Source organism: Citrobacter sp. Cf136, from assembly GCF_030333815.1.
GTDB lineage: Bacteria > Pseudomonadota > Gammaproteobacteria > Enterobacterales > Enterobacteriaceae > Citrobacter > Citrobacter freundii.
Map to the genome: position 1 here is coordinate 57,672 of NZ_JAOWFE010000040.1, position 220,896 is coordinate 278,567.

Genomic DNA, 220,896 nt, shown 5'->3' on the forward strand with positions numbered 1-220,896 from the left:
CGCCCGGGGGATAAACCATTATGCTGTAAAAAAGCTTCAAGCGCCCCGGTATTCTCAAGTGGGGTTCCCGTTTCAAGTACACTGAGATTGAAATAATCATCAGCACAAACGGAACCACTCGCAGTCAATATAGCGAATGTCAGCGTATTGAGAGCAAAAAGCCGGGCAGTACGATGTGAAGGCATAAATGTCACCCCATAACTCATCGATAGCTGATTTACAGCGACTGTTTACGCTGTTCGGTTTCTGAGCCAAAATCATTAATTGCGGTCCAGACAACGTTGCCTTTTACTGCCGATGGCAGCGGAAAACGCTGCTCACCAAATGGAGCGACCATCATCGTTAATGCCGTCGGAGAGGACTGGTTTGTAGCCGGTTTAATCGCTTTTCCCGCCACAGAGATCTGTCCGAAGGTGACATAGAAGGGTGTGGGGTTTTTCACCACCAGTTGATTTTGATGGCGGCTAAATTGCAACGATTGCCAGGCCATTTTTGCCTCGTCTTCTGTCAATGAGGCCGGGCGATAAAACAGTTTTAATTTAGTTTTAATGGCAAATTGTAACGTGTTCTTGTCATGCAATTCTTCTGGGATCGCTGCAACAGATTTGATGTTCGCCATAAATAATGACTCACGATCCTGAGGCAGCGCCGATTTATTTCCGGTATAAACCACGTGTAGCAGCGTCTGGCGGTTTTCGTCCAATTTGTAAATTGGCGGTGTCATAATAAATGGCGCTTTGCTGTCATCAATATTACTGACCCAACTCTGCACCAGATAACGTTTATCATTATCTTTATTTTTTAAAGCAATCTGTACTTCAGATTGGTTAGCCGGATATATAATTCGTGTGCCACCCACTACTACGCCAGCTTGAACCGAATTTAATCCCGAGGTTAATATAAGTATTAATGCTGTGATAAGTCGTTTCATCTTTCCATTCCATTGAAATACTGGCCCTGCCTGGGCCAGGTTTATGATGATTAACGATAAAGCAGAGTATAGGTCGCTTGTGCGGTATAATCACCGGTAGTTGGTAAAGTGCTACCAACCTGGATAACCTCAGCTTTATAATTAAAAACCACGCTCTCGCCGTTAGTCTTATTCAGTGCCGCTTCAGGATCCGAGCCATCAAATTTCACGTAGTTGCTGCTCCCTTCAGGAAGCATACGTACCCCGAGGTTCTGCGCAGTCCCTGTCGCCTGCAAGACTTCATCGTCGTATCCGGCAATACGCGTCCCATCAAATTTGATATTGAGGTTGGCAACCGCAGCATCACATTCTGTCAGCGTAATCGCAAAAGATTGCGTGTCGCCGACTTTTTTATCTTCGCCAAACGCAGTTTGAGAAAGGTTGTTAAACGTCACAGTACCGTTTGTCGCTGTACCATTTACATCAACCACGCAACTATCGGGAAGAATTTTCCCATTAAACGTTACCGTCCCGGTATCAACGGCAAAAGCAGATGTTGCTACAGTTGCCATTGCACTACTGACAAGCAACGAGATGATAATTTTTTTGCACATAACGTATTCCTTACATATGTTCACAAAAATCAATGAAGAGAAAAGTTAACACAGAGGGGAAATAGACAATGGCTGGAGAAGTGCTGGAATATAAATCCAACAACATCATAGATATAATATATCTTTATCAACTCATTCAGTTTAAAACATTCCCTTGTGTCATCTATTCTACGTACCATGATGAATAAAAGCTAATCAACACATTCACCAAAACTAAAGAAACAACACACAACATCTTGTTTTAGCAGAACAATTTATGGAAATAATATTTTCTTAATGGTGATTTTAGCCAGCATGAATATATTCATAAAAACAATATTACCCACATATGCATACGGGCAGATAATAAAAAAACGCAGAAAAAATAGAATAAAATCAACCAACCGACGATATATACAAAAAAATAATATATTGAATTTATGATTAAACGGAAAATATAGGCAGGAAACACCATCACTGTTAACCCTATCCTGAGCTTGCTATACAGACCGAAATGCGAATACAGCAAGAGGGAGAATTCCCCCACATCAGCAGGCACCGATGCGGGGGAGGACAGCTAAAAAATCAGTTACCGCCAAACATATCTTTTATCCAACCAGCCACGCCATCGCTGTCTTTCTTCTCTTGCTGCGGCGGTTGCTGCTGTTGAGGCTGCTGCTGCGGCTGTTGAGAAGATTGATCGAACGGATTCCCCGACTGCTGCAGCATTTCACCCTGCTGACACAGCGAATCAGGATCGGTGGTCCATACCGGAAGCGTGCGCATCCCGCCGCTACAAACGAAGTTACCGTCGTAGTCTACGCCCATATCCACCACATCCTCCGGTGGCGTCAGCACCAGTGGTGTTGGCGTCTGGTTAGCCAGATAACGCTGATAAATCGACATCGCGCCGCTGGCACCGTACAGCTTGGTTGGCTGGTTGTTATCGCGGCCCACCCAGGTGATGGTCACCTGGCTGCCGTCGATCCCGGCAAACCAGGTATCCACGTTGTTGTTGGTGGTCCCGGTTTTCCCTGCCAGATGCAAGCCAGGATATTTCGCGCCAAGCTGACGACCCGTACCACGCTGAACCACCTGCTGCATGGTCCACAGCGTCATATACGCCGCCTGCGCCGGAACGGCACGCTCAGCCTGCGGGAAGCTCTGGTACAGCACGGTACCATCTTCGGCAATCACCGAACGCAGCGCCGACAACGGCGCACGGTTCCCGCCGCTGGCGATAGTCTGGAACGCCTGTGCTACTTCGATTGGCGTCAGGTTCAACGCCCCGAGCAGCATGGCCGGAACCGGGTTAAGCTGATCTTTCGGCGCGCCCAGCTTCAACCAGGTATCAGTCACGGCAGGCAAGCCCAGCGCCATCCCCAGATTTACCGTCGGTACGTTCATGGAGCGGGTTAACGCATCCACCAGCATCACTTTTCCGCTTTCGCTATAGCGACGATCATCGTTCTGTGGCGACCAGACCTGACCGTTCGGCTGACGTAGCGCAATCGGCGCATCGGCAATCCAGGTATTCAGGCGGTAAAGCTTCGGCTGGCTGAGCGCAGTCAGATAGGTCGCCGGCTTCGCCAGAGAACCAATCGAACGACGCGCCTGCATCGCACGGTTATAGCCCGCGAACTGCGGCTCTGCCCCGCCAACCATGGCGCGAACTTCGCCACTGAATCGGTCAACCACCACAATCGCGGTTTCCAGATCGCTCAGCTTACGCTGTTTCTTCAGCACCGGAATGCCTTCCACCGCCGCTTTTTCCGCAGCGTCCTGCGCCACGGAATCAAAGGTGGTGAAAATTTTCACGCCGGAGAGATCTTTAACTTTATCGCCCAGCTTCGCCTGAAGCTCCTGACGCACCATCTGCATAAAGGCTGGCTGTGGCGAGATTACTCCACCACGCGGCTGTACGCCTAACGGACGCGCGCTCAGCATGTCATACAGATCCTGATCGATGATCTGCTGCTGTTGCAGCAAACGCAGCACGAGGTTACGACGCTCCAGCGCCAGCTTCGGATTACGCCATGGGTTATAGATTGACGCCCCTTTAACCATCCCCACCAGCAACGCCTGCTGGTCGAGACTCAGTTCTTCCACCGGACGACCGAAATAATAGAGGCTCGCCAGCGGGAAGCCGCGAATTTCATTATCGCCGCTTTGACCGAGATAGACTTCGTTCATGTACAGCTCAAGAATGCGATCTTTGCTGTAACGCGCATCCATCAGCAGCGCCATGTAGGCTTCGTTGGCCTTACGCCAGTAAGAACGTTCGCTGGACAGGAACAGGTTCTTCACCAGTTGCTGAGTCAGCGTACTCGCCCCCTGCACCGTGCGACCGGCCGTCAGGTTGGCCAGCACCGCACGACCAATCGAGTAGAGGCTGACGCCATCATGCTCATAGAAGTGACGGTCTTCGGTTGCCAGCAGCGTATCTACCAGCAGATCCGGAAATCCACTGCGCGGGACAAACAGGCGCTGCTCGCCGTTAGGTGAAGAGAGCATGGTAATCAGGCGTGGATCGAGACGGAAGAAACCGAACTGGCGGTTGTTATCCATATTCTCGATAGTGTCCAGATGATCGCCATCAAAGGTCAGACGTGCGCGCACCTGCCCTTCTTTACTGTCAGGGAAGTCAAACGGACGACGAATCATCTCAATGCTCTTCGCCTGTACGGTGAATTCGCCCGGACGCGTCATCTTCGAGACCTGACGATACTGCGTGGCCTCTAGCAGCTTCACCATCTCGTTCTTGCCGATGGGCATTTCTGGCTCAAGGTTAACCATGCGGCCATATACTGCCGCCGGAAGCTGCCAGACTTTACCGTCGATACGGCTACGGATTTTTTGGTCCAGATAGACGCCGTAAATGGCGATCAGCACCAAAAAAACAATCGACAGTTTTACCAGCAGCCAGAACCAGCCGCGTTTACCACGAGGCTTACGCCCTTTGCCTTTACCCTTACGCGGTATCGGTTCTTCATCCTCATAGTCATCATCATCATAATTGTCGTCATACTCTTCATCTCTGAGTTGACGACGGCTCACCTTTTGTTTCACCGGACGTGAGGGTTTCCCTTTACGTCCAATTGGCTCGCGGTCATTCCCCGCCATGCTTTTTCTCCGCAACATTCAGGCGCAAAGGCCCGATTCTCTGTTCTTCCGTCCTGCGACAGAAGAAGAAATCTCTCAATTTTCAGCTGTATTCATGCCAGATGGCGGCGTAAAACGCCTTATCCGGCCTACGTTCGCCCTGATAAGCGCAGCGCCATCAGGCAACCACGCATACAGCTATGAATACTTTTTGGTGCGCCGCGTTGGCGCGGTATTCGCCGGATCGTCCGGCCAGACATGTTTGGGATAACGCCCTTTCATCTCTTTTTGCACCTCGCGGTACGATCCCTGCCAGAACGCGCTTAGATCGCTCGTCACCTGTAGCGGTCTTTGGGCCGGAGACAACAGCTCCAGTACCAGCGGCACGCGTCCCTGGGCGATAGTCGGGGTGTTTGCTTCACCAAACATTTCCTGCATCCGAACGGCCAATACAGGAGGATTATCCTCATGATAGCGAATGGCAATCCGGCTTCCCGTTGGCACAGTGTAATGCGCTGGCAGTTCACTATCCAGACGTTGCAGCATTGACCAGTCCAGCAAACCGCGCAATGCCTGACCCACATTGAGTGCTTTTAACGCGCGTAAAGAGTGCACACCGCTCATGTGCGGCAACAGCCAGAGCTCCAGCGTCTTCAGCAGAGAATCCTCATCTACCGCAGGCCAGTCGTACTCCGGTAACCAGTTTGCCGCACATTGCAAACGCAGCCGAAACTGCTCGGCCTCCGGCGTCCAGTTGAGCACACTTAGCCCTTTATCGCGAATACCATTCAGCATCGCCTGATGCAACTCTTCTTCCGAGGGCTTGGCCAGCGGCTGTACTTTTACCGTCAACTGGCCGATACGCGACCGACGCAGTGCTTTTAACGTTCCCTGGGCTTCATCCCATTCGATGGTGTCGGACTGTTGCAGCAGTTCAGGACACGTCTGCATCAACGCTTCAATATCCAGCGGCAACGCTAACAAAATACGCGCATCTGGCGATGCGCTACCCTGCAGTAACAGCGGCGCTATCAGCCACTCATGGCGCCCCAGGGCGTCATCAGCATCCAGCATCGCGCCCATACCGTTGGCCAGTTGATAGCGCCCTTCTTGTCCACGTCGACGGGCGATCCGATCGGCGAACGCTTGCGCCAGCAACAAAGGGAGCAACGCGATGTCGGGCTGCCCGCTGCGTACGTTAAGCCGTTTCAATAATTGTTGACTGCGCTGCTGCCAGGCGGGCTGATTTCGTGAAAACGCCACAGCTAAATCGGTGCTGCCCCCGCGCGGCGGCTCTTCCAGAATTGCTGCCAGTTTTGCGGCCGATGCCGCTTCATCGTCATTTTTGGTGCTAACCAGCATAGCCGCTAAACGGGGATCATTACCCAATGCCGCCATTTTCTGCCCACGGGCACTGAGCCTGTCGCCCTCAAGCGCCCCCAGCATCTGCAACAGCCGTTTTGCCGCCTGCAGGTTGATAGCGGGCGGCGTATCCAGCCAGTTCAGTTGCTCAGGATCGGTACATCCCCATTGCAGCAGCTCCATCAGTAGTCCGGACAGATCGCTCTGTAATATCTCAGGCTCTCCCTGCGCCGCCGCTCTTTCCGCCTGCTCTTTGGCAAGCAAATGTAGGCAGATACCTGGCTCCAGACGCCCGGCTCGCCCGGCTCGCTGTGTCATCGATGCCTGGCTAATGCGCTGGGTAATCAACCGCGTTAAACCGGTACGCGCGTCATAGCGCGCCACGCGCTCCTGGGCGCAGTCCACCACCAGCCGGATGCCTTCAATCGTTAAGCTGGTTTCGGCAATATTGGTCGCCAGCACCACTTTGCGCTTACCTTGCGGCGCGGGAAAAATCGCCTGACGCTGCTCAGCCAGCGTCAACGCGCCGTACAACGGACATTGCACAACATCGCCGCCCACACGCGTTGCCAGTTGTTCCTGCACACGCAGGATTTCCCCAACGCCCGGTAAAAACAGCAGCAACGACCCGCTTTCATGGCGCAGTAGCTCCGCCGTGGCTATCGCCACCGCTTCGTCAAAACGCAGATGTGCCGCCAGCGGCTGATACCGTCGCTCGACCGGGAATGTACGGCCTTCAGAGATAATCATGGGCGCATCGGGCAATAACTGCTGCAAGCGCCCGTTATCGAGCGTTGCGGACATGATCAATAGTTTCAGATCGTCACGAAGACCTTGCTGTACATCCAGCAACAGCGCCAGTGCCAGGTCGGCCTGCAAGCTCCGTTCGTGAAATTCATCGAGGATCACTAACCCGACGCCAGTGAGTTCGGGATCGCGTTGGATCATGCGCGTCAGGACGCCTTCCGTCACCACTTCCAGCCGGGTCTGCGACCCCACGCAGCTTTGCGCGCGCATGCGATAACCCACGGTCTCACCGGGCTTTTCGTTCAGCAACTCCGCCAACCGCTGCGCCACGTTGCGTGCCGCCAGACGACGCGGCTCCAGCAAAATAATCCGCCCCTTGATGCCACCATGTTCAAGCAGTCGCAACGGCAGCCAGGTCGATTTCCCGGCACCGGTCGGCGCGGTCAGCAGCACCTGAGTCGAGGCATCAAGGGCGGTAAGCAGTTCAGGCACTACGGCGGCAACGGGCAACGACGTCACAAATAGCTCCAGAGGGTTAACATTCTTCGCGCTGCATTGTAGCATCGCGTTAATTCATAACCGAGTATCCATCATGTCTGAGCCAAAAAGGCTATTCTTTGCGATTGAATTGCCTGGCGGGGTTCGGGAGCAGTTAATCCACTGGCGAGCCGCGCAGTTCCCTCCTGAAGCAGGCCGTCCCGTCGCCGCCGAGAATCTGCATCTGACGCTGGCCTTTTTAGGTGATGTCAGCGCAGAGAAGCAACAGGTTTTGTCGCAACTAGCCGGACGCATTCGCCAGCCAGGTTTTACGCTCAAACTGGATGATGCCGGGCAATGGCTGCGTTCGCGGGTCGTGTGGCTGGGGATGCGTCAGCCACCGCGCGGACTGTTACAACTGGCGAATATGCTGCGGGCGCAGGCCGCACGCAGCGGGTGTTATCAAAGCCCGCAGCCGTTTCACCCACACATCACGCTGCTGCGCGATGCCGGACACGCGGTTCCCATCCCCCCACCGGGCTTTGGCTGGTCATTTCCGGTCACGGAGTTCGCACTTTACTCCTCTTCATTCGCACGAGGACGCACGCGTTATACGCAGCTGCAACGCTGGACGCTGACTGAATAATTAAAGGGACTGTTTATGCAATTTTCTCCACCTTTACAACCTGCAACGCTCATCCAGCGCTACAAGCGTTTTTTAGCGGATGTGATCACACCGGATGGCTCAACGTTAACGTTACACTGCCCAAATACTGGCGCGATGACCGGATGCGCCACCCCGGGTGATACCGTCTGGTATTCGACATCAGAAAATACTAAACGGAAATATCCACATACCTGGGAATTAACGCAAACCCAATCCGGGGCATTTATTTGTGTCAACACGCTGTGGGCCAATAGATTAACGAAAGAGGCGATTCAGCAGTCGTTAATTTCAGAAGTTTCAGGCTACAGCGTCTTGAAAAGTGAAGTAAAATACGGCACCGAAGGGAGCCGTATCGACTTTTTGTTACAGGCAGATTCCCGACCTGACTGCTATATTGAAGTGAAATCAGTCACGTTGGCGGAAAAAGAGCAGGGTTATTTTCCCGATGCCATCACTGAACGAGGTCAGAAGCATCTTCGGGAATTGATGAGCGTAGCGGCTGAAGGCAAGCGGGCAGTGATATTTTTCGCCGTGCTGCATTCAGCTATTACACGGTTTTCACCCGCGCACCATATCGATGCAAAATATGCGCAATTATTAGTTGAAGCACAGCTTAAGGGGGTAGAAATTCTGGTTTATAAAGCGGAACTTTCTGCCCATGGCATGACTCTTAAAGAGCCGTTGCCCATTACCTTGTAATGGTGTAAACATTTGGTTAATTAGTATTCTGGACGCGTGGGCAAATACGCTTTTCCTCACAGGGTTGTCAAGTGTTACGTTTAGATAATTGCTATCCGGAAAAGCATCTGCTATTTATAGCGACCTGATTTTTCCCCCGAACATGGGGATCGATAGTGCGTGTTAAGGAGAAGCAACATGCAAGAAGGGCAAAACCGTAAAACATCGTCCCTGAGTATTCTCGCCATCGCTGGGGTGGAGCCGTACCAGGAGAAACCGGGCGAAGAGTATATGAACGAAGCCCAGCTGTCGCACTTCAGGCGTATTCTTGAGGCATGGCGTAATCAACTTAGGGATGAAGTTGATCGCACCGTATCTCATATGCAAGACGAAGCGGCTAACTTCCCTGATCCGGTGGACCGCGCCGCGCAGGAAGAAGAATTCAGCCTTGAGCTGCGTAACCGTGACCGTGAGCGCAAACTGATCAAAAAGATCGAGAAGACGCTGAAGAAGGTAGAAGACGAAGATTTCGGCTACTGCGAATCGTGCGGCGTAGAAATTGGTATTCGCCGTCTGGAAGCGCGTCCGACAGCCGATCTGTGTATCGACTGCAAAACGCTGGCAGAAATCCGCGAAAAACAGATGGCAGGTTAATTCCGGTCATTTTTACCACGTTTACTAAAGGCGGGAGTTTCTCCCGCCTTATTATTTGTCAGTCCGTAAAATGAGCGATTCACACTATATTGGCCGCTTCGCCCCTTCCCCCTCCGGCGAACTGCACTTCGGTTCACTGATTGCCGCCCTCGGCAGTTACCTGCAGGCTCGTGCCCGGCGCGGAATCTGGCGAGTACGCATTGAAGATATTGATCCCCCTCGTGAAGTTCCCGGTGCCGCAGATACGATCCTGCGTCAGCTGGAACATTACGGCCTGCACTGGGATGGCGATATTTTATGGCAATCCCAACGCCACGAAGCCTACCGCGAGGCGCTTACCTGGCTGCATCAGCAGGATCTGAGCTATTACTGCACCTGTACGCGAGCGCGTATTCAAAGCGTCGGCGGTATTTACGACGGTCACTGCCGTGAGTTACGCCTCGGGCCAGAACAGGCGGCCGTCCGTATTAAACAACGCCATCCCGTGATGCAGTTTACTGACCGGCTACGCGGTGTGATTCAGGCTGACCCGCAACTTGCTGGTGAAGATTTTATCATCCACCGCCGCGACGGGCTGTTTGCCTATAACCTCGCCGTGGTAGTTGATGACCACTTTCAGGGCGTAACTGAGATTGTTCGCGGCGCCGATCTCATCGAACCCACGGTGCGGCAAATCTCTTTGTATCAGCAGTTTGGCTGGCAAGCGCCTGACTATATTCATCTTCCGCTGGCGCTCAACGAACAAGGCGCTAAACTTTCAAAACAAAATCATGCACCTGCGCTACCACAAGGCGATCCGCGCCCGGTGATTATTGCCGCGCTACGCTTTCTCGGCCAGCGTGCCGATATCCCGTGGCAGGAGATGCGTGTGGACCAGATCCTGGAGTTTGCCGTTGAGAACTGGCGTCTGACAACAGTGCCAGAATCAGCGATCTTAAATCCGGCATTCTCAAATGCGCCACGCTGAGCTATGATTAGCCGCTATTTTTACACAGCAACACTTGTTCTGATTGAAGTTTGACACTACCGAGGTGCACTATTTTTACCCGAGTCGCTAATTTTTGCCGCAAGGTGCTAAGCCGCGAGGAGCGCGAGGCTGAGCTCGCCGTCGCCCGTCCACATATGACGGTAATTCCGCGTGAGCAGCACTCTATCTCCCGCAAAGATATCAGTGAAAATGCCCTGAAGGTAATGTACAGGCTCAATAAGGCCGGATACGAGGCATGGCTGGTTGGCGGTGGTGTACGCGATCTTTTGCTGGGCAAAAAGCCGAAAGATTTTGATGTCACTACTAACGCAACGCCGGATCAGGTGCGTAAACTGTTTCGTAACTGTCGCCTGGTCGGTCGCCGTTTCCGTCTGGCTCATGTCATGTTCGGTCCAGAAATTATCGAAGTGGCGACGTTCCGCGGCCATCATGAAGGCAGCGAAGCCGATCGTACCACGTCGCAACGCGGGCAAAACGGTATGTTGCTGCGCGACAACATCTTCGGCTCCATTGAAGAAGATGCTCAACGTCGCGATTTCACGATAAACAGCCTGTATTACAGCGTGGCCGATTTCACCGTGCGTGATTACGTCGGCGGTATGCAGGACCTCGAAGAGGGCATCATTCGCCTGATCGGTAATCCGGAAACGCGCTATCGCGAAGATCCCGTGCGTATGCTGCGCGCCGTGCGCTTTGCCGCCAAGCTCGACATGCGTATCAGCCCGGAAACCGCAGAGCCGATCCCGCGTCTGGCAACGCTGCTGAACGACATTCCTCCTGCACGCCTGTTTGAAGAAGCACTTAAGCTGTTACAGGCGGGCTATGGGTATGAAACCTATAAAAAACTGCGTGAGTACAGCCTGTTCCAGCCGCTGTTCCCAACCATTACACGCTACTTCACCGAAGACGGTGACAGCCCGATGGAACGCATTATCGCTCAGGTGCTGAAGAATACCGATAACCGCATTAACAATGATATGCGCGTTAACCCGGCGTTCTTGTTTGCCGCGATGTTCTGGTATCCGTTACTGGAAGCCGCGCAGAAAATTGCGCAAGAAAGCGGTTTGGCCTACTACGACGCTTTCGCGCTGGCAATGAACGACGTGCTGGACGAAGCCTGCCGCTCGCTGGCGATCCCGAAACGTCTGACCTCGCTAACCCGCGATATCTGGCAGTTGCAATTACGTATGTCCCGTCGTCAGGGTAAACGCGCCTGGAAGCTGATGGAACATCCAAAGTTCCGCGCAGCTTATGACCTGTTAGCACTGCGTGCCGAAGTAGAACACAACGCTGAACTGCAACGACTGGCGAAATGGTGGGGTGAATTCCAGGTTTCCGCGCCGCCGGAACAAAAAGGCATGCTGAACGAACTGGATGAAGAGCCTGACGTACGCCGTCGCCATCGCCGCCCGCGTAAGCGTGCGCCGCGTCGCGAAGGTAGCGCGTGACCGTCGTTTATATCGCCATCGGCAGTAATTTAGCTTCTCCCCTGGAGCAGGTGAATGCTGCCGTGCAAGCGATCGGCGAAATCCCTGACAGCTGTATCGTTGCGGTTTCTTCGTTTTATCGTACCCCCCCGTTGGGTCCACAGGATCAGCCCGACTATCTGAACGCCGCCGTGGCTCTGGATACCGCTCTCGCCCCCGAAGCGTTGCTGGATCATACCCAGCGAATTGAACTGCAACAGGGCCGGGTGCGCAAAGCTGAACGCTGGGGACCGCGCACGCTGGATCTGGATATTATGTTGTTCGGCGATGAGGTGATTAACACGGAACGTTTAACCGTGCCGCACTACGATATGAAAAATCGTGGCTTTATGTTGTGGCCATTATTTGAAATTGCGCCAGAGCTGCATTTTCCTGATGATGGCAAGTCGTTGACTGAGTACCTGACACGCCTTCCGGCTCGCCCTACCCGCTGGTAACACTATTCACGCTGCTGAAATACGCTGTTCATAAAAAGGCACACCATCAGGTCGATTAGCCAGATGTAAGCCCGACCTACGCTCTGGTAAAAATCAATGACGCCAGCGATGTACAGAAAGCGGCAATGACAACCGGCATCACAAAATTTAACTTCATATCCTCCTGTGTCAAACAGTCAGCAGTTAAGGCAGGATATGTACAATCAACTACGCCTATACTTTAACTTATAGCTGACAATCAACACAGCCCCCCCAACATTCAAAAAACATAATTCAATCTCCCAAATGTATTCCTCTCAAAAAAACAAAGAAAAAATGGCAACAATAATAACGATTTAGTTTTCCTTAATTGTCAATATACAAATTCTAACGAAACCATAAATAATAGACAACACGCAACCAATAAAATAAAAGTATATTTAAATTGCATCAAAACAAAAAAACAATAACTAAATAATATTTAAGAATATCTTAATACACAATTATCCAATGAATACATATAGTTAAAAGCGCCACATAAACAATAAATTTGACATTGATAACTTGACGCGAAATAAAATTCACAAAACAGATATGTCTCACAAAAAACATTCACCCGTAGAACATTTACATAATTAAATACACGGATAAAATATATTTGTCTGTAATGACATTTTTTAACAAGGATATTTCAACATGAAATTAAAGTTAATTGCTTTATCCCTGGTGCTGTCTGCAGCATCGTCTTCAGCATTTGCCGCACTAGATGGTGGTCAGCTGAATTTTGCCGGTCTGGTTAGTGATAACACTTGTACGCCACACGTAAACGGTGGCAGTCAGGATGGTCAGATACAACTTAATACCGCAGTTTCTGCCGATATTACAGCTGGTGTTTCAGCGACAGCGCCTGGTGTGCAGCCGGAACCTTTCTATATCACCGTCGACTGTGGTGCTACTTCAGCAAACAAGAGTGCAAAGCTGAGCATGGCATCTACCTTTTTCAGCAATAACAACGGCACGCTGAACAACGATGACTCCATCACCAGTCCGGCAACAGGTGTTAACCTGGCTATCCACCAGGTTGATAACTCTGGTGCAAACCTGACGTACGACCAGGTCAAAATCAACGATCCTAGCGATATTCAGACCGCAACAATGACAACCGGCATCGCGAAATTTAACTTCGTCGTTTCCTATGTCAAAGAGTCAAATGCAGTGCCAGTGACTTCTGGTTACGTGAAATCAAACGCCGCTTATACAATCACTTACGAGTAATAAATTAAATATTTAAGGGAGTAACTTCTCGGCTAAAGATTACTCCCTCTTACTCACGACCATAAAGGAACTACGATGACCAGGACGTCTCGCTCTCTCTTTTCATTATTCTCTGCCGTATTGAGTTTCGCGGTTATTTTCCCGGCACAGGCAGATATTGTTCTTTCCGGTACGCGCATTGTCTATAAAGAGTCCCAAAAAGATGTGACTATTCGTCTGGAAAATAAAGGCTCCAGCCCGGCGCTAGTACAAACCTGGCTGGATGACGGTGAGCAAAATGCCGATCCCAGCACGATCAATGTTCCGTTTAATGCCACACCTCCCGTTGCACGTATCGAACCTGGTCGCGGGCAAACGGTGAAATTAACATATACCAATAGCATCTCTTTGCCAAAAGATCGCGAAAGTATTTATTGGTTTAACGTTCTGGAAGTTCCACCCAAAATCAACGAGGCGGGCTCTAAAGATAAAAATATCTTACAACTGGCATTCCGTACCCGAATAAAAATGTTTTATCGTCCTTCAGGTCTTACTGATATAGCTTCTGACGCACCGAAAAAGCTGCAATGGCAATTACGCAATAAAAATGGTCAGGCCGTCGTGCATGTCATTAACCCCACAGGATATTTCGTCTCATTTAACAGCATAAGCGCCATCGTAGGCGGAAAGAAATACAATATTAAAAATTCAATGATCGCCCCTAAAAGCGAATCTGAACTTAGTGTAGCCGGATTAAACGGCAGTCCCGGAAAAGCCACTATCGATTATATTGCAATCAGCGACTTTGGTGGTCCTATTAATGGGAAGGTGGAGATTTAATATCTGTAATTTTATTTCTGGATACGTCAATGAAACAGCCGTCAAATAAATTAAAAGTAACGTTCCTTGCACGGTTTGTTATGTTTGTTGCATTTTCTGGCAGCATCGATGCATGGGCTGAAAACGAAAAACTGGAATTTGACAGTTCCTTTTTGATGGGACCGGGATCGAGCAGCGTCGATCTTAGCCGTTATTCTGACGGTAACATCATTTCACAGGGTATCTATGATGCCAGTGCCTACGTCAATAACGAATTGGTGAACTCACTGAAAGTTGAGTTTATTGAAACTGGAGATAAACGCGCTACCAGGATCTGTATTACCCCCAAAATGCTCAGTCAACTGCACATCCGCCTACCGGATGAGATCCCAGCAGAAGCCGTGTGGAAAAAAAGAGAAGAGAGCATCGACAACTGCCTCGACCTGACGAAGACAATTCCGCTGTCGACAGTGCATTATGACGGAGGGGATCAGCGTCTGGATATCGGCGTCCCACAAATGTGGGTACAGAAAGGTTTTGCCAATTTCGTTGACCCATCATTGTGGGACAATGGTATTCCAGCAGCCATGTTGTCATACAATCTCAGTGCCTGGAAAAACGAAAATGACTACGGTACCGAAGATAGCGTGTATGCGGGCTTTAACGGCGGCATCAACCTTGGTGCATGGCATTTTCGCGCGCAGGGCAACTACTCATGGCAGAAAGACGGCAGCAGCGAAACTGAATTTCAAAATCGTTATGTTCAGCGGGATATCGCCGCCCTGCGCTCTCAACTGGTGATTGGCGAGTCCGGCACCAGCGGTGAGAGTTTCGATACCGTCAACTTGCGCGGCGTTCGTCTGTACAGCGAATCACAGATGCTACCGCCGCAGCTTGCCAGCTACGCGCCAACTATCCGTGGTGTTGCCAAAAGCAACGCCAAAGTCACCATTACGCAAAACGGCTACAAAATTTACGAGACCACAGTTCCACCGGGGCCGTTTGCCATTGACGATCTGTCACCGTCTGGTTATGGCGCCGACTTAGAGGTCACCATCACCGAGGCTGACGGCTCGAAACATACCTTTAGCCAGGCCTTCTCGTCGCTGGTGCAAATGATGCATCCTGGCGTCGGCAGCTGGGATATTAGCGTGGGCCAGGTAAATGACGATAGCCTGCATGATGAACCCGGCCTCGCACAGGGGACGTTTTACTACGGCTTTAACAGCACCTTTACCGGTTTTAGCGGCATTCAGGCCACTGACAATGGTTATTTAGCCGGACTGCTGGGCGTGGGCATGAACACCCTCCTCGGCGCCGTATCTTTTGACGTAACCCAATCACAGGCCGAGATCCCCGACGACAAAACCTACCGTGGGCAGAGCTACCGCGTATCGTGGAACAAATTTTTCGTGCCCACGGATACTTCATTGAACATCGCGGCCTATCGCTATTCCACCCAGGATTATCTGGGGCTAAGCGATGCGCTGAGCATTATTGACGATGCCGAGTACAAAACCAGCAATAACGCTCGCAGCATGAATAACTTTTCGCGCATGAAAAATCAGTTCACCATCAGCCTGAACCAGAGCCTGAAAAGCGATAATATCAACTACGGCTCACTCTATCTGACTGGCAGTTGGGCTGACTACTGGGTAACCAATGATTCACGCAGCAGTTTTTCCGCAGGCTACAGCAACAGTATCGGCTGGGCTACTTATAGCGTAAACCTGCAGCGCACCTACGACGAAGACAATAAACGCGACGATTCAGTCTACCTGAGCGTAACGATTCCGTTGGATAAACTACTGGGCACCGATCGCGATAGCGGCGGCTTCCGCACTCTGAATAGCAGCATCAACAGCGATTTCAACGGCGGCAACCAGTTCAACACCAGTGCCAGCGGCTACAGCGCAGACAACCGCTGGAGCTATAGCGTCAGTACTGCATATAACATGGAAAAAGAGGATAAAGACCTCTCTACCATCAGCTCCTTCATCAGCTACGACTCCAGCTACGGCAATATCGCCGCCTCGGCGTCAGCCAGCAACGATAGCTCACGCCAGTACTCCTTAAACACTGACGGCGGCTTTGTGCTGCATAGCGGCGGCTTAACCTTCAGTAATCAAAGCTTTGGCGACAGCGATGCGCTGGTCGTGATCGACGCGCCCGGTGCGCAGGGGGCTCGCATTGACTATGGTAACAGCACCATTGACCGCTTTGGCTACGGCATCGGCAGTTCACTCACACCGTACCGGGAAAATATTGTCTCGCTCGACATTGATGATCTGAATAACGACGTCGAATTGAAGAATACTAGCGCCACCGTGATCCCGCGGCGCGGCGCGGTAGTCGTCAGCAAGTTCGAAACTGACCAGGGAAAATCTGCGATTATCAATCTGTTACGAAGCGATCGCCAGCCCGTGCCGTTCACGGCAGAAGTCTACGACCTGAACAATAACCTGTTAGGTACAGTAGGTCAGGGTAGCCAGGCTTTTGTACGCGGAATCGTTGAAAGTGGCGATCTCGAAGTACGCTGGATCCAGCAGAACCAAACGCAGCGCTGTCGTTTGCACTATCAGGTCGACTCAGGCAACGAAAAACTGCTCGGGAAAACCATCGTCCTGAGCGCTGTGCCCTGCAAAATGCAATAGATTACGAGGATAAAGAATGAAAACACACCGCGTAGTCACCCCGTCAACGCTCGTTATTGCTCTGCTGGCACCGCCAGGCTTTGCTTCCACTCAAGGTTTAAGTCTGGATTTCACCGCAGTAATTGAAGAGACAACCTGCGTAATGAACATCTCCAGCCTCAGCAACGCAACACTCAGCGGCAGCGGTACACAGTATCAACTCACCATTCCGAATATCGGTATCGCGGAGCTGCTTAACGTTACCGCCAGTACTGAGGGCAGCTTCAAACTGCAGCCGAAAGAGTGTAACAACGAAATCACCTCTCTGACGATGACAGTACAAGGCACCACGCTGACTGGCAGCGAGTATATGTTGCAAAACGCGCTGAACAGCAATAATGCGGAAAATGTTGGTCTGGGCTTTAAACCGAAGGGCGGCGACGAAAACAGCCGCTTTAAGCTCAACGGCGCACAAAATATTACCTGGAGCCAAAGTCAAATCGCTGACGGAATGGATCTGAGCGCTTTCTTCCGCCGCGCCAGCACCTCGCTGACCCCAACGCCCGGCGACTTTCAGGCCAAAGCAACCTTTACGTTTACCTATGAATAGCAGAGAGGCTGGACTGATGCGATATCTGTTACCGCTGTGTACCGCACTGGCGGTGCTCCTCAACATTTCCCCGGCCCTGGCGGGCGTAAACTCGCTGGAATTAACGGTTTCCACCACCATTACGCCCTCAACCTGCCTGGCCACCCTGCACGACGAAAGCGGCACGGCAAATGCGGTTGTGGATATGGGTGACGTCTATATTCCGCAGATCGTTAATAAGAGTAAATCGCGCGCCTTTTCACTGGTGTTCAGTGACTGCGTCGGGCTTGCCAAAAAACAGGCTACCGTCACCCTGACTGCCAAAACCGGCTGCGACGGTGCCTCCGGCGGTGGTAACGGGTTTCGCAACGCGCTCAACGGCAGCGATGACGCCGCAGGTGTTGCGGCGGAAATCTGGGCGGGCGCCCCCCCTGAAGCCAGTGGCAGCAAACAGCTGCGTTGCGCCAGCCCGGCGCAACAGCTTATCGATCTGGTCGAAGCCAGCGATACCACCACCATCGTCTGGCCCCTCAGTGCCCGTATCGTGCTGGCCTCGGGCAGTACGATCACCGATTTACACACTGGCTCATTCTCGACTCAGGGCATGTTCACTATTTCTTATGAGTAAATTGTGATGAGTAAATTATTGCGCAGCGTTGCGGCTTATGGCTTATGGCTTATGGTGCCCCTGAGCCAGGCCGATACCGACGTCGAAATCAAAGCCAACGTCGTCAACACCAGTTGTCAGATCTCGGTCGACAACAACGGGCTGGTCAGCCTCGGCACCAGGGGCATCGACTATTTTGCCAACGGCGTGACGGCAGAAGACCCTTACCAGGGCGGCAGCACCTTCTACGTGCACGTAAAAGAGTGTATGCCGGTCAGCGGCAAAGCTCCCTCAAAGCTAACCGTCTTTTTTTCGCCGCTGTCCGGCAGCTTCGCCACAGGCTCGACGCAAATTTTCGCCAATGATGACACCACTGGTGCGAAAAACGTCGGGGTGGTGATTTTCTCAGTTAACGACGCCAACAACGTATACAACGTGATGAACACCGACGGTACGCCACGTAGCAGCTTCGACGTTACCGCCGCCAACTACGCTGACAGCCGCTATTCGTTTTACGCCCGGATGCAGCAAATACAGTCCGGCCAGTCCATCGTTAGCGGCCCGGTAAAGTCCAGCGTACTGGTGTCGGTGTATTACGAATAATAAAAGGATAATGATTATGAGAAGGAATACACCAGGGCAATATCGTAAGCATAAAGGATGGCAGACAACGCTTTCCATTATTTCCCCCGCCCTACTGTCAGCTCTGATGTTAATTTCTGCCGAGTGTTTCGCCCAGACGCAAACTTATGTATTAGGCGAGCATCAAGAGAACTGGATGTACGGAGGGCCAACAAGGGATGGTACGAAGAAATTCATTTACCCCACCGGGCGCACCGTCTATTTTAGCCGTACCACAGAACTGGCCCCCGCTAACGTGACGATAAACTGGAACGCCAACCACGGCTCCAGCACTGAGGACGATAGCCTTTTTTGTAACGTTTCCGCACAGGGCACCGGCAACCCGTTATCTCTGGAATCGGGTCTCGTTTCTGCGGGAAGCTATGGCGGAGTAGAAATTTTCAAGACGAATATTACCGGGCTCTACTTCTCTCTGGCGCTACGCAGTTTCAGTGCATATACACATAAAGTTGACGCTATCTCTAACCCATTATCCATCCGAAGTGGGGTAATGCATAACGCGTTGACGCTATCAGACGCTGATGGCTGTGGTGGGCCTAATGGACCGGATAAGAACCCAAACTCAACAAATTACTACACGTGGGGTGGATTAGGGTTTTATGCGGCAATTACATTTTATACCGATCAAACCTATACCCCCAGCAGTTCAACAATCAGTCTGCTCAAAACGGGCAATTATCATGTGCGTATCTGGAATGAAAACCCTGGCGCAGGAATTACCGGTTATTACCAGAATGTGACCTTCGATATCAGCGCCGTCACCGTCGCCGAACCCACCTGTACCACCCAGCCGGTCGCCAGCGGCAGCAGCGTCAGCGGCACCACCGTTAATTTAGGCAGCTACAGCCCGAACGATATCATCAATGGTGCAACCGCCGTGCCGTTTGCCATCAAGCTGGCAGGCTGTAAGGGGCTGCGCAATATTAACGTCACGCTCGCGTCCACCACCGTCGCAACCGATACCACCCTGCTCGGCAACATGCTCACCCTCAACCATGCCACTGGCGTGGGGCTGGAAATTCGCGGCGCAGCCAATAACTACAGCCCGCAAACGTTGATGATTCCGAATGAATCCACCTCGGTATATAACGATCAGCGCAACACCTCCGGGGATGACAACATCTATGGGGCCAGCGAAAACGGCAAGGTACAAACCCATACGCTGAATTTCCTCGCCACGCTTAAGCGCGACAGCAATCAGAAAATCGGCTCTGGTAACTTTAAGGCCAACGGTATCTTTACCATCGACTACCCTTGATAATTGTTCATACCCCCCTTTGTGGGATTTCCCCACAAAGGGCTAACGTTCCCGCCCCCCTTCCCCTACAATGCGCCTATTGCATTCATACAATCTATGACCAACAGGGGTTATGATGAAACCAACCACCATCGCCTTGCTGCAGAAATACAAGCAGGAAAAGAAACGCTTCGCCACCATTACCGCCTACGACTACAGCTTTGCCAAACTGTTCGCCGACGAAGGCATCAATGTGATGCTGGTCGGCGACTCGCTGGGCATGACCGTTCAGGGACATGATTCCACGCTTCCTGTGACCGTTGAAGATATCGCTTATCATACCCGTGCCGTCCGCCGTGGCGCTCCTAACTGTCTACTGCTTTCCGATCTCCCATTTATGACGTACGCCACGCCGGAACAGGCGTTTGAAAACGCCGCGGTGGTTATGCGTGCGGGCGCCAACATGGTCAAAATTGAAGGCGGCGCGTGGCTGGTTGATACGGTGAAAATGCTCACCGAACGCGCCGTACCGGTTTGCGGCCATCTGGGGTTAACCCCGCAGTCGGTGAACGTGTTTGGCGGCTATAAAATTCAGGGCCGCGGCGATGCCGGACAAGTGCTGCTGGATGACGCGCTGGCCTTAGAAGCCGCTGGCGCTCAGCTGTTGGTGCTGGAGTGCGTGCCGGTTGAGTTGGCGAAGCGCGTCACTGAAGCACTGTCTATTCCGGTTATCGGTATTGGCGCAGGTAACGTCACAGACGGGCAAATTCTCGTCATGCACGATGCGTTTGGCATTACCGGTGGTCATATCCCGAAATTTGCGAAGAATTTCCTCAATGAAGCAGGCGACATGCGCGCCGCAGTGCGGCAGTATATGACTGAAGTGGAGTCCGGCGTTTACCCGGGCGAAGAACACAGCTTCCATTAATTTATCCGCCAGCACGCCATTACGCCGGATGGTGACGCTACGCGCCTTATCCGGCCTACATCTTCACGCGTAGGCCTGATAAGCGAAGCGCCATCAGGCATCGTATTTAAGGAGTCTTGTTGTGTTAATTATTGAAACCCTGCCGCTGCTGCGCCAGCATATTCGTCGTCTGCGTCAGGAAGGTAAACGCATCGCACTGGTTCCCACCATGGGAAATCTGCACGACGGCCATATGAAGCTGGTCGATGAGGCAAAAGCCCGGGCTGATGTGGTAATCGCCAGCATTTTCGTCAACCCGATGCAGTTTGACCGACCGGACGATCTGGTGCGTTATCCGCGCACACTGCAGGAAGATTGTGAAAAGCTGAACAAGCGCAAAGTCGATTATGTTTTTGCACCAGCCGTTGAGGAAATCTATCCACAGGGTCTGGAAGGCCAGACTTTTGTTGAGGTTCCCGGTCTCTCCACCATGCTGGAAGGTGCCAGCCGTCCGGGCCATTTCCGTGGCGTTTCCACTATCGTCAGCAAGCTGTTCAACCTTATCCAGCCTGACCTCGCCTGCTTCGGCGAGAAAGATTTCCAACAGTTGGCGCTGATCCGCAAAATGGTGGCGGATATGGGTTATGACATTGAGATCGTTGGCGTGCCGATTATTCGCGCCAAAGACGGCCTGGCGCTTAGCTCACGTAACGGTTATCTGACCGCAGAACAGCGTAAAATTGCGCCGGGTCTGCACAAAGTGATGAATAGCATCGCAGAAAAACTGATTGCGGGTAATCGTGAGTTGCAGGAGATTATTGCTATTGCCGAGCAGGAGCTGAATGAAAAAGGCTTCCGCGCCGACGATATTCAGATTCGTGATGCCGACACGCTGCTGGAGCTGACGGAAACCAGCAAACGCGCGGTGATTCTGGCTGCCGCCTGGCTGGGTCAGGCGCGTCTGATCGATAATCAAAGCGTTACATTAGCCCAGTAGACAGGGGTTAAAAATCGGGCAATACTGCCTGAGAATTTCTCAAAGCAGGCCAGTTTCGTCTGCTTAGCCAAGGTAAACGACAGGGTATAGAAGTTATGATTCGCACCATGCTGCAAGGCAAGCTCCACCGCGTAAAAGTCACGCAGGCGGACCTGCATTACGAAGGCTCCTGCGCCATCGACCAGGATTTCCTCGATGCCTCAGGTATTCTGGAAAACGAAGCTATTGATATCTGGAACGTAACCAACGGTAAACGTTTCTCAACCTATGCAATTGCGGCTGAACGCGGCTCCAGAATCATCTCGGTGAACGGAGCAGCGGCGCATTGCGCTGATGTTGGCGATATTGTAATTATCGCCAGCTTCGTCACCATGTCTGACGAAGAAGCCCGCACCTGGCGTCCGAAAGTGGCCTATTTTGAAGGCGACAACGAGATGAAGCGCACCGCGAAAGCTATTCCGGTACAGGTTGCCTGAATATATATAGCTCATTCACTTAACTATCATTATAGTGAATGAGCTCCTCCTCACAAATTATATTACCAACTCAAATATCAATTACCTATATAATCACCCCCCATATTTCATATGTAATTGATTTAAGAAACTCTTAATACCATCTGTAGATTTAATCACCCCCGAGCTATTTAGTTTTCAAAACAACGATAATAAACTCACACTCGAAATAACATTTCAACCTAAGCAGATATATTTAACGATATATTTGCACATTATTGTATTCAAAATATGGATATTAAAATGTCTTTAAAAAAAATAAGTATGGCTGCTGCGGTAGCAATGGCTCTGAGTGCAGGTTCTGCAATTGCTGCAACCCCTGATACAGGTACTATTACTTTCCACGGTATGGTTTCCAATAACACCTGCCAGGTTTCTCTGGATCAGAAAATCGACCAGAGCGGTAACGACTTCGACGTTACTCTGGATACCGTTTTCGTAAAAGACTTTGCAAATGCGCTGGGCGCATCCAGCACCCTGGGTGAGAAGAAATTCAACCTGTCTCTGACCGGCTGTGACCCAGATACAATTAAAAAGGCATCTGCACAGTTCAAGTCATGGGCAGGTACTACTTCTTCTGACTCCGGTCTGCTGATTCCACCATCAAATGCTGAAGGCGCTGCTCAGAACGTTAACCTGGTGCTGAGCAACGATGGTAACTCTGCTACCGATCAGATCAAAATTGACCAAACCAACAACACTCAGAAAGTAACCATCGATGGCGCCGGTACAGGCAACCTGTACTACAAAGTGGCTTATACCCAGGGTCAAAAATGGGATGCAACAAATAGCCCAGTATCTGCTGGTACCGTGCAGGCACAAGTTGCCTTCACTATGATTTACGAATAATACTTTCGTATTTCATTAAAGTAATGAATCCCCCAGCCTGACTGGGGGATTATCAATATCATTCCAACAGGAAGTGGAAAATGTATAATAAATCTGTATTTAAAGGATTAAAAACGGCATTATTTTTAATACCATGTCTGGTCACCTTTCAGGCAAGCGCTGATATTGTTATTTCTGGTACACGAATTGTTTATCCTCAGTCTTCTAAAGATGTCATCGTCGATCTCGACAACCGAGGTAATAAACCTCTTTTGGTTCAAACATGGTTAGATGACGGTCGTGAAGACGTTGACCCTCAGGAACTTAAATTACCCTTTGTGATCACCCCACCAGTATCACGCATCGATCCGAAAAAAGGGCAGTCTGTGCGTATTACCTACATGGGTAAACCGCTGCCACAGGATCGCGAATCACTCTTTTGGTTTAACGTATTAGAAATCCCGCCAAAATCAAAAGCAAAAGACGGTGAAAGCCTCAACCTACTTCAGTTGGCATTCCGTACACGTATTAAATTCTTCTTCCGTCCAGAAGGATTAAAAGGTTCTCCTCTCGATGCCGCAGATAATGTCACCTGGACTCAGAAGACAGAGGGAAATAATGTGCAACTTATTGCACATAATGCGTCACCGTATAATGTCGCTATCTCCGCTGTAAAACTGAAAACCACGCAAAAATCCTTTGAGGTTGAACATAAATCAATTCTGCCGTTTAGCGATATAGCCATGACCATCAAAGGATTATCGTCAACGGCCTCTGGGAACGTGCTGTTTGAAACGATTAACGATAGCGGCGGTGTTGATAAACATGAAGCCATAGTGAAATAGTTCTTATTAATTAATAAAACATTATAGCCTTCACTCCGCGGATAGCTTCTGTCCGCTATGATTAAATGGAACTGCCATGTTGTTTCGACGCTCTCTACTCTGCATTGCTATTAATGCGACATTATCGTTGCATGCATATGCAGAAAATAAAGTCCCCGTTGAAAACACGACTGAAAGTGAAGAAGCGGTCGAGTTTAACGATCAGTTTTTACTGAATGGCGGTACAAATATTGACGTTAGCCGTTTTGCACGTGGCAACCCTGTTGCTCCAGGGACATATCGTACCAAGATCAGTCTTAACAATAAGTTAAAATCAACAACGGATATAACATTTAAAGATAACGGAACGCCACGCGCGACACCTTGCATAACGAAGCTGTTGTTAACACAAAGCGGTATTGATCTCAGTGAACTCGATGACTCTGTGGACAACGAAGATAATGAAACATGCATTGATATTAAAACATCTTTTTCAGGTGCAACGACGAATTACGACAGTGGCAAACAGATCTTAGATCTCATTTTTCCGCAAATCTATATCCTCAAGCGCCCTGAAGGTTACGTCGATCCTTCGCTGTGGGAAGATGGTATCCCAGCCGCGCTGGTGTCTTATGACATCAACGGCTGGCATAGCGAAGGTAACGGTACGACATCTGAAAGTGCTTATATGGGCCTGCGTTACGGGCTCAATATGGGAGCATGGCGTCTGCGTTCACGGGGCAACCTGGCATGGGACAAGGATAACGGCAGTAAATACTCCAGCCAGGATATTTATCTGCAACGCGATATCACCGCCCTTACAGGACAGTTTGTCATCGGTGACTCCTATACGCGTGGCGAAGCTTTCGATTCGTTGAGCCTTCGCGGAGCACGTATATACAATGACGACCGTATGCTGCCAACAGGCTCGACCGGTTATGCACCGGTTATCCGTGGTACGGCGAACAGTAACGCCAAAGTCTCTGTTGTGCAGAGCGGCAATAAAATCTACGAAACATCTGTACCACCGGGACCTTTTGAAATTAATGACCTGAGCACAACAGGTTATGGTAACGATCTTATCGTCACGGTCGAAGAATCTGACGGAAGTAAACGTACGTTTACCGTTCCATTCTCTTCCGTCACTCAGATGCTGCGCCCTGGCTCAGCACGCTGGGACTTTGGCGTGGGTGAATTAAATGACGACTCACTCGCTGAAAGGCCCAAAATAGGTTACGGCACGCTCTACTACGGTATAAACAATACCTTCACAGGCTATGCTGGCGTGCAGTACAGCGATATGGACTTCTACGCAGGCATCGCGGGCCTGGCGATGAATACCACCCTGGGTGCATTTGCGTTTGATATCACACAATCGCATGCCGATATCGAGGGCCTGGATACGCTCACCGGTAAAAGTTATCGATTAACGTACAGTAAACAGATTGAACAAACGAACACCTCCTTTAACGTAGCGGCTTATCGTTTCTCTACAGAGGATTACCTAAGTTTGAATGACGCTGCACAACTGCAAGACAGTGTTAAGCAGCAGAAATACGCCAACCGTAGCTATGAATCAAATAATGCACTGTATGACGACTATCAGCGCACCAAAAACCAGATTCAGCTCAGTATCAACCAACCGCTCAAAGCAGGTGAAAACGATCTCGGTTCCCTGTTTATCAATGGGACATGGCAGGATTACTGGAACGGGGTAGGGTCAAATTCCGACTACAACATCGGATACAACAATAGTTTTACTTACGGTAGCTACAGTATTTCTGTTCAACGCTCTTACGATCAGGACGAGAAAAAAGATGACAGCATTTATGTAAATCTGAGCATTCCGTTAAGCGTTTTCGCCAAAGACAGTACTCATAGCGGTGGCTTCTCTAATATTAATATGGGATTACGTTCCGATCTTAAAGGCGGTACCAGCTTTAACAGTTCTGCCAGTGGCAATACAAAAGACAATGAGGTCAGTTATTCCATCAGCACTGCGTCTAATAGCGGTAATTATGGTGATACAAACCAACTCAGTGGATTTACATCCTGGAATAGCGGCTACGGCCCATTAGGCGTATCAGCTTCATTTTCTGACGATAATAGTAAGCAATATTCCGCAACCTATAGTGGCGGCATGGTATTGCATTCCGGTGGTATTGCGTTTGCACCAGGCAGTATTGGTGATAATGACTCCATCGCACTCGTTAAAGCCAGCGGGGCTACGGGTGCAGGCGTGGGATATGGTAACGGTAAAATTGGCGACTCAGGCTACGGAATTTTACCGTATATGTCTGCCTATCGTGAAAATAGAGTCTCTCTGGATATTAGTTCACTGGAAAAAGACGTAGAAGTGAAAAATACCACAGAGACTACCGTACCTCGCAGCGGATCCGTTGTACTCATTAATTTCGAGACCGATGAGTCACGCTCTTTAGTATTAGAACTTCAGCGTAGCGATAAAGGTTTTATTCCTTTAGGCGCAGATGTCATGAATGAGAAAAATGAATCCGTCGGTACTGTAGGACAAGCCGGACAGGCTTATGTACGCGGAATTGAAGATCAAGGTGTTCTTCGCGTGGTATGGGGAAATGAAAACAATAGTGAATGTACCGTTCACTATAACATTTCAGGAAATACCACAAAGGCAGGGCTCACAACAGTCCTGAGCAACCAAGTGTGCCAAATGTAATTTTTAGGGAAAATAAATGAGAGTTTATATGAAAAAAAACCTCTTCAGCATGTCTGTCATTGCTTTGACAACACTGACATCGTTAGGGACGGCAAACGCCACTGACCTTAATGTGACCTTTACGGCTAATTTGTTGGAAACCACCTGTAACATGAAGCTGGTCGGTGGTACGGGTTCCGATACTGAACAAACGCTGAAAATCGGTGACAGCAACGGCCAGGTACGTCTGGATGCGGTTAAGGCTGGCACCGCAACGGCGAATTTTAAAATTGAAATCGTTGAGTGCCCTTCCTCACTGAGATCGCTGAAAACCACCGTTAAAGATACACCAGCGGCTTCACTGCTAACAGGGCTGGTAAACCAAATAACTGTAGCTAATGGTGGCGCCAACTGGGCCGCTGTGACTATTGCTCGGGCGTCAGCACCGAATTCGCCCTTTAAAATTAACTCAACCACTGACAGCGAACGTCTTGTTTGGTCTGCTGCTGAAATTACCAATAAAGAAGTGCCGCTAATTGCCACTCTTAGCGAAACCAGTGCTGGAAAAATGACCATAGGTGATTTCTCGGCTGCTGGCACTTTTGAATTTACTTACGAATAATTTGAGCAAGAAGACGGAGATCTACTATGAAAATTAATATGACTTATATCGCACTTTCCGTTTCTGCGCTCTTCTTTGCAGGAATGGCAAATGCAGCCATTACGGGAACCTCCAGCCTTAAAATGACGTTTGAGAGTAAAGTCGTATCCGGCACCTGTACAGCAAAACTGGTGAACGGAGCGGGGACACCGGCCTCTGAAATTGCGTTTGGCGATGTCTATAAGTCAGACCTGGTCAATAAAACCCGCGTTGAACCGCTAAAAATCACCTTCAGCGATTGCTCTGGCGTGGAAAAAGCCACGGTCGCCGCCGCGTCAACCACTGGCGGAAAGTGCTCAGGGACGAGTTTTGACGGTGATTCATACGGCGCTGGTTTAGCGACGGGATTTGAAGTGTGGTCTGGTCAGGTCGATTCAGGCGTAATGCTTAAGTGCAAAACCCCACCAGCCCCACAGGAAGTGACCATCGCTGGTGGTGTAGGCGAGTTTCCGATGAATTCACGTATCGTGATCGGTAAAGGCAACACGATCGCAGATGTCGGTACAGGTGCTGCGAGCGCGCCGGTCACATTCACTATCGCTTATCCGTAAGACAGGATTTATCATGCAACAATCACCGTTTACTCTGTGCCAGCCCGGTCTTGTGTTGCTCATCGGACTGGCTGGCGGATTATTGCCTGGCGTAAGCCAGGCAAGCTCAGGCATCAATGCAAACCTGACAGCCAATATTATCAACTCGACCTGTGAAATTAGCCTACAAAATGATGGCGAAATTTATTTGCCGACCGTCAAGCGCAGTTGGTTTTATAACAGTGATAATAGCGATCGTTTAACCCCTACTGATAATGAACCCGGTACACCATTTAGCATCATGGTTAACAGTTGTTCTGAAAATAATAATAGTGTCAAACAACTGAAGTTTACATTTACGCCAAAGTCAGGGTTCAGCGACAACCAGTACCAGGTATTTAAAAACAATGCCACAGCTGGCGCAGCTGAAAATGTTGGGGTTGTCGTTTTTTCCAAAGATTTAAAAACCAACGTGCTCAATGCCGATGGCAGTTCAAATTTATTGCTTGATGCTCAGAGCACCTGGCCAGGTGAATACTCATTTAGTGCCCGCTATCAAAACACAGGGGTTGTTTCTGCGGGTCTGGTGACCAGTCAGGCCACTGTCAATGTCACCTATGAATAGAAATGCCTGGAAAGAAAGAATATGTTCAAAAAACATGAAGGACATATATAAACAGGATTGATGGTTAACACTTGTGTGTTATATTTTGAAACGATATGCTCTGCACTTGAATGCCGTTTCAAGAACGGCTATAGCAATACCTCATCTAAATACAGTGGCGGAGCATTGCATTTGCTACTCCCGTGAGTCGGTAATATATTCACAGCTGAATTTACGACATTAAATGCCCCGGCAGTAATGAGTCGTAGGTTATACTAAAAATGCCAGTGGCTTTAAACAGGCCAGCAGAAACAGTTTAGTCGTTTCCGATGATTGTATTAGATATAAACTTGTTCCATCATTTCCCGTTGAACAACCTGCCATTACCCCTGCGGTTGATTAACTATCAGCCGCGACATCGTCTCCAGCGAATCCGTCCTTAAAATATAAAGCCTTTTCAATAAGAACTGATTATCTCCCGGCTTAACCTTCCCTCTCACCGTGGTGACCGCCATGTGGAATCCCGCGTCGCCTGCTGCTTTTACCGCCGTGGCGTTATAACCCCCAAACGGATACGAAAGATACAGAACATGAGGATTAAACTGGGACAATGCCCGGCGCGAACGGGCGAAATCGAACAGAATATTATGATAGCTGCGACTCAGTAGGATCGGCCGGCGATTCGCATCAACCCGATGCAAAAAATGGGTATGCGACTGGAAGTCGAACACGTCCCGGATCTCGTTCAGTTCAGAGAGGCTCATAAACTGCAGTGATTTCGGATCCCACTTCTGCGGGTGGCGCTTGATGCGTGAGGAGATGATAAACGCCGTGGCCTTCATGCCGTGCTGCTTCAAAATGGGGTAAGCATAACGGCTCACTGACTTGAGACCATCATCAAAAGTCAGCACCACCGCCCGCGCCGGGAGATTCATTTTATTCTGCACGTAGCCTTCCAGTTGATACATCGTCAACGTGGTGTAGCCGCGATCCTGAAGCCAGGCCATCTGGTTGCTGAAAGCGCGAACGGAGGTTGTGGTGGAGGTATGGCGAAAGCGGGTATTCTCTTCATCGCGCAAAATATGATGGTAGGTTAACACCGGGATGCCGTTGTCTTCCTGCGCATCCAGCGCGCTAACATAGGCCAGTCGGCCACCAATGCGAATCTGGTACCAGGTCTGGTTGAGTCGGTCTTTAAGCTTGCTGATAATCGGATAACGCAGATTATCCGCCAGCACGCCAAACGGGGCGCTACCGACATCCGGAGCGTTATAAACCGATGTATCTTTCCAGGTTATCAGACTTTGGTTACTGAGCGGTTTATTGAGATCGCCCAGACCATCATCGACTTTCTGCCGCCCCTGAACGGGCTCCAGGTGTCCCTTATCAATAAACCCGGTGCCAAAACCAAAGGAAAATTCGTAATAGTCTGCCGCAATAGGCTCAACAGCGAGGATCTGCCCGGCGCGAATATTCCCAACCGTCACCATCTTATTGCCAATCTGCGCCCATACGGCGGCGGCTTCGGTGGTTTGCATATAACGAGCAGGCAAAGCCGCAGCGACGCTGCCAGAAAACAGGAGCAATAAAACAAGCAGAACGCGCATAACCATATGAGATAACCGAGGCGAGTAACCTCGGCTATTGTAGCAAAAGCATCATCAATACCAATGATTAATACTCATACAAATCATGCTTCAATACGAAGGGGGGATTTTTTTGTTGTTGATGCCAGAGGCTGGAGACTTCGGGGCCTCCAAGTGCGACGATGCAATCCCGAAACGCAGAACTGCTCAGCGATTCCCGTGACGAAATCATTCGCTCAAGCAATGGATAGCTGATACCTGAAATCACTTCACACTGGGGGTGTTTATGACTCATTAACGACGCTACACGGTAAGGCGCAGCCCCAGCCATATCCGTCAGAAATACCACACCCTCACCTGAATCTGTAGCATGCAGAGCATGGCACATCATGCGGCTTAGCATATTCGAGCTGAGTCCACGCCAAAAACTTACCGCCTGACATTGGGCCAACGGGCCGTACTTTTTCTCCAGACGATGCAGCATATCCTGTGCCTTATCGTCATGACAGGTAATTACCCAACCTAACATTGCCTACCTCCTTAGCAGGCAAGTAGTTTATCAGTGTGATAAATCCATAATGGTGACAAGCATCAAAAGTCTTCCTCTCCCAGGCAAGGAGAGGAAGAAAGAATTAGCTGCGCAGGCCGCGTCCGCGCTGAATCAGGTACCAGCACAGCAAATAAAACGCAGCGATAAACACCACCAGCACACCAAACGTGGTGGCCAGCGGAACATCATGAATCCCCAGAAAGCCGTAGCGGAAACCGCTAATCATGTAGACAATCGGGTTCAGATGCGACAGCCCCTGCCAGAACGGTGGCAGCAGCGTTAGCGAATAGAACACGCCACCCAGATAGGTCAGTGGTGTCAGTACGAAGGTTGGGATCAGGCTGATATCGTCAAAGGTTTTAGCAAAGACAGCGTTCAGCAAACCGGCCAGCGAGAACAGTACCGCCGTTAACATCAGCGTAAGCGCCACAAAGACCCAGGAATGCACCTGGAAAGGCACGAAGAACAGTGAAATAGCCGTTACCAGAATGCCTACACACAAGCCACGTGCCACGCCGCCGCCAACGAAACCGGCGATGATCACGTGCGTTGGTACCGGGGCAACCAGCAGCTCTTCAATATTGCGTTGAAACTTAGCGCTGAAGAATGACGATGCCACGTTCGCGTACGAGTTGGTGATCACCGCCATCATAATCAGCCCTGGCACGATAAACTGCATGTAGCTAAAACCATGCATTTCGCCGATACGCGAGCCGATTAGGTTACCAAAGATAATAAAATAGAGCGTCATGGTGATGACGGGGGGAACCAGAGTCTGAACCCAGATACGCATAAAGCGGTGGATCTCTTTCGCCCAGATGCTTTTCAGCGCCACCCAATAAAGCTGCATCATGCGCGATCTCCTTGTTTTTCATGAACCAGAGAAACAAACAGTTCTTCCAGTCGGTTCGCTTTGTTACGCATACTCAATACCTGAATGCCCTGCGCGCTCAGCTGAGAGAAGACGCTGTTAACCCCCTGTTCACGCAGCACCTCCACTTCCAGCGTGGAAGTGTCGACCAGCCGGTACTGATAACCGTCCAGTTTCGGCAGCGGGCTTTTCGGCGCCAGATCGAGGATAAAGGTCTCGGATTTCAGCTTGGAGAGCAGCCCCTTCATCGAGGTGTTTTCCACCAACTCGCCGTGCTGAATAATGCCGATATTGCGACACAGCATTTCTGCTTCTTCGAGGTAGTGAGTGGTCAGAATAATGGTGGTGCCTTTGTCGTTTAAATCCTTTAAAAAGCCCCACATTGAACGACGCAGTTCAATATCAACACCCGCCGTTGGTTCATCCAGGATGAGTAATTTTGGTTCGTGCATCAGAGCACGAGCAATCATCAGACGGCGTTTCATCCCGCCGGAAAGCATGCGCGCACGCTCGTTACGTTTTTCCCATAAATCGAGCTGCTTTAAATATAATTCGCTGCGTTTGACCGCCTCTTTATGCTCAACGCCGTAGTAACCCGCCTGGTTAACCACGATCTGCTGCACGGTTTCAAACGGGTTAAAGTTAAACTCCTGCGGTACCAGACCAAGCTGGCGTTTCGCGTTAACCGTATCTTTTTCGAGATCGTATCCGAAGACGCTCACCCGCCCGGAGGTTTTGTTCACTAGCGAGCTGATTATTCCAATGGTGGTGGACTTTCCTGCGCCATTCGGTCCCAAAAGCGCATAAAAATCACCCGCTTCGACTTGCAAATCTATCCCGCGTAACGCTTGAACGCCACCGGGATAGGTTTTTTTAAGTTGTTGAAGTTCCAGAGCAATGGTCATGGTTTTTTACTTACCTTACGTTCTGACATTTTATATATAGTTTAATTAATGCTGGAGTTACCCTATATTAGCCCATCGAATTTATCTGGCTTCGGGTCGTACAACTCCATGAAAGACATAGATACACTCATCAGCAACAATGCACTATGGTCAAAGATGCTGGTAGAAGAGGATCCCGGATTTTTTGAAACGCTGACGCATGCACAGAATCCGCGTTTTCTATGGATTGGATGTTCCGATAGCCGCGTTCCCGCTGAACGATTAACCGGTCTTGAACCGGGCGAATTATTTGTTCACCGCAATGTTGCCAATCTGGTTATTCACACTGACCTGAACTGTCTCTCAGTCGTTCAGTATGCGGTGGATGTGCTGGAAGTGGAACATATTATTATATGCGGCCACTACGGATGCGGCGGCGTCCAGGCGGCGATTGAAAATAAAGAACAAGGGCTGATTGATAACTGGTTACTGCACATCCGCGATATCTGGTTCAAACACAGCTCACTGCTGGGCGAAATGCCGCAGGAACGTCGCATGGACACCCTATGCGAACTGAATGTCATGGAGCAGGTCTACAACCTCGGCCACTCAACCATTATGCGTTCAGCCTGGAAGCGCGGTCAGAAAGTTACCATTCACGGCTGGGCTTACGGTATTCATGACGGTCTATTGCGCGATCTCGACGTCACCGCCACCAGCCGCGAAACGCTGGAGCAGCGCTATCGCCAGGGGTTGTCTAACCTGAGTCAGAAACACAGCAACCATAAATAATGTGACATTGCCGGGAGGCGGAGACGCCTTACCCGGCCTACAAACCTACGCCGTAGGTCTGATAAGCGAAGCGCCATCAGGCGCTCCCGCTAATTACTCGTCCAGCAGCACCACTTTGCCAACATACGGCAGATGGCGATAACGCTGGGCATAGTCAATGCCGTAACCGACCACAAACTCATCTGGAATAGAGAATCCGATAAATTCGACCGGAACATTCACTTCACGACGAGAAGGTTTGTCCAGCAGCGTGCAGATAGCCAGGGATTTCGGCTCGCGCAGGCTCAGAATTTCACGCACTTTGGACAGCGTATTGCCGGAGTCGATGATGTCTTCGACAATCAGCACGTCTTTGCCACGAATGTCTTCATCCAGGTCTTTCAGGATCTTAACATCACGCGTAGTAGACATTCCGCTGCCATAGCTGGATGCCGTCATGAAATCGACTTCGTGGGAGACATGCACTTCACGGCACAGATCCGCCATAAACATAAATGAGCCACGTAACAGACCAACCAGCACCATATCGCTGCCGCTGTCTTTGTAACGTTCGTTAATCTGGCGCCCCAGTTCAGCAATACGCGCTTTGATCTCCGCTTCCGGGATCATCACTTCAACAGTATGTTTCATAAACCCTATAACTCACTGATTTTTATCAGTTGACACATCATGCAGATCGAAAGAAAGCGCTTACGTTGATACACCGACTGACAGACGGCGACCCGCTCTAACCACAAAACTTGCGACAGCATACAAACAATTCAGTTGATGAAGTATACCAGTAAAGAGAGCGGGTTCCTCTGATAGTTCACAGGAGAACCCGTTTGCGTCGTTTTTTGTATGCTTATTAAGCAAAACCTGGTTCGCACGACAGCATGTGGCTAAAACGTTTCCCAATGCGGGTCTTGTGTCGTACTCCCTGCAGAGGTTGCTTGCGGAGCATCCTTAGGCGGTTTCCGATGCTCACTGTTCGAGGTATCGCGAGTGATGCGAAATGCTGCCACGGCCAGGCGTAACTGTTCAGCTTGTTGTTCCAACGAAGCGGCGGCGGCGGCAGACTCTTCTACCAGTGCGGCGTTTTGTTGTGTGACACTGTCCATCTGCGAGACAGCGAGACTCACCTGCTCAATCCCCCGACTCTGTTCCTCTGAGGCTGAGGCGATTTCCCCCATGATGTCCGTCACGCGGGTGACCGCAGCGACAATCTCTTTCATCGTTTTACCCGCGTCCGACACCTGCTGAGATCCCATCCCCACGCTGTGAGTTGAGTTATCAATCAACGCTTTGATCTCTTTGGCTGCCTGAGCGCTACGGCTTGCCAGAGTACGGACTTCACCCGCTACAACAGCAAATCCTCGTCCCTGCTCTCCTGCTCTGGCTGCCTCAACCGCCGCGTTGAGCGCCAGAATATTGGTCTGGAAAGCAATACTGTCGATGACGCTGGTGATCTGCGCAATTTGCTGTGAACTACCGGCAATTTCACTCATCGTGTGCACGACAGTATCAACAACCCGTCCACCACGCGCGGCAGTATCAGACGCATTCTTAGCCAGTTGAGTCGCCTGTTTCGCATTGTCCGTATTTTGCTTCACGGTTGCAGTAAGCTGTTCCATGCTGGCGGCAGTCTCTTCAAGTGAAGCAGCCTGCTGTTCGGTACGCGAAGACAGATCGTTGTTACCTGACGAGATTTCCGCTGCACCGCTATGAATTGTTTCTGAGCTGTTACGCACCGACGTGACTGTCGAAATCAGCGACTGTCGCATTTCATCTAACCCCGTCGCCAAACGCCCCATTTCATTACGTCCCTGGACGTCGAGTTGATGGGTCAAATCACCACGGGTAATAATGCGAATATGCTCCATAATCTGCGCCAGGGGTTTAAGCAGTATATGCTGCAACCCACTCCAGATCATGCCCAGAACGATGAGCACAGCGACGACAATTGCCCCTAATGTCCATTGCATGCGGGTAAAGCTGTGCTGATTCTCCGCCGCCGCGTGCTGAAGCAACGCGTTATTTTCGTTACGCCACTGGTCATAGCTGGCTTCCATTTCATCTTGCGCCTTCTGAGCATCAAGATCGCCATAGGCCTGATAGTTATTCGCGCGCAGATACTCTATCGATAACGCCATCACGTCGTGCATCTGCCGATACTGTTTTTCCATTTCAGATGCAATTTGCGGATTCTGCCCCGACACCTGCGGCAATGACTGATAATGCGCGAAGTATCCCTCAGCCTTCTTCATCGACTCACTCGCCGTTTTTAGCAAAGTATCAATTGCCGCCAGTGAGGCCGGATCGCGTTGGTTCTTTAAGAAACGAATTGCTACGCGGGTTACCGTTACCCGGGTTTTAATCAGCGTATTGACGCTATCACTCAGATTTTCCTGTTGGGCATTCAGGGTGCCTGAGTTCTGGAAATTATGGCGATCATTGTTTACTGCAGAATAAAAAAAACTTCCTGTCACGGCCTGTAGCAAACAGAAAATGGCGAGAACCAGAAGAATGCCGGTAATAACGCGCACATTTTTAATCATAGTATTTCATCCATTGAACTCACATTGGGTACCCAATGATTATCGGCTCTAAAGGCGATTACTTTATGTGCAATAGCAGAATTAGCTGGAGGAGGGAGTCGTGCGATGAAACGCTGTAAAGAGACTGTGTCTCATCCGACTTACGAGAGATTTCTGTAGGCCGGATAAGAACAGCGAGATTTTTTTAGACGGTGAAGCCGAGCATCATCCCGGTATCTTCATGCTCTAACAGATGGCAGTGCGCCATATAGGCATGCTCTTTTGGCGCGTCATGGTCAAACTTAACCAATACCTCGCTCACGCCGCCTTCTACCCGTACCGTGTCCTTCCATCCCGCACGGTGTGCGGCAGGCGCTTTGCCATTCTCAGACAGAATGCGGAACTGCGTGCCGTGAATGTGGAACGGATGCAGCATCATGTCGCCCTGACCAGAAATCACCCAGCGTTCATGCTGCCCTTTTGCCGCGGCAAACATCGGTTTATTCATATCAAACGCCTGACCATTAATCCGGTTGGCATTATGGAAATCAAACGATCCGCCATGCTTCATGTTGCCCATGTTGCCATGCTGCATATTCCCCATCTCACCGTGGTTCATATTGCCATGATTCATATTGCCGTGGCCCATATTGTCATTATTCATATGGCCCATCATCTTTCCATGATCCATACCCGCCATGGCCTGACCGCCGAATTTCTTCATCAGCATTTGCATGCCCATCATATCGAGCATCGGATCCATCGACAGCTGCAGCTTGCGCACCGTCAGACCTTCCAGTGACGGCAGCGATGGCATGGATGTCAGCGTATCCGGCAACGTGCCGGAAGCGGTAATCAGCAGCGGCTGAACGCGCATCACCGGGTGCGGCTTATCAAATGGCGCAATTGCCATCCCCATCTGGCTGACCGGCAGAGTGACCAGATCAAAAGCTTTGCCGTCACTGACATCCACCAGCACTTCAAAGCGCTCGCCCATCAGCATAGGAAGCTCGGTCACTTTTACCGGTTCCGCCAACAGTCCACCGTCGCTGGCAATGACGTACAAAGGACGATTGTCGCTGGCCGCAATGTTCAGCGAGCGCGCGTTACAACCATTCAACAGACGCAGGCGCAGCCAGCCGCGCGGTGCGGCATGCTGAGGATAAATCGCCCCGTTGGTCAGCAGCGTATCGCCAAACCAGCCGACTGCGGCGGTCATGATGTCCAGTTGATAATCAACCTGCCCATCAGCAGAGAACTGTTTGTCCTGAATAATTACCGGCACATCATCAATTCCCCACTGCTTAGGCAGCATCAGCTTGCGAATCTCTTCGTCTTCAATCAGCACCAGTCCGGCCAGCCCCATCGCTACCTGATGACCGGTCTTTCCATGCTGATGAGGGTGGAACCAGCAGGTTGCCGCGCGCTGATCCGGCGTGAAGGTCACTGAACGTTTCCCGCCCGCCGGGATTATGCCTTGCGGCCCACCGTCGACTTCACCGGGGATTTCCAGCCCGTGCCAGTGCAACGTCGTCTCTTCGGCAAGCTGGTTATGGATATCCACGTTCACCGATTGCCCTTTGTTCAGCTTGACCGCCGGTCCGAGCAGATTGCCGTTATATCCCCAGGTCGTGGCCGTCTTACCGGCAAAGTTTGACTGCCCGGCTTGCACGATCAGTTGGATGCGATTCGAAGCATCGGCGGTTAACAGATCAGGAATGGGTAAGGCGGGACGGTCGGCGGCAAATACGCTCCGGCTCCACAGAGGTAACGCTGACACAACACCCAGCGCCACGGAGTACTTTAAAAAGTCACGACGTTGCATTCTCACTTCCTTATATTCAGCAGCTTAAGCAGGCTATCTTTTAAGCATAAGCCTTCCCCTTACGGGAAGGTCAAGTGAACGGCTAATAATAAAGGTCGTCGCTTCGCTCGCAGTATGCTAACGTTTAAATTCCGTGATGCAGTGGTAGAAGCAATGAAGACGTTTTTCAGAACAGTTTTGTTCGGCAGCCTGATGGCCGTATGCGCAAACAGCTACGCGCTTAGCGAGTCCGAAGCCGAAGATATGGCCGATTTAACGGCAGTTTTTGTTTTTCTGAAAAATGACTGTGGATACCAGAATTTGCCTAATGGGCAGATTCGTCGCGCACTGGTCTTTTTTGCCCAGCAAAACCAGTGGGATCTGAGTAATTACGACACCTTCAATATGAAAGCGCTGGGTGAAGACAGCTACCGCGATCTCAGCGGTATCGGCATCCCCACGGCAAAGAAATGCAAAGCACTGGCGCGTGATTCTCTGAGCCTGTTGGCCTACGTTAAATAATCTCCGGCGCAATCAGTATTGAGAGAGCCGTTACTCTGGCTGTACCAGCGTCAGGGCAACGGATTGCGCTTTTAATTCAGTCTGCGCGTTTGGCGGTAGATTCACATCGGTAACAACATCGGTAAAGCAACTAAGCGGCGCGACGTTAAATAACGAATGTGCACCATACTTACTGCTATCCGCCAGTAATACCTTCCGTTGGGCATTCGCAATAATTTCCTGCTTTAATCCCGCTTTGTCTTCCGTTGGCGTGGTTACACCCTTTTCCATACTCCAGGTGTTACAACTCATAAAAGCGATATCGGGATAGACACTACGCAACATTTTCCGGCCAAACTCACCAATACAGGACTGGCTGCTGTCATCGATGCGCCCACCGACAATCGTCACCTCTATCTGACGGAATTCTGACAAAAACAGGGCAATGTGCAGATCAACGGTAATCACTCGCAGCGGCAAATGCGTCAGACATTTTGCCAGCTCCAGCATTGTGGTACCGGCATCAAGCACCACGGCATCGCCCGCACGCACCATTGAGGCGGCAAAACGCGCAATCGCCCGTTTCTCAGCAGGCGATCGCAGTTGCTTTTCGTTCGTGGTCGGCTGCGCCGCTTCAAAGCGCCGTAACGCAACACCGCCGTGGCTGCGGCTGATCACGCCCTGCTCATCCAGTTTGATGAGATCGCGCCTGATCGTTGCTGGAGAGGCGTCAACCGCGTCAACCAACTGTTCCACGGTAACCAGCGTATGATTTTTCAAATACGCCACAATCTTATCCAGACGATGTTGCCCTTTCATAACAGTAAATTACGCCAGTTGCATTGCCAGTTTGATCGATACGGCCATGCTCTCAGATTTTGCTTTTCCCGTCCAGGCGATATCAAATGCCGTACCGTGATCGGCAGAGGTACGAATAAACGGCAAACCTGCTGTGATATTTACACCGTCATAGAAACCAAGCAATTTCAGCGGGATATGCCCCTGATCGTGGTACATCGCCACCACCATGTCATATTGACCTTCATAAGCCTGTAAAAACACGGTATCCGGCGGGCACGGACCGTAAACATCCATCCCTTTCGCTTTCATATTCTCAATCGCGGGTCCGACAATACGAATTTCCTCATCGCCAAACAAGCCATTCTCTCCGGCATGTGGATTCACCCCCGCAACGACAATACGCGGATGTGCAAAGCCTACGCGCTTCAGGAAGGTATCCGCGATACCAATCACCGTTTCGACACGTTGCCCATTGAGCGTATCAAGGAATTTGCGCAGTGCGATATGCGTCGAAACATGGATAACTTTCAGCTTATCGGTGTACAGCACCATCGCGTAGTCACGGCTTTCGGTCAGCGTTGCCAGCAGCTCTGTATGTCCCGGATAATTGTGTCCGCCGAGATGCAGCGCCTCTTTGTTCAACGGCGCGGTCGCGATGGCATGCACATCCCCCTTCATCGCCAGTTCAGTCGCCCGTTTCACACAGCGATAGGCCAGATCGCCCGCCTGGGCCTGTACTTTTCCGGGAACAAGTTCTTCGGGTTGTGCCAACGGCTCATCAATCACATGAATCGTATCTGGCGTAAATCGGGCATCAGCAACCTGTTCGATTGCGCGAAATGTTACTCCGTCAGCCAGCCCCTGAGCCTGCAATCGCTGCAGCGTTTTCAGGCACCCGACCACCACCAGCGGTGCACCATTAAGTTCATCTTCGCGTAGCGCTTTAACAATAATTTCCGGACCAATCCCCGCCGGATCTCCCATCGTAATCGCAATTGTTTTAGTTACCACGGTACATCTCCTCAATAAAATACAGCGCATCGCAAAGGGTCGTATCAGAACCGAATCCACCCGCTTTGGTAATTACCGGCAAGTCGTCAATCTCGCTATTCACAAACGTTCCGCACGGAATACAGGGGGCAACCTCACTGTGGATGCGATACCCTTCAGCACCCAACGCACTGGCGACCGCCGTGGCAATATCGCCTCCGGTCAGGAACAAACCGCCGATACGTGCTTGTTCAATAATGCGCAGCGTTGTCTCCCCAAGACGTTGACTCAGCAGTTCTCCCAACTGCTGGCGACTCATCCCCACGTTGAAGCACAGCGTGTCGATCATGTCCCGGTCTTCTGCACACCGACTGGTACGCAGGATTGTGTGTTGCTGCTGGCTCAACTGCGCGCAAGCCTGTTCAATAACAGAGTCCATTTCCGGTGCAAATGACGATGCAACCAACCGCGCGGCATCGATATCAACAACTTTTGCCCGGCCCTGACACACTGCTTTTTCCACCTGACGTCGCGTTGCCTCACTCATTGAGCCAGCCACAACCAACACCGGTAATTCCTGCTTCTCTTGCATAAACGTTCCGGCCGGTAATGCATTGGCCAGCCCTGCCGCCCCTACGAGCAGCAGCATCTTTTTTTGCTCACAAACTGCCTGTGCAATGAGCGCGAGATCTCGCTCTTCCACAGCATCCACCACCACCATACATTCGCCGGCTTTTGCAAAAGCGCTCAGCAGCGCACTCAAACTTCCCCGACGCACATCCACCAGCGACACCTCATGTACAGGGATATCGCTTTGCAGCGCGACCAGTTCAGCAATACGCGAAGAGTGAATAGGCGTTTTTGGATCGCTGGCGAATTCCGTTTCCAGCAGCGGTACACCATGGACCAGGCACAAGCCATCCTGCGTGGTGCGCCCGGCAGCAGGAATCGCTGCCGCAATCACGGCCAGCGTCCGACCGGCTATACGCATGGCTGCAGTGACTTCAGCTCCCACATTGCCACGGAATGTCGAGTCAATTTTTTTGTATACCAGTGGTGTTGTTACGTCCCCACACCATGGCGCTAACGCTTGTTGTACAGCCGTAGCGGCCTGCATTGCCGGCATCGCCCGGCTTTCCGTATTGATGACCAGAACATCGGCGCGGCGTGACGGTTTCTGCGCTGGGGTCAGCATTACTTCGGTACGCGCCCCTTTTTTCGCCAGTTGTACGCCGGTATCGTTAGAGCCCGTAAAGTCATCGGCGATAACGATCATTTTCATGCTTTCTTCTCCTGCACGGTCTGACGCGCCTGTTTTTTCGCGACCCACGACGTAAGAATTGGCGTCAGGATGGCGGTTGTAATGACTGACGCAGCGATCAGCGGCGCTGCCGCAGCGGCAACCTCTGCCAGCGAGGGATCGGCCTGTGCTATGGCCAGTGGCGTCGCGACGGCGTTCCCCGCCGTACTGGATGCCGCAGCACCAGCAATACCACTCCCGCCAACCAGACGATCGGCACGAATGTTAAAGAAGCCGCCCACAAAGGTGGTCAGCACGCCCAGCAGAATGCCCGCCAAACCGCCTTGCAGCAGCATTTCCAGGTTAATACCGGCTCCAAGGGCAAACGCAAAGAAAGGAATGAGCAGTGGGCCGCCTTTCGTCAGGAAGTCACGCATATTGGCGTCGAGGTTGCCAAGGATCATGCCAACCACCAGCGGAACAAGAACCGCCACCAGCGCCATGATAGGAATATTTGCCATACCCGCCGCGCCCAGCGCTATCATGGTAAAGAAAGGTCCGTCATTCAGAGACAAAATGGAGATCGCGCCGACATCGCGTTCATTGCCAAACTCACCAACCAACGCCGCGTAAAGCCCACCATTGGAGTTACTCATTGCCGCAATAATGGCAACACCACTTAAGCCAAAGATGCCTTCCGCGCCAAACAGGTGTTCAACCCCGAGACCAATCGCAATCGCGACCAGTAACTTGGTCAGCGTAATCGTGCCGCCTTGTAACAAAGCTTGCGGCGCGGCCTTTACACTAATTCCCGCGCCCATACAGAGCAGGAACGCGCCAATCAAGGGAGCCGCGCCATTTTTAAATAAAGCAGTGGTGAATCCACCGATCTGCAACGCCTGCGGGGCAAAAGTGTTGATAATGGCACCGATAACCAACGGCACAACCATCATGCCGCCGGGTACGCGTTCTATTGCCTTCTTGATGTTCATGGTCTTCCCGCCTGTTGTTATGTTGTGATTAAATAAAATCATAACGATTATATTTAATCAAAATAAGATCACAAACGCGCCAGATCACAGTTTTAAAATGATTAATAAAAATCAAACAATCATTCCAGGCGAAAAAAAGCCGGGGTTGTCTCACCCGGCTTCATTGATATCTGAAATATCTCAGGATTGATGCACAAATTCGCGGTATGCCGCCACAACCTGAAGAAAGTCCTCTACACCACAAAGCGAAAAACTTTCTTCGTCGTAATAGCTCATCCCCTCTTCCATCTCATCTCCAGAGAACTCCAACTGATTAGCGCGAACCATCACTTCTTCGCCATCCAGCCAGAGCGTGTATTCATGCCCTGCTCGCTGCCAGGAGCGCTCACTGCCCTTAACCGCACGCGCCGCCTGTTCCACTTCATCAAGTAAGGCCAGGTTTTCTTTCACTTCTTCATTAAACCAGTGCCCCACCACCTCGTGGCCCATGGACATACGCACTTTTACCACCCCGGTAATATCGCGCAGAAATTCGTAATCCATAATGTCTTCCTCTACTCCCGGCAATGCGCCAATACCGCATCGCGCCTTGCTGTAATTATCGCAGCAGCGCGGCAGAAAAAAAGCGTAGTGGGTATAAGGAATAGAAATAAAAATGCCCGGAGAAGCAGACTTCTCCGGGCATTGATGTGTTTTTACACAAAACGCGTTAGCGCATTACACCGCGGTCTGGAAAATCACACCATCGGCTTTCTCCGTATACTGAGACAGCTGGTCGAAGTTCAGATAACGGTAAGTATCCACGGCAGTTTTATCCACCTGCGCCACATAGGTCTGGTACTCTTCCGCCGTCGGCAGTTTGCCGATCAGCGCCGCAACCGCCGCCAGCTCCGCAGAAGCTAGGTAGACGTTTGCCCCGGTACCTAAACGGTTCGGGAAGTTACGGGTAGAGGTGGAAACCACCGTCGCGCCGTCGGCCACCCGCGCCTGGTTCCCCATGCACAGTGAACAGCCCGGGATCTCAATACGCGCGCCGCTCTTACCAAACACGCTGTAGTAGCCTTCTTCAGTCAGCTGCGCGGCGTCCATACGGGTCGGCGGAGCCACCCACAGGCGCGTCGGCAGTTGGCCTTTGTGCGCATCCAGCAGCTTACCTGCGGCACGGAAGTGGCCGATGTTAGTCATACAGGAGCCGATGAACACTTCGTCAATCTTCTCACCCTGTACGTCAGACAGCAGACGCGCGTCGTCCGGATCGTTCGGTGCACACAGGATTGGTTCTTTGATGTCAGCCAGGTCAATGTCGATCACCGCCGCGTATTCTGCGTCAGCGTCGGCTTCCAGCAACTGCGGATCCGCCAGCCATTTTTCCATGCCCTGCACACGACGTTCCAGCGTACGACGGTCGCCGTAGCCTTCCGCGATCATCCACTTCAGCAGAACGATGTTAGAGTTCAGATACTCAACGATCGGCTCTTTGTTCAGCTTGATGGTACAGCCCGCAGCAGAACGCTCTGCGGAAGCATCGGTCAGTTCGAACGCCTGCTCCACTTTGAGATCCGGCAGACCTTCGATTTCAAGGATGCGGCCAGAGAAGATGTTCTTCTTACCTTTCTTCTCAACGGTCAGTAGACCCTGTTTGATCGCGTACAGCGGAATGGCGTGAACCAGGTCACGCAGAGTGATACCCGGCTGCATTTTACCTTTGAAGCGCACCAGTACCGATTCCGGCATATCCAGCGGCATCACGCCGGTCGCTGCAGCAAACGCCACCAAACCAGAACCTGCCGGGAAGGAGATCCCGATAGGGAAACGGGTATGGGAGTCACCACCGGTACCTACGGTATCCGGCAGCAGCATACGGTTCAGCCAGGAGTGGATAACGCCGTCGCCCGGACGCAGGGAGACACCGCCACGGTTCATGATGAAGTCTGGCAGCGTATGGTGCGTATTGACATCCACCGGCTTCGGATAGGCAGCGGTGTGACAGAAGGACTGCATCACCAGGTCAGCTGAGAAGCCCAGGCACGCCAGGTCTTTCAGTTCGTCACGGGTCATTGGGCCGGTGGTATCCTGAGATCCCACGGAGGTCATCTTCGGTTCGCAGTACGCGCCCGGACGGATACCTTTCACGCCGCAGGCGCGGCCAACCATTTTCTGTGCCAGGGAGAAGCCACGGCTGCTTTCCGCCACGTCTTTCGCCTGACGGAAGACGTCTGAGTGCGGCAGACCCAGCGCTTCGCGCGCTTTGGTGGTCAGGCCACGACCGATGATCAGCGGAATACGACCACCGGCACGTACTTCGTCGATCAGGACTTCGGTTTTCAGCTCAAAGCTGGCCAGCAGTTCGCCTGTTTCGTGGTTGCGTACTTCGCCTTTGAACGGGTAAACGTCAATCACGTCGCCCATGTTCATGTTCGACACGTCCACTTCAATCGGCAGTGCGCCCGCATCTTCCATGGTGTTGAAGAAGATAGGTGCAATTTTGCCGCCGAGGCACAGGCCGCCGCCGCGCTTGTTCGGCACATGAGGAATGTCGTCACCCATGAACCACAGCACGGAGTTGGTCGCGGATTTACGCGAAGAACCGGTACCGACAACATCACCCACATAAGCCAGCGGGTAACCTTTTTTCTGCAATTCTTCGATCTGTTTGATCGGGCCAACTACACCCGGTTGATCCGGTTCGATACCTTCACGGGCGTTTTTCAGCATCGCCAGCGCGTGCAGCGGGATATCCGGGCGGGACCATGCGTCCGGTGCCGGAGAGAGGTCATCGGTGTTGGTTTCACCGGTCACTTTAAAGACGGTAACGGTGATTTTTTCAGCCAGAGCCGGACGGTTCAGGAACCATTCGGCATCGGCCCAGGATTGCATTACCTGCTTCGCATATTCGTTGCCCGCTTTGGCTTTTTCTTCCACATCGTAGAAGTTATCGAACATCAGCAGCGTTGAAGAGAGCGCTTTGGCGGCAATCGGTGCCAGTTTGGCGTCATCCAGCGCGTCGATCAGCGGATGAATGTTGTAACCACCCTGCATGGTGCCCAGCAGTTCAATGGCTTTTTCTGGGGTAACCAGCGGGGAGGTGGTGTCGCCTTTCGCGACGGCAGCGAGAAAACCGGCTTTAACATAAGCGGCTTCATCTACGCCAGGAGGAACACGGTTGATCAACAGGTCTAACAGGAATTCTTCTTCGCCCACAGGCGGGGTCTTCAGCAGCTCGACAAGTGCGGCCATTTGGGTTGCGTCTAAAGGTTTTGGCACAATCCCCTGGGCAGCACGCTCAGCTACGTGCTTACGGTATTCTTCTAGCACGACGATATCTCCTCGCTCTCATTGTCATAATGCGGCGCTTTTGTAGATGGGCGATTCTCTTCACGCTCCTGTGAGACAGTAGTTAGTAGGGTAAATGCCCGGTACCGCATAAGGCACAATAACAGGATTTTCATTAAGTGTTAATCCGTTTACAAAAAAGCAACATAAAAAATTGGCTGAATCGTTAAGAATGGTGTAGCGGCAAGGAGGAACGCAATTCAGGCTACCTAAAACCACCCTGAAACAGTTGATTTTCAAGCGCGAGATGCTGAATTTTCCAGCGACTTTTCAGCCATCAGATATAATTGTGTAATAAATCCTCACACTCTTTTTCCGGACCTACCGGGTGAATCCCCAATAAAAGTCAAAACTGTCTAACACGGGTGAATAATACTCGCGGCAACAGGAACGCCTCACGGCACAGCGCTTGTCTCGTTGGAGTCATTTTATGAAGTTGCCCCTTAAGCCACATCTGCTTGTCCTTTTGTGCAGTGTCGGGCTGTTTGCCGCCTCAGGCGTGATGTTCGTTAAAAGTCGTGCTACGGAGCCTGCGGCTCCGGCCCCCGTTGCACAGCAACCGTCAGCACCGGCTCCAGCGCCAATAGCGGCCCCTGCCCCGGCCGACCAAACAGCGCCCGTCGTGGCACCAACCTACTCGGCAGCACAAATCGATCAGTGGGTTGCACCTATCGCACTCTATCCAGACTCGCTGCTGTCGCAAATTTTGATGGCCTCAACCTATCCGGCTAACGTCATCCAGGCCGCACAGTGGTCAAAAGACAATCCCAAAATGCAGGGCGATGCCGCCATTCAGGCCGTTGCCAGCCAGCCCTGGGATCCCAGCGTGAAATCGCTGGTCGCCTTTCCTCAGTTGATGTCGCTGATGGGTGAAAATCCGCCGTGGGTACAAAATCTGGGCGATGCTTTCCTTGCGCAGCCAAAAGATGTTATGGATTCCGTTCAACGCCTGCGTGCACTGGCGCAACAGACCGGTGCGTTGCAATCGACACCGCAGCAGACAGTCACCACCGTGACCAAAGCGGCGCCGGCTAAAACCGTCACCAGCGAGTCGACGACCAGTTCAGCGACCACAACAGCCACGACCGCCTCAACAAGCCCAACGGTAATCAAAATTGAATCCGCCGATCCGCAGGTGGTGTACGTTCCTACCTATAACCCGAATACGGTTTACGGTACCTGGCCGAACACCGCCTATCCGCCAACCTATCTGCCGCCAACGCCCGGTGAGCAGTTTGGTAACAGCTTCGTTAATGGTTTAGGCTTCAGCCTCGGTGTTGCCACAACCTATGCCATCTTCAGCAACATCGACTGGGATGACGACGACGATCACCATCATAATGATGACTGGGATAACCATGGCGGCTATAACCGTAATGGTGATAACAACATCAATATTAACGTTGATAACTTTAATAAAATCAGTGGACAACGACTGACAGACGCCAACCGTACCTGGCAGCACAACCCGGCCTATCGTGAGGGTGTGCCATACCCAAATAACCAGCTCAATAACCGCTTTCACGCCACTAACACGGCTACAGGTTTAAGTTCAACCCAGCAAAGACCGGTCAACCGTGATAGCCAACGCCAGGCTGCGATGAGCCAAATGGAAAAATCAACGGGAAAAACATTCCCGCAGACGGCGCGTACGGGCACGAAAGACGCCCAGCGTCAGGCATCCAGCCAACAGCTGAAGCAAATTTCCCAACGTAATAACTACCGTGGTTACGATACCAAACCGCAAACCGCGAAACGGACAAGCACACAGCAACGTGAGAATCGTCAGGCAGTCGCCCAGCGACAGGAGAAACGGGTCACGCAACCGGCGCAGCAGCGCAATCTTCAACAACGGACCAGCCAGCCACGCGCCAATGCGCTGAGCGGGAACGACAGTCGCTCCGCCAACTGGCAGGCGCAGCAACAGCGGGGGGCACAGAGCCGGCAGGTCGCCCGTAATCAGCCATCGCGCCAGCCTTCTGGCGGGCGTGCTGAACACCGTGAATTCCGTCATCGTTAAGGGAACCGACATGAAAAATAAACTACTCAGTGGAATTGTGTTGTTCATGGTTTCGGCTGCCGCGATGGCACAACAATCCTTCAGCACACCAGACCAGGCGACCGATGCGCTGGCAAACGCGATTAGTGAGCAAAATGAAAGTGCAATGAGCAACCTGCTCGGGGAAAACTGGCGTGATTTTCTACCGCCAGAAGGCGTCGATCCTGATGCGGTTGATCGTTTCCTGCGCGACTGGAAGGTTCGCCATAATACCGTTGTCGACGGCAATACCGCGCATCTGGTGGTCGGGGATAGCGACTGGCAATTGCCAATCCCGGTCGTCAAAAACGCTTCAGGCTGGCAATTTGATATCAAGGAAGCGGCCGAAGAGATCCTGACCCGTGAGATTGGACGAAACGAACTCGCGGCTATCGAGGCGTTACACGCTTATGTAGATGCCCAGCAGAGCTATTTTGCGATGAACCAGAAATACGCGCAAAAGATTGTCAGTTCTGAAGGGAAAAAAGATGGTCTGTACTGGCCTGTTTCACCCGGCGAAGCGCCAAGCCCGCTCGGCCCGGCCTTTAGTCCACAGGAACCTGGCACGGGCTATCACGGCTATCATTTTCGTATCCTTCCCGACAAAACCAGCGGTTTTGCCATGGTGGCCTGGCCTGTTAGCTATGATCACACCGGCGTGATGAGTTTTATGATTAACGGTGATGATAAAGTCTATCAGGCCGATCTCGGCGTTGATTCTCAGCAAAAAGCACAGGCGTTAACCACATTCCATCCGGATAAAACCTGGCAGCCCGTAGCGCCCTGATACCAATTCGAAAGATTAGTTGGCCGGGTAAGGCGTAGCCGCCCCCCGGCAACCCACAGCAAATTACAGGATGTTAGCGACAGATTTCGCCAACTGAGCTTCCAGAACCGGCTTCGCTTCTTCGAACTTCAGATTCACTTTGTTAGCATTAGACACGACGCGAGTCTGATATTTTGCACGATCGCCTTGCGCGCTGCTGGTTTGCAACTTGATACCGGATGTCCCTTGACGCAACGCCGCAACGTTATCCGTTGTCACTTTCGCTTTGCTGCGTTCAGAGATCTGCAGGTCAGTGACCATGGTGTAGTTTACGTCTTCCACCATCGCATCCGCAGCCATGCCGATCAACCCCGCCGCGATACCAACACCCAGCGCCGCACCAGAGGAGTTGCTATTGTAGGCGGTAATCCCCGCACCCAACGCTGCGCCCATCGCGGCTCCTTCATAACCCGTTTTCAGGAAGCCCTGAGCTTCACGCAGATCCATTTTGTCCGCTTTCAATACGTTCGCCTGTACCCAGTAATAAGCGCTGTCTGGTGAGCTGGTCACTTTATAACCTTTCGCGGACAGGTCATTTGCCAGCAGGGTTTGCAGGTTACTCATGTCTTTGTCAGAGGTATTTTTTACCTGAATGTAGACGGTCTTCTCGCTGGAAGGCTCCAGCCAGATGGTTTCACTCATCTGCGTTTTCACTTCAAGGTTACGTTTTTTAACGGCGGTGGTCATCGCGCCACAACCGGTCAGCGTCATTGTCGCGACAATCATGCCAACAACCGCGATTTTTTTTAAAGACATGTATTTTCCTTTTTTCGTGTAATAGAGAGTCCAGAGCCTCTTAACCGCGCGGCCAGTAGCCACACAATGGCGAAAAAAGTATCGGCAGTTGCGCAATTTTTTTTAGTGGAGATATCAATAAGATGACTACCAGAACTGGTAGCTTTCGGGAAAAAAAACGCCTCCGAAGAGGCGTTTTCACAAAAGCGGGAAGATTACTTTTTCTTCGCTTTCGGGTTCGGCAGGTCGGTGATGCTACCTTCGAACACTTCAGCTGCCAGACCAACGGACTCGTGCAGAGTCGGGTGAGCGTGGATGGTCAGCGCGATGTCTTCAGCGTCACAGCCCATTTCGATCGCCAGACCGATTTCACCCAGCAGCTCGCCGCCGTTGGTACCGACAATCGCACCACCGATCACACGGTGAGATTCTTTGTCGAAAATCAGTTTGGTCATACCGTCTGCGCAGTCAGAAGCGATAGCACGGCCAGAAGCAGCCCACGGGAAGGTGGCGGTTTCGTAGCTGATGCCTTTTTCTTTCGCTTCTTTCTCAGTCAGGCCAACCCATGCAACTTCTGGTTCAGTGTACGCGATGGATGGAATAACTTTCGGATCGAAGTAGTGTTTCTTACCGGCGATAACTTCAGCGGCAACGTGACCTTCGTGAACACCTTTGTGCGCCAGCATCGGCTGACCGACGATATCGCCGATAGCAAAGATGTGCGGCACGTTGGTGCGCAGCTGTTTGTCAACGCGGATGAAGCCACGGTCATCAACTTCAACGCCAGCTTTGCCCGCGTCGAGGTTTTTACCGTTCGGTACACGACCGATAGCTACCAGCACAGCATCGTAACGCTGAGCTTCGGCAGGGGCTTTTTTGCCTTCCATGGAAACGTAGATACCGTCTTCTTTCGCTTCAACGGCAGTCACTTTGGTTTCCAGCATCAGGTTGAATTTCTTGCTGATGCGCTTGGTGAAGACTTTAACCACGTCTTTGTCGGCAGCTGGGATAACCTGGTCGAACATTTCAACCACGTCGATCTCTGAACCCAGTGCATGGTACACGGTACCCATTTCCAGACCGATAATACCGCCGCCCATAACCAGCAGGCGCTTAGGAACAGTTTTCAGTTCCAGCGCGTCAGTGGAGTCCCACACGCGCGGATCTTCGTGCGGAATGAACGGCAGTTCGATCGGACGGGAACCCGCCGCGATGATCGCGTTGTCGAAGTTGATTACGGTTTTGCCGTTTTCGCCTTCAACTTCCAGGGTGTTCGCCCCGGTAAATTTACCCAGACCGTTAACCACTTTCACTTTACGGCCTTTGGCCATACCAGCCAGACCGCCAGTCAGTTGAGTGATAACTTTTTCTTTCCAGGTACGAATCTTGTCGATATCGGTTTTCGGCTCGCCAAAAACGATACCGTGTTCAGCCAGCGCTTTGGCTTCTTCGATAACTTTTGCTACGTGCAGCAGCGCTTTAGAAGGGATACAGCCGACGTTCAGACAAACACCACCGAGGGTGCTGTAACGTTCTACGATGACGGTCTCCAGACCTAAATCTGCGCAACGGAAGGCAGCAGAGTAACCTGCAGGGCCTGCCCCAAGTACCACGACCTGAGTTTTGATTTCAGTGCTCATCATGACCTCTTAATTTATACCCGTCGTCCACCGGGTCGTTCTATCCGCCCGTATTTTACAAAATTGTTAACAATTTTGAAACAACAAACGGCAACCGATTTGTCTTTCGCACAATAACCTCACTGACTTCATGAGATTACCAGAAAAAAGCCGGCCGTCGGGCCGGCTTTTTCGCTTACATCACCAGGCGGCGAATGTCAGACAGCATGTTGTTGATGATGGTGATAAAGCGCGCACCATCCGCACCGTCAATTACACGGTGGTCGAAGGAGAGCGAAATCGGCATCATCAGACGCGGCATAAACTCTTTACCGTTCCACACTGGCTCCATAGAGGACTTGGAGACACCGAGGATAGCCACTTCCGGCGCGTTCACAATCGGCGCGAAGTGGGTAGTACCCAGGCCACCGATGCTGGAGATGGTGAAGCAACCGCCCTGCATTTCGCCAGCAGTCAGCTTGCCATCACGCGCTTTCTTGGAGATCACGGTCAGTTCACGAGACAGCTCGGTAATGCTCTTCTTGTTCACGTCTTTGAAGACCGGAACAACCAGACCATTCGGAGTATCAACCGCTACACCGATGTTGATGTATTTCTTCAGGGTCAGGCGCTGACCGTCTTCAGACAGGGAGCTGTTGAAGCGCGGCATCTGTTCCAGAGCTGCGGCAACGGCTTTCATGATGAAGACTACTGGGGTGAATTTCACGTCCAGTTTACGTTTTTCAGCTTCGGCGTTCTGCTGTTTACGGAACGCTTCCAGATCGGTGATATCGGTCTTATCGAAGTGAGTAACGTGCGGGATCATCACCCAGTTACGGCTCAGGTTAGCACCAGAGATTTTCTGGATACGGCCCAGTTCCACTTCTTCGATTTCACCAAACTTGCTGAAGTCCACTTTCGGCCAAGGCAGCATGCCCGGGATACCGCCGCCTGCTGCTGCAGCCGGAGCCGCTTCAGCACGCTTGATAGCGTCTTTCACGTAAGCCTGAACGTCTTCACGCAGGATACGACCTTTACGGCCAGAACCTTTCACTTTCGCCAGGTTCACACCGAATTCGCGCGCCAGGCGACGAATCAGCGGTGTTGCATGAACGTAAGCGTCGTTTTCAGCAAACTCAGATTTGCCTTCCGCTTTCGAGGCCGGAGCTGCGGCTTGCGCAGGCGCTGGTGCTGCGGCCGGAGCCGGAGCAGCTGCTTGTGCTGGAGCGGCTGCAGGTGCTGCGCCTTCGACTTCGAAGACCATAATCAGAGAACCGGTTTTAACTTTGTCACCAGTGCTGATTTTGATTTCTTTCACGGTGCCCGCGAACGGTGCCGGAACTTCCATTGACGCTTTATCGCCTTCAACGGTGATCAGTGACTGCTCAGCGGCAATTTTATCGCCCACTTTAACCATCACTTCAGTGACTTCGACTTCGTCACCGCCGATATCCGGTACGTTAACTTCTTTCGAGCCGGAAGCAGCCGGAGCCGCCGCTGCTGCTGGAGCAGCCGCCTGAGCCGGTGCTGCAGCAGGCGCTGCGCCCGCTACTTCGAAGACCATAATCAGGGAACCGGTAGACACTTTGTCGCCGGTGTTGATTTTGATCTCTTTAACGGTACCTGCGAACGGTGCCGGAACTTCCATTGACGCTTTGTCACCTTCAACGGTGATCAGAGACTGTTCAGCCGCAACGGTGTCACCCACTTTAACCATGATCTCGGTAACTTCAACTTCGTCGCCGCCGATGTCCGGTACGTGTACGTCTTTCGCCGCCGCAGCAGCAGGTGCTGCTGCCGGAGCCGCTTCTTTCTTCTCTTCTGCCGGAGCAGGTGCAGCTGCTGCTGCACCGTCGGCGGAATCGAAAATCATGATCAGTTTGCCGGTCTCAGTTTTATCGCCAACAGAGACTTTGATCTCTTTAACGATACCAGCCTGAGGAGACGGAACTTCCATAGAGGCTTTGTCGCCTTCTACGGTGATCAGCGACTGTTCAGCTTCAACTTTGTCGCCCACTTTGACCAGGATCTCGGTGATTTCAACTTCATCAGCCCCGATGTCCGGTACATTGATTTCGATAGCCATTATTCTTTTACCTCTTACGCCAGACGCGGGTTAACTTTATCTGCATCGATGTTGAATTTGGTGATTGCGTCTGCAACCACTTTCTTATCGATTTCGCCACGTTTAGCCAGTTCGCCCAGGGCCGCTACAACCACGTAGGAAGCATCAACTTCGAAGTGGTGACGCAGGTTTTCACGGCTGTCAGAGCGACCGAAACCGTCGGTACCCAGTACGCGATAATCATCAGCCGGTACATAAGTACGAACCTGTTCGGCAAACAGTTTCATATAGTCAGTAGATGCTACTGCCGGAGCGTCGTTCATCACCTGAGCGATGTACGGAACGCGCGGAGTTTCCATCGGGTGCAGCATGTTCCAGCGCTCACAATCCTGGCCATCACGCGCCAGTTCAGTGAAGGAGGTTACGCTGTAAACGTCAGAACCTACACCGTAGTCGTTCGCCAGGATCTGTGCTGCTTCACGGACGTGACGCAGGATAGAACCGGAGCCCAGCAGCTGAACTTTACCTTTCTTACCTTCGAGGGTTTCGAGTTTGTAGATACCTTTACGGATACCTTCCTCGGCACCTGCTGGCATTGCCGGCATGTGGTAGTTTTCGTTCAGCGTGGTGATGTAGTAGTAAACGTTCTCTTGTTTCTCACCGTACATACGCTCCAGACCATCGTGCATGATGACCGCAACTTCGTACGCGTAAGACGGATCGTAAGAGATACAGTTCGGGATAGTCAGAGACTGAATATGGCTGTGACCATCTTCGTGCTGCAGACCTTCACCGTTCAGCGTCGTACGACCGGAAGTACCACCAATCAGGAAGCCACGAGCCTGTTGGTCGCCTGCCTGCCAACACAGGTCACCGATACGCTGGAACCCGAACATGGAGTAGTAGATGTAGAACGGAATCATCGGCAGATCGTTGGTGCTGTAAGAGGTCGCAGCAGCCAGCCAGGATGCGCCAGCACCCAGTTCGTTGATACCTTCCTGCAGGATCTGACCTTTCTCGTCTTCTTTATAGTAAGCAACCTGCTCACGGTCCTGCGGGGTGTACTGCTGACCGTTCGGGCTGTAGATACCGATCTGACGGAACAGACCTTCCATACCGAAAGTACGTGCTTCATCAGCGATGATCGGAACCAGACGATCTTTGATCGACTTGTTCTTCAGCATCACGTTCAGGGCACGAACGAAAGCGATAGTGGTGGAGATTTCTTTGTTCTGCTCTTCCAGCAGCGCACCGAAGTCTTCCAGAGCCGGCAGTTCCAGCTTCTCAGTGAAGTTCGGCTGACGAGCTGGCAGGTAGCCATGCAGTTTCTGACGCTGAGCGTGCAGATAAGTGTGCTCTTCAGAACCTTCCGGGAAGGTGATGTAAGACAGGTTTTCAACCTGCTCATCGGTCACAGGAACGTTGAAACGGTCGCGGATATAACGCACGCCGTCCATGTTCATTTTCTTAACCTGGTGAGCGATGTTTTTACCTTCAGCGGTGTCACCCATGCCGTAACCTTTGATGGTATGGGCGAGGATTACAGTTGCTTTGCCTTTGGTTTCCTGCGCTTTTTTCAGTGCAGCGTAAACTTTCTTCGGATCGTGACCACCGCGGTTCAGAGACCAAATCTGCTCATCAGTCCAGTCAGCAACCAGTGCTGCGGTTTCCGGGTATTTACCGAAGAAGTGCTCACGTACATATGCGCCATCTTTGGATTTGAAGGTCTGGTAGTCGCCGTCAACGGTTTCGTTCATCAGCTGGATCAGTTTACCACTGGTGTCTTTACGCAGCAGCTCATCCCAACGACCGCCCCACATGACTTTGATAACGTTCCAGCCAGCGCCCGCGAAGATGCCTTCCAGTTCGTTAACAATCTTGCCGTTACCGGTTACCGGGCCGTCAAGACGCTGCAGGTTACAGTTGATAACAAAGACCAGGTTGTCCAGTTTTTCACGGGTCGCGATGGTGATCGCACCTTTTGATTCTGGCTCATCCATCTCGCCGTCGCCCAGGAAGGCGTAAACGGTTTGTTTAGAGGTATCTTTCAGACCACGGTGTTCCAGATATTTCAGGAATTTAGCCTGGTAGATAGCACCGATTGGGCCCAGACCCATAGATACGGTCGGGAACTGCCAGAATTCTGGCATCAGTTTCGGGTGCGGGTAGGAAGACAGGCCTTTGCCATGTACTTCCTGACGGAAGTTGTTCATCTGCTCTTCAGTCAGACGACCTTCCAGGAATGCGCGTGCGTAGATGCCCGGAGAGATGTGGCCCTGGAAGTACACCAGATCGCCGCCATCTTGCTCGTTGCGTGCACGGAAGAAGTGGTTGAAGCAAACATCATATACCGTTGCGGAGGACTGGAAGGATGCCATGTGGCCACCCAGCTCGAGGTCCTTTTTAGACGCGCGCAGTACGGTCATGATGGCGTTCCAACGGATAGCAGAACGAATACGACGTTCCAGCTCCAGATTGCCCGGGTATTCCGGTTCATCTTCAACGGCAATAGTGTTTACATAATTGCTGGCCCCTGCACCTGCCGCTACTTTCACGCCGCCTTTGCGGGCTTCTGAAAGCAGTTGGTCGATCAGATACTGAGCACGCTCAACACCTTCTTCACGGATGACCGATTCGATCGCCTGTAGCCAGTCGCGAGTTTCGATCGGATCCACGTCATTTGGGAAACGTTCTGACATGGGGGTATTCCTTATCTATCTAATACGTTGAGTTATCTGGAACCTGTCCCATTACGTTCTCGCCAGAGAGCGTAATAAGACAGGTTCTGCGTTTAGTTGCCGCGCACTTTATATGGCGCTTGATTTACAACATCTTCTGGTTAACGTTCTGCCAGAAAAATCACTAATTCTTTCGTTGCTCCAGACGGCGTAAGGCGCGTTCACGACGGCTTTCCTCACGGCTTCTGTCCAGCAGAATCTCTTCGATAAACGCCAGGTGACGGTGGGACGCTTCACGCGCCTCTTCCGGCTTCCCGGCAATAATTGCTTCAAAAATACGGGTACGGTGACCGCTAACCAGTGGCAGCATTTCACGACGCGCATACAGCAATTCGAAGTTTTGCCGAACGTTCTGGGCCAGCATCGGCTCCATACACCTTAGCAAATGGAGCAGCACCACATTATGTGCCGCTTCGGTGACAGCAATTTGATACTGGAGTACTGCATCAGATTCACCGTCAAGATCGCCGGACTGTTGAGCAAGCTCGATCGCATGGTGGAGTTCACGGATACGCGTTTTGTCTTCATCCGTGCTGCGCAGTGCAGCGTAATAAGCTGCAATCCCTTCCAGCGCATGGCGCGTCTCAAGCAGGTCAAACTGGGATTCAGGATGGTCGGAGAGCAGCTCTACTAGTGGGTCGCTAAAGCTCTGCCACAGGCTGCTCTGAACAAAAGTGCCACCGCCCTGACGACGAAGCAGTAACCCCTTCGCTTCAAGGCGTTGGATCGCCTCGCGTAAGGAGGGGCGGGAGACGTCGAACTGTTTTGCCAGCTCGCGTTCCGGTGGGAGTTTTTCTCCGGGGCGAAGTGTCCCCTCAAGAATTAAAAACTCCAGCTGCTGTTCAATCACATCGGAGAGTTTTGGTTGGCGGATTTTGCTGTAGGCCATGATTTCCTGTCTTAAGCCATTTGCCCGGAGTCAATTGGTCTTACCAATTTCATGTTCTTGACGCTAAAGTAACAAAGTATTCACCTTCTGTCCATACAGGTTTTGATTGAAATCAGTAAAGGAGGCATATTTTAACAACATTACAGAAATAACGTTTCAAACATGTAACTATGCACAAATGTTAAATTTACCCACCTCGAGGTAGTTTTAACGGAATTGAAACGAAAAATTATCTCATCTGAACCGATTCACCTGCTTATTTATCGATACTTAAACCACTATTAATGAATAGAAATTCAAAATGGAAATTTTGTGGTAGATAAACTCGCATTTACAAATGGTTTCTTTTTATTCAACTCGTCATCTTCCCCGCATAAAGCAGGTGCATTCGCGCTCGCATATCATTATTCTGATCAAGACAAAAGCGTTAAGGCAACATTTTATAAAAAGCATCTGTAAACAAATTAATACAACAAACGGAATTGCAAACTTACACACGCATTACTGCGTAGTTCAAAAAATAAGTACTCGAAATATGAAGAGTAAAACCACACACGAGGTTTCATGATGGAAAGTCAACAGCATGGCGATCAGCTCAAGCGCGGTCTTAAGAACCGCCATATACAGCTAATCGCGCTGGGTGGCGCGATTGGTACCGGGTTATTCCTCGGTAGCGCATCCGTTATCCAGTCTGCAGGACCGGGTATTATTCTGGGTTACGCTATTGCCGGCTTTATCGCCTTTTTGATTATGCGTCAGTTAGGTGAAATGGTGGTTGAAGAGCCGGTAGCAGGCTCCTTTAGCCACTTTGCTTATAAATACTGGGGCAGTTTCGCGGGTTTCGCCTCTGGCTGGAACTACTGGGTACTGTACGTGCTGGTTGCCATGGCTGAGCTGACTGCAGTCGGTAAATATATCCAGTTCTGGTACCCGGAGATCCCAACCTGGGCCTCTGCTGCAGCCTTCTTCCTGATTATCAACGCCATTAACCTGACCAACGTGAAAGTGTTTGGTGAGATGGAGTTCTGGTTCGCCATTATTAAAGTCATTGCTGTCGTCGCGATGATCATCTTCGGCGGCTGGCTGCTGTTCAGCGGCAACGGCGGGCCGCAGGCCAGCGTCAGCAACTTGTGGAACCAGGGGGGCTTCCTGCCGCATGGCTTCACCGGTCTGGTGATGATGATGGCGATTATCATGTTCTCTTTCGGTGGGCTGGAGCTGGTTGGGATCACCGCAGCAGAAGCGGATAACCCGGAGCAAAGCATTCCCAAAGCAACCAACCAGGTTATCTACCGTATCCTGATTTTCTATGTGGGTTCGCTGGCGGTTCTGCTTTCCCTGATGCCGTGGACGCGCGTTACGGCTGATACCAGCCCGTTTGTCCTTATTTTCCACGAACTGGGCGACACGTTTGTTGCTAATGCCCTGAACATCGTGGTGCTGACTGCTGCCCTTTCTGTCTATAACAGCTGTGTGTACTGCAACAGCCGTATGCTGTTCGGTCTGGCACAGCAGGGCAATGCGCCGAAAGCGCTGATGAACGTCGACAAGCGCGGCGTGCCGGTGAACACCATTCTGGTTTCCGCACTGGTGACGGCTCTGTGCGTGCTGATCAACTACCTGGCGCCAGAATCTGCCTTTGGCCTGTTGATGGCGCTGGTAGTTTCCGCACTGGTGATCAACTGGGCAATGATTAGCCTTGCGCACATGAAGTTCCGCAAAGCCAAACAGCAGCAGGGTGTTACCACCCGCTTCCCGGCGCTGCTCTATCCGCTGGGTAACTGGGTGTGCCTGATTTTCATGGCTGCAGTACTGGTGATTATGCTGATGACGCCGGGCATGGCGATCTCGGTGTACTTAATCCCGGTATGGATTGCTATTCTTGGCATTGGTTACCTGTTCAAACAGAAAACGGCCGGCACGGTTAAAGCACATTAATTTTTCCTCCCCCACCTGCGCCAGGTGGGGGTTGTTACCTGCCTCACACTTTCCCACTCACGACTGTTTAGTCCATATCAGCGGCGTTATCCTGCAACGCAAAAACACCGGTACCAGACAATAATTCTCTCCATATCTCATTCATGGAGTGCAGTTGATGGAAACCAGTAAGCTCACGGTGAAAGAAAAGATTGGCTATGGAATGGGCGACGCCGGATGCAACATCATCTTTGGCGCCATCATGTTGTTTGTTAACTATTTTTACACAGACATTTTTGGTCTGGCGCCTGCTCTGGTCGGCGTATTACTGCTCTCAGTACGCGTTATTGATGCCGTTACTGATCCCATTATGGGCGCAATGGCCGACCGTACGCGCAGCAAATATGGTCGATTTCGTCCATGGCTTTTGTGGATGGCTTTCCCATACGCATTATTCAGCGTATTGATGTTTACCACCCCGGAATGGACCTATAACAGCAAAGTTATCTATGCCTTTGTTACCTATTTCCTGCTCTCAATTACCTATACGGCGATCAATATCCCCTATTGCTCTCTCGGCAGCGTCATCACCAACGATCCGCAAGAACGCGTCGCCTGCCAGTCATATCGCTTTGTATTGGTAGGAATTGCAACTCTGCTGCTGTCACTCACCCTGCTCCCCATGGCCGACTGGTTCGGCGGGGAAGACAAAGCCAAAGGGTATCAAATGGCGATGGCGGTACTGGCCTTCATCGGCATGTGTATGTTCCTGTTCTGCTTTGCAACCGTCCGTGAGCGTGTCCGTCCTGCCGTCCCGACCAATGACGATTTAAAAGCCGATCTAAAAGATGTGTGGAAGAACGATCAGTGGGTAAAAATTCTGCTGTTAACCCTGTGCAACGTCTGTCCGGGTTTTATTCGCATGGCTGCCACCATGTACTACGTGACCTGGGTTATGCAGCAGAGTACACAATTTGCGACGTTGTTTATCAGTCTTGGCGTTGTAGGCATGATGATCGGCAGCATGTTGGCGAAGGTGTTAACCGATCGCTGGTGCAAACTGAAAGTGTTCTTCTGGACCAATATCATCCTGGCGATTTTCTCCGCCGCGTTTTACTTCTTCGATCCGAAAGCCACCATGATGATTATGGTGCTCTACTTCCTGCTCAACATCCTGCATCAGATCCCATCCCCGCTGCACTGGTCGCTGATGGCGGATGTCGATGACTATGGCGAGTGGAAAACCGGTAAACGTATCACCGGAATCAGCTTCTCCGGTAACCTGTTCTTCCTGAAACTGGGTCTGGCGATTGCCGGAGCGATGGTCGGCTTCCTGCTCTCCTGGTACGGCTACGACGCTGGGGCGAAAGCGCAAAGCGACTCCGCCATTAACGGTATTATGCTGCTGTTTACCATCATACCTGGCGCAGGCTACCTGATTACTGCAGGCGTGGTTCGTCTGCTGAAAGTTGACCGCGAGTTTATGCAGCAAATCCAGACAGATTTAGAAAAGCGCCGCGCCAACTACCGTGAACTGAATGAATACCACGATATAAAAACGACTGAAACCGTAAGGAAAGCCTAATGAATCAGTGGCCAAATCCCTTTATTGAACAGCGTGCCGATCCGTTTATCTTACGTGACGGTAGCCACTACTATTTCATTGCTTCAGTACCTGAATATGACCGGCTGGAGATACGCCGGGCCGACTCGCTGGAAGGGTTGCGCACCGCCGCCCCGGTTATCATCTGGCGCAAGCCAGAAAGCGGCCCCATGAGCCAACTCATCTGGGCGCCCGAAATCCATCATCTGGCAGGCAAGTGGTACATCTATTTTGCCGCCACCCACACACAGTCGCTCGACAAGCTGGGGATGTTCCAGCATCGCATGTTTGCGCTCGAATGTGCCGACGCCGATCCGCTGACCGGAAAGTGGACGGAGAAAGGTCAGATTAAAACGCAGTTTGATACCTTTGCGCTCGATGCCACCACCTTTAACCATCAGGGAAAACAGTGGTATCTATGGGCGCAGAAATCGCCCGATATCGCCGGAAACTCCAATATCTATCTCGCAGAACTGGAAAATCCATGGACGATTAAAGGCGAGCCGGTCATGCTAAGCCATCCTGAATATGACTGGGAATGCCGGGGTTTTTGGGTCAACGAAGGTCCTGCCGTCATGGTTCACGGCGACAAGTTGTTTATCAGCTATTCCGCCAGCGCTACTGATGAGAACTACTGTATGGGATTATTGTGGATTGACTTAGACGCAGATCCGCTCAACTCGCAGAACTGGCACAAATCACCGCGCCCGGTCTTTACCACCAGCTATGAAAACCGCCAGTTTGGGCCAGGACACAACAGCTTTACGCAAACGCCAGAAGGTGAAGATGTGCTGGTGTATCACGCGAGAAATTACACTGAAATCGAGGGCGATCCGCTGTACGACCCAAACCGCCACACTCGTCTGAAGCTCGTGCGTTGGGACGAAAACGGCATGCCAGATTTTGGCATCCCGCCTGCTGATACGAACTAAACCGTTGCACTGCCCGGTGGCGCTAACGCTTACCGGGCCTACACGTTTTTCCATTGTAGGCCGGATAAGCGTTAGCGCCATCCGGCACAACGCTATACTAATGCCCCATAAATGGTCAGCAACGCAATAATCACCACCACCACAAACGAGGTCTTCTTCGCCATCGAAACAGCCGCTTTTGGCGTTTCGACTTTATCGGTATGAGGTTCGCGCGCCAGCGAGAACTGCGCCAGACGCGTAAGCACCTGATATTGCGACGTGTGCAGATCAGCAAGCGACGCAAACCAGGCTGGCAACGCCTTCTCGCCGTGTCCTAACAGCGCATAGACCACGCCCGCCAGACGCACCGGGATCCAGTCCAGCACATGCAGGATCGCATCAATACCCGATTGCAGACGCTGGTGCGGTGTCTGATAGCGCGCCAGCCAGGACTGCCAGGCACGTAAAAAGGCATAACCAACCAGCGTCACAGGTCCCCACGGGCCACCGACAATCAGCCAGAATAACGGCGCCAGGTAAAAGCGAAAGTTGTTCCATAACAGCGCGTTCTGCAGTTCACGCAGGAACTCACGCTCGTCACAGTCCGGCGGAACACCATGGATAAGCGTCAGCTCGCTGGCCATCGCCTCACGAGCGTGAGCGTCATCGCGAGCGGCCGCGTTCAGGTAAGCGTGATAGTGAAGGCGCGCCTTGCCTGCGCCGATGCACAGCAAGCCAATTAAGATCCACGCCACCAGCAACGGAACGTTAAACAGCAGCCCATGAAGTGCGCGCAGTAGCAGAAACGTCACTCCCATCGCAATAAGAGTAATGCCTACCGTACGCATCATCGAGAAATGCTTAATCCGGCGGAAAAAAGCTTCAACCCGGTGATCAAGCTGCCAGTGCTCACCCAGCTTAAACAGGCGTTCAACAATCAACACCAGTAATGTTGTAAACAGCGTCATGTCATCTCCTTGTGCGACGAGGGGGTGACCAGGGCGCGAAACCTTGCCCAGTCAAATGAGGGCCCGGGATCGGTCTTACGCTCGGGCGCAATATTGCAATGTCCTGTCATATTGTTAGCAATAGCCGGATAACGCGTAATCAGGGCATTGGTCACGGCTGCCAGTTGCTGGTACTGCGCGTCGGTATAGGCCAGCGTATCCGTCCCTTCCAGCTCAATACCAATTGAGAAATCATTACAGCGTTCACGGCCCTGATAGCTCGAGACGCCGGCATGCCAGGCGCGTTTATCAAAGGGGACATACTGCACGATTTCACCATCACGGCGAATTAAACAATGGGCCGAAACGCGCAAATGGGCGATTCCGGCAAAATAAGGATGGGCGTTGGGATCAATCGTGCCAGTAAACAGCGCGTCTATCCACGGGCCGCCAAACTCGCCGGGCGGCAGGCTGATATTATGCACCACCAGCAGAGAAGGGTTTTCGTCATCCGGGCGGCAATCGTAATGCGGAGAGGGAACGCGTCGCGCCTCTGCCAGCCAGCCCTCGTCTAACAACATGCAGAATCTCCTTATTGGTGGTGCTCATATCAGGTTCAGGGTAGCATGTTTCCACCTTATGATTCGTTAGCAATTTGGAGTTTTATCATGCCGCCTCGCCGCTATAACCCTGACTACCGACGTGACGCGCTGTTGGAACGCATAAATCTCGATATCCCTGCCGCTGTCGCTCAGGCGCTGCGTGAAGATTTAGGCGGAGAAGTTGATGCCAATAACGATATCACCGCACAGCTTTTACCCGAAGACATGCGCTCCCACGCTACCGTAATTACCCGCGAAGATGGCGTTTTTTGTGGGAAACGTTGGGTGGAAGAGGTCTTTATTCAACTGGCTGGCGATGATGTAAACATCACCTGGCATGTCGAAGATGGCGACAGCATTAAGGCTAATCAGCCACTGTTTGAACTGGACGGCCCTTCCCGCGTGTTACTGACCGGTGAACGTACCGCGCTTAATTTTGTGCAGACGCTTTCAGGTGTAGCAAGCGAGGTGCGTAAATACGTCGACCTGTTAGCTGGGACCAAGACCCAACTGCTGGATACGCGTAAAACCCTGCCAGGACTGCGTACCGCGCTAAAATACGCCGTATTGTGCGGCGGCGGCGCGAATCATCGTTTGGGGCTGTCCGACGCTTTCCTGATTAAAGAAAACCACATTATTGCTTCCGGCTCGGTACGTCAGGCCGTAGAAAAAGCATTCTGGTTGCACCCGGATGTGCCGGTTGAAGTCGAAGTAGAAAGCCTGGATGAGCTGGACGACGCGCTGAAAGCCGGGGCCGATATCATCATGCTCGATAACTTCGAAACCGACCAAATGCGCGAAGCGGTAAAACGCACCAACGGCCAGGCGCGTCTGGAAGTCTCGGGCAATGTCACCCATGAAACGCTGCGCGAATTTGCCGAAACCGGCGTGGATTTCATCTCTGTTGGCGCGCTGACCAAACATGTTCGCGCTCTCGATCTCTCCATGCGTTTTCGCTAATTGCTGATTGTATTGCCCGATGATGCTTCGCTTATCGGGCCTCCTACACAGGTTTATTCTGTAAGCCGGATACGGCATTTACGCCGCCATCCGGCAGTTTCTTCGAGCCTCTTAGCAAATACATTGTCTGATTCTGTAATTTCGTAAAAGTTCTCGGAATCCGCCTTCCCATTCTGTTTTTTGTCTCTCGCCGTCCTCCCGTCGGTTTGCCAAAGTAGCGCCAGCAAACTCAAGGAGTGAACAATGAACAAGCAACGAGGCTTTACGCTTATCGAACTCATGGTGGTGATTGGCATTATTGCCATTCTTAGCGCCATCGGTATTCCGGCATATCAAAACTATCTGCGCAAGGCCGCGCTGACAGACATGCTGCAAACCTTTGTCCCCTATCGCACAGCGGTTGAGCTCTGTGCACTGGAGCATGGAGGAACAGATACCTGCGATGCCGGAACGAATGGTATTCCCACTCCAACAACTACCCGTTACGTCTCAGCCATGAGCATTGATAAAGGCGTTGTCAGCCTTAGTGGGCAGGAAAGCCTGAACGGGTTAAGCATCACCATGACGCCGGCTTGGGACAATGCCAACGGCATTACCGGTTGGAACCGTAACTGCATCATCCAGAACGACAGCGCATTGCAGCAGGCCTGTGAAGATGTTTTCCGCTTCGATACCCACTAAGGAACAGAGATGAATACCACCCAGCTTACAGCGCTATGCCAACGTTATCAGGGAATATTACTGGATGCAGACAATGAAGTGGTGCATATCGCCGTCGTAGACGCCCCATCACACGAACTGCTGGATGCACTGCATTTTGCCACCACCCGGCGCATCGACATTGTCTGCTGGACACGTCAGCAAATGGAAGGCCACATGCATACACCGCAGAAAATGCTCCCTGCAGTAGTCACAAAAAGCAGCGCCAGCGCAGCAGACTTGCTGAATCAGACGTTTCATTCCGCTCTGGAGAAACGGGCTTCTGATATTCATTTTGAGCCAGCGGAAAATCACTATCGGATCAGATTACGTGTGGATGGAGTACTCCACGCTTTACCGGAAGTCACGACCGAGATGGGCATTGCCATCACCGCGAGGTTAAAAGTATTGGGCAGTCTGGATATTGCCGAGCATCGGCTTCCACAAGACGGACAATTTACCGTTGAGATTTCAGGAGAACCTATCTCGTTTCGCATCGCCACCCTGCCCTGTCGCTACGGCGAAAAAGTCGTGTTGCGGCTACTTCATCAGGTCGAGCAGTCACTGGAGATCGCCGCACTGGGAATGCAAGACGCGCAGCTGGCCGCATTTTCGCAAGCCTTGCAGCAGCCTCAGGGGCTGATTCTGGTTACCGGGCCTACCGGAAGCGGTAAAACGGTCACACTGTACAGTGCGCTGCAAACCCGAAACACGCCAGATGTTAATCTCTGTAGCGTGGAAGATCCGGTAGAGATCCCGATCGCAGGCATCAACCAGACGCAAATTCACCCACGCGCCGGTTTGACTTTTCAGGGAGTCTTACGTGCTCTGTTGCGTCAGGATCCCGACATTATCATGGTGGGTGAAATCCGCGATGGAGAAACAGCAGAAATAGCCCTTAAAGCCGCACAAACCGGTCATCTGGTTCTTTCTACGCTGCATACCAATTCCACCAGTGAAACGCTGGTGCGTCTGCAACAAATGGGGGTCGCACGCTGGATGATCGCCTCCGCGCTGACGCTCGTCATTGCACAGCGATTGGTCAGAAAGTTGTGCCCCCATTGCCGACAACGTCAGAGTACGCCTATCACACTCCCGAAAGCTGTCTGGCCTACACCACTACCGAATTGGCAGGCCCCTGGCTGCAAACATTGTTATCACGGATTTTATGGCCGTACGGCATTGTTTGAAGTACTCCCTGTTACTCCGGCATTACGTCAGAGTATTGCCAGTGACGCCCCCGTAGACGGAGTGGAACCTGATGCTCAGCTATCAGGGAGAACGCTTTTCGAGAATGGCTGTCAGGCCGTCGAGCAAGGATTAACGACATTTGAAGAGCTGATTCGTGTACTGGGCATGCCTCATGTCCGCTAAACAGCTTTGGCGCTGGCAAGGCATTAACAACAAAGGTAAATCGCTGGAAGGTACACTATGGGCCGATACCCAACCGTCATTAATGCTGGCTCTTGAGAAACAACAGATTACGCCGCTACGCATTAAACGTATGCGTGTCAAAACCTCGCACTGGAGCCGTACAAGAAGTGCCGAAACCATACACCAGTTGGCGACATTGCTAAAAGCAGGGTTAACGCTCTCAACAGGGCTAGCTCTGCTTGCTGAACAGCATCCCAGCAGTCAATGGCAGGCGCTACTGCGTACGCTGGCTTACGATATGGAACAGGGCATTACCCTCTCCACCTCGCTATCACAATGGCAACACGTTTTTCCGCCCCTTTACCAGGCAATGATCCGCACCGGAGAGCTTACGGGTAAGCTGGACGACTGCTGTTTTGAACTCGCCTACCAGCAAAAGAAACAACAGCAACTTGCTGATAAAGTTAAAAAAGCCCTGCGCTATCCGATTATCATCATCACAATGGCGGTGTTGGTCGTATTTGCGATGTTGCAGTTTGTACTCCCTGAGTTTGCCGCCATCTACCAGACATTCAACACCCCGCTACCGGCCCTCACTCAGTGGATTATTACCATCGCACACTATAGCAGCCAATGGGGATGGCTGGCGGTAGCACTTGGCCTGGTAGCGGTTGCGGCACATCATTTGATAAATCAGAAACCGTACTGGCTCGTTCTGCGCCAGAAATTGCTGCTCAGCCTCCCGGTTATAGGGCCGATGGTGAGAGGGCAAAAGCTCACGCAGATCTTCACCGTTCTGGCGTTAACGCAAAATGCGGGCATTCCCTTTTTGCAGGGTCTTGAGAGCGTTACCGAAACGCTGGCTAATCCTTTCTGGTCGCAACGTTTAGCGCTGGTTCAGCACGACATTAGCGCCGGAAAGCCGGTCTGGTTAGCGCTTAAAAATAGCGGTGAATTCAGCCCATTGTGCATACAGCTGGTCCGAACAGGTGAAGCTTCCGGCTCGCTGGATGCAATGCTGCGCAATCTCGCGCATCACCATGGCGAGAAAACCCTGGCTCAAGCTGAGAATTTGGCTGCATTACTTGAGCCTGCGTTGCTGGTCATTACGGGGCTTATCATCGGTACGCTGGTTGTCGCGATGTATTTACCGATTTTCCATTTGGGAGATGCGATGAGCGGAGTGGGATAAATTCAAATGCCGGATGGCGACGTAACGCCATCCGGCATTTCACAGAACGACCTGTTTTACAGGCTATTGAATACGCGGTTCTCTTGTTCCTGTACACGAATAAACGTTGTACGTTTGGTCAGCTCTTTCAGACGGGATGCGCCTACATAGGTGCAAGCAGAACGCAAACCGCCGAGAATATCGCGAGCGGTATTATCAACCGGGCCGCGCAGAGGCAGCTTAACGGTTTTACCTTCAGCGGCACGATACTGAGCAACACCACCAACATGGCGGGTCATAGCAGATTCTGAGCTCATACCGTAGAACAGCATGAATTTCTCACCGTTTTCTTCAACAATTTTGCCGCCGCTTTCTTCGTGACCGGCCAACATACCGCCGAGCATAACGAAGTCTGCGCCGCCGCCAAACGCTTTTGCAACGTCACCCGGCATTGTGCAACCGCCGTCGCTGACAATCATGCCGCCCAGACCGTGGGCTGCATCCGCACATTCAATAACCGCAGAAAGCTGTGGATAGCCAACGCCGGTTTTTACACGTGTGGTGCATACAGAACCCGGGCCTATGCCTACTTTGACAATATCAGCACCGGAGAGCACCAGCTCTTCACACATTTCACCGGTGACTACATTGCCCGCACAAATCGTTTTTGTCGGCCATGCTTCACGCGCTTTCGACACAAACTGAACAAAATGCTCTGAGTAGCCATTTGCCACATCAATGCAGATAAAATTCAGCGCTGGGTTGAGCGCCAAAATCTGTTTGGTTTTTTCGAAGTCTGCGTCAGACGTGCCGGTTGAAACCATTACGTGTTTGAGTACATCGGCAGAAGTCTCTGCGATGAAGGCGGCCCAGTCTTCAACAGAATAGTATTTGTGCACAGCGGTCAGGATGTCGAAGGATGCCAGCGCCGTTGCCATGGCAAACGTCCCGACAGTGTCCATGTTCGCGGCAATAATAGGTACGCCGGACCAGGTCTGACCTGAATGCTTAAAGGTAAATTGACGTTCCAGCTCAACATCGGAACGGCTTTTGAGAGTAGAACGCTTAGGGCGGATAAGAACGTCTTTGAAACCTAACTTCAGATCTTCTTCGATACGCATGTGCGGATTCCTGGGGTTAATGGCGAAAAATCGAAACTCACAACTCCAGTGACGCTATCATACGCACTAATCAATGCCGCGCAAGACTGCGAAATTCTCTTTTTTTACGCTACAATCCCATAAATTTACCTGGCGAATAGTAGGTTAATCCTGCAACAGCCTCGCCTTCGCACGCTTAACTTTTAACTGTTTGATAATCAAACTTAAACTCCAGGATCGGCATCTATGAGGTATACGGTAGCCTTAACCGGCGGCATTGGCAGTGGTAAAAGCACCGTTGCAAATGCGTTCGCTGACCTCGGAATAAACATCATTGATGCAGATATTATTGCGCGCCAGGTGGTTGAACCCGGCACACCTGCTCTTAAGGCAATCGAAGAACATTTTGGTTCCGAGGTTATCGCCGCAGACGGATCGTTGCAGCGGCGCATTTTACGCGAACGCATTTTTTCCGCCCCAGAGGAGAAAAGCTGGCTGAATGCCCTGCTCCATCCGCTTATTCAGCAGGAAACGCAGCGCCAGTTTCAGCAAGCGACCTCACCTTACCTGTTATGGGTTGTCCCTTTGCTGGTGGAAAATTCGCTGTATAAAAAAGCCGACCGCGTACTTGTGGTGGATGTCACGCCCGAAACCCAGCTCAGACGCACCATGCAGCGTGATGACGTCACACGTGAGCATGTTGAACAAATTCTTGCTGCCCAGGCAACGCGTGAAGCGCGGCTGGCCGTGGCAGACGATGTTATTGATAATAATGGCGCACCGGAAGCCATCGCCTCGGATGTCGCCCGCCTGCACGCGCTCTATTTGCAATGCGCGTCGCAGTTTGTCTCACAGGAAAAACCGTAATGCACACCCAGGTCCTTTTTGAACACCCTCTCAATGAGAAGATGCGTACATGGCTGCGCATTGAATTTTTAATCCAACAGCTCTCCGTTAATTTACCCATTGCTGACCATGCCGGCGCTCTGCATTTTTTCCGCAATATCGGAGATTTACTGGATGTATTTGAACGCGGCGAAGTCCGTACCGAACTCCTCAAAGAACTGGAGCGACAGCAGCGTAAACTCCAGGCCTGGGTCGAAGTTCCCGGCGTCGATCAAAGCAGAATCGACTCTTTGCGCCAGCAGTTAAAAAGTGCAGGCAGCATTCTGATTTCTGCCCCGCGTATTGGACAGACGCTGCGCGAAGATCGTCTGATTGGTCTCGTACGTCAGCGTTTAAGTATTCCTGGCGGGTGCTGCAGTTTCGATCTGCCGACTCTGCATATCTGGCTACACCTGGCGCAATCGTATCGTGACGCGCAGGTTGAAACCTGGCTTGCCAGCCTGAATCCGCTCAATCAAGCGCTGTCGCTGGTGCTGGATTTAATTCGCAACTCAGCGCCGTTTCGTAAGCAAACCAGCCTGAATGGTTTTTATCAGGACAACGGCGAAGATGCAGATCTGCTGCGCTTGCAGCTGCCGCTTGATTCGCAGCTTTATCCGCAAATTTCTGGTCATAAGAGCCGTTTTGCCATCCGCTTTATGCCGCTGGATAGCGAAAATGGTCAGGTGCCTGAGCGCCTCGATTTTGAACTGGCGTGCTGTTAAGGAGTCAACATGTCTGAACAAACCATCGTCAACTGCCCAACCTGCGGCAAGCCTGTAGTATGGGCTGAAGTCAGTCCGTTTCGCCCATTCTGCAGCAAGCGCTGCCAGTTAATCGATCTGGGAGAGTGGGCTGCAGAAGAGAAACGCATCCCAAGCTCAGGCGATCTGTCGGAAAGCGACGACTGGAGTGAGGAGCAGAAGTAATTCTGCTAATACGTAGGGCGGGCAAGCGTAGCACCCCCGCCATAATTTGCCGGATGGCGGTGTTGCCTTATCCGGCCTACGAACACCATTATCCAGTAATCAGCTTTTCAATGACCGGTGCATTCGCCGGCGGGAAATCTTCCGCATTCAGAGCATATTGCGCTATCCACTGCGCCGGTTGCCCCTCTTTTCCCCACGGCTCGCCTTCCCAGCTTTCAACCAGCCAGAACCACAGAGTGATATGCCTGTCCGGAAACTGATACTCCAACTTTTCGAACAATGAACTTTGAGTCGGCGTGATCCCTACTTCTTCCTGTAGCTCGCGAATCAGCGCCTGCTCCGGCGTTTCGCCCGCTTCAATTTTCCCGCCGGGGAACTCCAGCTTATTGGCCATGTGGGCATCAGCCGCACGCTGGGTGATAAAAATTTCATTGTGCTGATTACGAATAATCCCGACGGCGATCTGCAATATTTTCATTTTCATCGTCCATAAAAAAGGCGCAGAAGTCTGCGCCTTTTCAATAAGTTATTTTCTTAGCTCAGACGGCCATGACACTGTTTGTATTTCTTGCCGGAACCGCAAGGACACGGATCGTTACGACCCACTTTACGATCGCCGGTTTGTGCCGCCAGCTCTTCTGCCGCAGCAGAATCATCACCTTTATGGCTCAACTGCTGCATCTGCGCTAAACGCTCAGCTTCTTCGCGACGCTGCTGCTCCATCGCTTCTACTTCTTCAGGCATACGCACCTGAACTTTGCTCAGAGTGCTGATCACTTCGTACTTCAGTGATTCCAGCATTGATGCAAACATAGAGAAGGATTCACGCTTGTATTCCTGCTTCGGATCTTTTTGCGCGTAACCACGCAGGTGGATACCCTGACGCAGGTAATCCATCGCAGCCAGGTGCTCTTTCCACAAAGAGTCGAGCGTTTGCAGCATCACGCCTTTTTCGAAGTGACGCATCATCTCCGCGCCCACAACTTCTTCTTTGCGCTGATAAACTTCTACTGCGTTTGCCAGAATACGTTCGCGCAGCGTTTCTTCGTGCAGCTCAGGTTCTTTATCCAGCCACTCTGAAATCGGCATATCCAGATCGAAGTCGTTTTTCAGACGTTCCTGCAGACCCGGAATATCCCACATTTCTTCCAGAGACTGCGGCGGAATATAGGCATCAATCGTCGCTTTGAATACGTCTTCGCGAATGCTGTTAATGGTTTCGCTAACGTCAGTTACGTCCAGCAGTTCGTTACGCTGGGTGTAGATAGCACGACGCTGGTCGTTGGCAACATCATCATATTCCAGCAACTGCTTACGAATATCGAAGTTGCGGCTTTCCACTTTACGCTGCGCGTTAGCAATTGCTTTGGTCACCCATGGGTGTTCAATGGCTTCACCAGGCTTCATACCCAGTTTACGCATCATGCCGGACACGCGGTCAGAGGCAAAAATACGCATCAGCGCATCTTCCATCGACAAATAGAAACGAGAAGAACCCGCATCCCCCTGACGACCAGAACGACCACGCAGCTGGTTATCGATACGACGAGATTCGTGACGCTCAGTACCGATAATATGCAAACCACCAGCAGCTAATACCGCGTCATGGCGAACCTGCCACTCGGCTTTGATCTGCGCGATTTGTTCCGGAGTTGGGTTTTCCAGCTCGGCAACTTCCGCCTGCCAGCTACCGCCCAGCACGATATCGGTACCACGACCCGCCATGTTAGTAGCGATTGTCACGGCAGACGGGTAACCCGCCTGTGCGACGATATCCGCTTCGCTGGCATGGAACTTGGCGTTCAGAACGTTATGTTTGATGCCTGCCTTGGTCAACTCGTTAGAGACCACTTCAGATTTTTCAATGGAGATAGTACCCACCAGCACCGGCTGGCCATTTGCGGTACGCTCTTTAATATCTTCAATGATCGCCTGAATTTTTTCCGCTTCGGTCATGTACACCAGATCCGGTAAATCCTTACGGATCATCGGACGGTTAGTTGGTACAACTACGGTATCCAGCTTGTAGATGGAGCTAAATTCAAAGGCTTCGGTATCTGCTGTACCGGTCATACCGGCCAGTTTTTCGTACAAACGGAAGTAGTTCTGGAAGGTAATAGATGCCAGCGTCTGGTTCTCGTTCTGGATCTCTACGCCTTCTTTAGCTTCAACAGCCTGGTGCAGACCATCAGACCAGCGACGCCCCTGCATGGTACGGCCGGTGTGTTCATCAACGATGATAACTTCGCCGTCTTTCACGATGTAGTCAACATCGCGGGTAAACAGCACGTGCGCACGCAGTGCGGCAGTCACGTGGTGCATCAGCATAATGTTGCCTGGAGAGTACAGAGACTCGCCCTCATCCATAATGCCTTCGTTAACCAACAACTCTTCAATCAGTACCAGACCACGTTCGGTCAGGTTAACCTGGCGCGCTTTCTCATCAACAGAGAAGTGGCCTTCCCCCTGGAACGTGTCGGAATCTTCCTTCTCCTGACGGATCAGGTGTGGGATGATTTTGTTCACTTTTTTATACATTTCCGAGCTGTCTTCAGCCGGGCCGGAAATGATCAGCGGCGTACGCGCTTCATCGATCAGGATGGAGTCAACTTCATCGACCAGCGCATAGTGCAGTTTACGTTGAACACGCTCTTCCGGACTAAACGCCATGTTGTCGCGCAGGTAGTCAAAGCCGTATTCGTTGTTGGTACCGTAAGTAATATCGGCGTTGTAGGCTTCACGCTTGGCTGGCGCTGGCAGGCCAGACATGTTGATACCAACGGTCATGCCGAGGAATTCAAACAGCGGGCGGTTATTTTCGGCATCACGCTGAGCCAGGTAGTCGTTCACGGTAACCACGTGTACGCCCTTCCCGCTTAATGCGTTCAGGTAGGCTGGCAGTGTCGCGGTCAGGGTTTTACCTTCACCAGTACGCATTTCCGCGATGCAGCGATCGTTAAGCACCATACCGCCCAGCAGCTGAACGTCGAAGTGGCGCATACCGAACACGCGTTTACTCGCTTCACGCACCACTGCGAACGCTTCCGGGATCAGGCTCTCAACGCTGGCACCTTTTTCCAGACGGGCGCGGAATTCAGCGGTCTTTGCTTTCAGTTCATCATCGGAGAGTTTTTCCATCTCCGGTTCCATTGCGTTGATGACATTGACCACTTTACGCATACGACGCAGCGTACGCTCGTTACGGCTACCGAATACTTTGGTTAATAATTTGATTAGCATAATAAAATCTCAAACGCCCCGCGATGCGGAGTCAAAAATTATAAGTTGGAAGGTTCTTTTTTAGCTGAGGCGTTGAGGACCAGCGCGGATACCCTGCAGCTGGCTGATCCAGACCGGAACGCTAAACGCGGCCTGAGAAGTAAAGTGGGCGTATGTCACGCGACTTACTGTCGCGGGCGGAGTGCCTTCTTGCGTCAGCATCGCGCTGAGCGTATTCAGTAACGCAAGATGGTGCGCCTGGATTGGCAACGGCTCTTCGGCAACAGGCAACGCCTGAGGCGCCATGGCAAAAGAAAGATGGCGGATAACCGTACGAATGGCATGTTGATGCCAGTAATCGACGGTAAAATTTGGGCGGCGATTAGTCGCTTCCAGCAAAGCAAGCTGGCTAAAGTTAACTTTAGCGGATTGATCGTGATTGCTGGCGGTCGCCTTCGCGGGGGTATTGGGTTCAGCAGCATTACCGAGCGCGGGCAGGCCAAAACTCGCCGCGACCATCCCCAACAGGAGATGCGGCCAGAAGTACCGTCTGCCTAACTGTCGCCAACGCGTCAGTATTCCACTCACGTTTTTGCCACCTGATATACCCTGCGTTTGGGGTTACGAATGCAAAACATTTTTTTTGCGCACGAATCTTATCATTAAAGCGTACGCTCCACAGCAGTAATGACAACCGGCCATGGGTAAATATGCTCAAGAAAGCAGCGATCGCACACTATTTTAACTTAGTGGCAGGGAAATATTTGCGTTGGAAAAGGCTGCGCTAATGAGTACATAAAAAAACGACTGGCTCACCTGGCCGGAGAGAGTGCCAGATTTACCAGTCGAATTTATACGACAGCGTATGTCGTTATGCCAGTACGGTCGAAGGTGCTTTGAACGCCAGAGGCAGTTCTGCATCGTCCTGGAAGGTCACATATTCCCAGGCTTCCTGTTTTGCCAGGACCGCCTGCAACAGTTTGTTATTCAATGCATGACCGGATTTATACGCGGTGAATGCACCAATAATGTTGTGACCACACATGAACAAGTCACCAATCGCGTCGAGCATTTTGTGACGAACGAATTCGTCTTCAAAACGCAGACCGTCTTCGTTCAATACGCGATAATCGTCAACAACGATGGCACAATCGAAGCTGCCGCCCAAGGCCAGGCCACGGGACTGCAGATATTCGATATCACGCATGAAGCCGAAAGTACGCGCACGGCTGATCTGGCGCATGAACGCATCTGCAGAGAAGTTCATCGCGTAGCGCTGCGTGCTGGCATCAATCGCTGGATGGTTAAAGTCGATGGTAAAATCCAACGAGAAACCATTAAACGGTTTGAATTCAGCCCACTTATCGCCATCTTCGACACGAACGGTCTCTTTGATGCGAACAAATTTCTTAGCGCTGTTCAGTTCTTCAATACCCGCATCGAGCAGCAGGTATACGAATGGAGCAGCACTACCATCCATGATCGGGATTTCCGGGGCGTTAACTTCAATAACAATGTTATCGATACCTAAGCCCGCCAGAGCAGCATTCAGGTGCTCTACGGTTGAAATCCGCACATCATGCTCATTGACCAGACACGTACAGAGCATGGTATCACGCACAGATTTGGCATCGGCCGGGAAATCTACCGGAGGATTCAAGTCGGTGCGACGATAGATGACCCCGGTGTTGGCCGGCGCAGGGCGTAGCGTCAGCGTGACTTTTTTGCCGGTATGTAAACCGACGCCAGTCGCCTGAACGATACGTTTAAGTGTCCTTTGTTTGATCATCGTATAATCTCGCCAAATTAACTATCCAACCGAAGTGTACTATACATTCGGCGGGCCAGTTTAGCACAAAGAGCGCAGATTCCCAAATTCCAGCTAATTCTTAATCAGCTTGCTTACGCAGGAATGCAGGGATATCCAGATAATCCGGCTCTTTAGTGGTTTGCGGCGTATTGTCGTTAACCACTTTCGCTACCGGCTTCTGTTCTTGCGTCAACGGCGCCATGCCGTGTTGCTGGTAACGATCCATTACCGGCTGCTGTACCTGCTTGTTGGTTACCAGAGTGATTTCAGGACGCTTGTCCATACCAATTCCAGTCGCAACAACGGTCACACGCAGTTCGTCGTTCATATCCGGGTCCAGAGAGGTACCGATTACCACGGTCGCGTTATCCGATGCAAAGGCACGGATGGTGTTACCCACGGTTTCGAACTCATCCAGACGCAGGTCGAAGCCCGCAGTAATGTTGACCAGCACACCGCGTGCGCCGGACAGATCGATGTCTTCCAGCAGCGGAGAAGAGATAGCCATTTCAGCCGCTTCTTCTGCACGGTCTTCACCGCTCGCCACGCCAGAACCCATCATCGCGTAGCCCATTTCGGACATCACGGTGCGCACGTCTGCAAAGTCGACGTTCATCAGGCCCGGACGAGTAATCAGTTCAGCGATACCCTGAACCGCGCCTTTCAGCACGTCGTTCGCTGCGCCAAACGCATCCAGCAGGGAGATACCGCGACCCAGTACTTTCAGCAGTTTGTCATTCGGAATAGTAATTAGAGAGTCCACATGTTTGGACAGCTCGGTGATACCCTGCTCCGCGAATGCCATACGCTTCTTGCCTTCAAAGTTGAAAGGCTTAGTCACGACAGCAACGGTCAGAATACCTAAATCTTTTGCTACTTCAGCAACCACTGGCGCTGCACCGGTACCGGTACCGCCGCCCATGCCTGCTGCGATAAACACCATGTCTGCCCCGTCAAGCGCTGCACGCAGAGCTTCACGATCTTCGTCTGCCGCATTACGGCCGACTTCCGGGTTCGCACCCGCGCCCAGACCTTTGGTGATGCCGCTACCAATCTGAATGGTCTGTCCAACCGCCGTTTTACGCAACGCCTGAGCGTCGGTATTCACCGCGAAGAATTCAACACCTTCGATGCGCTCGCGCACCATGTGTTCAACGGCATTACCGCCACCGCCGCCGACGCCGATGACTTTAATCACCGCGTCATTGGTAAGTTCCATAGGTTCAAACATAGTTTCTCTCTCCGTTGTGCCTGTCGCCTGAGACCGTTAATGTGCGTTGGTCTCTTTAAAAATTAAAACTCTTTTCGCAGCCAGCTATTGAGTCGTTTGATCCACGAGCCAACTGATGCCGTTACGCGTTTTTCTACTTCAGCCTCACCACTCAAATGGGATTCTTTTCCGTAGTGAAGCAGCCCCACTGCCGTTGAATAATACGGCTCCTGAGCATAATCCGTCAGACCAGTGATATTCAGCGGCGCGCCAATACGTACTTGCGTATGGAACACGCGCTGTGCGCAGGCCGCAAGACCTTCAATTTGCGCAGCACCACCGGTTAACACAATCCCCGCCGCCAGATGATGTTTCACACCCTGCTGGCGAAGCTGTTCTTGTAATTGCAAAATTTCTTCGTTGACCAGGTTGAGCAGCTCGGTATAACGCGGCTCAATGACTTCTGCCAGGGTCTGACGTTGCAGGCTACGCGGTGGACGACCACCTACGCTTGGCACTTCAACGCTTTCGTCTTTACCCACGATGGACCCCAGCGCACAGCCATGGCGCACTTTAATGGCTTCAGCATCGCTCGGCGGCGTACCAAAGGCATACGCGATATCACTGGTCACTACATTCCCTGCATAAGGGATAACTTTAGTGTGGCGCAACGCCCCGCCAGTATAAACGGCGATGTCCATTGTACCACCACCAATATCCACCACGCAGACACCCAGCTCACGTTCATCTTCCGTCAACACGGAATAACTGGCTGCCAACCCGGCAAAAATCAGTTGGTCAACTTTCAGACCACAACGTTCAACAGCTTTGACAATGTTCTTCGCCATGTCGTTGTGGCAGGTAATAAGGTGGACTTTTGCCTGCATACGTACGCCGGAAAGACCTACCGGATTTTTAATGCCTTCCTGGTAGTCAATGGCGTATTCCTGCGGAATAACGTGCAGAACACGATGTTCATCGCGAACGCGTACGGATTTTGCCGTATGTACCACGTTTTCCACATCTTCCTGCGTCACTTCCTCTTCGGAAATGGGCACCATACCAATTTCATTTTGACAGCTAATATGTTTACCGGAAAGTGCCAGATACACCGAGGAAATCTGGCAATCTGCCATCAGTTCAGCCTGGTCAATGGCGCGCTGTACGCACTTCACCACTGACTCAAGGTCATTCACCCCGCCTTTATCCATACCTCGCGATGGGCAACTGCCCACGCCAATGATATTGACCATACCGTCGGGCAGAACTTCCCCTACTAAAGCGGCTACCTTCGCGGTGCCAATCTCCAGTCCAACTACCAGTTTTCTGTCCGTCGCCTTGATCATTGTTGTTCTGCCTGTGCCTGATTCTGTTGCTGATTAGATTCCTCAGGAGGCAAGGGAACCCAGCCTACTGCCGCTCCTGAGTCATAACGCAAATCAACATAGCTAATCCGTTTGCCATCGGTTTGCGCCTGCTGCTGTAAAACCGGGTAGAGTTCCACAAAGCGAGCCAAACGTTTTATCGTATCGCCCCTGCCCAGATTGAGCTTAATATCGTTATTCAGCGTCAACTGCCAGGAACGACGAGCGGTCATCGCCGCCTCCTTCAGGGTGAATCTATCCTTAGCCAGCACCTGCCCCATATCACGGAACCCTTGCAACACTTCACTTGCGCTGCCTTCCGGTCCATACAACATAGGTAATACCTGCTTATTGGCCCGACCGGTTGGGACGCTGAACGTATTGCCTTCGGCATCCACCATATGCTGGTCATTCCAACGCGCAATGGGCACATATTCAACCAGATGAATCTTCAATTCATCGGGCCATTGCTTTCTGACGCTCGCCTGTTTAATCCAGGGGAGACGTTCAATTTGACTCTGAATGATGTTCACATCCTGAGTCATAAAGGTTCCCGGAGCGCCCAGAGCCAGAATGGACTGACGAATATCGTCATTGCGCGTGTAATGCCGTTCGCCGGTTAACACCAGCTTTGACAATGGCAACCGCTGCGCATCTTCCATCCACCCCAACACTACCCAGCCGCTGACAAACACGGTGCACAGCACTGTCAGCAGGAACAGTATTCCTGCAAGACGCGTTCCATTATTGCGGCGTGAGGAGTTTACTTCTTCTTCATCACCGTTTCGCGTGTTCAGCGCAGCCTGCGACATATCAGTCCGCCAACTCCAGAATTCTTACCACCAACTGCGAGAAGCTCAGGCCAGCCTGACGTGCCGCCATCGGCACCAGGCTGTGGCTGGTCATACCCGGAGAGGTATTCGCTTCCAGCAGATAAAACTGGCCATCGCTGTCCAGCATGACGTCAATGCGACCCCAACCTTTACAGCCCAATGCGGTCCATGCTTTCAGGACTAATTCCTGCAAACGGGCCTCTTGTTCGGCCTCCAGACCTGCAGGGCAGAAATATTGTGTCTCATCAGAGAGATACTTCGCCTCATAATCATAGAAGGTTCCCGCGGGTTGGATACGTATTGACGGTAAAATTTCTTCACCAAGTATCGCAACTGTAAATTCCGGGCCACTGAGCCATTTTTCGATCAGTACTTCTTCATCATGCTGAAAAGCCAATGCTAATGCACCCTGCAAAGCATTTTCTTCTTCAACTTTTGACATCCCTACGCTGGAGCCTTCACGGCTTGGCTTCACAATCAGCGGCAAACCTAACGCAGAAATTTTTGTAACCGATTCATTGCTAAGACCTTTTTCGAACTCAGAGCGGGTCAATGCAACCCAGGGCGCGACGGGTAAACCTGCGCCCTGCCACAGCAGCTTGCTGCGCAGTTTGTCCATCGAAATTGCGGACGCCATGACGCCGCTGCCGGTATATGGCAGGCCAATTTGCTCCAGCATGCCCTGCAACGTGCCATCTTCCCCGCCACGACCGTGCAGCGCAATAAACACCTTCTGAAAACCCATAGATTTCAGAAGAGTGACATCAATATCTTTAGGGTCAACCGGATGGGCATCGACACCACCTTCACGTAACCCTGCCAGTACGGCCGCGCCGGAATTCAGCGAAACTTCACGCTCTGCGGAGGTTCCTCCTAACAGGACCGCGATTTTATCAGCCATGTTGTTCTTCCTCCGGGTTTTGCGGCTTCAGTTTGATTTCAGCTAAGGAACGCGCGATTTTGCCGATATTTCCAGCGCCCTGCACCAAAATCAGATCGTTGCCGGTTAATACCGGCGCCAGCATTTCTGCCACCTGAGCCGGATCGGATACCAGAATCGGGTCGATCTTACCGCGACCACGGATCGTACGGCACAGCGAGCGGCTGTCAGCCCCCGGAATCGCGGCTTCACCCGCGGCGTATACATCCAGCATCAACAGCGCATCGACCTGAGTCAGCACGTTGGCAAAGTCGTCATATAGATCGCGTGTACGCGTAAAGCGGTGCGGCTGGAACAGCATTACCAGATTTTTGTCCGGCCAGCCCGCGCGCGCAGCTTTAATCGTGGCATCCACTTCCGTTGGGTGATGGCCATAATCATCAACCAGCATCGCCGTCCCGGCTTTACCGTTTACCGGCTCAAGCGGAAATTCGCCGAGGAAGTCAAAACGGCGTCCGGTGCCCTGGAAACTTTCCAGCGCGCGCAGAATTGCGTCGTCTTCAATGCCTTCTTCTGTTGCAACTGCCACCGCCGCCGCCGCGTTCAGCGCATTGTGACGGCCCGGTGCGTTCAATGTCACACGTAAATCGGCCATCCCCTGACGCAGCAGCGTGAAGTGCCCTTGTGGACCAATCTGCTGGTAATCTTCAACGCGCACATCAGCATCATCGCTGAAACCATAGGTTGTGGTTTGACGACCGACGCGCGGCAACAACTCGCGGATCACTGGATCGTCAACGCACATCACCGCACGACCATAAAACGGTAAGTTATGCAGGAAATTAATAAACGTCTGCTTTAAATTTTCGAAGTCGCCATGGTAGGTATCCATATGATCGGCTTCGATATTGGTAACAATCGCCACCATCGGCTGCAAATGTAGGAACGACGCATCGCTCTCATCTGCCTCCGCAATTAAATAACGGCTATGACCCAGACGCGCATGGACGCCTGCAGCCTTCACCAGACCGCCGTTGACAAACGTCGGATCCAGCCCCGCTTCCGCGTAGATACTGGAGACCATCGCTGTGGTCGTGGTTTTACCGTGCGTCCCGGCAATGGCGATACCGTGACGAAAACGCATTAATTCAGCCAACATTTCAGCACGACGGATCACCGGAATACGTGCTTCATGCGCCGCAACAATTTCCGGATTATCCGCAGAAATGGCGCTGGATACCACCACCACGCTCGCATCACGCACGTTTTCCGGGCGATGGTTGAAGAAAATCGTGGCGCCCAGATTCGTCAACTGCTGAGTCACCGGATTCGGCGCCAGGTCAGAACCGCTGATCTGATAACCTTCGTTGGCCAAAACTTCGGCAATACCGCCCATACCAGCACCACCGATGCCGACAAAGTGAATGTGCCGAACGCGACGCATTTCGGGCACTATGGAACGCAGTTTTGCCAGTTGTTGTGTATTCATTCTTTAGCCATTAACTTCTTAGTTCATGCGATGCAAAAGGCATCACCACAATTACGCCCGGGCAGCCCGGCTCACTTCATTAGCAACACGCTCTGTGGCATCCGGTATGGATGCGGCGCGCGCACGTTCTGCCATGGTTAATAAGGTTTCTCGCGACCACCCGGAAAGGGTGTTAGCGACGGCATCCACAGTAAACTGCGGCTGCTCAAGAATTTTGGCGGCGCCCGCTTTCTCCAGCGGCAGCGCATTCCAGTACTGCTGTCGGTCTTTGTGCTGGAAAGGCACAAACAGCGCAGGCAAACCTGCGGCAGCAATTTCACTTACCGTCAGCGCACCTGAGCGACAAACTACGACATCCGCCCACGCGTAGGCGGCTGCCATATCATCAATAAACTCAGTGACCTTGTGCTGTGGTTGTCCCGCGTCAGCATATGCCTGTTCAACGGTTTGCTGCGCACCTTTGCCGCTCTGATGCCAAATAGTCACCGCGTCACCAAGCTCTGCGGCAACCTGCGGCATCGTCTGGTTCAATACGCGTGCACCCTGAGACCCCCCGACGACCAGCACGCGAACCGGGCCTCCACGCCCTGCCAGACGTACTTCGGGCGACGGCAGCGCCAGAACGTCGGTGCGTACCGGGTTACCCACCACTTCCGCATTCGGGAAAGCGCCAGGAAAAGCCTGCATCACCGTAGTGGCAATTTTCGCCAGCCACTTGTTGGTTAATCCCGCAATGCCATTCTGCTCATGCAGTACAACCGGAATGCCTAATGACCAGGCTGCCAGACCGCCAGGGCCTGACACGTAGCCGCCCATACCCAGCACCACATCAGGCTTAAACTGCTTCATGATGGCGCGCGCCTGACGCCAGGCATTAAAAATACGCACGGGGGCGGCAAGCAGAGCGTTGACACCTTTGCCACGCAAACCGGAGATGCGAATAAAGTCAATTTCAATGCCATGCTTCGGCACTAAGTCCGCTTCCATACGATCGGCGGTGCCCAGCCAACGAACTTGCCAGCCCTGAGCCATTAAATGATGCGCGACCGCCAGCCCCGGGAACACATGCCCGCCGGTACCGCCTGCCATCACCATTAACCGCTTCGGTTGACCACTCATCGTGCACCTCGTGTAAACGCCTGGGCTTTTTCCAGACGCGTTTCATAATCAATACGTAACAAAAACATGATGGCCGTCGACATAATCAACAAACTGGAACCACCATAACTGATCAGCGGTAACGTCAGACCTTTGGTTGGCAGCATACCAGCTGCCGCACCGACGTTTACCAGCGCCTGGAAGCTAAACCAAATCCCGATGGAGCAGGCTAAAAAGCCTGAAAAACGGTGGTCAATTTCCAGCGCTTTGCGGCCAATCGACATCGCGCGAAAAGCGACGAAGAATACCATTAAAAGTGCCAATACCACACCGATATAACCCAGCTCTTCCCCAATGATGGCGAAGATGAAGTCGGTGTGCGCTTCCGGTAAATACTCCAGTTTTTGCACCGAATTACCTAACCCCTGCCCCCAAATCTCACCGCGACCAAAAGCCATCAGCGATTGCGTTAACTGGTAGCCGCTGCCAAACGGATCTTCCCATGGGTTCCAGAAGGAGGTTACGCGGCGAATACGATACGGTTCGGCAAGGATCAGCAGCACTACCGCCGAAATCCCCATACCGATAATGGCAATGAACTGCCACAGTTTCGCCCCAGCGAGAAACAGCATCGCCAGCGTCGTGACAAACAGCACCACTACCGTACCAAGGTCAGGCTGCGCCAGCAGCAAGATTGCCAGCACCAGAATCACACCCATCGGTTTTAAGAAGCCGCGCAGGTTGTTACGCACTTCATCGACTTTACGCACCAGGTAGTTGGCGAGATAACAGAACAGCGACAGCTTGGTGAATTCCGCAGGCTGAATACGCAGTGGACCCAGCGCGATCCAGCGCGATGCCCCGTTAACGGAGCTCCCCACCACCAGAACGATCAACAACATGATGATCGAGGCGATCAGCATCGTCGTGCTGTACTTTTGCCAGAACTCCATCGGCAGACGTAACGTCACCATCGCCAGACAGAACGCGAGGAAAATATACAGCGCGTCACGTTTAGCGAACAGGAAGGGATCGCCTGCCAGGCGTTGCCCTACGGGCATCGATGCCGATGTCACCATCACAAAACCGATCGCTGCCAGACCAAAAGTCAGCCACAGCAGCATGCGGTCATACATGATCAGGCTGTCCGCGTCTTTATCACGCGAAGCCATCACCCAGCCTTTAAGTGCCGCGAAGATCCACGCCAGGACACCCAGTCCCGGTACGCGCGGCATTTTCAGACGAGGGAGAGAGAAGCGCATCAACCCAACTCCTTCGCCAAACGGGTAAAGACGTCACCACGTTGCTCAAAGTTCTTGAACTGGTCAAGGCTGGCACAGGCTGGCGACAGCAGCACCATATCACCCGACTTCACACGCGGTGCGAGCAGACGCATTGCCTGCTCCATGGTTTCAGTGTGTTCCGCAACCTCAGGACGCAGAGCGGCAAGCTGTGCGCCATCGCGACCAAAGCAGTACAGACGAATGTTGTCGCCAGTCAGGTAACGTTGCAGCGGCATAAAGTCGGCGGACTTCCCGTCACCGCCGAGCAGCAGGTGCAGCGTACCCTCAACGTGCAGACCATTCAGTGCCGCTTCGGTGCTGCCGACGTTGGTGGCTTTTGAATCGTTGATCCAACGCACACCGTTATGATTCAGTACCAACTGGAAACGATGCGCCAGACCGGTAAAGGTAGTCAGCGCTTTCAGGCTGGACGCCCGCGGCAGACCCGCAGCATCCGCCAGCGCCAGCGCCGCCAGGGCGTTGGTATAGTTATGCTGGCCGGTAAGCGTCATCTCTTTCACGTTCAGGACTTTTTCACCCTTCACCCGCAGCCAGGTTTCACCCTGCTGACGATTGAGATGATAGTCACCCATATTGATGCCAAAGCTCACGCAGCGCTCATCCGCCCCGCGAATCGGCATGGTCAGCGCATCATCAGCATTGACCACACACACTTTCGCATTCTCATAGACACGCAGTTTGGCCGCACGGTACTGCTGCAAGCCAAACGGATACCTGTCCATATGATCTTCGGTGACGTTCAAAATGGTGGCCGCCACGGCCTGTAAACTGGAGGTTGTTTCCAGTTGGAAGCTCGACAGCTCGAGAACATACAGCTCGCGTTCGTCATCCAGCAGCATCAACGCGGGCAAGCCGATATTTCCGCCAACCCCCACGTTCACGCCGGCAGCTTTCGCCATCTCGCCGACCAGCGTAGTGACGGTACTTTTCCCGTTGGACCCGGTGATCGCGACGATCGGCGCCTGTGCTTCGCGACAAAACAGCTCAATGTCGCCAACAATTTCAATCCCGGCATCAGCAGCAGCGCTCAACGAAGGGTGCGCCAGGGCAATACCAGGGCTGGCGACGATGAGATCGGCGGCCAGCAGCCAGTCATCATTCAGGCTATCAACATGACGCTCAACTGCTTCCGGTAATTTATCCAGACCAGGCGGCGTCGCACGGGTATCCATTACGCGCGGCGTCACGCCACGCGCCAGGAAGAAATCCACGCAGGACAGTCCGGTCAACCCCAGACCGATAATGACGACTTTTTTACCCTGGTAATCAGCCATGATTAACGTACCTTCAGCGTTGCCAGGCCAATCAGCACCAGCATCAGCGAAATAATCCAGAAGCGCACAATGACGCGCGGTTCCGGCCAGCCTTTCAGTTCATAGTGATGGTGAATCGGCGCCATACGGAAGATGCGCTGTCCGCGCAGCTTAAAGGAGCCAACCTGCAGAATGACCGACAGTGTTTCTACAACAAATACGCCGCCCATGATTACCAGCAGGAACTCTTGACGCAGCAGCACGGCAATAATGCCCAGCGCGCCACCCAGCGCCAGCGAACCGACGTCACCCATAAAGACCTGCGCCGGATAGGTGTTAAACCACAGGAAACCTAATCCCGCACCGACAATCGCCGTACAGACGATCACCAGTTCGCCTGCATGGCGTAAATAGGGAATGTGCAGATAGTTGGCAAAGTTCATGTTACCGGTAGCCCATGCCACCAGCGCAAAACCCGCTGCTACGAACACGGTCGGCATAATCGCCAGACCATCCAGGCCATCGGTAAGATTGACCGCGTTGCCGGTCCCCACAATCACGAAGTACGCCAGCAGAACATAGAACAGACCCAGTTGCGGCATCACGTCTTTAAAGAACGGCACCACCAGCTCGGTAGCCGGGGTGTCTTTACCGGCGAGGTACAGCGCAAAGGCTACACCCAGCGCAATCACCGACATCCAGAAGTACTTCCAGCGGGCAATCAGGCCCTTGGTATCTTTGCGCACCACTTTGCGGTAGTCATCGACAAAACCGATAATGCCGTAGCCAATCAATACCACCAGCACGCACCATACGTACGGGTTCGACGGATATGCCCACAGCAGTACGGAGATAACTATCGCGGTGAGGATCATGATCCCACCCATGGTTGGCGTACCGCGTTTACTGAAGTGCGATTCCGGACCATCGTTACGTACGACCTGTCCAAAGGACATTTTTTGTAAGCGGGCAATCATGCGCGGGCCCATCCACAAAGAGATGAACAGCGCGGTCAGCAGGCTGACGATGGCGCGAAACGTCAGATAGGAAAAGACGTTAAAGCCGGAATAATATTTGACCAAATGTTCGGCCAGCCAAACTAACATGTCCCATTCTCCTGTAATGCGCGTACTACCTCTTCCATGGCGGCACTACGTGAACCCTTCACTAAAATCGTCATGACCTGATGTTCTGCAATCAATGCTTTAAGATGCGCGGCCAGCGCACTTTTATCCGCAAAATGTTCGCCAACGCCACTGGCGTCGCTAATTGCCTGACTCAGTTTTCCCGTACTCAGTACACGGTCGATGCCTGCGGCTTTCGCAGCAACACCCACCTGTACATGGCATGCTTCGCTTTCTGCACCAAGCTCTGCCATATCGCCAACGACCAGTACGCGATAGCCCGGCATTTCAGACAGCACCTGCACCGCTGCGGTCATCGAACCGACGTTCGCGTTATAGGAGTCGTCCAGCAGCAGCTGATTTTCCGCGAGTTGAATCGGGAACAGACGCCCCGGTACCGCTTGCAGATCCTTCAACCCCGCTTTGATCGCCTCGTGCGTCGCGCCTACCGCCATAGAGAGCGCCGCCGCCGCAAGGGCGTTAGCGATATTATGGCGACCCGGTAACGGCAGCAGGACATCAATGCTTCCGGTCGGCGTTTGCAGAGAAAATTCCGTGCCATGCAAGGTCACATGAACGTTGGTCGCCGAAAAGTCGCTATTGGCTGCATTCGGGGAGAAACGCCAGACTTTGCGATCGCCGATGATGCTTTGCCAGTTCAGCCAGTCGTTGTTGTCGGCATTCATAATGGCGATACCGTTCGCTGACAGACCGGTAAAAATCTCACCTTTTGCCTTCGCAACGCCCGCCAGAGAGCCGAAGCCCTCCAGGTGCGCGGCGGCCAGGTTGTTCACCAGCGCCGCTTCCGGACGCGTCAGGCCGACGGTCCAGGCGATTTCGCCCTGATGGTTGGCACCTAGCTCAATCACGGCATAGTCGTAATCGTTGTTTAAGCGCAGCAGCGTCATCGGTACACCGATGTCGTTATTCAGGTTGCCCGCGGTATATAGGGTGTTACCACACTGGCTCAGAATGGCAGCCGTCATCTCTTTGACGGACGTTTTACCGGATGAGCCGGTCAGCGCGACAACGCGCGCCGGAACCTGGGCGCGAACCCACGCAGCCAGTTCACCAAACGCCAGACGCGTATCGTTAACAATCAGCTGCGGCAGGTTGGTGTCCAACGGACGGCTGACCAACAGCGCACCGGCCCCGCTCTCTTGCGCTTTGTCTGCAAAATCATGGGCATCAAAGCGTTCGCCTTTCAGTGCCACAAACAGGCAGCCCGGCGTCACTTTACGCGTATCGGTTGTTACGGCATCAAGGGTCAGATCGGCCCCTTTCAATTCGCCACGGAGGATCTCCGCCAGTTGGCTGAGCGTTACGCTAATCATGCGATAACCCCCAGCAGACGCGCTGCCGTGACGCGGTCAGAATAATCGAGGCGCTGTGAACCAACGATCTGGTAGTCTTCATGACCTTTACCGGCCACCAGCACCACATCATTTTCTTTCGCCTGCATAATGGCGTTTGTCACCGCTTCTGCGCGACCTTCCATCACCTTCGCCTGTCCGGCATCCAGCATCCCCGCCAGAATGTCGTTAATAATGGCGCGCGGCTCTTCGGTACGCGGGTTGTCATCAGTCACCACGACAACATCTGCAAACTGCTCGGCAATTGCGCCCATCAACGGACGTTTGCCTTTATCGCGATCGCCGCCGCAGCCAAAGATGCACCACAGTTTGCCAGTACAGTGCAAACGTGCCGCCTGTAGCGCTTTTTCCAGCGCATCTGGCGTATGGGCGTAATCAACAACCACGGTGGTTTTACCCGGCGCACTGAACACTTCCATACGCCCGCAAACCGGCTGCAATTGTGTCGCCGTTTTCAGTAAATCAGCTAACGGATAGCCCAGTGCCAGCAGCGTTGCCAGCGCCAGCAGCAGATTGCTGACGTTAAACGCCCCCATCAGGCGGCTTTCAATTTCACCGTCGCCCCATGAGGAGGTAAAACGAATCGTTGCCCCGCTGTCGTGATACTTCACGTCAACCGCTTTTAACCAACGACCGTGACAGTTCGGGTTGATGTGGTCTTCCATCGAAACGGCAACCGCATCCGGGAGTTTCGCCAGCCAGCGACGACCGACTTCATCATCCGCATTGACGATGGCCTGACCGCAATGGTGCGTGGAATACAGCAGCCATTTCGCGGCTTCGTAATGTTCCATGTCGCCGTGGTAGTCGAGATGGTCACGGCTTAAGTTAGTAAATACTGATGCGGCAAACTTCAGCGCCGCCACGCGATGCTGAACCAGACCGTGTGAAGAGACTTCCATTGCGCCAACCGTTGCGCCCTGCGCAACCAGCCCCGCCAGCACATGCTGGACATCAACGGCTGAACCGGTGGTATTTTCCGTCGGGATCACTTTGCCCAGCAGGCCATTGCCTACTGTTCCCATCACCGCGCTGGTTTCGCCAAGCAGTTGGCTCCACTGTGCCAGCAGTTGGGTGGTGGTGGTTTTACCGTTGGTCCCGGTCACACCGACCAGACGCATTTTCTCAGAAGGCTCGTGGTAAAAACGGCCTGCCAGTGCAGATAAACGTTCGTTAAGCTGACTAAGATAGATGACCGGAACGCCGTGCATTTCACGGATTTCACCATCAGTAGCTTCATCTTTCGCTTCTGCAATAATGGCAGCCACACCTTGCGCTATCGCCTGCGGGATATACCGACGCCCGTCCGCCTGATGACCTAATACTGCGACAAAGAGATCGCCCGATGCAGCCACACGGCTGTCAAGCGTCATCTCCCGCAGTGCTCGCTCCGGTGCACCCGGCACCCATGGAGCAAGAAGGTCGCGCAAATTACGATCTGCCACCTGTTGCCTCGCCTTGATTATTCACAAATTCATTTTTATCGCCCGTTGTCAGCGCATCCGGCTCGATGTTCATGGTACGCAGTACGCCGCCCATGATGGCACCAAAGACCGGCGCGGAAACGGCGCCACCGTAGTATTTACCCGCCTGCGGATCGTTGATAACAACAACCAGCGCGAAGCGCGGCTGACTCGCAGGCGCAACACCTGCGGTATAAGCAATGTATTTGTTGATGTAGCGGCCATCCGGCCCTACTTTTTTCGCTGTACCGGTTTTAATGGCGATACGATAACCTTTAATCGCCGCTTTCACGCCGCCGCCGCCGGGCAGCGCCACGCTTTCCATCATGTGCACCACGGTACGCACGGTCGCTTCCGGGAAGATACGCTCGCCCGGAACTGGAGGGTCAACTTTAGTAATCGACAGTGGACGATAAACGCCGTAACTGCCGATCGTTGCATAGACTCGCGCTAACTGTAACGGCGTTACCATTAGCCCGTAGCCGAAAGAGAAGGTGGCCCTCTCTATGTCAGACCACCGTTGTTTTTGAGGATATAAGCCACTGCGTTCTCCGACCAACCCCAAATTGGTCGCTTTTCCCAGCCCAAAACGTGAGTAAGTATCTACTAACGCTGAGGACGGCATCGCTAACGCCAGCTTGGAAACACCGACGTTACTCGACTTCTGCAAAACCCCGGTGAGGGTTAATTCGCTATAACGTGCCACGTCTTTGATTTCGTGACCATTAATTCGGTAAGGGATAGTGTTGAGGACCGTATTTTCGCGTACCACACCGCGCTGCAGCGCGGTCATCACCACCATCGGTTTAACGGTAGAACCCGGTTCAAACACGTCGGTAATAGTGCGGTTACGCATCGCGTCTTTTGGCGTACCGGTCAGATTGTTCGGGTTGTAGGACGGACTGTTGGCCATTGCCAGCACTTCACCGGTGTTCACATCCACCAGTACCGCACTGCCTGACTCCGCCTTGTTGAACGCCACGGCGTTATTCAGTTCACGGTAGACCAGTGCCTGTAAACGCTCATCAATGCTCAACGCGAGGTTATGCGCCGCCTGGCTGTCGGTAGAGGAGATATCTTCAATGACGCGGCCATACCGGTCTTTACGTACAATACGCTCGCCCGGTTGTCCGGTGAGCCACTTGTCGAAGCTCTTCTCAACGCCTTCAATGCCCTGGCTGTCGACGTTCGTAAAACCGATGAGGTGAGCAGTCACTTCCCCGGAAGGGTAGTAACGGCGGGATTCTTCGCGCAGATGGATACCTGGCAGCTTCAGTTTTTTGATGTAGTCAGCCATGTCAGGGTTTACCTGACGCGCCAGATAGATAAAGCGCCCTTTCGGGTTGGCGTTAATGCGGGAAGCCAGTTGATCGAGCGGGAGATTCAGCGCGGTTGACAGCGCTCTCCAGCGTTCGCCAACGCTCACTCCGCCGGCATCATGTACTTCTTTCGGGTCGGCCCATATAGCTTTAACCGGAACACTCACCGCCAGCGGACGACCAGAGCGGTCGGTAATCATTCCGCGCGATGTAGACACTTCCTGGACGCGTAGAGAGCGCATATCACCCTGACGCACCAGCATGTCCGGCGCGATGATTTGCAGCCAGGCAACGCGACCCAGCAGAAAACCCAGTGCCAGCAAAATACAGCCGCACAGTAACGCAAAACGCCAACTGATAAAGTTGGCTTGTTCTTCCTGGCGTTTTGGTTTGTGCGTTTTTGCCGCTGCTTTCATGCGTCGCGTTTATCCTTATTTTTGTACTACGATATTTTCTTGTGAGGGATCGACATGCTGCATTTGCAGCTTTTCCGTTGCGATCCGTTCAACACGGCTATGGTCGCCGAGCGCGTTCTCCTCAAGGATCAAGTTACGCCATTCGATATCCAGCGCATCTCGCTCCAGGACCAACTGCTCACGCTGCGCAGTCAGTAACCGCGTATGGTGCGCTGTTGTCACGACGGTAACCGCCGTCAAAATAATGCAAATGAACAGGCAGAGTGGCAGCTTCCCAAACCGCAAAAGATCGTCACCGATCACGCCAGGCAAGGCATGGCGCTCGTTGCTTCCTATCGATCCTTTAACTTTGCTGAGGGCTTCTGTCACTCTGCTGATCATGCGTTCGTCCTCTCTGCAATACGCAGAACTGAACTACGGGCACGAGGATTCTCAGCGACCTCTTCTTCACCCGGCATCATCTTGCCTAGTGCTCTTAACTCACGGCCGCCCAGTTTTTTGATCTGCGCTTCGGTCATCGGTATTCCAGCCGGTACCTGAGGACCACGGCTTTGTTCACGCATAAAGCGTTTCACGATGCGGTCTTCAAGCGAATGGAAACTGATGATCGAAAGGCGACCACCTGGAGCCAGCACGCTGAGCGAGCTTTTTAGCGCCTGCTCTATCTCCTCCAGTTCACTGTTCACCCAAATGCGCACCGCCTGGAAGGTACGGGTCGCGGGATGTTTGAATTTATCCTTCACCGGCATTGCCGCCACAATAACTTCCGCCAGTTCTTTGGTGCGGGTCATCGGTTCGATGCGGTTACGCTCCACGATGGCTCGGGCAATGCGTTTGCCGAAGCGCTCTTCGCCAAAGGTTTTAATCACCCAGGCAATGTCTGCTTCATCGGCGGTTTGCAGCCATTCGGCCGCTGACTGACCGCGTGTTGGGTCCATACGCATATCTAACGGACCGTCACGCATAAACGAGAAACCGCGCTCTGCGTCATCGAGCTGCGGTGAAGAAACGCCCAGATCGAGAAGAATCCCGTCGATCTTACCGGTCAGTCCACGCTCGGCGACATAGTCAGCCAGCGCAGAGAAAGGTCCATGTACGATGGAGAAGCGAGGATCGGTAATCGTTTTAGCAACGGCAATAGCCTGCGGATCGCGATCGATTGCCAGTAAACGCCCCTCTTCGCCAAGCTGGGAGAGGATCAGACGTGAGTGACCACCGCGACCAAATGTCCCGTCAATGTAGATGCCGTCTGGACGAATATTCAGGCCGTTTACGGCTTCATCCAGCAACACCGTTGTATGTTTATAATTTTCCGTCATTTTATAGAGACAAATCCTGCAATCGTTCCGACAACGCGCCAGTAACAGACTGCTCAGCGTCGATATCTTCCTTGACCTGTTGATACCAGGTCGTTTCATCCCACAGCTCAAACTTATTGAACTGCCCAACCAGCATCACTTCTTTCGTTAGCCCTGCGTGTTGCCGCAGAATAGGCGCTATCAGTAATCGACCAGCGTTATCCATCTGACATTCGCTGGCATGACCCAACAATAAGCGCTGTACGCGACGCTCAACTGGATTCATGCTCGACAGACGCGATAGCTTCTGCTCGATTATTTCCCATTCAGGCAGGGGGTACAGCAGCAGGCACGGGTGATGGATGTCAATGGTGCAAACCATTTGACCGGTAGCGCTCTCAAGCAGTTGATCCCGATAACGGGTAGGCACGGATAAGCGCCCTTTACTGTCGAGATTAACTAACGTTGCTCCCCGGAACATGCCAGTCTCACCCCCGATTACCACTTTATCCCACAAATTCCCACTTAAAGGAGTTTACGGAGCGGAGGAAAACCTTGTCAAGCAAGTCGCGGCGCTTAGCGGAGCAAAAAACCCATTGTTTACGGCTAATATCAGCGTTGAACAAAATCCGTACAGCAAACGAAGCAAATTAACGTCATGAATATTTGTAAGAAAAAAATCCAACAACTCATCATTGTTTAAAACAACTGAATATCATCAGAAGAAAATATAAAGTGTCAGTTTGCGACGCGAGCGGCATTTTAGGACAATATGCAGCGAGTTAACAGTACCAGTTAATCGGTCTGTACGCCGCGCAGGACCAAGGTAAGCACCAGATGGCCGCAATACGAGAGCAAAGTGTTTGTTAATTCGGCAAATCCACACATGCATGTAACAAAATAATACAACCGTAACGCGCCGTTACGTATCAATAACCCAAAAATGGATAGTTGCATTTTTAATTCGGGGTATTTCAAGAATACATTTCAGATAATTCTAAAGAATATTCTTAAATATAATGCGGTTATTTCTGAGAATAGAAAAACTGAAGACGTCAGAGGCTTATCCCGCCGACGTCATCAATTGAGGAAACTTAGTTACGGCTGAGAATACCGCGACGGTACAGATTACGCCGTATACGCGTTAAACCTGGTTTTGGTTTACGCGGTTCGTCCAGACTTGCCAGTACAATCTCCAGCACGCGTTCCGCGACATCACGATGGCGCTGTGCCACCGCCAGTACAGGGCACTGCAGGAAGTCGAGCAGTTCATGATCACCAAAAGTCGCAATCGCTAAATCAGACGGCAACTGCCCATCACGACGCAGGGTCACATCCATCACCCCCTGCAACAGGGCAAACGACGTGGTAAACAACGCCTGAGGCATTGGGTGCGTTTCCAGCCATTTATCAAACAGCTGCGCTGCAGCTTCCCGCTCATAGCTGTTGGCGTACAGGAAATGGACTTCACGCGGATCGTCCTTCCACGCGGTACGAAAACCCTGTTCGCGCAGGAAACTGACGGATAATTCAGGAAGCGCGCCCAGATAGAGGACGGTTTCAGCAGGGAATTTGCGTAACTCTTCCGCCAGCATTTCCGCATCATCCTGATCTGCACCCACAACGCTGGTAAAATGTTCGCGATCCAGTGCACGATCCAGCGCCACAATCGGGAATGAACTGTTTGCCCAGCGTTGGTAGAACGGATGTTCAGGCGGCAAGGAAGTCGACACAATAATGGCATCGACCTGGCGCTGTAAAAGATGCTCAATACAGCGCATTTCGTTATCTGGCTGATCTTCAGAGCAGGCAATCAACAGCTGATACCCACGTTGACGCGCCTGGCGCTCCAGATAGTTTGCGATCCGGGTATAGCTCGTGTTCTCAAGATCCGGGATCACCAGCCCGATAGAACGTGTGCGTCCAGCACGCAGCCCGGCCGCCACGGCATTCGGGTGGTAATTATGCTCGCGCACCACCGCCATGACTTTTTCAACCGTTTTGTCGCTTACGCGATATTGCTTTGCTTTGCCATTAATAACGTAGCTTGCAGTCGTTCGCGAAACGCCGGCCAACCGAGCGATTTCATCCAGTTTCACAATTGCCCCTTGCGTAAAATGTACAAACCATAACCTTTGTGATGGCATGGGTTAAATTTATTAACATCTAAGCGCAGAATAATGACTCCGGCAACCGCTTTTGTCTCTGGTTACCGCTGATTTCGCAAAAAAAAGCCCAACCTGAGTCGTTGGGCTTGCGAATTAAGAACCCGATCATGATTAACGCATGATTTTATCGCCACGGGAAAGCCCCACCACGCCGGAGCGAGCAACTTCCACAATTTTAGCGACTTCACGCAGCGTTGCCAGAAACGCATCCAGCTTATCGCTGGTGCCCGCCAGTTGTACGGTGTAGATAGACGGCGTGACATCGATGATTTGCCCGCGGAAAATCTCCGTGTTGCGTTTCACTTCTTCCCGGCCATAACCGCTGGCCTGGATTTTCACCAGCATGATTTCTCGTTCAACGTGAGCGCCCTGCCCCAGCTCGCTAACGCGCAGAACATCCACCAGTTTGTGGAGCTGCTTTTCGATCTGCTCAAGGACTTTCTCATCCCCTACCGTCTGAATCGTCATCCGCGATAAGGTCGGATCGTCGGTCGGCGCGACGGTCAGGCTTTCAATGTTGTAACCACGCTGGGCGAAGAGGCCAATCACACGCGATAATGCACCTGACTCGTTTTCAAGCAATACTGATAATATCCGGCGCATAATCAGGTCCTCTCCGTTTTGCTTAACCACATTTCATCCATCCCACCCCCACGAATCTGCATCGGGTAGACATGTTCACTGCCATCGACGGTGACATCGACAAACACCAGACGATGGTTACGCACATGTTCAAGCGCTTCGCCCAGCTTGCTCTCAAGTTCTTCAGGCCGATTAATCTGGATACCGATATGCCCATAAGCCTCAGCAAGGCGCACGAAATCGGGCAGCGACTGCATGTAAGACTGTGAGTGACGCCCGGAGTAGATCATGTCCTGCCACTGTTTGACCATGCCGAGATAACGGTTGTTAAGGTTGAGTACCAGCACCGGCAGCTCATATTGCAGCGCCGTCGACAGTTCCTGGATATTCATCTGAATGCTGCCATCCCCGGTGACGCACACTACCGTTTCATCCGGCAAAGCCATTTTCACCCCTAACGCCGCAGGTAAACCGAATCCCATAGTGCCGAGGCCGCCTGAGTTAATCCAGCGACGCGGTTTATCAAACGGATAGTAAAGTGCGGCAAACATCTGGTGCTGGCCAACGTCAGAAGTCACATACGCCTCCCCTTTCGTCAGACGCCAGATGGTTTCAATCACCGCCTGCGGCTTAATACTTTCGCTTTGCGTGTCGTATTTCAGACACTGACGGGCGCGCCAGTGCTCAATCTGTTGCCACCAGTCACGATTATCATCCAGCGGCTGCTGAGATTTCTCCTGCTCCAGTAGTTCGAGCATCTGATCCAGCACCAGGCGGGCATCCCCCACAATCGGAATATCCGCAGTAACGGTTTTGGAAATAGAGGTCGGATCGATATCGATATGCAGCACGGTCGCATTCGGACAATATTTTGCCAGGTTATTCGTCGTTCGATCGTCAAAGCGAACGCCGACAGCAAAGATCACATCGGAATGATGCATGGTCATATTGGCTTCGTAAGTACCGTGCATGCCCAACATGCCCAGCGCCTGACGATGCGTGGCCGGAAACGCGCCCAACCCCATGAGCGAGGAGACAACCGGCAGATTCAGCGCTTCAGCAATCTGAGCTAACTGCTCATGGCAAGCGGCATTGACCGCGCCACCGCCCACATAGACAACCGGTTTCTTCGCCGCGACCAGCGTCTGCAACGCCCGTTTTATCTGTCCTTTATGTCCCGTCGTCGTCGGATTATACGAGCGCATACTCACCGAGTCCGACCAGCTATAAGGCAGTTTCTTCGCCGGATTCAGAATATCCTTCGGCAAATCCACCACCACTGGCCCCGGACGACCGCTTGCTGCCAGCCAGAAGGCTTTTTTCAGCACCTGCGGGATATCTTCCGTTTGTTTGACCAGGAAGCTATGTTTCACCACCGGGCGGGATATACCTACCATGTCGCACTCCTGGAAGGCATCGTAGCCAATCAGCGACGTTGCGACCTGCCCGGAGAGGATCACCAGCGGAATGGAATCCATGTAAGCTGTTGCGATCCCGGTAATCGCGTTGGTCGCCCCCGGCCCGGAGGTGACCAATACGACCCCCACTTCTCCCGTGGCACGCGCAAGGCCATCAGCCATATGTACCGCCGCTTGTTCATGGCGGACCAGCACATGATCAATACCGCCGACCGTATGCAGGGCATCATAAATATCGAGGACGGCCCCCCCGGGATAACCGAATACCTGCTTCACACCCTGATCGATGAGCGATCGGACGACCATCTCGGCTCCAGACAACATCTCCATGGCTTGCCTCACTCTTATAATGAATTGCGGTTTAACAACACATTAACCGCTGACGATGACGCATGGCAATTGACTCCGAAGGGGTGGCACTGGAGTAAATAAGAATAAAAAGGAGGAAAGACGCGAATAAACGGAGAATTAAACCAGCATAAGCAATCAGTATGATAAATAATCGCTTAAAAATGGGAACTTACAGCAATTACTCTATTTTTTGACACTTTTGGACAGACGTAAAAAATAGAGTTCAGCATAAAATTTCAGTTATAAAGTTAAAAGCAGAATAAACAGGATGCGCCGTCCGGTTTACTCTGCTAAATGCTACTGCTTACAAACGGCGACTAACAACTCTTCCATCCATTGATGTCCTTTATCCCGGCCTGCGGCTTCATGCCATGAAAGATAGCATGTGCGGCTGTTCAATTTTAACGGTAAAGGCAAGATCTGTAGTTCTAAAGAATCGGCAAATTCTTCTGCTAACCAACGTGGCGCAATAGAGACCAAATGCGTTTGCGACACAATATTAAGAACGCTAATTAATGCCATGCCCTGATAAGCCACGGAGGATTGTTTATCCGGTGTGTCATACCACGGTTGGCTGAATGATGCGAAGCGATCAAGTGACACCACCGCATGCTGTTCATTATAGACATTGCTTTCCAGTAAAGGACCACTAATGCGCGGATGCTTTTTACTTGCCACTAACACCATTTCGTCATTGAATAACGGAATACTGGTAAATTCAGGACGTCGGAACTCTTCATAGCTAATAACGAATTCAGTTTCCTGGTAACGTAATTGATGCTCTGTATTTTGATTGAGTGAAGATTTAAATACGACATGAATGTTTGGTGCAACTTGCTCAACCCTATTATAAATCAACGAGGTCAGAATATTATCCAATGGGCTGCATACGCAAAGATTGAATACGCGCTCGCTGCTGGCTGGCTCAAAACCCGATCCAGGCAGTTCATTCTGCACTAATTGCAATGCCTGACGAACAGAACCAAATAGCTGGAAGGCTCTTGCTGTCGGCTGGATACCGCGTCCATAACGAACAAAAAGCTCATCATTAAACATAATTTTCAGGCGCGCGACCGCATTACTGACAGCAGGTTGCGACATCCCCAAAGTATGCGCGGCACGGGTGATGTTTTGTTCTTGCATCACCGCATCAAAGACGGTTAATAAATTAAGATCAACCATGCGAAGCTGTGGTTTCCCAATATCTATAATATTTGTTTTATCTGTTATTTTTACTTCTGGCATATTTAACTCCACTGTCACTCTAAACTCCCTTTTCCCAGACGGAGTGAAGAAATAATCTCCGTTAATATGATTTACCATACATATAAGATGAGAAAAAGAAAAAACATTAAAATTAGGAAAACATAAAGGCACAAACCTAAATGAACAAAAGACCAATGCGATCGCAGTGTGGCAGTGTCACTGCACGGTGATTCATATGTTTAAATTTCAAAAACAATATAACCATAAGCATGGCGAATATACAATCATACGTATAGTGAATGTGTATTTAAGTTTTAATTAAATGTTTATATTATTAATACATTAAAAGTTAACATTAATTTATCAATTTTGTGGTGTTACACCACCCATAGCCATTCATAATTACTATAAAAACAGATAAATCATTAAGATATGAAATTCCAAGAGCGACTTTTCCTTCAGTTCGCCGTTACAATAAATGCAAATAACTATGCTCAAATATGTCAAAACATGAAAATTATGTACAACCATCAACTGATTAATTTTATGTAGCCCGAAAAATTCAGCACAATTCGCTTAAGTTTTGCAGAAACTTCCCCCCTCTAACGAGGCATTTGCTGGAGTGAGGGTTGACATCAGTCTTCATATCCAGTACCACTAAAAGCATATCGCATTCGCCTGGAGCTTAATTGATGACTTACATTGCTCGTTTCAACGGTCTACTACTACTAAACGCATCTTCGTTGCGCGGTAGACTGGTGGACGACATTCAGCATTAAGTCAGCTCCAGTTAAGACAAAAAACCCGCGCCGTTGCGCGGGTTTTTTTATGCTCGAAGCAAGGCGCTCTAAGAAACCAAGGACCTAAACCATGAGCCAGCAAGTCATTATTTTCGATACCACCTTACGCGATGGTGAACAGGCGTTACAGGCAAGCCTGAGTGTGAAAGAAAAACTGCAGATTGCGCTGGCCCTTGAGCGTATGGGCGTTGACGTGATGGAAGTGGGTTTCCCCGTTTCTTCACCGGGCGACTTTGAGTCAGTTCAGACTATCGCTCGTCAGGTTAAAAACAGCCGCGTTTGTGCCTTAGCTCGCTGCGTAGAAAAAGATATCGACGTTGCCGCAGAATCTCTGAAAGTCGCTGAGGCTTTCCGTATTCATACGTTTATCGCCACCTCGCCGATGCACATCGCGACGAAATTACGCAGTACGCTGGATGAGGTCATTGAGCGCGCGGTCTACATGGTTAAGCGTGCGCGTAATTATACCGATGACGTGGAGTTCTCCTGCGAAGATGCAGGCCGTACCCCTATCGCCGATTTGGCTCGCGTGGTTGAAGCTGCCATTAACGCGGGAGCCAAAACCATTAACATCCCCGATACCGTCGGTTACACCATGCCTTTCGAATTTGGGGCAATCATTTCTGGCCTGTATGAACGCGTACCAAATATCGATAAAGCCATCATCTCCGTACACACCCATGATGATTTAGGTTTGGGCGTAGGCAACGCACTGGCAGCCGTTCACGCCGGAGCGCGTCAGGTGGAAGGCGCGATGAACGGTATCGGCGAACGCGCCGGTAACTGCTCACTGGAAGAAGTGATCATGGCGATCAAAGTGCGTAAAGATATCCTGAATGTACAGACCCGCATCAATCACCAGGAGATCTGGCGCACCAGTCAATTAGTCAGCCAAATCTGCAACATGCCTATTCCTGCTAACAAAGCCATTGTCGGTAGTGGTGCCTTTGCCCACTCTTCCGGCATCCATCAGGACGGCGTACTGAAAAATCGTGAAAACTACGAAATCATGACGCCTGAATCCATCGGCCTGAACCAGGTACAGCTGAACCTGACGTCCCGTTCCGGACGTGCCGCGGTGAAACACCGTATGGACGAGATGGGATATAAAGAAAATGAATACAGCCTGGACAACCTGTACGACGCATTCCTGAAACTGGCGGACAAAAAAGGTCAGGTATTTGATTACGACCTGGAAGCGCTGGCCTTCATCAATAAACAGCAGGAAGAACCGGAGCATTTCCGTCTGGATTACTTCAGCGTGCAGTCCGGCTCAAACGATATCGCCACCGCCTCCGTCAAGCTGGCCTGCGGTGAAGAAGTCAAAGCCGAAGCGGCGAACGGTAACGGTCCGGTCGATGCCATTTATCAGGCAATCAACCGTGTAACTGAGTACAACGTCGAACTGGTGAAATACAGCCTGACCGCCAAAGGGCACGGTAAAGATGCGCTGGGTCAGGTGGATATCGTTGCCAACTATAATGGTCGTCGTTTCCACGGCGTCGGTCTGGCGACAGATATCGTCGAATCTTCCGCTAAAGCAATGGTTCATGTGCTGAACAACATCTGGCGCGCCGAAGAAGTCGAAAAAGAATTGCAACGCAAAGCTCAGAACAACAAGGAAACCGTGTGATGTCGAAGAATTATCATATTGCTGTTTTGCCGGGTGACGGTATTGGCCCGGAAGTGATGGCGCAAGCCCTGAAGGTACTGGACGCAATCCGCAACCGCTTTAACATGCGCATTACCACCAGCCACTACGACGTGGGTGGTGCCGCTATCGATAACCACGGTCAGCCGCTGCCGCCTGCAACGGTTGAAGGCTGTGAACAAGCTGACGCCATTCTGTTTGGCTCCGTTGGCGGCCCGAAATGGGAAAATCTGCCGCCAAACCAGCAGCCAGAGCGTGGCGCGCTGCTGCCATTGCGTAAGCACTTCAAATTATTCAGCAATCTGCGCCCAGCTAAGCTCTATCAGGGTCTGGAAGCGTTTTGCCCTCTGCGCGCAGATATTGCCGCGAACGGTTTCGACATCCTGTGCGTACGCGAACTGACTGGCGGAATTTACTTCGGTCAACCAAAAGGCCGCGAAGGCAGCGGACAACATGAAAAAGCCTTTGATACCGAGGTTTATCACCGTTTCGAGATCGAACGTATTGCGCGTATCGCGTTTGAATCCGCCCGTAAACGTCGCCGTAAAGTCACGTCGATTGATAAAGCTAACGTACTGCAAACGTCTATTCTGTGGCGCGAAATCGTCAATGAAATTGCTAATGAATACCCAGACGTTGAACTGGCGCATATGTACATCGACAACGCGACGATGCAATTGATCAAAGATCCTTCCCAGTTCGACGTGTTGCTGTGCTCTAACCTGTTTGGCGACATTCTGTCTGACGAGTGCGCCATGATCACCGGTTCAATGGGCATGTTACCGTCCGCCAGCCTGAATGATCAGGGCTTCGGTTTGTACGAGCCTGCTGGCGGCTCCGCTCCTGACATCGCCGGGAAAAACATTGCCAACCCTATCGCCCAAATCCTGTCGCTGGCGCTGCTGCTGCGCTACAGCCTGGATGCCAATGATGCGGCAACCGCAATTGAGAGCGCCATCAACCGCGCATTAGAAGAAGGCATCCGCACCGGTGACTTAGCCCGTGGCGCTGCCGCAGTCAGTACCGATGAAATGGGCGACATCATTGCCCGTTACGTCGCAGAAGGGGTGTAATCATGGCCAAAACGTTATACGAAAAATTGTTTGATGCGCACGTCGTCTTTGAAGCGCAAAACGAAACCCCGCTGTTGTACATCGACAGACATCTGGTGCATGAAGTGACCTCTCCGCAAGCGTTTGATGGCCTGCGCGCGCATGGCCGTCAGGTACGCCAGCCGGGTAAAACCTTTGCCACCATGGATCACAACGTCTCTACCCAGACCAAAGACATCAACGCGTCGGGTGAGATGGCACGCATCCAGATGCAAGAGCTGATTAAGAACTGTAACGAATTTGGCGTCGAGCTGTATGACCTGAACCATCCGTATCAAGGTATCGTTCACGTGATGGGGCCAGAACAAGGCGTGACGTTGCCGGGTATGACCATCGTCTGCGGCGATTCCCACACCGCTACACACGGCGCGTTCGGCGCGCTGGCGTTTGGTATTGGCACCTCTGAAGTTGAACACGTTCTGGCGACGCAGACCCTGAAACAGGGGCGCGCCAAAACCATGAAGATTGAAGTCAACGGTAAAGCAGCCCCTGGCATTACCGCCAAAGATATTGTGCTGGCGATTATCGGTAAAACCGGTAGTGCAGGCGGTACCGGACACGTAGTTGAGTTTTGTGGCGAAGCCATCCGCGCGCTGAGCATGGAAGGCCGCATGACCCTGTGCAACATGGCGATCGAATTGGGCGCGAAAGCGGGCTTGGTCGCGCCAGACCAGACCACCTTCAACTATGTCGAAGGCCGTCTGCATGCACCGAAAGGCAAAGACTTTGACGACGCGGTCGCCTACTGGAAAACCCTGCAAACGGATGAAGGCGCCACTTTCGACAGCGTCATCACCCTGCAAGCGGAAGAGATTGCGCCGCAGGTCACCTGGGGAACAAACCCGGGTCAGGTCATTTCGGTGAACGATAATATTCCCGACCCGGCATCCTTTGCCGATCCCGTTGAGCGCGCATCGGCTGAAAAAGCGCTGGCGTATATGGGGCTGAAGCCAGGTATTCCGTTAACGGAAGTGGCTATCGATAAAGTGTTCATCGGTTCCTGCACCAACTCGCGTATTGAAGATTTACGCGCCGCGGCGGAAATCGCCAAAGGACGTAAAGTTGCGCCAGGCGTACAGGCACTGGTGGTGCCGGGCTCTGGTCCGGTGAAAGCGCAGGCGGAAGCAGAAGGTCTGGACAAGATCTTTATCGAAGCAGGATTCGAATGGCGTTTACCAGGCTGTTCCATGTGTCTGGCCATGAACAATGACCGCCTGAATCCGGGCGAGCGCTGCGCCTCCACCAGCAACCGTAATTTTGAAGGCCGTCAGGGCCGCGGTGGTCGCACACATTTAGTCAGCCCGGCCATGGCCGCCGCTGCCGCCGTTACCGGTCATTTTGCCGACATTCGCAGCATCAAATAAGGAAACTACCATGGCAGAGAAATTTACCCAGCATACCGGCCTGGTTGTCCCACTGGATGCCGCCAACGTTGATACCGACGCAATCATTCCCAAACAGTTTTTGCAGAAGGTTACGCGTACCGGTTTTGGCGCTCATCTGTTTAACGACTGGCGTTTTCTGGACGAAAAAGGGCAACAGCCAAATCCTGAGTTCGTTTTGAACTTCCCGGAATATAAAGGGGCATCAATTCTGCTGGCGCGCGAAAACTTCGGCTGCGGTTCGTCACGCGAACATGCGCCGTGGGCGTTGACCGATTACGGTTTTAAAGTGGTGATTGCCCCAAGCTTCGCCGACATCTTCTACGGCAACAGTTTCAATAACCAACTGCTGCCGGTGACTCTGAGCGACGCGCAGGTAGATGAAATGTTTACCCTGGTGAAAGCCAATCCGGGCATTAAATTTGAAGTGGATCTGGAAGCGCAGGTGGTGAAAGCGGGCGATAAGTCCTACAGCTTTAAAATCGACGACTTCCGCCGCCACTGCATGCTGAACGGTCTGGACAGCATCGGGCTGACGCTGCAGCATGAAGCGGCCATCACCGAGTACGAAGACAAGCAGCCAGCGTTTATGCAGTAATCTCTCCCGCTGGTCACCGCACGGTGGCCAGCCTCTACTCTTCGCCTACAGCGTATCGCCGTAATAGATTTGGTAGCCAAGATTAACGCTGCCCGGCGCATCCTTCCCGCCAAGACGTTTAATCAAAATATCCGCCGCCGTTTTGCCAATCTCAAAGCGTGGTGTAATCACGCTGGCGATTTTTTGCAGCCGCGCACGGCCAATTTCCAGCCCGTGGAAACCGGCAATCGCCATTTTTCCCGGCACATCGTACTGCTGTGCCTGACACTCCAGCAGCACGCCAACCGCCAGGTCATCGTTGGTACAGAAAATAGCGTCAATATCCGGCTTTTCCGCCATCGCCTGCTGGAACATTTTGCGCCCCAGCGCTACCGACGAAATCGTTTTTGGCGCCAGGTGATACGCCTCCAGCCCCTGCGCAGCCAGCGCATTCTCGGTACCTCGGTAACGACTCAAATCGCGAGGGTCGTCCATTGATCCAAAGAACGCAATGTGACGTTTTCCACTGTCGATAAACGCCTGGGTCATCTCGAAGGCCGCTTTTTCGTTATCGAAACCGACCTGTATATCCAGATACTGGCCGCTAATATCCATCAGTTCCGCCACCGGTACGCCGCTGGCGCGCACGTACTGGATCATCCGCTCGGTATGCAGCTTTCCCGTGAGGATCAGGCCGTCGATATTGTAAGAGAGCAGATTCAGAACCTCGCGTTCTTCACGCTCGGCGTCATATTCGTAGTTGGCGATCAGCGTCTGGTACTGGCAAGCCGAGGTGACGGATTCAATTCCCGCCAGCACGTCGGCAAAGATCTGATTACGAAACGAGGGGATCAGCACACCAATAGTTTTGCTACGTGCGTTGAGCAGAATTTCCGGAGCGCGGTTAGGAATGTAGTTGTTCTCTTCCATGATTTTCGAAATCAATTCACGGCTGCGTTGCGACACCTGATTCGGGTCACGCAGATAACGGCTGACCGTCATCTTATTCAGACCGGCCAGATTAGCGATATCCTGTAATGTCATCCGATTGTTTTTCATAAGGTTCTCTACGACCAACATCCCATTATGCTCGCAGAGAACCTTATCACAGCCGGTTAGCGACTGCACTCCTCGCTCAACCTTAACGCGTTACCATCTCAGCCGACGGCGACATGGTTTCATTTTGCGCACGAACGCAGTACATCAGCACCACCGATGACAGCAGAGCAATCGCCATGAAGGTGTAGGAGACGCCCGGCCCGCCGGTCACGCCGTTGAGGTAACCCACCAGCCACGCGCCGAGGAATGCCCCTAACGCGCCAAAACTGTTGATCATTCCCATCGACACGCCGGAGACGTTGCGCGGCAGCAGTTCGGGGATCAGCGCAAAGAACGGTCCGTAAGGCGCATACATACAGGCGGCGGCCACGACCAGCAGCGCGTAAGAGAGCCAGAAGGACTGGTTGCCCAGCATCCACGAGGCAAAGAACGCAATGGCAGCAATCAGCAGCAGCGGCCAGATAAACAGCTTACGGTTCTGGTATTTATCGGACAGCCAGGAAACCGTCAGCATCAGGCAGATCGCCGCCAGATACGGCACTGCCGCCAGCCAGCCCACCGCCACAATATCCATCTGCGCCGCGTTTTTCAGAATCGACGGCATCCACATCATGAAGCCATACACCCCGATGCTCCACAGCGCATGCACCGCGCAAAGCATAATGACGCTGCGTGAACGCATCGCTTCACCGTAGTTGCGCATCGGTTTGATGTCCCGCTGCTCGCGGTCCATCGCCTGCTGTAACGCCTGCTTCTCCTGCTCGCTCAACCAACCCGCATCCGCCGGTTTGTCGCGCACCAGAATCACCCAGCAGAAAGCCCAGATCACCGCAGGAATACCCTCAATGATAAACATTTCGCGCCAGCCCCAGGCTTCAATCAGGTAGCCAGAGACAATCGACATCCACAGCACTGTGACCGGGTTACCGAGAATTAAAAAGGTGTTGGCGCGCGAGCGTTCAGTTTTGGTAAACCAGTTGCTGATATAAATCAGCATCGCGGGCATCACCGCCGCTTCGACGATGCCGAGAATAAAGCGGATCGCCATCAGCGTTGGGATATTGCTGACAAAGCCGGTCGCCGCGGCACAAAGCCCCCAGAGGATCAGGCTGTAAAAAATCATTTTACGGACGCTATGTTTAACGGCATACATCGCGCCAGGCACCTGGAAAAAGAAATATCCCAGGAAAAAGAGCGCGCCAATCAGCGAGGCCGTGCCCTGGGTGATCCCTAAATCGTGTTCGATACCAGCGGCAGCGGCAAAGCCGTAATTGGCGCGGTCGAGATAAGCTAAGCTGTAGGTAATAAAAATAATCGGCATTAAATACCACCAGCGACGCGCTGGCAGTTTTGCGAGCATATTCATACTCACTCCTTGGATTATCATTAAAGGATGAGGTTGCTTCCCGCGGCCTCGTTAGCGATCAAACCGCGGCCAGCATGCCGCCATCGACAAACAGAAGATGCCCATTCACAAAGTCAGAGGCGGGCGCAGCGAGATAAACCGCCGCGCCGATCAACTCTTCCGGGTTACCCCAGCGAGCAGCGGGCGTGCGCTGGAACAGCCAGGCGGAGAATGCTTCATCGTTGACCAGCGCGGTGGTCATGTCGGTAGCGAAATAGCCGGGAGCAATACCGTTGACCTGAATATTGTATTCCGCCAGTTCCACGCACATGCCACGGGTTAACATTTTGACCGCGCCTTTTGACGCCGCGTAGGGGGTAATGGTTTTACGACCTAATTCGCTTTGCATTGAGCAGATATTAATAATCTTCCCGCGGCGGCGTTGCACCATGTAGCGGGAAACCTGCTGTGATACCAGAAAGACCGATTTCTGGTTTACATCAATCACTTTGTCCCATTCAGCCTCCGGGAATTCGGTGAAGGGATAACGACGCTGGATTCCGGCGTTGTTAATTAAAATATCAATGGCCCCAACTTCCTTTTCAATTTGCGCGATGGCGCACGCCACCTCTTCCCCGTTGGTAACATCAAATCCATAGCCAACAGCGCGATAGCCTTCGGCCACCAGTTTGTCCGCCGCCACCTGAGCACGCAGTTGGGTAATGTCGTTAATAACAATCTCAGCACCGTGCGCCGCCAGACCGCTGGCCAGCAGGTTACCAATGCCCTGAGCGGAACCGGTAATCAGCGCGCGTTTACCTGTCAGGTCGAATAGGTTTTTCATAATAAACTCCTTTTTTGATAACTGTTACGCGTAACTGTATACGCGTAACAGTAGAAAAAAGAAGATCCAGGAAGAGGAAAATGATCGTTATGTGATCAACGTTACATTTACGTGCAAGATAAAAAAAGAGGGATAGGCCTGATAAGCGTAACGCGTTCAGGCCGTAGGGACAGGTTGCCTGATGGCGGCGTAAACGCCTTATCCGGCCTACAAAAACGACAAAAACTAATGCAAAATATCGCCAGTCCGGGCACTGCGACGTCAGGACTGCGCCGGACTAAACGTCCTTCACCCGCCCGGTCATCCACAGCGTAACCACCGCAATCACCGCAATCACCCAATAGACGGCATAGTGACCGTAGCTTTGCGCAACTGCCCCCTGAATCACCCCTGCCAGAATGACTCCCGTTGAAATACTGTTGGTAAATAATGTGGTCGCTGACCCCGCACGTCCGGGCATCAGATCCTGAAACCACAGCATGCCTATCCCGGCGATAATACCGATAAATACCGCGTTAAACAGTTGCAGCACCAGCAGCGCCGTACGGCTGTGAAAGAAGATCAAACCAATATAAAACAGCACGCCTGCCGCTACGGCCGCGATCATCATTCGCCGTTTACCAAAGCGCTTCACGTAATAGCCTGCCAGAATCATCGCCGGAATTTCCAGCCCAGCCGCCGTCCCCATCAGGATCCCGGCCAGCTTGTCCGGCAAGCCCAGTTCAAGACTTATCCACAGTGGCATATCAATGATGTACATGGTGTTGCAGGTCCACATCAGCGTGGAGGCAATAAACAACATACGCACATTTTTGTCCTGCCAACCGCCGGTCTGTTCCAGCGGCACGTCTACAGGCTGCTCCACCCGCGCGACAGACGGCAGTATCAGCGCAATCAGCACCAGGCTAATGGCAAAAATCCCTGCGGCAATGGAAAACATCGCCGTAAAGCCGTAATTCAGCGCCAGCATGAATGCCAGTGGCGGTCCTATCACCCAGGCCAACGAAAGCTGCGCACGCATCACCGAGCTAAACATCACCACTTCACGCGCGGAGTTATCAGCATATTCTCGCGCCAGCGCAAACAGCTGCGGCATGGCGGTGTTCGCCAGCGAGGCCAGCAGCACACCGCAGGTGATCAGCGTGAGATAGTGGCGATTAAAGGCAAACAGCAGCGCATTGCCAATCGCCATCAGGCAGCAAAACATGATCAGCTTGCGCCGATCGCCCTGGCTGTCGGATCGTTTCGCCAGGCCAAGGCTGACGACGATCCCGACAATCGCATTGACGGTGTAAAACAGCCCGACCCAAAATGGCTGCGCCCCGACTTCACGGCTCAGGAACAGACTCAGGGTGGGTGCCTGCAATGCCCCCGCCACGCCCATCATAAAAGCGACCAGCATAAATGCCGCGTAAACGCCGTTGAGGCGCCGTCCCATGGTCATAATCCAGAGCATATCTTTCCTTTTAAGCGCAGCTGAAACGAAAAAAGCCAGCAGATAATACCTGCTGGCGGGTGAACGAGGCTGTATCCTGCCATTATATCTGGCATCGACGCAGGGTAAAAAACGCATAATCCAGGCGGAGGGCGCTGGGTATAGAAATCTATTCCCAAGCCTGACAACGCAGAGTATGCATTTTTTACACGCGTCCCGGAGGGCTGGGGCCATTTTTTCACATAGCTGTGTTGCTCACACCTTATTTGGTTCACCAAATTTCACTGTTCGCGCCTTGCCATGTGAAAAAATAGCCACCAGCGATGCTCAGATATAATGGCAGGATACAGCCTGCACCAATACTCAGTCACACATGATGTCTGCAATTTCCAATTCAGGAGTCAGATGTCATCTCCCACTGCATCAGTTCTTCGAGCATCTTTAAGCGCTGCGGTGCGCTCAGGCAAGCCAACCAGGACGATTTTTCCGTCGTGGTAAAGTACTTCAACCAGAACTGACGCATAGATGACCCCTTCGTTGTCTCATCGCTTCATCGGAATCTATTATTGGCTTAATATAGGGATTATAAAATTGCTGAGTTTTCCGCAGGAGTTCCCCTTTTATGTCTTCTGGTCGTTTGCAACAACAGTTCATCCGTCTGTGGCAATGCTGTGACGGCAAAACGCAAGACACGACGCTCAACGAGCTGGCGGATCTGCTGAGCTGCTCGCGCCGCCATATGCGTACGCTGCTTAATACCATGCAGGATCGCGGCTGGTTAACGTGGGAAGCTGAAGTTGGACGAGGTAAACGCTCGCGCCTGACATTCCTCTATACCGGGCTGGCGCTCCAGCAGCAGCGCGCGGAAGACCTACTGGAACAGGATCGCATCGATCAACTGGTGCAACTGGTCGGTGACAAAACGGCCGTACGGCAAATGCTGGTCTCCCATCTGGGTCGCAGCTTTCGCCAGGGTCGGCATATCATGCGCGTTCTCTATTACCGCCCCATGCACAACCTGCTCCCCGGCACGGCATTACGCCGCTCCGAAACCCATATCGCCCGGCAAATCTTCAGCGCCTTAATTCGGGTAAATGAGGAAAATGGGGAACTGGAAGCGGACATTGCCCATCACTGGCAGCAAATTTCACCTTTACACTGGCGATTCTTCCTGCGTCCGGGGATCCATTTTCATCATGGCCGCGAGCTGGAAATGGCAGATGTTATCGCCTCACTGATGCGCATTAACAGCCTGCCGCTGTACTCACACATCACGCAGATCGTCTCTCCCACGGCCTGGACGCTGGATATCCATCTGGCCCAGCCAGACCGCTGGCTTCCCTGGCTATTGGGGCAGGTCCCCGCCATGATCCTGCCGCGAGAATGGGAAACGCTAAACAACTTCTCCAGTCACCCGATTGGTACCGGTCCGTATGCGGTAATACGAAACACCAATAACCAACTGAAAATTCATGCATTTGATGATTACTTTGGCTACAGGGCCCTGATCGACGAAGTTAACGTTTGGGTATTACCTGACATCGGAGAAGAGCCTGGCGGCGGGTTGACGCTAAAAGGTCCCACAGAGGATGAAAAGGCGATCGAAAGCCGCCTCGAAGAAGGTTGCTACTACCTGCTGTTTGATGCGCGTAGCCACCGTGGAGCTAACCAGGAGGTCCGCGAATGGGTAAGCCGCATTCTCTCGCCAACGAATTTAATCTGCCACGCCGACGAACAGTACCAGCGACTGTGGTTTCCCGCGTATGGTTTACTCCCCCGCTGGCATCACGCAAAACCCGGCCATGGTGAAAAACCCGCCGGGCTGGAAACGCTGACTATCACTTACTATCGCGATCACATCGAACACCGGATTATCGCGCAGATCATGAAGACATTGCTCGCGCAGCATCAGGTGCAGTTGAATATTCAGGAGATCGACTACGATCAATGGCATGCAGGTGAAATCGTCAGCGATATCTGGCTCAACAGCGCCAACTTTACCCTACCGCTCGACTTCTCACTGTTCGCCCATTTGTGCGAAGTCCCGTTGCTGCAAAACTGTATCTCGCGGGACTGGGAAAACGATGCGGCTCGCTGGCGAACGGGCGAAATGAGCCTGGCAGCATGGTGCCAACAGCTGCTCGCCACAAAGGCCATTGTGCCATTAATCCACCACTGGCTGATCATTCAGGGACAGCGCAGTATGCGCGGGCTGCGCATGAATACCCTCGGCTGGTTTGATTTTAAATCGGCGTGGTTTGCTCCGCCGGATCCTTAATTGCTGCTAAGCAACAAAATCATTACACTAACGCCGTTCTCAACGGGGTGCTAAATAAAAACATACACAAAATCATTCGATCTGCGTATGGGCTGAGAGATACCCGTCGAACCTGATCCGGATAATGCCGGCGAAGGGATTTGAGGCTTATCTCAAGTCCTTTGCCACCCAACTATTGAGGTGCAAAGTGTTTAAAAAATGTCTTCCGCTTTTACTGCTGTGCGCAGCGCCTGTCTTCGCCAAACCTGTACTGACCGTCTATACCTACGACTCGTTCGCAGCTGACTGGGGCCCAGGCCCAACAATCAAAAAAGCCTTTGAAGCTGACTGCAATTGCGAGCTGAAACTGGTCGCGCTGGAAGATGGCGTCTCGCTGCTTAACCGCCTGCGCATGGAAGGAAAAAACAGCAAAGCCGACGTCGTGCTGGGTCTGGATAACAACCTTCTGGAAGCCGCCACACAAACCAAACTGTTTGCCAAAAGTGGTGTAGCCAACGACACCGTTAACGTACCCGGCGGCTGGAAAAACGATACCTTCGTGCCGTTTGACTACGGTTATTTCGCCTTCGTTTATGATAAGAACAAGCTGAAGAATCCGCCCAAAAGCCTGAAAGAACTGGTAGAGAGCGACCAAAAATGGCGCGTCATTTATCAGGATCCACGCACCAGCACGCCAGGTCTGGGTCTGCTGCTATGGATGCAGAAAGTCTATGGTGATAAAGCGCCAGAGGCGTGGCAGAAACTGGCAGCCAAAACCGTCACCGTCACCAAGGGCTGGAGCGAAGCCTACGGTCTGTTCCTGAAAGGTGAAAGCGATCTGGTGCTCAGCTACACCACCTCTCCGGCCTATCACATCATCGCCGAGAAAAAAGACAACTACGCCGCCGCTAATTTTAGCGAAGGCCACTATTTGCAGGTGGAAGTCGCCGCCCGCACCGCGGCCAGCAAGCAGCCGGAACTGGCCGAGAAATTCCTGAAGTTCATGGTGTCTCCGGCATTCCAGAATGCGATTCCGACCGGCAACTGGATGTATCCCGTGACGCAAGTCGCCCTGCCGTCAGGATTCGAGCACCTGAATAAACCGACCACCGCGCTGGAATTTACGCCACAGCAGGTTGCGGCTCAACGTCAGGCATGGATTAGCGAATGGCAACGCGCCGTCAGCCGTTAATCCCCGGCTGGCTGGTTCCAGGGCTTACCGCCTCCACGCTGATGGTGGCCGTTGCCCTGGCCGCGTTTCTGGCACTGTGGTTTAACGCCCCGCAGGGAGAGTGGTCCTCGCTGTGGCAAGATGACTACCTGTGGCACGTGGTGCGCTTTTCTTTCTGGCAGGCTTTTCTATCCGCTGTGCTGTCGGTTGTCCCGGCGATTTTCCTTGCCAGAGCGCTCTATCGCCGCCGTTTTCCAGGACGTCTGGCGCTGCTGCGCCTGTGCGCCATGACGTTAATCCTGCCGGTGCTGGTCGCGGTCTTCGGTATTCTTAGCGTCTACGGTCGCCAGGGTTGGCTGGCCTCACTCTGGCATGTCTTCGGGCTGGAATGGACCTTTTCGCCTTACGGTTTGCAGGGCATTCTGCTGGCGCACGTCTTTTTCAATCTGCCGATGGCCAGCCGCCTGCTGTTACAATCGCTGGAGAGTATTCCCGGCGAACAGCGGCAGTTAGCCGCTCAGTTGGGTATGCGTGGCTGGCATTTCTTCCGTTTTGTTGAATGGCCGTGGCTGCGTCGTCAGATCCTGCCCGTCGCAGCACTCATCTTTATGCTGTGCTTCGCCAGCTTCGCCACCGTTCTGTCGCTGGGCGGCGGGCCACAGGCCACGACCATCGAGCTGGCTATCTATCAGGCGCTGAATTTTGATTACGATCCTGCCCGCGCAGCCATGCTGGCGTTGATCCAGATGGTTTGTTGTTTGGCGCTGGTGCTTCTCAGTCAACGTCTGAGCCGCGCGATTGCTCCCGGTGCTACCCTGGTACAAGGCTGGCGCGATCCTGACGATCGCCTGCACAGCCGACTGACTGACGCAATCCTGATTATTCTGGCCCTGTTGCTGTTGCTGCCGCCGCTGCTGGCGGTGATTGTCGATGGCTTAAACCGCCATGTTCTGGATGTACTGGTGCAGCCAGTGCTATGGCAGGCGCTGGGAACCTCGCTGCGCATCGCATTAGCAGCAGGAGCGTTATGCGTCATACTCACCATGATGCTGTTATGGAGCAGTCGTGAACTTCGTGCACGACAGCAGATGCTGGCAGGTCAGATGCTGGAGCTGAGCGGCATGATGATCCTCGCCATGCCGGGTATCGTGCTGGCAACCGGCTTCTTTCTGCTGCTCAATAACACTATTGGGCTTCCCGAATCTGCCGACGGCATTGTCATTTTTACCAATGCGCTGATGGCGATCCCTTATGCTTTGAAGGTGCTGGAAAACCCAATGCGTGACGTCACTGCGCGCTATAGTATGTTGTGCCAGTCGTTGGGCATTGAGGGATGGTCGCGCCTGAAAGTGGTTGAACTGCGCGCCCTGAAGCGCCCGCTGGCACAGGCGATGGCGTTTGCCTGCGTGCTGTCGATTGGCGATTTTGGCGTAGTGGCGTTATTTGGTAATGAGGATTTCCGCACCCTGCCGTTTTATTTATATCAGCAGATTGGCTCTTATCGCAGTCAGGATGGCGCAGTTACGGCGTTATTACTGCTGATCCTGTGCTTTACGCTGTTTACCGTTATTGAGAAATTGCCGGGTCGAAATGTTAAAACTGATTGATATCACATGGCTTTATCACCATCTGCCCATGCGCTTTACGCTGTCGGTCGCGCGCGGTGAGCAGATAGCGATACTCGGGCCCAGCGGCGCCGGGAAAAGTACGCTACTGAATCTGATTGCCGGCTTTCTCACGCCTGCCAGCGGTAACATGGTGATTGACGGTGAAGATCACACCACGACACCACCCTCGCGCCGTCCTGTTTCTATGCTGTTTCAGGAAAACAACCTGTTCAGCCATCTGAGCGTACAGCAAAACATCGGCCTGGGCCTGAATCCTGGATTGAAGCTTAACGCATCGCAGCGGGAGAAAATACTTCACATCGCCCAGCAAATGGGGATCGACTCTCTACTGGAACGCCTCCCCGGTGAGCTTTCCGGCGGGCAGCGGCAGCGCGTGGCGCTGGCGCGTTGTCTGGTGCGGGAACAACCTATTTTACTGCTTGATGAACCGTTCTCTGCACTTGATCCCGCGCTGCGCCAGGAGATGCTAACGCTAGTGGCCGAAGTCTGTCGCGAGAAGCAGCTGACGTTACTGATGGTTTCCCACAGCGTAGAAGATGCGGCGCGAATTGCGCCCCGCTCGATTGTGGTCGCCGACGGGCGCATCGCCTGGCAGGGCGATACGGACAATCTGTTAAGCGGCAACGCTAGCGCCTCGGCGCTATTGGGCATTAAAGCATAATGCGTTGCCGGATAAGGCGAAGCCGCCATCCGGCAAAGGAATCGTCAGTAACCCACCACTTTGCGCAGAATATCGATATACACCGGCATCAGCGGATGGCGCAGTAACGCCACCAACGCAACCACACCGATCCCGAGCGTCAACGGCGCCAGATACAGCAAACGGCTGCGGGGGAAATACGCCGTTAAGCGATCGACAGCCGCTTTGCCACTGCGCCATAGCCGCCAGCAAAACCAGCCGCCAACCCAGAGCAACACCGCCGTCGCCAGCAGCAACCATTTGAAATCCCCGCTCTGCATATCAGAAGGAATATCAATTGCCGCTCCCGCCAGGATCCCCGGCAGGAAGTAGAACGGTGGCCACAGCACGCAGCCGATAATATTCGGGACGATAAATTTAGCGACAGGCAGATCCAGCATGCCTGCTACCATCGGCACCAGCGGACGCGTCGGTCCGACAAAACGCCCCACCAGAATAGTAAACATGCTGTGCTGATGCAGGGCGTGCTCGGTTTTATCCAGCAACGCCTTGTTCTTTTTCATGAACGACCAACGGTGCAATGGCTTTTTAAAGCGCCAGCCCAGCCAAAAAGAGATCCAGTCCCCCAATAAGCAACCTATAATGCCCGCAAGCCAGGCATGCCAGAAGTTCAGTTCGCCGCTGCCAATCAGCGCCCCCAGCCCCGCCATCATCACGGTCCCGGGTAGAATCAGGCCAACCAGCGCCAGCGACTCCAAAAAAGCCACCAGAAGTACGGCGATCAAAGAGTACAGGGCGGACTGGAGAATAAAGTGTTCCAGCAATGCTTGCATAATGTGTCCGTCAAATTTACGAAGCAGGGATTTTGATAACCCCTCTCAACTTCGTCAAGCCATCAATTGTCTGAATAGATTGCGAGTTATGACAACTTTCAGGATACATCATTCACTTTTTATTCACATCCAGCGTAATTGGGATGCTCAGGAACACACTTTGCGTCACTTCACCCTCTCAACGAACTCCAGTTCGAGGATATCTGATTTTTGGTAGACGCAATAACGGTGATAATTACTGGAGAAATCATTAGGATCGTGATAAATCCATAAGCAATCATATTTTATTGAAGAACCGAGTTGTTGTAGAAAATCACGTAAGACTGTTTTTTTTTCAGCAACATCCTTAACATGATGCCATGTTATTATGACTAGTGTTCGCTGTTCATCTAAATCATAATCATAGTTATAATCAATATCTTCTGATATTAATGGTATGCTTTTTAGCGTATCAGGCGTATATAGCCAGTATGAGAAAATATCATCTCGCTTATAATGATGTTCTCCCGATGTCAAAACAAACCAACCATAGAACGCCAAAGGGGATAGCAGAAATAATGAAGAAATAAATAGAGCATATTTTCTCATCTCTCTACTCACTTAAGTGGAGAATGAGGATGAAGCAGAAAAAAAGATGGTCTATCAAAAGGCGAGTCAGCATAACCCAGTGTATCAGAAATTGAAAACGTACCATAAAGCTCATGATTCAATCTATTTTTTTCCTTAAAAAAGTCGCCAACAGGATTATTATTAAACTGATTGTACAATAAACCTGAAAATGAATTATCTAATGGTTTTATATAACTCAACCACTCTGGGAGATTTTTTTTGATAGGCTCACCATATCTGAATGGTGGTTTTGTCGAAAATAAATACGGAAAAAAATCTCTATTTTTAAAAGTACCGATTGGATCATGAGCATCTCATATCTGTATGGCCGTTTCATAGGATACAGGTTTTGCTCGCCACAATGGGTCTGGTCCCGTACCAAAAACACGATAAAAGCCGACTAAATCAGAAACCAAATCCTCCACACTAAATCCACTATCCGTGTACCAGTTGAAAAGGATAGAGTTCTGCCATGCTTCGAATCGTTTTGCCGTCCCATACATAATAGTCAAAGCCACTCGTGCCTTAAGCACTGGAGAAAGACAAGCACGAACCATAACTTGAGTATGTACACCAGTATGAAAAGTAAAGTTTACCCCAAATAAATTTTTCCCTTTTCCCATTTCTTGATAATAGTTTACCGGGAAGTACCAATCATTGAACTCATTATAATATTTTGCCCACTGTTCTTGCTCAAGCTTTTTCTTTAAGAATCTGGCATCATCACCCTGAGCATGACCTAAATCAATCCATCCCAGCTCTTCTGTATAAATTAAACCATTTTTTTTAGTGGTTGCAAAAGTCCCATCAGTAATATCAAATCGCTTACTCATTTAAAACCTCCTTGACAGGTGGTTTATAGCAAGAATAATTTTATCAAACAAATGCTAATTTCTTATTTTTTATAGATATCTATTCATCACAAAATTACAACTTATTTTAGATGCCAAATTTTAAGGCGCTGAAAGAAGTTGAATACTCCCAGCGCTACATAATAAATTTATTCACATCCAGCGCGAAACTCGCTCGGACTGGCGCCGGTACATTTTTTGAAAACACGAGAGAAATAGAGCTGGTCGTCAAAGCCAACATTGCGACCTACGGTGGCAATGGGCATACGTGTGGTACTCAGTAATAGCTTCGCCTGGCTGATGCGCTGGTCCTCGCGCCAGCTTAATACGCTGATACCTAACTGCTGACGGAACAGATGCGACAAACGGGAAGGCGACAGGCAGACGTGCTGCGCGACGCTGGCGATATCAAAATTGCTGTCCGCCAGGTGATCGCTGATGTACTGGCAGGCATCGCGGACGCGGTTGTCCATGGGCGGGTGTAGCGATTCATTGATGGCTTCCATACGTCGGAGCAACAACTGTTCCAGTAAATTAATCGCCAGCAGTTCAGAATAACGACCTTCTCCCTGCCCGGCGTTAATTATCTGCCCAAACAGCTCGTTAAAATGCGGCTGATGCGCTTCATCCGGGCGGAAAAAACCGGTCTGGGCAAAAATGGCTGGCCAGGTCAGCCACTCCTGCCAGTAGGCGCGCGGGCGAAAGTAAACCCACTGGTGATACCACTCGCTGGCGTCAGGGTGGCGTCCGTAGTGGTGAATTTCTCCGGGTGGAAACAACAGAATATCGCCAGGCCGACAGACAAACTGCTTGCCCTGATTATTGATAACCCCTTCACCACGGATGGTGAGATTGAGGATATAACCCTTCATACCCAGCGGCCTGTCGATAAAAAAATCCAGGTATCCGTTCGCCTCAATGGGGGTTAATCCGGCCACCAAATGCGCGTTAAACGAATAACCTGGCAACAGGGGATCGTTTTGCGTTTCAGCCATAATTTCAATACTCCCTATGTCCTGCCAAGAAACAATTTGTCCATATTACGCCAGACATCATCGCTGTCGCCCCTGCGGGCCGCTGTATTTGCGGTAATGGACCACCAATCCCGCTTGTGAAAAGCTCTTTGTAAAAAACATGTACTATGCCAACGTCAAAATCGGCTAACAAAAGTGTCTATAACTACGGCAGAAATGTCCACATTGATTATTTGCACAGCGTCACACTTTGTGATGCCACAGCATTTTAATCCATAAGATTAGCGGATCCTGCCTGACGGTTTTTATCGCTACTCACTACTGTTTATCCATACCCGTATTTTTGGATGGAGTAAGACGATGGCGATTGCAATTGGCCTCGATTTTGGTAGTGATTCAGTACGCGCTTTGGCGGTGGAATGTGCCACCGGCGAAGAGATCGCCACCAGCGTTGAGTGGTATCCACGTTGGCAGGAAGGGCAGTATTGCGATGGCCCAAACAACCAGTTTCGCCATCATCCGCGCGACTACATTGAATCCATGGAAGCGGCGCTGAAAACCGTATTGGCCGAACTGAGCGCTGAACAGCGCGCGGAAGTGGTCGGGATCGGCGTTGACAGTACCGGCTCAACCCCGGCGCCCATCGATGCAGACGGTAACGTACTGGCACTGCGTCCGGAGTTCGCGGAAAACCCGAATGCAATGTTTGTCCTGTGGAAAGATCACACCTCAGTAGAAGAAGCTGAAGAAATCACCCGCCTGTGCCACACACCGGGCAAGATCGATTACTCCCGCTATATCGGCGGCATTTATTCCAGCGAATGGTTCTGGGCCAAAATCCTGCATGTAACTCGTCAGGACCATGCGGTAGCCGAAGCTGCGGTCTCGTGGATTGAGCTATGCGATTGGGTTCCGGCCCTGCTCTCCAACACCGTACGCCCACAGGATATTCGTCGCGGTCGCTGCAGCGCCGGACATAAATCCCTGTGGCATGAAAGCTGGGGTGGTCTGCCGCCAGCCAGTTTCTTTGACGAACTCGACCCCATCCTCAACCGCCATCTGCAATACCCAATGTTTACCGATACCTTCACCGCGGATCTGCCGGTTGGCACCCTGTGCGCTGAGTGGGCACAGCGCCTGGGGCTACCGGAAAGCGTGGTGATTGCAGGCGGTGCTTTTGACTGCCATATGGGCGCGGTTGGCGCAGGCGCACAGCCTAACACGCTGGTGAAAGTCATCGGCACGTCGACCTGCGACATTCTGATTGCCGACAAACACAGCGTTGGCGAACGCGCGGTGAAAGGCATTTGCGGCCAGGTTGATGGCAGCGTGGTACCTAGTTTTATTGGCCTCGAAGCTGGCCAGTCTGCATTCGGCGATATCTATGCCTGGTTTAGCCGCGTGCTGAGCTGGCCTCTGGAACAGCTTGCCGCACAGCATCCGGAACTGCAGTCCCAGATTAAAGCCAGTCAAAAACAGCTGCTGCCTGCACTCACTGAAGCATGGGCGAAAAATCCATCACTGGAGCATCTCCCGGTGGTGCTCGACTGGTTCAACGGTCGCCGTACGCCCAATGCCAACCAGCGTTTGAAAGGGGTAATTACCGATCTGAACCTGGCAACTGACGCGCCAGCGCTGTTCGGTGGGCTGATTGCCGCCACGGCCTTTGGCGCACGCGCCATTATGGAATGCTTCACCGAACAAGGCATTGCGGTTAACAACGTAATGGCGCTTGGCGGTATCGCGCGCAAGAACCCGGTCATCATGCAGGCCTGCTGTGACGTGCTGAACCGCCCGCTACAGATTGTCGCTTCAGACCAGTGCTGCGCACTCGGTGCGGCTATCTTCGCTGCCGTTGCCGCGAAAGTACACGCGGATATCCCAGCCGCTCAGCAGCAAATGGCAAGCGCCGTGGAAAACACGCTGCAACCTCGCCCAGAGCAGGCTCAACGTTTTGAACAACTCTACCGCCGCTATCAGCAGTGGGCGGTAAGCGCTGAACAACAATACCTTCCGACTGCCGCTCCGGCGCAACAAGCCCCGGTAGACCTGGCAACCCTGACACATTAAGGACACGACAATGACGATTTTTGATAACTATGAAGTGTGGTTTGTGATTGGTAGCCAGCATCTGTATGGCCCTGAAACCCTGCGTCAGGTAACCCAACATGCGGAGCACGTCGTTAACGCACTGAATACTGAAGCCAAACTGCCCTGTAAGCTGGTATTAAAGCCGCTGGGAACTTCCCCTGACGAGATTACCGCTATCTGTCGTGACGCTAACTACGACGATCGCTGTGCAGGGATGGTGGTCTGGCTGCATACCTTCTCCCCGGCCAAAATGTGGATCAACGGCCTGACTATCCTTAATAAACCGCTACTTCAGTTCCACACCCAGTTCAACGCCGCCCTGCCGTGGGACAGCATTGATATGGACTTTATGAACCTGAACCAAACCGCGCACGGCGGTCGTGAGTTCGGCTTTATCGGCGCACGTATGCGTCAGCAGCACGCCGTGGTCACCGGTCACTGGCAGGACAAACAGGCACACGAACGCATCGGCTCCTGGATGCGCCAGGCCGTGTCCAAACAGGACACTCGCCATCTGAAAGTCTGCCGTTTTGGCGACAACATGCGCGAAGTTGCGGTCACAGATGGCGATAAAGTCGCTGCGCAGATCAAGTTCGGTTTCTCGGTAAACACCTGGGCCGTGGGCGATCTGGTGCAGGTCGTGAACGCAATTAGCGATGGCGAAATCAACGCGCTAATCGATGAGTATGAAAGCACTTACACCATGACGGCGGCGACGCAAGTCCACGGTGAAAAACGTCAGAACGTCCTGGAAGCTGCCCGTATTGAACTGGGGATGAAGCGCTTCCTGGAACAGGGTGGATTCCACGCCTTCACCACCACATTTGAAGATTTACACGGCCTGAAACAGCTTCCGGGTCTGGCCGTACAGCGTCTGATGCAGCAAGGCTATGGCTTTGCGGGTGAAGGCGACTGGAAAACCGCCGCTCTGCTTCGCATCATGAAGGTGATGTCAACCGGTCTGCAGGGCGGCACCTCATTTATGGAGGATTACACCTACCACTTCGAGAAAGGCAACGATCTGGTACTCGGTTCGCACATGCTGGAAGTTTGCCCGTCCATCGCGGTGGAAGAGAAACCGATCCTCGACGTACAGCACCTCGGCATTGGTGGTAAAGACGATCCCGCCCGTCTGATCTTCAACACCAAAGCCGGCCCGGCCGTGGTTGCCAGCCTGATCGATCTCGGCGATCGTTTTCGCCTGCTGGTTAACTGCATCGACACGGTACAAACACCGCACTCCCTGCCGAAACTGCCTGTAGCTAACGCGCTGTGGAAAGCTCAACCGGATCTGCCAACCGCATCTGAAGCATGGATCCTGGCCGGTGGCGCGCACCACACCGTGTTCAGCCACGCGCTGGATCTGAACGATATGCGCCAGTTCGCTGAAATGCACGATATCGAGATCGCTGTGATCGATAACGATACCCGCCTGCCGGCCTTTAAGGACGCGCTGCGCTGGAACGAAGTGTATTACGGGTTCAAACGTTAATTGTCGAAACGGATTGCCCGGTGGCATTTCATTTACCGGGCCTACAAATCACCGTAGGCCGGATAAGCGAAGCGCCATCCGGCATTCAGGAGTTAACATGCTAGAAGATCTTAAACGTCAGGTACTGGAAGCCAATCTGGCGTTGCCTAAGCACAATCTGGTCACCCTGACCTGGGGGAACGTCAGCGCCGTCGATCGCGAGCGCGACGTGTTTGTGATTAAACCTTCCGGGGTCGATTACAGCGTAATGACCGCAGACGATATGGTGGTAGTCAGTATCGCCACGGGTGAAGTAGTCGAAGGCCAGAAGAAGCCCTCTTCCGATACCCCAACGCACCGACTGCTGTATCAGGCATTCCCGACCATTGGCGGTATTGTTCATACCCACTCGCGTCACGCGACAATCTGGGCGCAGGCGGGTCAGTCGATTCCGGCCACGGGTACCACCCATGCGGACTATTTCTACGGTTCGATTCCCTGCACACGGAAAATGACCGACGAAGAAATCAACGGCGAATATGAATGGGAAACCGGCAATGTGATCGTTGAAACCTTTGAGAAACAAGGTATTGACGCCTCGCAGATGCCTGGCGTGCTAGTGCACTCTCACGGTCCGTTTGCCTGGGGAAAAAATGCCGAAGATGCAGTGCATAACGCCATCGTGCTGGAAGAAGTCGCCTACATGGGGATCTTCTGTCGCCAGCTCGCGCCGCAATTGCCAGATATGCAACAAACCCTGTTAGATAAGCATTACCTGCGTAAACACGGTGCTAAAGCCTACTACGGGCAGTAACCTTTATATAAGCGCGTTTTGATCGTCGCGCGCTTTATTTTTACTCGGCTATATATTCAGCAAAAGCACTTTGATAAACACAGTTATTAGAAGAAACATACTCAATCACATTGTCATAATTCCCATGAGTTTCCTCTCCTTCCAGTGAATGGAAGAAAATATAATCTGTTATCGTTGACTGCCATTTCTGCCCACACAACAAATAATTAATTACCGTATCACGATGACCATTTCTTCTGTCATGCCCCTGCCAGTGAAAAAAAGCGTTTCCACTTTCAATTATTTCAGTCCGCCAAATTTGTCCGGTCCATGTTTTGTACTCAATATATTTGCTCACAGCTTTAATTACTGGGTTTGATAGCTGAGTATTAACAAATAGATAGTGCTGGTATCCAGGCAAAATTGCCTGAGTATAAACATTCATAAAAACTCCATCTCATCACTTTCCCGGATATGTATTAAGAAGCACCCGAACAGTAAGCTGAAAATAAATTATATCCCGAGATAAAAACCAAATTCTACAGAGAGATTCCCGACGAATTCGAACTGAAAATCCGTTTCTATTCGGCAATAAACACAATTAAATATATATTATATTTCAAACTCATATCCGGATGCTTCGAATAAAATCTTTACATCAACCATTAATAAACACAAATAAAAAAAGTAAATTTTCCTGAATCCGAGAAAGATGTAGCAAAAATAAATAAGCACAAATCCGAAAAACAGCAAACATCCGATAATGGACTTTATAATATCAATTCAATACATAACCCAGATGGACAATCGCCATTTAAAACAACAGCCACACCAATAAAATAGTTCACTGCAACTCGTCTTAGGCACGATATTCATATATTAAATACGAAGATAACCCAGGCTGACACAACACATTTTTTACTCAGAGACGCTTTTTACTCCAGCGGGTACCGCGTCTTACGCCGAATAACTGTACAAAATAACAGTACAATCATGTAAACCAGGCTATAATAGTGTCTGGCTTTTTGACGGATACACAGCGTGGCGCAGGCAGGCTTTATTCTAACCCGACACTGGCGGGACACTCCGCAGGGAACTGAGGTCTCATTCTGGCTGGCTACAGACGATGGGCCGCTGCAGGTCACGCTTGCGCCTCAGGAGTCAGTCGCGTTTATTCCCACCAGTCAGGTTCCTCGCGTCACGTCATTATTACGCACTGAAAACGGCTATCGCCTGACGCCTCTTCAGTTGCAAGACTTCCACCGCCAGCCCGTTTCCGGCCTGTATTGCCGCTCACATCGCCAGCTTATGCGGCTGGAAAAACTGCTGCGCGAAAACGCAGTCACCGTCTACGAAGCCGACGTACGGCCGCCGGAGCGGTATCTGATGGAGCGCTTTATCACCTCCCCTGTTTGGGTCGAAGGCGACAGACATGACGACATGCTGGTTAATGCCCGCCTGAAGCCGAACCCTGACTATCGACCACCGCTAAAATGGGTATCGCTGGATATCGAAACCACGCGCCACGGCGAACTCTACTGCATCGGTCTTGAGGGCTGTGGGCAGCGTATTGTCTATATGCTCGGCCCGGAAAACGGTGATGCCTCTGCGCTGGATTTTGAACTTGAGTACGTTGCAAGCCGCCCGCAGTTGTTGGAAAAGCTCAATGACTGGATTGCCCGTCACGATCCTGATGTGATAATCGGCTGGAACGTCGTGCAATTCGATTTACGCGTCCTGCAAAAGCACGCCGAACGTTACCGCATTCCCCTGCGTTTTGGTCGTGACAATAGCGAGCTGGAGTGGCGCGAGCATGGCTTCAAAAATGGCGTGTTCTTCGCGCAGGCTAAAGGTCGCCTGATTATCGACGGCATTGAGGCGCTCAAATCCGCATTCTGGAATTTCTCGTCATTTTCGCTGGAGACGGTGTCGCAGGAGCTACTGGGCGAAGGGAAGTCAATTGATAATCCCTGGGACAGGATGGACGAAATCGATCGCCGGTTTGCCCAGGATAAGCCCGCGCTCGCCACCTACAATCTCAAAGACTGTGAGTTGGTCACGCGTATTTTTCATAAAACCGAGATCATGCCATTTCTGCTTGAGCGATCGACGGTCAACGGTCTGCCGGTCGACCGGCACGGTGGTTCAGTTGCCGCCTTCGGACATCTCTACCTGCCACGAATGCACCGGGCGGGGTATGTGGCACCGAACCTGGGTGAAGTCCCCGCTCACGCCAGCCCCGGTGGCTACGTGATGGACTCGCGCCCCGGCTTATACGACTCGGTACTGGTGCTGGATTACAAAAGCCTGTACCCCTCAATAATACGTACTTTTTTAATCGATCCGGTGGGGCTTATCGAAGGAATGGCGCAGCCGGATCCGGAGCACAGCACCGAAGGGTTCCTTGACGCCTGGTTCTCACGTGAAAAGCACTGCCTGCCGGAAATCGTGACCCGGATCTGGCATGGTCGCGATGAAGCAAAACGCCGCGGCAATAAGCCGCTCTCGCAGGCGCTGAAAATCATCATGAACGCATTTTACGGCGTGCTGGGAACCACCGCCTGTCGCTTTTTCGACCCGAGACTGGCCTCGTCCATTACCATGCGCGGCCATGCGATCATGCGCCAGACCAAAGCGCTGATTGAAGCTCAGGGTTACGACGTTATCTATGGCGATACCGACTCGACCTTTGTCTGGCTGAAAAAGGCGCACTCAGAAGACGATGCCGCCCGGATTGGCCGTGAGCTGGTGAGCTATGTCAACGACTGGTGGGCGCAGTCGCTGAAGCAACAAAACCTGACCAGTGCGCTGGAGCTGGAATTTGAAACCCATTTTTGTCGCTTTCTGATGCCGACCATTCGCGGTGCAGATACCGGCAGTAAAAAACGCTATGCAGGGATGATTCAGGACGGTGCTGAGCAACGTATGGTGTTTAAGGGACTGGAAACGGTACGAACCGACTGGACGCCGCTGGCCCAACAGTTTCAGCAGGAGCTATACCTGCGAATTTTTCGTAACGAACCTTATCAGGAGTTTGTTCGCGAGACTATTGACCGTCTGATGGCCGGTGAAATGGATGAACAACTGGTGTACCGCAAGCGCCTGCGCCGCCCGTTAAGCGAATACCAGCGCAATGTTCCACCACACGTGCGTGCCGCGCGACTCGCCGATGAGCAGAATGTAAAGCTGGGGCGTCCACCGCAGTATCAAAATCGCGGAACCATAAAATATGTCTGGACGGTCAATGGCCCAGAACCTGTTGATTATCAGCTATCTGTGCTCGATTACGAGCATTATCTGACACGCCAGATCCAACCCGTTGCCGAGGGAATTCTTCCCTTTATTGACGATAATTTTGCTACACTACTCACAGGGCAACTGGGGTTATTTTGACGCGTGACGAAACCGTCGCCATCCAGTACCATAGCGCCCTTTCCATTCCTGGACCCCAATACACTTGCTGCCACTTTACTCTGGCAGAGGGTGAGTATTGCCTGCAACTAAAGATATAGAGCCGAACATATATGCCTTTTACACTTGGTCAACGCTGGATCAGCGATACAGAAAGCGAATTGGGACTTGGTACCGTTGTCGCCATGGATGCGCGAACCGTCACATTACTTTTCTCATCGACGGGCGAAAACCGTCTGTATGCGCGCAGTGATTCCCCCGTGACCCGCGTGATGTTCAATCCTGGCGATACGATAACAAGCCATGAAGGCTGGCAACTGCATGTCGATGAAGTAAAAGAAGAAAACGGCCTGCTTGCCTATATCGGAACCCGCCTGGATACCGAAGAAACCGGTGTCATGCTGCGTGAAGTACTACTCGACAGCAAACTGGTATTCAGCAAACCACAAGATCGCCTGTTTGCCGGCCAGATTGACCGCATGGATCGCTTTGCTCTGCGCTATCGCGCGCGTAAATTTCAGAGCGAACAATACCGTATGCCGTGGAGTGGTTTGCGTGGTCAACGTACCAGCCTGATTCCTCACCAGCTGAACATTGCCCATGATGTTGGCCGTCGTCATGCCCCTCGCGTTTTACTGGCAGACGAAGTGGGTTTAGGTAAAACCATTGAAGCCGGGATGATCCTGCATCAACAGTTGCTGTCAGGCGCCGCAGAGCGCGTGCTGATCATCGTGCCGGAGACATTACAGCACCAGTGGCTGGTCGAAATGCTGCGTCGCTTCAACCTGCGTTTTGCACTGTTTGATGATGAGCGTTATGCAGAAGCGCAGCACGACGCCTACAACCCGTTTGAAACCGAACAACTGGTCATCTGCTCGCTGGACTTTGCCCGTCGCAGTAAACAGCGCCTGGAGCATCTGTGTGACGCCGAATGGGATCTGCTGATCGTCGATGAAGCGCATCACCTGGTGTGGAGCGAAGACGCACCCAGCCGCGAATATATGGCCATTGAACAACTGGCAGAACGTGTGCCGGGCATCCTGCTGCTAACCGCTACACCGGAGCAACTGGGCATGGAAAGTCACTTTGCTCGTCTGCGCCTGCTGGACCCCAGCCGTTTCCACGATTTCGCCCAGTTTGTTGAAGAGCAAAAAAATTATCGTCCGGTCGCCGACGCCGTCGCTATGTTACTGGCAGGCAACAAGCTGAGTAATAGTGAGCTGAACATGTTAGGCGACATGATTGGCGAGCAGGACATTGAACCGCTATTGCTGGCGGCAAACAGCGACAGCGAAGATGCCCAGAGCGCGCGTCAGGAGCTGGTTTCGATGCTGATGGACCGCCATGGCACCAGCCGCGTGCTGTTCCGTAACACCCGTAATGGTGTGAAAGGCTTCCCAAAACGCGAGCTGCACACCATCAAGCTGCCACTGCCGACCCAATACCAGACGGCGATTAAAGTCTCCGGCATTATGGGTGCGCGTAAAAGCGCGGAAGACCGGGCGCGCGATATGCTCTACCCGGAACAGATTTATCAGGAATTCGAAGGCGATACCGGCACCTGGTGGAACTTTGACCCGCGCGTGGAATGGCTAATGGGCTATCTGACCAGCCACCGCTCGCAAAAAGTATTAGTTATCTGTGCAAAAGCCACCACCGCGCTTCAACTGGAGCAGGTTCTGCGCGAGCGCGAAGGTATCCGCGCTGCCGTGTTCCATGAAGGGATGTCGATCATTGAGCGTGACCGCGCCGCAGCCTGGTTTAGTGAAGAAGATAGCGGCGCTCAGGTAATGCTGTGTTCTGAAATCGGCTCCGAAGGGCGTAACTTCCAGTTCGCCAGCAATCTGGTGATGTTTGACCTGCCGTTCAACCCGGACCTGCTGGAACAGCGTATTGGCCGTCTGGACCGTATTGGTCAGGCGCATGATATTCAGATCCACGTCCCGTACCTGGAAAAAACCGCACAATCCGTGCTGGTGCGCTGGTACCACGAAGGTCTGGATGCGTTCGAACACACCTGCCCGACCGGCCGTACCATCTACGACACGGTCTATAACAATCTGATCGGCTACCTGGCTGAACCAGAAAATACCGATGGCTTTGACGATCTGATCAAAACCTGTCGCGAACAACATGACGCGCTGAAAGCTCAGCTGGAGCAAGGTCGTGATCGTCTGCTCGAGATCCACTCTAACGGCGGTGAAAAAGCGCTGGCACTGGCTGAGAGTATTGAAGAACAGGACGATGATACCAGCCTGATCGCCTTCGCCATGAACCTGTTTGATATCGTTGGTATTAATCAGGATGACCGTGGTGACAATTTGATCGTGCTGACACCGTCCGATCATATGCTGGTGCCAGATTTCCCTGGATTGCCGGAAGATGGCTGCACCATTACGTTTGAGCGTGATGTCGCTCTGTCGCGTGAAGACGCTCAGTTTATTACCTGGGAGCATCCGTTAATCCGTAATGGTCTGGATCTTATCCTCTCTGGCGACACCGGCAGCAGCACCATTTCGTTGTTGAAAAACAAAGCATTGCCGGTCGGAACTCTGTTGGTTGAGCTGGTGTATGTGGTTGAAGCGCAAGCGCCGAAACAGCTGCAGCTGAACCGCTTCCTGCCGCCAACGCCGGTACGCATGCTGCTGGATAAAAACGGCAATAACCTCGCTGCACAGGTTGAGTTCGAAACCTTTAACCGTCAGCTCAGCGCCGTTAACCGCCACACCGGCAGTAAACTGGTCAACGCCGTGCAGCAGGACGTTCATGCTATTCTGCAACTCGGTGAAGCACAGGTGGAAAAATCAGCCCGCGCGCTGATCGACGCGGCGCGTAAAGAAGCGGACGAAAAACTGACTGCGGAACTCTCCCGTCTGGAAGCGCTGCGTGCCGTTAACCCGAACATCCGTGATGACGAACTCAGCGCAATTGAAAGCAACCGTCAGCAGGTGATGGAAAGCCTGGATCAGGCGGGCTGGCGTCTGGATGCCCTGCGCCTGATCGTCGTGACGCATCAGTAACGGAGCCATACATGGGGATGGAAAACTACAATCCGCCGCAGGAACCCTGGTTGGTCATCCTGTATCAGGATGAGCACATTATGGTGGTCAACAAGCCGAGCGGTTTATTGTCTGTGCCGGGTCGTCTGGATGAGCACAAAGACAGCGTGATGACGCGTATCCAGCGCGATTATCCGCAGGCTGAATCCGTACATCGTCTGGATATGGCCACCAGCGGCGTGATTGTAGTCGCGCTAACCAAAGCGGCAGAGCGCGAGCTAAAACGCCAGTTTCGCGAGCGCGAACCGAAAAAACAGTATGTTGCACGCGTCTGGGGGCATCCCGCTCCGGCCGAGGGTCTGGTTGATTTACCGCTGATTTGCGACTGGCCGAACAGGCCAAAACAAAAAGTGTGTTATGAGACCGGGAAATCAGCGCAGACAGAGTATGAGGTGGTGGAGTTCGCGGCGGATAACACCGCCCGGGTCGTGCTTAAACCGATTACCGGACGCTCCCACCAGCTGCGTGTGCATATGCTGGCGTTAGGGCATCCAATCCTCGGCGATCGCTTCTATGCTCCGCCTGAAGCGCTGGCGTTGGCACCCCGCCTGCTGCTGCACGCCGAGATGCTAACCATCACGCATCCCGAATACGGCAACAGTATGACGTTTAAAGTCCCGGCGGATTTTTAAATTCTGAGCCAATTTATGCCGGGGGCGCTTCGCTTGCCCGGCCTACATTCATTACCGTAGGCCGGATAAAGCGCTAGCCGCATCCGGCATAATTATTATTTAAAGCCTTTTTGTTCTTTGATTAACTCGTAAGCCTTCTGGATTTCCTGCGCTTTTTGCTTCGCCATTTCCATCATCTCTGGCGGCAGACCTTTCGCGACCAGTTTGTCCGGATGGTGCTCGCTCATCAGCTTACGGTAAGCGCGCTTTATGGTAGTCGCATCATCGGTCGTTTTCACACCCAGCACATTACAGGCGTCTTCCAGCGTCGGGCCGCGTTGCGCCTGCTGCCAGCTACCGCCGCCAGACTGCTGCTGATATCCGCCGCCAAACTGTGCGCCGCCCTGCATCATGCGCAGGAACTGATCAAATTGGGTACGTGAGATCCCCAACTCTTCAGCAATCACATACAGCACTTCACGTTCGTTAGGATGTAACGACCCATCGGCAAATGCCGCCTGGATTTGAATTTCCAGAAACATGCGGATCAGATCGAATCGACCGAAACAGACGCTGCGAAACTGACGCATCTTTTCACGTAATGGATAATTATCCGATTTTCCTACCCGGAAGGCGTGTTGTGCAGCCGTTCGCGAATCACCGTGCAAATTCATCCGATCCATCAACTGGCTGGCGATATGAATATCGGCTTCCGTGACGCGACCTTTGGATTTGGTCAGATGTCCCATCACCTCAAAAGTGGTGGCAAAAAACAGCGCCTGGCGTTCACGTTGGTTGGCAAACCACGCCATTTTGCGCATGCGGGCTTTGTCGAACATGTGGCCAACTAACAGCCCCAGAACGACACCCCAGAAGCCGCCACCCATCATTAAGGCCACGGCTACACCAATTATCTTTCCCCAATACTGCATAGACTCCCCAAATCTTTATGCTCTCAGCCAGGCTATGTCCCACAATATAAGGTGCTTTTACCGATTTACGGCTGCGGTCAATTGTGGGACATCGCCTATAATTTGCATTATCATACCTGTCATTCAATGCCGTGCCTAACACCACGGATGCCTAAATGGGCAGGATTAACACTAGCGCAGTGAAGATGAGATAAGTTAGGCTGTGACCGTTTGTCACGCGCGACGCTACTGATGATGGAACAATAAATACAACGTATGAAAAAACGTATTCCCACTCTTCTGGCCACCATGATTGCCAGTGCCCTCTATAGCCATCAGGGCCTGGCAGCCGATCTCGCCTCACAGTGTATGCTGGGCGTGCCGAGCTATGACCGTCCTCTGGTACAGGGCGAGACTAATGAATTACCCGTCACCATCAATGCCGACAACGCTAAAGGGAATTATCCCGATGACGCGGTGTTTACCGGCAACGTGGACATCGCACAGGGTAACAGCCGCCTGCAGGCCGACGAAGTACAGCTTCATCAGAAGCAGGCTGAAGGCCAGCCGGAGCCAATACGTACCGTCGATGCGCTGGGCAATGTCCATTATGATGACAATCAGGTTATTCTGAAGGGGCCGAAGGGTTGGTCGAATCTGAATACCAAAGATACCAACATCTGGGAAGGTGATTACCAGATGGTGGGCCGTCAGGGACGCGGGAAAGCCGATCTGATGAAACAGCGTGGCGAAAACCGTTATACCATTCTGGAAAACGGTAGCTTTACCTCCTGTCTGCCAGGTTCCGATACCTGGAGCGTCGTCGGTAGCGAAGTGATCCACGACCGTGAAGAACAGGTCGCAGAGATCTGGAACGCCCGTTTTAAACTGGGTCCGGTTCCGGTCTTTTATAGTCCTTATTTACAGTTACCCGTCGGCGATAAGCGCCGTTCCGGTTTCCTGATCCCGAACGCAAAATATTCCACTAATAACTATTTTGAGTTCTACCTGCCATATTACTGGAACATTGCGCCCAACATGGACGCCACCATCACGCCACATTATATGCACCGTCGTGGCGGGATCATGTGGGAAAACGAATTCCGCTACCTGACGCAAGCAGGTGCGGGCCTGATGGAGTTCGACTATCTGAACTCCGATAAAGTGTATGAGGACGAACATCCGAAGGATGACAATTCACGTCGCTGGCTGTTTTACTGGCAACACTCTGGGGTGATGGACCAGGTGTGGCGTTTCAACGTTGACTATACCAAGGTCAGCGACACCAGCTACTTTAATGATTTCGATAACAAATACGGTTCCAGTACCGACGGCTACGCCACGCAAAAATTCAGCGTCGGCTACGCAGTACAGAACTTTGATGCCACAGTTTCGACCAAGCAGTTCCAGGTCTTCGACGCGCAAAACAGTAACAGCTACTCTGCGCAGCCGCAGTTAGATGTCAACTACTACCAGAATGACGTTGGTCCGTTTGATACCCGTATTTATGGTCAGGCGGTGCACTTCGTTAACACCAACGACAACATGCCGGAAGCGACGCGCGTTCACCTTGAACCGACCATCAATCTGCCATTGTCGAACAACTGGGGAAGTATCAATACCGAAGCAAAACTGCTGGCAACGCACTATCAGCAGACTAATCTGGATTGGTACAACAGCAACCCGCAGAACACCAAGCTCGATGATTCAGCTAACCGCGTCATGCCGCAGTTTAAAGTTGACGGCAAGATGGTGTTCGAGCGTGACATGGAAATGCTGGCGCCAGGCTATACCCAAACGCTGGAGCCGCGCGCGCAGTACCTGTACGTACCGTATCGCGACCAAAGTCATATCTATAACTATGACTCGTCCCTGCTGCAATCTGACTATAGCGGCCTGTTCCGTGACCGTACCTATGGCGGTCTGGACCGCATTGCCTCCGCCAACCAGGTCACGACTGGGGTCACATCTCGCGTTTATGATGACGCAGCCGTTGAACGTTTTAATATATCCGTGGGTCAAATCTACTATTTCACCGAGTCTCGCACCGGCGATGACAACATTAAATGGGAGAATGACGACAAAACGGGCTCACTGGTATGGGCGGGCGATACCTACTGGCGCATCTCCGATCGCTGGGGTTTACGCAGTGGGATCCAGTACGATACCCGTCTGGACAGCGTTGCAACCAGTAGCAGCAGTATCGAATACCGTCGCGACGAAAACCGTATGCTGCAGTTGAACTACCGTTATGCCAGCTCGGAGTATATCCAGGCTACTCTGCCGTCTTACTACTCTACGGCAGAGCAGTATAAAAACGGGATCTCACAGGTGGGCGCAGTGGCAAGCTTCCCAATCGCCGACCGTTGGTCGATTGTTGGCGCTTACTACTTCGATACCAACGTGAACAAAGAAGCAGATTCAATGCTGGGGCTGCAGTACAACTCCTGCTGTTACGCTATTCGCTTCGGTTACGAACGTAAGCTGAACGGCTGGGATAACACCCAGAAACACGCGATTTATGACAACACGATCGGCTTTAATATCGAACTGCGCGGCCTGAGCTCCAACTACGGTCTCGGCACCAACCAAATGTTGCGTTCAAACATTTTGCCGTATCAAAGCTCTTTATGATCTGATTGATTTACAACGTAATCCGCATCGCGGTTAATTGAAATGGAAAAAGTATGAAGAACTGGAAAACGCTGCTTCTCGGTATCGCCATGATCGCGAATACCAGTTTCGCTGCCCCACAGGTAGTCGATAAAGTCGCAGCCGTCGTCAATAACGGCGTCGTTCTCGAAAGCGACGTCGATGGCTTAATGCAGTCAGTAAAACTTAATGCGGGTCAGGCTGGTCAGCAGTTACCGGACGACGCCACGCTGCGTCATCAGATCCTGGAACGTTTGATCATGGATCAAATCCTCCTGCAAATGGGTCAGAAGATGGGTGTTAAAATCTCTGACGAGCAGTTGGATCAGGCTATTGCCAACATCGCCAAGCAGAACAACATGACGCTGGATCAGATGCGCAGTCGTCTGGCACAGGATGGTTTAAGCTATTCGACCTATCGTAGCCAGATCCGCAAAGAGATGACCATCTCTGAAGTGCGTAACAACGAAGTTCGCCGTCGCGTCACCATCCTGCCTCAGGAAGTGGATGCCCTGGCGCAACAGGTAGGCAACCAAAACGATGCCAGCACCGAACTGAACCTGAGCCACATTCTGATCCCATTACCGGAAAACCCAACTTCCGACCAGGTTAACGCGGCTGAAAGCCAGGCGCGCTCTGTTGTTGATGAAGCGCGTAACGGTAGTGATTTTGGCAAACTGGCTATTACTTATTCCGCTGACCAGCAGGCGCTGAAAGGCGGCCAGATGGGTTGGGGACGTATTCAGGAGCTGCCGGGTATCTTCGCCCAGGCGTTAAGCACTGCGAAAAAAGGCGATATCATCGGCCCAATTCGTTCAGGTGTCGGCTTCCACATCCTGAAAGTCAATGATATGCGTGGCCAAAGCCAGAGCATCTCCGTGACTGAAGTTCACGCCCGCCATATTCTGCTTAAGCCGTCGCCGATCATGACCGATCAGCAGGCGCGTCTGAAGCTGGAACAAATCGCGGCAGATATTAAGAGCGGTAAAACGACCTTCGCGGCAGCCGCTAAAGAGTTTTCTCAGGATCCAGGCTCTGCCAACCAGGGCGGCGATCTGGGTTGGGCTGCAGCGGATATTTTCGACCCAGCTTTCCGCGATGCGCTGACCAAACTTCATAAAGGCCAGATGAGCGCCCCGGTGCACTCCTCTTTCGGTTGGCATCTGATCGAATTGCTGGACACGCGGAACGTTGATAAAACTGACGCGGCGCAGAAAGACAGAGCTTACCGCATGCTGATGAACCGTAAATTCTCGGAAGAAGCAGCAACCTGGATGCAGGAACAGCGCGCCAGCGCTTACGTTAAAGTTCTGAGCAACTAATGGCTCGTACTCAACGCGTTGTTATCACTCCCGGCGAACCCGCCGGGATTGGCCCGGACCTGGTGGTTCAGCTCGCCCAGCGCGATTGGCCTGTGGAACTCGTTGTCTGTGCAGATGCAGGACTTCTCCGTGACCGGGCAGCAATGCTCGGTTTACCGCTTTCACTCCTCCCCTACTCTCCAGATACCCCAGCCAGACCGCAATCAGCAGGCACATTGACGCTGTTACCGGTTGCGCTGCGGGCACCTGCTGTCGCGGGTCAGTTGGCGGTAGAAAACGGGCAATATGTAGTGGATACGCTGGCTCGCGCCTGCGATGGTTGTCTGCAAGGTGAGTTTGCGGCGCTGATCACCGGTCCGGTTCACAAGGGCGTAATCAATGACGCAGGCGTTCCGTTTACCGGGCATACCGAGTTTTTTGAAGAGCGCTCACAGGCAAAGAAAGTTGTTATGATGCTGGCGACCGAAGAGCTGCGCGTTGCCCTGGCAACCACGCATTTGCCGCTCAGAGCCGTTGCCGACGCCATCACGCCCGCCCTGCTCCAGGAAGTGATCGGCATTTTGCATCATGATTTACGCACCAAGTTCGGCATTGCCGATCCACATATTCTGGTGTGCGGTCTTAACCCGCATGCTGGTGAAGGCGGTCATATGGGAACGGAAGAGATAGACACCCTCATTCCGGTACTCGATGAACTGCGTGCGCAGGGGATGAAATTAAACGGCCCGCTGCCCGCAGATACGCTTTTTCAGCCCAAATATCTCGACCACGCGGATGCCGTGCTGGCAATGTACCACGATCAGGGTCTCCCCGTGCTAAAATACCAGGGATTTGGTCGCGGTGTGAATATCACGCTGGGCCTGCCCTTTATTCGCACATCCGTCGATCACGGCACCGCACTTGAACTCGCGGGCCATGGACAAGCAGATGTCGGCAGTTTTATTACGGCGCTTAATCTCGCCATCAAAATGATTGTTAATACTAATGAATAATCGAGTCCATCAGGGCCATTTAGCCCGTAAACGTTTCGGGCAGAACTTCCTCAACGATCAGTTTGTGATCGAAAGTATTGTCTCTGCTATCAACCCGCAGAAAGGTCAGGCTATGGTCGAAATCGGCCCAGGCCTGGCGGCATTGACCGAACCAGTAGGCGAACGTCTGGACAAGCTCACGGTCATTGAACTGGACCGCGATCTGGCAGCACGCTTACAGACACACCCGTTTTTAGGGCCTAAGCTGACGATTTATCAGCAAGATGCCATGACCATGAACTTCGGCGAACTGGCACAAACGATGGGACAGCCGCTGCGTGTATTCGGCAACCTGCCGTACAACATCTCCACGCCACTCATGTTCCATCTTTTTTCCTATACTGATGCCATTGCCGACATGCATTTCATGTTGCAAAAAGAGGTGGTCAATCGTCTGGTTGCAGGGCCAAACAGTAAAGCATATGGTCGATTAAGCGTCATGGCGCAGTATTACTGCAATGTGATCCCGGTACTTGAAGTACCGCCTTCCGCATTTACGCCAGCGCCTAAAGTTGATTCAGCTGTTGTGCGTCTGGTCCCTCACGCGACGATGCCGTACCCGGTTAAAGATGTTCGTGTGCTGAGCCGTATTACCACCGAAGCGTTTAATCAGCGCCGTAAAACGGTACGTAACAGTCTCGGCAACCTATTTAGCGTTGAAGTACTGACAGAGCTGGGCGTTGATCCGGCGATGCGAGCGGAAAATATCTCTGTCGCGCAATACTGCCGGATGGCTAACTATCTGTCAGAAAACGCGCCATCGAAGGAGAGTTAAACATGATCAATTCGCCCCGAGTGTGCATTCAGGTACAAAGCGTCTACATTGAGGCGCAATCCTCACCTGATGATGAACGTTACGTTTTTGCTTACACCGTAACTATCCGCAATTTGGGGCGAGCGCCTGTGCAGCTGTTGGGGCGTTATTGGTTAATCACTAATGGTCATGGCCGCGAAACAGAAGTCCAGGGTGAAGGCGTGGTTGGCGTCCAGCCCCATATCGAACCCGGCGAAGAGTACCAGTACACCAGCGGTGCGGTGATTGAAACACCGCTGGGCACCATGCAGGGTCACTACGAAATGATCGATGAACAAGGCATCGCCTTTACCATCGACATTCCCGTATTCCGACTCGCCGTTCCAACACTCATTCATTAAAACAATAACTATGGCGACATACCTTATTGGCGACGTTCACGGTTGTTACGATGAACTGGTAGCCTTGCTGCATCAGGTAGACTTTAATTCCCAAAAAGACACCCTATGGCTCACTGGCGATCTGGTCGCTCGTGGGCCGGGCTCGCTGGACGTTTTGCGCTACGTGAAATCACTGGGCGACAGCGTGCGGTTGGTATTGGGTAATCACGATTTACACCTGCTGGCCGTATTTGCTGGTATCAGTCGTAATAAACCTAAAGACAGGGTCACATCGCTGCTCGAAGCACCGGATGCCGACGAATTACTTAACTGGCTCCGCCGTCAACCGCTGTTGCAGGTAGACGAAGAGAAGAAGCTGGTGATGGCGCATGCCGGTATCACCCCACAGTGGGACCTGCAGACGGCAAAAGACTGTGCTCGCGATGTTGAAGCCGTGTTGTCGAGCGACTCATATCCCTTCTTCCTTGATGCAATGTACGGCGACATGCCCAATAACTGGACCCCGGAACTGACCGGGCTGGCACGCCTGCGTTTTATTACCAACGCCTTTACCCGCATGCGTTACTGCTTCCCCAACGGTCAACTGGATATGTACAGCAAAGAGTCACCAGAAGACGCGCCTGCCCCGCTGAAGCCATGGTTTGCCATTCCTGGACCTGTCAGTGAAGCGTACAGCATTGCATTCGGGCACTGGGCATCGCTGGAAGGCAAAGGCACACCAGAAGGTATTTACGCGCTGGATACGGGGTGTTGCTGGGGAGGCGATCTCACCTGTCTGCGCTGGGAAGACAAACAGTACTTTGTGCAGCCATCAAATCGCCATCTGAATCTGGATCCTGGCGAAGCGGTCAACGCCTGAGAGATTTATGCCTGATGGCGCTACGCTTATCAGGCCTACATCTGGCACAAGAGTAGGCCGGATAAGGCGTTTCGCCGCCATCCGGCACTTACAGGATTAACGACGCTCCAGAATCTCGAAGCAGTAGCTGTGAGAGTTTTGCGCGTCGGCATCGTGGAATTCACTGAACACCGACTCCCAGTCATCCGGTTCGTAGTCCGGGAAATGCGTATCCCCTTCGACTTCAGCATCAATGTGCGTCAGATACAGCTTCTGCGCTTTTGGCAGGAACTGCTCATACACGCGCCCACCGCCAATCACCATAATCTCTGGTTCATCACCGCAGGCCGCAATGGCTTCATCAACAGACTTCACCCACTGCACACGATCGTCAGTGCCAGGCTTGCTGCTGATGACGATATTTTTACGCCCAGGTAACGGTCGCCCGATGGATTCCCAGGTGTGGCGTCCCATGACAACCGGCTTGTTTAAGGTATTACGTTTAAACCAGGCGAGATCGGCAGGGAGGTTCCACGGCATGGCGTTCTCCATACCGATGACGCGATCTACCGCTAACGCCGCAATCAGACTGATCATTGAATATTTCCCGGATACAAAAAAATTGTCGCCACTATACGGAAAGCGCAATCTTTCGTCGACTGGCGGAAAGAGGATGAACAGGAAAATTTTCCGTTCTGCTGGCGAACCGACCTATTTAAGGTGGTACGCCAGCATTACAGTAGTTCAAAAACAGCCAATTAGCAGTAAAGTTTGCAGAACATCACATTTTTTACCCTATGCTGACGGTTTCACTTCCGGCTCATCGGCGACGTCGCCCGTATGCTTACCTTCATCCGTGCCTTGCCAGCCATGGCGTTGAATTAACGATAAGTGCTGACGATCTTCCGCAATAATTTCACTCAGCATTGCGCTGGTGCGTTTATAAACGGCCGCGCGGGAAGTCGCGTCATTTTCCCCTTTCACCATCTCCTCTACCATCATGGTATTGAATCGGCGGAATACGTCCGCCCGCTCACGTGCCTCATAGCGCCCAAGCCCGAGACCCTCCAACGCCAGACGTCCGGTCTTCAGTGCACCTTCAAAGGTTTCGCGTTCCGGCATATCCACGCCCGCCTGGCGCAGGCGGATGTAATGATCCACATCGCGCGCACGAGCAATAATTTGCAGATGCGGGAAATGCTCTTTCACCATTTCGGTTAACTGCAGGCTGGTTTGCGGATCGTCAATGGCATTAATAATGACTTCAGCTTTCGCCGCCCCGGCAGATTCCAGCAGATCCATCCGGGTCGCATCGCCATAGAAAACCTTCATCCCGAATTTACGCAGCGTTTCGATATGGTCCGGGTCATGATCAAGAACCACCATTTTGACCCCACTCGACAACAACAGACGACCGGTTATCTGGCCAAATCGCCCAAATCCAGCGATGATCACCCGCGGTTGCTCCTCATCAATTTCATCGGCTTCCCGCTCTTCCGAAGTCGCCGATTTTTCCAGACGCGTCAAAATCACCAGCAAAATCGGCGTAGCCGCCATCGACAACGCCACCGCCAGCGTCAGCGATTTCGCCCAGTCAGGATCGAGCACATTTGCCATTTGCGCCGCGCCAAACACCACAAAGGCAAACTCACTGCCCTGCCCTAACAATACGGCAAACCAGCGACGCTGCTTGTTCGGTACCTGCAACGGTTTCGCTATCAACCACAGCATGACGGTTTTGATAACCAGGAAACCGACCAGCAAAATGATAATGCGCAAGGGATTATCAATCAGCGTACCAAAGTCGATAGACATCCCCACGCCAATGAAAAACAGTCCCAGCAGCAATCCTTTAAATGGCTCAATGTCGCTTTCCAGCGCGTGGCGATACTCAGAGCTTGCCAGCAGCACTCCGGCCAGAAAGGCCCCCATCGCCATCGACAGGCCAACCTCTTCCAGGAGCAGACCGAAGCCAAACACGAGGAACAGCGCAACGGCACTGAATACTTCCCGCAGGCCCGAACGCGCAACAAAACGCAAGGCCGGACGTGTGACATAACGCCCCAATACCACCACTAATACCAGTGCGCCCGCTACCTTCAGGGCTGACAATGCAAACGCCCCAAGCGTAGTCGATGCGCCGCTCGCCGCCAGTAACGGGATCATCGCCACCAATGGAATAGCGGCTATATCCTGGAACAGCAGCACGGCAAACGCGCTGCGGCCCATTTGCGAAACCATCAGGTTGCGTTCATTCATTGCCTGCATAGCGATCGCCGTTGAGGAAAGCGCCAGCGTCATGCCGATCAGTTCCGCTACCTGCCAGCGCAGGCCAAGGAACATACAGAACAAACCAATTAAGCCGCCGCAAACCACCATCTGTAGCGCACCGCCGCCGAACACCGATGCCCGCAATTTCCACAAACGTTGCGGATCCAGCTCCAGACCGATGACAAACAGCATCAGTACCACACCGATCTCCGCAAAATGCAGGATGGATTCGGCGTCCGTCACCAGCCTCAGCCCCCAGGGTCCGATAATGCATCCGGCGATGAGATACCCCAGTACCGACCCTAATCCCAGCCGTACGGCGATGGGTACAATCAGCGCCGCCGATCCGAGATAAATCAGCGCCTGTATCAGCGTATGGCTATCCATGGTGTGCCTCCTGCCATTCCATCAGACGCTGTTTGTAGTGACGCGCCTGCGCTTGCAGCGTTTCATCATCACAGATAAACGTACAGTGCATCGCAAACGGCGGCAGCCATTTGAGGCCGCAATAGAGCGCTGTTGCCTGTAAAGGCTGAGAAAGCACATCAAATCCGGGATGGGAGCCAATATCGAAGTGGTTTTCACCGCCGCCGGTCGTCACCGCCCACAGCAGTTGTTTACCGTGCAGCGCAGTACCGCCATGGCCATACGCCCAGCCGTGCGAAAGGACTTTATCCATCCACAGCTTGAGTAATGGAGGTGTGCTGTACCACTGCATCGGATGCTGCCATATGATCAAATCAGCGCGCGCCAGCGCATCCTGTTCAGCGGCAATATCGATATTGAAGTCGGGGTAGAGCTGGTAGAGCGAGCGTATCTCCACGCCCTCCAGCGTCCTTGCCTGTTCAAGCATCCGCTTATTCGCATGCGAATGCTGCGGATAAGGATGCGCATAAATGATGAGAATCATGATTAGCCTGTGTCACTGCATTATTGTAATAACAGTGAGTTTAGTCACTTAATCCACAGGCTAACAGTCAATATTATTGAGTGGCTGAATGGAGAAAACTGAACTAGTTGTCCAGTTCGCTCATATCCTTAACCTGATCGCGGTTAATTTGTTCCGTCTTGCCTGTTTGCGCGTTTTTGTACGACACCAGGCCAGTATCATCATCAACCTGCGGTTTGCCGTCAGTGACGATTGTTTTGCCATCGGTGGTTTTAACCGCCTGGTTTGAGGAACAACCGGCCACGGTAAACAGTGCTGCTGCGGTAAAAATTGAGGTGATCAGGATATGTTTTTGCATGGTGTTCTCCCTGCTTTTCAGTTGTTTTCAGTGATATACCCAGTTAACTGTAGGCTAACTGACTGAGTTGCAGGGAAAATACAGAACACTCCTAATAGCCTGCCCTGGTCACGGGCTTACTGCGAATCGTCATTTGACTGGTTTGCGCCAGCGTCAGACCTCGCGTTTCCGGGGCGAAAGCGATGGACACAAGCAGGCCAATCAGCGAAATTCCTGCGCCCATCAGCATGACATTGCTGATACCGTATTTGGTGATGAATACCGGCAGCGCCCAGGTTGAAACAATAGTACCGATGCGGCTTAAGGACATAATCACTCCGACGGCAGACGCGCGAATGTCGGTAGGGAACAGCTCGTTTGGGTATAGCCACTGCAGGTTTCCCGGTCCCCCCGAGAAAAACGCGTACACGGCAAACGCCAGCACTACCAGCCACGCCCCCATATCAGGAATTAACCCCAGTACAGCCAGCGCCAGCGTCATCATAATAAAACTGCCAATCAACAGCGGTCGGCGGCCCGCGCTATTGAGCCAGAACATGGGAGGAATACACCCCAGCATAAAGCACAGGCTTATCACCACATTGCCCAACGCTGCGCTTTTCCCGGCACCAAGCCCCAATAGTCCAACAATCTGCGGACCAAAGGTATAAATGGCGAACATCGGGATCACCTGACAGGTCCAGATAGCGGCAACAAACAGGACAAACGGGAAGTGTCGGCGATTAAACAACTGAAGGAAACGCGTCTCCTGCGGCGCCTCTTCGTCGAACACCACCGGTTCGCCGAACAGTTTGATCATCATCGCTTCACACTCTTTCACCCGACCTTTACGCAGCAGCCAGCGCGGCGATTCAGGAAGATCGAAGCGCCCAATCAGGATCAAAATACAGGGGATCACCGCGCTGCCCAGCATCCAGCGCCATCCTCCCTCAACATCATAAAGCCAGTAACCGACCAGATCGGCACAGGTGGCGCCGACATACCACATCGCGGCGATAAAACCGATGGAGAAAGCGCGCTGGCGGGTATTGGAGAACTCGGTAATCATCGAGGTAGCAATCGGATAATCGGCACCAATCACAATGCCGATCAGCACGCGCATCACCAACAGCTCAACGGGCGAGGAAACAAACATGGTTGCTGCCGATATCACGCCAATGGCGATAATATCGATGATGAACATTTTGCGCCGCCCGACCTTATCGGAAATGTAGCCAAACAGCGACGTCCCCACAAACAGACCGGCGAGCGTGCCGGCGCCCAGCAGACCAATCCACTGTGCGTCCAGTTTCAATGCTGGCGTGAGCTGTTCCAGCGCCACGCCAATCATCACCAGCACATAACCATCCAGAAATGGCCCACCGCTTCCCCACAGCATTATCCGGCGGTGAATAGAGGTAAATTTGATGTCATCAAAGTTCCTGGGCTGCTGCATAGCGACTTCCTGTTTCAACACGGGCAAAGCGTCATCTATAGGCCGGATAAGGCGTTTACGCCCCCATCCGGCACTGGCGTCACATGATTGCCGGATGGCGACGCTAGCGCGTCTTATCCGGCCTACGGATGCACAACCTCGTACTTATTAACCGTAGCGAAACTCCACGCCAAATGTCCCACGCGGGTATTCCCACTTTTCCAGCGCTATATCGAGCCCGAGAATGCGGCACGTTCCGCACTCCAGGCATCCGGCGTAATCAAACCGTACGCTGCCGTCGTCCTGCTTTTTATACAGTCCTGCTGGACAGGCCTTAATCAGCACTTCCAGCGCCTGTTTATCAGGATCGGTTTTGAGAATGATATGCGGGCTGTCTTCATCGACATTGAACTTATTGACGCCCAGTTTGACGTCCACATTGACGGGAGATGTCATAATACGGTCACTCCTTTCAGGCCATCTTTCATCAGGTTGATGAAGCCCACTTTCTTCGCATGGCGCAGGATTTTTTTACGCATTGGCACTGGGGCGGAACCATCTACGGTGAACAGGTCGCGTGCGATACTGACCGCCATTTCGGGATAGGCGGTAAACATGCGCGGGTTATCAAGAAAAGCAGGAAGCTTCTGGTACATACGCATATCGCGCATCGGGCCATCGTCCAGATGCTGACGGTATTCACCCAGCGACTGCTTGCTAAAGTCGTCGCGCTTCATCGCTGAAAGCACCGTTTTCGCCGCCGCTTCGCCTGCGGAAATGGCGAGATCCATACCGCGAATGGTAAAGCCGAGGTTCATACACATTCCGGCAGCGTCACCGGCAATCAGCACACCGTCCCCCACCAGTTCAGGCTGCATATTCATACCGGCTTCAGGTACGACGTGCGCGGCATATTCCACCAGCTTGCCACCGGCGATCAGTGGGGCAACCGCCGGATGCTGTTTGAAATCTTCCAGCATTTGCGGGACCGATTTTTTCGCGTCTTTCAGGTGATGAAGGCCGCAGACCAGCCCCAGAGAAAGGGTTGTTTCATTCGTATAGAGAAAGCCACCGCCCATCAACCCATCGGTTGGCGATCCGGCAAACAGGCAGGCTGCACCTTCGTTCCCCTGTAACTGGAAACGATCTTCAATTACCGATTTTGGCAGTTCGATCAGCTCTTTTACGCCGACGGCAACATGCGATGCCTCGACGCGCTTTGCCATACCCAGCTTTTCAGCCAGCAGAGAATTCACCCCGTCGGCGAGGATCACCACTTTAGCTTCCAGAATATCGCCGTCGGCTTCCACGCCCACGACTTTACCCTCGCGCTGCACAACGTTATCCACACGAATACCGGTGATAAGCTGGGCGCCCGCCTCCTCGGCCTGCTCCATCAGCCAGGCGTCAAATTTGCTACGTAAGACGGAATAAGAAACCTGCGACGATGCGGCCTCTTCACCATTGCAATAGTCGATGGTCATCGCCCCTTTGTCGGTCATAAAGGCGAGCTTTTCGTGGGTGATTATGCGTTCAATGGGGGCCTGCTCAGCAAAACCGGGAATGATGCGCTCCAGGCTATGCGCATACATGCGCCCACCGGTGACATTCTTCGCGCCAGCAGAATTGCCGCGCTCGATAACCAGCACCTGTGCACCTTCCCGAGCCAGCACCAGCGCCGCAACCGAACCAGCCAGACCTGCACCCACGATGATGGCATCAAAGATATCTTCGGACATACGTACTCCTGTCAGCGGCAGGATACCTTCGCATCCTGCCCGAATGGTTTAACGCGCTAAGGCAGCCGTCAGCGCAGGCAGGATCTTCAGCGCATCGCCAACAATGCCATAATCTGCATACTGGAAAATCGGCGCATTTTTGTCTTTGTTGATGGCGAAAATCGTCTGTGCGCCGTTGGCGCCGACCATATGTTGGATCTGCCCTGAGATCCCCACGGCCAGATACAGTTCAGGCTTAAGCATCAGGTTGGAGATGCCGACGTAGCGTTCATGCTCCATCCACTTCTCGTTTTCCGCCACCGGACGGGAACAGGCCAACTCAGCGCCAATCGTCTGGCACAGCGCTTCTGCCAGCGAGATATTTTCTTTGCTACCAATACCGCGTCCCACGCTGACCACCAGACGGGCTTTGTCGAGATCGACGCTGTTGCTCTGACGCGCCTGAGTTGCCGTACGGGTCACGACAATGGCCGGAGCCTGCCACTGGACGGTGTGCACCTCACCGCTGCGAGCGGTATCCGGTTGCTGCGCGTCAAACGTTCCGCTACTGAGAGTGATCACGGCAAACGGTGAAGCGATTGTTTCTGCTCCCATCGCCAGGCCGCCGTAGACCATATGTTTGACCGCCGCTTTTCCATCCTGCACCGCGACTGCGCTGGCGTCATTTGAGACTGCAGCCGACAAGCGAAAGCCCAGCTTTGCCGCTAACAGCTTGCCCCGACGTGTATTCGGCAGCAGCACCGCGCCGCCCTCGCTGTGCTGACGAATGATTTCGGCCATCGCATCGGCGTAGTCTTCAACCATACGGTCTTCTGGTTTGCCGCTGAGCAGCCAGACATGATCCGCGCCTAAATGACATGCCGTTGCACTGTCCGCATCGCTGAGCACAAACGTGTTAACTTTTTCGCCTAAAGCCTGCGCACCTTTCATCAGTTCCGGCAGACGAGAAGGGGTATCGCTGAATACCCAGATACTGGAAAATTTGTTCATAACATCCCCTGATAATTAAATGATTTTGCGAAGATTCTCGACAAACGCGGCAATCTGTTCTTCACCGTCACCTTCAATTACAACGCGCTGACGCTCGCGCTGTTTCGGCGCAGCAACCTGCTGTGCGGAATACGCCTGCACGCTGTTCAGCCCAATGTCTGCAGGTGACCAAACCTGAACCGGTTTTTTCGCCGCACCAAGAATGGCTTTCATGGAAGGGATTTGAGGGGTGTTGATGTCAGTAGAGACCGCGATAACCGCCGGAAGCGGGATACTCAGGGTTTCAACTTCATCTTCCAGTTCACGCTCTACCGTCAGAGTGCTGTCGGTAAGAGAGAGGATTTTGCTCACGCCGTTTATCGCCGGCACGTCCAGCATTTCGCCCACCAGCAGACCAACCTGCTGAGCATAAAGATCGGAAGAACCGTCGCCGCAAATAAGCAGATCAAAACCGGATTTTTGCACGGCGGCAGCCAGCGCAGTGGCAGTTTGTTGCGGCAGCGCCTGTTCAAATTGATCGTCAATGACAACAATCAGTTCATCAGGGCCACGGGAAAGCACATCTTTGCGCCCTTTTGCATTGGTCAGCGCTTTGCCTCCGACGCTCATGGCCACAACCTGAGCCTCTCCCAACTGCTGTTTTAACTGGCAAGCCGCTTCGATCGCATTCAGATCATATTGGCTGATTTTGCCATCTGCTTTGCTGAAATCGAGTGTTCCATCAGCATTATTAATCGCAATATCCTGCTCATCAGGTACGCATTTGTAGCAAGTAATTATCTTCATTGCATCTCCAGAAATCATGAAGGAAACGTATTTATATCGGCGGTGTTAAATACAGATATCACGCTCTTTAATTCGGAAATAAAACCTTAATCACCAATATTGAAAATGTCACACATTGAAATTCGTAACTTTCAATAGTGTTACATGCCTCACCAATATTGAAAGAATCACGTCAAATATGAAAATTTTCAATATTGTCTGCTGGTTCAACAATATTGAACGCCAGTCACTTAAAAAAGTTAAAAAATCAATATCAAAATTATGATTAATAAGGAAATTCTTTAGATTTCCAGACAAAATAACCAGCATAAAAAAGTGTGACACACATAACAGAATAGCCGGAAATGAATACCCATTATGAGTTACTCACTGAGGCGCCCCAGAGGTTAAAAAGTCATCAACAAATCATTAATAACAAATAAACAAACGATCACATACGGGCACGCTAAATAAATTTCGTTTTCACACTGGAATTCACTTATGAAAAATGAAAAGAGAAAGTCGGGAATTGAACCGAAGGTTTTTTTTCCGCCATTAATAATTGTTGGGATACTTTGTTGGCTAACAGTAAGAGATCTTGATGCCGCTAACGTCGTTATTAATGCGGTATTCAGTTATGTCACCAACGTCTGGGGTTGGGCATTCGAATGGTATATGGTCGTCATGCTCTTCGGCTGGTTCTGGTTAGTCTTTGGCCCGTATGCCAAAAAGAAATTAGGCGACGAAAAACCCGAGTTTAGTACCGCCAGCTGGATTTTTATGATGTTCGCCTCCTGTACATCCGCCGCGGTGCTGTTCTGGGGTTCCATCGAGATCTACTACTATATCTCTACCCCGCCGTTCGCTTTGGAGCCCAATTCCACGGGTGCGAAAGAGATCGGTCTGGCGTACAGCCTGTTCCACTGGGGGCCGTTGCCGTGGGCAACCTACAGCTTCCTTTCCGTGGCCTTCGCCTATTTCTTCTTTGTGCGCAAGATGGACGTCATCCGTCCCAGCTCCACGCTGGTACCGTTAGTGGGCGAAAAGCATGCGAAAGGGCTGTTCGGCACCATCGTTGATAACTTCTACCTGGTGGCGCTGATCTTCGCGATGGGTACCAGCCTCGGTCTGGCGACGCCGCTGGTAACCGAGTGTATGCAATGGCTGTTCGGTATTCCGCATACGCTGCAATTAGATGCCATCATCATTACCTGCTGGATCATTCTGAACGCCATTTGCGTAGCCTGTGGCCTGCAAAAAGGAGTCAGAATCGCCAGCGACGTGCGTAGCTACCTGAGCTTCCTGATGCTGGGCTGGGTGTTTATCGTCAGCGGCGCCAGCTTCATCATGAACTACTTCACCGACTCGGTCGGCATGCTGCTGATGTATCTGCCGCGCATGCTGTTCTATACCGATGCCATCGGCAAAGGCGGATTCCCGCAGGGCTGGACTGTTTTCTACTGGGCGTGGTGGGTCATTTACGCCATCCAGATGAGTATCTTCCTGGCGCGTATTTCTCGTGGCCGTACCGTACGTGAACTGTGCTTTGGGATGGTGCTGGGCCTGACCGCTTCCACCTGGATCCTGTGGACAGTCCTTGGCAGCAACACGCTGCTGCTGATGGATAAAAACATTCTCAACATCCCGCAGCTGATTGAACAACACGGCGTGGCGCGCGCCATTATCGAAACCTGGGCCGCCTTGCCATTCAGCACCGCCACCATGTGGGGCTTCTTTATCCTCTGCTTTATTGCCACCGTCACGCTAATTAACGCCTGCTCCTACACCCTGGCGATGTCCACCTGTCGCGAAGTTCGTGATGGTGAAGAACCGCCGCTGTTGGTGCGTATCGGTTGGTCCGTTCTGGTCGGCGTCATCGGCATCGTTCTACTGGCGCTGGGCGGGCTGAAGCCGATACAGACCGCGATTATCGCCGGAGGATGCCCGCTGTTCTTCGTCAACATCATGGTGACGCTGTCCTTTATTAAAGACGCCAAAGTGCACTGGAAAGACAAGTAATTCTTATTAACCCAATTGATCAAGAGGCTGAAAGATGGATTTCAACTTAAATGACGAGCAGGAACTGTTTGTCGCCGGTATTCGTGAACTGATGGCCAGTGAGAACTGGGAAGCTTATTTTGCCGAGTGCGATCGCGACAGCGTCTACCCTGAGCGTTTTGTAAAAGCACTGGCGGATATGGGCATCGATAGCCTGTTGATCCCGGAAGAACACGGCGGGCTGGAAGCCGGTTTTGTCACCGTTGCCGCCGTCTGGATGGAACTCGGACGTCTTGGCGCACCGACTTACGTGTTGTACCAATTACCTGGCGGTTTTAACACTTTTCTGCGTGAAGGTACCCAAGAGCAAATTGATAAAATCATGGCGTTCCAGGGGACCGGTAAGCAGATGTGGAACTCGGCGATCACAGAACCGGGAGCGGGATCGGATGTTGGCAGTCTGAAAACCACTTATACACGCAAAAATGGTAAGGTTTATCTTAATGGCAGTAAGTGCTTTATCACCAGTAGCGCCTATACCCCGTACATCGTAGTGATGGCGAGAGATGGTGCATCGCCGGATAAACCTGTTTATACCGAGTGGTTTGTTGACATGAGCAAGGCGGGTATCAAGGTCAACAAACTGGAGAAACTCGGTCTGCGCATGGATAGCTGCTGTGAAATCACCTTTGATGACGTTGAACTGGACGAGAAAGACATGTTCGGTCGGGAAGGTAATGGCTTCAATCGTGTGAAAGAAGAGTTTGACCATGAACGCTTCCTCGTCGCACTGACCAACTACGGTACGGCAATGTGCGCTTTTGAAGACGCAGCGCGTTATGCCAACCAACGCGTACAGTTTGGCGAAACGATCGGCCGTTTCCAGCTGATTCAGGAGAAGTTCGCGCACATGGCGATCAAACTGAACTCCATGAAAAACATGCTGCTGGAAGCCGCATGGAAAGCGGATAACGGCACTATTACCTCGGGCGACGCGGCCATGTGCAAATACTTCTGCGCCAACGCGGCATTTGAAGTGGTAGACACCGCCATGCAGGTGCTGGGTGGCGTGGGTATCGCGGGTAACCATCGCATCACGCGCTTCTGGCGTGACCTGCGCGTTGACCGTGTTTCTGGTGGTTCTGACGAAATGCAGATCCTGACGTTGGGTCGTGCGGTATTGAAGCAATACCGTTGATTCGTTCGTTTCGTAGGCCGGATAAGGCGTTTACGCCACCATCCGGCAATATGCCCGGTGGCGCTGCGCTTACCGGGCCTACAAAAAAAGCCAGGAGAAAAATGATGAATCATTTACCAATGCCATCCTTCGGCCCGCTATCCGGGGTACGCGTTGTCTTTTCAGGGATCGAAATTGCCGGTCCGTTCGCCGGACAGATGTTCGCCGAATGGGGTGCTGAGGTTATCTGGATTGAAAACGTCGCATGGGCCGATACCATCCGCGTGCAACCTAACTATCCGCAGCTATCACGCCGTAATCTGCATGCCCTGTCGCTGAATATTTTCAAAGATGAAGGCCGGGAAGCGTTTCTGAAGCTGATGGAAACCACCGATATTTTCATTGAAGCCAGTAAAGGCCCGGCCTTTGCCCGCCGCGGTATTACCGATGAAGTGCTGTGGGAACATAACCCGAAACTGGTTATCGCCCACCTTTCCGGCTTCGGCCAGTTTGGTACCGAGGAGTACACCAATCTTCCGGCGTATAACACCATCGCACAGGCGTTCAGTGGCTATCTGATCCAAAACGGTGACGTGGATCAGCCAATGCCAGCCTTTCCGTACACCGCCGATTACTTCTCCGGGATGACCGCGACGACAGCGGCGCTGGCGGCTCTGCACAAAGTCCGCGAAACGGGTAAAGGTGAAAGCATCGATATCGCCATGTACGAGGTGATGCTGCGCATGGGTCAGTATTTCATGATGGATTACTTCAACGGCGGCGAAATTTGCCCACGCATGACCAAAGGCAAAGACCCGTATTACGCTGGCTGCGGCCTGTATAAATGCGCCGATGGCTATATCGTCATGGAGCTGGTCGGCATCACGCAAATCAACGAGTGCTTCAAAGATATTGGCCTCGCCCACATTCTTGGCACACCGGAAGTACCGGAAGGCACCCAGCTTATCCATCGCGTGGAATGCCCTTACGGCCCGCTCGTGGAAGAGAAACTGGACGCGTGGCTGGCAACACACACCATCGCCGAAGTCCAGGCGCGTTTTGCTGAGCTGAATATCGCCTGCGCGAAGGTGCTGACCATTCCGGAACTGGAAGGCAACCCTCAGTACGTTGCTCGTGAATCCATTACTCAGTGGCAAACAATGGATGGCCGCACCTGCAAAGGGCCAAACATCATGCCGAAATTTAAAAACAACCCGGGGAAAATCTGGCGTGGCATGCCGTCACATGGCATGGATACTGCCGCCATTCTGAAAAACATTGGTTATAGCGAAACAGACATAAATGAGCTGGTCGGCAAAGGCCTGGCCAGAGTTGAGGAATAAACGCGACGCGCTGACCCGCGAGTGGGTTAGCGCTCACGCCTGATTTCAGTGGATAAAGCAATATGGATATCGTTGGCGGACAAAACTTACGTCAGATGTGGGACGACCTGGCCGGGGTGTACGGAGATAAAACGGCGTTAATTTTCGAATCCTGCGAAGGAGTCGTTCGGCAGTTTAGCTATGCCTCGCTCAATGAAGAGATTAACCGCACGGCAAACCTGTTCCATTCCTTAGGGATCCGCAAGGGCGATAAGGTCGCATTGCATCTGGATAACTGTCCGGAATTCATTTTTTGCTGGTTTGGGCTGGCAAAAATTGGCGCCATTATGGTACCGATTAATGCCCGCTTACTGGGCGAAGAAAGTGCCTGGATCCTACAAAACAGCCAGGTAAGCCTGCTGGTCACCAGCGCCCAGTTTTATCCTATGTACCGCCAGATACGGCTGGAAAATACCACACCGCTTAATCATATCTGTCTGATTGGCGAACAGCTTCCGGTTGACGACGGCGTGAGCCACTTTACCCAACTGCAATCCCGCCAGTCGACTACGCTGTGTTATACGCCCGCGTTATCCACTGACGATACGGCGGAAATTCTGTTTACCTCAGGCACCACTTCACGGCCTAAAGGGGTGGTGATTACCCACTACAACCTGCGTTTTGCAGGCTACTACACTTCCTGGCAAATCGCTCTGCGCGATGATGACGTCTACATGACGGTGATGCCCGCTTTTCATATCGACTGTCAGTGTACCGCCGCAATGCCCGCATTCTCCGCTGGCAGCACCTTTGTGCTGCTAGAGAAGTACAGTGCCAGGGCGTTCTGGAATCAGGTGCATAGATATAAGGCGACGGTTACCGAATGCATTCCGATGATGATCAGAACGCTGATGGTACAACCTGCCGCGCCAACCGACAGACAGCATCACCTGCGCGAGGTAATGTTCTATCTCAATTTATCCGCACAGGAAAAAGACGCCTTTACCGAACGCTTTGGCGTCAGGCTGCTGACCTCCTACGGTATGACTGAAACCATCGTCGGTATTATCGGCGACCGTCCCGGTGACAAACGACGCTGGCCCTCCATTGGCCGCGTGGGATTTAGCTATGAAGCCGAAATCCGTGACGATCACAACCGTCCCCTGCCCGCCGGAGAAATTGGCGAAATCTGTATTAAAGGCGTGCCGGGCAAAACAATCTTCAAAGAGTACTATGCCCAGCCGGAGGCTACCGCCAAAGCGCTGGAACCTGAAGGCTGGTTACATACCGGAGATTCGGGCTATCAGGATGCGGATGGCTATTTTTATTTCGTCGACAGACGCTGCAACATGATTAAACGCGGCGGAGAAAATGTCTCCTGCGTCGAGCTGGAAAATATTATTTCTGCGCATCCGAAAATTCAGGACATTGTGGTTGTCGGTATTAAAGATTCAATCCGTGATGAAGCCATTAAAGCGTTTATCGTCCTTAATGAAGGTGAAACATTAAGCGAAGCCGAGTTCTTCAGCTTCTGCGAAAACAATATGGCGAAATTCAAGGTTCCCTCGTTTATGGAGATAAGAACCGACCTGCCGCGCAATTGTTCAGGAAAAATAATCAAAAAAAATCTGAAATAACCCTCTCGGTAGGAATTCCTCCTGCCGGGAAATCTATTTATCTGGAGATGAACTATGAGTGAATCATTACATCTGACCCGTAACGGCCCGATTCTGGAAATTACCCTCGACCGGCCTAAAGCCAATGCCATTGATGCCAAAACCAGCTTTGCCATGGGTGAAGCGTTTCTTAATTTTCGTGATGACCCGGAATTACGCGTAGCGATAATCACCGGCGGCGGTGAGAAATTCTTTTCTGCGGGCTGGGACTTAAAAGCGGCAGCTGAAGGTGAAGCGCCGGATGCCGATTTTGGCCCAGGCGGCTTTGCCGGTTTAACCGAAATTTTCGACCTCAATAAACCGGTCATCGCTGCGGTAAACGGCTATGCGTTTGGCGGTGGTTTTGAATTGGCGCTGGCGGCGGATTTTATCGTCTGCGCGGAAAATGCCAGCTTCGCGCTACCGGAAGCCAAGCTCGGGATCGTGCCTGACAGCGGCGGCGTTCTCCGTCTGCCTAAACTGCTGCCACCGGCTATCGTCAACGAAATGGTGATGACCGGCAGACGAATGAGTGCCGAAGAAGCGCTGCGTTGGGGTATCATCAACCGCGTTGTCAGCCAGAGCGAACTGATGGATAGTGCGCGCGAACTGGCGCAGCAGCTGGTGAATAGCGCCCCACTGGCGATCGCCGCGCTGAAAGAGATTTATCGTGCGACCAGCGAAATGCCGGTAGAAGAAGGCTACCGCTACATCCGCAGCGGCGTGCTGAAGCACTATCCGTCAGTGCTGCACTCCGAAGATGCGCTTGAAGGACCGCAGGCGTTTGCAGAAAAACGCGATCCGGTGTGGAAAGGACGCTGATAACCGATGAGCTATTACGCCTTTGAAGGCCTGATTCCGGTAGTGCATCCAGAGGCGTATGTTCATCCCAGCGCCGTGTTGATTGGTGATGTGATCGTGGGGGCTGGCGTCTACGTCGGCCCGCATGCCTCACTGCGCGGTGACTATGGTCGCCTGATTCTGGAGGCAGGTTCTAACTTGCAGGATGGCTGCATCATGCACGGTTATTGCGACACTGACACCATCGTGCATGAGAATGGGCATATCGGCCATGGCGCAATCCTGCACGGTTGCGTGGTGGGCAGAGATGCGCTGATCGGCATGAACAGCGTCATTATGGACGGCGCAGTGATTGGTGAAGAGAGCATTGTCGCCGCCATGAGCTTTGTCAAAGCCGGATTTCAGGGGGAGGCAAGGCAGATGCTGGTGGGCTCACCCGCTCGCGTATTGCGTGAAGTCACAGATCAGGAGCTGCACTGGAAACGGCTGAACACCAAAGAGTATCAGGACCTTGCAACCCGCTGCCAAACAAGCCTACACGAGACGCAGCCATTAACGCGGGTCGAAAAAAACCGGCCGCGCCTGAAAGGCACGACGGACGTAAAACCCAAATCAGCACAGTAATTGATGCCGGATGCGCTCACGCTTATCCGGCCTACGCGTCAACCACCGTTTATGCCGCCATCAGGCAACTGACAATTAGCGACGCATACTCTTGGAGAGCATCATCTGCCATTTCTGCTCACGGTTGAGCTCTGTTGGGGGAACGGCAGACAGCCGCGGCGTTTTCGCCACACTCACCTTTTTTTCCTGCAAATTGTGGCTCAATCGGTTGTAGAGGTGAGAATCAATACTGATGACTTTTACCAGACGTTGGCACTGGCAGCCCCGGCCTGCAATCTGATTAGGGATCATCTTAACTTCACAAACAATTTCTCCCACTTCCGACAGAATATAAGAGAGCGTATTAATTGCTTTGCAGTGTTCAATATCAAAATGGCGGGAAATTTCCTTTGCGGTGATCCAACGATCTTCAGCCATCATCCAGTCAGCAATTAACAAATAAAGCGGTCTTTCAACATATTTTTCACACATAAGCACACCATTTCACAAATTAAAAATCTGGCTACGGCCTGTCCAAATTAATAAAAACTAAGCCATATTAAAATTGTGGATATAAAAGATAGTATGCGACTTGAATGTTGATTAGTGTGAGCAATATCGTGCTTATTACATTGAAAATGTGGTTATGAAACTGCATTTGGCCAGGAATGACCTTACGAGAGATAAAAAAAGGGTTTCTTTACAGAAACCCTTTCAAGATTATATTGCAGGTCCGGTTAACGCAATTATCACCGGACTCTTTGTTTATGACTTTTTGATCTGCGCGTGCATTTCCTGCACCGAGGTCACCTTCTCAGTGGCATCGGCATTCAGCGCCATAGCCGTCGCGAAGCCACCGTTCAGGGTAGTGTCATAATGCACTTTGTACTGCAGGGCGCTACGGCGAATCAGCTTGGAATCCTCAATCGCCTGACGACCTTCGGTGGTGTTGATGATGTAAGTGTACTCGCCATTCTTGATACGGTCCTGAATGTGCGGACGCCCTTCATGCACCTTGTTCACCAGACGTGGATTGATACCCGCTTCGCCCAGCACAATCGCCGTGCCGTGCGTTGCATCCAGCTCAAAACCAAACTTCAGCAGTTTCGCCGCCAGGTCAACCACACGCTCTTTATCGCCTTCGCGAACGGAGAGCAGCGCACGCCCCTGTTTTTTCATGGTGGAGCTGCTGCCCAGCTGTGCCTTGGCGAACGCTTCCGCGAAGGTACGACCCACGCCCATCACTTCCCCGGTAGAGCGCATTTCTGGCCCTAACAGCGGGTCAACGCCCGGGAATTTGTTGAACGGCAGCACCACTTCTTTTACTGAGTAGTACGGCGGGATAACTTCTTTGGTTACGCCCTGCTGTGCCAGTGTTTTCCCGGCCATCACGCGCGCCGCAACTTTCGCCAGCGGTACGCCAGTTGCCTTGGAGACGAACGGAACGGTACGCGCCGCACGCGGGTTCACTTCAATCAGGTAAACTTCGTTATTCTTCACCGCAAACTGAACGTTCATCAGACCGCGAACCTGCAGTTCGAAGGCCAGTTTCTGCACCTGCTGACGCATCACATCCTGAATTTCCTGGCTCAGGGTGTACGCTGGCAGAGAACATGCGGAGTCACCGGAGTGTACGCCCGCTTGTTCGATGTGCTCCATGATGCCGCCAATCAGCACCATTTCGCCGTCGCAGATAGCGTCCACGTCCACTTCAACCGCATCGTCAAGGAAACGGTCCAGCAGTACCGGCGCATCGTTAGAAACGCTGACCGCAGTCTGGAAGTAGCGACGCAGGTCGGCTTCGTCGTAGACAATTTCCATCGCGCGGCCGCCGAGAACATACGACGGACGCACCACCAGCGGGTAGCCAATCTCTTTCGCCTTCTCAACAGCCTGTTCGATAGCCGTTACGGTAGCGTTCGCCGGTTGCTTCAGCTTCAGACGGTCAACCGCCTGCTGGAAACGCTCACGGTCTTCCGCGCGGTCGATGGCATCCGGGCTGGTGCCGATTACCGGTACACCTGCCGCTTCCAGCGCACGCGCCAGCTTCAGCGGGGTCTGGCCGCCGTACTGTACGATGACGCCTTTCGGCTTCTCAATACGCACGATTTCCAGTACGTCTTCCAGCGTGACTGGCTCGAAGTACAGGCGGTCGGAAGTGTCGTAATCAGTAGAGACGGTTTCCGGGTTACAGTTGACCATGATGGTCTCGTAGCCGTCTTCACGCAGCGCCAGCGAAGCGTGTACGCAGCAGTAGTCGAACTCAATGCCCTGACCGATACGGTTTGGACCACCACCCAGCACCATGATTTTATCGCGGTCGACGGACGGATTCGCTTCACACTCATCTTCATAAGTGGAGTACATATAAGCGGTGTCGGTCGCGAATTCTGCCGCACAGGTATCCACGCGCTTGTAGACCGGGTGAAGGTTATATTGGTCACGCAGTTTGCGGATTTCCGCTTCGCGAACGCCGGCCAGTTTTGCCAGGCGCGCATCAGCGAAGCCTTTGCGCTTCAGTACGCGCAGGAAGTCAGCGTCGAGGCCGTTGATGCCAAGGTCAATGACTTTTTCTTCCAGGCGCACCAGCTCTTCAATCTGCACCAGGAACCAGCGGTCGATGTTGGTCAGGTTGAACACACCATCGACGGACAGGCCAGCACGGAAGGCATCGGCGATGTACCAGATACGCTCAGCGCCAGCGTCTTTCAGTTCGCGACGGATTTTGGTCAGCGCTTCAGGGTCGTCCAGGCTGACTTTCGGGTCGAAGCCGGTCGCGCCCACTTCCAGACCGCGCAGCGCTTTCTGCAGCGATTCCTGCTGGGTGCGGCCAATCGCCATCACTTCACCAACAGATTTCATCTGCGTGGTCAGACGGTCATTAGCACCTACGAATTTCTCGAAGTTGAAGCGTGGAATTTTCGTCACAACGTAGTCGATGGACGGCTCAAACGAGGCCGGAGTACGGCCGCCGGTGATGTCGTTCATCAGTTCGTCGAGGGTGTAACCTACGGCCAGCTTGGCGGCGACTTTCGCAATCGGGAAGCCGGTAGCTTTGGACGCCAGCGCCGAGGAGCGGGATACGCGCGGGTTCATCTCGATGACAATCAGGCGACCGTTTTTCGGGTTTACCGCAAACTGGACGTTAGAACCGCCGGTTTCCACGCCGATTTCACGCAGTACCGCCATCGAGGCGTTACGCATGATTTGATATTCTTTGTCGGTCAGCGTCTGGGCAGGTGCTACGGTGATGGAGTCACCGGTATGGATGCCCATCGCGTCGAAGTTTTCGATGGAGCAGACGATGATGCAGTTGTCGTTTTTATCACGCACAACTTCCATCTCGTACTCTTTCCAGCCAATCAGCGATTCATCAATCAGCAGCTCATTGGTTGGGGAAAGGTCCAGACCGCGTTCGCATATTTCTTCGAACTCTTCGCGGTTGTAGGCGATACCGCCACCGGTGCCGCCCATGGTGAAGCTAGGGCGGATAATGCACGGGAAGCCAACGTCAGCGGCAACCGCCAGCGCTTCTTCCATGGTGTGAGCGATGCCTGAACGCGCGGTGTCGAGACCAATCTTCTTCATCGCGATATCGAAGCGACGACGGTCTTCCGCTTTATCAATGGCATCCGCCGTTGCGCCAATCATGGTCACGCCGAATTCAGCCAGTACGCCCTGGCGTTCCAGCTCCAGCGCACAGTTCAGCGCCGTCTGACCGCCCATGGTTGGCAGCACCGCGTCCGGACGCTCTTTCTCAATAATTTTGCGTACTACTTCCCAGTGAATCGGCTCGATGTAGGTGGCATCGGCCATTTCCGGGTCGGTCATGATGGTTGCCGGGTTGGAGTTCACCAGAATAACGCGGTAACCCTCTTCACGCAGGGCTTTACACGCCTGTGCGCCGGAATAGTCAAACTCACACGCCTGACCGATAACAATCGGACCCGCGCCCAGAATCAGGATACTTTTTATGTCTGTACGTTTTGGCATGGCTCTTTTACTCCTGATTATTTCGCGGACTGACGGTATTGCTCAATTAACTCGATAAAGTGGTCGAACAGCGGTGCAGCGTCGTGCGGACCCGGACTCGCTTCAGGGTGCCCCTGGAAGCTGAATGCCGGTTTGTCGGTACGATGAATCCCCTGCAAGGTGCCGTCGAACAGTGACTTGTGGGTCACGCGCAGGTTGGCAGACATGGAGGCTTCATCTACAGCAAAACCGTGGTTCTGCGCGGTGATCATCACGGTGTTGTTATCAATATCTTTTACCGGATGGTTGCCGCCGTGGTGGCCAAACTTCATCTTAATGGTCTTCGCACCGCTCGCCAGCGCCAACAGCTGATGGCCGAGGCAGATGCCAAATACCGGAATATCGGTTTCGAGGAATTTCTGAATCGCGGTAATCGCGTAGTCGCACGGCGCCGGGTCGCCAGGGCCGTTGGACAGGAAGATACCGTCCGGATTCATCTTCAGAACGTCTTCTGCTGAGGTTTTCGCTGGTACAACCGTCAGGCGGCAGCCGCGGTCCGCTAACATACGCAGAATGTTACGTTTAGCGCCGAAATCGTAAGCCACAACGTGGAACGGCAGTTCATCGGCAGATTTTGCTTCCGGCAGGTCACCCGCCAGCGTCCAGCTACCCTGCGTCCAGCTATAAGGCTCCGCGGTGGTCACTTCTTTCGCCAGATCCATACCGTTCAGGCCAGGGAAAGCTTTTGCCTTTTCCAGTGCCAGCGCCGCATCCGGGTTATCGCCCGCGATGATGCAGCCGTTCTGTGCGCCCTTTTCACGCAGCAAACGCGTCAGCTTACGAGTATCGATATCAGCAATCGCCACAATGTTATGGCGCTTCAGGTAAGAAGAGAGGTCTTCGGTATCGCGGAAGTTGCTGGCAATCAGCGGCAGGTCGCGGATGACCAGGCCTTGCGCATGTACCTGTGAAGATTCTGCATCGGCTTCATTGGTGCCGACATTACCGATATGAGGATAAGTAAGAGTGACGATTTGGCGGGAATAGGAAGGATCAGTGAGGATTTCTTGATAACCGGTCATTGAAGTATTGAAAACGACTTCCCCAACCGCCGAACCTGTTGCCCCTATGGCCCGACCGTGAAACTGGGTTCCGTCTTCCAGAACCAATAGCGCTGACTTAATCAAAACACCCTCCAGAGAATATTCACTCACTTTATTTGCATATTAATTCATTAACACCTCATGAATCAATGCAAATTTGCTTACCTATGGATTTCTGGCAAACGGCGGCATTCTAGAGATAGCCCACGTAAAAGTCTACCCAAAAGGGTAATTTTTATTATTATTTTGCGCCACTGGGATAAATCATACGATTTAACAGGCAAAAAGATCAGCTAACTTGTGGTGGAAAACGCTTGCGGTAGGCAAAGAGTGCAAAAACAGAATGCGGGAGAGAAAAAAGTGGACCATTTGGTCAAAATTTACATTGAGATAACATAAAAACCCAACAAAACATATACAAACACTCATTTAAAAGAAAAAATACATTCAAAAGCGAAAAATTAAAGGGCAATAAAGTATTGCCCCATGTAATCAATTAATTATGATTACAATAACCACATCACGAAGGGTAGTAAAAGCTATAAATTACGTAAATCAAGCACATCTTTCATATCAAAAAGACCATTTGACTTTGATTTTAGCCAAATTGCCGATCTCACCGCGCCGTTCGCAAAAGTCATGCGGCTGGACGCTTTATGCGTGATCTCAATACGCTCGCCAATATCAGCAAACATCGCGGTATGCTCACCAACGATATCCCCCGCCCGCACCGTGGCAAAGCCGATCGTGCCCGGTACGCGCTCGCCGGTGTAACCTTCACGCGAATAGACTGCGCAGTCTTTCAGATCTTTATCCAGCGCCCCGGCAATCGCCTCGCCCATCGCCAGCGCAGTGCCTGACGGCGCATCAACTTTATGGCGGTGGTGGGCTTCAATAATCTCAATATCGGTGTAATCGCCCATCACTTTCGCCGCTTTCTCCAGCAGCTTAAGCATAACGTTCACGCCGACGCTAAAGTTCGCGGCGAAAACGATAGCAATCTCCTGCGCGGCATCACGAATAGCCTGTTTACCCGCGTCATCAAAGCCGGTGGTGCCAATCACCATTCCTTTACCGTGCTGGCGGCAAAACGCCAGATGCGTCAGCGTGCCTTCCGGGCGGGTAAAATCGATGAAAACATCAAAATCATCTTTCACCGCTTCAAGGCTACTTTGTACGGTAACGCCCGTTTTCCCGGCTCCCGCTAACTCTCCGGCATCGCTTCCTAATAAGGAGGAACCTTCGCGCTCCAGCGCCGCGCCCAGCTGTACGCCTTCCATGCCGAGAGTGGCCTGAATCAACTGACGCCCCATGCGTCCTCCGGCTCCCGCGATGGCAACGCGGATTTGTGCATCATGCATAGCTATTCTCTTTTGTTAATTTTACGTAAATCGTTTTCAGATTAACCAGCGCAACGCTGCGCCGCCAGCCGAAAACGTCGATAATTAGAATTTAATGATAAACAGGCAGAGATATCAGTAAAAGGCATGACGCCACGGAAAAAGCAGCGTCATCGGGTTATAAAGCGCGGAGATCAAGGGGCCAGTGTCAGCACCTCTGCCACCCACTGCTGGAAACCTTCAACGTTCAGACCCAGCGCAACCTGCGCATTTGCTGGATGCCCCAGACGTCCTTCGATATCCACCACCGTCGTACCTGAGGTATATTCGCCCTGGGTTTCAACCGCCACGAAACACGACTGCAGGGTAAACAGTTCCGGGCGCACCAGCCAGGCAATGGCACACAGATCGTGCATTCGCAGCCCCGTATTCATACTGCCGCTACGGTAATGGCTAAACAGCGCGTGCAGCATTTTTCCCGTCTGGTTAAGCTTGGGGAGCGTCGCCAGATAGTCCGGGGCGAGCATGGCCTGGTTAGTAACATCCAGCCCACACATCACAATATCCAGCCCGCTCTGGAAGACTTTTGCGGCAGCCTCGGGATCGATAGCAATATTAAACTCGGCGTTGGGTGTGAAGTTCCCGCGCCCGGCAGAGCCGCCCATAATCACCAGACGGTGAATGTTGAATACGCATTCAGGATAATGGGTCAGCAGCAGCGCAATGTTGGTCAGCGGGCCAATTGCCACCAGCGTCACGGGCTGCGGGGCATGCATCAGCGCATCGCGAATCGCCTGGAAGGCGGGTTTTGCCATCGCCTGGCGGTCGTGTTCGACAAATTCATACCCTTCCATACCGGACTCGCCGTGCACGGAAGCGGCATCACGCAGCGGCCGCACCAGCGGCATCGATGCTCCCTGCGCCAGTGGAACATCCGCATTCCAGAAGTGCAGCAGTTGCAACGCATTACGGGTGGTTTTTTCCACCGACACATTGCCTGCTACCGTGGTCATCAGTTGCAGATCCAGCTCAGGGGCAAACAGCGCGGCGGCAATGGCGGCGGCATCATCAATGCCGGGATCGGTATCAAGAATGATCGGTAAGCGCATGGTTTCTCCATAAAAAAATGCCAGACGTTAAGTCTGGCATCTTCTCATAATCGTAACCGGAAAGACTTACTCTACTTCACGAACATCCACACGCAGCTCTTTCGGCACTTCGAAAACGATGTTCTCTTCGCGGCCTTCCAGCGGAATAGCTTCCCCACCGCCAAGCTCCTGCAGGCGAGCAATCACGTTTTGCACCAGGATATCCGGCGCCGAGGCTCCGGCCGTCACGCCTACGCACTTCGCCTCTTTCACCCACGCTTCCTGGATGTCGGTCGCATCGTCAATCAAATACGCCGCTTTCCCCATTCGCTGTGCCAGTTCAGCCAGACGGTTGGAGTTAGAGGAGTTCTTCGAGCCAACCACCAGCACAACATCAGCCTGTTCCGCCAGCGCGCGAACAGCTTCCTGACGGTTGGTGGTGGCATAACAGATATCGTCTTTGCGCGGTCCGACAATTTTCGGGAAGCGTTGACGCAAAGCATCAATAACGTCAGAAGTATCGTCAACGGAGAGCGTGGTCTGCGTCATGAAGGATAATTTGCCTTCATTTTTCACATTCAGTTTCAGCACATCATCTGGTGATTCAACCAGATACATTCCGCCTTGCGGGTTGCTGTACTGGCCCATCGTGCCTTCGACTTCCGGGTGTCCGGCGTGACCAATCAGAATGGATTCTTCGCCACGACGACTGGCGCGGGCAACTTCCATATGCACTTTCGTGACTAGCGGACAGGTTGCATCAAAAACCGTGAGGTCGCGGCCTTTGGCTTCGTTACGCACCGCCTGAGACACGCCATGAGCGGAGAAAATCAGGATCGCGCCATCCGGCACTTCGCTGATTTGCTCGATAAAAATAGCGCCGCGCTCGCGCAGGCTATCCACCACATAACGGTTATGTACCACTTCATGACGGACATAAATCGGTGCGCCGTAAATAGCCAACGCGTTTTCGACAATGCTGATAGCGCGGTCTACGCCAGCGCAAAAACCGCGCGGGTTGGCCAACAGGATCTGCATTTTACGCCTCCAGTGCCGGTTCGACTTCCAGCACTTCAATATCAAAATGAACGGTATGCCCAGCCAGCGGATGGTTGAAATCAACCGTGATCGAGTCACCGTTGATTTCACGGATCACGCCAGGCATCTCACTGCCGTCCATTGCGGTAAAGAGCATGATAGCGCCAATTTCTGGCTCGCCCGCGTCCATAAATTCCCGACGCGAGAAATACTGAATTAAGTCCGGACTTGATACGCCAAAGGCGGCATCCGGCTCCAGAGCAAAGGTGGTTTTATCGCCTTCTTTTAGCCCCAGCAGGTGTTGCTCCAGTCCTTCAGACAGAGAACCGTCGCCCAGGCGAAACAGCGCAGGCTTGCCGTTATTGCGGGTTGACTCTGCGGTGGAGCCATCGTCGAGCTTAAGGGTGAAGTGCACCAGCACCGCACTGTTACTCTGTACTGATTTAGACATGCAGGTTGCTCTTTAAAATTGCTGCCGCCTGTCTGCCCGGTGGCGCTACGCTTACCGGGCCTACAAGGATCGCAGTAAATTGTAGGCCGGATTAGCATAGCGCCATCCGGCATTTTTTTATGCGGCTTTTTTCTCTTTCGACGGCAGGAAGCCTTCGAGAACAATCAATGCCGCCCCGATACAGATAGCTGTATCGGCCAGATTGAAGGTCGCGAAATGCCAGTCGCCGACGTAAAAGTCAATCATATCAACCACGAAGCCGTGCCACAGGCGGTCAAACAAGTTGCCCAGCGCACCGCCAATGATTAACGCATACGCGATGTTGTTCAGCTTCTGCGTCGCCTTCGAGCGATACATCATCACCATCAGGATGACGCAAATACCGATGGCGATACCGGCAAAGAACCAACGTTGCCAGCCGCCGCTGTCAGCTAAGAAGCTAAACGCCGCACCATAGTTACGCGCGTAGTGCAGATTAAGCGACGGAAACAGCGACACCGTATCCCCCAGAGCAAAGTTCTGGAGGATCAGGTATTTGCTGCCTAAATCGATAATCAGCACGACTACCACCAGCCACAGCCAGCGTAGTCCTGTTGAACAAAGAGGCTTACTCATCAGGCAAACTTACGTTGTTCGCCATCACCGGCGATGTTGCTGACACAGCGTCCGCAGATATCTGCATGTTCCGCCACCTGGCCGACGTCGGTAGTGTAATGCCAGCAGCGCGGGCATTTCTCACCTTCGGCTTTGCTCAGTACGATTTTCAGACCTTTGAGCAGTTCGCTCTGCTGAGCATCAGCAGGAGCAGCCGCATAATCCGCAACCGTCGCACCAGAGGTCAGCAGTACAAAACGCAACTCTTCACCCAGCGCGGTCAGTTTCGCCGCCAGCTCAGGTTCAGCGTACAGGGTCACTGCCGCTTCCAGAGAACCGCCGACTTTCTTATCCGCACGCGCCTGCTCGATAACCTTGTTCACTTCGCCGCGCACTTTCAGCAGCTCGTCCCAGTAGGCATCGTTCATCGCTTCGGTTTCACCTAAGCCAAACAGACCTTCGTACCATTCACCGGTAAAGACGTACTTCTCACGATCGCCCGGCAGGTAGCCCCAGATTTCATCGGCGGTGAAGGACATGATCGGCGCCATCCAACGAACCAGCGCTTCTGCAATATGGAACAGCGCAGTCTGGCAGCTACGACGCGCCACGCTGTCCGCTTTCGCGGTGTACTGACGGTCTTTGATGATGTCGAGGTAGAACGAACCCATTTCTACGGAGCAGAAGCGCATCAGGCGCTGTACCACTTCGTGGAAGTCATAGGCTTCATAGGCTTTCAGGATTTCGTCCTGCGCCGCTTGCGCACAACCTACCGCCCAACGATCCAGCACCACCATCTCTTCCGGTTTCACCATGTCTTTAACCGGATCGAACCCGTTCAGGTTCGCCAGCAGGAAGCGCGCGGTGTTACGGATACGACGATAGCTGTCGGCAGCACGTTTCAGGATTTCGTCAGAAACGGCCATTTCGCCAGTATAGTCGGTAGAAGCAACCCACAGACGCAGAATATCCGCGCCCAGTTTGTTCATCACGTCCTGCGGAGAAACGGTGTTACCGATAGATTTGGACATCTTACGGCCCTGACCATCAACGGTGAAACCGTGGGTCAGTACCTGGCGATAAGGTGCTTTGCCTTTCATGGCGGTGGAGATCATCAAGGAAGACATGAACCAGCCACGGTGCTGGTCAGAACCTTCCAGATACATATCTGCCGCATGGCCCGCAAACTCAGGACGCACATCCACGACGGATGAGTGGGTTGAACCGGAGTCGAACCACACGTCCAGCGTATCCGGGACTTTGACATACTGGTCAGCTTCGTCGCCGAGGATATCTTTCGGATCGAGATCCCACCACGCCTGGATGCCGTCAACTTCAACGCGTTTAGCCACTTCTTCCATCAGTTCGATAGCGCGCGGATGCAGCTCTTCGGTGTCTTTGTGAACAAACAGAGACATCGGCACACCCCACGTACGCTGACGTGAGATACACCAGTCAGGACGGTTGGCAACCATCGATTCAATACGCGCCTGGCCCCAGTCCGGGATCCACTGTACGCCTTTGATCTCTTTCAGCGACTGCGCGCGCAGGCCTTTCTGATCCATGCTGACGAACCACTGCGGGGTCGCACGGAAGATGATCGGTGACTTGTGACGCCAGCAGCATGGGTAGCTGTGCTGCATCTTCTCAACGTGCAGCAGCGCGCCTTTTTCGCTCAGCAGAGCGACAACAATATCGTTGGCTTTAAAAACGTTCACACCGTCCAGGGTCGGGTAGGTTCCCGCCAGGTAAGCGCCATCCGGACCCACCGGGTTCGCCACTTCCAGACCGTATTTTTGACCGATGACATAGTCGTCCGGGCCGTGGCCAGGCGCGGTATGTACCGCGCCGGTACCCGCATCCAGCGTAACGTGATCGCCCAGGATCGCCGGCACGTCAAAACCCATAAACGGGTGGGTAAAGCGCAGCAGTTCCAGCTCAGCGCCTTTCACGGTGCCGAGAATGGTGTATTCAGCCGCGCCAATACGCTGCATGACGCTTTCAACCAGATCTTTCGCCAGAATCACAGCCTGGCCGTCAATCTGCACCAGCGCATAGTCAAAATCAGGTGCCAGAGAGATTGCGCGGTTCGCCGGTAACGTCCACGGGGTAGTGGTCCAGATAACCAGAGAGATCGGGCCGTTGACGTCAGAAACGCCAAACTTCGCTTTCACCGCATCCTGATCGGCAGCGTGGAACGCCACGTCGATGGACGGGGAGGTTTTGTCATAATACTCAACTTCCGCTTCCGCCAGCGCGGAACGGCAGTCAACGCACCAGTGCACCGGCTTCGCACCTTTGTGCAGGTGACCGTTGCCGATGATTTTACCCAGCGCACGAATGATGTTGGCTTCAGTTTTGAAGTCCATTGTCAGGTACGGATGCGACCAGTCGCCCAGTACGCCAAGACGGATAAAGTCTTTACGCTGACCATCAACCTGGGTCGCTGCGTATTCACGGCACTTGGCGCGGAACTCAGCAGCGGTGAACTTCTCGCCCGGCTTGCCATATTCCTGCTCTACTTTCAGCTCGATCGGCAGACCGTGGCAGTCCCAGCCCGGAACGTACGGCGAGTCATAGCCCGTGAGTCCTTTGGACTTCACGATAATGTCTTTCAGAATCTTGTTAACCGAGTGACCAATATGAATGCTGCCATTCGCATAAGGAGGGCCATCATGCAGAATGAAGGTTTTTTTGCCTTTTTTGGCCGCACGAATGATGCCGTACAGGTCATCATCAGTCCAACGCGCCAGCATTCCCGGTTCGCGCTTGGCGAGATCGCCGCGCATCGGGAACCCTGTTTCCGGCAAATTCAGGGTTGATTTATAGTCACTCATCAGATTCTCGGTTCCGTATTTAAAACTCGTATAGGCATTAAGCCGGTTTTGTTAGCCCAAAAAATTCACGGGCAGTCAACTCATCACGCGCAATCTGCGCTTTTAGTTCATCCAGCGAGGCAAATCGCTGTTCGCTGCGTATTTTTTTACGCAGTACTACATCTATATGGCGACCATACAGGTCCATTACAACGTCCAATAGATGCACTTCCAACTGCTGGCGTACGCCTGCTACCGTCGGGCGGGTGCCGATGTTGGCGACGCCGGGCAACGGTTTGTCACCCAGTCCCATCACTTCAACCGCATAAACACCTTTCACCGGAGAAACCTGACGACGAAGCGGTAAGTTTGCCGTCGGAAAACCGATGGTACGCCCTAACTCATCACCGTGAACGACGCGTCCTGAGATAGTAAAAGGATGCCCAAGCAGGCTTTCGGCCTGTTGCAGGTTATCTTCGGCCAGCGCCTGACGTACTGCGGTGCTGCTGATACGCACACCGCCTTCACAGAAGGTTTGGGTGCTGGTGATATCAAAACCATACTCAGCGCCCGCTTCCTGTAATAACAAGAAATCGCCCGCACGGCTAGCGCCAAAGCGGAAATCATCGCCAACGGCAAGAAATTGTACACCAAGGCGCTTCACCAGAAGGTCGCTGATGAAGGTCTGCGCCGTCAATGCGGCGAAACGCCTGTCAAAACGCACACACAGCACGTAGTCCACACCGCATTCGGCCAGATAACGCAGTTTTTCCCGCAGGCGGGTAAGGCGCGCAGGTGACTTGTCCGTCGCAAACAGTTCCAGCGGCTGTGGCTCGAAAATCATTACCACCACCGGTAAATTGCGTTTGCGCCCTTCTTCCCGTAAGCCTTGCAGCAACGCACGGTGGCCACGGTGCACACCGTCGAAATTACCAATAGTCAGCACACACCCATGCGGGGCCTGGCTGAGATTATGTATGCCTCGTATCAGCTTCATGTCTGGCTCAAAACAGTGAAAATCGTGAAAGTATACCCTGTACCGCGGTCAAGGTTAACCGGCGATTGTTTCTACGAAACAGAAAGAGGATGGTTTTCATTGTTATGAAACAAATTGACGCCCTTCACGGGCACACCAATGCAATTTTTCTCGTCGAAAAGCTGTATTCACGCCACGCAAGCTGGTAGAATCCTGCGCCATCACTACGCAACGAGTGCTGGAATTTAAACGGCGCTTATTTGCACAAATCCATTGACAAAAGAAGGCTAAAAGGGCATATTCCTCGGCCTTTGAATTGTCCATATAGAACACATTTGGGAGTTGGACCTTGGCTAATATCAAATCAGCTAAGAAGCGCGCCGTTCAGTCTGAAAAGGCCCGCAAGCACAACGCTAGCCGTCGCTCTATGATGCGTACTTTCATCAAGAAAGTATACGCAGCTATCGAAGCTGGCGACAAAGCTACTGCACTGAAAGCATTTAACGAAATGCAACCAATCGTGGACCGTCAGGCTGCTAAAGGTCTGATCCACAAAAACAAAGCTGCACGTCATAAAGCAAACCTGACTGCACAGATCAACAAACTGGCTTAATCGCCTGCTTGTCGACGCTTTGTGAAAAAACCCGCGAAAGCGGGTTTTTTTATGCCTGCTATCTGGCGTTTTTCTCTTCAACCACTGATGTTGTTCTCACTCGCCCACGCTCTTCCTGACCAGCCTGTTTTTTCAGCTATCCCTCCCTTAGTTAGTCGCGTCGCGTAATACTTGAAAGTTATTTTCTTTCACTGTTTTCCTTTTTTTATTTCATTATTAAAAAAACTGTGACCACCTTAGCAAATAGAAACATCGCTCATTCAAAAACGAATAAACGCAATCCTGATGTAAGATTTGATAATTGATTGCTGCGGTAGGGTCAACTACTTTCCATGTACACCTTACTCACTCATTTTAATCTGAGGTTAAATTCAGTAACGACATAAAAAATAATATTTAAAACTTGCTTGGAAAGTAAAAGTTGTTTTTCTGGGCGTATCGCACCAATATCGGAGTTATTATTATGAGTTCTGTTATTGAGGATACCCAGTCTTGCGGGTCAGCATCATTATCTTTACTACAGCGTATTAGCTACGGCTCTTTGGATGTGGCAGGTAATCTACTGTACTGTTTCGGCTCAACCTACATCTTATATTTCTACACTGACGTTGCGGGTATTAGTCTCGCCGTAGCAGGTGTCATCCTGCTGTTGGCGCGTATCGTAGATGGTATAGATGCCCCAATCTGGGGGATCATTATCGATAAAACACGTTCACGTTACGGTAAATGTCGTCCCTGGTTCTTATGGCTGCCGCTGCCTTTTGGTGTATTCAGCGCGCTGTCATTTTGGTCTCCAGATATCAGCATGACAGGAAAAGCCATATATGCAGCAATATCCTACATGATTGCCAGCATTTTATTTACCGGACTCAATACACCGCTCAGCGCAATATTACCTCTAATGACTCTGTCCCCTAAGGAACGGCTGGTATTAAATTCCTGGAGAATGACCGGGGGACAAATTGGGGTTTTATTAATGAATGCCACAGCATTACCCCTGGTTGCATTTTTAGGTAACGGAAATGATCATGCCGGATTTATTTACACGGCGATTCTGTTTGCTGCGATATCCTGTTCGCTAACGCTTTTCGCCTTTAAAAATATCCGCGAAATGGATGCGGATAAAATACAGCAAGAACCCAAACTGCCGATGAAAAAAAGTTTCACGGCAATGAAAGGTAACTGGCCATGGATCCTGATGGTGCTGGCCAATCTGATCTTCTGGATTGCCCTGCAACAGCGGTCCACAACCATTGTTTATTATCTGACCTACAACCTCGATCGCAAAGACCTGGTTCCGCTGATTAACAGTCTGGCGACGATTCAGATCCTGTTCATCATCGCCATCCCTTTCTTTAGCAAATTCCTGGCTAAAACCTGGATATGGGTAGGAGGCTTGCTGGTCGCCACGTTCGGCGGCGTCTTGATGTGGCTGGCGGCGGACAACATACCTTTCCTCATCGCGGCCTGGGTGCTCGGCAATATCGGTAGCGGAATCGCCTGCTCAATGCCGTTTGCCATGTTGGGCTTTGCCGTCGACTTCGGTGCCTGGAAAACGGGCATCAAGGCCACGGGCATTCTTATCGCCTTCGGCAGTACTTTCTGCATCAAGATGGGCAGTGGTCTGGGTACCGCTTTCGCCGCCTGGATCATGAACAGTTTTGGCTATGTCCCGAACCATGCCCAAAGCGCTGCGGGCCTGGAAGGCATTACCTGGGCCTTTATCTGGGCGCCAGCCCTACTCTTCGCACTCGCGGCGATCCCGCTACTTTTCTTCCGTAAGTACGAAGCAATGGAAGAGACGATTCGCCACGATCTGGAAACCATCACCCAATAACTTTCTTAATCTTTACCCTCAAAATATGGGAGGCACCACCATGCCATTTGTGCAACATGACCCGCGTCGTCTGGTCTGGCAGCAAAACGATCGCTATTTGTGGATTGAACCCTGGGGCGAGAACAGCCTGCGCGTACGCAGTGGTCGTCATCTGCCGGTAATGAGAAATGAAGACTGGGCATTGACTGAGCCAGTCGCAGAAAGCCACTGCCACATCGATTATGAACACCACCAGGCGACACTGACCAACGGCAAAATTATCGCTATCGTCAATCAAAAAGGACAAGTTACCTTTTACCGTCATCCACACAAACCCCTGTTGCAGGAGTTCTGGCGCCTGCGGGGCGAAATTGGCGAGGATGAATCTTCTCACGGCCAGTACGTCAGCGCACTCAACCTTGAGGGACGCGAATTCCGCCCTATTCAGGGTGGGAAATATTCACTTAAAGCCCGCTTCGAAGCCACCGAAGGGGAAAAAATTTACGGCATGGGCCAATATCAGCAGGCCAATCTGGATCTCAAAGGATGCGTGCTCGAACTGGCCCAGCGCAACTCTCAGGCCTCGGTGCCCTTTATGCTCTCAAGCCTGGGCTACGGATTTTTATGGAACAATCCGGCGGTCGGCCGCGTGACATTCGCCCACAACGTGACCGAGTGGGAAGCTCAAATCAGCGAGCAGTTGGACTACTGGATCACCGCTGGCGATACCCCGGCAGAAATTAGCCGGGCGTATGCGCTCGCCACGGGCACGCCGCCGATGATGCCGGATTACGCCATGGGCTTCTGGCAGTGCAAGTTACGTTATCGCACTCAGGAGGAGTTGCTCGCCGTCGCCCGCGAGTACAAACGGCGCAATCTCCCCATCTCGGTAATCGTGATCGATTTCTTCCACTGGCCAAATCAGGGGGACTGGATGTTCGACTCGCGGGACTGGCCCGATCCCGATGCCATGATCGCCGAGCTAAAATCGCTGGGTATTGAGCTAATGGTCTCCGTCTGGCCAACTGTGGATAGCCGAACCGAGAGCTATCGGGAGATGCGCGAAAACGGCTGGCTGGTGCAAACAGAGCGCGGATTGCCGATTAATATGGATTTCCTCGGCAATACCACTTTCTTTGATGCCACCCATCCCGACGCTCGCGACTACGTCTGGGGTAAAGCAAAACGCAACTATTACGATAAAGGCGTGAAGCTCTTCTGGCTTGACGAAGCCGAGCCGGAGTTCAGCGTTTACGACTACGATAATTATCGCTACCACGCCGGACCGGTGCTGGAAGTGGGCAATATCTACCCGCGAATGTACGCCAAAACCTTTTTTGACGGCATGAAAGCCGATGGCGAAGACCAGGTGATCAACCTGCTGCGCTGCGCCTGGGCCGGAAGTCAGAAATACGGCGCGCTGGTCTGGTCAGGTGATATCCACTCATCGTTTCGTTCTCTGCGCAATCAGTTTGCCGCCGGGATGAACATGGGGATTGCAGGTATCCCGTGGTGGACAACAGATATTGGCGGCTTTCATGGCGGCAATATTCACGACCCACACTTTCATGAGTTGCTGATTCGCTGGTTCCAGTGGGGCGTGTTTAGCCCAGTGATGCGCCTGCACGGCAACCGCGATCCGCAGATTTTACCAGAACATCCTTACCGTGATGGTATTGCCCAGTGTCCGACCGGTGCTGCAAACGAAGTGTGGAGCTATGGTGAAGAGGTGTGCGAAGTGTTGACTGGCTGTCTGACGTTGCGAGAAAAGTTAAGGCCGTACATCAAAGCGGTGATGGCGGAAACACACGAACGCAATGCCCCGGTTATGCGCACCCTGTTTTTTGAATTCCCAGAACAGACAAGGAGTTGGGAGATTACCGACCAGTACTGTTTTGGCCCCGACCTGCTGGTTGCGCCCGTCATGCTTGAAGGTATGCACGAGCGTGACGTTTGGCTACCGGAAGGTGAAACATGGACGGATCTTGCAACCGGCGAGAGCTATCAGGGAGGACAAACGCTGCGCTATGACGCTCCCCTGAACAGAATTCCGGTATTTATCCGCGAAGGCGGGCAGTATCGTAATATGTTGAAACTGTAGTCACAGTCCGGCTGCGGTTAGTACACCGCAGCCGGCAACATGAAGGCGTTTAGACCTGTGGCGACTTGAACAGTGCTGAGTAGTCCGTATTGCAAATACGCTGCACCGCCGGATGCTGGATCATCCTTTCAGCAAATATGGCGTGATACTCCTCCATCACATTCTCTACGCGTCCAATTTCAACAATAGAATCATCGGCATAGAAATTGTGTGAATACAGCGTAGGTGCAACGAAAATGGCATTATGCGTTGCGCCAAACGCTTTCATCAGCGCAGCGTCATCAAACTCGCCGAGGATTTCGACATTCAATCCTTGTGAGTTGATCCAATTCAGCAGCTTACGACCGAGCATTGAACGACGTCCAGGGATCAGTAATCGACGCTCCTCAAGGCAGGCCGGGAAGGGTTTTTCAGGCAACGGTTTGGTGCACCAAAAACTCACGCTGCATTCGCCTATCCGCACTGAGAACAGCCCTTCCTGCTGCGTAGAGTCGATCGGGCAGTCGGAGATAATCATATCCAGCTTATGCTGACTGAGTTGATCCAACAGCATCTCATGTGTTGACTCAAAACAACGCAGATGGATTTGTTCATCTTCAACCACAGCGGCATCCAGCACGCTACTGACCAGCTGCTTCGATAGCGCATCCGCCACGCCGACATCAAACAGTAAATTAGACTCTTTGCGGTAGTTCACGATATCCAGCATTTCCTGGCTTAAGGTGAACATCTTATCCGCATAACGAAAAACCAATTCGCCTAACTCACTAGGCTCCAGTCCACGCCCCTTGCGCTTGAACAGCTTTCCCTGCAAACGTTCCTCAAGCGCTTTAATCTGTCCGGTAATGGTTTGCGGCGTCAGATAAAGCGCTTCTGCAGCGCCAACCACCGAACCTTCTTTATAGACATGCCAAAAGTAGTACAGGTGGTTGTAGTTTATATGAGACATACTCACTCCCTGAAAATTGTCACAAAAGGGTTATCCCGTCAGGCTGACGCGTTCAACCGGGTGCGTAACCAGCAGTAACCTATTACCGCCGACAGCAAGGAACCGATCAGGATCCCCAGTTTCGCCCAGTTAATCAGCTCAGGATCGACGTTCCCAAACGCCAGGCTGGCGATGAAAATTGACATCGTAAAGCCAATGCCGCACAGAATGCCGACTGCCATAATTTGCTGGAAGTTCGTTCCCTCCGGCAATTGCGCCACCTTAAGGCGTAACGCCAGCCAGCAAAACAGGCTGATACCCAGCGGTTTGCCGATCAACAGGCCGGCAATGATCCCCAGCGGTAACACCGAGGTCAGTCCATCAATAGTAACGCCCTGCAGTGAAACGCCCGCGTTGGCGAAGGCAAACAGTGGCAGGATCAGGTATGCCACCCATGGATGCAGAACATGCTCCAGTCGCTTCGCCGGTGAACGCCCGTGTTTTTCCTTTAACGGAATGAAGAAACCGACGATCACGCCAGCCAGCGTCGCATGCACGCCGGACTTCAGTACCGCAGTCCATAGCACCACGCCCACCAGAATATAAATCCCGGTACGTCTCACGCCACACAGATTCAAGGCCGCCAGGACGAGAATGGCACACGCGGCAACGCCCAGCGACAGCAGCGAGAGATCGCTGGTGTAGAACAGTGCGATGATTACGATAGCGCCGAGGTCATCAATAATCGCCAGCGCCATCAGGAATATTTTCAACGCCAGCGGAACGCGGCTGCCCAACAACGCCAGCACACCTAACGCAAAAGCGATGTCCGTTGCCGCCGGGATCGCCCACCCTTCACGGGTGATGGGATCGGCATAGTTGAATGCCAGGTACAGCAGCGCCGGGACAATCATGCCCCCGATAGCGGCAATGATCGGAAACGCTGCCTGACGCAGGCTGGCCAGCGAGCCTTGCATCAACTCACGCTTCACCTCCAGACCAATCAACAGGAAGAACACCGCCATCAACGCGTCGTTGATCCACAGCAGCATATTTTTGTTGATCTCAAGCGCGCCAACCCGCAGTTGAACGGGTGTTTCCAAAAAGGCGTGGTACCATCCACTGGTTACCCCGATGTTTGCCATCAGCATAGCGACCACGGCAGCGATGATCAGAATGATGCCCCCCGAGGCGTCACTACTAAAAAAACGATGCAGATGTTTCACTTTTATTCTCTCTATTGGGTGAATACTTCGTAAATACTATCTTACACCCTCAAAAAGCTCGTTAAAATTAGATTATTTGTGATTGATAGATCGGTTTTTACGATGTATCCAAATAAAGTCGATAAAGATTTTCCGAGCGGAAAACAGAAATAAAAAAGCCTGAGGCTTTTCAGTCCCAGGCTTTTTATTCGAGATAAAACGGCGAATTAGCGAGTCAGATCGTCAAAGAACTTCTTCACACCGTCGAAGAAACTTTTGGAGCGCGGACTGTTTTGTTCACCCGTCGGGCCGCCAAAGCTGTCCTGCAAATCTTTCAGCAGTTGCTTCTGCTTGTCGTTCAGGCCAACCGGGGTTTCCACTACCACGCGGCACAGCAGGTCTCCCTGAGCGCCACCGCGTACAGACTTGACGCCCTTTCCACGCATGCGGAAAAGTTTGCCAGTTTGCGTTTCGCCCGGAATTTTTAGCTTCACGCGACCGTCCAGCGTCGGGACTTCAATCTCGCCGCCCAGAGCAGCCATCGCAAAGTTAATCGGCACTTCGCAGTAGAGGTTATTGCCTTCACGTTCGAAAATTGGGTGTTGTTTTACCTGCACCTGAACGTACAAATCACCTGCTGGCGCGCCATGCTCACCGGCTTCGCCTTCACCAGACAAACGGATACGGTCGCCGGTATCAACCCCAGCCGGGATTTTAACAGACAGCGTTTTGCTCTTCTCAACGCGACCATGCCCGTGGCATTTGTTGCACGGATCTTTGATCAGCGTACCGCGGCCCTGACAGTGTGGACAGGTTTGCTGTACGGCAAAAAAGCCCTGACGCATCTGCACCTGACCGGAACCGTGACAGGTTGGACAGGTTTGCGGCTGAGTGCCCGCCTTTGCGCCGCTACCGTGGCAGACGTCACACTCTTCCAGAGTCGGAATACGGATCTCTTTGGTGACGCCACGCACGGCTTCTTCCAGAGTGAGATCCATGTTGTAACGTAAATCAGCACCACGTGAGGCGCGCTGACGACCACGACCGCCGCCAAAGATATCGCCAAACACGTCACCAAAGATATCGCTGAAGTCAGCCCCGCCGCCAAAACCGCCGCCGCCGCCCATACCGCCTTGCTCAAACGCAGCATGACCGTACTGATCGTAGGCCGCACGTTTTTGCGCATCGGTCAGGATCTCGTACGCTTCTTTGATCTCTTTAAACTTGGCTTCGGCCTCTTTATCACCCTGGTTGCGGTCCGGATGATATTTCATGGCCAGGCGCTTGTAGGCCTTTTTGATTTCACGCTCTTCCGCTGATTTGGAAACGCCTAAAATCTCGTAATAGTCTTGCTTAGCCATCTCTTTTTATCTGCCCCTAACATGCGTGCACGGGCGGAGAGGAAACCTCTTCGCCCGTGCCAGTAATTACCCGTTCAAAGGGCGATTATTTTTTGTCTTTCACTTCTTCAAACTCGGCGTCGACAACGTCGTCATCTTTCGCGTTATTTGCAGAAGCATCAGCGCCTGCTGCACCAGCCTGTTGCTGTGCGTGCTGCTGCTGAGCGATTTCCATCAGTTTCTGGGAAACCTGTGCCAGCGCCTGCATTTTCGCTTCGATATCCGCTTTGTCTTCACCTTTCAGAGAAGTTTCCAGCGCGGTCAGTGCAGACTCGATGGCAGTTTTGTCGTCAGCCGGCAGTTTGTCGCCTGCTTCTTCAACCTGCTTGCGAGTGCTGTGCAGCAGATGGTCACCCTGGTTACGGGTCTGAACCAGCTCTTCAAACTTACGGTCAGATTCTGCGTTCGCTTCTGCTTCGCGAACCATTTTCTGAATTTCTTCTTCGTTCAGACCAGAAGAAGCCTTGATGGTGATCTTCTGCTCTTTACCGCTGTTTTTGTCTTTCGCGGAAACGTGCAGGATACCGTCGGCATCGATGTCAAAAGTAACTTCGATCTGCGGCATACCGCGCGGAGCCGGGCTGATACCATCCAGGTTAAACTGACCCAGATCTTTGTTATCAGCAGCACGTTTACGTTCACCCTGCAGCACATGGATGGTTACCGCAGACTGGTTGTCTTCAGCGGTAGAGAACACCTGGCTGTGCTTGGTCGGGATAGTGGTGTTTTTCGCGATCAGCGGAGTCATTACGCCACCCATGGTTTCGATACCCAGAGACAGCGGGGTAACGTCCAGCAGCAGCACGTCTTTAACATCACCGGTCAATACACCACCCTGAACAGCAGCACCGATTGCTACGGCTTCGTCCGGGTTAACGTCTTTACGCGGTTCTTTACCGAAGAACTCAGCGACTTTCTTCTGCACCATCGGCATACGCGTCTGACCACCAACGAGGATAACGTCGTTGATATCAGATACGGACAGGCCAGCATCCTGCAGAGCAACTTTCAGCGGCTCGATAGAACGGTTAACCAGGTCTTCAACCAGGCTTTCCAGTTTCGCACGGGTCACTTTGATGTTCATATGTTTCGGACCGGTCGCGTCTGCAGTGATGTACGGCAGGTTCACGTCGGTCTGCTGAGCGGAAGACAGCTCGATCTTCGCTTTCTCAGCGGCTTCTTTCAGACGCTGCATCGCCAGCGGGTCATTACGCAGGTCGATACCCTGATCTTTCTTAAACTCGTCAACCAGGTAGTTGATCATACGGCTGTCGAAGTCTTCACCACCCAGGTGGGTATCACCGTTGGTTGCCAGAACTTCGAAGGTTTTTTCGCCGTCAACTTCGTCGATTTCGATAATAGAGATATCGAAAGTACCACCACCGAGGTCATATACCGCGATAGTACGGTTGCCGACTTCTTTATCCAGACCGTAAGCCAGCGCAGCTGCGGTTGGTTCGTTGATGATACGTTTTACTTCCAGACCTGCGATACGACCGGCGTCTTTAGTTGCCTGACGCTGAGCATCGTTAAAGTATGCAGGTACGGTGATAACTGCTTCAGTTACCGGCTCACCCAGGTAATCTTCAGCTGTTTTCTTCATTTTTTTCAGCACTTCAGCAGAAATCTGCGGCGGTGCCAGTTTCTGACCTTTTACGTCAATCCATGCATCACCGTTGTCAGCACCGATGATTTTGTACGGCATGATGGCTTCATCACGCTGTACTTCTTCGTCCTGGAAGCGGCGGCCAATCAGGCGTTTAATCGCAAACAGGGTGTTTTGCGGGTTTGTCACTGCCTGACGTTTAGCCGGCTGACCAACCAGAGTTTCACCATCCTGGGTATAAGCAATGATAGAAGGCGTGGTGCGATCGCCCTCGGCGTTCTCCAGCACACGTGCAGTAGTGCCATCCATAATCGCTACACAAGAGTTGGTAGTACCCAGGTCGATACCAATAATTTTACCCATCTAAACGTCTCCACTAAAAATTCGGTCATCATGTGGTTGTGAATCTGTAATAAGGGCGAAACGTGCGGTTTCAACTACCCTGAATCGTTTTTTTTCAGACTCACCACTGCGGTTGCTTACAAGATGGGGTCGTAACCCACGTCATCAAGGGGGGCATGAAAATTTTTTTTAGCCTTGTGGCAATAAAATCGCAGAAAAAAGGCTAAAAGATTAAAAAATGAATAGTCTCAAATCAAAATTAATTCATAAAACAGATAAATTCAGCACAGCCATTCACGTAAAAATTGTAATAAAAAGAAAAGATTACAAGCATGAATCATGATTCTGACAGCGGTAAGATGGTCTGAAACGACACACTTTTACAGCCGTCAAAGAGAAATTCCATGAAATCCGTATTAACCCTTTCCGCCAGCCTGCTTATGGGCCTGCTGCTAAGCAGCGCCGCACACGCTAACGATCATAAAGTCCTCGGCGTGATCGCCATGCCTCGTAATGAAACCAACGATCTGACGCTGAAACTTCCCGTTTGCCGCGTGGTGAAACGCATTCAACTTACGGCCGATCATGGTGATTTACAGCTCAGTGGTGCATCGGTTTATTTCAAAGCTGCCCGCATGTCCAGCCAGAGTCTGAACGTGCCTTCCTCCATCAAAGAAGGGCAAACGACCAATTGGATCAACATCAATAGCGACAACGACAATAAGCGCTGCGTGAAAAAAATTACCTTCTCCGGCCATACGGTGAACTCTTCTGATATGGCGACGCTGAAAATCATCGGCGACGACTAATTCCCCATACTTTTATTCAAAAGCCATAGAAACATGAATGTCACCTATTTGAATGACGACGATCTCGATTTTCTTCAGCATTGCAGTGAGGAGCAGCTCGCCAATATTACCCGCCTGCTTACACATAATGAAAAGGGGAAAGCCCGTCTGTCGAGCGTTCTCAACCACAACGATTTATTTAAATCGATGGAAGGACATCCGGAACAGCACCGCCGCAACTGGCAACTGATTGCTGGCGAACTGCAGCATTATGGGGGCGACAGCATTGCCAATAAACTCCGTGGACATGGAAAACTGTATCGGGCGATTTTGCTGGACGTTTCGAAGCGTCTGAAGATTAAAGCTGATAAAGAGATGTCCACGTTCGAAATTGAACAGTCTCTGCTGGAGCACTTTTTACGCAATGCCTGGCAAAAAATGGATGCCGGACAAAAGCAGGAATTTCTGCAGGCTGTCGATGCAAAAGTTTTTGAACTGGAAGAACTGCTACCGTTATTATTGAAGGATCGTCACCTGGCAAAAGGCGTCTCTCACCTGCTCTCCGGCCAGTTAACCAAAATTCTGCGAACCCACGCCGCCGTCAGCGTAATCGGGCACGGATTACTGCGCGGAGCCGGACTTGGCGGCCCGGTAGGTGCGGCTTTAAACGGGGTTAAAGCGGTGAGCGGCAGCGCTTATCGGGTGACGATCCCGGCTGTACTCCACATTGCCTGCCTGCGCAGAATGCTCAACCACACACAAGCGTGATGCCCATCACAGGGAAAATAATTCGTTTTCCCTTCGTTAGATCATAGACAGTGCCCTCTCCCCTGATTATTATGCCGCGCCCCGAAGACAGCGATCGTTATTCGGGGAAACTATTTCACCATTCAATCAATGATGATTTTGAGGAATTATGGGCAACACTAAGTTGGCTAATCCGGCACCGCTGGGCCTGATGGGCTTTGGCATGACCACCATTCTGCTTAACCTGCATAACGCGGGTTTCTTCGCTTTAGACGTTATTATTCTGGCGATGGGCATTTTCTACGGCGGTATCGCGCAAATTTTTGCCGGTCTTCTGGAATATAAAAAAGGCAACACCTTCGGTTTAACCGCCTTTACCTCCTACGGTTCGTTCTGGCTGACGCTGGTTGCGATTCTGCTGATGCCGAAAATGGGCCTCGCGGATGCAACCAATGGTCAGTTCCTGGGCGCTTACCTGGGTCTGTGGGGCGTGTTCACTCTGTTCATGTTCTTCGGTACGCTGAAAGCCGCGCGCATGCTGCAGTTCGTGTTCCTGAGCCTGACAGTGCTATTCGCCCTGCTGGCCGTTGGCAACATTGCAGGTAACGAAGCAATCATTCACGTAGCGGGTTGGGTTGGCTTAGTGTGTGGTGCAAGCGCCATTTACCTGGCGATGGGTGAAGTGCTGAACGAACAGTTTGGCCGTACCATCCTGCCGATTGGTGAAGCGCACTAATCTGACAATATCCCCCCTGAAGGGGGGATATTCCTTACAAACGCTGTAACTCTCCCTGTACGCTCGTATCGCGATGATAAATATCCTGTCGCAGCCAAATCCCCAGACCTAACCCCACCAGCGATAACGCCAGCACATACCAGGCCGGAGCCATTGGCGACACGCCCATTAACATCGTCACGGCGATTGGCGTCAGACCACCAAAAATGGCATATGAGACGTTATAGGAAAAGGAAATACCGGTAAAACGGACTTCCGCCGGAAACGCCCGCACCATGACATAAGGCACTGCGCCGACCACGCCAACGCATAATCCCACCAGCCCGTATAACAGGAACAAGTGCTGAGGATGGCTGCCGGTCAGGTGATAGAAAAACCAGCTCGAACAGGCCAGCAGCAGGCTGCCGACAATAAAGGTTTTGCTGGCGCCGACCCGGTCGACAATAAATCCGGCCAGCAGACAGCCGACGCACAGCATAATGGTAGCGACACTGTTGGCCTGTAGCGTTAGCGCGGGTGCAAAGCCATACTGCTTCTGCAACCAGACTGGTGACATCAGGATCACCACCACAATCCCGGCCGATAACAGCCAGGTCAGCAGCATTGAAATAACCACCGCTTTTTTATGCTTACTCACCACCGACTTCACCGGTAGCTCTTGCGCAAGTGCTTTACGCTGCTGCATTTCGAGGAAGATGGGCGTTTCCTGCAACCAGCGACGCAGGTACATCGCCACCAGCCCAAAAACGCCCCCCAGCAGGAACGGGATACGCCAGCCGTAGGCATGCACCGCCTGTTGCGTCAGGTTGGTATTCACCAGCGTCGCAACCACCGACCCCAACAGAATCCCCACCGTCAGCCCGGCGGTCAGCGTGCCACAGGCAATGCCGATGCGGCGCTCCGGTACGTGCTCCGCCACGAACACCCACGCGCCCGGCACTTCTCCGCCGATGGCAGCGCCTTGCAAAATGCGCATCAGCAGTAACAGCAGCGGTGCGAGGATCCCCATTGAGGCGTAGGTAGGCAAAAGGCCAATCGCCAGCGTCGGTATCGCCATCAGCAAAATGCTCAGGGTGAACATTTTCTTACGCCCGACCAGATCGCCAAAGTGAGCCATGATGATGCCACCCAGCGGACGCGCCAGATATCCGGCGGCAAAAATGCCGAAGGTTTGCACCTGACGTAGCCACTCAGGAATGTCTGCCGGAAAGAACAGTTCACCAACAACAGCGGCAAAGAAGACGAAGATAATGAAATCATAAAACTCAAGCGCACCGCCGAGGGCAGCAAGCGTAAGAGTTTTATAATCCTGGCGATTAAGCGGTCGAGTGTGTTGTGACATAGCAAACCATCAGTCAGTGGAGTTATTGAATCTGTCTGTCGATATATGTAAAGCAAAAATTACTATATCGTAAACAATTCAATACTCCACTGTGATTGGCACTTATGTCACGATCGGGCTACTTTCAGCTGTTTGTATCGCGAATTGCGCTTTTAGGACGAAAAGATGCTACAACAGCCGGTGCGGTTTCCACATACGGCCCATCCAGCAACTGTATACAATACGGTACACTTGCAAAAATACCCGGTACGATCACCTTACCGTCGGCATCTTTCACGCCTTCCAGCGTTTCTTTGATCGATTTCGGCTGCCCAGGCAGATTCAGGATCAACGCCTGTTTGCGAATAACACCAACCTGGCGGGAGAGAATAGCCGTTGGCACAAAGTGCAGACTTATCTGGCGCATCTGTTCGCCAAAGCCTGGCATCTGGCGGTCAGCCACGGCAAGCGTAGCATCGGGGGTCACGTCGCGACGTGCCGGACCCGTTCCGCCGGTTGTCAGCACCAGATGACAGCTCATTTCATCCACCAGCTCGCATAAGGTCTGTTCGATGATCGCCTGTTCATCCGGGATCAGTCGCGTTTGCAGCTCAAAAGGGGTGGTAAGGGCAGATGCCAGCCACTCTTCAAGGGCCGGGATACCTTTATCCTGGTAAACGCCGCTGGAAGCACGGTCAGAAATGGAAACCAGGCCAATGCGTAAAGTATTCATGATTATTCCGTTTAAACAGTCTCGTTAAACAGAATGATACACTGCGAAAGGAAGGACAGACAGGTTTCAGAAGAGGTAGCGTGACCCATATCAGGGCCACGCGTTAATGATTACAGCAGATCGCCGATCATTTTTTCCAGTTTACCCTGGTCTACAGCAAACTTACGGATACCGTCCGCCAGTTTATCTACAGCCATCGGATCCTGGTTGTGCTGCCACAGGAACTCAGCTTCGGTGATGCGTGCAGGACGCGCTTTCACTTCGCCGGAGAAGGACAGTTTACGTTCGATAGCGCCTTCGCTTTCCGCCAGCTCTTTCAGCAGTGCCGGAGCAATCGTCAGACGATCGCAGCCTGCCAGCTCAATGATTTCGCCGATGTTACGGAAGCTCGCACCCATCACCACGGTTTCGTAACCGTGCTGTTTGTAGTACTCGTAGATTTCCGTTACGGAAACCACACCCGGATCTTCTGCCGGTGCATACTCTTTCTTGTCGGTGTTGGCTTTGTACCAGTCAAGAATACGACCAACGAACGGAGAAATCAGGTATACGCCAGCTTCTGCACATGCACGTGCCTGCGCGAAGGAGAACAGCAGAGTCAGGTTACAGTTGATGCCTTCTTTTTCCAGCTGCTCAGCGGCACGGATGCCCTGCCAGGTTGAAGCCAGTTTAATCAGAATGCGATCGTTGCTGATGCCAGCGTCGTTGTACATCTTGATCAGACGTTTTGCTTTCGCGATGGACGCGTCGGTGTCGTAAGACAGACGAGCGTCAACTTCAGTAGAGATACGACCCGGGACCAGTTTCAGGATCTCCAGACCGATATTTACTGCCAGTTTGTCGGTCGCGTCGACGATCTGCTGTGCGCGGTCGTTGCTCTGCTGCTTAGCCCAGGCTACAGCGTCATCAATCAGCTTGCGGTATTCTGGGATCTGCGCTGCGTTAAGAATGAGAGAAGGGTTAGTTGTGGCATCCTGAGGCTGATACAGCTTCATTGCCGCGATGTCTCCGGTGTCGGCCACTACTGTGGTGAACTGACGAAGGGAGGTCAATTTGTCCGTCATGATAGCGATTCTCTTTAAACAGCTTGTTAGGGGGATGTAACCGATCTTCCCTGATGATAGCACGACGCACTCTCAGCGCAACCGCCTGGATTGTCCGACCCGCTGCTCAGCCCTGATTACGCATCTCAAAGCCTGTGATGCGCAATTGCGGGATATAACGATTGTTATGATAAACTCCCGCAATCACTCTCATGACAAGGTATATACTGGTCGATTATTGGTAGCGCTTACACGGAAATCTTCGCGCTTACCGGCATCAACAAGAGGGATGTTAATGCCTGATTTTTTCTCATTTATTAATGAAATACTCTGGGGATCGGTGATGATCTACCTCCTGCTTGGCGCAGGATGTTGGTTCACCTGGCGTACAGGGTTCGTGCAGTTCCGCTACATTCGCCAGTTTGGCACAAGTCTTAAAAACAGCATTAGCCCGCAGCCGGGCGGTTTAACTTCCTTTCAGGCTCTGTGCACCAGCCTTGCCGCGCGTATCGGTAGCGGGAACCTGGCCGGCGTAGCGTTGGCGATCGCCGCTGGCGGCCCTGGAGCCATTTTCTGGATGTGGGTCTCAGCGGTCATTGGTATGGCAACGTCATTCGCCGAGTGCTCACTTGCCCAACTGTATAAAGAACGCGATAGCAAAGGACAGTTCCGCGGTGGTCCTGCGTGGTATATGGCACGTGGTCTGGGCATGCGCTGGATGGGCGTCCTTTTTGCCATCTTTTTACTGATTGCCTATGGACTGATTTTTAACAGCGTTCAGGCGAACTCGGTCTCTCGTGCGTTGACCTTTGCTTTTGACATCCCTCCCCTCTTCTCCGGTATCGCACTGGCAATAGTGTCATTACTGGTCATCGTCGGCGGTATTAAAGGCGTCGCACGCCTGATGCAATGGTTCGTTCCGATGATGGCACTGCTGTGGGTTGGAAGTAGCATCATCATCTGTCTGTGGCATATCGGGCAGCTTCCCGACATTATCGTCACCATTATAAAAAGCGCCTTTGGCTGGCAGGAAGCAGCAGCGGGTGCGGCCGGATATACGCTAAGCCAGGCTATTGCCAACGGTTTTCAGCGCGGCATGTTTTCTAACGAAGCCGGAATGGGATCTACGCCGAATGCAGCTGCATCGGCCGCCTCCTGGCCACCGCATCCTGCGGCACAAGGCATTGTGCAAATGATTGGGGTATTAGGCGACACTCTCGTGGTCTGTACGGCTAGCGCGATGATTATTCTGTTGGCAGGCAATGGCACCAGCTATGTGCCAATGGAAGGCATCCAGTTACTTCAAAAAGCAATGGTAACGCTGACGGGAGAATGGGGAGCCGGATTCGTGGCTTTTATTGTGATTCTGTTTGCCTTTAGCTCGATCGTCGCCAACTACATCTATGCGGAGAACAATCTCGTCTTTCTGAAACTGGACAATATGCGCATCATCTGGCTATTGCGAATCGCTACCATTAGCACCATTATCGGCGGAACGTTTGTCAGCTTCCCGCTGGTCTGGCAGTTGGCCGATATCATTATGGCTTGTATGGCCATTACTAACCTGACAGCGATTCTGCTGCTTTCTCCGGTTGTCCATACCATCGCCAGCGATTATCTGCGCCAGCGTAAACTCGGGGTGCGCCCGGAATTCGATCCGCACCGTTATCCTGATATCAGACAACAGCTTGCCCCCGAAAGCTGGGATGAAACGCCGCGCGGATAGCGCGGCAATCACAACCATCGATCAAATCTGTCGTTTTTTTTGCTAAAGTCGCAGTAAATTTCCTGCAAGGACTGGATATGCTGATTCTGATTTCACCTGCAAAAACGCTCGACTACCAAAGTCCGCTGGCAACAACACGCCATACGCTACCCGAACTGCTGGATCACTCTCAGCAGCTTATCCATGTGGCGCGCCAGCTCTCTGCGCCGCAGATTGGCAAGCTGATGGGAATTAGCGACAAACTGGCGGATTTGAATGCCACGCGTTTCCATGACTGGCAGCCTGACTTCACGCCGGACAATGCGCGCCAGGCCATTCTGGCATTTAAGGGCGACGTGTATACCGGGCTGCAGGCTGAAACCTTCAGCGAGGCGGATTTCGACTTCGCTCAGCAGCATTTACGGATGTTGTCCGGACTGTACGGCGTTCTACGTCCACTGGATTTGATGCAGCCTTATCGTCTGGAGATGGGCATTCGTTTGGCCAATGCGAAGGGTAAAGATCTCTACCAGTTCTGGGGAGATATCATCACCGATAAACTTAATGAAGCACTTGAAGCACAAGGCGACAGCGTGGTGATTAATCTCGCTTCGGATGAGTATTTTAAATCCGTGAAGCCGAAAAAGCTCAATGCCGAGCTGATTAAACCAGTCTTCCTCGACGAGAAAAACGGCAAGTTCAAAGTCATCAGCTTTTATGCCAAGAAAGCGCGCGGCCTGATGAGCCGCTACATCATTGAGAACCGCTTAACGCAGCCGGAACAGCTGACCGCATTTAACAGCGAAGGCTATTTCTTTGATGAAGAAGCGTCAGGAAACGGCGAACTGGTGTTTAAACGCCACGAGCAATAATTTACATGCCGGATGACGGCTAACTCCTTATCCGGCCTACAGGTTTTGTAGGCCCGCTAAGCAAAGCGCCAGCGGGCACCACCGTTAACTGCGGGTCATCATCAGCTTACGCAGTTGCGCAAAATCAGCAGGCAGGTGATGAGAAAGCAGCGGCAAGTCCGCGCGTTCCGCCAGCTCTTTTGGCAACGCCAGCGTCAGATCAAGAATCTCTTCAACGCTTTCTTTAAACTTCGCCGGATGCGCAGTACCAAGGAACAGGCCGTACTCGCCAGGGTTCAGTTGGTCACGCAGCGCACGGTAAGCCACCGCCGCATGCGGTTCTGAGGTGTAGCCTATCTCATGTAACTCACGCATGGTGTCCTGAGTCGTGGCATCATCAACGGCGGCATAACCCAGCTCATTCAGACGCCAGATTTTACGGCGGAACAGTTCTTCCACGCGCGGCCAGTTGTTCGGCTGGCTGACATCCATCGCATTCGATAACGTCGCCTGAGTCGCTTTCGGCGCCCACTCACCTTCAGCAAGGAAACGCGGAACCGTATCGTTAACGTTAGTCGCCGCGATAAAACGCTTCACCGGCAAGCCCAGTGATTTCGCCAGCAGCCCGGCGGTCAGATCGCCAAAGTTACCGCTGGGAACAGAAATCACCAGCTGATTCCGCGCCTCTTGCGGTAGCTGAGCCACAGCCTCAAAGTAGTAACAGATTTGCGCCAGCAGACGGCTGATGTTAATTGAATTAGCCGAGTTCAGTCCCAGAGCCACCTTCAGCTCTTCGTCATCAAACGCCTGTTTCACCAGCGCCTGGCAGGCATCAAAATCGCCATCAATCGCTACAGTTTCAATGTTACCGCCCAGCGTACAGAACAGTTTTTCCTGTAATGGGCTGATCTTGCCGTTCGGGTAGAGGATCACCACGCGCACATTTTTCAGGCCATAAAAGGCATGTGCAACCGCCGCGCCGGTATCACCTGAGGTCGCCGTCAGAATGGTTACCGGCTTGTCGCCGCTGATGTGCGTCAGCATTTGCGCCATAAAGCGCCCGCCAAAGTCTTTAAATGCAAGCGTAGGGCCGTGGAACAGTTCCAGACAGCCGACATCTGCGGCAACCTGAGCAACCGGTGCCGGAAAAGCAAATGCAGCACGCACGCGTTTTTCCAGAATTTCCTGAGGGATCTCATCACCAATAAATGCGGACAGGATCTTCGCGCTGCGGCTAACGAAGTCCTGGTTCAGCATCTCATCCACTTCTGTCAGATTGAATTCCGGTAGATCGTGCGGAAAAAACAATCCCTGATTCTTGCCAAGCCCTTGCGTGACGGCCTGCGCAAAGCTGACCTGCTCGTTATGATCTTTCAGATTATACAGTTTCATTGATTATCCCAGTACCCGTGCGCCCGCCGTGTCCAGCCGGCAAATATGAACAAAGCCTTCCTGATTTTGCAGGTAATTTTTACTCAGCCAATCTGCTACGCGCTGCGCCGTATCCGGCTTATCGCACAAGGCGAACAGCGTCGGCCCTGACCCGGAGATCCCGCTGGCCAGCGCGCCAATTTCTGTTACCGCCTGACGCGCCTGACTAAAGCCAGGCAGCAAGCGGGTACGATACGGCTCAGCAATGACGTCCTTCATCAGCTTCGCGGCAAGCCCAGGCTGACGGGAATAGCAGGCATGGATAAATCCAGCCAGATGTCGCCCGTGGGCGATACAGTCCTGACGGCGATACTGCGCAGGTAGAATCGCCCGCGCTTCTGCCGTCGACACTTTAATCCCCGGATACGCCAGTACCCATAGCCACTCATCAAAGCCTGGCACCTGCTGGCTGATAATGCCGTTTTCTTCGATCATTAACTGCATACCGCCCAAAAAGCACGGGGCAACATTATCGTAATGAATACTGCCGGAGATACGCCCTTCCAGCTCGCCCATTATCGCCAACAGGCGCGTATCGTTGAGCGGCTTACCGCAGTGTTCGTTCATAGCGACTAACGCCGCCACGACGGAACAGGCACTGGAGCCTAACCCGGAGCCAATCGGCATATTTTTTTCCAGCGTCATCGCCACCGGAACCGTTTTACCCAGCTCCTGGCAGAATCGCTCCCAACACTGATAGACAATATTTTCGCGCGGCTCTGACGGCAGCTTGTTGGCAAAGCGCCCAAGGTTGTTCAGGCTGAACTGATCAGCCGCCTCAACGGACACCACATCACCCAACAGCGAACCGTCCACCGGAGTTACTGCCGCACCAAGCACATCAAACCCGACGCTCATATTGGCACTGGAAGCCGGGGCATAAACTTTCACCATGTCAGACTCCTAACTTCCATGAAAGGGTGCGTAGCAGGTCGGCAAAGACGCCCGCTGCCGTCACGTCGTTACCCGCGCCATATCCGCGCAGAACCAATGGTAACGGCTGATAGTAGTGGCTATAGAATGCCAGCGCGTTCTCACCGTTTTTCACTTTAAACAACGGATCGTTGCCGTCTACTGCATCAATTTTCACGCGACAAACGCCGTCCTCTTCGATATTGCCAACATAACGCAATACTTTTCCCTCATCACGGGCTTTCGCCACGCGCGCGGCAAAGACGTCATCCAGCTGTGGCAATTTCGCCATAAACGCGGATACATCACCAGAATCATCAAACTCGTTTGGCAGAACTGGCTCAATGACCACGTCTGAAAGCTCCAGCTCACGACCGGTCTCACGGGCGAGGATCAGCAGCTTACGTGCCACATCCATGCCGGAAAGATCGTCACGCGGATCGGGCTCGGTATAGCCCATCTCACGCGCCATGGTGGTGGCTTGCGAGAAGCTCATGCCTTCATCCAGCTTGCCGAAAATAAACGACAGCGAGCCGGAAAGAATACCGGAGAAACGCTGCAATTCATCACCTGCGCTGAGCAGGTTTTGCAGGTTTTCAATTACCGGCAAGCCTGCGCCCACGTTGGTGTCGTAGAGGAATTTACGCCGGGACTTCGCGGCGGCAAAACGCAGCTGATGGTAGTAATCCATCGACGAGGTGTTGGCCTTTTTGTTCGGCGTAACCACATGGAAGCCTTCGCGCAGGAAATCAGCATACTGATCCGCCACCGCCTGGCTTGACGTACAGTCGACAATCACCGGATTAAGCAGATGATATTCTTTCACCAGGCGAATTAAGCGCCCAAGGTTGAATGGCTCTTTCGCGCTTTCCAGCTCCGCCTGCCAGTTTTCCAGATTCAAACCATGGACGTTGGTCAGCAGAGCCTTCGAATTCGCCACGCCGCACACGCGAAGATCGATATGCTTCTTTTTGAGCCAGGTTTGCTGACGTTTAAGCTGCTCCAGTAGCGCACCGCCCACGCCGCCTACGCCAATCACAAACACTTCAATCACCTGGTCGGTGTTGAACAGCATTTGATGGGTCACGCGAACGCCGGTGGTCGCGTCGTCGTTGTTCACCACCACTGAAATAGAACGCTCAGACGAACCCTGAGCGATCGCCACGATATTGATGTTCGCGCGAGCCAGCGCGGCAAAGAATTTCGCCGAAATGCCACGCAGAGTACGCATACCATCGCCAACAACAGAGATGATAGCCAGACGCTCAGTTACCGCCAGCGGCTCCAGCAGGCCTTCTTTCAGTTCGAGGTAGAATTCATCCTGCATGGCGCGTTGCGCACGCGCGCAGTCGCCCTGCGGGACGCAGAAGCTGATGCTGTATTCGGAAGAGGATTGGGTGATCAGCACTACCGAGATGCCCGCACGCGACATTGCGGCAAAAACGCGTGCCGCCATACCCACCATGCCTTTCATTCCTGGGCCGGAAACGCTAAACATCGCCATGTTATTGAGATTAGAAATACCTTTTACCGGCAAATCGTCGTCATCACTGCTGGCGCCAATCAACGTGCCTGGCGCTTGTGGATTGCCGGTATTTTTAATCAGGCAAGGGATCTGGAACTGGGCAATAGGGGTAATGGTGCGCGGGTGCAGCACTTTGGCGCCGAAGTAAGAAAGCTCCATCGCTTCCTGATAAGACATCGACTTCAGCAGTCGGGCGTCGGGTACCTGGCGCGGATCGCAAGTATATACGCCGTCAACATCGGTCCAGATCTCACAACAATCAGCGCGCAAACAGGCGGCCAGTACGGCGGCAGAGTAGTCGGAGCCATTACGCCCCAGCACCACTAACTCACCTTTCTCATTCCCGGCGGTAAATCCGGCCATCAAAATCATGTGGTCCGCAGGAATACGGCTGGCGGCAATGCGGCGCGTAGATTCGGCGATATCAACGGTAGATTCGAGGTAATGGCCGACTGCCAGCAATTTCTCCACCGGATCGATGACCGTCACGTTGTGCCCGCGCGCTTCCAGCAGGCCTGCCATGATGGCGATCGACATTTTTTCGCCACGGCAGATAAGCGCGGCATTGATGCTGTCCGGGCACTGTCCCAACAGGCTGATGCCATGCAGGACGTGTTTAATCTGGGCAAACTCTTGTTCAACAAAGGCTTTGAGCGGGGCCAACGGAAAACCCGGCTGCGCGGCGGCCAAACCCACCAATAGCTCAGAGAAAATACGTTCGGCGTCGCTGATATTGGCTAAAGCATCCTGACCACCGATGGTCTTCTCAATCATCGCCACCAGATGGTTGGTAATTTTTGCGGGGGCAGAGAGCACGGTCGCGACCTGCCCCTGTCTGGCATTGCTTTCCAGAATATCGGCAACCCGCAGAAAGCGCTCTGCATTTGCCACTGATGTACCGCCGAACTTCAACACTCGCATGGTTTACCTCATTGCCTTTGGTCGAAAAAAAAGCCCGCACTGTTTAGGTGCGGGCTTTTTCTTGTGTTTCCTGTACGCGTCAGCCCGCACCGTTACCTGTGGTAATGGTGATGGTTGTGGTAATAGTGATGCTGATGCGTTTCATGATGTTGTGTGCTCTGTAATTATTATCTGTCTGTCTTGTATTCTTTTAGGGTTAAAGTATCTGCTGACCTAAGTCAATAAATTTTTAAATTGATCACATTCCGAAACTTGTTCATGAGCGACTGCTTGCCCTTTTACTTTCAACCAATACAGCATGTCTCGCCCACTTGAAACCAGAGCAAAACACTGCACAACAAACATTGATCAAAACTTTATTTTGTTAGATTTTTTTCTATATCATGTAAAAAACGGTGCAACATTGCCGTGTCTCGCTGCTCTAACAGACCCATTCGCTGTTGCAGCCAGTCCGTCAACTTAATGTCGTCAGAAACGTTCAGCGTGGCTAATAAACGCAAAACACGTTCGCGCAATGCCTGTAGCTGATGCTCATCCGTCATCTCAATGTTTCTGGCCGGTTGTTGTATTAAACCTGCTAATTGATAGCAATACACCATCACCGCCTGCCCCAAATTGAGTGATGGATAGTCAGCCACCATCGGTACCCCGGTGAGGACATCCGCCAGAGCCAATTCTTCGTTGGTCAGCCCCGAATCTTCACGACCAAAAACCAGCGCGGCGTGATCCATCCACGTTGATTTTTCCTGCAACAGGGGAACCAGTTCGACCGGCGTAGCGTAATAATGAAACTTCGCGCGGCTGCGCGCCGTGGTCGCGACGGTAAAATCCACGTCGTGAAGCGCCTCGGCTAACGTTGGAAAAACGTTAATATTATCAATAATATCACCCGAGCCATGCGCAACCCATCGCGTGGCAGGTTCCAGGTGGGCCTCGCTGTCAACGATCCGCAACTGGGTGAATCCCATGGTCTTCATCGCACGGGCTGCCGCACCAATATTTTCCGCTCTGGCGGGGGCAACCAGAATAATTGTTAAACGCATTTCGATACTCTTTTAGCCTATGTGCAGGTAATAATGTGACGTGCATCAACATATTACGCAGCGCGAATTTACATATTTTTAACAGAAATCACTGAAAAAGCATTTCGCATCCGGTAAAAAATGCTAAACTATTTCCAGGCTGAACTATTGCCTTTTATGTTAACAAAAGTTGCATATCCTTCTGTTTATCCATGATAATTTAATTTAAAATGGATCGCATTGGTTGGATTCATTACATTTATTAATTAGCGCGTGCAACTAGTTGTAATATTGCAATTTTGTGATGAAAGCAAACATTTGGATACGTTGATTTCATCAAACTGTTAACGTGCTACAATTGAACTTGATATATGTCAACGAAGCGTAGTTTTATTGGGTGTCCGGCATGTCTTAGCCTGTTATGTTGCTGTTAAAATGGTTAGGATGACAGCCGTTTTTGACACTGTCGGGTCCAGAGGGAAACTACCCACGACCAAGCTAATGATGTTGTTGACGTTGATGGAAAGTGCATCAAGAACGCAATTACGTACTTTAGTCATGTTACGCCGATCATGTTAATTTACGGCATGCATCAGGCAGGTCAGGGACTTTTGTACTTCCTGTTTCGATTTAGTTGGCAATTTAGGTAGCAAACATGCAGACCCCGCACATTCTTATCGTTGAAGACGAGTTAGTAACACGCAACACGTTGAAAAGCATTTTCGAAGCAGAAGGCTATGATGTATTCGAAGCGACAGATGGCGCGGAAATGCATCAGATTCTCTCTGAATATGACATCAACCTTGTGATTATGGATATCAATCTGCCTGGGAAAAATGGCCTCCTGTTAGCGCGCGAACTCCGCGAACAAGCTAACGTTGCGCTGATGTTCCTGACGGGCCGTGATAACGAAGTCGATAAAATTCTCGGCCTCGAAATCGGCGCAGACGATTACATCACCAAGCCGTTTAACCCGCGCGAGCTGACTATCCGTGCTCGTAACCTGCTGTCGCGTACCATGAACCTGGGTACCGTCAGCGAAGAACGCCGTAGCGTCGAGAGCTACAAGTTCAATGGCTGGGAGCTGGACATCAACAGCCGCTCTCTGATTGGTCCTGATGGCGAGCAGTATAAACTGCCACGCAGCGAATTCCGCGCCATGCTTCACTTCTGTGAGAATCCGGGCAAAATCCAGTCTCGCGCAGAACTGCTGAAAAAAATGACCGGTCGCGAACTGAAGCCGCATGACCGTACCGTTGACGTGACTATCCGCCGCATTCGTAAACATTTCGAATCAACGCCGGATACGCCAGAAATCATCGCCACCATTCACGGTGAAGGCTACCGTTTCTGCGGCGACCTGCAGGATTAATTCGATCCTCACAGGTAAAAAAACGGCGCAATATGCGCCGTTTTTCATTTCACCACAACCCTATTTCCATAAGCGAAACTCGTCACTCTGCGCAGGCTGAGACTCCGGAATTTCTGTCGGCTTTGGTTTTGGCTGTGCCAGCGAGTGCCAGTCAAGATGACGCGTCAGGAACATCACGCCACACAACGCGACCAACAGCACGCCGGTTCCCAGCAGTAAAGAGCTGTCCTGTGAACGGAGCAACACCCACATCACACCATCCAGCCCCAGCAGCGCTACGGTGAACAAAATACTCTTACGCCAACCCTGTAATATCGCCTGCAGATACACACCGTTCATCAACGCCCCCACCAGACTCGCCGTAATCCACGCGGCGGTAAAACCAATATGTTCTGACAACGCCAGCAGCAACAGATAAAACATCACCAGCGATAATCCCACCAGCAGGTACTGCATCGGGTGCAGTCGAAGGCTGGTCATGCTTTCAAGGACAAAGAAAGACATAAAGGTCAGCACAATCAGCAAAATGGCATATTTTGTCGCCCTGTCCGTCAGTTGGTATTGATCCGCAGGCGTGGCGACAGCGACGCTAAATGCAGGCATTCCCTCCCAGCCAATCTTTTCGCCATCAAAGCGTTCGCCGAGGTTATTGGCAAACCAACTGCTTTGCCACTGTGCATTGAATCCAGACTCACTGATTTCGCGCTTAGCCGGAAGAAAATCCCCAAGAAAGTTGGGATGCGACCAATTGCTGGTTAAGGTCATTTCACTGTTACGGCCAACCGGAACAACGGAGAAATCTCCTGTTCCGCTCAAATTCAGCGACAGCGTCATGCTCAGGTTTTGCTCCGCCCAGCTCGCGTCGGGTAACGGAATGTGGATCCCCTGCGCACGTCCATCCAACCCCGTCCCCGGCTCAACCGCCAGCGATGTTCCATTGACCTGCGGCGCTTGCACCACACCAATCCCGCGCGCATCCCCCACTCCAACCACGATAAATGGTTTGCCGACGCTGACGTTGGGATGGTTTAAATCACGCAAACGTTCAGCGTTAAACTCGGCCTTCACCGAGATATCGTTGTGCCAGACCTGGCCCTCATAAATACCGATTTTACGCGCTTCAACGTTCTGACTCCCCTCAACCACCAACGACTCCGGCAGCCAGAAATGGATATAGCTTCGCTTACGCTGGATCTCTTTGCCATCCTCCAGCGAGGTATAAAGCTCTGTCACCGGAATGGCTATCAACGGGCCGACCATCTTTTGCGGTCCGCTGGTGCTCTGGCGGATTGCATCTTCAACGTCATTGCGATAATCCGATCGCTCTACGATTATCTGCCTGACCATTGTCAGGGGAATTAACAGCAGCAGCATGGCGCCACCCAGAGTGACGATTTTCCAGAACAGGGGTGATTTCAACATAGCGTTCTCCTTTGCAATATCAGCAAGGTAGAACAGCTATGTGCGGAGAATTTGAAGTTATGTGAAGTGACGGTGAAGCGTAAACGAAGCTTGTGCACCGCCCTCTGGTCGGTTAGATAATGTCACCGCGCCTTCATGCAGTCGTGCAACTTCACTGACAAACGCCAGCCCCAAACCGCTGCTCTTGTGTCCATTCTCGCGGGGCAGCGAGTAGAAGCGCTCAAAAATACGCGGCAACGCAAAGTCAGGGATCCCGCTACCGCTGTCGGTAACCTGCAACGTGACCCGATCCTCGTGCTGATGTGCACTCAGCACAATCATCCCGTCCTGTGGCGTAAAGTCGATAGCGTTGTCGAGTAAATTCCCCAATGCCTGCTCCAGTAACGCGGGATCGGCTGCGACGCTAAGCGATGAAGGCAGAATGGTCAGCGTGATGTTTTTTGCCGCCAGCTGCACGCTACGCGCCTCTTTAAGCTGAGCAAACAGCGCATCTACCGCCACTGGCGTCAACGTAATGTCCTGCCGATTCTCCAGTCGCGCCTGACGTAACAAGGTTTCAACCAGCGCCTGCATGCGCGCATTTTGCGTCAGAATATTATCGGTAAAGCGCGCTACCACGTTTGGCGGCGGACCTTCGCGCAGTATCTCTGCCGCGCCACGAATGGCCGCCAGCGGGCTTTTCAGCTCATGGGTTAACGCGTAGACATACTGCTCAATGTAGTTCTTGCCTTCGAGCTTCAGACGCATACTTTCCAGCGCCTGCGCCAGTTTGCGTAACTCGCTACTGCCTAAATCAGGCAGTGGGACGGGGCGATTCTCAGTAACGGAATCGGCATAACGCGCCAGCCGGGCAATGGAGCGGTTTATCCACCATACCATCCCGAAGCCAATCACCAGGGCAATACCCAGCAATACGGCGCTGGCCCACAGCATTCGCCGTTCACTGCGTTTAATCACCGGCGCCATCGCTGCATTTGGTTTGCCGACACTGAGCACACCGATAATACGACCACCGTCTACAATCGGCGCGGCAACGTACATCACCGAGCTTTCCGGATCATCCGGGTTTTGCGGCGTACTACGAGCGCCATACTGCCCACGTAACGTTAACCACACGTCGTTCCAGCGGGAGTAGTCCTGACCGACGGCCTGGTTAGCTGAATCAAACACCACCTTGCCCTGCGCGTCCGTCATGTAGACATGGTATTCATTACGTACTTTGTTAATGCCGCTGATATTGGCGCGGAATGGGCGGTTATGCAGTTGCGAAAAGGCCTGCGCCAGCTTGCCGTTGGCGGGGGTGTCAGAGAGTAAGTCATCACGCGCCAGCGCAGCCAGCAGCGTGGCGGTATCAATCAATGTGCCTTCAGTCGCTCGACGGACGCCTGGCTTAATTTCCTGCACAAAGATAGACAGAACGAACCAGGCAGCGACGGCAACAATCATAAAATAGCCGAGCAGCAAACGCATGCCAATGCGCATCAGGCGCTCCTCAGGCTGTATCCCATACCGCGATGCGTATTGATGGGGGAAAGCTCGGGGTTGATGGCCCGCAGCTTGGCGCGCAGCGTTTTGATGTGGGTATCGACCGTTCTGTCAAAGGTATCCTGCGCATCGGCCCAGACTAAATCCATCAGTTGTTGGCGGGAGTAAATACGTCCCGGCGACATCAGCAGTGTTTTCAGCAGCAGGAATTCATAGCGCGTCAGGTTCAACGGCATGCCGAACCAGGTGATCTGCGCGGCCAGCTCATTAAGTTCAAAATCCCCACAGCGCGTTGTCAATGAAGGCGTGGAGAATTTTTGCACCCGCCGCAGCAGCGTACGCACACGAGCGCACACTTCACGCGGCGAGAAAGGCTTGGCAACATAATCATCCGCGCCAATTTCCAGCCCCAACAGGCGATCCACTTCATCGCTGCGTGCGGTCAGAAACAGGATCGGCAACGCCGGGTGGCGTTCAAGTAAACGTCGGCACAGTTCAAAACCGCTTATATCCGGTAGCCCGACATCCAGAATGATGGCATCAGGGCATTGCTGGCGAGACTTCTCCAGCACGGGAAATCCGCGCTCAAACGCCTCTACGCTAAACCCCTCTTGCTGCAGCATGTAGATAAGCGTATCAGCGATTCCCTGCTCATCCTCAACCAACCAGATCAACGGCTGTTGCATTGTGCTTCCTTGTTATTGCCGCCACGGCATGATGGGTACCGCGCTAATGGCATTTTTGGGCGATCCATCGACGACTTTATCTGAATAAGCCAGATAGGCCAGCGCATTACGTTTCGCATCGTAAAAACGCACGACCTGTAAAGATTTAAACACCAGCGAGGTACGTTTTTTAAATACCACTTCGCCCTGAGCTTTACCGTTCTTGATTCTGTCGCTCAGTTCTACCGGCCCAACCTGCTGGCAGGAAATGGCGGCATCGGAGGTATCTTCCGCCAGCCCCAGACCACCTTTGATGCCGCCAGTCTTCGCCCGACTCACGTAGCAGGTCACGTTGGTAACATCCGGATCGTCAAACGCTTCGACCACAATTTTATGATCCGGGCCGAACATTTTGAACACCGTATCGACAGATCCAATCTGCTCCGCATGGGCAACCTGCGCCAACATCAGCAGAATTGAGGAAATGACTAAGCTCTTATATTTCATATTGTTACCATTTTTAAAAGTTACTCTGTGCAATTATTCGACATTCTAAGATAAAACGTATACAGATCACAGGATTACAATAATCACGCTTTCGTATGTCCGAAAAAAGCATTTATGAGCAAAAAAAACACTGAATGCTAAAACAGCAAAAAATGCTATTATCCTCATACCTGACGTCAGGTACTCGTTGTTGAAAGGATGAGGATATTTTATGGATCAGGCTGGCATTATTCGCGACCTATTAATCTGGCTGGAAGGTCATCTGGATCAGCCTTTGTCGCTTGACAATGTGGCGGCAAAAGCGGGCTATTCCAAGTGGCACCTGCAGAGAATGTTTAAGGACGTGACGGGCCATGCTATTGGCGCCTATATCCGCGCCCGTCGTTTATCGAAATCTGCAGTGGCGCTGCGCCTGACTGCGCGCCCAATTTTGGATATTGCGCTGCAATATCGCTTCGACTCTCAACAAACCTTTACTCGCGCGTTCAAGAAACAGTTTTCCCAAACGCCTGCGCTGTATCGTCGCTCCCCGGAATGGAGTGCGTTTGGTATTCGCCCGCCAATGCGCCTGGGTGAATTTGCGATGCCTGCGCACGAGTTTGTCACCCTGGAAGATACGCAACTACTCGGCACCACGCAAAGCTATTCCTGCTCGCTGGAACAGATTTCAGATTTCCGTCATGAAATGCGTATTCAGTTCTGGCGCGACTTCCTCAGTCAGGCTCCTGCGATCCCACCGGTGCTGTACGGACTTAACGAAACGCGTCCGAGCATTGAAAAAGATGACGAGCAGGAAGTGTTTTACACCACTGCACTGACGCCGGAACAGGCCAATGGCTATGTGCCGTCGGCGCAGCCTATCCTGTTACAGGGTGGCGAGTACGTGATGTTTACCTACGAAGGGCTGGGAACCGGCGTGCAAGAGTTTATCCTGACGGTTTACGGCACATGCATGCCAATGCTGAACCTGACGCGCCGTAAAGGACAGGATATCGAGCGATATTACCCGGCAGAAGATGCCAAAGCGGGAGATCGCCCGATCAACCTGCGCTGCGAATTCCTGATTCCGATTCGCCGCTAGCGCTGTAGTTCATCCAACGCAGGGGCGTCCAGATGTGAGATGTCCCCTGCCGTTTCAACGACCCATCCCGGCGCCAGCCATAAGCTTTCCTGGTAATCAACGCGAGAAATAGAACAGTTGCGCAGACGCAAGCGACGTTCAGCCCATGCCGGTAATCCAAGAATTGTACTCACCAGGCAACCCAGCGCGATACCGTGACTGACCAGCAGCGGGCGACTTCCCGGCGGCAATTCCAGACAGGATGCCAGCGCTGCGTTGACGCGATCGCTCAATTCCTGCATCGATTCCCCTTCCGGGATACGACCATCCACCGTACCGTTCACCAACTGGCGACGCCAGCCCTCTTCCTCCGGCGTCAGCGTATCGATGTGACGTTTTTCCAGCACACCCATATTTAGCTCGCGCAGACGGGAGTCATAGGTGATATCACAGCCACAGGCCTGGGCGATGATTTCTGCGGTGCGTCGTGTACGACCAAGATCGCTACTGATGACATGCGTAATACCAAACGAGCGAGCGCGTTCACCCACCTGCATGGCTTGCTGTTCACCTTTAGCGGTTAGTGGGCTGTCTGACTGGCCTTGAATACGTCGCTCGGCGTTCCACTGCGTTTCGCCATGGCGAACAAGGTATACCTGTAACATGCTTTTTTTCCGTTATACTGCGATGCGATGAATTTTCAAACTGAGCTTAATTATGCACAAGGTTATCTCTGCGACCACCAATCCTGCCAAAATTCAGGCAATTCTGCGGGCATTTGAAGAGATTTTCGGGGAAGGATCCTGCCATATTGAACCCGTCGCCGTCGAGAGTGGCGTGCCGGAACAACCTTTCGGAAACCAGGAAACGCGCACTGGCGCACGAAATCGCGTTGATAACGCTCGCCGCCAGCACCCACAGGCTGATTTCTGGGTCGCCATTGAAGCAGGAATTGACGACGATGCCACCTTCAGTTGGGTAGTAATTGATAACGGCATCCAGCGCGGTGAAGCCCGTTCAGCCACGCTGCCATTGCCTACTGTCATTCTCGACAGAGTCCGCAAAGGTGAAGCACTCGGCCCGGTGATGTCGGACTATACAGGTATTGATGAGATTGGCCGTAAAGAGGGCGCAATCGGCGTCTTTACCGCGGGTAAGCTGACGCGCTCGAGCGTCTACCACCAGGCGGTGATTCTGGCGCTCAGCCCGTTTCATAACGCGGTATATTTATAGCATTGTGCCGGTTGTTCAATCGTAGGCCGGATAAGGCAAAGCCACATCCGGCGGATCAATTTTTCCCGAGCAACACCTGTTCCAGCCACTGACGCAGATCCACCGGTGCGGATTTGAGGCTGTTCGACCCTCGCGTAATAGTAGCAATCCCCGCCCCGAGCTCGTTTTTAAGCTCACGCTGGCTCATCTCACCGCGCAGCAGCTCTTCAATGATACGCACACGCGTGCCCAACGCTTCACGCTCATCCGGCGTTAACATCAAATTGAGCAGTGGCAGGTGTAAATCTTGTTCGTAGGCGTGTTTAAGCAGATCGACAAAACGTAACCACTCCTGGTGACGTTGTTCTGCCATCTCTGCTGAATAGGGTGATTGCTGAGTCATAAGATATCGCCATCGTTGCGAGGGAAGCGTGCTTGCCTCCCCCTTTTGTACTCTTTAACGAGTACGATAGCATAACACAATCGACACGATCAGTAACGACGTTGCCATTCTGCGTCGCTCATCAACTCCGGTTTATCGCCGAGGAAATAGCGATAGTACGCATCGTAAGCCAGCACGTTCTTCACATAACCCCGCGTTTCTGAGAACGGAATACTCTCGACAAACGCGACGGCATCAATGCGGCCAGCGCTATTGCCAAGCCAGGTGCGAACGCGCCCCGGGCCGGCGTTATAGGCCGCTGACGCAAAGATGCGGTTATTGCCAAATTGCTGATACACGTACTGCAAATAGCTGGTTCCGATGTTGATGTTGGTATCAGGATCCAATAGCTGGCTCGGACTGCTGTAACCTGGAATCGAGAACATTTTCACCGTATGCGTCGCCGTACCCGGCATAATCTGCATCAGCCCGCTTGCGCCAACCGGTGATTTCACTTTCGGGTTCCAGGCGCTTTCCTGACGCGCTATCGCCATCGCATAGCTTGGCTGAATATCCTTGCCGCTGGTGTAACGGGTAAAAAGATCTTTATAGGCCAATGGGAAGCGCTCTTCCAGATGATCCCACAGTTTTCCGGCGATCGTCGCCTGAACGCTTAGATCCCACCAGTGATTATTGAACGCGTAACGCGCCAACTGAGCCTGCTCGGACTTGGTACGGCTGGTGACCAGATTCGCCCATTCACTGCGCGCAGTATTATCCATGTTCCAGTACATTAGCTCGCGGACGCGTGCCATTTCCGGGCCCTGAGTCAGCGCAGAATCAACGTTCGCTGGTGCTTTATCCACTTTCAGCTCGTACTCTTCGCCCAGGCGCTGTGCCGCCACCATCGGATAGAAACCGCGCTGCTGCATGAGTTGGTGCAGGATCTCTTTGGCTTCCGCATCGCGTCCGCGCTCCAGCAGCAGATCCGCTTGCCAGTAGCGCCACTCATCTTTTTCTTTGGCTTCCATTGGCAGACGCGCCAGCCAGGTATTCAGGCCACGACGATCGCCGGTTCCCAGCGCCATGCGCACCCGGCGCTCCACAAGCGAGGTGGAGTTGGAGCGCATAATCGCATCATCACGCCATTTGGCCTGCTCGTCGGTAACGTCATTGCCCATCAGACGCCAAGCGACAATGTCGCGCAGCTCCTGGGTTTGCTCGTCATTAAGCTGTTGCGCCTGCACCAGGGAAGGGATCATCAGGCGGGCATTCTCCACATCCTGACGCGCCACGCTGGCAAAGGCGACCGCCGCCATCTGTCGGGTGAAATCCGTTGCGCCGGTGGTGCGAGCAAAGGTCATTACCGAATTCGGATCGTTGGCCAGCGCGATGATCGCTGAAGCAATGGTTTGGTATTGCGCGGGCATCTGTCCGGCCAACGCCGTGACCAGTCCGGTATTCCCGGCTTTCATCGCCAGACGAATACGCTCCAGATACGCCAGCGGATCCTGAGTGCCTGAGGCACGCCATACGCCGAATAATTTGTCACAGGCGTTCGGCTGACTTTTTCCGCTCAGCCACAGTTCTTTCGCCCCCTGCCAGGCTTCTTCAGTTTGTCCGGTACTCCATTTCGCGAAGTAATAGTTACATTGCGCTTCGGTGGTGCCCGGTTTTTCCGGACTGAACGCCAGCAGCCCACGCCAGTCTTCGCGGCGCGCCAGTTCATTCACGAAACGAGATTGCAGAGTACGCGCCGGGGGCAGCGTCGGGTTGGCGCGCACAAAATTGGTGACGGTAATGGTGGGCTGATTCATCAGATCGTCAGTGATCTGGCGATATTCCAGATAAGGATACAGAGGATAGTTCTTCAGGCCAGACATCATCTGCTCTACGACATCCATCTGTCGGTTATCCCAGGCCTGCTTAATTTGCGCATAGCGATTGCGCTGCTCATCCAGGGAATCCGCTCGCGCTACTTGACTGACCGTCAGCAGACATACGCTGGCAGCCAGCAGGCGCCAGGTAAATTGTTTGGCTTTGTCCACAAGCTCTTCCTCTTCTCATGTTGCGTCTGTGCAGCATCATGCCGCTTAATTCATTCATGCTAACCAGACATTGCAGAATGCGCCACGTCACGGACACTTTTTTACTTTTGTTGCGAGTGGGATCTGCTGGCTGGGATTGGACAATGAAAAAGGCTACACTTCGCCTTTGATAACTATTTACCAATAATTAGCCCTAAATAATTCAAGTTGCAGCAAGGCGGCGAGGAAGTGAATCCCCTGAGCGTACAAAAGTACGTGACTGGGGTGAACGACACAGCCAACGCATCTGCGGCTTGAAGTATGACGGGATAAACATAGAGGCGAGTCCAACGTGGCCCAATTCGTTTATACCATGCATCGTGTCGGCAAGGTCGTTCCGCCGAAACGTCATATTCTTAAAAACATCTCACTGAGCTTCTTCCCTGGCGCCAAAATCGGTGTTCTCGGTCTGAACGGCGCGGGTAAATCTACCCTGCTGCGCATCATGGCTGGCATTGATACCGAAATTGAAGGTGAAGCTCGCCCGCAGCCAGGCATTAAAATCGGTTACCTGCCGCAGGAACCAAAACTGAACCCGGAACATACCGTTCGTGAATCCGTGGAAGAAGCGGTTGCCGAAGTGGTTAACGCCCTGAAAGGTCTGGATGAAGTGTACGCCAAGTACGCCGAACCGGACGCCGACTTCGATAAGCTGGCCGCGCAACAGGGCAAGTTTGAAGAGATCATTCAGGCGCACGACGGTCATAACCTGAACGTGCAGCTTGAGCGTGCCGCTGACGCTCTGCGTCTGCCGGACTGGGATGCCAAAATTGAAAATCTTTCCGGTGGTGAACGCCGCCGCGTCGCGCTGTGCCGCCTGCTGCTGGAAAAACCAGACATGCTGCTGCTCGACGAACCGACTAACCACCTGGACGCCGAATCCGTCGCGTGGCTGGAACGCTTCCTGCACGACTTCGAAGGTACCGTAGTGGCAATTACCCACGACCGTTACTTCCTCGACAACGTTGCCGGCTGGATCCTGGAGCTGGACCGTGGTGAAGGTATTCCGTGGGAAGGTAACTACTCTTCCTGGCTGGAGCAGAAAGATCAGCGTCTGGCCCAGGAAGCCTCTCAGGAAGCGGCTCGCCGTAAATCCATTGAGAAAGAGCTGGAGTGGGTTCGTCAGGGCGCGAAAGGCCGTCAGTCTAAGGGCAAAGCCCGTCTGGCACGCTTTGAAGAACTGAACAACACTGAATACCAGAAACGTAACGAAACCAACGAACTGTTTATCCCACCTGGACCACGTCTGGGCGATAAAGTCGTTGAAGTCACTAATCTGCGTAAATCTTACGGCGATCGCGTGCTGATCGACGATCTGAGCTTCTCGGTACCGAAAGGCGCTATCGTCGGCATCATCGGTCCGAACGGCGCGGGTAAATCAACCCTGTTCCGTATGATGTCCGGTCAGGAACAGCCTGACAGCGGCACCATCACGCTGGGCGAAACCGTGAAGCTGGCCTCCGTTGACCAGTTCCGTGACGCAATGGATAACAGCAAAACCGTGTGGGAAGAAGTTTCCGGCGGGCTGGATATCATGAAGATCGGCAACACCGAAATGCCAAGCCGTGCCTATGTGGGCCGCTTTAACTTCAAAGGTGTGGATCAGGGTAAACGCGTCGGCGAGCTGTCCGGCGGTGAGCGTGGCCGTCTGCACCTGGCGAAGCTGCTGCAGGTTGGCGGCAACATGCTGCTGCTCGATGAACCAACCAACGACCTGGATATCGAAACCCTGCGCGCGCTGGAAAACGCCCTGCTGGAGTTCCCGGGTTGCGCGATGGTTATCTCGCACGACCGTTGGTTCCTTGACCGTATCGCGACCCACATCCTGGATTATCAGGATGAGGGTAAGGTTGAGTTCTTCGAAGGTAACTTTACCGAATACGAAGAGTACAAGAAACGCACGCTGGGCGCCGATGCGCTGGAGCCGAAGCGTATTAAGTACAAGCGTATTTCTAAGTAATTAGCGTTAAGTGCCGGATGGCGGCCTCATGCCACATCCGGCCTACGAGGTTAGTGCGACTTGTAGGCCGGATAAGCACAGCGCATCCGGCATTAAAACCTACCTCTGCTCGCCCATCAACTCTTTCACCAGCTCCACGCAGCGCAGGAAGCGGCCGTCGTAGTCAGGCTCATGAACGTGCACAAAATTGATATTGTTTTCCTGCAACATCTCGACCAGCAGCGTCTGAAACGCTTTTCTGTCAACCGAACTTCCAAGGCTGCGCAAGCCATCCGCTACCCACGGGGTGTTGTTTTCCAGCAGGATAACCAGGTCGAAGCGATACTCGTCAATCAGCGCTTGCACAAACGGGTGTTCACGCCCTTCATACTTTTTGCAGAAAGCCTGAGTAGTCACGAAATCGGTGTCGATGAACGCCACTTTATTGGCGTACTTAACAGCAAAATCAATGTATTGCGCTTGTCCCAGTGCGATTTTATCGTAATCAGAATACTGTAACGCCATCTCATCGCCGCCCAAATGGGAGAAGACGTAATCACGCCCATATTCCCACGCACTGGTGGTGTTAAAGATGTTGGCGAGCTTGTTCACCAGCGTCGATTTACCGCTCGACTCCCCGCCGAGGATCGCCACGGTGCGCACGAAAAATGGCTTCACTTCGGTCGGAATATACTCCCAGTAGCGAAACGGGTTTTCACGGATTTGCCCGCCGCTGATGCTCATAAACGTCCGCTTGGGATCCACCAGCACGGTTTCGATCCCCAGATGTTCGAGATACTGCGGGGCATCTGATTCTTCAGAGGTGTAAATCCAGTTTGGCTGGATCCCTTTCTCCTGCATAAACGTTTTGATCCCGTTGCTCCACACGTCCCAACCGTGTGGATACGGCTCCATGCCCTCTTCGTTGAAGGCATGAATACGGATATTTTTCTGATACTTAAAGGTTTGCAGCAGCCAGCGTAGACGATCGGGCACCGTAGGCTGTTGCGACATGGCACTGTCTTCAAACAGGCTGCGATCGCGCGTGTCGTCATAGCCCATGATGATATGCAGTTCATCAACCTGACTACAGGCGCGCTGGATAAGGTAGATATGGCCGGTATGCAGCGGATAAAACTTACCAAATACCACACCGATATTTTTCTGCTGGCGCGGAAACTCCAGTCCGAGAAAACGGTGCAACGCCTCCAGCTTTTGCGCGCTGGGGCTTTTAATTTTGGCATTCAGAAGCTGGCTTAGATATCCCTTGGTCATGCCACTGGCATCTGCCACCTGTTGCAGGGTACAACCCTTTTTCTTAATGGCGGTTTTCAGATAATCAAATGACACAAGAGCCTCCTGCTGGAAAAATCGCGTAACACTGCCTGATGGCGCATCGCTTATCAGGCCTACAAATTCAGTACGTACGGGTATTTGATTATAGGTCGTCAAACACGCTTAACGCATCCGCAAGCTTCTTAACGCCAAAGACCTGCATCCCTTCCGGTACTTTTTTCGGTACGTTAGCGGCAGGAACAATCGCCCGGCGAAAACCGTGTTTCGCCGCTTCCGAAATACGCTCCTGCCCGCTGGGTACCGGACGGATTTCGCCTGCCAACCCCACTTCGCCAAAGACCACTAAGTCCTGTGGCAGTGGCCTGTCGCGCAGGCTGGAGACCATTGCCAGCAGCAACGCCAGGTCGGCGCTGGTTTCGGTGACTTTTACGCCGCCGACTACGTTAACGAACACGTCCTGATCCGCCATCTGCAAGCCACCGTGACGATGCAGCACCGCCAGTAGAATCGCCAGACGGTTCTGTTCCAGACCGACCGCCACGCGACGCGGGTTCGCCATCATTGAGTGATCGACCAGCGCCTGAATCTCGACCAGCAGCGGGCGCGTGCCTTCCCAGACTACCATCACCGAACTACCGGAAGTGACTTCATCGCCACGGCTTAAGAAAATAGCAGAAGGGTTGCTAACTTCGCGCAGACCCTGTTCCGTCATGGCAAAGACGCCCAGCTCATTCACCGCGCCAAAGCGGTTTTTATGGCTACGCAGTGTACGGAAGCGGGAATCGGCGTCGCCGTCGAGCAACACCGAGCAGTCAATACAGTGCTCCAGTACCTTCGGCCCGGCCAGCGAGCCATCTTTGGTGACGTGGCCGACCATCACAATCGCCACGCCGCGCGTTTTAGCAAAGCGCGTCAGGTAAGCAGCGGTTTCACGCACCTGCGCCACGCTGCCCGGCGAAGACTGAATATCCGCCATGTGCATCACCTGAATGGAGTCGATCACCATCAGCTTCGGCTGTTCTTCTTCAGCAATCAGGCAAATTTGTTCGATACTGGTTTCCGACAGCATGTTCAGGTTCGCCGTCGGCAGGCCAAGCCGATGCGCGCGCATCGCCACCTGTTGCAGGGACTCTTCGCCGGTGACGTACAGGGTTTTCATCTGCTCGGCGAGCCTGCACAGCGTTTGTAGCAGCAGCGTTGATTTCCCCGCGCCGGGGTTACCGCCAATCAGTATGGCGCTGCCGGGCACCACACCACCGCCGAGCACGCGGTCAAACTCTTTAAATCCGGTAGAAAAACGCGGCAGTTCCTCAAGGCTGATGTCAGAGAGCTTCTGCACTTTTGCAACGCCCGCATTTCCGGCGTAGCCGCTGAGTCGCTCGTTGCGCGCCACCGTTGGCGATGCGGCAAGGCGCACCTCGGTAATGGTATTCCAGGCCTGACAGGCGCTGCATTGCCCCTGCCAGCGCGGGTAATCGGCCCCGCATTCATTACAAACAAAGGCGCGTTTAGGAGCTTTTGCCACGTTTTACCTCATTATTTCTGATTCATACTGCCAGAGAGAATGCAGAACACGCCCATCAGGTCAGCGTGACGGATAGTAATCTCCGTCTTTTCATTCACTTTGGGTTTCGCATGATACGCAATGCCCAGCCCGGCCGTTTTGATCATCGGCAGATCGTTGGCACCGTCGCCGATCGCCACCGTCTGCGCCATCGGGATCTCATATTCTTGCGCCAGGCGGGTCAGAGTACTGGCTTTGTACTGCGCATCGACGATATCGCCGATCACGTTGCCAGTAAATTTACCGTCCATGATCTCCAGCTCATTCGCCACAGCTGCCGTCAGGCGCAGCTTGTTACGCAGATAATCGGCAAAGAAAGTAAACCCGCCGGAAGCGATAGCCACTTTCCAGCCAAGCGTTTCCAGTTTTAACACCAGTTGAGTCAGGCCTGGCATTAGCGGCAATGTTTCGCGCACCTGGTGCAGAATATTGGCATCAGCGCCTTTCAGCGTCGCCACGCGGCTGCGCAGGCTGGCGGTAAAGTCCAGCTCGCCGCGCATTGCGCGTTCGGTGACTTCGGCAACCATCTCGCCGGTTCCGGCCAGTTTAGCAATTTCATCAATGCATTCGATCTGGATAGCCGTTGAATCCATGTCCATCACCAGCAAACCCGGCGTGCGCAGATGCGGAATTTTACCCAGCGGCGCAACATCCAGTTTGGCGTCATGCGCCAGTTTTGCCGCACGCGGCGTTAACGAGCCCGCCAGACGAATTACCTGATAATCCTCAACGCACCACGCCGCCACGATCACCATCGCCGCGCCCAGTTTACTCTGGTATTGCGTTAACCGTTGTTTATCCAGCCCACGACCGTACAGCAGCCAGCCACTGCGGCCCGCGTGGTAATCCAGCGGCATCACTTCATCACCGCTTAAAGAGAGGGGCAGACCTGGCCACAGAGAGACATCTTCAGGTAGATCGCACCAGGTAATGTTAGGCATTAAAGCTCCTGTAAAATCGTTCGGGTCGGAATCATCAGGGGAAAATAACGCATGAGGCTACCCTGTAACCAGCGCTTCTGGCAACATTAAGTCTCAAATTTTCAGCAGGTGGAATATGGCTCGCACAAAACTGAAATTCCGACTTCATCGTGCAGTGATTGTATTGTCCTGCCTTGCGCTGCTCGTCGCGCTGATGCAGGGGGCTTCCTGGTTTAGTCAAAGCCACCAGCAGCAGCGTAATCCGCAGCTCGAAGAGCTGGCCCGCACGCTAGCCCGTCAGGTCGCGCTGAACGTCGCCCCGCTGATGCGTACCGAAACGCCGGATGAAAAGCGTATTAAGGCGGTGCTCACGCAGTTGACGGAGAGTAGCCGTATTCTGGACGCAGGCGTGTACGACGAACAGGGAGACCTGATTACGCGCACCGGTGAGAGCGTCAATGTTCGTGACCGTCTGGCGCTCGACGGCAAAAAAGCCGGGGGCTATTTTAACCAGCAGATTGTCGAACCCATTCAGGGAAAAAATGGTCCGCTGGGCTATCTGCGCCTGACGCTGGATACCCACACTCTTGCTACTGAAGCCAAGCAGGTGGATAACACCACCAACATCTTACGCCTGATGCTGCTACTGTCACTAGCAATCGGTGTAGTGCTGACCCGCACCTTATTGCAAGGTAAGCGTACCCGCTGGCAGCAATCTCCTTTCCTTCTCACTGCCAACAAACCGGTGCAGGAAGAAGACAACGAGAAGATAGAGTAAAAGCTGTAAAAACTGTAAAACAGAAGGGAAATCAACCATGACAACACTACGCCTGCTTATCTCAGACTCTTACGATCCGTGGTTTAACCTCGCGGTCGAAGAGTGCATTTTTCGCCAGATGCCCGCCACGCAGCGCGTTCTGTTCTTGTGGCGTAACGCCGATACGGTGGTAATTGGCCGGGCGCAAAACCCGTGGAAAGAATGTAATACACGCCGCATGGAAGAAGACAACGTGCGGCTCGCCAGGCGCAGCAGCGGTGGCGGCGCGGTGTTCCATGACTTAGGCAATACCTGCTTTACCTTTATGGCTGGTAAACCGGAATACGACAAAACCATCTCCACCGCGATCGTCCTCAATGCGCTGAATTCGCTGGGCGTAGAAGCTGATGCCTCCGGGCGTAACGATTTGGTGGTGAAAACGCCGGACGGCGATCGCAAAGTTTCCGGCTCTGCTTATAGGGAAACGAAAGATCGCGGATTCCACCACGGCACGCTGCTGTTGAATGCCGATCTCAGCCGCCTGGCAAACTATCTCAATCCCGATAAAAAGAAACTTGCCGCCAAAGGCATCACTTCGGTTCGCTCGCGCGTAGCGAATTTGACCGAGCTGTTACCGGGCATCACTCATCAACAGGTCTGTCAGGCCATCACGGAAGCCTTTTTCGCCCACTACGGCGAACGCGTAGAAGCCGAGATCATCTCCCCAAACAAAGCGCCGGATCTGCCGAACTTCGCCGAAACATTTGCCCGCCAGAGCAGTTGGGAGTGGAATTTTGGCCAGGCGCCTGCTTTTTCACATTTACTGGACGAACGTTTCACATGGGGCGGCGTAGAGCTTCATTTTGACGTCGAAAAAGGCGTGATTACCCGCACCCAAGTCTACACCGATAGCCTCAATCCTGCGCCGCTGGAAGTACTGGCAGAACGACTACAGGGCTGCCAGTATCGCGCCGATATTTTACAGCAGACTTGTGAAGCGCTGCTTGCGGAGTATCCAGATCAGGAAAGCGAGTTGCGTGAGCTGGCTGCTTGGGTAGCAAAGGCCGTGCGCTAAGCGATTAGTGGCGAATTGCCGGATGGCGGCTACGCCTTATCCGGCCTACAAGACCGCTCCCGTAGGCCTGATAAGCGAAGCGCCATCAGGCATTAATAGCGGCATTCCCGTAGGCCCGGCCAGCGAAGCGCCTCCGGGCCACAACAAAACTTACTCTTTATCGCCCAGCAGAACGGATTCCAGTGCGATTTTGATCATGTCGTTGAAGGTCGTCTGACGCTCAGCGGCAGTGGTCTGCTCGTGGGTACGGATATGGTCGGATACGGTGCAGATGGTCAGCGCTTTCGCACCGAATTCCGCCGCCACGCCGTAGATACCCGCCGCTTCCATTTCCACGCCCAGCACGCCGTATTTTTCCATCACGTCGAACATTTCACCGTCCGGAGAGTAGAACAGGTCAGCGGAGAACAGGTTGCCAACGCGAGCGTCTACACCCAGCGCTTTTGCCGCATCAACTGCGTTACGCACCATGTCGAAGTCAGCGATAGCTGCAAAGTCATGATCTTTAAAACGGATACGGTTAACTTTGGAATCGGTGCAGGCACCCATACCGATCACCACGTCGCGCAGTTTGACGTCCATACGCACAGCGCCGCAGGAGCCAACGCGAATGATTTTCTTCACACCGAAGTCGGTGATCAGCTCTTTGGTGTAGATGGAGCAGGACGGGATACCCATACCGTGGCCCATCACGGAGATCTTACGGCCTTTGTAAGTCCCGGTGAAGCCTAACATGCCGCGAACGTTGTTCACTTCACGAACATCTTCGAGGAAAGTTTCAGCAATATGTTTTGCACGCAGCGGGTCGCCCGGCATCAATACGACGTCAGCGAAATCACCCATTTCTGCATTAATATGTGGAGTTGCCATCTTCAGTTCCTTTTATATTGTTGTTTTTGCCGGGTGGCGGCTGCGCCTTACCCGGCCTACAAAACCGTAGGCCCGGTAAGCGAAGCGCCACCGGGCAATTGCATCAGAGCATATTTTTACCGTAGTCCATCGGCGACGTACCAAAGTAGCTCGCCAGCGTCTGACCGATATCCGCGAAGGTTTCACGGTGACCTAAAGAACCAGGTTTCACTTTCGGGCCGTAAACCAGTACCGGAATGTGTTCACGGGTATGGTCAGTGCCGGTCCAGCTTGGGTCGCAGCCGTGGTCAGCGGTCAGGATCAGAATGTCATCTTCACCCACCAGCTCCATCAGCTCAGGCAGACGGCGGTCGAACAGTTCCAGGCCCGCAGCATAACCGGCGATATCGCGACGATGTCCCCAGGAAGAGTCGAAATCAACGAAGTTGGTGAAGACGATGGTCTTATCACCGGCTTCTTTCATCTCTTTGATGGTGGCGTCGAACAGCGCGTCCAGACCGGTGGCTTTCACTTTTTTGGTGATGCCGCAGTTAGCGTAGATATCCGCGATTTTACCGACGGAAACCACGTGACCGTCTTTCTCGTCGACCAGTTTCTGCAGCACGGTCGGTGCTGGCGGCTCAACGGCCAGGTCGTGGCGGTTACCGGTACGCTGGAAGTTACCGGCTTTATCACCGATAAACGGACGGGCGATAACACGACCGATGTTGTAACCACCTTCGGTCAGCTCTTCACGGGCGATTTCGCACAGCTCATAGAGCTTATCCAGGCCAAAAGTCTCTTCGTGGCAGGCAATCTGGAACACGGAGTCAGCGGAGGTATAGAAAATCGGCTTGCCGGTTTTCATATGCTCTTCACCCAGTTGATCCAGGATCACGGTACCGGAAGAGTGGCAGTTGCCGAGGTAGCCCGGCAGGTTGGCACGTTTTACCAGTTTATCCAGCAGTTCTTGCGGGAAGCTGTTTTCATGATCGGAGAAATATCCCCAGTCAAACAGAACCGGAACACCCGCGATTTCCCAGTGGCCAGACGGCGTGTCTTTCCCGGAAGATAGTTCATGCGCCCATGCGTAGGCACCAATCACTTCCGCGTTGCCGTCCATGCCAGCAGCAATTTTACCAGTAGAACCTTCGTGAGCTTTCACCAGGCCCAGACGGGTCAGGTTAGGCAGATTCAGTGGACCTTTGCGACCATTGTCAGCTTCACCTTTCGCACAGGCTTCTGCAATGTGTCCCATAGTGTCTGAACCTACGTCGCCAAAGCGATCCGCATCTTCAGTCGCACCAATACCAAAGGAGTCCAGCACCATAATAAATGCACGTTTCATCTTGTTCTCCATACATCTGCGCCGCAAAAAAGCGATCAGATCAGTATACAGTTATTCGGTAATACGACGATAGACTGTCGGTTTAATTTCTGGCGCTTTATCGTCAAGGCTAATTGCCGCTTTGACCGCTTTCGCCGCTTCCTGCCAGCTGGCTTCGTCTTTGGCGTGGATCACCGCCAGTGGACGCTGTCCGTCTACGCTGTCGCCCAGACGCGCCATATCGCTAAAGCCAACGCTGTAATCAATGGTGTCCGATGCCTGACGACGACCGCCACCCATGGAAACAACCGCCATTCCCAGCGCACGGGTATCCATCGCGCTGACAAAGCCTTCGGTATCAGCATATACCGCTTTGCTGAGCATTGCCGTCGGCAGGTACTTCGCATAATTTTCGACGAAATCGGTCGGGCCTTTTTGCGCCGCCACCATGCGACCAAAAATCTCTGCTGCTTTGCCGTTATCCAGCACCGTCTGCAATTTCGCACGGGCTTCGGCGTCATCTTTCGCCAGGTTGCCGGAGATCAGCATTTCCACGCACAGCGCCATGGTGACGTCTAACAGACGTGGATTGCGGTATTCACCGGTCAGGAACTGCACCGCTTCGCGGACTTCGACCGCGTTACCTGCGCTGGAGGCCAACACCTGGTTCATATCAGTTAACAGCGCGGTGGTACGTACACCCGCACCGTTTGCCACGCCGACAATCGCTTCAGCAAGGGCTTCAGAAAGCTCGTAGGTCGGCATAAAAGCACCGCTGCCCACTTTCACATCCATCACCAGCGCATCCAGCCCTTCCGCCAGTTTTTTCGCCAGAATGGAACCGGTAATCAGCGGGATGGAATCCACCGTCGCGGTAATATCGCGGGTGGCATAAAAACGTTTATCCGCCGGTGCGAGCGAGCTGGTTTGCCCAATAATCGCCACACCCACGTCTTTAATAATTTCACGGAAACGCGCGTCGTCCGGGAAGATGTCAAATCCAGGAATCGCTTCCAGTTTATCGAGCGTACCGCCGGTATGCCCCAGGCCACGCCCGGAGATCATCGGAATATAGCCGCCGCACGCAGCAACCATCGGGCCTAACATCAGTGACGTTACGTCACCTACACCGCCGGTAGAGTGTTTATCCACAATCGGGCCGTTCAACTGCAGGCTTTTCCAGTCCAGCACGGTTCCTGAATCACGCATTGCCATGGTCAGCGAAACACGCTCAGGCATTGTCATATCGTGGAAAAAAATGGTCATCGCCAGGGCGGCGATTTGCCCTTCAGAGATGGTATTGTCGCGAATGCCATTGATAAAAAAACGAATTTCTTCATCGCTCAGCGCATGACCATCACGTTTTTTACGAATAATTTCTTGTGCGAGAAACACGGTAACCCCCAGGGGAAAAGAGTAGAAGGCCGTTGTAAGCCGGGTAAGCAACGCGCCACCCGGCAGTCGTCTTAATGCCGGATGGCGGCTGCGCCTTATCCGGCCTACGGGCTTAGTAGCTGCTTGCGCTCTTGCCGTCGCCGTGACCCAGCGCTTTCAGCAAGCTAGCCAGCAGGCTGGATGCGCCAAAACGGTAGTGACGAGAATCAGCCCAGTCAGCGCCAAACAGTTCATCGGCAATCGCCAGGAACTGCTGTGCATCTTCTGCAGTACGCACGCCGCCAGCCGGTTTGAAACCTACAGTTTTAGAAACACCCATGTCGCGGATCACTTCCATCATGATGCGTGCGCTTTCCGGCGTCGCATTGACCGGCACTTTACCGGTAGACGTTTTGATGAAATCAGCACCGGCTTTGATGGAGATTTCAGACGCTTTGCGAATCAGTGCTTCTTCTTTCAGCTCACCGGTTTCGATGATCACTTTCAGCAGCACGTTTGCCGCCGCACACGCGTCTTTGCAAGCTTTAACCAGATCAAAACCAATCTGCTCGTTACCGGCGATCAGCGCACGGTACGGGAACACCACGTCAACTTCATCGGCACCGTAGGCGATCGCCGCGCGGGTTTCCGCCAGCGCAATCTCGATGTCGTCGTTGCCGTGCGGGAAGTTGGTGACGGTTGCAATGCGGATGTCCGGCGTACCCTGCTCTTTCAGAGTCTTACGCGCAATAGGGATGAAACGCGGATAGATACAGATTGCGGCAGTGTTGCCAACCGGGGTCTTCGCCTGATGACACAGCGCGATCACTTTTTCATTGGTGTCGTCGTCATTCAGGGTGGTCAGGTCCATCAGTTTCAGTGCACGCAGGCTGCTTGCTGTTAAATCGGTCATAACATTCTCCAACGGCATCGCCGTATAAAATTTCACCTTGCGAGTTTGTTAGTATTCTAACATCCGCTCGCTATTACACTTCGATATACATCACAGTTAATGAAAACCACATACAGATTTGCATTACTCTAATGAGATCTACTTCAAATAAATTACCTTTTCTAAAGGGATGCCGTGGCATCAGGCGCATCCGGATCAAAGGTTGTGGCGGCGTTGCTTTCTACAATGGCGTTACACCTTCGGGACAAAAAGGAATCAACGATGCCCACTTCAAGCGAACTCGCGCTGCAACAGCGTTGCCAACAAATCGTGACCAGCCCGGTGCTCAGCCCTGAGCAGAAACGCCACTTTCTGGCGCTGGAAGCTGAAAACGCGCTGCCTTATCCGCAACTACCTGCACAGGCACGTCAGGCGCTGGATGATGGGGTAATCTGCGATATGTACGAAGGTCATGCCCCGTTCAAACCGCGCTACGTTTTACCCGATTACGCGCGTTTTCTGGCCAATGGTTCATCGTGGCTGGAGCTGGAAGGCGCCAGCGATCTTGATGATGCGTTATCCTTACTCACCATCCTGTACCACCACGTTCCGTCAGTGACGTCGATGCCGGTTTATCTCGGCCAGCTCGATGCGCTGCTGCAACCGTATGTTAGAATTCTAACACAAGAAGAGATCGATATTCGAATAAAACGTTTCTGGCGTTATCTCGACAGAACCCTGCCAGACGCGTTTATGCATGCCAATATCGGCCCCGCCGATACTCCAGTTACCCGTGCAATTTTACGCGCAGATGCAGAGTTAAAGCAGGTTTCACCTAATCTGACATTCATTTATGACCCGCAAATCACACCTGACGATCTGCTGCTCAGCGTGGCGAAAAATATCTGCGAGTGCAGTAAGCCACATATTTCCAATGGCCCTGAAAATGATAAAATTTTCACAAAAGGTCAGTATGGCGTCGTCAGCTGTTACAACTCTTTGCCGCTCGCCGGGGGTGGTAGCACGCTGGTCAGGCTTAATCTGAAAGCCATCGCAGAGCGCAGCGCCTCTGTCGATGACTTCTTTACGCGCACTCTACCGCACTATTGCCAACAGCAAATCGCCATCATTGATTCACGATGTGAATTCCTCTATGAAAAATCACATTTCTTTGAGAATAGCTTCCTCGTGCAGGAAGGGTTGATTGATCCCGAACGTTTTGTGCCTATGTTCGGCATGTATGGCCTGGCGGAGGCGGTGAATCTACTGTGCGATAAGGCGGGACAAAATGCGCGCTACGGAAAAGATGAGTTCGCCAATCAGCTTGGCTATCGCATCAGCGCCCAATTGGCGGAGTTTGTCGAAAGCACCCCGGTGAAATATGGCTGGAAGCAGCGCGCGATGCTGCATGCACAGTCGGGGATCAGTTCTGACATCGGCACCACACCGGGTGCACGCCTGCCTTACGGCGATGAACCAGACCCGATCACTCATCTGCAAACCGTCGCGCCACATCACGCGTTTTATCACGCCGGGATCAGCGACATTCTCACGCTGGATGAAACCATCAAGCGCAATCCTCAGGCGCTGGTGCAGCTGTGCCTCGGCGCATTTAAAGCCGGGATGCGTGAGTTTACCGCCAACGTGAGCGGCAACGATCTGGTTCGCGTTACGGGTTACATGGTGCGTCTGTCGGATCTGGAAAAATATCGCGCCGAAGGTTCTCGCACCAACACCACCTGGCTTGGCGAAGAAGCCGCGCGTAATACGCGCATTCTGGAACGACAACCTCGCGTGATTAGCCATGAACAGCAGATGCGCTTCGGTAAGTAAGATTATCCCTTTCTCCTGCGTCGACGGGCCGGGCAGTCGCCTGGCTCTGTTTCTGCAGGGATGTAATCTGCGCTGTAAAAATTGCCACAATCCGTGGACGATGGGACGCTGCAACGACTGCGGGGAGTGTGTGCTGCATTGCCCGCATGAGGCGCTGAGCCTGAGCGCGGGTAAAGTGTGGTGGCAGTCCGATTTGTGTCAGCAGTGTGACACCTGCCTTCATATGTGCCCCCAGCAGGCCACGCCGATGGCGCAGACCATGAGCGTTGATGAGGTGCTGCAGCATATTCGCAAGGCAGCACTGTTTATTGAGGGAATTACGGTCAGCGGCGGCGAAGCGACAACCCAGCTACCGTTTATTGTGGCGCTGTTTCGTGCGATCAAAACCGATCCGCAACTGCAACACTTGACCTGTATGGTCGACAGCAATGGCATGCTGAGCGAAACCGGCTGGCAGAAGCTGCTGCCGGTGTGCGACGGCGTAATGCTGGATTTAAAAGCCTGGGACAGCACATGTCATCGTCAGTTGACCGGTCGCGATAACACGCTGATTAAACAAAGCATTACCTTTCTGTCCGGGCAAGGGAAACTTGCGGAACTGCGCCTGCTGGTTATCCCTGGTCAGGTGGATTATCTACAGCATATTGATGCGCTGGCGGCGTTTATCAGAGGTTCAGGTGACGTGCCGGTACGGCTGAATGCCTTTCATGCACACGGGGTGTATGGCGAAGCGAAGGACTGGCCGAGCGCCACGCCGGAGGATGTGGAACACCTGGCGCAAAGAATGCGCGAACGTGGGGTGGATAATTTGATTTTCCCGGCGCTGTACCTGTGATGGCCGGATGCGATGCAATAGCGCCGCATCCGGAATTCAAAAATCAAACAACGCCGTGGTATTACGATACAGCGCGTCAGCGATCACGTCCGCAGGTTCCGGGCGCAGTTCACATAAGACGTCAAAGACTCTGACTACCTGCTCCGGGCGATTAGGCTGCCCCTGAAAGCCGTTGAGCGGCATATCCGGCGCGTCGGTTTCCAGCAACAGCGACTCGAGCGGCAGCTGCGCCATTACTTCGCGGGTTTTACTGGCGCGCGGATAGGTAATGGTGCCGCCCACGCCAATTTTGTATCCCAGTTGTACAAAGCGTTCGGCCTGCTGCACGCTCCCGGAAAACCCATGCACCACGCCTGTTCGTGGCAAAGCATGGCGTTTAAGGCACATCGCCAGCTTGTCATGCGTGCGTCGCGAATGCAGGATCACCGGCAGTTCGTACCGCTTCGCCAGCTTAAGTTGCGCTTCCAGCACCCGCTCTTGCTTGTCGAATTGCGGATCGTCGCGATACAGATCCAATCCAATCTCACCTACCGCCACCAGCTTTTGTGGGCGCTTATCCAGCACCTGTTGCAACTGGTCCAGGCAGTCATCACTATGTTGTTCAATAACAATGGGATGTAGGCCAAGCGCGGCAAATAATGGAGGATAATTTTCCGCTAACGCCAGTACACGGGAAAAATTCGCCGCCTGGGTGGCCGGAACGATAATGCTCTGTACACCAACCTCCGCCGCGCGCTGAATGCTGGCAGGTTCATCGCCGGTAAACGGCGGGAAATCAAAGTGACAGTGCGTATCGATAAAACGATAACTCACGCCAAATCCTCATTATTAAACGTTGTATCGTTGGCCTGAGGCGCATTGGCCACCACCGGCGCGTGGGCATCGTTGGCCACCGGCGCGGGAGGAACCACCACCGGTCCCGGCACCACAATCTTCGGCGTCTGACGAGGCAGCGGCACGTTTTTCCCCAGCAGTTTGCCGACGGTAGCGAGGAAGTAACGACCGCACAGGCGTCCGGTTTTGTAATCTTCCCGCAAGGCCGGAATACGGCTTCCCAACGCCATGCTGTGGAGCGGTTTGGGCGGGTAGATCTCAAAGATACGCAGCTTGCCCGGCGGTTTCTCAATAAAGCTCTGAATCGCGCGATAGGTGGCTTCATGGTGCTGCACCAGATTCAACAGTGGTTGCAGGCTGCTTTCACCCAGCCAGCGTTCCATACGCTTGAACCACTGCGGGGTGTAGTACATTTGCGAAGGCACAGTGCGGATAACCACCAGCGTTTTCGCCCCCTGCTTCGCCGCTTCCTGCACGGGAATGGCATCGCTGACGCCCCCATCCAGGTAATTCACGCCGTCCAGCGCAACCCCTGTGCGGTAGAACCCGGGAATCGCGCTGGAGGCACGAATAAGATCAAGCCAGTTTTGCCGGTTCGGCGAAAAATAGCCCGGCGTGTAGTCATCACCCCGACAGGCGCACATATAAAACGCTTTCCCCGCGGCAAACAAGCGCTCAGCGTTGTCCATCGCCAGCGGCATTTGGGACGAGGTCGAATCCACCAGCCAGTCGAGATCGATTAAGTTTCCCCCGCGCACAAAGCGCACCGGGTCAAAAAACTCACGTCGGGTAGTGTAACGCATGATGACTTTACGACCGTAACCGGGCTGGTTACAGAGATAAGCTGAAAGGTTTTGCGCACCAGCGGACGTCCCGTAGAAGAGATCAAAGGGATTGAACTGCGCGCGCATGAATTCATCCAGTACGCCTGCGGTGAAGATGCCTCTTTGTCCCCCGCCCTCGCACACCAGCGCCATACTGCCTGGTTGAAACGGACGTAACGATAACGGCGCGATATTACCGAGCGTGACGGGTATTCTCTGCCCCACCTCTGCCTTCCTGTTGTTTTTGTAATAGGACAACAAAGTAACGCAAATTGCCTGCAGCTAAAACCGTAAAAGCCAGTCCGCTGGACTGGCTCAGTAGCAAGTTATCTTTACGGTTTACGTACTAGGGTCGTTTACGCCCGGTGAACAGGCTGACCAGAAACAGAATGATACCCACCACAAAAACAATTTTCGCTGCGCCTGCAGCGGTACCCGCCAGTCCACCAAAACCCAGTGCAGCGGCAATTAACGCGATAACCAGAAATATGATGCCCCATCGAAACATATGCTTCTCCTTTACCATAGTTAATTTCACCGCTTGATATGAGCGCTCAGGCTACCCATCGGCGATATTTTCAGTGTGGTGCACAATACGCCTCCCGACAAACGTCAGGAGGGCGAATTAAGTCTAATTAGTGAGTTTTGAGATCGTTTTTAACGCTTTTCACGCCATCAATCGCTTTGGCGATGCTCTCAGCGCGATCGCTTTGAGCTTGTGAATCGACAGAGCCTGAAAGTTGCACAACGCCATCGGTGGTCTCAACTTTCACCTTGCGTGAAGGGACAATATCATCGGCCAGCAGCTTGGCTTTTACTTCACTGGTGATTGCCGTATCGCCCGCATAGCCTTTAACGGAGGTTTCTTTACTATCACGCACGTGCAGTTTGTCGCTAACGGAGGTCACACCCTCAACGCCTTTCGCCACTTTCACCGCTTCTTCAGCCTGCGCCTGGCTTTCAACAAAGCCGCTTAGCGTTACTACTTTCTGATCGGTCTTGACGGAAATATCGGTGCTCTTAATGCTATCGTGGTCCACCAGCGCGGCTTTTACTTTCGCGGTGATGGTGCTGTCATCCATGAAATTACCGACTTTGTTCATAGAGCTATCGACTTTCTGCCCCGCACTTTCGACGCCGGATTGCGCTTTATCCGTCGTGGCGTTTTCTGCATAAGCAGAACCCGTTGCAACAGCGGAGGTCAGCATCACGGCCAGCAGCGTTTTAGAAATCTTAAGTCCTGTCATTGTCATCGATGTATTCCTGTATGTTTTGCTAAAAGCCAGGCTCTGCCGTTACACGGCCTGAACCAGCAACTAATTTTGTAAGTGGAATAAATATCAGCAATAGAAGCTGCAACAGGCAGCCTAAAAAGCATTTAACGCCGATATTTATGTCATCACATTGTTAAATATAGTTCAGGATTTCGTGATCGCTGCCCAATTTGACTAAAAAACAGGCAAACAAAAGAAAAACGCGAAGTTTTAAGAACATTCCGCAAGGGATTTAAAAGACAGGGAAAGTTGCAGGGCACGGCGGATACCGTGCCCTGGAAGGTCGATTAGTGTTCGCGTGTTTTACGGAACTGAACGTCCGGATAACGTTCCTGGGTGAGATTCAGGTTAACCATGGTTGGCGCGATATAGGTGAGGTTATCGCCGCCATCCAGCGCCAGCTGAATTTCGTTCTTACGCTTAAATTCTTCGAATTTCTTCACGTCAGAACATTCTACCCAGCGTGCAGTCGCCACGTTGACGGATTCATAAATCGCTTCAACGTTGTACTCGCTCTTCAGACGTGAAACCACCACGTCAAACTGCAGCACACCCACCGCACCGACGATCAGATCGTTGTTGGCGATCGGACGGAATACCTGCACGGCACCCTCTTCTGACAGCTGAACCAGCCCTTTCAGCAGCTGTTTCTGCTTCAATGGATCCTTCAGGCGAATACGACGGAACAGCTCCGGCGCGAAGTTCGGAATACCGGTGAACTTCATCATTTCGCCCTGGGTAAAGGTATCGCCGATCTGGATAGTGCCGTGGTTATGCAGGCCGAGAATATCGCCCGGATACGCTTCTTCCACATGAGAACGGTCACCGGCCATAAAGGTGAGTGCGTCGGAGATCACCACGTCTTTACCAATGCGCACCTGGCGCATTTTCATGCCTTTCTCATACTTGCCGGATACCACACGCATGAACGCCACACGGTCACGGTGTTTCGGGTCCATGTTGGCCTGAATTTTAAACACGAAACCGGTGAACTTCTCTTCTGAGGCTTCGACGACGCGGGTGTCGGTTTTACGCGGCATCGGCGCAGGCGCCCACTCCACTAAGCCATCCAGCATATGGTCAACGCCGAAGTTACCCAACGCGGTACCGAAGAAGACCGGGGTGATTTCGCCCGCAAGGAACAACTCATGGTCGAACTCGTTGGACGCGCCCTGCACCAGCTCCAGCTCGTCACGCAACTGCTGCGCCAGGTCTTCACCCACGGCAGCATCAAGTTCCGGGTTGTTAAGACCTTTAACAACACGCACTTCCTGAATGGTGTGGCCTTTACCGGTCTGATACAGGTAAGTTTCATCTTTATAAAGGTGATAGACACCTTTGAACAACTTACCGCAGCCAATCGGCCAGGTGATCGGCGCACAGCCGATTTTCAGTTCGTTCTCAACTTCATCCAGCAGCTCCATCGGATCGCGGATGTCACGGTCGAGTTTGTTCATAAAGGTCAGGATCGGCGTATCGCGCAGACGGGTAACTTCCATCAGCTTACGGGTACGATCTTCAACGCCTTTTGCAGCATCGATAACCATCAGACAGCAGTCCACCGCCGTCAGAGTACGATAGGTATCTTCGGAGAAGTCTTCGTGCCCCGGGGTGTCCAGCAGGTTCACCAGGCAGTCATGATACGGAAACTGCATCACAGAGGTGGTAATGGAGATACCACGTTGCTTTTCCATTTCCATCCAGTCAGATTTTGCATGCTGGCTGGAGCCACGGCCTTTTACCGTACCGGCGGTCTGAATGGCCTGTCCGAATAACAGTACCTTTTCAGTAATTGTCGTTTTACCGGCATCCGGGTGAGAAATAATGGCAAAAGTGCGGCGTTTGGCCACCTCTTGCAAATAAGGAGACAACGTCATAGTCAAATCTTCTTAGGTAAGCACGGCAACGGGCCGGGCAAGTTGAATACGAAAAATTGCGGCTATTTTACCCATCAACGGGGGGGAGGCAATCAGTGTTTACACAGGAGCTGCTCCAGTTCGCTTAATGACGCTACGGTCCAGGTCGGCTGAATGCCCGCTGGCTGCTCGCGGTGGTGCGTATTTAGCCAGCAGGTGGATAGCCCGGCGTTAATGCCGCCAAGAATATCGGACTCTGCGGTGTCACCCACCATTAGCACGCGAGAACGGTCAGGATTGCCCGCCTGCTCCAGCGCATGGTCAAAAATACGGGAATCAGGTTTTGCCACCCCAACCTGCTCAGAAATCACCAGCAGATCGAAATAATCGCGCAGCCCCGTCCGCTCAAGGCGGATTTGCTGCAACGCGGTAAAGCCGTTAGTAATGATGCCGATTTTCGCTTTATCACGAATCGCATTGAGCAGAGAAACCGCCCCCGGCAACGGCGAGCAGATCTCCGCCATCGCATTGATGAATGCATCATTAAGCTGGCCCGGTTCAACCTTCAGGCGTTCGGCCCAGCTCTGAAAACGGGCATGCTGCAGTTGTAATGAGGTAATCGCGCCGTTTTGGTAATCCACCCACAGCGGTTTATTCACGGCCTGGTAGTCCTGAAAATCTTCAGCGGTAAAGGTAATGCTATAGTCGAGAAACATCCGCTGTAAGCCGGTAAACGAGTCAAATGTAAACAGCGTTTCGTCGGCATCAAAGAAAATCCAGTCCCACTTCTTCATCATTACACCTTGTCTTACATGCTGATTGGCAACGCCATGATGATGGCGTCTTCGTGGCCATCAGCCGTTGGATAGTAATTGCGACGGATCGTCGCCTCGTTAAAGCCTAAGCTTTCGTACAGCGCGATAGCGGCCGCATTCGAAGCGCGCACTTCAAGCCACAGCGTCAAAATGCCACGCTTTTCCAGCTCATCGATCAAATGCTCCAACAGCTCACGCCCCAGCCCACGGCGCTGAAAGTCAGGATCGACGGCAATATTGAACAGCGTAGCTTCATCCAGCACGACCTGCGTAATCGCAAAAGCCGCCATCACGTCATCAACCCTCAACTGAAAATTGAGATAGCGATCGCCCTGGTTGCTGGCAAATGTTTTTTCACTCCACGGAAAAGCGTGGGCGCGTTTTTCAATATGAAATGCTGCGGGTAAATCAGTCGGTTCGAGGGAAGAAATCGTGTTCATATGCGCAGATTTGTTGCCATAACGCGGCGCGTGCCGCTGGGTTTTCCCGTAATTCATTAAACGCAGGACTCTCGACCTGAGCGCCCTCCAGCAGCAGCGGCTCTTCGGTTCCCAGCCGCCAGCTATTACAGCGACTGCCTTGCGGCAGCATGGCGACACGGTCAGGCGTCAGTTGTAAAACCTGATCCGGGCTGACGGTTAATGCGCGTAAAATATCGCTCATCAATGGTTCGGTTAGCGCGGGTAACTGTGCAGCAACCATCACCAAACGGACATGCGCAGGAATGGAAATCGCGATCTCGCCCTGCAGTGCGCCAGGACGACGCAACGACCACTGCGTAATGCCCAGTTGCTGTAACTGCCAGTCTCGTCGGGATGTCATAGCGAAACACTCCTGTCTATCAGGGGCGCAAATATAGCAAATTTGTCGAATCCGTGCCATCAAACAACTATAATCCCCCGCTGTACAATTTAAGGAGCATTCCATGTCTGCTTTTACCCCGGCAAGTGAAGTCTTGCTGCGCCACAGTGATGATTTCGAACAAAGCCGTATTCTGTTTGCCGGTGATTTGCAGGATGACCTGCCTGCCCATTTTGAAAGCGCCGCCAGTCGAGCGCACACTCAGCAACTTCACCACTGGCAGGTGCTTAACCGCCAGATGGGCGACAACGTCCGCTTCAGCCTCATCGCGCAGGCCGATGACGTTGCCGATAGCGATACGCTGATCTACTACTGGCCGAAGAATAAGCCGGAAGCCCAGTTCCAGTTGATGAACATTCTGTCGCTGTTACCGGTTGGCACCGATATTTTTGTTGTCGGTGAGAATCGCAGCGGCGTACGTAGCGCAGAGCAGATGCTGGCCGAATACGCACCGTTAAACAAAGTCGACAGCGCACGTCGCTGTGGCCTGTACCACGGTCGTCTGGAAAAACAGCCAGTCTTTGATGCAGAAAAATACTGGGATGAATACCAGACAGAAAATCTGACCATCAAAACGCTGCCGGGCGTCTTCAGCCGTGACGGCCTGGATGTTGGCAGCCAACTGCTGCTCTCCACGCTGACGCCGCACACCAAAGGCAAAGTGCTGGATGTCGGCTGTGGCGCAGGCGTTCTCTCCGTCGCCTTGGCCAGCCACTCGCCGAAAGTGCGCTTAACCCTGTGCGATGTTAGCGCCGCCGCCGTTGAAGCCAGCCGCGCAACGCTTGCAGCCAATGGCATTGAAGGTGACGTCATCGCCAGTAACGTCTTTTCTGACGTAACGGGCCGATTCGATATGATCATCTCCAACCCACCGTTCCACGACGGAATGCAGACCAGCCTTGATGCCGCGCAAACGCTGATTCGCGGCGCCGTGCGTCATCTGAACAGTGGCGGTGAACTGCGTATCGTGGCAAACGCCTTCCTGCCTTATCCGAAGGTTCTGGATGAAGTGTTTGGCTTCCACGAAGTTATCGCGCAGACCGGGCGCTTCAAGGTCTATCGCACCATCATGACGCGCCAGGCGAAAAAAGCCTAACCGCTGTAGGCCAGATAAGGCGTTTACGCCGCCATCTGGCGTGACACCGAGCAACGCCGGATGGCGCTATCGCTTATCCGGCCTGCATAAAACGCCAAAGCCGAAGAAACGCCTTTTTTTTCGGCAATCACGTTAAGTTCGATAATTAACAGTTGACGCCCTGCATAAAATCTCTAGAATTCGCCTCCGTGGTAACGATACTTTTTGAGTGTCGATGGTATGCGAAGGTGGCGGAATTGGTAGACGCGCTAGCTTCAGGTGTTAGTGTCCTTTCGGACGTGGGGGTTCAAGTCCCCCCCCTCGCACCATAATCCACGTTGATATTGCTCGCACTGGGCGAAGGTGGCGGAATTGGTAGACGCGCTAGCTTCAGGTGTTAGTGTCCTTAGGATGTGGGGGTTCGAGTCCCCCCCCTC

The 220,896-nt window shown here is 52.5% G+C and carries 194 protein-coding genes, 2 tRNA genes, 1 pseudogene, 1 riboswitch and 1 other annotated feature (1 of these 199 cut by a window edge); of the genes and pseudogenes, 82 read left to right on the plus strand and 115 right to left on the minus strand.

Going from position 1 to position 220,896, the window contains the following annotated elements:
* The 5 genes from OGV98_RS19600 to hrpB all read right to left on the minus strand — a co-directional run.
* Positions 1–185: the 5' end (the start) of a fimbria/pilus outer membrane usher protein gene (locus OGV98_RS19600; RefSeq protein ID WP_202580765.1), read on the minus strand. The gene continues 2,299 nt to the left of window position 1, outside the view; only the first 185 of its 2,484 coding nucleotides appear in the window; its start codon is at positions 183–185; its stop codon lies off the left edge, out of view.
* A 32-nt stretch (positions 186–217) separates the two neighbouring features.
* Positions 218–931, minus strand: a complete 714-nt coding sequence (locus tag OGV98_RS19605) for a fimbrial biogenesis chaperone (protein WP_165488874.1) — start codon at positions 929–931, stop codon at positions 218–220.
* 50 nt (positions 932–981) lie between these two features.
* Positions 982–1,524 (minus strand): fimbrial protein, encoded by a 543-nt coding sequence (locus OGV98_RS19610; RefSeq protein ID WP_003837506.1) that lies wholly within the window; start codon positions 1,522–1,524, stop codon positions 982–984.
* Between the two features lie 564 nt (positions 1,525–2,088).
* Entirely contained in the window at positions 2,089–4,626 is a 2,538-nt protein-coding gene (mrcB, locus tag OGV98_RS19615; protein ID WP_202580767.1) for a bifunctional glycosyl transferase/transpeptidase, read from the minus strand.
* A 177-nt stretch (positions 4,627–4,803) separates the two neighbouring features.
* Entirely contained in the window at positions 4,804–7,233 is a 2,430-nt protein-coding gene (gene hrpB, locus OGV98_RS19620; protein WP_202580768.1) for an ATP-dependent helicase HrpB, read from the minus strand.
* Positions 7,234–7,306: 73 nt separating this feature from the next.
* Here hrpB and thpR point away from each other — a divergent pair, with 73 nt between their 5' ends.
* The 22 genes from thpR to OGV98_RS19730 all read left to right on the plus strand — a co-directional run bounded on the left by thpR (position 7,307) and on the right by OGV98_RS19730 (position 28,423).
* Positions 7,307–7,837, plus strand: coding sequence for an RNA 2',3'-cyclic phosphodiesterase (gene thpR, locus OGV98_RS19625; protein ID WP_202580769.1), 531 nt, complete (start codon positions 7,307–7,309; stop codon positions 7,835–7,837).
* A gap of 15 nt (positions 7,838–7,852) precedes the next feature.
* Positions 7,853–8,557: a DNA/RNA nuclease SfsA gene (sfsA, locus tag OGV98_RS19630; RefSeq protein WP_202580770.1), complete on the plus strand. Its 705-nt coding sequence runs from the start codon at positions 7,853–7,855 to the stop codon at positions 8,555–8,557.
* A 177-nt stretch (positions 8,558–8,734) separates the two neighbouring features.
* The gene (gene dksA, locus OGV98_RS19635) at positions 8,735–9,190 is read left to right on the plus strand and encodes an RNA polymerase-binding protein DksA (RefSeq protein ID WP_003018625.1); all 456 of its coding nucleotides are present in this window, start codon (positions 8,735–8,737) and stop codon (positions 9,188–9,190) included.
* Between the two features lie 70 nt (positions 9,191–9,260).
* A complete protein-coding gene (gluQRS, locus tag OGV98_RS19640) occupies positions 9,261–10,157 on the plus strand; it encodes a tRNA glutamyl-Q(34) synthetase GluQRS (RefSeq protein WP_003837490.1) in 897 nt (298 codons plus the stop codon).
* 71 nt (positions 10,158–10,228) lie between these two features.
* Positions 10,229–11,626 (plus strand): polynucleotide adenylyltransferase PcnB, encoded by a 1,398-nt coding sequence (gene pcnB / locus OGV98_RS19645; protein WP_203237415.1) that lies wholly within the window; start codon positions 10,229–10,231, stop codon positions 11,624–11,626.
* On the plus strand, positions 11,623–12,102 hold the full coding sequence (folK, locus tag OGV98_RS19650; RefSeq protein WP_044712897.1) for a 2-amino-4-hydroxy-6-hydroxymethyldihydropteridine diphosphokinase: 480 nt from the start codon (positions 11,623–11,625) through the stop codon (positions 12,100–12,102). Before pcnB ends, folK begins: the two co-directional genes overlap by 4 nt.
* 675 nt (positions 12,103–12,777) lie before the next feature.
* On the plus strand, positions 12,778–13,356 hold the full coding sequence (locus tag OGV98_RS19655; RefSeq protein WP_044712898.1) for a fimbrial protein: 579 nt from the start codon (positions 12,778–12,780) through the stop codon (positions 13,354–13,356).
* A gap of 75 nt (positions 13,357–13,431) precedes the next feature.
* Positions 13,432–14,175: a fimbrial chaperone gene (locus OGV98_RS19660; protein ID WP_044712899.1), complete on the plus strand. Its 744-nt coding sequence runs from the start codon at positions 13,432–13,434 to the stop codon at positions 14,173–14,175.
* Positions 14,176–14,204: 29 nt separating this feature from the next.
* The gene (locus OGV98_RS19665) at positions 14,205–16,808 is read left to right on the plus strand and encodes an outer membrane usher protein (protein WP_279279037.1); all 2,604 of its coding nucleotides are present in this window, start codon (positions 14,205–14,207) and stop codon (positions 16,806–16,808) included.
* Between the two features lie 16 nt (positions 16,809–16,824).
* Entirely contained in the window at positions 16,825–17,397 is a 573-nt protein-coding gene (locus OGV98_RS19670; protein WP_044712900.1) for a fimbrial protein, read from the plus strand.
* A gap of 16 nt (positions 17,398–17,413) precedes the next feature.
* The gene (locus tag OGV98_RS19675) at positions 17,414–18,004 is read left to right on the plus strand and encodes a fimbrial protein (protein ID WP_223232870.1); all 591 of its coding nucleotides are present in this window, start codon (positions 17,414–17,416) and stop codon (positions 18,002–18,004) included.
* A 6-nt stretch (positions 18,005–18,010) separates the two neighbouring features.
* The gene (locus OGV98_RS19680; RefSeq protein ID WP_202580772.1) at positions 18,011–18,586 is read left to right on the plus strand and encodes a fimbrial-like protein; all 576 of its coding nucleotides are present in this window, start codon (positions 18,011–18,013) and stop codon (positions 18,584–18,586) included.
* A gap of 16 nt (positions 18,587–18,602) precedes the next feature.
* On the plus strand, positions 18,603–19,883 hold the full coding sequence (locus OGV98_RS19685; RefSeq protein ID WP_160319814.1) for a fimbrial protein: 1,281 nt from the start codon (positions 18,603–18,605) through the stop codon (positions 19,881–19,883).
* A gap of 115 nt (positions 19,884–19,998) precedes the next feature.
* Complete coding sequence (gene panB, locus OGV98_RS19690; RefSeq protein ID WP_044712906.1) at positions 19,999–20,790, plus strand: 3-methyl-2-oxobutanoate hydroxymethyltransferase; 792 nt, start codon at positions 19,999–20,001, stop codon at positions 20,788–20,790.
* A gap of 121 nt (positions 20,791–20,911) precedes the next feature.
* Entirely contained in the window at positions 20,912–21,766 is an 855-nt protein-coding gene (gene panC / locus OGV98_RS19695; protein WP_003018638.1) for a pantoate--beta-alanine ligase, read from the plus strand.
* Positions 21,767–21,861: 95 nt separating this feature from the next.
* Complete coding sequence (panD, locus tag OGV98_RS19700; RefSeq protein ID WP_003018640.1) at positions 21,862–22,242, plus strand: aspartate 1-decarboxylase; 381 nt, start codon at positions 21,862–21,864, stop codon at positions 22,240–22,242.
* A 282-nt stretch (positions 22,243–22,524) separates the two neighbouring features.
* The gene (locus tag OGV98_RS19705; protein ID WP_044712908.1) at positions 22,525–23,130 is read left to right on the plus strand and encodes a fimbrial protein; all 606 of its coding nucleotides are present in this window, start codon (positions 22,525–22,527) and stop codon (positions 23,128–23,130) included.
* 80 nt (positions 23,131–23,210) lie between these two features.
* The gene (locus tag OGV98_RS19710) at positions 23,211–23,954 is read left to right on the plus strand and encodes a fimbrial chaperone (RefSeq protein WP_071685447.1); all 744 of its coding nucleotides are present in this window, start codon (positions 23,211–23,213) and stop codon (positions 23,952–23,954) included.
* 76 nt (positions 23,955–24,030) lie between these two features.
* Positions 24,031–26,628 (plus strand): outer membrane usher protein, encoded by a 2,598-nt coding sequence (locus OGV98_RS19715; RefSeq protein WP_286551966.1) that lies wholly within the window; start codon positions 24,031–24,033, stop codon positions 26,626–26,628.
* A gap of 28 nt (positions 26,629–26,656) precedes the next feature.
* The gene (locus tag OGV98_RS19720; protein WP_286551969.1) at positions 26,657–27,229 is read left to right on the plus strand and encodes a fimbrial protein; all 573 of its coding nucleotides are present in this window, start codon (positions 26,657–26,659) and stop codon (positions 27,227–27,229) included.
* 26 nt (positions 27,230–27,255) lie between these two features.
* Positions 27,256–27,819: a fimbrial protein gene (locus OGV98_RS19725; protein ID WP_044712912.1), complete on the plus strand. Its 564-nt coding sequence runs from the start codon at positions 27,256–27,258 to the stop codon at positions 27,817–27,819.
* Between the two features lie 13 nt (positions 27,820–27,832).
* Positions 27,833–28,423 (plus strand): fimbrial-like protein, encoded by a 591-nt coding sequence (locus OGV98_RS19730; RefSeq protein ID WP_044712914.1) that lies wholly within the window; start codon positions 27,833–27,835, stop codon positions 28,421–28,423.
* Between the two features lie 362 nt (positions 28,424–28,785).
* On the opposite strand, the gene OGV98_RS19735 is transcribed toward OGV98_RS19730, so the two are convergent.
* From OGV98_RS19735 to OGV98_RS19750, 4 genes are all read right to left on the minus strand, one after another.
* Entirely contained in the window at positions 28,786–30,015 is a 1,230-nt protein-coding gene (locus tag OGV98_RS19735; RefSeq protein ID WP_003837485.1) for a polysaccharide deacetylase family protein, read from the minus strand.
* A gap of 61 nt (positions 30,016–30,076) precedes the next feature.
* A complete protein-coding gene (locus tag OGV98_RS19740) occupies positions 30,077–30,517 on the minus strand; it encodes a PTS sugar transporter subunit IIA (protein ID WP_003837482.1) in 441 nt (146 codons plus the stop codon).
* Positions 30,518–30,620: 103 nt separating this feature from the next.
* Positions 30,621–31,391 (minus strand): ABC transporter permease, encoded by a 771-nt coding sequence (locus OGV98_RS19745; protein WP_088902735.1) that lies wholly within the window; start codon positions 31,389–31,391, stop codon positions 30,621–30,623.
* Entirely contained in the window at positions 31,388–32,314 is a 927-nt protein-coding gene (locus tag OGV98_RS19750; protein ID WP_003837480.1) for an ABC transporter ATP-binding protein, read from the minus strand. The genes OGV98_RS19745 and OGV98_RS19750 overlap by 4 nt, the downstream gene beginning before the upstream one ends.
* Positions 32,315–32,422: 108 nt before the next feature.
* Between OGV98_RS19750 and can the strand changes: the two genes are divergently transcribed.
* Positions 32,423–33,085 (plus strand): carbonate dehydratase, encoded by a 663-nt coding sequence (can, locus tag OGV98_RS19755; RefSeq protein ID WP_003018654.1) that lies wholly within the window; start codon positions 32,423–32,425, stop codon positions 33,083–33,085.
* A gap of 93 nt (positions 33,086–33,178) precedes the next feature.
* On the opposite strand, the gene hpt is transcribed toward can, so the two are convergent.
* The 3 genes from hpt to cueO form a co-directional block, all read right to left on the minus strand.
* Positions 33,179–33,715 (minus strand): hypoxanthine phosphoribosyltransferase, encoded by a 537-nt coding sequence (hpt, locus tag OGV98_RS19760; protein WP_003018658.1) that lies wholly within the window; start codon positions 33,713–33,715, stop codon positions 33,179–33,181.
* Between the two features lie 251 nt (positions 33,716–33,966).
* A complete protein-coding gene (tcp, locus tag OGV98_RS19765; RefSeq protein ID WP_202580775.1) occupies positions 33,967–35,622 on the minus strand; it encodes a methyl-accepting chemotaxis citrate transducer in 1,656 nt (551 codons plus the stop codon).
* Positions 35,623–35,806: 184 nt separating this feature from the next.
* Positions 35,807–37,426 carry a multicopper oxidase CueO gene (gene cueO, locus OGV98_RS19770; RefSeq protein WP_088902737.1) on the minus strand — a complete coding sequence of 540 codons (1,620 nt, stop codon included), beginning with the start codon at positions 37,424–37,426 and terminating at the stop codon, positions 35,807–35,809.
* 153 nt (positions 37,427–37,579) lie between these two features.
* On the opposite strand from cueO, the gene OGV98_RS19775 reads away from it, so the two are divergent.
* A complete protein-coding gene (locus OGV98_RS19775) occupies positions 37,580–37,927 on the plus strand; it encodes a YacC family pilotin-like protein (protein ID WP_003018667.1) in 348 nt (115 codons plus the stop codon).
* Positions 37,928–37,957: 30 nt separating this feature from the next.
* On the opposite strand, the gene OGV98_RS19780 is transcribed toward OGV98_RS19775, so the two are convergent.
* From OGV98_RS19780 to acnB, 6 genes are all read right to left on the minus strand, one after another.
* Positions 37,958–38,725, minus strand: a complete 768-nt coding sequence (locus tag OGV98_RS19780; RefSeq protein ID WP_008786221.1) for a DeoR/GlpR family DNA-binding transcription regulator — start codon at positions 38,723–38,725, stop codon at positions 37,958–37,960.
* A gap of 9 nt (positions 38,726–38,734) precedes the next feature.
* A complete protein-coding gene (locus tag OGV98_RS19785; RefSeq protein WP_279279040.1) occupies positions 38,735–39,718 on the minus strand; it encodes a D-threonate 4-phosphate dehydrogenase in 984 nt (327 codons plus the stop codon).
* Positions 39,708–40,979, minus strand: a complete 1,272-nt coding sequence (gene dtnK, locus OGV98_RS19790) for a D-threonate kinase (RefSeq protein ID WP_202580776.1) — start codon at positions 40,977–40,979, stop codon at positions 39,708–39,710. Before dtnK ends, OGV98_RS19785 begins: the two co-directional genes overlap by 11 nt.
* Positions 40,976–41,929 carry a 2-keto-3-deoxygluconate permease 1 gene (locus tag OGV98_RS19795; protein WP_032937563.1) on the minus strand — a complete coding sequence of 318 codons (954 nt, stop codon included), beginning with the start codon at positions 41,927–41,929 and terminating at the stop codon, positions 40,976–40,978. The genes dtnK and OGV98_RS19795 overlap by 4 nt, the downstream gene beginning before the upstream one ends.
* 180 nt (positions 41,930–42,109) lie before the next feature.
* Positions 42,110–42,472: a protein YacL gene (gene yacL / locus OGV98_RS19800; protein ID WP_020996227.1), complete on the minus strand. Its 363-nt coding sequence runs from the start codon at positions 42,470–42,472 to the stop codon at positions 42,110–42,112.
* Positions 42,473–42,646: 174 nt separating this feature from the next.
* Positions 42,647–45,244 carry a bifunctional aconitate hydratase 2/2-methylisocitrate dehydratase gene (gene acnB, locus OGV98_RS19805; RefSeq protein WP_003829483.1) on the minus strand — a complete coding sequence of 866 codons (2,598 nt, stop codon included), beginning with the start codon at positions 45,242–45,244 and terminating at the stop codon, positions 42,647–42,649.
* Between the two features lie 448 nt (positions 45,245–45,692).
* Between acnB and OGV98_RS19810 the strand changes: the two genes are divergently transcribed.
* Both OGV98_RS19810 and OGV98_RS19815 read left to right on the plus strand, forming a co-directional pair.
* On the plus strand, positions 45,693–47,282 hold the full coding sequence (locus OGV98_RS19810; protein ID WP_048233904.1) for a DUF3300 domain-containing protein: 1,590 nt from the start codon (positions 45,693–45,695) through the stop codon (positions 47,280–47,282).
* A gap of 10 nt (positions 47,283–47,292) precedes the next feature.
* Positions 47,293–48,087 (plus strand): DUF2950 family protein, encoded by a 795-nt coding sequence (locus tag OGV98_RS19815; protein ID WP_003018680.1) that lies wholly within the window; start codon positions 47,293–47,295, stop codon positions 48,085–48,087.
* Positions 48,088–48,150: 63 nt separating this feature from the next.
* Here the strand turns inward: OGV98_RS19815 and traT are convergent, their stop codons facing one another.
* The 5 genes from traT to pdhR all read right to left on the minus strand — a co-directional run bounded on the left by traT (position 48,151) and on the right by pdhR (position 56,172).
* Positions 48,151–48,882, minus strand: a complete 732-nt coding sequence (gene traT, locus OGV98_RS19820; RefSeq protein WP_003837465.1) for a complement resistance protein TraT — start codon at positions 48,880–48,882, stop codon at positions 48,151–48,153.
* Positions 48,883–49,076: 194 nt separating this feature from the next.
* Positions 49,077–50,501, minus strand: coding sequence for a dihydrolipoyl dehydrogenase (lpdA, locus tag OGV98_RS19825; RefSeq protein ID WP_003018686.1), 1,425 nt, complete (start codon positions 50,499–50,501; stop codon positions 49,077–49,079).
* A 175-nt stretch (positions 50,502–50,676) separates the two neighbouring features.
* Positions 50,677–52,566, minus strand: coding sequence for a pyruvate dehydrogenase complex dihydrolipoyllysine-residue acetyltransferase (aceF, locus tag OGV98_RS19830; RefSeq protein WP_202580777.1), 1,890 nt, complete (start codon positions 52,564–52,566; stop codon positions 50,677–50,679).
* A 14-nt stretch (positions 52,567–52,580) separates the two neighbouring features.
* Positions 52,581–55,244: a pyruvate dehydrogenase (acetyl-transferring), homodimeric type gene (gene aceE / locus OGV98_RS19835; RefSeq protein ID WP_003837462.1), complete on the minus strand. Its 2,664-nt coding sequence runs from the start codon at positions 55,242–55,244 to the stop codon at positions 52,581–52,583.
* 163 nt (positions 55,245–55,407) lie between these two features.
* A complete protein-coding gene (gene pdhR / locus OGV98_RS19840; protein ID WP_174329560.1) occupies positions 55,408–56,172 on the minus strand; it encodes a pyruvate dehydrogenase complex transcriptional repressor PdhR in 765 nt (254 codons plus the stop codon).
* Positions 56,173–56,736: 564 nt separating this feature from the next.
* Between pdhR and aroP the strand changes: the two genes are divergently transcribed.
* From aroP to OGV98_RS19855, 3 genes are all read left to right on the plus strand, one after another.
* Entirely contained in the window at positions 56,737–58,110 is a 1,374-nt protein-coding gene (gene aroP / locus OGV98_RS19845; protein WP_202580778.1) for an aromatic amino acid transporter AroP, read from the plus strand.
* Between the two features lie 157 nt (positions 58,111–58,267).
* On the plus strand, positions 58,268–59,674 hold the full coding sequence (locus tag OGV98_RS19850) for a glycoside-pentoside-hexuronide (GPH):cation symporter (protein ID WP_003018705.1): 1,407 nt from the start codon (positions 58,268–58,270) through the stop codon (positions 59,672–59,674).
* Positions 59,674–60,624, plus strand: a complete 951-nt coding sequence (locus OGV98_RS19855) for a glycoside hydrolase family 43 protein (RefSeq protein WP_057101873.1) — start codon at positions 59,674–59,676, stop codon at positions 60,622–60,624. The genes OGV98_RS19850 and OGV98_RS19855 overlap by 1 nt, the downstream gene beginning before the upstream one ends.
* Positions 60,625–60,716: 92 nt before the next feature.
* Here OGV98_RS19855 and ampE read toward each other — a convergent pair whose 3' ends face one another.
* Positions 60,717–61,571 carry a beta-lactamase regulator AmpE gene (gene ampE, locus OGV98_RS19860; protein ID WP_202580779.1) on the minus strand — a complete coding sequence of 285 codons (855 nt, stop codon included), beginning with the start codon at positions 61,569–61,571 and terminating at the stop codon, positions 60,717–60,719.
* The gene (gene ampD, locus OGV98_RS19865; protein WP_003018719.1) at positions 61,568–62,131 is read right to left on the minus strand and encodes a 1,6-anhydro-N-acetylmuramyl-L-alanine amidase AmpD; all 564 of its coding nucleotides are present in this window, start codon (positions 62,129–62,131) and stop codon (positions 61,568–61,570) included. The genes ampE and ampD overlap by 4 nt, the downstream gene beginning before the upstream one ends.
* An 87-nt stretch (positions 62,132–62,218) precedes the next feature.
* Between ampD and nadC the strand changes: the two genes are divergently transcribed.
* The 4 genes from nadC (at position 62,219) to hofC (ending at position 66,377) form a co-directional block, all read left to right on the plus strand.
* Positions 62,219–63,112: a carboxylating nicotinate-nucleotide diphosphorylase gene (gene nadC, locus OGV98_RS19870; RefSeq protein ID WP_003837454.1), complete on the plus strand. Its 894-nt coding sequence runs from the start codon at positions 62,219–62,221 to the stop codon at positions 63,110–63,112.
* A 243-nt stretch (positions 63,113–63,355) separates the two neighbouring features.
* Positions 63,356–63,793: a prepilin peptidase-dependent pilin gene (ppdD, locus tag OGV98_RS19875; protein WP_174329563.1), complete on the plus strand. Its 438-nt coding sequence runs from the start codon at positions 63,356–63,358 to the stop codon at positions 63,791–63,793.
* 9 nt (positions 63,794–63,802) lie between these two features.
* Positions 63,803–65,185 carry a type II secretion system protein GspE gene (gspE, locus tag OGV98_RS19880; protein ID WP_138828188.1) on the plus strand — a complete coding sequence of 461 codons (1,383 nt, stop codon included), beginning with the start codon at positions 63,803–63,805 and terminating at the stop codon, positions 65,183–65,185.
* Entirely contained in the window at positions 65,175–66,377 is a 1,203-nt protein-coding gene (hofC, locus tag OGV98_RS19885) for a protein transport protein HofC (protein WP_044712923.1), read from the plus strand. The genes gspE and hofC overlap by 11 nt, the downstream gene beginning before the upstream one ends.
* Before the next feature lie 56 nt (positions 66,378–66,433).
* Here hofC and OGV98_RS19890 read toward each other — a convergent pair whose 3' ends face one another.
* The gene (locus tag OGV98_RS19890; RefSeq protein ID WP_202580780.1) at positions 66,434–67,477 is read right to left on the minus strand and encodes a GMP reductase; all 1,044 of its coding nucleotides are present in this window, start codon (positions 67,475–67,477) and stop codon (positions 66,434–66,436) included.
* 225 nt (positions 67,478–67,702) lie between these two features.
* Between OGV98_RS19890 and coaE the strand changes: the two genes are divergently transcribed.
* From coaE to yacG, 3 genes are read left to right on the plus strand one after another with little or no spacing between them, the layout of a single operon-like run.
* A complete protein-coding gene (coaE, locus tag OGV98_RS19895; RefSeq protein WP_003837447.1) occupies positions 67,703–68,323 on the plus strand; it encodes a dephospho-CoA kinase in 621 nt (206 codons plus the stop codon).
* Positions 68,323–69,066 (plus strand): cell division protein ZapD, encoded by a 744-nt coding sequence (gene zapD / locus OGV98_RS19900; protein ID WP_003837445.1) that lies wholly within the window; start codon positions 68,323–68,325, stop codon positions 69,064–69,066. Before coaE ends, zapD begins: the two co-directional genes overlap by 1 nt.
* 9 nt (positions 69,067–69,075) lie before the next feature.
* Positions 69,076–69,270, plus strand: coding sequence for a DNA gyrase inhibitor YacG (yacG, locus tag OGV98_RS19905; protein WP_003018740.1), 195 nt, complete (start codon positions 69,076–69,078; stop codon positions 69,268–69,270).
* A gap of 88 nt (positions 69,271–69,358) precedes the next feature.
* Here the strand turns inward: yacG and mutT are convergent, their stop codons facing one another.
* From mutT to leuO, 23 genes are all read right to left on the minus strand, one after another.
* Positions 69,359–69,748 (minus strand): 8-oxo-dGTP diphosphatase MutT, encoded by a 390-nt coding sequence (gene mutT, locus OGV98_RS19910; protein ID WP_003837443.1) that lies wholly within the window; start codon positions 69,746–69,748, stop codon positions 69,359–69,361.
* A 56-nt stretch (positions 69,749–69,804) separates the two neighbouring features.
* A complete protein-coding gene (secA, locus tag OGV98_RS19915; RefSeq protein WP_003018746.1) occupies positions 69,805–72,510 on the minus strand; it encodes a preprotein translocase subunit SecA in 2,706 nt (901 codons plus the stop codon).
* 60 nt (positions 72,511–72,570) lie between these two features.
* Positions 72,571–73,077: a secA translation cis-regulator SecM gene (secM, locus tag OGV98_RS19920; protein WP_003018748.1), complete on the minus strand. Its 507-nt coding sequence runs from the start codon at positions 73,075–73,077 to the stop codon at positions 72,571–72,573.
* A gap of 283 nt (positions 73,078–73,360) precedes the next feature.
* Entirely contained in the window at positions 73,361–74,278 is a 918-nt protein-coding gene (lpxC, locus tag OGV98_RS19925) for a UDP-3-O-acyl-N-acetylglucosamine deacetylase (RefSeq protein WP_003018750.1), read from the minus strand.
* Between the two features lie 100 nt (positions 74,279–74,378).
* A complete protein-coding gene (gene ftsZ / locus OGV98_RS19930; RefSeq protein WP_003018753.1) occupies positions 74,379–75,530 on the minus strand; it encodes a cell division protein FtsZ in 1,152 nt (383 codons plus the stop codon).
* Between the two features lie 62 nt (positions 75,531–75,592).
* Positions 75,593–76,855: a cell division protein FtsA gene (gene ftsA / locus OGV98_RS19935; RefSeq protein ID WP_003018755.1), complete on the minus strand. Its 1,263-nt coding sequence runs from the start codon at positions 76,853–76,855 to the stop codon at positions 75,593–75,595.
* Positions 76,852–77,685: a cell division protein FtsQ gene (gene ftsQ / locus OGV98_RS19940; protein ID WP_003018758.1), complete on the minus strand. Its 834-nt coding sequence runs from the start codon at positions 77,683–77,685 to the stop codon at positions 76,852–76,854. Before ftsQ ends, ftsA begins: the two co-directional genes overlap by 4 nt.
* 1 nt (position 77,686) lies before the next feature.
* Positions 77,687–78,607 carry a D-alanine--D-alanine ligase gene (locus OGV98_RS19945; RefSeq protein WP_071685436.1) on the minus strand — a complete coding sequence of 307 codons (921 nt, stop codon included), beginning with the start codon at positions 78,605–78,607 and terminating at the stop codon, positions 77,687–77,689.
* Complete coding sequence (gene murC / locus OGV98_RS19950; RefSeq protein ID WP_003837436.1) at positions 78,600–80,075, minus strand: UDP-N-acetylmuramate--L-alanine ligase; 1,476 nt, start codon at positions 80,073–80,075, stop codon at positions 78,600–78,602. The genes OGV98_RS19945 and murC overlap by 8 nt, the downstream gene beginning before the upstream one ends.
* A 51-nt stretch (positions 80,076–80,126) precedes the next feature.
* Entirely contained in the window at positions 80,127–81,194 is a 1,068-nt protein-coding gene (murG, locus tag OGV98_RS19955; RefSeq protein ID WP_196614827.1) for an undecaprenyldiphospho-muramoylpentapeptide beta-N-acetylglucosaminyltransferase, read from the minus strand.
* Positions 81,191–82,435: a cell division protein FtsW gene (gene ftsW / locus OGV98_RS19960; protein WP_003018770.1), complete on the minus strand. Its 1,245-nt coding sequence runs from the start codon at positions 82,433–82,435 to the stop codon at positions 81,191–81,193. The genes murG and ftsW overlap by 4 nt, the downstream gene beginning before the upstream one ends.
* Positions 82,435–83,751, minus strand: coding sequence for a UDP-N-acetylmuramoyl-L-alanine--D-glutamate ligase (gene murD / locus OGV98_RS19965; RefSeq protein ID WP_202580782.1), 1,317 nt, complete (start codon positions 83,749–83,751; stop codon positions 82,435–82,437). The genes ftsW and murD overlap by 1 nt, the downstream gene beginning before the upstream one ends.
* A gap of 2 nt (positions 83,752–83,753) precedes the next feature.
* Positions 83,754–84,836 carry a phospho-N-acetylmuramoyl-pentapeptide-transferase gene (gene mraY, locus OGV98_RS19970; protein ID WP_003018774.1) on the minus strand — a complete coding sequence of 361 codons (1,083 nt, stop codon included), beginning with the start codon at positions 84,834–84,836 and terminating at the stop codon, positions 83,754–83,756.
* Positions 84,830–86,188 (minus strand): UDP-N-acetylmuramoyl-tripeptide--D-alanyl-D-alanine ligase, encoded by a 1,359-nt coding sequence (gene murF, locus OGV98_RS19975; RefSeq protein ID WP_044712929.1) that lies wholly within the window; start codon positions 86,186–86,188, stop codon positions 84,830–84,832. Before murF ends, mraY begins: the two co-directional genes overlap by 7 nt.
* Positions 86,185–87,672 (minus strand): UDP-N-acetylmuramoyl-L-alanyl-D-glutamate--2,6-diaminopimelate ligase, encoded by a 1,488-nt coding sequence (gene murE / locus OGV98_RS19980; protein ID WP_286551985.1) that lies wholly within the window; start codon positions 87,670–87,672, stop codon positions 86,185–86,187. Before murE ends, murF begins: the two co-directional genes overlap by 4 nt.
* On the minus strand, positions 87,659–89,425 hold the full coding sequence (gene ftsI / locus OGV98_RS19985) for a peptidoglycan glycosyltransferase FtsI (protein WP_003018783.1): 1,767 nt from the start codon (positions 89,423–89,425) through the stop codon (positions 87,659–87,661). The genes murE and ftsI overlap by 14 nt, the downstream gene beginning before the upstream one ends.
* A 15-nt stretch (positions 89,426–89,440) precedes the next feature.
* Positions 89,441–89,806 (minus strand): cell division protein FtsL, encoded by a 366-nt coding sequence (gene ftsL, locus OGV98_RS19990; protein ID WP_000625651.1) that lies wholly within the window; start codon positions 89,804–89,806, stop codon positions 89,441–89,443.
* Positions 89,803–90,744, minus strand: a complete 942-nt coding sequence (rsmH, locus tag OGV98_RS19995) for a 16S rRNA (cytosine(1402)-N(4))-methyltransferase RsmH (RefSeq protein ID WP_202580784.1) — start codon at positions 90,742–90,744, stop codon at positions 89,803–89,805. The genes ftsL and rsmH overlap by 4 nt, the downstream gene beginning before the upstream one ends.
* Before the next feature lies 1 nt (position 90,745).
* Positions 90,746–91,204, minus strand: a complete 459-nt coding sequence (mraZ, locus tag OGV98_RS20000) for a division/cell wall cluster transcriptional repressor MraZ (protein WP_003018792.1) — start codon at positions 91,202–91,204, stop codon at positions 90,746–90,748.
* A gap of 613 nt (positions 91,205–91,817) precedes the next feature.
* Entirely contained in the window at positions 91,818–92,822 is a 1,005-nt protein-coding gene (gene cra, locus OGV98_RS20005) for a catabolite repressor/activator (protein ID WP_003018794.1), read from the minus strand.
* 180 nt (positions 92,823–93,002) lie between these two features.
* Positions 93,003–93,494: an acetolactate synthase small subunit gene (gene ilvN, locus OGV98_RS20010; RefSeq protein ID WP_003829566.1), complete on the minus strand. Its 492-nt coding sequence runs from the start codon at positions 93,492–93,494 to the stop codon at positions 93,003–93,005.
* A gap of 2 nt (positions 93,495–93,496) precedes the next feature.
* Entirely contained in the window at positions 93,497–95,221 is a 1,725-nt protein-coding gene (gene ilvI, locus OGV98_RS20015; protein ID WP_202580785.1) for an acetolactate synthase 3 large subunit, read from the minus strand.
* Between the two features lie 318 nt (positions 95,222–95,539).
* On the minus strand, positions 95,540–96,487 hold the full coding sequence (gene leuO / locus OGV98_RS20020; RefSeq protein WP_202580786.1) for a transcriptional regulator LeuO: 948 nt from the start codon (positions 96,485–96,487) through the stop codon (positions 95,540–95,542).
* A 653-nt stretch (positions 96,488–97,140) separates the two neighbouring features.
* On the opposite strand from leuO, the gene leuL reads away from it, so the two are divergent.
* The 5 genes from leuL to leuD all read left to right on the plus strand — a co-directional run bounded on the left by leuL (position 97,141) and on the right by leuD (position 101,991).
* Positions 97,141–97,227, plus strand: coding sequence for a leu operon leader peptide (gene leuL, locus OGV98_RS20025; protein ID WP_048998978.1), 87 nt, complete (start codon positions 97,141–97,143; stop codon positions 97,225–97,227).
* Positions 97,228–97,318: 91 nt separating this feature from the next.
* A complete protein-coding gene (gene leuA, locus OGV98_RS20030) occupies positions 97,319–98,881 on the plus strand; it encodes a 2-isopropylmalate synthase (protein ID WP_149911351.1) in 1,563 nt (520 codons plus the stop codon).
* Positions 98,881–99,972 carry a 3-isopropylmalate dehydrogenase gene (leuB, locus tag OGV98_RS20035; protein WP_003837420.1) on the plus strand — a complete coding sequence of 364 codons (1,092 nt, stop codon included), beginning with the start codon at positions 98,881–98,883 and terminating at the stop codon, positions 99,970–99,972. The genes leuA and leuB overlap by 1 nt, the downstream gene beginning before the upstream one ends.
* A gap of 2 nt (positions 99,973–99,974) precedes the next feature.
* Positions 99,975–101,375, plus strand: coding sequence for a 3-isopropylmalate dehydratase large subunit (leuC, locus tag OGV98_RS20040; protein WP_016149551.1), 1,401 nt, complete (start codon positions 99,975–99,977; stop codon positions 101,373–101,375).
* A 10-nt stretch (positions 101,376–101,385) separates the two neighbouring features.
* Positions 101,386–101,991: a 3-isopropylmalate dehydratase small subunit gene (gene leuD / locus OGV98_RS20045; protein WP_003837416.1), complete on the plus strand. Its 606-nt coding sequence runs from the start codon at positions 101,386–101,388 to the stop codon at positions 101,989–101,991.
* 45 nt (positions 101,992–102,036) lie between these two features.
* On the opposite strand, the gene idnR is transcribed toward leuD, so the two are convergent.
* The 5 genes from idnR to sgrT all read right to left on the minus strand — a co-directional run bounded on the left by idnR (position 102,037) and on the right by sgrT (position 107,176).
* The gene (gene idnR / locus OGV98_RS20050; protein ID WP_044699207.1) at positions 102,037–103,029 is read right to left on the minus strand and encodes a DNA-binding transcriptional regulator IdnR; all 993 of its coding nucleotides are present in this window, start codon (positions 103,027–103,029) and stop codon (positions 102,037–102,039) included.
* Between the two features lie 82 nt (positions 103,030–103,111).
* The gene (locus tag OGV98_RS20055) at positions 103,112–104,395 is read right to left on the minus strand and encodes an MFS transporter (RefSeq protein WP_003845721.1); all 1,284 of its coding nucleotides are present in this window, start codon (positions 104,393–104,395) and stop codon (positions 103,112–103,114) included.
* 58 nt (positions 104,396–104,453) lie between these two features.
* Positions 104,454–105,218, minus strand: a complete 765-nt coding sequence (idnO, locus tag OGV98_RS20060; protein WP_048219720.1) for a gluconate 5-dehydrogenase — start codon at positions 105,216–105,218, stop codon at positions 104,454–104,456.
* 277 nt (positions 105,219–105,495) lie between these two features.
* Positions 105,496–106,674, minus strand: a complete 1,179-nt coding sequence (locus OGV98_RS20065; RefSeq protein ID WP_048219722.1) for a sugar efflux transporter — start codon at positions 106,672–106,674, stop codon at positions 105,496–105,498.
* A 373-nt stretch (positions 106,675–107,047) separates the two neighbouring features.
* Positions 107,048–107,176, minus strand: a complete 129-nt coding sequence (gene sgrT, locus OGV98_RS20070) for a glucose uptake inhibitor SgrT (RefSeq protein WP_003018817.1) — start codon at positions 107,174–107,176, stop codon at positions 107,048–107,050.
* A 99-nt stretch (positions 107,177–107,275) separates the two neighbouring features.
* Between sgrT and sgrR the strand changes: the two genes are divergently transcribed.
* From sgrR to thiQ, 4 genes are all read left to right on the plus strand, one after another.
* Complete coding sequence (sgrR, locus tag OGV98_RS20075) at positions 107,276–108,931, plus strand: HTH-type transcriptional regulator SgrR (protein WP_003018820.1); 1,656 nt, start codon at positions 107,276–107,278, stop codon at positions 108,929–108,931.
* 33 nt (positions 108,932–108,964) lie between these two features.
* Positions 108,965–109,088, plus strand: a riboswitch (TPP riboswitch).
* Between the two features lie 30 nt (positions 109,089–109,118).
* Positions 109,119–110,102 carry a thiamine ABC transporter substrate binding subunit gene (gene thiB / locus OGV98_RS20080; RefSeq protein WP_121571425.1) on the plus strand — a complete coding sequence of 328 codons (984 nt, stop codon included), beginning with the start codon at positions 109,119–109,121 and terminating at the stop codon, positions 110,100–110,102.
* Positions 110,078–111,688, plus strand: a complete 1,611-nt coding sequence (thiP, locus tag OGV98_RS20085; protein WP_202580788.1) for a thiamine/thiamine pyrophosphate ABC transporter permease ThiP — start codon at positions 110,078–110,080, stop codon at positions 111,686–111,688. Before thiB ends, thiP begins: the two co-directional genes overlap by 25 nt.
* Positions 111,672–112,370, plus strand: a complete 699-nt coding sequence (gene thiQ / locus OGV98_RS20090; protein WP_003845713.1) for a thiamine ABC transporter ATP-binding protein ThiQ — start codon at positions 111,672–111,674, stop codon at positions 112,368–112,370. Before thiP ends, thiQ begins: the two co-directional genes overlap by 17 nt.
* Before the next feature lie 44 nt (positions 112,371–112,414).
* Here thiQ and OGV98_RS20095 read toward each other — a convergent pair whose 3' ends face one another.
* From OGV98_RS20095 to araC, 4 genes are all read right to left on the minus strand, one after another.
* The gene (locus OGV98_RS20095; protein ID WP_003837398.1) at positions 112,415–113,182 is read right to left on the minus strand and encodes a DedA family protein; all 768 of its coding nucleotides are present in this window, start codon (positions 113,180–113,182) and stop codon (positions 112,415–112,417) included.
* A gap of 165 nt (positions 113,183–113,347) precedes the next feature.
* Positions 113,348–113,770 carry a hypothetical protein gene (locus OGV98_RS20100; RefSeq protein ID WP_075204112.1) on the minus strand — a complete coding sequence of 141 codons (423 nt, stop codon included), beginning with the start codon at positions 113,768–113,770 and terminating at the stop codon, positions 113,348–113,350.
* Between the two features lie 335 nt (positions 113,771–114,105).
* On the minus strand, positions 114,106–114,624 hold the full coding sequence (locus OGV98_RS20105) for a hypothetical protein (RefSeq protein ID WP_226807874.1): 519 nt from the start codon (positions 114,622–114,624) through the stop codon (positions 114,106–114,108).
* 167 nt (positions 114,625–114,791) lie between these two features.
* Positions 114,792–115,637 carry an arabinose operon transcriptional regulator AraC gene (araC, locus tag OGV98_RS20110; RefSeq protein ID WP_003018834.1) on the minus strand — a complete coding sequence of 282 codons (846 nt, stop codon included), beginning with the start codon at positions 115,635–115,637 and terminating at the stop codon, positions 114,792–114,794.
* A gap of 339 nt (positions 115,638–115,976) precedes the next feature.
* Here araC and araB point away from each other — a divergent pair, with 339 nt between their 5' ends.
* From araB to araD, 3 genes are all read left to right on the plus strand, one after another.
* A complete protein-coding gene (araB, locus tag OGV98_RS20115) occupies positions 115,977–117,686 on the plus strand; it encodes a ribulokinase (protein ID WP_003837395.1) in 1,710 nt (569 codons plus the stop codon).
* 10 nt (positions 117,687–117,696) lie between these two features.
* Entirely contained in the window at positions 117,697–119,199 is a 1,503-nt protein-coding gene (araA, locus tag OGV98_RS20120) for an L-arabinose isomerase (RefSeq protein ID WP_016149540.1), read from the plus strand.
* Positions 119,200–119,296: 97 nt separating this feature from the next.
* Entirely contained in the window at positions 119,297–119,992 is a 696-nt protein-coding gene (araD, locus tag OGV98_RS20125; protein WP_049002749.1) for an L-ribulose-5-phosphate 4-epimerase, read from the plus strand.
* Between the two features lie 40 nt (positions 119,993–120,032).
* On the opposite strand, the gene OGV98_RS20130 is transcribed toward araD, so the two are convergent.
* A complete protein-coding gene (locus OGV98_RS20130) occupies positions 120,033–120,416 on the minus strand; it encodes a DUF4751 family protein (protein WP_048233916.1) in 384 nt (127 codons plus the stop codon).
* A gap of 596 nt (positions 120,417–121,012) precedes the next feature.
* Here OGV98_RS20130 and polB point away from each other — a divergent pair.
* The 3 genes from polB (at position 121,013) to rluA (ending at position 127,073) form a co-directional block, all read left to right on the plus strand.
* Positions 121,013–123,364, plus strand: a complete 2,352-nt coding sequence (gene polB, locus OGV98_RS20135) for a DNA polymerase II (protein WP_202580789.1) — start codon at positions 121,013–121,015, stop codon at positions 123,362–123,364.
* A 131-nt stretch (positions 123,365–123,495) separates the two neighbouring features.
* A complete protein-coding gene (gene rapA / locus OGV98_RS20140) occupies positions 123,496–126,402 on the plus strand; it encodes an RNA polymerase-associated protein RapA (RefSeq protein ID WP_046670925.1) in 2,907 nt (968 codons plus the stop codon).
* Between the two features lie 11 nt (positions 126,403–126,413).
* Positions 126,414–127,073: a bifunctional tRNA pseudouridine(32) synthase/23S rRNA pseudouridine(746) synthase RluA gene (gene rluA, locus OGV98_RS20145; protein WP_003018849.1), complete on the plus strand. Its 660-nt coding sequence runs from the start codon at positions 126,414–126,416 to the stop codon at positions 127,071–127,073.
* A gap of 95 nt (positions 127,074–127,168) precedes the next feature.
* Here the strand turns inward: rluA and djlA are convergent, their stop codons facing one another.
* A complete protein-coding gene (gene djlA / locus OGV98_RS20150; RefSeq protein WP_003837382.1) occupies positions 127,169–127,984 on the minus strand; it encodes a co-chaperone DjlA in 816 nt (271 codons plus the stop codon).
* Between the two features lie 255 nt (positions 127,985–128,239).
* On the opposite strand from djlA, the gene lptD reads away from it, so the two are divergent.
* The 6 genes from lptD to apaH are packed head-to-tail and all read left to right on the plus strand — an operon-like array spanning position 128,240 to position 134,982.
* The gene (gene lptD / locus OGV98_RS20155; RefSeq protein ID WP_044712952.1) at positions 128,240–130,597 is read left to right on the plus strand and encodes an LPS assembly protein LptD; all 2,358 of its coding nucleotides are present in this window, start codon (positions 128,240–128,242) and stop codon (positions 130,595–130,597) included.
* Between the two features lie 53 nt (positions 130,598–130,650).
* Positions 130,651–131,937 carry a peptidylprolyl isomerase SurA gene (gene surA / locus OGV98_RS20160; RefSeq protein ID WP_003018860.1) on the plus strand — a complete coding sequence of 429 codons (1,287 nt, stop codon included), beginning with the start codon at positions 130,651–130,653 and terminating at the stop codon, positions 131,935–131,937.
* Positions 131,937–132,929: a 4-hydroxythreonine-4-phosphate dehydrogenase PdxA gene (pdxA, locus tag OGV98_RS20165; RefSeq protein WP_044712955.1), complete on the plus strand. Its 993-nt coding sequence runs from the start codon at positions 131,937–131,939 to the stop codon at positions 132,927–132,929. The genes surA and pdxA overlap by 1 nt, the downstream gene beginning before the upstream one ends.
* The gene (gene rsmA / locus OGV98_RS20170; protein WP_003018865.1) at positions 132,922–133,743 is read left to right on the plus strand and encodes a 16S rRNA (adenine(1518)-N(6)/adenine(1519)-N(6))-dimethyltransferase RsmA; all 822 of its coding nucleotides are present in this window, start codon (positions 132,922–132,924) and stop codon (positions 133,741–133,743) included. Before pdxA ends, rsmA begins: the two co-directional genes overlap by 8 nt.
* 2 nt (positions 133,744–133,745) lie before the next feature.
* A complete protein-coding gene (gene apaG / locus OGV98_RS20175) occupies positions 133,746–134,123 on the plus strand; it encodes a Co2+/Mg2+ efflux facilitator ApaG/CorD (RefSeq protein WP_003018867.1) in 378 nt (125 codons plus the stop codon).
* A gap of 10 nt (positions 134,124–134,133) precedes the next feature.
* Entirely contained in the window at positions 134,134–134,982 is an 849-nt protein-coding gene (gene apaH / locus OGV98_RS20180) for a bis(5'-nucleosyl)-tetraphosphatase (symmetrical) ApaH (RefSeq protein ID WP_016149534.1), read from the plus strand.
* Positions 134,983–135,078: 96 nt separating this feature from the next.
* Here apaH and folA read toward each other — a convergent pair whose 3' ends face one another.
* From folA to OGV98_RS20225, 9 genes are all read right to left on the minus strand, one after another.
* A complete protein-coding gene (gene folA / locus OGV98_RS20185) occupies positions 135,079–135,558 on the minus strand; it encodes a type 3 dihydrofolate reductase (protein ID WP_003018873.1) in 480 nt (159 codons plus the stop codon).
* Between the two features lie 198 nt (positions 135,559–135,756).
* On the minus strand, positions 135,757–137,619 hold the full coding sequence (kefC, locus tag OGV98_RS20190) for a glutathione-regulated potassium-efflux system protein KefC (RefSeq protein WP_003018875.1): 1,863 nt from the start codon (positions 137,617–137,619) through the stop codon (positions 135,757–135,759).
* Complete coding sequence (gene kefF, locus OGV98_RS20195) at positions 137,612–138,142, minus strand: glutathione-regulated potassium-efflux system oxidoreductase KefF (protein ID WP_003018878.1); 531 nt, start codon at positions 138,140–138,142, stop codon at positions 137,612–137,614. Before kefF ends, kefC begins: the two co-directional genes overlap by 8 nt.
* Before the next feature lie 103 nt (positions 138,143–138,245).
* Positions 138,246–138,479: a YgdI/YgdR family lipoprotein gene (locus OGV98_RS20200; protein WP_003018880.1), complete on the minus strand. Its 234-nt coding sequence runs from the start codon at positions 138,477–138,479 to the stop codon at positions 138,246–138,248.
* A gap of 91 nt (positions 138,480–138,570) precedes the next feature.
* On the minus strand, positions 138,571–139,914 hold the full coding sequence (locus tag OGV98_RS20205; RefSeq protein ID WP_003845694.1) for an MFS transporter: 1,344 nt from the start codon (positions 139,912–139,914) through the stop codon (positions 138,571–138,573).
* Positions 139,915–140,061: 147 nt separating this feature from the next.
* Entirely contained in the window at positions 140,062–140,349 is a 288-nt protein-coding gene (gene fixX / locus OGV98_RS20210; protein ID WP_202580790.1) for a ferredoxin-like protein FixX, read from the minus strand.
* Positions 140,346–141,632: an FAD-dependent oxidoreductase gene (locus OGV98_RS20215; protein ID WP_003018887.1), complete on the minus strand. Its 1,287-nt coding sequence runs from the start codon at positions 141,630–141,632 to the stop codon at positions 140,346–140,348. The genes fixX and OGV98_RS20215 overlap by 4 nt, the downstream gene beginning before the upstream one ends.
* Before the next feature lie 48 nt (positions 141,633–141,680).
* Complete coding sequence (locus tag OGV98_RS20220) at positions 141,681–142,622, minus strand: electron transfer flavoprotein subunit alpha/FixB family protein (protein WP_016149531.1); 942 nt, start codon at positions 142,620–142,622, stop codon at positions 141,681–141,683.
* Positions 142,623–142,637: 15 nt separating this feature from the next.
* Positions 142,638–143,408: an electron transfer flavoprotein FixA gene (locus OGV98_RS20225; RefSeq protein WP_058842291.1), complete on the minus strand. Its 771-nt coding sequence runs from the start codon at positions 143,406–143,408 to the stop codon at positions 142,638–142,640.
* Positions 143,409–143,888: 480 nt separating this feature from the next.
* Here OGV98_RS20225 and caiT point away from each other — a divergent pair, with 480 nt between their 5' ends.
* From caiT to caiE, 6 genes are all read left to right on the plus strand, one after another.
* Positions 143,889–145,406 (plus strand): L-carnitine/gamma-butyrobetaine antiporter, encoded by a 1,518-nt coding sequence (caiT, locus tag OGV98_RS20230; protein ID WP_003018896.1) that lies wholly within the window; start codon positions 143,889–143,891, stop codon positions 145,404–145,406.
* A 34-nt stretch (positions 145,407–145,440) separates the two neighbouring features.
* Positions 145,441–146,583: a crotonobetainyl-CoA dehydrogenase gene (gene caiA, locus OGV98_RS20235; protein ID WP_003018898.1), complete on the plus strand. Its 1,143-nt coding sequence runs from the start codon at positions 145,441–145,443 to the stop codon at positions 146,581–146,583.
* 104 nt (positions 146,584–146,687) lie between these two features.
* Positions 146,688–147,905 (plus strand): L-carnitine CoA-transferase, encoded by a 1,218-nt coding sequence (caiB, locus tag OGV98_RS20240; RefSeq protein ID WP_061549261.1) that lies wholly within the window; start codon positions 146,688–146,690, stop codon positions 147,903–147,905.
* Positions 147,906–147,967: 62 nt separating this feature from the next.
* Positions 147,968–149,521 carry a crotonobetaine/carnitine-CoA ligase gene (caiC, locus tag OGV98_RS20245; protein ID WP_003845685.1) on the plus strand — a complete coding sequence of 518 codons (1,554 nt, stop codon included), beginning with the start codon at positions 147,968–147,970 and terminating at the stop codon, positions 149,519–149,521.
* A 54-nt stretch (positions 149,522–149,575) separates the two neighbouring features.
* On the plus strand, positions 149,576–150,361 hold the full coding sequence (gene caiD, locus OGV98_RS20250; protein ID WP_049002757.1) for a crotonobetainyl-CoA hydratase: 786 nt from the start codon (positions 149,576–149,578) through the stop codon (positions 150,359–150,361).
* Between the two features lie 6 nt (positions 150,362–150,367).
* Entirely contained in the window at positions 150,368–150,964 is a 597-nt protein-coding gene (gene caiE / locus OGV98_RS20255) for a carnitine operon protein CaiE (RefSeq protein WP_003837359.1), read from the plus strand.
* Positions 150,965–151,039: 75 nt separating this feature from the next.
* Here caiE and caiF read toward each other — a convergent pair whose 3' ends face one another.
* From caiF to OGV98_RS20310, 11 genes and pseudogenes are all read right to left on the minus strand, one after another.
* Complete coding sequence (gene caiF, locus OGV98_RS20260; protein WP_003018912.1) at positions 151,040–151,435, minus strand: carnitine metabolism transcriptional regulator CaiF; 396 nt, start codon at positions 151,433–151,435, stop codon at positions 151,040–151,042.
* Between the two features lie 273 nt (positions 151,436–151,708).
* Entirely contained in the window at positions 151,709–154,936 is a 3,228-nt protein-coding gene (gene carB / locus OGV98_RS20265) for a carbamoyl-phosphate synthase large subunit (protein WP_003018915.1), read from the minus strand.
* 17 nt (positions 154,937–154,953) lie between these two features.
* The gene (gene carA / locus OGV98_RS20270; protein WP_071698648.1) at positions 154,954–156,102 is read right to left on the minus strand and encodes a glutamine-hydrolyzing carbamoyl-phosphate synthase small subunit; all 1,149 of its coding nucleotides are present in this window, start codon (positions 156,100–156,102) and stop codon (positions 154,954–154,956) included.
* 455 nt (positions 156,103–156,557) lie between these two features.
* A complete protein-coding gene (gene dapB, locus OGV98_RS20275) occupies positions 156,558–157,379 on the minus strand; it encodes a 4-hydroxy-tetrahydrodipicolinate reductase (protein ID WP_003018920.1) in 822 nt (273 codons plus the stop codon).
* A gap of 173 nt (positions 157,380–157,552) precedes the next feature.
* Complete coding sequence (gene rihC, locus OGV98_RS20280) at positions 157,553–158,467, minus strand: ribonucleoside hydrolase RihC (RefSeq protein ID WP_057101886.1); 915 nt, start codon at positions 158,465–158,467, stop codon at positions 157,553–157,555.
* Between the two features lie 66 nt (positions 158,468–158,533).
* Positions 158,534–159,484 carry a 4-hydroxy-3-methylbut-2-enyl diphosphate reductase gene (ispH, locus tag OGV98_RS20285; RefSeq protein WP_003018925.1) on the minus strand — a complete coding sequence of 317 codons (951 nt, stop codon included), beginning with the start codon at positions 159,482–159,484 and terminating at the stop codon, positions 158,534–158,536.
* Position 159,485: 1 nt separating this feature from the next.
* Complete coding sequence (gene fkpB, locus OGV98_RS20290; protein ID WP_003018929.1) at positions 159,486–159,935, minus strand: FKBP-type peptidyl-prolyl cis-trans isomerase; 450 nt, start codon at positions 159,933–159,935, stop codon at positions 159,486–159,488.
* Positions 159,936–160,052: 117 nt separating this feature from the next.
* Entirely contained in the window at positions 160,053–160,550 is a 498-nt protein-coding gene (lspA, locus tag OGV98_RS20295; RefSeq protein ID WP_003018932.1) for a signal peptidase II, read from the minus strand.
* Positions 160,550–163,366, minus strand: a complete 2,817-nt coding sequence (gene ileS / locus OGV98_RS20300) for an isoleucine--tRNA ligase (RefSeq protein WP_044712974.1) — start codon at positions 163,364–163,366, stop codon at positions 160,550–160,552. Before ileS ends, lspA begins: the two co-directional genes overlap by 1 nt.
* A 37-nt stretch (positions 163,367–163,403) precedes the next feature.
* The gene (gene ribF, locus OGV98_RS20305) at positions 163,404–164,342 is read right to left on the minus strand and encodes a bifunctional riboflavin kinase/FAD synthetase (protein WP_003845657.1); all 939 of its coding nucleotides are present in this window, start codon (positions 164,340–164,342) and stop codon (positions 163,404–163,406) included.
* A 7-nt stretch (positions 164,343–164,349) separates the two neighbouring features.
* Positions 164,350–164,553: pseudogene (locus tag OGV98_RS20310) on the minus strand (DUF2575 domain-containing protein).
* A gap of 117 nt (positions 164,554–164,670) precedes the next feature.
* Here OGV98_RS20310 and rpsT point away from each other — a divergent pair.
* From rpsT to OGV98_RS20325, 3 genes are all read left to right on the plus strand, one after another.
* Positions 164,671–164,934, plus strand: a complete 264-nt coding sequence (gene rpsT, locus OGV98_RS20315; RefSeq protein ID WP_003018940.1) for a 30S ribosomal protein S20 — start codon at positions 164,671–164,673, stop codon at positions 164,932–164,934.
* 463 nt (positions 164,935–165,397) lie between these two features.
* Complete coding sequence (locus tag OGV98_RS20320) at positions 165,398–166,771, plus strand: MFS transporter (protein WP_003837335.1); 1,374 nt, start codon at positions 165,398–165,400, stop codon at positions 166,769–166,771.
* Positions 166,772–166,811: 40 nt separating this feature from the next.
* On the plus strand, positions 166,812–168,851 hold the full coding sequence (locus tag OGV98_RS20325; protein ID WP_286552001.1) for a glycoside hydrolase family 31 protein: 2,040 nt from the start codon (positions 166,812–166,814) through the stop codon (positions 168,849–168,851).
* A 49-nt stretch (positions 168,852–168,900) separates the two neighbouring features.
* Here the strand turns inward: OGV98_RS20325 and nhaR are convergent, their stop codons facing one another.
* The 4 genes from nhaR to dnaK form a co-directional block, all read right to left on the minus strand.
* On the minus strand, positions 168,901–169,800 hold the full coding sequence (gene nhaR, locus OGV98_RS20330; RefSeq protein ID WP_003837333.1) for a transcriptional activator NhaR: 900 nt from the start codon (positions 169,798–169,800) through the stop codon (positions 168,901–168,903).
* Between the two features lie 38 nt (positions 169,801–169,838).
* Complete coding sequence (gene nhaA, locus OGV98_RS20335; RefSeq protein ID WP_003018952.1) at positions 169,839–171,005, minus strand: Na+/H+ antiporter NhaA; 1,167 nt, start codon at positions 171,003–171,005, stop codon at positions 169,839–169,841.
* A 206-nt stretch (positions 171,006–171,211) separates the two neighbouring features.
* Positions 171,212–172,345, minus strand: coding sequence for a molecular chaperone DnaJ (dnaJ, locus tag OGV98_RS20340; protein WP_003837322.1), 1,134 nt, complete (start codon positions 172,343–172,345; stop codon positions 171,212–171,214).
* An 85-nt stretch (positions 172,346–172,430) separates the two neighbouring features.
* Positions 172,431–174,353: a molecular chaperone DnaK gene (dnaK, locus tag OGV98_RS20345; protein WP_003018959.1), complete on the minus strand. Its 1,923-nt coding sequence runs from the start codon at positions 174,351–174,353 to the stop codon at positions 172,431–172,433.
* 383 nt (positions 174,354–174,736) lie between these two features.
* Between dnaK and OGV98_RS20350 the strand changes: the two genes are divergently transcribed.
* The 3 genes from OGV98_RS20350 to satP all read left to right on the plus strand — a co-directional run bounded on the left by OGV98_RS20350 (position 174,737) and on the right by satP (position 176,603).
* Positions 174,737–175,141: a DUF2541 family protein gene (locus tag OGV98_RS20350; protein ID WP_003018965.1), complete on the plus strand. Its 405-nt coding sequence runs from the start codon at positions 174,737–174,739 to the stop codon at positions 175,139–175,141.
* Between the two features lie 33 nt (positions 175,142–175,174).
* Complete coding sequence (msyB, locus tag OGV98_RS20355; protein WP_202580791.1) at positions 175,175–175,888, plus strand: acidic protein MsyB; 714 nt, start codon at positions 175,175–175,177, stop codon at positions 175,886–175,888.
* A gap of 148 nt (positions 175,889–176,036) precedes the next feature.
* Positions 176,037–176,603, plus strand: coding sequence for an acetate uptake transporter (satP, locus tag OGV98_RS20360; RefSeq protein ID WP_003018969.1), 567 nt, complete (start codon positions 176,037–176,039; stop codon positions 176,601–176,603).
* A gap of 34 nt (positions 176,604–176,637) precedes the next feature.
* Here the strand turns inward: satP and OGV98_RS20365 are convergent, their stop codons facing one another.
* From OGV98_RS20365 to tal, 3 genes are all read right to left on the minus strand, one after another.
* Positions 176,638–177,945 (minus strand): MFS transporter, encoded by a 1,308-nt coding sequence (locus OGV98_RS20365; protein ID WP_286552005.1) that lies wholly within the window; start codon positions 177,943–177,945, stop codon positions 176,638–176,640.
* A 124-nt stretch (positions 177,946–178,069) separates the two neighbouring features.
* Positions 178,070–178,657 (minus strand): molybdopterin adenylyltransferase, encoded by a 588-nt coding sequence (gene mog / locus OGV98_RS20370; RefSeq protein WP_003837312.1) that lies wholly within the window; start codon positions 178,655–178,657, stop codon positions 178,070–178,072.
* 110 nt (positions 178,658–178,767) lie between these two features.
* Complete coding sequence (gene tal / locus OGV98_RS20375) at positions 178,768–179,721, minus strand: transaldolase (protein WP_003018974.1); 954 nt, start codon at positions 179,719–179,721, stop codon at positions 178,768–178,770.
* Positions 179,722–179,995: 274 nt separating this feature from the next.
* On the opposite strand from tal, the gene OGV98_RS20380 reads away from it, so the two are divergent.
* Together OGV98_RS20380 and yaaA are read left to right on the plus strand one after the other, a co-directional pair.
* A complete protein-coding gene (locus tag OGV98_RS20380; RefSeq protein ID WP_003845646.1) occupies positions 179,996–181,426 on the plus strand; it encodes an alanine/glycine:cation symporter family protein in 1,431 nt (476 codons plus the stop codon).
* Between the two features lie 77 nt (positions 181,427–181,503).
* Positions 181,504–182,277, plus strand: coding sequence for a peroxide stress protein YaaA (gene yaaA / locus OGV98_RS20385; RefSeq protein ID WP_003018978.1), 774 nt, complete (start codon positions 181,504–181,506; stop codon positions 182,275–182,277).
* An 84-nt stretch (positions 182,278–182,361) separates the two neighbouring features.
* On the opposite strand, the gene thrC is transcribed toward yaaA, so the two are convergent.
* The 6 genes from thrC to yjjY form a co-directional block, all read right to left on the minus strand.
* The gene (gene thrC, locus OGV98_RS20390; RefSeq protein WP_003018980.1) at positions 182,362–183,648 is read right to left on the minus strand and encodes a threonine synthase; all 1,287 of its coding nucleotides are present in this window, start codon (positions 183,646–183,648) and stop codon (positions 182,362–182,364) included.
* Positions 183,649–183,651: 3 nt separating this feature from the next.
* Complete coding sequence (thrB, locus tag OGV98_RS20395) at positions 183,652–184,581, minus strand: homoserine kinase (RefSeq protein ID WP_196614819.1); 930 nt, start codon at positions 184,579–184,581, stop codon at positions 183,652–183,654.
* Position 184,582: 1 nt separating this feature from the next.
* Positions 184,583–187,045, minus strand: coding sequence for a bifunctional aspartate kinase/homoserine dehydrogenase I (gene thrA, locus OGV98_RS20400; RefSeq protein ID WP_016149523.1), 2,463 nt, complete (start codon positions 187,043–187,045; stop codon positions 184,583–184,585).
* A 23-nt stretch (positions 187,046–187,068) separates the two neighbouring features.
* Positions 187,069–187,195: a sequence feature (Thr leader region), on the minus strand.
* Positions 187,125–187,190, minus strand: a complete 66-nt coding sequence (thrL, locus tag OGV98_RS20405) for a thr operon leader peptide (RefSeq protein ID WP_032337689.1) — start codon at positions 187,188–187,190, stop codon at positions 187,125–187,127. Its footprint overlaps the feature before it by 66 nt.
* Before the next feature lie 206 nt (positions 187,196–187,401).
* Positions 187,402–188,088 (minus strand): tRNA/rRNA methyltransferase, encoded by a 687-nt coding sequence (locus tag OGV98_RS20410; RefSeq protein ID WP_003018988.1) that lies wholly within the window; start codon positions 188,086–188,088, stop codon positions 187,402–187,404.
* 398 nt (positions 188,089–188,486) lie between these two features.
* Complete coding sequence (yjjY, locus tag OGV98_RS20415) at positions 188,487–188,627, minus strand: YjjY family protein (protein WP_042998021.1); 141 nt, start codon at positions 188,625–188,627, stop codon at positions 188,487–188,489.
* Between the two features lie 95 nt (positions 188,628–188,722).
* On the opposite strand from yjjY, the gene arcA reads away from it, so the two are divergent.
* Positions 188,723–189,439: a two-component system response regulator ArcA gene (arcA, locus tag OGV98_RS20420; RefSeq protein WP_001194359.1), complete on the plus strand. Its 717-nt coding sequence runs from the start codon at positions 188,723–188,725 to the stop codon at positions 189,437–189,439.
* 60 nt (positions 189,440–189,499) lie between these two features.
* On the opposite strand, the gene creD is transcribed toward arcA, so the two are convergent.
* From creD to creA, 4 genes are read right to left on the minus strand one after another with little or no spacing between them, the layout of a single operon-like run.
* Positions 189,500–190,861: a cell envelope integrity protein CreD gene (creD, locus tag OGV98_RS20425; RefSeq protein ID WP_061549253.1), complete on the minus strand. Its 1,362-nt coding sequence runs from the start codon at positions 190,859–190,861 to the stop codon at positions 189,500–189,502.
* Between the two features lie 57 nt (positions 190,862–190,918).
* Positions 190,919–192,343 (minus strand): two-component system sensor histidine kinase CreC, encoded by a 1,425-nt coding sequence (gene creC / locus OGV98_RS20430; protein ID WP_123977449.1) that lies wholly within the window; start codon positions 192,341–192,343, stop codon positions 190,919–190,921.
* Positions 192,343–193,032: a two-component system response regulator CreB gene (gene creB, locus OGV98_RS20435; protein WP_003845635.1), complete on the minus strand. Its 690-nt coding sequence runs from the start codon at positions 193,030–193,032 to the stop codon at positions 192,343–192,345. Before creB ends, creC begins: the two co-directional genes overlap by 1 nt.
* Before the next feature lie 12 nt (positions 193,033–193,044).
* Entirely contained in the window at positions 193,045–193,518 is a 474-nt protein-coding gene (gene creA / locus OGV98_RS20440) for a protein CreA (RefSeq protein WP_003018998.1), read from the minus strand.
* Positions 193,519–193,729: 211 nt separating this feature from the next.
* Between creA and robA the strand changes: the two genes are divergently transcribed.
* Entirely contained in the window at positions 193,730–194,599 is an 870-nt protein-coding gene (robA, locus tag OGV98_RS20445; RefSeq protein WP_003837295.1) for an MDR efflux pump AcrAB transcriptional activator RobA, read from the plus strand.
* Here robA and gpmB read toward each other — a convergent pair.
* Complete coding sequence (gpmB, locus tag OGV98_RS20450; protein ID WP_003019006.1) at positions 194,596–195,243, minus strand: 2,3-diphosphoglycerate-dependent phosphoglycerate mutase GpmB; 648 nt, start codon at positions 195,241–195,243, stop codon at positions 194,596–194,598. The two genes, robA and gpmB, sit on opposite strands and share 4 nt — an antisense overlap.
* Before the next feature lie 52 nt (positions 195,244–195,295).
* Here gpmB and yjjX point away from each other — a divergent pair, with 52 nt between their 5' ends.
* The gene (yjjX, locus tag OGV98_RS20455) at positions 195,296–195,811 is read left to right on the plus strand and encodes an inosine/xanthosine triphosphatase (RefSeq protein ID WP_003019009.1); all 516 of its coding nucleotides are present in this window, start codon (positions 195,296–195,298) and stop codon (positions 195,809–195,811) included.
* 55 nt (positions 195,812–195,866) lie between these two features.
* Here the strand turns inward: yjjX and trpR are convergent, their stop codons facing one another.
* The gene (trpR, locus tag OGV98_RS20460; protein WP_003837292.1) at positions 195,867–196,193 is read right to left on the minus strand and encodes a trp operon repressor; all 327 of its coding nucleotides are present in this window, start codon (positions 196,191–196,193) and stop codon (positions 195,867–195,869) included.
* A gap of 89 nt (positions 196,194–196,282) precedes the next feature.
* Positions 196,283–198,220 (minus strand): murein transglycosylase, encoded by a 1,938-nt coding sequence (gene sltY, locus OGV98_RS20465; protein ID WP_196614818.1) that lies wholly within the window; start codon positions 198,218–198,220, stop codon positions 196,283–196,285.
* 331 nt (positions 198,221–198,551) lie between these two features.
* Between sltY and ettA the strand changes: the two genes are divergently transcribed.
* A complete protein-coding gene (gene ettA / locus OGV98_RS20470) occupies positions 198,552–200,219 on the plus strand; it encodes an energy-dependent translational throttle protein EttA (RefSeq protein WP_003845630.1) in 1,668 nt (555 codons plus the stop codon).
* A gap of 99 nt (positions 200,220–200,318) precedes the next feature.
* Here the strand turns inward: ettA and nadR are convergent, their stop codons facing one another.
* The 3 genes from nadR to serB form a co-directional block, all read right to left on the minus strand.
* Positions 200,319–201,548: a multifunctional transcriptional regulator/nicotinamide-nucleotide adenylyltransferase/ribosylnicotinamide kinase NadR gene (gene nadR / locus OGV98_RS20475; protein ID WP_121540737.1), complete on the minus strand. Its 1,230-nt coding sequence runs from the start codon at positions 201,546–201,548 to the stop codon at positions 200,319–200,321.
* Positions 201,549–201,636: 88 nt separating this feature from the next.
* Positions 201,637–203,019 carry a DNA repair protein RadA gene (gene radA, locus OGV98_RS20480; protein ID WP_001728171.1) on the minus strand — a complete coding sequence of 461 codons (1,383 nt, stop codon included), beginning with the start codon at positions 203,017–203,019 and terminating at the stop codon, positions 201,637–201,639.
* Between the two features lie 11 nt (positions 203,020–203,030).
* Positions 203,031–203,999, minus strand: coding sequence for a phosphoserine phosphatase (gene serB, locus OGV98_RS20485; protein ID WP_003019027.1), 969 nt, complete (start codon positions 203,997–203,999; stop codon positions 203,031–203,033).
* A 115-nt stretch (positions 204,000–204,114) separates the two neighbouring features.
* Between serB and OGV98_RS20490 the strand changes: the two genes are divergently transcribed.
* Together OGV98_RS20490 and lplA are read left to right on the plus strand one after the other, a co-directional pair.
* Entirely contained in the window at positions 204,115–204,756 is a 642-nt protein-coding gene (locus tag OGV98_RS20490) for a YtjB family periplasmic protein (RefSeq protein ID WP_003019032.1), read from the plus strand.
* A 37-nt stretch (positions 204,757–204,793) separates the two neighbouring features.
* Entirely contained in the window at positions 204,794–205,810 is a 1,017-nt protein-coding gene (lplA, locus tag OGV98_RS20495) for a lipoate--protein ligase (RefSeq protein ID WP_044699053.1), read from the plus strand.
* 150 nt (positions 205,811–205,960) lie between these two features.
* Here lplA and deoD read toward each other — a convergent pair whose 3' ends face one another.
* The 4 genes from deoD to deoC all read right to left on the minus strand — a co-directional run bounded on the left by deoD (position 205,961) and on the right by deoC (position 210,273).
* Positions 205,961–206,680 (minus strand): purine-nucleoside phosphorylase, encoded by a 720-nt coding sequence (deoD, locus tag OGV98_RS20500; RefSeq protein ID WP_000224864.1) that lies wholly within the window; start codon positions 206,678–206,680, stop codon positions 205,961–205,963.
* A gap of 103 nt (positions 206,681–206,783) precedes the next feature.
* Positions 206,784–208,007, minus strand: a complete 1,224-nt coding sequence (deoB, locus tag OGV98_RS20505; RefSeq protein WP_003019037.1) for a phosphopentomutase — start codon at positions 208,005–208,007, stop codon at positions 206,784–206,786.
* Between the two features lie 51 nt (positions 208,008–208,058).
* Positions 208,059–209,381, minus strand: a complete 1,323-nt coding sequence (deoA, locus tag OGV98_RS20510; RefSeq protein WP_202580793.1) for a thymidine phosphorylase — start codon at positions 209,379–209,381, stop codon at positions 208,059–208,061.
* A gap of 112 nt (positions 209,382–209,493) precedes the next feature.
* Positions 209,494–210,273: a deoxyribose-phosphate aldolase gene (deoC, locus tag OGV98_RS20515; RefSeq protein WP_003019042.1), complete on the minus strand. Its 780-nt coding sequence runs from the start codon at positions 210,271–210,273 to the stop codon at positions 209,494–209,496.
* A 261-nt stretch (positions 210,274–210,534) separates the two neighbouring features.
* Between deoC and OGV98_RS20520 the strand changes: the two genes are divergently transcribed.
* Together OGV98_RS20520 and OGV98_RS20525 are read left to right on the plus strand one after the other, a co-directional pair.
* A complete protein-coding gene (locus tag OGV98_RS20520) occupies positions 210,535–212,085 on the plus strand; it encodes a YjjI family glycine radical enzyme (RefSeq protein ID WP_032937480.1) in 1,551 nt (516 codons plus the stop codon).
* Entirely contained in the window at positions 212,057–212,920 is an 864-nt protein-coding gene (locus OGV98_RS20525) for a YjjW family glycine radical enzyme activase (protein ID WP_138828170.1), read from the plus strand. The genes OGV98_RS20520 and OGV98_RS20525 overlap by 29 nt, the downstream gene beginning before the upstream one ends.
* 36 nt (positions 212,921–212,956) lie before the next feature.
* Here OGV98_RS20525 and OGV98_RS20530 read toward each other — a convergent pair whose 3' ends face one another.
* The 8 genes from OGV98_RS20530 to holD all read right to left on the minus strand — a co-directional run bounded on the left by OGV98_RS20530 (position 212,957) and on the right by holD (position 219,345).
* Complete coding sequence (locus tag OGV98_RS20530) at positions 212,957–213,733, minus strand: metal-dependent hydrolase (RefSeq protein ID WP_138828169.1); 777 nt, start codon at positions 213,731–213,733, stop codon at positions 212,957–212,959.
* On the minus strand, positions 213,730–214,803 hold the full coding sequence (locus OGV98_RS20535) for a patatin-like phospholipase family protein (protein ID WP_003019052.1): 1,074 nt from the start codon (positions 214,801–214,803) through the stop codon (positions 213,730–213,732). The genes OGV98_RS20530 and OGV98_RS20535 overlap by 4 nt, the downstream gene beginning before the upstream one ends.
* 121 nt (positions 214,804–214,924) lie before the next feature.
* Positions 214,925–215,086, minus strand: coding sequence for a DUF1328 domain-containing protein (locus OGV98_RS20540; RefSeq protein WP_003019081.1), 162 nt, complete (start codon positions 215,084–215,086; stop codon positions 214,925–214,927).
* Positions 215,087–215,213: 127 nt separating this feature from the next.
* Positions 215,214–215,831: a molecular chaperone OsmY gene (osmY, locus tag OGV98_RS20545; RefSeq protein WP_003837258.1), complete on the minus strand. Its 618-nt coding sequence runs from the start codon at positions 215,829–215,831 to the stop codon at positions 215,214–215,216.
* Between the two features lie 308 nt (positions 215,832–216,139).
* Entirely contained in the window at positions 216,140–217,729 is a 1,590-nt protein-coding gene (gene prfC, locus OGV98_RS20550) for a peptide chain release factor 3 (RefSeq protein WP_003829982.1), read from the minus strand.
* A 92-nt stretch (positions 217,730–217,821) separates the two neighbouring features.
* Entirely contained in the window at positions 217,822–218,502 is a 681-nt protein-coding gene (yjjG, locus tag OGV98_RS20555; protein WP_003019088.1) for a pyrimidine 5'-nucleotidase, read from the minus strand.
* 14 nt (positions 218,503–218,516) lie between these two features.
* The gene (gene rimI / locus OGV98_RS20560) at positions 218,517–218,963 is read right to left on the minus strand and encodes a ribosomal protein S18-alanine N-acetyltransferase (RefSeq protein WP_003019092.1); all 447 of its coding nucleotides are present in this window, start codon (positions 218,961–218,963) and stop codon (positions 218,517–218,519) included.
* The gene (holD, locus tag OGV98_RS20565; protein ID WP_003837254.1) at positions 218,932–219,345 is read right to left on the minus strand and encodes a DNA polymerase III subunit psi; all 414 of its coding nucleotides are present in this window, start codon (positions 219,343–219,345) and stop codon (positions 218,932–218,934) included. Before holD ends, rimI begins: the two co-directional genes overlap by 32 nt.
* Positions 219,346–219,448: 103 nt before the next feature.
* On the opposite strand from holD, the gene rsmC reads away from it, so the two are divergent.
* The 3 genes from rsmC to OGV98_RS20580 all read left to right on the plus strand — a co-directional run bounded on the left by rsmC (position 219,449) and on the right by OGV98_RS20580 (position 220,896).
* Positions 219,449–220,480: a 16S rRNA (guanine(1207)-N(2))-methyltransferase RsmC gene (gene rsmC, locus OGV98_RS20570; RefSeq protein ID WP_003837251.1), complete on the plus strand. Its 1,032-nt coding sequence runs from the start codon at positions 219,449–219,451 to the stop codon at positions 220,478–220,480.
* 221 nt (positions 220,481–220,701) lie between these two features.
* Positions 220,702–220,788 (plus strand) — tRNA-Leu (locus tag OGV98_RS20575).
* 28 nt (positions 220,789–220,816) lie between these two features.
* Positions 220,817–220,896, plus strand: a tRNA-Leu gene (locus OGV98_RS20580).

Bases quoted from the DNA above. Each gene is read 5' to 3' on its own strand.
- dnaJ (WP_003837322.1), bottom strand. From the start codon at position 172,345: ATGGCTAAGCAAGACTATTACGAGATTTTAGGCGTTTCCAAATCAGCG.
- dtnK (WP_202580776.1), bottom strand. From the start codon at position 40,979: ATGAAAATGATCGTTATCGCCGATGACTTTACGGGCTCTAACGATACC.
- creB (WP_003845635.1), bottom strand. From the start codon at position 193,032: ATGCAACAGCCGTTGATCTGGTTGGTTGAGGATGAGCAGGGAATCGCT.
- OGV98_RS19795 (WP_032937563.1), bottom strand. From the start codon at position 41,929: ATGAACATCAAGAAGGCAATAGAACGCGTACCCGGCGGCATGATGGTT.
- idnR (WP_044699207.1), bottom strand. From the start codon at position 103,029: ATGAAAAACAATCGGATGACATTACAGGATATCGCTAATCTGGCCGGT.
- thrA (WP_016149523.1), bottom strand. From the start codon at position 187,045: ATGCGAGTGTTGAAGTTCGGCGGTACATCAGTGGCAAATGCAGAGCGC.
- deoC (WP_003019042.1), bottom strand. From the start codon at position 210,273: ATGACCGATTTAACAGCAAGCAGCCTGCGTGCACTGAAACTGATGGAC.
- secA (WP_003018746.1), bottom strand. From the start codon at position 72,510: ATGCTAATCAAATTATTAACCAAAGTATTCGGTAGCCGTAACGAGCGT.
- OGV98_RS19705 (WP_044712908.1), top strand. From the start codon at position 22,525: ATGTCTTTAAAAAAAATAAGTATGGCTGCTGCGGTAGCAATGGCTCTG.
- carB (WP_003018915.1), bottom strand. From the start codon at position 154,936: ATGCCAAAACGTACAGACATAAAAAGTATCCTGATTCTGGGCGCGGGT.
- thiQ (WP_003845713.1), top strand. From the start codon at position 111,672: ATGTTAAAACTGATTGATATCACATGGCTTTATCACCATCTGCCCATG.
- panB (WP_044712906.1), top strand. From the start codon at position 19,999: ATGAAACCAACCACCATCGCCTTGCTGCAGAAATACAAGCAGGAAAAG.
- ftsQ (WP_003018758.1), bottom strand. From the start codon at position 77,685: ATGTCGCAGGCTGCGCTGAACACGCGAAACGGTGATGAAGAAGAAGTA.
- OGV98_RS19725 (WP_044712912.1), top strand. From the start codon at position 27,256: ATGAAAATTAATATGACTTATATCGCACTTTCCGTTTCTGCGCTCTTC.
- leuD (WP_003837416.1), top strand. From the start codon at position 101,386: ATGGCAGAGAAATTTACCCAGCATACCGGCCTGGTTGTCCCACTGGAT.
- cueO (WP_088902737.1), bottom strand. From the start codon at position 37,426: ATGCAACGTCGTGACTTTTTAAAGTACTCCGTGGCGCTGGGTGTTGTG.
- OGV98_RS20205 (WP_003845694.1), bottom strand. From the start codon at position 139,914: ATGCAGCAGCCCAGGAACTTTGATGACATCAAATTTACCTCTATTCAC.
- caiB (WP_061549261.1), top strand. From the start codon at position 146,688: ATGAATCATTTACCAATGCCATCCTTCGGCCCGCTATCCGGGGTACGC.
- OGV98_RS19780 (WP_008786221.1), bottom strand. From the start codon at position 38,725: ATGAAAGGGCAACATCGTCTGGATAAGATTGTGGCGTATTTGAAAAAT.
- msyB (WP_202580791.1), top strand. From the start codon at position 175,175: ATGAATGTCACCTATTTGAATGACGACGATCTCGATTTTCTTCAGCAT.
- coaE (WP_003837447.1), top strand. From the start codon at position 67,703: ATGAGGTATACGGTAGCCTTAACCGGCGGCATTGGCAGTGGTAAAAGC.
- ftsA (WP_003018755.1), bottom strand. From the start codon at position 76,855: ATGATCAAGGCGACGGACAGAAAACTGGTAGTTGGACTGGAGATTGGC.
- OGV98_RS19665 (WP_279279037.1), top strand. From the start codon at position 14,205: ATGAAACAGCCGTCAAATAAATTAAAAGTAACGTTCCTTGCACGGTTT.
- lspA (WP_003018932.1), bottom strand. From the start codon at position 160,550: ATGAGTAAGCCTCTTTGTTCAACAGGACTACGCTGGCTGTGGCTGGTG.
- OGV98_RS20225 (WP_058842291.1), bottom strand. From the start codon at position 143,408: ATGAAGATAATTACTTGCTACAAATGCGTACCTGATGAGCAGGATATT.
- hofC (WP_044712923.1), top strand. From the start codon at position 65,175: ATGTCCGCTAAACAGCTTTGGCGCTGGCAAGGCATTAACAACAAAGGT.
- sfsA (WP_202580770.1), top strand. From the start codon at position 7,853: ATGCAATTTTCTCCACCTTTACAACCTGCAACGCTCATCCAGCGCTAC.
- leuO (WP_202580786.1), bottom strand. From the start codon at position 96,487: ATGCCAGAAGTAAAAATAACAGATAAAACAAATATTATAGATATTGGG.
- nhaR (WP_003837333.1), bottom strand. From the start codon at position 169,800: ATGTCTCATATAAACTACAACCACCTGTACTACTTTTGGCATGTCTAT.
- OGV98_RS19670 (WP_044712900.1), top strand. From the start codon at position 16,825: ATGAAAACACACCGCGTAGTCACCCCGTCAACGCTCGTTATTGCTCTG.
- araA (WP_016149540.1), top strand. From the start codon at position 117,697: ATGACGATTTTTGATAACTATGAAGTGTGGTTTGTGATTGGTAGCCAG.
- OGV98_RS19810 (WP_048233904.1), top strand. From the start codon at position 45,693: ATGAAGTTGCCCCTTAAGCCACATCTGCTTGTCCTTTTGTGCAGTGTC.
- OGV98_RS20215 (WP_003018887.1), bottom strand. From the start codon at position 141,632: ATGTCCGAAGATATCTTTGATGCCATCATCGTGGGTGCAGGTCTGGCT.
- OGV98_RS19735 (WP_003837485.1), bottom strand. From the start codon at position 30,015: ATGGTTATGCGCGTTCTGCTTGTTTTATTGCTCCTGTTTTCTGGCAGC.
- OGV98_RS19680 (WP_202580772.1), top strand. From the start codon at position 18,011: ATGAGTAAATTATTGCGCAGCGTTGCGGCTTATGGCTTATGGCTTATG.
- yjjG (WP_003019088.1), bottom strand. From the start codon at position 218,502: ATGAAGAAGTGGGACTGGATTTTCTTTGATGCCGACGAAACGCTGTTT.
- dnaK (WP_003018959.1), bottom strand. From the start codon at position 174,353: ATGGGTAAAATTATTGGTATCGACCTGGGTACTACCAACTCTTGTGTA.
- pdhR (WP_174329560.1), bottom strand. From the start codon at position 56,172: ATGGCCTACAGCAAAATCCGCCAACCAAAACTCTCCGATGTGATTGAA.
- OGV98_RS19655 (WP_044712898.1), top strand. From the start codon at position 12,778: ATGAAATTAAAGTTAATTGCTTTATCCCTGGTGCTGTCTGCAGCATCG.
- gspE (WP_138828188.1), top strand. From the start codon at position 63,803: ATGAATACCACCCAGCTTACAGCGCTATGCCAACGTTATCAGGGAATA.
- araB (WP_003837395.1), top strand. From the start codon at position 115,977: ATGGCGATTGCAATTGGCCTCGATTTTGGTAGTGATTCAGTACGCGCT.
- prfC (WP_003829982.1), bottom strand. From the start codon at position 217,729: ATGACGTTGTCTCCTTATTTGCAAGAGGTGGCCAAACGCCGCACTTTT.
- tcp (WP_202580775.1), bottom strand. From the start codon at position 35,622: ATGATTAAAAATGTGCGCGTTATTACCGGCATTCTTCTGGTTCTCGCC.
- ftsW (WP_003018770.1), bottom strand. From the start codon at position 82,435: ATGCGCTTCTCTCTCCCTCGTCTGAAAATGCCGCGCGTACCGGGACTG.
- hpt (WP_003018658.1), bottom strand. From the start codon at position 33,715: ATGAAACATACTGTTGAAGTGATGATCCCGGAAGCGGAGATCAAAGCG.
- OGV98_RS20410 (WP_003018988.1), bottom strand. From the start codon at position 188,088: ATGCGTTTAACAATTATTCTGGTTGCCCCCGCCAGAGCGGAAAATATT.
- yjjX (WP_003019009.1), top strand. From the start codon at position 195,296: ATGCACAAGGTTATCTCTGCGACCACCAATCCTGCCAAAATTCAGGCA.
- OGV98_RS20540 (WP_003019081.1), bottom strand. From the start codon at position 215,086: ATGTTTCGATGGGGCATCATATTTCTGGTTATCGCGTTAATTGCCGCT.
- ileS (WP_044712974.1), bottom strand. From the start codon at position 163,366: ATGAGTGACTATAAATCAACCCTGAATTTGCCGGAAACAGGGTTCCCG.
- OGV98_RS20525 (WP_138828170.1), top strand. From the start codon at position 212,057: ATGAACAGCAGATGCGCTTCGGTAAGTAAGATTATCCCTTTCTCCTGC.
- fkpB (WP_003018929.1), bottom strand. From the start codon at position 159,935: ATGTCTAAATCAGTACAGAGTAACAGTGCGGTGCTGGTGCACTTCACC.
- panD (WP_003018640.1), top strand. From the start codon at position 21,862: ATGATTCGCACCATGCTGCAAGGCAAGCTCCACCGCGTAAAAGTCACG.
- OGV98_RS19610 (WP_003837506.1), bottom strand. From the start codon at position 1,524: ATGTGCAAAAAAATTATCATCTCGTTGCTTGTCAGTAGTGCAATGGCA.
- araD (WP_049002749.1), top strand. From the start codon at position 119,297: ATGCTAGAAGATCTTAAACGTCAGGTACTGGAAGCCAATCTGGCGTTG.
- rluA (WP_003018849.1), top strand. From the start codon at position 126,414: ATGGGGATGGAAAACTACAATCCGCCGCAGGAACCCTGGTTGGTCATC.
- yaaA (WP_003018978.1), top strand. From the start codon at position 181,504: ATGCTGATTCTGATTTCACCTGCAAAAACGCTCGACTACCAAAGTCCG.
- ftsZ (WP_003018753.1), bottom strand. From the start codon at position 75,530: ATGTTTGAACCTATGGAACTTACCAATGACGCGGTGATTAAAGTCATC.
- OGV98_RS20065 (WP_048219722.1), bottom strand. From the start codon at position 106,674: ATGCTCTGGATTATGACCATGGGACGGCGCCTCAACGGCGTTTACGCG.
- folA (WP_003018873.1), bottom strand. From the start codon at position 135,558: ATGATCAGTCTGATTGCGGCGTTAGCGGTAGATCGCGTCATCGGTATG.
- lptD (WP_044712952.1), top strand. From the start codon at position 128,240: ATGAAAAAACGTATTCCCACTCTTCTGGCCACCATGATTGCCAGTGCC.
- OGV98_RS19850 (WP_003018705.1), top strand. From the start codon at position 58,268: ATGGAAACCAGTAAGCTCACGGTGAAAGAAAAGATTGGCTATGGAATG.
- OGV98_RS19685 (WP_160319814.1), top strand. From the start codon at position 18,603: ATGAGAAGGAATACACCAGGGCAATATCGTAAGCATAAAGGATGGCAG.
- caiD (WP_049002757.1), top strand. From the start codon at position 149,576: ATGAGTGAATCATTACATCTGACCCGTAACGGCCCGATTCTGGAAATT.
- rsmC (WP_003837251.1), top strand. From the start codon at position 219,449: ATGTCTGCTTTTACCCCGGCAAGTGAAGTCTTGCTGCGCCACAGTGAT.
- yacL (WP_020996227.1), bottom strand. From the start codon at position 42,472: ATGGATTACGAATTTCTGCGCGATATTACCGGGGTGGTAAAAGTGCGT.
- ftsI (WP_003018783.1), bottom strand. From the start codon at position 89,425: ATGAAAGCAGCGGCAAAAACGCACAAACCAAAACGCCAGGAAGAACAA.
- OGV98_RS19775 (WP_003018667.1), top strand. From the start codon at position 37,580: ATGAAGACGTTTTTCAGAACAGTTTTGTTCGGCAGCCTGATGGCCGTA.
- OGV98_RS20200 (WP_003018880.1), bottom strand. From the start codon at position 138,479: ATGCAAAAACATATCCTGATCACCTCAATTTTTACCGCAGCAGCACTG.
- lpxC (WP_003018750.1), bottom strand. From the start codon at position 74,278: ATGATCAAACAAAGGACACTTAAACGTATCGTTCAGGCGACTGGCGTC.
- OGV98_RS19745 (WP_088902735.1), bottom strand. From the start codon at position 31,391: ATGATGCAGCTTTATTGGGTGGCGCTGAAAAGCATCTGGGCGAAAGAG.
- creD (WP_061549253.1), bottom strand. From the start codon at position 190,861: ATGTTGAAATCACCCCTGTTCTGGAAAATCGTCACTCTGGGTGGCGCC.
- caiA (WP_003018898.1), top strand. From the start codon at position 145,441: ATGGATTTCAACTTAAATGACGAGCAGGAACTGTTTGTCGCCGGTATT.
- mraZ (WP_003018792.1), bottom strand. From the start codon at position 91,204: ATGTTCCGGGGAGCAACGTTAGTTAATCTCGACAGTAAAGGGCGCTTA.
- OGV98_RS20520 (WP_032937480.1), top strand. From the start codon at position 210,535: ATGCCCACTTCAAGCGAACTCGCGCTGCAACAGCGTTGCCAACAAATC.
- holD (WP_003837254.1), bottom strand. From the start codon at position 219,345: ATGACATCCCGACGAGACTGGCAGTTACAGCAACTGGGCATTACGCAG.
- fixX (WP_202580790.1), bottom strand. From the start codon at position 140,349: ATGACATCTCCCGTCAATGTGGACGTCAAACTGGGCGTCAATAAGTTC.
- ppdD (WP_174329563.1), top strand. From the start codon at position 63,356: ATGAACAAGCAACGAGGCTTTACGCTTATCGAACTCATGGTGGTGATT.
- leuC (WP_016149551.1), top strand. From the start codon at position 99,975: ATGGCCAAAACGTTATACGAAAAATTGTTTGATGCGCACGTCGTCTTT.
- rapA (WP_046670925.1), top strand. From the start codon at position 123,496: ATGCCTTTTACACTTGGTCAACGCTGGATCAGCGATACAGAAAGCGAA.
- thrC (WP_003018980.1), bottom strand. From the start codon at position 183,648: ATGAAACTGTATAATCTGAAAGATCATAACGAGCAGGTCAGCTTTGCG.
- mraY (WP_003018774.1), bottom strand. From the start codon at position 84,836: ATGTTAGTTTGGCTGGCCGAACATTTGGTCAAATATTATTCCGGCTTT.
- OGV98_RS20095 (WP_003837398.1), bottom strand. From the start codon at position 113,182: ATGCAAGCATTGCTGGAACACTTTATTCTCCAGTCCGCCCTGTACTCT.
- kefF (WP_003018878.1), bottom strand. From the start codon at position 138,142: ATGATTCTCATCATTTATGCGCATCCTTATCCGCAGCATTCGCATGCG.
- caiT (WP_003018896.1), top strand. From the start codon at position 143,889: ATGAAAAATGAAAAGAGAAAGTCGGGAATTGAACCGAAGGTTTTTTTT.
- nadC (WP_003837454.1), top strand. From the start codon at position 62,219: ATGCCGCCTCGCCGCTATAACCCTGACTACCGACGTGACGCGCTGTTG.
- sgrT (WP_003018817.1), bottom strand. From the start codon at position 107,176: ATGCGTCAGTTCTGGTTGAAGTACTTTACCACGACGGAAAAATCGTCC.
- OGV98_RS19740 (WP_003837482.1), bottom strand. From the start codon at position 30,517: ATGTTAGGTTGGGTAATTACCTGTCATGACGATAAGGCACAGGATATG.
- murC (WP_003837436.1), bottom strand. From the start codon at position 80,075: ATGAATACACAACAACTGGCAAAACTGCGTTCCATAGTGCCCGAAATG.
- leuA (WP_149911351.1), top strand. From the start codon at position 97,319: ATGAGCCAGCAAGTCATTATTTTCGATACCACCTTACGCGATGGTGAA.
- creC (WP_123977449.1), bottom strand. From the start codon at position 192,343: ATGCGCATTGGCATGCGTTTGCTGCTCGGCTATTTTATGATTGTTGCC.
- thrB (WP_196614819.1), bottom strand. From the start codon at position 184,581: ATGGTGAAAGTTTATGCCCCGGCTTCCAGTGCCAATATGAGCGTCGGG.
- caiE (WP_003837359.1), top strand. From the start codon at position 150,368: ATGAGCTATTACGCCTTTGAAGGCCTGATTCCGGTAGTGCATCCAGAG.
- yjjY (WP_042998021.1), bottom strand. From the start codon at position 188,627: ATGACTAAAGTACGTAATTGCGTTCTTGATGCACTTTCCATCAACGTC.
- lpdA (WP_003018686.1), bottom strand. From the start codon at position 50,501: ATGAGCACTGAAATCAAAACTCAGGTCGTGGTACTTGGGGCAGGCCCT.
- serB (WP_003019027.1), bottom strand. From the start codon at position 203,999: ATGCCTAACATTACCTGGTGCGATCTACCTGAAGATGTCTCTCTGTGG.
- mutT (WP_003837443.1), bottom strand. From the start codon at position 69,748: ATGAAAATATTGCAGATCGCCGTCGGGATTATTCGTAATCAGCACAAT.
- aceF (WP_202580777.1), bottom strand. From the start codon at position 52,566: ATGGCTATCGAAATCAATGTACCGGACATCGGGGCTGATGAAGTTGAA.
- OGV98_RS19720 (WP_286551969.1), top strand. From the start codon at position 26,657: ATGAAAAAAAACCTCTTCAGCATGTCTGTCATTGCTTTGACAACACTG.
- murF (WP_044712929.1), bottom strand. From the start codon at position 86,188: ATGATTAGCGTAACGCTCAGCCAACTGGCGGAGATCCTCCGTGGCGAA.
- apaH (WP_016149534.1), top strand. From the start codon at position 134,134: ATGGCGACATACCTTATTGGCGACGTTCACGGTTGTTACGATGAACTG.
- OGV98_RS20490 (WP_003019032.1), top strand. From the start codon at position 204,115: ATGGCTCGCACAAAACTGAAATTCCGACTTCATCGTGCAGTGATTGTA.
- robA (WP_003837295.1), top strand. From the start codon at position 193,730: ATGGATCAGGCTGGCATTATTCGCGACCTATTAATCTGGCTGGAAGGT.
- surA (WP_003018860.1), top strand. From the start codon at position 130,651: ATGAAGAACTGGAAAACGCTGCTTCTCGGTATCGCCATGATCGCGAAT.
- deoB (WP_003019037.1), bottom strand. From the start codon at position 208,007: ATGAAACGTGCATTTATTATGGTGCTGGACTCCTTTGGTATTGGTGCG.
- rimI (WP_003019092.1), bottom strand. From the start codon at position 218,963: ATGAACACGATTTCTTCCCTCGAACCGACTGATTTACCCGCAGCATTT.
- ribF (WP_003845657.1), bottom strand. From the start codon at position 164,342: ATGAAGCTGATACGAGGCATACATAATCTCAGCCAGGCCCCGCATGGG.
- kefC (WP_003018875.1), bottom strand. From the start codon at position 137,619: ATGGATAGCCATACGCTGATACAGGCGCTGATTTATCTCGGATCGGCG.
- ampD (WP_003018719.1), bottom strand. From the start codon at position 62,131: ATGTTGTTAGACGAGGGCTGGCTGGCAGAGGCGCGACGCGTTCCCTCT.
- murG (WP_196614827.1), bottom strand. From the start codon at position 81,194: ATGAGTGGTCAACCGAAGCGGTTAATGGTGATGGCAGGCGGTACCGGC.
- satP (WP_003018969.1), top strand. From the start codon at position 176,037: ATGGGCAACACTAAGTTGGCTAATCCGGCACCGCTGGGCCTGATGGGC.
- OGV98_RS20380 (WP_003845646.1), top strand. From the start codon at position 179,996: ATGCCTGATTTTTTCTCATTTATTAATGAAATACTCTGGGGATCGGTG.
- OGV98_RS20130 (WP_048233916.1), bottom strand. From the start codon at position 120,416: ATGAATGTTTATACTCAGGCAATTTTGCCTGGATACCAGCACTATCTA.
- OGV98_RS20350 (WP_003018965.1), top strand. From the start codon at position 174,737: ATGAAATCCGTATTAACCCTTTCCGCCAGCCTGCTTATGGGCCTGCTG.
- rsmH (WP_202580784.1), bottom strand. From the start codon at position 90,744: ATGACGGAAAATTATAAACATACAACGGTGTTGCTGGATGAAGCCGTA.
- OGV98_RS19855 (WP_057101873.1), top strand. From the start codon at position 59,674: ATGAATCAGTGGCCAAATCCCTTTATTGAACAGCGTGCCGATCCGTTT.
- traT (WP_003837465.1), bottom strand. From the start codon at position 48,882: ATGTCTTTAAAAAAAATCGCGGTTGTTGGCATGATTGTCGCGACAATG.
- araC (WP_003018834.1), bottom strand. From the start codon at position 115,637: ATGGCTGAAACGCAAAACGATCCCCTGTTGCCAGGTTATTCGTTTAAC.
- thpR (WP_202580769.1), top strand. From the start codon at position 7,307: ATGTCTGAGCCAAAAAGGCTATTCTTTGCGATTGAATTGCCTGGCGGG.
- idnO (WP_048219720.1), bottom strand. From the start codon at position 105,218: ATGAAAAACCTATTCGACCTGACAGGTAAACGCGCGCTGATTACCGGT.
- OGV98_RS19710 (WP_071685447.1), top strand. From the start codon at position 23,211: ATGTATAATAAATCTGTATTTAAAGGATTAAAAACGGCATTATTTTTA.
- thiP (WP_202580788.1), top strand. From the start codon at position 110,078: ATGGCAACGCGCCGTCAGCCGTTAATCCCCGGCTGGCTGGTTCCAGGG.
- caiF (WP_003018912.1), bottom strand. From the start codon at position 151,435: ATGTGTGAAAAATATGTTGAAAGACCGCTTTATTTGTTAATTGCTGAC.
- OGV98_RS19890 (WP_202580780.1), bottom strand. From the start codon at position 67,477: ATGCGTATCGAAGAAGATCTGAAGTTAGGTTTCAAAGACGTTCTTATC.
- trpR (WP_003837292.1), bottom strand. From the start codon at position 196,193: ATGACTCAGCAATCACCCTATTCAGCAGAGATGGCAGAACAACGTCAC.
- OGV98_RS19945 (WP_071685436.1), bottom strand. From the start codon at position 78,607: ATGGCTGATAAAATCGCGGTCCTGTTAGGAGGAACCTCCGCAGAGCGT.
- ampE (WP_202580779.1), bottom strand. From the start codon at position 61,571: ATGACGCTGTTTACAACATTACTGGTGTTGATTGTTGAACGCCTGTTT.
- zapD (WP_003837445.1), top strand. From the start codon at position 68,323: ATGCACACCCAGGTCCTTTTTGAACACCCTCTCAATGAGAAGATGCGT.
- leuL (WP_048998978.1), top strand. From the start codon at position 97,141: ATGACTTACATTGCTCGTTTCAACGGTCTACTACTACTAAACGCATCT.
- yacG (WP_003018740.1), top strand. From the start codon at position 69,076: ATGTCTGAACAAACCATCGTCAACTGCCCAACCTGCGGCAAGCCTGTA.
- sgrR (WP_003018820.1), top strand. From the start codon at position 107,276: ATGTCTTCTGGTCGTTTGCAACAACAGTTCATCCGTCTGTGGCAATGC.
- deoD (WP_000224864.1), bottom strand. From the start codon at position 206,680: ATGGCAACTCCACATATTAATGCAGAAATGGGTGATTTCGCTGACGTC.
- dapB (WP_003018920.1), bottom strand. From the start codon at position 157,379: ATGCATGATGCACAAATCCGCGTTGCCATCGCGGGAGCCGGAGGACGC.
- rsmA (WP_003018865.1), top strand. From the start codon at position 132,922: ATGAATAATCGAGTCCATCAGGGCCATTTAGCCCGTAAACGTTTCGGG.
- osmY (WP_003837258.1), bottom strand. From the start codon at position 215,831: ATGACAATGACAGGACTTAAGATTTCTAAAACGCTGCTGGCCGTGATG.
- OGV98_RS19815 (WP_003018680.1), top strand. From the start codon at position 47,293: ATGAAAAATAAACTACTCAGTGGAATTGTGTTGTTCATGGTTTCGGCT.
- mrcB (WP_202580767.1), bottom strand. From the start codon at position 4,626: ATGGCGGGGAATGACCGCGAGCCAATTGGACGTAAAGGGAAACCCTCA.
- aroP (WP_202580778.1), top strand. From the start codon at position 56,737: ATGATGGAAAGTCAACAGCATGGCGATCAGCTCAAGCGCGGTCTTAAG.
- OGV98_RS19605 (WP_165488874.1), bottom strand. From the start codon at position 931: ATGAAACGACTTATCACAGCATTAATACTTATATTAACCTCGGGATTA.
- ispH (WP_003018925.1), bottom strand. From the start codon at position 159,484: ATGCAGATCCTGTTGGCCAACCCGCGCGGTTTTTGCGCTGGCGTAGAC.
- OGV98_RS19750 (WP_003837480.1), bottom strand. From the start codon at position 32,314: ATGACCATTGCTCTGGAACTTCAACAACTTAAAAAAACCTATCCCGGT.
- OGV98_RS20320 (WP_003837335.1), top strand. From the start codon at position 165,398: ATGAGTTCTGTTATTGAGGATACCCAGTCTTGCGGGTCAGCATCATTA.
- OGV98_RS20325 (WP_286552001.1), top strand. From the start codon at position 166,812: ATGCCATTTGTGCAACATGACCCGCGTCGTCTGGTCTGGCAGCAAAAC.
- OGV98_RS20100 (WP_075204112.1), bottom strand. From the start codon at position 113,770: ATGAGAAAATATGCTCTATTTATTTCTTCATTATTTCTGCTATCCCCT.
- OGV98_RS19675 (WP_223232870.1), top strand. From the start codon at position 17,414: ATGCGATATCTGTTACCGCTGTGTACCGCACTGGCGGTGCTCCTCAAC.
- can (WP_003018654.1), top strand. From the start codon at position 32,423: ATGAAAGACATAGATACACTCATCAGCAACAATGCACTATGGTCAAAG.
- ilvN (WP_003829566.1), bottom strand. From the start codon at position 93,494: ATGCGCCGGATATTATCAGTATTGCTTGAAAACGAGTCAGGTGCATTA.
- OGV98_RS20055 (WP_003845721.1), bottom strand. From the start codon at position 104,395: ATGAATATGCTCGCAAAACTGCCAGCGCGTCGCTGGTGGTATTTAATG.
- arcA (WP_001194359.1), top strand. From the start codon at position 188,723: ATGCAGACCCCGCACATTCTTATCGTTGAAGACGAGTTAGTAACACGC.
- ftsL (WP_000625651.1), bottom strand. From the start codon at position 89,806: ATGATCAGCAGAGTGACAGAAGCCCTCAGCAAAGTTAAAGGATCGATA.
- caiC (WP_003845685.1), top strand. From the start codon at position 147,968: ATGGATATCGTTGGCGGACAAAACTTACGTCAGATGTGGGACGACCTG.
- djlA (WP_003837382.1), bottom strand. From the start codon at position 127,984: ATGCAGTATTGGGGAAAGATAATTGGTGTAGCCGTGGCCTTAATGATG.
- OGV98_RS20365 (WP_286552005.1), bottom strand. From the start codon at position 177,945: ATGTCACAACACACTCGACCGCTTAATCGCCAGGATTATAAAACTCTT.
- OGV98_RS20220 (WP_016149531.1), bottom strand. From the start codon at position 142,622: ATGAACAAATTTTCCAGTATCTGGGTATTCAGCGATACCCCTTCTCGT.
- tal (WP_003018974.1), bottom strand. From the start codon at position 179,721: ATGACGGACAAATTGACCTCCCTTCGTCAGTTCACCACAGTAGTGGCC.
- dksA (WP_003018625.1), top strand. From the start codon at position 8,735: ATGCAAGAAGGGCAAAACCGTAAAACATCGTCCCTGAGTATTCTCGCC.
- rihC (WP_057101886.1), bottom strand. From the start codon at position 158,467: ATGCGCTTACCGATCATTCTTGATACCGATCCCGGCATTGATGATGCC.
- OGV98_RS19660 (WP_044712899.1), top strand. From the start codon at position 13,432: ATGACCAGGACGTCTCGCTCTCTCTTTTCATTATTCTCTGCCGTATTG.
- OGV98_RS19730 (WP_044712914.1), top strand. From the start codon at position 27,833: ATGCAACAATCACCGTTTACTCTGTGCCAGCCCGGTCTTGTGTTGCTC.
- gluQRS (WP_003837490.1), top strand. From the start codon at position 9,261: ATGAGCGATTCACACTATATTGGCCGCTTCGCCCCTTCCCCCTCCGGC.
- pdxA (WP_044712955.1), top strand. From the start codon at position 131,937: ATGGCTCGTACTCAACGCGTTGTTATCACTCCCGGCGAACCCGCCGGG.
- OGV98_RS20105 (WP_226807874.1), bottom strand. From the start codon at position 114,624: ATGAGTAAGCGATTTGATATTACTGATGGGACTTTTGCAACCACTAAA.
- creA (WP_003018998.1), bottom strand. From the start codon at position 193,518: ATGAAATATAAGAGCTTAGTCATTTCCTCAATTCTGCTGATGTTGGCG.
- OGV98_RS19715 (WP_286551966.1), top strand. From the start codon at position 24,031: ATGTTGTTTCGACGCTCTCTACTCTGCATTGCTATTAATGCGACATTA.
- lplA (WP_044699053.1), top strand. From the start codon at position 204,794: ATGACAACACTACGCCTGCTTATCTCAGACTCTTACGATCCGTGGTTT.
- mog (WP_003837312.1), bottom strand. From the start codon at position 178,657: ATGAATACTTTACGCATTGGCCTGGTTTCCATTTCTGACCGTGCTTCC.
- apaG (WP_003018867.1), top strand. From the start codon at position 133,746: ATGATCAATTCGCCCCGAGTGTGCATTCAGGTACAAAGCGTCTACATT.
- leuB (WP_003837420.1), top strand. From the start codon at position 98,881: ATGTCGAAGAATTATCATATTGCTGTTTTGCCGGGTGACGGTATTGGC.
- aceE (WP_003837462.1), bottom strand. From the start codon at position 55,244: ATGTCAGAACGTTTCCCAAATGACGTGGATCCGATCGAAACTCGCGAC.
- murD (WP_202580782.1), bottom strand. From the start codon at position 83,751: ATGGCTGATTACCAGGGTAAAAAAGTCGTCATTATCGGTCTGGGGTTG.
- gpmB (WP_003019006.1), bottom strand. From the start codon at position 195,243: ATGTTACAGGTATACCTTGTTCGCCATGGCGAAACGCAGTGGAACGCC.
- ilvI (WP_202580785.1), bottom strand. From the start codon at position 95,221: ATGGAGATGTTGTCTGGAGCCGAGATGGTCGTCCGATCGCTCATCGAT.